The sequence below is a fragment of the Halocatena marina genome (assembly GCF_023276375.1).
GTDB classification, from domain to species: domain Archaea; phylum Halobacteriota; class Halobacteria; order Halobacteriales; family Haloarculaceae; genus Halocatena; species Halocatena marina.
Map to the genome: position 1 here is coordinate 230687 of NZ_JALLPK010000002.1, position 226000 is coordinate 456686.

At 52.9% G+C, this 226000-nt stretch carries 209 protein-coding genes and 6 pseudogenes; 88 read left to right on the forward strand and 127 right to left on the reverse strand.

Features of this window, described 5'->3' with window-relative positions:
• The first annotated feature begins 843 nt into the window (after positions 1–843).
• Positions 844–1101 (forward strand): hypothetical protein, encoded by a 258-nt coding sequence (locus tag MW898_RS19685; protein ID WP_248910016.1) that lies wholly within the window; start codon positions 844–846, stop codon positions 1099–1101.
• A 138-nt stretch (positions 1102–1239) separates the two neighbouring features.
• On the opposite strand, the gene MW898_RS19690 is transcribed toward MW898_RS19685, so the two are convergent.
• Both MW898_RS19690 and MW898_RS19695 read right to left on the reverse strand, forming a co-directional pair.
• Positions 1240–2178, reverse strand: a complete 939-nt coding sequence (locus MW898_RS19690; protein ID WP_248910017.1) for a polyprenyl synthetase family protein — start codon at positions 2176–2178, stop codon at positions 1240–1242.
• Between the two features lie 6 nt (positions 2179–2184).
• The gene (locus MW898_RS19695) at positions 2185–3624 is read right to left on the reverse strand and encodes a terpene synthase family protein (protein WP_248910018.1); all 1440 of its coding nucleotides are present in this window, start codon (positions 3622–3624) and stop codon (positions 2185–2187) included.
• Between the two features lie 479 nt (positions 3625–4103).
• Here MW898_RS19695 and MW898_RS19700 point away from each other — a divergent pair, with 479 nt between their 5' ends.
• The 4 genes from MW898_RS19700 to MW898_RS19715 all read left to right on the forward strand — a co-directional run bounded on the left by MW898_RS19700 (position 4104) and on the right by MW898_RS19715 (position 9391).
• Positions 4104–4463 (forward strand): PadR family transcriptional regulator, encoded by a 360-nt coding sequence (locus MW898_RS19700; RefSeq protein ID WP_248910019.1) that lies wholly within the window; start codon positions 4104–4106, stop codon positions 4461–4463.
• A gap of 955 nt (positions 4464–5418) precedes the next feature.
• A complete protein-coding gene (locus MW898_RS19705; RefSeq protein WP_248910020.1) occupies positions 5419–7098 on the forward strand; it encodes an ATP-dependent DNA ligase in 1680 nt (559 codons plus the stop codon).
• A gap of 52 nt (positions 7099–7150) precedes the next feature.
• Positions 7151–8164 carry an mRNA 3'-end processing factor gene (locus MW898_RS19710; RefSeq protein ID WP_248910021.1) on the forward strand — a complete coding sequence of 338 codons (1014 nt, stop codon included), beginning with the start codon at positions 7151–7153 and terminating at the stop codon, positions 8162–8164.
• Between the two features lie 858 nt (positions 8165–9022).
• Complete coding sequence (locus MW898_RS19715) at positions 9023–9391, forward strand: HalOD1 output domain-containing protein (protein WP_248910022.1); 369 nt, start codon at positions 9023–9025, stop codon at positions 9389–9391.
• A gap of 238 nt (positions 9392–9629) precedes the next feature.
• Here MW898_RS19715 and MW898_RS19720 read toward each other — a convergent pair whose 3' ends face one another.
• The 11 genes from MW898_RS19720 to MW898_RS19770 all read right to left on the reverse strand — a co-directional run bounded on the left by MW898_RS19720 (position 9630) and on the right by MW898_RS19770 (position 17230).
• Positions 9630–10004: a DUF4112 domain-containing protein gene (locus tag MW898_RS19720; RefSeq protein ID WP_248910023.1), complete on the reverse strand. Its 375-nt coding sequence runs from the start codon at positions 10002–10004 to the stop codon at positions 9630–9632.
• Between the two features lie 272 nt (positions 10005–10276).
• A complete protein-coding gene (locus MW898_RS19725; RefSeq protein ID WP_248910024.1) occupies positions 10277–11293 on the reverse strand; it encodes a transcription initiation factor IIB in 1017 nt (338 codons plus the stop codon).
• 330 nt (positions 11294–11623) lie between these two features.
• Entirely contained in the window at positions 11624–12958 is a 1335-nt protein-coding gene (locus tag MW898_RS19730; RefSeq protein ID WP_248910025.1) for a sulfatase family protein, read from the reverse strand.
• A gap of 364 nt (positions 12959–13322) precedes the next feature.
• A complete protein-coding gene (locus MW898_RS19735; RefSeq protein ID WP_248910026.1) occupies positions 13323–14072 on the reverse strand; it encodes an SDR family NAD(P)-dependent oxidoreductase in 750 nt (249 codons plus the stop codon).
• Positions 14069–14242 (reverse strand): hypothetical protein, encoded by a 174-nt coding sequence (locus MW898_RS19740; RefSeq protein ID WP_248910027.1) that lies wholly within the window; start codon positions 14240–14242, stop codon positions 14069–14071. Before MW898_RS19740 ends, MW898_RS19735 begins: the two co-directional genes overlap by 4 nt.
• Positions 14239–14907, reverse strand: coding sequence for a dihydrofolate reductase family protein (locus tag MW898_RS19745; RefSeq protein WP_248910028.1), 669 nt, complete (start codon positions 14905–14907; stop codon positions 14239–14241). Before MW898_RS19745 ends, MW898_RS19740 begins: the two co-directional genes overlap by 4 nt.
• Positions 14904–15356: an SRPBCC family protein gene (locus MW898_RS19750; RefSeq protein ID WP_248910029.1), complete on the reverse strand. Its 453-nt coding sequence runs from the start codon at positions 15354–15356 to the stop codon at positions 14904–14906. Before MW898_RS19750 ends, MW898_RS19745 begins: the two co-directional genes overlap by 4 nt.
• Positions 15353–15610, reverse strand: coding sequence for an SRPBCC domain-containing protein (locus tag MW898_RS19755; protein ID WP_248910030.1), 258 nt, complete (start codon positions 15608–15610; stop codon positions 15353–15355). The genes MW898_RS19750 and MW898_RS19755 overlap by 4 nt, the downstream gene beginning before the upstream one ends.
• Positions 15607–16170, reverse strand: a complete 564-nt coding sequence (locus tag MW898_RS19760; protein ID WP_248910031.1) for a dihydrofolate reductase family protein — start codon at positions 16168–16170, stop codon at positions 15607–15609. The genes MW898_RS19755 and MW898_RS19760 overlap by 4 nt, the downstream gene beginning before the upstream one ends.
• On the reverse strand, positions 16167–16757 hold the full coding sequence (locus MW898_RS19765; RefSeq protein ID WP_248910032.1) for a dihydrofolate reductase family protein: 591 nt from the start codon (positions 16755–16757) through the stop codon (positions 16167–16169). The genes MW898_RS19760 and MW898_RS19765 overlap by 4 nt, the downstream gene beginning before the upstream one ends.
• A 2-nt stretch (positions 16758–16759) precedes the next feature.
• Entirely contained in the window at positions 16760–17230 is a 471-nt protein-coding gene (locus MW898_RS19770; protein ID WP_248910033.1) for an SRPBCC domain-containing protein, read from the reverse strand.
• Between the two features lie 112 nt (positions 17231–17342).
• On the opposite strand from MW898_RS19770, the gene MW898_RS19775 reads away from it, so the two are divergent.
• The gene (locus MW898_RS19775) at positions 17343–17513 is read left to right on the forward strand and encodes a hypothetical protein (protein ID WP_248910034.1); all 171 of its coding nucleotides are present in this window, start codon (positions 17343–17345) and stop codon (positions 17511–17513) included.
• 343 nt (positions 17514–17856) lie between these two features.
• On the opposite strand, the gene MW898_RS19780 is transcribed toward MW898_RS19775, so the two are convergent.
• The 4 genes from MW898_RS19780 to MW898_RS19795 all read right to left on the reverse strand — a co-directional run bounded on the left by MW898_RS19780 (position 17857) and on the right by MW898_RS19795 (position 21398).
• A complete protein-coding gene (locus tag MW898_RS19780; RefSeq protein WP_248910035.1) occupies positions 17857–18813 on the reverse strand; it encodes a thioredoxin domain-containing protein in 957 nt (318 codons plus the stop codon).
• 24 nt (positions 18814–18837) lie between these two features.
• A complete protein-coding gene (locus tag MW898_RS19785; protein WP_248910036.1) occupies positions 18838–19674 on the reverse strand; it encodes an ABC transporter permease in 837 nt (278 codons plus the stop codon).
• A complete protein-coding gene (locus MW898_RS19790) occupies positions 19671–20732 on the reverse strand; it encodes an ABC transporter ATP-binding protein (protein WP_248910037.1) in 1062 nt (353 codons plus the stop codon). Before MW898_RS19790 ends, MW898_RS19785 begins: the two co-directional genes overlap by 4 nt.
• Positions 20733–20978: 246 nt before the next feature.
• On the reverse strand, positions 20979–21398 hold the full coding sequence (locus MW898_RS19795; RefSeq protein WP_248910038.1) for a hypothetical protein: 420 nt from the start codon (positions 21396–21398) through the stop codon (positions 20979–20981).
• 208 nt (positions 21399–21606) lie between these two features.
• Here MW898_RS19795 and MW898_RS19800 point away from each other — a divergent pair, with 208 nt between their 5' ends.
• A complete protein-coding gene (locus MW898_RS19800; protein ID WP_248910039.1) occupies positions 21607–22380 on the forward strand; it encodes an SDR family NAD(P)-dependent oxidoreductase in 774 nt (257 codons plus the stop codon).
• Between the two features lie 226 nt (positions 22381–22606).
• Entirely contained in the window at positions 22607–23143 is a 537-nt protein-coding gene (locus MW898_RS19805; RefSeq protein ID WP_248910040.1) for a universal stress protein, read from the forward strand.
• Positions 23144–23451: 308 nt separating this feature from the next.
• Here the strand turns inward: MW898_RS19805 and MW898_RS19810 are convergent, their stop codons facing one another.
• Together MW898_RS19810 and MW898_RS19815 are read right to left on the reverse strand one after the other, a co-directional pair.
• Complete coding sequence (locus MW898_RS19810; protein ID WP_248910041.1) at positions 23452–23772, reverse strand: hypothetical protein; 321 nt, start codon at positions 23770–23772, stop codon at positions 23452–23454.
• A gap of 211 nt (positions 23773–23983) precedes the next feature.
• Positions 23984–24373, reverse strand: coding sequence for a high-potential iron-sulfur protein (locus MW898_RS19815; RefSeq protein ID WP_248910042.1), 390 nt, complete (start codon positions 24371–24373; stop codon positions 23984–23986).
• A 347-nt stretch (positions 24374–24720) separates the two neighbouring features.
• On the opposite strand from MW898_RS19815, the gene MW898_RS19820 reads away from it, so the two are divergent.
• Together MW898_RS19820 and MW898_RS19825 are read left to right on the forward strand one after the other, a co-directional pair.
• Positions 24721–25350 carry a helix-turn-helix domain-containing protein gene (locus tag MW898_RS19820; protein WP_248910043.1) on the forward strand — a complete coding sequence of 210 codons (630 nt, stop codon included), beginning with the start codon at positions 24721–24723 and terminating at the stop codon, positions 25348–25350.
• A 175-nt stretch (positions 25351–25525) separates the two neighbouring features.
• Positions 25526–26041, forward strand: a complete 516-nt coding sequence (locus MW898_RS19825; RefSeq protein WP_248910044.1) for a luciferase domain-containing protein — start codon at positions 25526–25528, stop codon at positions 26039–26041.
• A 216-nt stretch (positions 26042–26257) separates the two neighbouring features.
• Here MW898_RS19825 and MW898_RS19830 read toward each other — a convergent pair whose 3' ends face one another.
• From MW898_RS19830 to MW898_RS19840, 3 genes are all read right to left on the reverse strand, one after another.
• A complete protein-coding gene (locus MW898_RS19830) occupies positions 26258–26596 on the reverse strand; it encodes a hypothetical protein (protein ID WP_248910045.1) in 339 nt (112 codons plus the stop codon).
• 215 nt (positions 26597–26811) lie between these two features.
• Positions 26812–27144: an SHOCT domain-containing protein gene (locus tag MW898_RS19835; protein WP_248910046.1), complete on the reverse strand. Its 333-nt coding sequence runs from the start codon at positions 27142–27144 to the stop codon at positions 26812–26814.
• Between the two features lie 225 nt (positions 27145–27369).
• Positions 27370–27843: a hypothetical protein gene (locus MW898_RS19840; RefSeq protein ID WP_248910047.1), complete on the reverse strand. Its 474-nt coding sequence runs from the start codon at positions 27841–27843 to the stop codon at positions 27370–27372.
• Between the two features lie 823 nt (positions 27844–28666).
• Between MW898_RS19840 and MW898_RS19845 the strand changes: the two genes are divergently transcribed.
• Positions 28667–29020, forward strand: coding sequence for a hypothetical protein (locus MW898_RS19845; RefSeq protein ID WP_248910048.1), 354 nt, complete (start codon positions 28667–28669; stop codon positions 29018–29020).
• Positions 29021–29453: 433 nt separating this feature from the next.
• Here the strand turns inward: MW898_RS19845 and MW898_RS19850 are convergent, their stop codons facing one another.
• The gene (locus tag MW898_RS19850) at positions 29454–30248 is read right to left on the reverse strand and encodes an SDR family oxidoreductase (protein ID WP_248910049.1); all 795 of its coding nucleotides are present in this window, start codon (positions 30246–30248) and stop codon (positions 29454–29456) included.
• Positions 30249–30484: 236 nt separating this feature from the next.
• Here MW898_RS19850 and MW898_RS19855 point away from each other — a divergent pair, with 236 nt between their 5' ends.
• The 3 genes from MW898_RS19855 to MW898_RS19865 all read left to right on the forward strand — a co-directional run bounded on the left by MW898_RS19855 (position 30485) and on the right by MW898_RS19865 (position 32532).
• The gene (locus MW898_RS19855) at positions 30485–30868 is read left to right on the forward strand and encodes an ArsR/SmtB family transcription factor (RefSeq protein WP_248910050.1); all 384 of its coding nucleotides are present in this window, start codon (positions 30485–30487) and stop codon (positions 30866–30868) included.
• Between the two features lies 1 nt (position 30869).
• Entirely contained in the window at positions 30870–31829 is a 960-nt protein-coding gene (locus tag MW898_RS19860; protein WP_248910051.1) for a permease, read from the forward strand.
• Positions 31830–32220: 391 nt separating this feature from the next.
• Positions 32221–32532, forward strand: a complete 312-nt coding sequence (locus tag MW898_RS19865; protein ID WP_248910052.1) for a hypothetical protein — start codon at positions 32221–32223, stop codon at positions 32530–32532.
• Between the two features lie 210 nt (positions 32533–32742).
• Here MW898_RS19865 and MW898_RS19870 read toward each other — a convergent pair whose 3' ends face one another.
• On the reverse strand, positions 32743–33093 hold the full coding sequence (locus MW898_RS19870) for a hypothetical protein (protein WP_248910053.1): 351 nt from the start codon (positions 33091–33093) through the stop codon (positions 32743–32745).
• Positions 33094–33689: 596 nt separating this feature from the next.
• Here MW898_RS19870 and MW898_RS19875 point away from each other — a divergent pair.
• The 3 genes from MW898_RS19875 (at position 33690) to MW898_RS19885 (ending at position 36890) form a co-directional block, all read left to right on the forward strand.
• Entirely contained in the window at positions 33690–35303 is a 1614-nt protein-coding gene (locus MW898_RS19875; RefSeq protein ID WP_248910054.1) for an ABC transporter permease, read from the forward strand.
• A 981-nt stretch (positions 35304–36284) separates the two neighbouring features.
• Positions 36285–36671: a hypothetical protein gene (locus tag MW898_RS19880; RefSeq protein ID WP_248910055.1), complete on the forward strand. Its 387-nt coding sequence runs from the start codon at positions 36285–36287 to the stop codon at positions 36669–36671.
• A 15-nt stretch (positions 36672–36686) separates the two neighbouring features.
• Entirely contained in the window at positions 36687–36890 is a 204-nt protein-coding gene (locus MW898_RS19885; protein ID WP_248910056.1) for a helix-turn-helix transcriptional regulator, read from the forward strand.
• 223 nt (positions 36891–37113) lie between these two features.
• On the opposite strand, the gene MW898_RS19890 is transcribed toward MW898_RS19885, so the two are convergent.
• Positions 37114–37350, reverse strand: coding sequence for a hypothetical protein (locus MW898_RS19890; protein WP_248910057.1), 237 nt, complete (start codon positions 37348–37350; stop codon positions 37114–37116).
• A 206-nt stretch (positions 37351–37556) separates the two neighbouring features.
• The gene (locus MW898_RS19895; RefSeq protein WP_248910058.1) at positions 37557–37832 is read right to left on the reverse strand and encodes a DUF6199 family natural product biosynthesis protein; all 276 of its coding nucleotides are present in this window, start codon (positions 37830–37832) and stop codon (positions 37557–37559) included.
• On the opposite strand from MW898_RS19895, the gene MW898_RS19900 reads away from it, so the two are divergent.
• Positions 37831–38340, forward strand: a complete 510-nt coding sequence (locus MW898_RS19900; RefSeq protein WP_248910059.1) for a hypothetical protein — start codon at positions 37831–37833, stop codon at positions 38338–38340. The genes MW898_RS19895 and MW898_RS19900 overlap by 2 nt on opposite strands.
• A gap of 347 nt (positions 38341–38687) precedes the next feature.
• Here MW898_RS19900 and MW898_RS19905 read toward each other — a convergent pair whose 3' ends face one another.
• Entirely contained in the window at positions 38688–38852 is a 165-nt protein-coding gene (locus MW898_RS19905; protein ID WP_248910060.1) for a hypothetical protein, read from the reverse strand.
• 585 nt (positions 38853–39437) lie between these two features.
• Here MW898_RS19905 and MW898_RS19910 point away from each other — a divergent pair.
• Positions 39438–39650, forward strand: coding sequence for a hypothetical protein (locus MW898_RS19910; protein ID WP_248910061.1), 213 nt, complete (start codon positions 39438–39440; stop codon positions 39648–39650).
• A gap of 571 nt (positions 39651–40221) precedes the next feature.
• On the opposite strand, the gene MW898_RS19915 is transcribed toward MW898_RS19910, so the two are convergent.
• Together MW898_RS19915 and MW898_RS19920 are read right to left on the reverse strand one after the other, a co-directional pair.
• Positions 40222–41289: a zinc-dependent alcohol dehydrogenase family protein gene (locus MW898_RS19915; RefSeq protein WP_248910062.1), complete on the reverse strand. Its 1068-nt coding sequence runs from the start codon at positions 41287–41289 to the stop codon at positions 40222–40224.
• 961 nt (positions 41290–42250) lie between these two features.
• Positions 42251–43624: a cytochrome P450 gene (locus MW898_RS19920; RefSeq protein ID WP_248910063.1), complete on the reverse strand. Its 1374-nt coding sequence runs from the start codon at positions 43622–43624 to the stop codon at positions 42251–42253.
• A gap of 81 nt (positions 43625–43705) precedes the next feature.
• Here MW898_RS19920 and MW898_RS19925 point away from each other — a divergent pair, with 81 nt between their 5' ends.
• Together MW898_RS19925 and MW898_RS19930 are read left to right on the forward strand one after the other, a co-directional pair.
• On the forward strand, positions 43706–44362 hold the full coding sequence (locus MW898_RS19925; RefSeq protein WP_248910064.1) for a helix-turn-helix domain-containing protein: 657 nt from the start codon (positions 43706–43708) through the stop codon (positions 44360–44362).
• A gap of 552 nt (positions 44363–44914) precedes the next feature.
• Entirely contained in the window at positions 44915–45325 is a 411-nt protein-coding gene (locus tag MW898_RS19930; RefSeq protein ID WP_248910065.1) for a bleomycin resistance protein, read from the forward strand.
• Between the two features lie 130 nt (positions 45326–45455).
• Here MW898_RS19930 and MW898_RS19935 read toward each other — a convergent pair whose 3' ends face one another.
• Together MW898_RS19935 and MW898_RS19940 are read right to left on the reverse strand one after the other, a co-directional pair.
• Positions 45456–46028, reverse strand: coding sequence for a hypothetical protein (locus tag MW898_RS19935; protein ID WP_248910066.1), 573 nt, complete (start codon positions 46026–46028; stop codon positions 45456–45458).
• The gene (locus MW898_RS19940; protein ID WP_248910067.1) at positions 46025–47224 is read right to left on the reverse strand and encodes an outer membrane protein assembly factor BamB family protein; all 1200 of its coding nucleotides are present in this window, start codon (positions 47222–47224) and stop codon (positions 46025–46027) included. Before MW898_RS19940 ends, MW898_RS19935 begins: the two co-directional genes overlap by 4 nt.
• Positions 47225–47493: 269 nt before the next feature.
• On the opposite strand from MW898_RS19940, the gene MW898_RS19945 reads away from it, so the two are divergent.
• On the forward strand, positions 47494–47697 hold the full coding sequence (locus tag MW898_RS19945) for a hypothetical protein (protein ID WP_248910068.1): 204 nt from the start codon (positions 47494–47496) through the stop codon (positions 47695–47697).
• A gap of 213 nt (positions 47698–47910) precedes the next feature.
• A complete protein-coding gene (locus MW898_RS19950; RefSeq protein ID WP_248910069.1) occupies positions 47911–48615 on the forward strand; it encodes a hypothetical protein in 705 nt (234 codons plus the stop codon).
• A 446-nt stretch (positions 48616–49061) separates the two neighbouring features.
• On the opposite strand, the gene MW898_RS19955 is transcribed toward MW898_RS19950, so the two are convergent.
• Positions 49062–50312: a DolP-mannose mannosyltransferase gene (locus MW898_RS19955; protein ID WP_248910070.1), complete on the reverse strand. Its 1251-nt coding sequence runs from the start codon at positions 50310–50312 to the stop codon at positions 49062–49064.
• A gap of 381 nt (positions 50313–50693) precedes the next feature.
• On the opposite strand from MW898_RS19955, the gene MW898_RS19960 reads away from it, so the two are divergent.
• Genes MW898_RS19960 through MW898_RS19970 form a run of 3 tightly spaced genes read left to right on the forward strand, consistent with a single transcriptional unit; the run spans position 50694 to position 52902 of the window.
• The gene (locus MW898_RS19960; RefSeq protein ID WP_248910229.1) at positions 50694–51647 is read left to right on the forward strand and encodes an ABC transporter ATP-binding protein; all 954 of its coding nucleotides are present in this window, start codon (positions 50694–50696) and stop codon (positions 51645–51647) included.
• Positions 51644–52423 carry an ABC transporter permease subunit gene (locus MW898_RS19965; RefSeq protein WP_248910071.1) on the forward strand — a complete coding sequence of 260 codons (780 nt, stop codon included), beginning with the start codon at positions 51644–51646 and terminating at the stop codon, positions 52421–52423. Before MW898_RS19960 ends, MW898_RS19965 begins: the two co-directional genes overlap by 4 nt.
• Positions 52420–52902 (forward strand): DUF7979 domain-containing protein, encoded by a 483-nt coding sequence (locus MW898_RS19970; protein ID WP_248910072.1) that lies wholly within the window; start codon positions 52420–52422, stop codon positions 52900–52902. The genes MW898_RS19965 and MW898_RS19970 overlap by 4 nt, the downstream gene beginning before the upstream one ends.
• Before the next feature lie 67 nt (positions 52903–52969).
• On the opposite strand, the gene MW898_RS19975 is transcribed toward MW898_RS19970, so the two are convergent.
• From MW898_RS19975 to MW898_RS19985, 3 genes are all read right to left on the reverse strand, one after another.
• The gene (locus tag MW898_RS19975) at positions 52970–53401 is read right to left on the reverse strand and encodes a hypothetical protein (protein ID WP_248910073.1); all 432 of its coding nucleotides are present in this window, start codon (positions 53399–53401) and stop codon (positions 52970–52972) included.
• Positions 53398–54600, reverse strand: a complete 1203-nt coding sequence (locus tag MW898_RS19980) for an outer membrane protein assembly factor BamB family protein (RefSeq protein ID WP_248910074.1) — start codon at positions 54598–54600, stop codon at positions 53398–53400. Before MW898_RS19980 ends, MW898_RS19975 begins: the two co-directional genes overlap by 4 nt.
• A 532-nt stretch (positions 54601–55132) precedes the next feature.
• Positions 55133–55633 carry a polysaccharide deacetylase family protein gene (locus MW898_RS19985; protein ID WP_248910075.1) on the reverse strand — a complete coding sequence of 167 codons (501 nt, stop codon included), beginning with the start codon at positions 55631–55633 and terminating at the stop codon, positions 55133–55135.
• Positions 55634–55893: 260 nt separating this feature from the next.
• On the opposite strand from MW898_RS19985, the gene MW898_RS19990 reads away from it, so the two are divergent.
• Complete coding sequence (locus tag MW898_RS19990; RefSeq protein WP_248910076.1) at positions 55894–56109, forward strand: hypothetical protein; 216 nt, start codon at positions 55894–55896, stop codon at positions 56107–56109.
• Positions 56110–56474: 365 nt separating this feature from the next.
• Positions 56475–57548 carry a DegT/DnrJ/EryC1/StrS family aminotransferase gene (locus MW898_RS19995; RefSeq protein WP_248910077.1) on the forward strand — a complete coding sequence of 358 codons (1074 nt, stop codon included), beginning with the start codon at positions 56475–56477 and terminating at the stop codon, positions 57546–57548.
• 196 nt (positions 57549–57744) lie between these two features.
• Here MW898_RS19995 and MW898_RS20000 read toward each other — a convergent pair whose 3' ends face one another.
• The 8 genes from MW898_RS20000 to MW898_RS20035 all read right to left on the reverse strand — a co-directional run bounded on the left by MW898_RS20000 (position 57745) and on the right by MW898_RS20035 (position 65601).
• Positions 57745–57960 carry a hypothetical protein gene (locus MW898_RS20000; RefSeq protein WP_248910078.1) on the reverse strand — a complete coding sequence of 72 codons (216 nt, stop codon included), beginning with the start codon at positions 57958–57960 and terminating at the stop codon, positions 57745–57747.
• Between the two features lie 308 nt (positions 57961–58268).
• On the reverse strand, positions 58269–59672 hold the full coding sequence (locus MW898_RS20005; protein ID WP_248910079.1) for a sulfatase: 1404 nt from the start codon (positions 59670–59672) through the stop codon (positions 58269–58271).
• A gap of 351 nt (positions 59673–60023) precedes the next feature.
• The gene (locus tag MW898_RS20010) at positions 60024–61514 is read right to left on the reverse strand and encodes an HAL/PAL/TAL family ammonia-lyase (protein ID WP_248910080.1); all 1491 of its coding nucleotides are present in this window, start codon (positions 61512–61514) and stop codon (positions 60024–60026) included.
• Positions 61515–61551: 37 nt separating this feature from the next.
• The gene (locus MW898_RS20015) at positions 61552–62151 is read right to left on the reverse strand and encodes an ABC transporter permease (RefSeq protein WP_248910081.1); all 600 of its coding nucleotides are present in this window, start codon (positions 62149–62151) and stop codon (positions 61552–61554) included.
• Between the two features lie 106 nt (positions 62152–62257).
• Complete coding sequence (locus MW898_RS20020; protein WP_264556503.1) at positions 62258–63229, reverse strand: ABC transporter ATP-binding protein; 972 nt, start codon at positions 63227–63229, stop codon at positions 62258–62260.
• Between the two features lie 2 nt (positions 63230–63231).
• A complete protein-coding gene (locus MW898_RS20025) occupies positions 63232–63882 on the reverse strand; it encodes an ABC transporter permease (RefSeq protein WP_248910083.1) in 651 nt (216 codons plus the stop codon).
• 3 nt (positions 63883–63885) lie between these two features.
• Positions 63886–64818, reverse strand: coding sequence for an ABC transporter substrate-binding protein (locus MW898_RS20030; RefSeq protein ID WP_248910084.1), 933 nt, complete (start codon positions 64816–64818; stop codon positions 63886–63888).
• Positions 64819–64920: 102 nt separating this feature from the next.
• Positions 64921–65601, reverse strand: a complete 681-nt coding sequence (locus MW898_RS20035) for a helix-turn-helix domain-containing protein (protein WP_248910085.1) — start codon at positions 65599–65601, stop codon at positions 64921–64923.
• Between the two features lie 283 nt (positions 65602–65884).
• On the opposite strand from MW898_RS20035, the gene MW898_RS20040 reads away from it, so the two are divergent.
• Positions 65885–66736: a polysaccharide deacetylase family protein gene (locus MW898_RS20040; RefSeq protein WP_248910086.1), complete on the forward strand. Its 852-nt coding sequence runs from the start codon at positions 65885–65887 to the stop codon at positions 66734–66736.
• A 555-nt stretch (positions 66737–67291) separates the two neighbouring features.
• Complete coding sequence (locus MW898_RS20045; protein WP_248910087.1) at positions 67292–67987, forward strand: zinc-ribbon domain-containing protein; 696 nt, start codon at positions 67292–67294, stop codon at positions 67985–67987.
• Between the two features lie 536 nt (positions 67988–68523).
• On the opposite strand, the gene MW898_RS20050 is transcribed toward MW898_RS20045, so the two are convergent.
• The 3 genes from MW898_RS20050 to MW898_RS20060 form a co-directional block, all read right to left on the reverse strand.
• Entirely contained in the window at positions 68524–69891 is a 1368-nt protein-coding gene (locus MW898_RS20050; protein ID WP_248910088.1) for a hypothetical protein, read from the reverse strand.
• Positions 69892–70118: 227 nt separating this feature from the next.
• Positions 70119–70331 carry a hypothetical protein gene (locus MW898_RS20055; protein WP_248910089.1) on the reverse strand — a complete coding sequence of 71 codons (213 nt, stop codon included), beginning with the start codon at positions 70329–70331 and terminating at the stop codon, positions 70119–70121.
• A 713-nt stretch (positions 70332–71044) separates the two neighbouring features.
• Positions 71045–71425, reverse strand: coding sequence for a nuclear transport factor 2 family protein (locus tag MW898_RS20060; RefSeq protein ID WP_248910090.1), 381 nt, complete (start codon positions 71423–71425; stop codon positions 71045–71047).
• 910 nt (positions 71426–72335) lie between these two features.
• On the opposite strand from MW898_RS20060, the gene MW898_RS20065 reads away from it, so the two are divergent.
• The 5 genes from MW898_RS20065 (at position 72336) to MW898_RS20085 (ending at position 78712) form a co-directional block, all read left to right on the forward strand.
• Entirely contained in the window at positions 72336–72887 is a 552-nt protein-coding gene (locus MW898_RS20065) for a ribbon-helix-helix protein, CopG family (RefSeq protein WP_248910230.1), read from the forward strand.
• A gap of 135 nt (positions 72888–73022) precedes the next feature.
• Positions 73023–74231 carry an Nramp family divalent metal transporter gene (locus MW898_RS20070; protein WP_248910091.1) on the forward strand — a complete coding sequence of 403 codons (1209 nt, stop codon included), beginning with the start codon at positions 73023–73025 and terminating at the stop codon, positions 74229–74231.
• Entirely contained in the window at positions 74232–76244 is a 2013-nt protein-coding gene (locus MW898_RS20075; RefSeq protein ID WP_248910092.1) for a hydantoinase/oxoprolinase family protein, read from the forward strand. It abuts the gene before it with no gap.
• Complete coding sequence (locus MW898_RS20080) at positions 76241–77962, forward strand: hydantoinase B/oxoprolinase family protein (protein WP_248910093.1); 1722 nt, start codon at positions 76241–76243, stop codon at positions 77960–77962. The genes MW898_RS20075 and MW898_RS20080 overlap by 4 nt, the downstream gene beginning before the upstream one ends.
• Before the next feature lie 3 nt (positions 77963–77965).
• Positions 77966–78712, forward strand: coding sequence for a maleate cis-trans isomerase family protein (locus MW898_RS20085; protein ID WP_248910094.1), 747 nt, complete (start codon positions 77966–77968; stop codon positions 78710–78712).
• A gap of 104 nt (positions 78713–78816) precedes the next feature.
• Here the strand turns inward: MW898_RS20085 and MW898_RS20090 are convergent, their stop codons facing one another.
• The 9 genes from MW898_RS20090 to MW898_RS20130 form a co-directional block, all read right to left on the reverse strand.
• On the reverse strand, positions 78817–79032 hold the full coding sequence (locus MW898_RS20090) for a DUF8119 family protein (RefSeq protein ID WP_248910231.1): 216 nt from the start codon (positions 79030–79032) through the stop codon (positions 78817–78819).
• 160 nt (positions 79033–79192) lie between these two features.
• Complete coding sequence (locus MW898_RS20095; protein ID WP_248910095.1) at positions 79193–80878, reverse strand: sodium:solute symporter family transporter; 1686 nt, start codon at positions 80876–80878, stop codon at positions 79193–79195.
• A complete protein-coding gene (locus MW898_RS20100) occupies positions 80875–81312 on the reverse strand; it encodes a DUF4212 domain-containing protein (protein WP_248910096.1) in 438 nt (145 codons plus the stop codon). The genes MW898_RS20095 and MW898_RS20100 overlap by 4 nt, the downstream gene beginning before the upstream one ends.
• 56 nt (positions 81313–81368) lie before the next feature.
• The gene (gene acs, locus MW898_RS20105; RefSeq protein WP_248910097.1) at positions 81369–83336 is read right to left on the reverse strand and encodes an acetate--CoA ligase; all 1968 of its coding nucleotides are present in this window, start codon (positions 83334–83336) and stop codon (positions 81369–81371) included.
• A gap of 186 nt (positions 83337–83522) precedes the next feature.
• Entirely contained in the window at positions 83523–85175 is a 1653-nt protein-coding gene (locus MW898_RS20110; RefSeq protein ID WP_248910098.1) for a bacterio-opsin activator domain-containing protein, read from the reverse strand.
• A 114-nt stretch (positions 85176–85289) separates the two neighbouring features.
• Complete coding sequence (gene acs, locus MW898_RS20115; RefSeq protein ID WP_248910232.1) at positions 85290–87203, reverse strand: acetate--CoA ligase; 1914 nt, start codon at positions 87201–87203, stop codon at positions 85290–85292.
• Between the two features lie 493 nt (positions 87204–87696).
• Positions 87697–88563 (reverse strand): hypothetical protein, encoded by an 867-nt coding sequence (locus MW898_RS20120; RefSeq protein WP_248910099.1) that lies wholly within the window; start codon positions 88561–88563, stop codon positions 87697–87699.
• A complete protein-coding gene (locus MW898_RS20125) occupies positions 88560–89510 on the reverse strand; it encodes a MarR family winged helix-turn-helix transcriptional regulator (RefSeq protein WP_248910100.1) in 951 nt (316 codons plus the stop codon). Before MW898_RS20125 ends, MW898_RS20120 begins: the two co-directional genes overlap by 4 nt.
• A gap of 597 nt (positions 89511–90107) precedes the next feature.
• Positions 90108–91580 (reverse strand): orc1/cdc6 family replication initiation protein, encoded by a 1473-nt coding sequence (locus MW898_RS20130; RefSeq protein WP_248910101.1) that lies wholly within the window; start codon positions 91578–91580, stop codon positions 90108–90110.
• 1061 nt (positions 91581–92641) lie between these two features.
• On the opposite strand from MW898_RS20130, the gene MW898_RS20135 reads away from it, so the two are divergent.
• Entirely contained in the window at positions 92642–92986 is a 345-nt protein-coding gene (locus MW898_RS20135; RefSeq protein ID WP_248910102.1) for a DUF6788 family protein, read from the forward strand.
• 118 nt (positions 92987–93104) lie between these two features.
• Here the strand turns inward: MW898_RS20135 and lipP1 are convergent, their stop codons facing one another.
• From lipP1 to MW898_RS20150, 3 genes are all read right to left on the reverse strand, one after another.
• Positions 93105–94040 (reverse strand): LipP1 family hormone-sensitive lipase, encoded by a 936-nt coding sequence (gene lipP1, locus MW898_RS20140; protein ID WP_248910103.1) that lies wholly within the window; start codon positions 94038–94040, stop codon positions 93105–93107.
• Between the two features lie 1214 nt (positions 94041–95254).
• Positions 95255–96070 (reverse strand): IclR family transcriptional regulator, encoded by an 816-nt coding sequence (locus MW898_RS20145; protein WP_248910104.1) that lies wholly within the window; start codon positions 96068–96070, stop codon positions 95255–95257.
• A 359-nt stretch (positions 96071–96429) separates the two neighbouring features.
• Positions 96430–97680 (reverse strand): Zn-dependent hydrolase, encoded by a 1251-nt coding sequence (locus tag MW898_RS20150; RefSeq protein WP_248910105.1) that lies wholly within the window; start codon positions 97678–97680, stop codon positions 96430–96432.
• Between the two features lie 192 nt (positions 97681–97872).
• Here MW898_RS20150 and MW898_RS20155 point away from each other — a divergent pair, with 192 nt between their 5' ends.
• Both MW898_RS20155 and MW898_RS20160 read left to right on the forward strand, forming a co-directional pair.
• Positions 97873–99396 (forward strand): sodium:solute symporter family protein, encoded by a 1524-nt coding sequence (locus MW898_RS20155; protein WP_248910106.1) that lies wholly within the window; start codon positions 97873–97875, stop codon positions 99394–99396.
• 36 nt (positions 99397–99432) lie between these two features.
• Positions 99433–100716 (forward strand): amidohydrolase, encoded by a 1284-nt coding sequence (locus tag MW898_RS20160; RefSeq protein WP_248910107.1) that lies wholly within the window; start codon positions 99433–99435, stop codon positions 100714–100716.
• A 243-nt stretch (positions 100717–100959) separates the two neighbouring features.
• On the opposite strand, the gene MW898_RS20165 is transcribed toward MW898_RS20160, so the two are convergent.
• Together MW898_RS20165 and MW898_RS20170 are read right to left on the reverse strand one after the other, a co-directional pair.
• On the reverse strand, positions 100960–101157 hold the full coding sequence (locus MW898_RS20165; protein WP_248910108.1) for a hypothetical protein: 198 nt from the start codon (positions 101155–101157) through the stop codon (positions 100960–100962).
• An 823-nt stretch (positions 101158–101980) separates the two neighbouring features.
• Entirely contained in the window at positions 101981–103177 is a 1197-nt protein-coding gene (locus MW898_RS20170) for a hypothetical protein (protein WP_248910109.1), read from the reverse strand.
• Positions 103178–103794: 617 nt separating this feature from the next.
• Here MW898_RS20170 and MW898_RS20175 point away from each other — a divergent pair.
• On the forward strand, positions 103795–105180 hold the full coding sequence (locus MW898_RS20175; RefSeq protein WP_248910110.1) for a dihydrolipoyl dehydrogenase: 1386 nt from the start codon (positions 103795–103797) through the stop codon (positions 105178–105180).
• Positions 105181–105262: 82 nt separating this feature from the next.
• On the opposite strand, the gene MW898_RS20180 is transcribed toward MW898_RS20175, so the two are convergent.
• The 6 genes from MW898_RS20180 to MW898_RS20205 all read right to left on the reverse strand — a co-directional run bounded on the left by MW898_RS20180 (position 105263) and on the right by MW898_RS20205 (position 111976).
• Positions 105263–105814, reverse strand: a complete 552-nt coding sequence (locus tag MW898_RS20180) for a DsbA family protein (protein ID WP_248910111.1) — start codon at positions 105812–105814, stop codon at positions 105263–105265.
• A 2-nt stretch (positions 105815–105816) separates the two neighbouring features.
• Positions 105817–106359 carry a redoxin domain-containing protein gene (locus tag MW898_RS20185; protein ID WP_248910112.1) on the reverse strand — a complete coding sequence of 181 codons (543 nt, stop codon included), beginning with the start codon at positions 106357–106359 and terminating at the stop codon, positions 105817–105819.
• A gap of 777 nt (positions 106360–107136) precedes the next feature.
• Positions 107137–108939, reverse strand: a complete 1803-nt coding sequence (locus tag MW898_RS20190) for a cbb3-type cytochrome c oxidase subunit I (protein WP_264556402.1) — start codon at positions 108937–108939, stop codon at positions 107137–107139.
• A gap of 850 nt (positions 108940–109789) precedes the next feature.
• On the reverse strand, positions 109790–110587 hold the full coding sequence (locus MW898_RS20195) for an ABC transporter permease subunit (RefSeq protein WP_248910113.1): 798 nt from the start codon (positions 110585–110587) through the stop codon (positions 109790–109792).
• Between the two features lie 37 nt (positions 110588–110624).
• On the reverse strand, positions 110625–111155 hold the full coding sequence (locus tag MW898_RS20200; RefSeq protein ID WP_248910114.1) for a hypothetical protein: 531 nt from the start codon (positions 111153–111155) through the stop codon (positions 110625–110627).
• Entirely contained in the window at positions 111152–111976 is an 825-nt protein-coding gene (locus MW898_RS20205; protein WP_248910115.1) for an ABC transporter permease, read from the reverse strand. The genes MW898_RS20200 and MW898_RS20205 overlap by 4 nt, the downstream gene beginning before the upstream one ends.
• Positions 111977–112254: 278 nt before the next feature.
• Between MW898_RS20205 and MW898_RS20210 the strand changes: the two genes are divergently transcribed.
• Positions 112255–112842, forward strand: a complete 588-nt coding sequence (locus MW898_RS20210; RefSeq protein WP_248910116.1) for a metal-dependent hydrolase — start codon at positions 112255–112257, stop codon at positions 112840–112842.
• Between the two features lie 30 nt (positions 112843–112872).
• Here MW898_RS20210 and MW898_RS20215 read toward each other — a convergent pair whose 3' ends face one another.
• The gene (locus MW898_RS20215; protein WP_248910117.1) at positions 112873–113037 is read right to left on the reverse strand and encodes a hypothetical protein; all 165 of its coding nucleotides are present in this window, start codon (positions 113035–113037) and stop codon (positions 112873–112875) included.
• A 391-nt stretch (positions 113038–113428) separates the two neighbouring features.
• Between MW898_RS20215 and MW898_RS20220 the strand changes: the two genes are divergently transcribed.
• Complete coding sequence (locus tag MW898_RS20220; protein WP_248910118.1) at positions 113429–115528, forward strand: glucosamine inositolphosphorylceramide transferase family protein; 2100 nt, start codon at positions 113429–113431, stop codon at positions 115526–115528.
• Between the two features lie 89 nt (positions 115529–115617).
• Here the strand turns inward: MW898_RS20220 and MW898_RS20225 are convergent, their stop codons facing one another.
• On the reverse strand, positions 115618–117099 hold the full coding sequence (locus MW898_RS20225; RefSeq protein ID WP_248910119.1) for an MATE family efflux transporter: 1482 nt from the start codon (positions 117097–117099) through the stop codon (positions 115618–115620).
• On the reverse strand, positions 117096–117683 hold the full coding sequence (locus MW898_RS20230) for a TetR/AcrR family transcriptional regulator (protein WP_248910120.1): 588 nt from the start codon (positions 117681–117683) through the stop codon (positions 117096–117098). Before MW898_RS20230 ends, MW898_RS20225 begins: the two co-directional genes overlap by 4 nt.
• Before the next feature lie 409 nt (positions 117684–118092).
• On the opposite strand from MW898_RS20230, the gene MW898_RS20235 reads away from it, so the two are divergent.
• The 3 genes from MW898_RS20235 to MW898_RS20245 all read left to right on the forward strand — a co-directional run bounded on the left by MW898_RS20235 (position 118093) and on the right by MW898_RS20245 (position 120790).
• On the forward strand, positions 118093–118305 hold the full coding sequence (locus MW898_RS20235) for a hypothetical protein (protein WP_248910121.1): 213 nt from the start codon (positions 118093–118095) through the stop codon (positions 118303–118305).
• A 134-nt stretch (positions 118306–118439) separates the two neighbouring features.
• On the forward strand, positions 118440–118901 hold the full coding sequence (locus tag MW898_RS20240; protein WP_248910122.1) for a beta propeller repeat protein: 462 nt from the start codon (positions 118440–118442) through the stop codon (positions 118899–118901).
• 1148 nt (positions 118902–120049) lie between these two features.
• Positions 120050–120790 (forward strand): IclR family transcriptional regulator, encoded by a 741-nt coding sequence (locus MW898_RS20245; RefSeq protein WP_248910123.1) that lies wholly within the window; start codon positions 120050–120052, stop codon positions 120788–120790.
• 18 nt (positions 120791–120808) lie between these two features.
• On the opposite strand, the gene MW898_RS20250 is transcribed toward MW898_RS20245, so the two are convergent.
• Both MW898_RS20250 and MW898_RS20255 read right to left on the reverse strand, forming a co-directional pair.
• On the reverse strand, positions 120809–121051 hold the full coding sequence (locus tag MW898_RS20250) for a hypothetical protein (protein ID WP_248910124.1): 243 nt from the start codon (positions 121049–121051) through the stop codon (positions 120809–120811).
• Positions 121048–121425, reverse strand: coding sequence for a hypothetical protein (locus MW898_RS20255; protein ID WP_248910125.1), 378 nt, complete (start codon positions 121423–121425; stop codon positions 121048–121050). The genes MW898_RS20250 and MW898_RS20255 overlap by 4 nt, the downstream gene beginning before the upstream one ends.
• A gap of 217 nt (positions 121426–121642) precedes the next feature.
• On the opposite strand from MW898_RS20255, the gene MW898_RS20260 reads away from it, so the two are divergent.
• The 3 genes from MW898_RS20260 to MW898_RS20270 all read left to right on the forward strand — a co-directional run bounded on the left by MW898_RS20260 (position 121643) and on the right by MW898_RS20270 (position 124747).
• Entirely contained in the window at positions 121643–123184 is a 1542-nt protein-coding gene (locus MW898_RS20260) for a class I adenylate-forming enzyme family protein (protein ID WP_248910126.1), read from the forward strand.
• 235 nt (positions 123185–123419) lie between these two features.
• Positions 123420–123590, forward strand: a complete 171-nt coding sequence (locus MW898_RS20265) for a hypothetical protein (protein WP_248910127.1) — start codon at positions 123420–123422, stop codon at positions 123588–123590.
• Between the two features lie 71 nt (positions 123591–123661).
• The gene (locus tag MW898_RS20270) at positions 123662–124747 is read left to right on the forward strand and encodes a cupin domain-containing protein (RefSeq protein ID WP_248910128.1); all 1086 of its coding nucleotides are present in this window, start codon (positions 123662–123664) and stop codon (positions 124745–124747) included.
• 177 nt (positions 124748–124924) lie between these two features.
• Here the strand turns inward: MW898_RS20270 and MW898_RS20275 are convergent, their stop codons facing one another.
• Positions 124925–126385 carry a DUF3179 domain-containing (seleno)protein gene (locus tag MW898_RS20275; protein WP_248910129.1) on the reverse strand — a complete coding sequence of 487 codons (1461 nt, stop codon included), beginning with the start codon at positions 126383–126385 and terminating at the stop codon, positions 124925–124927.
• A 265-nt stretch (positions 126386–126650) separates the two neighbouring features.
• Between MW898_RS20275 and MW898_RS20280 the strand changes: the two genes are divergently transcribed.
• From MW898_RS20280 to MW898_RS20305, 6 genes are all read left to right on the forward strand, one after another.
• Positions 126651–127817: a thiamine pyrophosphate-dependent enzyme gene (locus MW898_RS20280; protein ID WP_248910130.1), complete on the forward strand. Its 1167-nt coding sequence runs from the start codon at positions 126651–126653 to the stop codon at positions 127815–127817.
• A gap of 2 nt (positions 127818–127819) precedes the next feature.
• On the forward strand, positions 127820–128785 hold the full coding sequence (locus tag MW898_RS20285; protein ID WP_248910131.1) for an alpha-ketoacid dehydrogenase subunit beta: 966 nt from the start codon (positions 127820–127822) through the stop codon (positions 128783–128785).
• 714 nt (positions 128786–129499) lie between these two features.
• On the forward strand, positions 129500–129679 hold the full coding sequence (locus tag MW898_RS20290; protein WP_248910132.1) for a hypothetical protein: 180 nt from the start codon (positions 129500–129502) through the stop codon (positions 129677–129679).
• Positions 129672–132746, forward strand: a complete 3075-nt coding sequence (locus tag MW898_RS20295) for an FAD-binding and (Fe-S)-binding domain-containing protein (RefSeq protein ID WP_248910133.1) — start codon at positions 129672–129674, stop codon at positions 132744–132746. The genes MW898_RS20290 and MW898_RS20295 overlap by 8 nt, the downstream gene beginning before the upstream one ends.
• A 123-nt stretch (positions 132747–132869) precedes the next feature.
• Positions 132870–133742, forward strand: coding sequence for a fumarylacetoacetate hydrolase family protein (locus MW898_RS20300; RefSeq protein ID WP_248910134.1), 873 nt, complete (start codon positions 132870–132872; stop codon positions 133740–133742).
• 401 nt (positions 133743–134143) lie between these two features.
• The gene (locus MW898_RS20305; protein WP_248910135.1) at positions 134144–134542 is read left to right on the forward strand and encodes an acyl-CoA thioesterase; all 399 of its coding nucleotides are present in this window, start codon (positions 134144–134146) and stop codon (positions 134540–134542) included.
• Between the two features lie 145 nt (positions 134543–134687).
• Here the strand turns inward: MW898_RS20305 and MW898_RS20310 are convergent, their stop codons facing one another.
• The 3 genes from MW898_RS20310 to MW898_RS20320 all read right to left on the reverse strand — a co-directional run bounded on the left by MW898_RS20310 (position 134688) and on the right by MW898_RS20320 (position 138115).
• Positions 134688–135008 carry a hypothetical protein gene (locus MW898_RS20310; protein ID WP_248910136.1) on the reverse strand — a complete coding sequence of 107 codons (321 nt, stop codon included), beginning with the start codon at positions 135006–135008 and terminating at the stop codon, positions 134688–134690.
• A 212-nt stretch (positions 135009–135220) separates the two neighbouring features.
• Positions 135221–136555 (reverse strand): CoA-binding protein, encoded by a 1335-nt coding sequence (locus MW898_RS20315; RefSeq protein WP_248910137.1) that lies wholly within the window; start codon positions 136553–136555, stop codon positions 135221–135223.
• A 111-nt stretch (positions 136556–136666) separates the two neighbouring features.
• A complete protein-coding gene (locus MW898_RS20320; RefSeq protein WP_248910138.1) occupies positions 136667–138115 on the reverse strand; it encodes a YjiH family protein in 1449 nt (482 codons plus the stop codon).
• Between the two features lie 278 nt (positions 138116–138393).
• Between MW898_RS20320 and MW898_RS20325 the strand changes: the two genes are divergently transcribed.
• Positions 138394–139623 (forward strand): FAD-dependent monooxygenase, encoded by a 1230-nt coding sequence (locus tag MW898_RS20325; protein ID WP_248910139.1) that lies wholly within the window; start codon positions 138394–138396, stop codon positions 139621–139623.
• A 63-nt stretch (positions 139624–139686) separates the two neighbouring features.
• Here MW898_RS20325 and MW898_RS20330 read toward each other — a convergent pair whose 3' ends face one another.
• The 6 genes from MW898_RS20330 to MW898_RS20355 all read right to left on the reverse strand — a co-directional run bounded on the left by MW898_RS20330 (position 139687) and on the right by MW898_RS20355 (position 145067).
• Positions 139687–140448 carry an IclR family transcriptional regulator gene (locus MW898_RS20330; RefSeq protein WP_248910140.1) on the reverse strand — a complete coding sequence of 254 codons (762 nt, stop codon included), beginning with the start codon at positions 140446–140448 and terminating at the stop codon, positions 139687–139689.
• Positions 140449–141351: 903 nt separating this feature from the next.
• Positions 141352–141537, reverse strand: a complete 186-nt coding sequence (locus MW898_RS20335) for a hypothetical protein (protein WP_248910141.1) — start codon at positions 141535–141537, stop codon at positions 141352–141354.
• A 3-nt stretch (positions 141538–141540) separates the two neighbouring features.
• A complete protein-coding gene (locus MW898_RS20340; protein WP_248910142.1) occupies positions 141541–143058 on the reverse strand; it encodes a sodium:solute symporter family protein in 1518 nt (505 codons plus the stop codon).
• Complete coding sequence (locus tag MW898_RS20345) at positions 143058–143216, reverse strand: hypothetical protein (protein WP_248910143.1); 159 nt, start codon at positions 143214–143216, stop codon at positions 143058–143060. Before MW898_RS20345 ends, MW898_RS20340 begins: the two co-directional genes overlap by 1 nt.
• Complete coding sequence (locus MW898_RS20350; RefSeq protein ID WP_248910144.1) at positions 143206–143943, reverse strand: hypothetical protein; 738 nt, start codon at positions 143941–143943, stop codon at positions 143206–143208. Before MW898_RS20350 ends, MW898_RS20345 begins: the two co-directional genes overlap by 11 nt.
• 89 nt (positions 143944–144032) lie before the next feature.
• The gene (locus MW898_RS20355; RefSeq protein WP_248910145.1) at positions 144033–145067 is read right to left on the reverse strand and encodes a zinc-binding dehydrogenase; all 1035 of its coding nucleotides are present in this window, start codon (positions 145065–145067) and stop codon (positions 144033–144035) included.
• 113 nt (positions 145068–145180) lie between these two features.
• On the opposite strand from MW898_RS20355, the gene MW898_RS20360 reads away from it, so the two are divergent.
• Together MW898_RS20360 and MW898_RS20365 are read left to right on the forward strand one after the other, a co-directional pair.
• A complete protein-coding gene (locus MW898_RS20360) occupies positions 145181–146962 on the forward strand; it encodes a M28 family peptidase (RefSeq protein WP_248910146.1) in 1782 nt (593 codons plus the stop codon).
• Positions 146949–147707: an aspartate/glutamate racemase family protein gene (locus tag MW898_RS20365; RefSeq protein ID WP_248910147.1), complete on the forward strand. Its 759-nt coding sequence runs from the start codon at positions 146949–146951 to the stop codon at positions 147705–147707. The genes MW898_RS20360 and MW898_RS20365 overlap by 14 nt, the downstream gene beginning before the upstream one ends.
• A 420-nt stretch (positions 147708–148127) precedes the next feature.
• On the opposite strand, the gene rdfA is transcribed toward MW898_RS20365, so the two are convergent.
• From rdfA to MW898_RS20385, 4 genes are all read right to left on the reverse strand, one after another.
• Positions 148128–148742: a rod-determining factor RdfA gene (gene rdfA, locus MW898_RS20370; RefSeq protein WP_248910148.1), complete on the reverse strand. Its 615-nt coding sequence runs from the start codon at positions 148740–148742 to the stop codon at positions 148128–148130.
• 47 nt (positions 148743–148789) lie between these two features.
• Entirely contained in the window at positions 148790–149278 is a 489-nt protein-coding gene (locus MW898_RS20375; RefSeq protein WP_248910149.1) for an Lrp/AsnC family transcriptional regulator, read from the reverse strand.
• Between the two features lie 223 nt (positions 149279–149501).
• Positions 149502–150317, reverse strand: coding sequence for an IclR family transcriptional regulator (locus tag MW898_RS20380; RefSeq protein WP_248910150.1), 816 nt, complete (start codon positions 150315–150317; stop codon positions 149502–149504).
• A 519-nt stretch (positions 150318–150836) separates the two neighbouring features.
• Entirely contained in the window at positions 150837–152087 is a 1251-nt protein-coding gene (locus MW898_RS20385; protein WP_248910151.1) for a Zn-dependent hydrolase, read from the reverse strand.
• Positions 152088–152312: 225 nt separating this feature from the next.
• On the opposite strand from MW898_RS20385, the gene MW898_RS20390 reads away from it, so the two are divergent.
• From MW898_RS20390 to MW898_RS20405, 4 genes are read left to right on the forward strand one after another with little or no spacing between them, the layout of a single operon-like run.
• Positions 152313–153941 (forward strand): ABC transporter substrate-binding protein, encoded by a 1629-nt coding sequence (locus MW898_RS20390; protein WP_248910152.1) that lies wholly within the window; start codon positions 152313–152315, stop codon positions 153939–153941.
• Between the two features lie 15 nt (positions 153942–153956).
• Positions 153957–154916 carry an ABC transporter permease gene (locus MW898_RS20395; RefSeq protein ID WP_373689888.1) on the forward strand — a complete coding sequence of 320 codons (960 nt, stop codon included), beginning with the start codon at positions 153957–153959 and terminating at the stop codon, positions 154914–154916.
• Entirely contained in the window at positions 154916–155803 is an 888-nt protein-coding gene (locus MW898_RS20400) for an ABC transporter permease (protein ID WP_248910154.1), read from the forward strand. The genes MW898_RS20395 and MW898_RS20400 overlap by 1 nt, the downstream gene beginning before the upstream one ends.
• Positions 155800–157932, forward strand: a complete 2133-nt coding sequence (locus MW898_RS20405) for a dipeptide ABC transporter ATP-binding protein (protein WP_248910155.1) — start codon at positions 155800–155802, stop codon at positions 157930–157932. The genes MW898_RS20400 and MW898_RS20405 overlap by 4 nt, the downstream gene beginning before the upstream one ends.
• Before the next feature lie 9 nt (positions 157933–157941).
• On the opposite strand, the gene MW898_RS20410 is transcribed toward MW898_RS20405, so the two are convergent.
• The 3 genes and pseudogenes from MW898_RS20410 to MW898_RS20420 all read right to left on the reverse strand — a co-directional run bounded on the left by MW898_RS20410 (position 157942) and on the right by MW898_RS20420 (position 159407).
• Positions 157942–158670, reverse strand: coding sequence for a DUF1028 domain-containing protein (locus tag MW898_RS20410; RefSeq protein ID WP_248910156.1), 729 nt, complete (start codon positions 158668–158670; stop codon positions 157942–157944).
• A 145-nt stretch (positions 158671–158815) separates the two neighbouring features.
• Positions 158816–159004 (reverse strand): hypothetical protein, encoded by a 189-nt coding sequence (locus tag MW898_RS20415; RefSeq protein ID WP_248910157.1) that lies wholly within the window; start codon positions 159002–159004, stop codon positions 158816–158818.
• A pseudogene (locus MW898_RS20420) lies at positions 158964–159407 on the reverse strand (phospholipase D-like domain-containing protein). Before MW898_RS20420 ends, MW898_RS20415 begins: the two are co-directional and overlap by 41 nt.
• A gap of 328 nt (positions 159408–159735) precedes the next feature.
• Between MW898_RS20420 and MW898_RS20425 the strand changes: the two are divergent.
• The gene (locus MW898_RS20425; protein WP_248910158.1) at positions 159736–160611 is read left to right on the forward strand and encodes an ArsR/SmtB family transcription factor; all 876 of its coding nucleotides are present in this window, start codon (positions 159736–159738) and stop codon (positions 160609–160611) included.
• Positions 160612–160689: 78 nt separating this feature from the next.
• Complete coding sequence (locus MW898_RS20430) at positions 160690–161763, forward strand: M23 family metallopeptidase (RefSeq protein WP_248910159.1); 1074 nt, start codon at positions 160690–160692, stop codon at positions 161761–161763.
• A gap of 1005 nt (positions 161764–162768) precedes the next feature.
• Here the strand turns inward: MW898_RS20430 and MW898_RS20435 are convergent.
• The 12 genes and pseudogenes from MW898_RS20435 to MW898_RS26240 all read right to left on the reverse strand — a co-directional run.
• Positions 162769–163353, reverse strand: a complete 585-nt coding sequence (locus MW898_RS20435) for a hypothetical protein (protein ID WP_248910160.1) — start codon at positions 163351–163353, stop codon at positions 162769–162771.
• Positions 163354–163501: 148 nt separating this feature from the next.
• The gene (locus MW898_RS20440) at positions 163502–163780 is read right to left on the reverse strand and encodes a hypothetical protein (protein ID WP_248910161.1); all 279 of its coding nucleotides are present in this window, start codon (positions 163778–163780) and stop codon (positions 163502–163504) included.
• 165 nt (positions 163781–163945) lie between these two features.
• On the reverse strand, positions 163946–164281 hold the full coding sequence (locus tag MW898_RS20445) for a hypothetical protein (RefSeq protein WP_248910162.1): 336 nt from the start codon (positions 164279–164281) through the stop codon (positions 163946–163948).
• Positions 164282–164359: 78 nt separating this feature from the next.
• Positions 164360–166717 (reverse strand): formate dehydrogenase subunit alpha, encoded by a 2358-nt coding sequence (gene fdhF / locus MW898_RS20450; protein ID WP_248910163.1) that lies wholly within the window; start codon positions 166715–166717, stop codon positions 164360–164362.
• 2 nt (positions 166718–166719) lie between these two features.
• The gene (locus MW898_RS20455; RefSeq protein ID WP_248910164.1) at positions 166720–167655 is read right to left on the reverse strand and encodes a 2Fe-2S iron-sulfur cluster-binding protein; all 936 of its coding nucleotides are present in this window, start codon (positions 167653–167655) and stop codon (positions 166720–166722) included.
• Positions 167652–169211 (reverse strand): NADH-ubiquinone oxidoreductase-F iron-sulfur binding region domain-containing protein, encoded by a 1560-nt coding sequence (locus tag MW898_RS20460; protein WP_373689889.1) that lies wholly within the window; start codon positions 169209–169211, stop codon positions 167652–167654. Before MW898_RS20460 ends, MW898_RS20455 begins: the two co-directional genes overlap by 4 nt.
• 995 nt (positions 169212–170206) lie before the next feature.
• The gene (locus tag MW898_RS20465) at positions 170207–170431 is read right to left on the reverse strand and encodes a hypothetical protein (RefSeq protein WP_248910166.1); all 225 of its coding nucleotides are present in this window, start codon (positions 170429–170431) and stop codon (positions 170207–170209) included.
• A 314-nt stretch (positions 170432–170745) separates the two neighbouring features.
• Positions 170746–171171: an LWR-salt protein gene (lwrS, locus tag MW898_RS20470; RefSeq protein WP_248910167.1), complete on the reverse strand. Its 426-nt coding sequence runs from the start codon at positions 171169–171171 to the stop codon at positions 170746–170748.
• Between the two features lie 3 nt (positions 171172–171174).
• Positions 171175–171450, reverse strand: a complete 276-nt coding sequence (locus MW898_RS20475) for a 4a-hydroxytetrahydrobiopterin dehydratase (RefSeq protein ID WP_248910168.1) — start codon at positions 171448–171450, stop codon at positions 171175–171177.
• Positions 171451–171522: 72 nt separating this feature from the next.
• Positions 171523–171942 carry a DUF8106 domain-containing protein gene (locus MW898_RS20480; RefSeq protein WP_248910169.1) on the reverse strand — a complete coding sequence of 140 codons (420 nt, stop codon included), beginning with the start codon at positions 171940–171942 and terminating at the stop codon, positions 171523–171525.
• A 252-nt stretch (positions 171943–172194) separates the two neighbouring features.
• Positions 172195–172644: a YbhB/YbcL family Raf kinase inhibitor-like protein gene (locus tag MW898_RS20485; RefSeq protein ID WP_248910170.1), complete on the reverse strand. Its 450-nt coding sequence runs from the start codon at positions 172642–172644 to the stop codon at positions 172195–172197.
• Between the two features lie 312 nt (positions 172645–172956).
• A pseudogene (locus MW898_RS26240) lies at positions 172957–173277 on the reverse strand (DUF2267 domain-containing protein); the annotation flags it as partial.
• 173 nt (positions 173278–173450) lie between these two features.
• On the opposite strand from MW898_RS26240, the gene MW898_RS20495 reads away from it, so the two are divergent.
• Positions 173451–173672: a hypothetical protein gene (locus MW898_RS20495; RefSeq protein ID WP_248910172.1), complete on the forward strand. Its 222-nt coding sequence runs from the start codon at positions 173451–173453 to the stop codon at positions 173670–173672.
• A gap of 274 nt (positions 173673–173946) precedes the next feature.
• Here the strand turns inward: MW898_RS20495 and MW898_RS20500 are convergent, their stop codons facing one another.
• From MW898_RS20500 to rpiA, 3 genes are all read right to left on the reverse strand, one after another.
• The gene (locus MW898_RS20500; protein ID WP_248910173.1) at positions 173947–174903 is read right to left on the reverse strand and encodes a TIGR03557 family F420-dependent LLM class oxidoreductase; all 957 of its coding nucleotides are present in this window, start codon (positions 174901–174903) and stop codon (positions 173947–173949) included.
• Positions 174904–175088: 185 nt separating this feature from the next.
• Positions 175089–175409, reverse strand: a complete 321-nt coding sequence (locus MW898_RS20505) for a DUF7130 family rubredoxin-like protein (RefSeq protein WP_248910174.1) — start codon at positions 175407–175409, stop codon at positions 175089–175091.
• A 250-nt stretch (positions 175410–175659) separates the two neighbouring features.
• Positions 175660–176535, reverse strand: a complete 876-nt coding sequence (gene rpiA, locus MW898_RS20510) for a ribose-5-phosphate isomerase RpiA (RefSeq protein WP_248910175.1) — start codon at positions 176533–176535, stop codon at positions 175660–175662.
• Between the two features lie 221 nt (positions 176536–176756).
• Between rpiA and MW898_RS20515 the strand changes: the two genes are divergently transcribed.
• Positions 176757–177161: a TIGR03618 family F420-dependent PPOX class oxidoreductase gene (locus tag MW898_RS20515; protein ID WP_248910176.1), complete on the forward strand. Its 405-nt coding sequence runs from the start codon at positions 176757–176759 to the stop codon at positions 177159–177161.
• A 446-nt stretch (positions 177162–177607) separates the two neighbouring features.
• Positions 177608–177922: a hypothetical protein gene (locus tag MW898_RS20520; protein ID WP_248910177.1), complete on the forward strand. Its 315-nt coding sequence runs from the start codon at positions 177608–177610 to the stop codon at positions 177920–177922.
• A 434-nt stretch (positions 177923–178356) separates the two neighbouring features.
• Here the strand turns inward: MW898_RS20520 and MW898_RS20525 are convergent, their stop codons facing one another.
• Entirely contained in the window at positions 178357–178554 is a 198-nt protein-coding gene (locus MW898_RS20525) for a hypothetical protein (protein WP_248910178.1), read from the reverse strand.
• A 130-nt stretch (positions 178555–178684) separates the two neighbouring features.
• Here MW898_RS20525 and MW898_RS20530 point away from each other — a divergent pair.
• The 5 genes and pseudogenes from MW898_RS20530 to katG all read left to right on the forward strand — a co-directional run.
• Positions 178685–179002: pseudogene (locus MW898_RS20530) on the forward strand (ATP-binding cassette domain-containing protein); the annotation flags it as partial.
• Between the two features lie 18 nt (positions 179003–179020).
• On the forward strand, positions 179021–180607 hold the full coding sequence (locus MW898_RS20535; RefSeq protein ID WP_248910180.1) for a hypothetical protein: 1587 nt from the start codon (positions 179021–179023) through the stop codon (positions 180605–180607).
• A 184-nt stretch (positions 180608–180791) separates the two neighbouring features.
• Positions 180792–181484, forward strand: a complete 693-nt coding sequence (locus MW898_RS20540) for a YqjF family protein (RefSeq protein ID WP_248910234.1) — start codon at positions 180792–180794, stop codon at positions 181482–181484.
• 522 nt (positions 181485–182006) lie between these two features.
• Positions 182007–186485, forward strand: coding sequence for a S8 family serine peptidase (locus MW898_RS20545; RefSeq protein WP_248910181.1), 4479 nt, complete (start codon positions 182007–182009; stop codon positions 186483–186485).
• A gap of 643 nt (positions 186486–187128) precedes the next feature.
• Positions 187129–189264, forward strand: a complete 2136-nt coding sequence (gene katG, locus MW898_RS20550; RefSeq protein WP_248910182.1) for a catalase/peroxidase HPI — start codon at positions 187129–187131, stop codon at positions 189262–189264.
• A gap of 737 nt (positions 189265–190001) precedes the next feature.
• Here katG and MW898_RS20555 read toward each other — a convergent pair.
• From MW898_RS20555 to MW898_RS20570, 4 genes are all read right to left on the reverse strand, one after another.
• Positions 190002–190403 (reverse strand): DUF7970 domain-containing protein, encoded by a 402-nt coding sequence (locus MW898_RS20555; protein ID WP_248910183.1) that lies wholly within the window; start codon positions 190401–190403, stop codon positions 190002–190004.
• Entirely contained in the window at positions 190400–191275 is an 876-nt protein-coding gene (locus MW898_RS20560) for a ParA family protein (protein ID WP_248910184.1), read from the reverse strand. Before MW898_RS20560 ends, MW898_RS20555 begins: the two co-directional genes overlap by 4 nt.
• 825 nt (positions 191276–192100) lie before the next feature.
• Complete coding sequence (gene hpt, locus MW898_RS20565) at positions 192101–192649, reverse strand: hypoxanthine/guanine phosphoribosyltransferase (protein WP_248910185.1); 549 nt, start codon at positions 192647–192649, stop codon at positions 192101–192103.
• 215 nt (positions 192650–192864) lie between these two features.
• Entirely contained in the window at positions 192865–194064 is a 1200-nt protein-coding gene (locus tag MW898_RS20570; protein WP_248910186.1) for an MFS transporter, read from the reverse strand.
• Positions 194065–194211: 147 nt separating this feature from the next.
• On the opposite strand from MW898_RS20570, the gene MW898_RS20575 reads away from it, so the two are divergent.
• The 6 genes from MW898_RS20575 (at position 194212) to MW898_RS20600 (ending at position 200139) form a co-directional block, all read left to right on the forward strand.
• Positions 194212–195144 (forward strand): winged helix-turn-helix domain-containing protein, encoded by a 933-nt coding sequence (locus tag MW898_RS20575; protein WP_248910187.1) that lies wholly within the window; start codon positions 194212–194214, stop codon positions 195142–195144.
• Between the two features lie 154 nt (positions 195145–195298).
• Positions 195299–195934 (forward strand): halocyanin domain-containing protein, encoded by a 636-nt coding sequence (locus MW898_RS20580; RefSeq protein WP_248910188.1) that lies wholly within the window; start codon positions 195299–195301, stop codon positions 195932–195934.
• A gap of 253 nt (positions 195935–196187) precedes the next feature.
• Positions 196188–197675: an aryl-sulfate sulfotransferase gene (locus tag MW898_RS20585; RefSeq protein WP_248910189.1), complete on the forward strand. Its 1488-nt coding sequence runs from the start codon at positions 196188–196190 to the stop codon at positions 197673–197675.
• A gap of 160 nt (positions 197676–197835) precedes the next feature.
• Positions 197836–198417 carry a DUF8102 family protein gene (locus MW898_RS20590; protein ID WP_248910190.1) on the forward strand — a complete coding sequence of 194 codons (582 nt, stop codon included), beginning with the start codon at positions 197836–197838 and terminating at the stop codon, positions 198415–198417.
• A gap of 123 nt (positions 198418–198540) precedes the next feature.
• Positions 198541–199032: a DUF892 family protein gene (locus tag MW898_RS20595; protein WP_248910191.1), complete on the forward strand. Its 492-nt coding sequence runs from the start codon at positions 198541–198543 to the stop codon at positions 199030–199032.
• Positions 199033–199164: 132 nt separating this feature from the next.
• Complete coding sequence (locus MW898_RS20600; protein ID WP_248910192.1) at positions 199165–200139, forward strand: sodium:calcium antiporter; 975 nt, start codon at positions 199165–199167, stop codon at positions 200137–200139.
• 17 nt (positions 200140–200156) lie between these two features.
• Here the strand turns inward: MW898_RS20600 and MW898_RS20605 are convergent, their stop codons facing one another.
• Positions 200157–201461, reverse strand: coding sequence for an MFS transporter (locus MW898_RS20605; RefSeq protein WP_373689894.1), 1305 nt, complete (start codon positions 201459–201461; stop codon positions 200157–200159).
• 250 nt (positions 201462–201711) lie between these two features.
• Here MW898_RS20605 and MW898_RS20610 point away from each other — a divergent pair.
• Positions 201712–202101 (forward strand): annotated as a pseudogene (locus tag MW898_RS20610) (DUF302 domain-containing protein); the annotation flags it as partial.
• Between the two features lie 83 nt (positions 202102–202184).
• On the opposite strand, the gene MW898_RS20615 reads toward MW898_RS20610, so the two are convergent.
• Both MW898_RS20615 and MW898_RS20620 read right to left on the reverse strand, forming a co-directional pair.
• A complete protein-coding gene (locus MW898_RS20615) occupies positions 202185–202769 on the reverse strand; it encodes a hypothetical protein (protein ID WP_248910195.1) in 585 nt (194 codons plus the stop codon).
• 3 nt (positions 202770–202772) lie between these two features.
• Positions 202773–203651, reverse strand: a complete 879-nt coding sequence (locus MW898_RS20620; RefSeq protein WP_248910196.1) for a DsbA family protein — start codon at positions 203649–203651, stop codon at positions 202773–202775.
• Positions 203652–204147: 496 nt separating this feature from the next.
• Here MW898_RS20620 and MW898_RS20625 point away from each other — a divergent pair, with 496 nt between their 5' ends.
• Both MW898_RS20625 and MW898_RS20630 read left to right on the forward strand, forming a co-directional pair.
• Entirely contained in the window at positions 204148–204504 is a 357-nt protein-coding gene (locus MW898_RS20625; RefSeq protein ID WP_248910197.1) for a helix-turn-helix domain-containing protein, read from the forward strand.
• The gene (locus MW898_RS20630; RefSeq protein ID WP_248910198.1) at positions 204501–204764 is read left to right on the forward strand and encodes a DUF7521 family protein; all 264 of its coding nucleotides are present in this window, start codon (positions 204501–204503) and stop codon (positions 204762–204764) included. The genes MW898_RS20625 and MW898_RS20630 overlap by 4 nt, the downstream gene beginning before the upstream one ends.
• 4 nt (positions 204765–204768) lie before the next feature.
• Here MW898_RS20630 and MW898_RS20635 read toward each other — a convergent pair whose 3' ends face one another.
• Complete coding sequence (locus tag MW898_RS20635) at positions 204769–205503, reverse strand: DsbA family protein (protein WP_248910199.1); 735 nt, start codon at positions 205501–205503, stop codon at positions 204769–204771.
• Positions 205504–205710: 207 nt separating this feature from the next.
• Here MW898_RS20635 and MW898_RS20640 point away from each other — a divergent pair, with 207 nt between their 5' ends.
• A complete protein-coding gene (locus tag MW898_RS20640; protein WP_248910200.1) occupies positions 205711–206124 on the forward strand; it encodes a hypothetical protein in 414 nt (137 codons plus the stop codon).
• Between the two features lie 83 nt (positions 206125–206207).
• On the opposite strand, the gene MW898_RS20645 is transcribed toward MW898_RS20640, so the two are convergent.
• The 5 genes from MW898_RS20645 to MW898_RS20665 form a co-directional block, all read right to left on the reverse strand.
• Positions 206208–208967: a heavy metal translocating P-type ATPase gene (locus MW898_RS20645; protein ID WP_248910201.1), complete on the reverse strand. Its 2760-nt coding sequence runs from the start codon at positions 208965–208967 to the stop codon at positions 206208–206210.
• A gap of 70 nt (positions 208968–209037) precedes the next feature.
• Entirely contained in the window at positions 209038–209790 is a 753-nt protein-coding gene (locus MW898_RS20650; protein WP_248910202.1) for a helix-turn-helix domain-containing protein, read from the reverse strand.
• 315 nt (positions 209791–210105) lie between these two features.
• Positions 210106–210666 (reverse strand): hypothetical protein, encoded by a 561-nt coding sequence (locus tag MW898_RS20655; RefSeq protein ID WP_248910203.1) that lies wholly within the window; start codon positions 210664–210666, stop codon positions 210106–210108.
• Between the two features lie 478 nt (positions 210667–211144).
• Positions 211145–212047 carry an ABC transporter permease gene (locus tag MW898_RS20660; RefSeq protein WP_248910204.1) on the reverse strand — a complete coding sequence of 301 codons (903 nt, stop codon included), beginning with the start codon at positions 212045–212047 and terminating at the stop codon, positions 211145–211147.
• Positions 212044–213135, reverse strand: coding sequence for an ABC transporter ATP-binding protein (locus MW898_RS20665; RefSeq protein ID WP_248910205.1), 1092 nt, complete (start codon positions 213133–213135; stop codon positions 212044–212046). Before MW898_RS20665 ends, MW898_RS20660 begins: the two co-directional genes overlap by 4 nt.
• Positions 213136–213439: 304 nt before the next feature.
• Here MW898_RS20665 and MW898_RS20670 point away from each other — a divergent pair, with 304 nt between their 5' ends.
• Positions 213440–214087 carry a helix-turn-helix domain-containing protein gene (locus MW898_RS20670; protein WP_248910206.1) on the forward strand — a complete coding sequence of 216 codons (648 nt, stop codon included), beginning with the start codon at positions 213440–213442 and terminating at the stop codon, positions 214085–214087.
• A 1211-nt stretch (positions 214088–215298) separates the two neighbouring features.
• Here MW898_RS20670 and MW898_RS20675 read toward each other — a convergent pair.
• Positions 215299–215922: pseudogene (locus MW898_RS20675) on the reverse strand (transposase); the annotation flags it as partial.
• Between the two features lie 6 nt (positions 215923–215928).
• On the opposite strand from MW898_RS20675, the gene MW898_RS26040 reads away from it, so the two are divergent.
• The 3 genes from MW898_RS26040 (at position 215929) to MW898_RS20690 (ending at position 218033) form a co-directional block, all read left to right on the forward strand.
• Positions 215929–216369: a hypothetical protein gene (locus MW898_RS26040; RefSeq protein ID WP_248910208.1), complete on the forward strand. Its 441-nt coding sequence runs from the start codon at positions 215929–215931 to the stop codon at positions 216367–216369.
• The gene (locus MW898_RS20685) at positions 216359–217375 is read left to right on the forward strand and encodes a C45 family autoproteolytic acyltransferase/hydrolase (protein ID WP_248910209.1); all 1017 of its coding nucleotides are present in this window, start codon (positions 216359–216361) and stop codon (positions 217373–217375) included. The genes MW898_RS26040 and MW898_RS20685 overlap by 11 nt, the downstream gene beginning before the upstream one ends.
• A gap of 157 nt (positions 217376–217532) precedes the next feature.
• Positions 217533–218033, forward strand: a complete 501-nt coding sequence (locus MW898_RS20690) for a GNAT family N-acetyltransferase (RefSeq protein WP_248910210.1) — start codon at positions 217533–217535, stop codon at positions 218031–218033.
• Between the two features lie 116 nt (positions 218034–218149).
• On the opposite strand, the gene MW898_RS20695 is transcribed toward MW898_RS20690, so the two are convergent.
• From MW898_RS20695 to MW898_RS20710, 4 genes are all read right to left on the reverse strand, one after another.
• Positions 218150–218812 (reverse strand): nucleoside/nucleotide kinase family protein, encoded by a 663-nt coding sequence (locus MW898_RS20695; protein ID WP_248910211.1) that lies wholly within the window; start codon positions 218810–218812, stop codon positions 218150–218152.
• Between the two features lie 3 nt (positions 218813–218815).
• A complete protein-coding gene (locus tag MW898_RS20700) occupies positions 218816–219391 on the reverse strand; it encodes a putative glycolipid-binding domain-containing protein (protein WP_248910212.1) in 576 nt (191 codons plus the stop codon).
• A gap of 679 nt (positions 219392–220070) precedes the next feature.
• On the reverse strand, positions 220071–221468 hold the full coding sequence (locus tag MW898_RS20705) for a transposase (RefSeq protein ID WP_248910213.1): 1398 nt from the start codon (positions 221466–221468) through the stop codon (positions 220071–220073).
• A 17-nt stretch (positions 221469–221485) separates the two neighbouring features.
• Positions 221486–222022, reverse strand: coding sequence for a hypothetical protein (locus tag MW898_RS20710; protein ID WP_248910214.1), 537 nt, complete (start codon positions 222020–222022; stop codon positions 221486–221488).
• Between the two features lie 131 nt (positions 222023–222153).
• Between MW898_RS20710 and MW898_RS20715 the strand changes: the two genes are divergently transcribed.
• Positions 222154–222801: a helix-turn-helix domain-containing protein gene (locus tag MW898_RS20715; protein WP_248910215.1), complete on the forward strand. Its 648-nt coding sequence runs from the start codon at positions 222154–222156 to the stop codon at positions 222799–222801.
• Between the two features lie 136 nt (positions 222802–222937).
• On the forward strand, positions 222938–223564 hold the full coding sequence (locus tag MW898_RS20720) for a DUF998 domain-containing protein (protein ID WP_248910216.1): 627 nt from the start codon (positions 222938–222940) through the stop codon (positions 223562–223564).
• Positions 223565–223631: 67 nt separating this feature from the next.
• Here MW898_RS20720 and MW898_RS26245 read toward each other — a convergent pair.
• Positions 223632–223903 (reverse strand): annotated as a pseudogene (locus tag MW898_RS26245) (transposase); the annotation flags it as partial.
• 114 nt (positions 223904–224017) lie between these two features.
• Here MW898_RS26245 and MW898_RS20725 point away from each other — a divergent pair.
• Together MW898_RS20725 and MW898_RS20730 are read left to right on the forward strand one after the other, a co-directional pair.
• Complete coding sequence (locus tag MW898_RS20725) at positions 224018–224395, forward strand: cupin domain-containing protein (RefSeq protein ID WP_248910217.1); 378 nt, start codon at positions 224018–224020, stop codon at positions 224393–224395.
• A 117-nt stretch (positions 224396–224512) separates the two neighbouring features.
• Positions 224513–224674, forward strand: coding sequence for a hypothetical protein (locus MW898_RS20730; protein WP_248910218.1), 162 nt, complete (start codon positions 224513–224515; stop codon positions 224672–224674).
• 31 nt (positions 224675–224705) lie between these two features.
• On the opposite strand, the gene MW898_RS20735 is transcribed toward MW898_RS20730, so the two are convergent.
• The 4 genes from MW898_RS20735 to MW898_RS20750 are packed head-to-tail and all read right to left on the reverse strand — an operon-like array spanning position 224706 to position 225852.
• The gene (locus MW898_RS20735) at positions 224706–224864 is read right to left on the reverse strand and encodes a hypothetical protein (RefSeq protein ID WP_248910219.1); all 159 of its coding nucleotides are present in this window, start codon (positions 224862–224864) and stop codon (positions 224706–224708) included.
• 47 nt (positions 224865–224911) lie between these two features.
• Complete coding sequence (locus tag MW898_RS20740) at positions 224912–225292, reverse strand: DUF7124 domain-containing protein (protein ID WP_248910220.1); 381 nt, start codon at positions 225290–225292, stop codon at positions 224912–224914.
• A gap of 54 nt (positions 225293–225346) precedes the next feature.
• On the reverse strand, positions 225347–225568 hold the full coding sequence (locus MW898_RS20745) for a DUF7511 domain-containing protein (protein WP_248910221.1): 222 nt from the start codon (positions 225566–225568) through the stop codon (positions 225347–225349).
• Positions 225565–225852 carry a hypothetical protein gene (locus MW898_RS20750; RefSeq protein ID WP_248910222.1) on the reverse strand — a complete coding sequence of 96 codons (288 nt, stop codon included), beginning with the start codon at positions 225850–225852 and terminating at the stop codon, positions 225565–225567. The genes MW898_RS20745 and MW898_RS20750 overlap by 4 nt, the downstream gene beginning before the upstream one ends.
• Positions 225853–226000 lie beyond the last annotated feature (148 nt).

Sequence of the window (226000 nt, forward strand, 5' to 3'; positions counted from 1 at the left end):
TTAATCGTCATTCTGACTTTTGAACAGTGTCACTGGCTGCATGACACAGCATCTCGCTGAGCGTGCGAGCGTTACCCTCACCGATCTAGAGAAGTACAACGTAACTTTTGGCTTCGTCTGGCTCATCCCGAGCTCTTAGAACAGTTTGATGTCGACCGACTGGGCCGCTCGCTCAACTGACATTGGTGCACCTCTGGCATCGGGCTTCCGGCAGTCCCACTGTCGTCTGGTCGCAGACCACTCGGTTCCAACCCTACATCTCGTAGTGTGTGAAGAGATAACGATAATCATTCATTCGAATGTGTATGGGAATCGGCTACTTGCTCTCTTTGTGGGGATCTGAATAAAACGGACCATCCCCCACACTTTCTTTTGACAGGACTGAATGAGGCGGCTCGTGAGGATCGGTGTGACGCCGTTGTGTCCGAGTCTGAGCACCTTTACGACAGGAGTGCGAGGATGTTCGTGACAACCAGTGAATTGTCATCTGCAATTAATTGTCGCCTGGATCGTCGTTCGCCGTCACATCGTGTTGTTGGCAGGAGGATAACAATCGAGATGATCATATCTGCTTGCATCTTGAGTGAGTATCTCGCGAATGTGGGTGAATGATGCCATCGAGCAACTCCAACGCGACGGATAGGTCGATATTCAGCGGTCGAAACCCCAGCAGTTTCGGACTGTCTCGACCACCGAGACGATCGCGCTGTTGCGTCAGCGCTTCGATACGCGCTTGACCCACCTACAGACCAGTCTCGACGCCTTAGAGCCGATCGATCCCGAGGCTCACATCCCCTCGATGAGCGTCTGGACGACGACCGGGGACAAGACGATCACCCGCGCATGCTCGACTTTCTCAATCAAGCAGACGAAGCAATCATTCTGATGATAAACAGCGAACTCGTCATCATCGACATTGCAGTGCCGGCAGACCAGTTCGCACTCGGGCAGTTGCTCGATGAGTATCCCGAGATCGTCATCGAACTCGAATGGCTCGTTTCGCTTCGTGAGGGGATCATTCCCCGCATCTGGGTGGACGACGCGACGGCCGAGGAGATCGAAGCCACGATAAAAGAGGATACCTTCTGTAGCGGTTCATGACTGGATCGACGATCGTCTGGTGGCCATCGAGATTGAATAAGCGTCTCATCGCCACTGTTTACTTCAAAGGACCAGTTCGAGTCACCGTGTAAGCGAGTACAGTGCCTGCTGAGACGTTATTACTGGATGTTCAGACGTCTAGTGATCCCTATCAGTGCAGTATCGAGCAAGTGTCGTCAAGCGACGTCGTTGGGGTGAGTCAGGTAGCGTCGATAGGACAGCTATTGCTTCAAAAGCAAGGCTGTGCATTTGCTGGCGAGCATATGTGAAACTTCCAGATTCTTCAAAGATGGTCTGGACAGTTCTGACATCTTCGTCGGTCGTATCCCGAGCTGGCTTGTCAAGGATATCATAGACCTGTGCATCATCAGCGTGTATGGCTAAGAGGGTACGCTTGCCTGCTCGTACATCTCCACCAATTGCTGAGCGGCCCTTTCCAGCTTCGAAATCGAGTAGATCATCACGAATCTGAAACGCAGGCCACAACGCTCCATAACCATCGATGCTCAAGTCAATCGCTGTCAGCGTTTGTGGTAGCTTTAGACAACAATCGAACAGTGCTCCTGTTTTCTTTCGAACCATCTCCATATATTCGCTCTCAGAGACTCCCCGTCGATCGGTCAACGCGAAATCAAGTTGCTGACCAACAGTCATCGTCCGAACCGACTCGGCAGCGATTGATCTTGCTCCGTCAGGGAACAGTGTAAGTGCGTGGGAAAGGAGCATATCGCCAATATTCACTGCTGCATCTGTTCCGTATTCGACCCAGAACGCGGGGGCGTTCCGACGTAGTTGATCCCCGTCGACGAGATCATCATGAACGAGCGAGAAGGTATGGAGCAACTCGACTCCTGCTGCACAATCGAGCAAGCGACGGTCATCGCATTCACACAGCTTCCCAACGAGCATGACTAATCCGGGTCGAAGACGTTTGCCGCCCGACTGTATCTGATACCACAGTTGTTCGTAATGGCGCTGACTCTGGAGTGAACGCTCGATATGGTCATCGACCGCTGGTTGGACCTCCTGGGTGAGCCACGTGTTGAAGTCAGAGTGATCAGTTGAAGGAGTAGACATGGATGACTAAGCTGAGGGTGAATACCGTGACGATTCATTGATCCATTTTAGCTGGCCCTGTGTCCATCGCTTAATCGCTGTTTGGTGGTTTGTGAGTGTGTTGTCTTCGCCGGAGCTAGCCGTAAGCCGCTCACCAAGTGCTTCAAGTCGATGCATTTCAGCGTCGATAAGCTCACGAACTTCGGTGATAGCTGCCTGAAGCGAACAACGTTGATCGTGTCGTACCACCACAACGAAGTTGTTCACCTCTTTGTGTTCTAATTCTCTCTGAAGTGAGTAGACATCGTTAGTCCATCCGACGACATTGGCTGCTGCCTCATGGAAGGCCATGACAGGACCGTTCTGATAGTCTGCATGAGACAGGTACACATCGTTAGCAAGTTCAACTAAATCGAACGAAGGAAACATGCCACCAGTGAGCCGCCGTTTTTGAATATAGGTAGAACGATCGGGAATTTGATTGGTGGCACGGTTATGTGCTTCCCACTGGTGTGCAGCAAGAGAATCGTGATGATGGTGGGCGAAGCGCTCTTGCCACACCGATGGTGCTCGGGCTATTACTCGGTTCCAAATATCTGCGAATGCTCGTACCATCGGCTCGTCATGGGATTGTTGTTGGTCTTGTTCGAATACTTCGAGTAGCGGCTGCTGGAAATGATCCATATTCGAAGGATCTGCTCCTCGTTCAGTTGTATCGAAGTAGTCATCGAGATGAAATGCTAGACTATACCAATCACTGCAGACGCAGAGTGCATCCTGTGAAGCGTGTGGATGAGAGAGACAGGCAAGACGTGGCAGGTCGGCAAGTCCTGATGACGGATCAGCTATCTCCGGTATTCCCGCTTGTTGTGCCCAATCGCGGGTGTGCGACGTAACCGCCTCAAGATGCGGACTCATAGCGTTTGGAAACGAAGATGTTATCTCAGGAATATCGACACTAGCCATAGCTGCCGGCGGGGGCTGCTGTTCGCTGAGCGATTGTAAATCTGTAAGAATTGTGTTGAGTTGAGTTTTGATCATCGTCTCGATAGTCGATGGTGACACAACGCCAGCTCCATCTGCTTCGATCCCGACCTCTGCAACGACAGCTTCGATAGATTGTGGCGGCAACGTTGAAGTGATTGTTACGGTGACTAGTGTGCTGCCGTCGCGAGGTTGGAGGCTCCACTCGGCCGACCCTTGGATCGTTCCACTGAAGACAATAGTTAGTGCCGTTGGCTTTTCCGTTTCCGTCACCTGAAACTGGACATCAAACGAAACAGGTGGCTCGCTCTCTGCCCCCCCTGTGCAGGTAACCCGTGTCCCCTCCCCTGTTGTTACGACAGTTGTCTCAGGGTAGGTATCTAGTAGAGCATTCAGCTCTGTGAGAAGGGTGAAGATGTCGGCCGGAGAAGCGTCGATTGAGATTTCTTGACTGATTGTTGTTGTATCGATCTCTGGTGTCATGGGTGCTCTTTATAGATTATTCGATGATTTTGTTCATTAACTCAGTTTAATCTTTAAACATATAGAATTGGTATTTTTAAATCACATAATTATCTATCTATTTTTTGTATATTTTAATCTTTACTAGATCAGAATTTAATGTATTATATTGATTAATTATTATATATTGTAAAAGGATATAATAGTATGTATTGCGGTTGAAACGGTTGAGTACCGACAACATGGGTTGGTGATAGCTATTAATTTTCAGATCTCTCTACCTAGTGATATCCATCGAGTATCTCACAAAGGACTGAAGTAGGAACAATGCAGCAATTTCGTGCTTGTTTATAGCAGAATAGATGGACATTCACACTCTGACCAATTCACTCATAAGTTGATGATTTTAGTATGTGAATACACTATCACTCATAGAATGGAACAAATCGTCATATGATGGTGCGAGATCATTAAGTGCAATACTATCATTGCCAAATAGTATGTCGACAACAGTGTCGGAGACAAGTGAATTCGGTATTGCACCAGAATTATCCGCGTTCCAACAGCAAATTCTCACAGTTCTCGCGGAGAAGCCCCGCTATGGGCTGGCGATCAAGCGCGAACTAGACGCCTACTACGACGAGGACATTAATCACGGGCGGCTCTACCAGAATCTTAGTACTCTCGTTGAGTTGGGCCTCGTCGAAAAGAGCGCACGCGATCAACGGACGAACGAGTATACGCTAACCAAGGCGGGCCACGATACGATTGCCACCCAACTGTCGTGGGTCTTCTCACGGTTTGTCACCGACGAGGATCGCGCGACGGAACTCGAAACCCTCGTCGATGATGCTCGCTGAGTAGACACAACGGCACCCATTCCCCATCAGACCCCAGCACGTCCGGAGTCGTGCTGTGCTTCTATTCGTTCAATTCGGTGAGAGTGGCTTTTATAGTAGGACTTTCATCATGTTGCCGTGCGCCACAACATAACCAGTCTCAGCTGTACAAGCAATCTAGCTGCGACACTGAGTTAGAATGTGCATGTTTGAGATAATGACCAACGTGAGCACAGTTAGAGAGGAGACACTCCGGACCGCGGGCATCGGTTGCTGTGCAACGTTGGATGGGAAACCCCCACGGACCAAGTGTACCTTTTGACACGCAACGGTTGGATGGTAGACACCCTCGATGTGAGCGTATCTGTTGAGCGACGGTCGGAGGGGTGTGTTCCATGGATGTGACAACCCGACAAGCTCACTCGTGACGAGATAGCCTTCTTCGTCAGTGTGTTCCACGAATGTGATGACCCGACCATCGCCAAATAAATGCAGAGTGGTTGAGATGATAGCTCTTGTGACAAACCCTTCCAATCCTCGTGTCTCTACCACTGTCGTACGGCTGTTACTAGCCGGACACCGACCCGTGATTACAGTATTAGCTCATTTCACGATGCATGAGGAGAAATGCAAGAACAAATTGCGGGCTGAAAGTCCTGTACAGAGAGGTGTAACCTCGCTCCGTGAGGACCCACCCATCAACTGATCAAAACAACGATTCGACACGAGCGGCGAGTGAAGAATATACCACCACCATATCCAATGTAAACAACTCGTGTCGCACCTGTGGAATGGAGGCCGACGTGCTGGTTGAGGCAAACAAAAAGAGCTACGGTACTCCGCCACCGTAATACCGAATCATAAACATAACTTGACGCGATTTTACCGTATTGTCCCTCTCCGTTCCTCAACAAGTGGTCTTGGGATGCAATCGCAACCCGCACCCTTTTGCAGTTTCCCGCCCTTCATTTCAGTGATGGAATATGGTCATCTCGTTGCAGTATATGACCGTCTCGATGAGACAGCTTCTACGATTGAGAAGACCGAGATCATAGCGGATACACTCAAAAACGCTGGCGAATTACTACCGGTACTCGTCCTACTCGTCCGCGGCCGCCTATTCACCACGTGGGAGAACGACGACCTCGGCGTCTCGTCATCTCTGACGGTTCAAGCTATCGCGAACTCGACTGGGATAGACGACGAGCAGATTGAATCGTGGTGGCGCGAGACAGGCGATCTTGGGGATGTTGCTGCGAAGGCCGTCGAGACTCGTTCCCAAACCATCCTCCTCTCGGATACTCTCGACATCCGCAGAGTCTACGATACCCTTCGGGGACTCACTAAATACGAGGGAGTCGGGAGTCAGGACCGACGCGTCGACGATATCACTGAATTGCTTGCGGATGCTGACCCGAACGAGGCCCGGTATTTAGTTCGGACCATTGTTGGTGCGATGCGATTGGGTGTCGGTGAAGGAACAATTCGTGACGCTATCGCGACGGCATTTTTGGATGGTTCCACGGAGGCAGTCGAAGCGGTCGAGCGAGCCTACGAAGTCACGAACGACTTTCGCACAGTCAGCAAGACCGCCCGCAATCAGGGACGTGACGGACTCGACGATCTCAAAGTGGAGTTGTTTCGCCCGGTAAAAGCCATGCTCGCACAGAAGGCTGAAAACGTTGCCGACGCACTCGACGCAACAGAACGACCCCTTGTTGAGTACAAATACGATGGAATGCGAACGAAGATCCACGTTCGGGGTGATGACGTTCGCGTGTTCACCCGGCGGCTCGAAGATGTTACGACCCAATTTCCAGATATCGTCGCCGCCACGAACAAAGAACTCTCTCCCGGAGACTCGATCGTCGAGGCCGAGGTGGTGGCGTACGATCCTGAAACGAGCAGGCCGATCCCTTTTCAGGAATTCTCCAAACGTATCAAACGAAAAAACGACATCGAGAAGTTGGCCACGAAGTTCCCTGTGACCGTTCACGTCTTCGACCTTCTCTATCACAATGGCGAGTCGCTCGTTAATAGGCCACTGTCCGAACGAATCGATCGTCTCGAACAGCTTATCAACTCCGATGGAGAGACGATCCGGCGGGCGGAACATCTCCAGTCGGCGTCGGTGGACGAAGTGGAGTCGTTCTACGGCGAAGCACTGAAATCCGGTCAGGAGGGCCTGATCGTGAAAAACATGAACGCACGCTACCAGCCCGGATCACGCGTTGGCTACATGCTGAAAGTAAAGCCGACGATGGAGCCGCTTGATCTCGTCATTGTACGTGCGAAATGGAGCGAAGGTCGAAAAAGCGACTGGCTAGGGCGCTTGCGACTCGCTTGTTGGGATGACGAGCGTGAGAAACTGCGAGAGGTTGGGCGGATGTTCTCGGGACTAACCGACGACGAACTCCGCGAACTCACGGCAAAGCTCGAACCTCTGATTCAGTCGGTCGATGGCCGAACCGCGAAGCTTCGGCCGGAGATCGTCATCGAGGTTGAGTACGAAGAAATCCAGCAATCGACGACGTACGGATCGGGGTACGCACTTCGATTCCCGCGATTCAGTGGGTTCCGCGACGATCTCGGACCTAAAGATGCTGATCGGTTCGAGCGTATCGAACGCCTCTACGAAGAACAGCAGATACGATGACCTACACTATGATCGGCACGGTGTCATCGAACGGACGACGGGAGGCCCTTCGATGGTAGGAAGAGGTTCGGTCAGCCTCCGCGATGGAGTACAGATCGACCTCGCGACTGGCGAGACAGTTGTTGCAGATGCCACTGAACCGGCAGGCGACATCGTTGCCCTGAGTCACGCCCACGGCGATCACCTCTATGCGAAAGCACCCACCGAAGTGATCTGTTCAGACCTCACCGCCCGCCTCGCTACTGCTCGACGAGAGGATGAGGGGGTTCTTTCACGCATGATCCATCCAGCAGTCGACCAGGTATCAGCGGGTCACATCCCCGGGTCACGGGCCACTATCATAAAAGACTGCGATGAAACTACTTACCTCTATACTGGCGACTTTTCGACACGGGACCGATTTACTCTCGATGGGTTCGATGCCGAATCCGTCGCCGCTGAGTATGATATCGACGTACTCATCACAGAGACAACGTACGGAAAGCCAAAATACGTCTTCGAGGAGCAAGAAACACTTGAACGCAGAATTGTCGACTGGCTGAACGATACGCACGACACGCCTGTCATCCTCTTCGGATACACCATTGGACGTGCCCAAGAGCTCGAACTGCTTGTTGCTCGTTCCGAGCGTGAGCGATTATTCGTGACGGAAGCCATCGATCGGCTGAACAACATCATCGCAGAGGTCCACGACGTGGCGTTTAACGCCGAGCTCTATGGCCGCGAGACAACGATAGAAACGGGCGACGTACTGGTCCTTCCGGCACAGACGAACAAGCTCTCATTTGTCGATCAAATCGTCAAAAACACTGGGGCGGTAAAGGCTGGCTTTTCAGGCTGGGCCATCGAAGACTCTTTCAAGTACCGCGGTGGATACGACGAAACATTCGTACTGTCCGATCACAGTGACTTCTCGGAACTCGTGACGACCGTCGAAGTAGTGAATCCAAATCTGGTGTACACTCAGCATGGTTTTGCCGACGAGTTCGCTACGTATCTTGACGCTGAATTAGATATCGACGCGCGTTCGCTTAAGAAAAATCAGACATCACTCGATGAGTTTTGATGTGTACAGGACAGTTCGACGACACGGTCGGTGATTAGTTGGTGGACAATGCCTAATGCAGCGTGAATCAGCTGTTCAGGAGAGATGTAAGTGTATTTCTCCTCGTTTTCATGCGACTAAAATTCGCTCACGCTCTCGTTGAGGAACTCATTTGAACCTCCCGTTTTGTACAACACGCTTGTGGCGTATCGTGATAGAGAACACTAACTAGACAGCACTTAGAGTGACCCACGAGTGATGATTCAGAAGTCGTTCGAAATCCGCCGTGATCGGGTAGTTAATGAGAGCCGCTTTCGCAGGGAGACACTGACCTCATCATCATGTCCAAGCAGCGACACTAGATCTGTAGATCATCGACAGTTGTCGGTTCTTTCGCGGGGAGTATTGCTCGCTACCGTATACCGTTCAGCCAGTCAAACTCGTCGAGAGACTACGCCGACAGCGGTCTAGCAACGCCAGAGCAAGCTTACTACAGCGTTAAAAATTAGCTTACCAGCACTGTTTTGAACGCCTCAAACGAGTGCAGCACAAACTCATCAGCGAGATACTGAAAACGCGTTCTGCGCGCTAAAACCACTGGAAAACGAGATTACGTAGACGTTACCTCTCTCTATCACTCGACGCACGACATTTACCCACATAATGACGAGAGTCTCTTAAGTGTGTAGATAGTACATTCACACGTGAATTGCACAGTGAAAAGCTTCTGCTTAGAGTGTAACTGGGCGGTCAGGGACGATCTGGTTGCTAATCGAAGAGAGCCGATGATTGAGCACGCAGTCTCGACCGGCCACGATATCGATAGCGTTTGCATCTCATCGATGTAGACACACCAGACAAAACATACGCCAACCAACAATGAGTGATATTTCCACTGACAAGCACACCAGTAATCGCCAGCTCACAATCGATGCCGAGACGGTAGAGTGGCGCTCTGTTGTGAACCGCACATATGAACATAATGGGAGAGGTGATCTCTCGACAGAGATTACTGCGGCCATCGCCGACGCCGAAGGAGCCGAAATTGCGTCCGTCATGTCGCCACCGCTGTTCGAAGTCATTGATATCTTCGCCCTTGAGGAGTTATTCTCCGGACATCCGTGTAGTAATCGTAGTCGTGCCTGCACCGGACAGGTGCAGTTTCGCTATCGCGGTTTCCGCGTGACGGTATCGAGCGACGGTCGGATTGACGTCGCTAAACCCGTTGGTGACAGCTTCCCCGAGTGAGTTCCCTTGCCTCGTTCCGAAGGAACTTGATGGCATAGCTCACACCTTGGAGAAATTGATGACGATTGTATGGGGCTAGCGGTGACGATATTTGAGGACGACAGGCCTGTCTATCGATGTTGCTCATACTTCAATTTCCAAATTGCAATGTAGTTATACACCATATTGATTATTTTTCATAGATAGTCACTCGATTTGACCAATATACAATGAAATTGGTCTATGATCTAAATGTATATCAATCGCGCTTTTCGATCTGTGCTTCGAGAAGCTCAACATTTCGAATGTTTGCTTTCCAGACGGCATCAAACGCTGTGCCGAGCACTGGAATCGAACCCGAGACGATGTCAACAGCGATATTGAGCACCATCAGAGCCAGAGTTCTGGGAGGCACCCCATATCGTGCTGCTTCAAATACGATATAGAGCGAGAGGAGTGCTGCAGCGATATCCCCTGAAATAGGAAGAACACCTAAAACGGGATCGACTCCTATCCGGACGTTCGTCCCGGGAACGCGCATTGACTCGTCGAGAATGTGTGCGACCGTTCGGGTACGCTGAAGCACGGCCCGTTGTGCCGACGAGCTATCCGTCGGATAATCAATACCCTCCATACCTCTATCGTTTAGTTGGGACTCATATATTCTCTGACCCTGCTACTACCAGCACGTCGAAATTGGTGATGATTGTATGCGCGCAAGTATCATTCTCCTCGGCTCAATCCTCGTGGCATGGGTTGGATGTTTGCTAGTCTACGACGTGACCGATTCTCTCGTGTGAAACATCCCGTTCTCGCGGTCGAACACGTATGTCGAGGGCTACATCACACAGCTGTTATGCACAAAAAGGACCATCAGCGAATCAATAACTGTATAAAAGTAGATCATCAGACAGTTTGAGCTTGCTTCTCTGCTTTGAGTAGCTCTTTGTATCGATTTCGGATAGTAACTTCACTGATGTCCGTGGCATCGCTGACCTCGCTCTGAGTAACTTTCTCATTGGTGAGGCGTGGAGCGGCATAGACCGCAGCGGCAGCGAGGCCGACGGGGCTTTTTCCGCTCGTGACGTTATCGTGCTTGGCTGTTTCGAGCAGCTCACGGGCGCGGTGTTCGGCCTCGTCCGAGATGTCGAGTTCCGAGGCGAAGCGGCCGACGTAGCTGACTGGATCGGCTGGTTTCATTTCGAGATGCAGCTCTCGGACGATATACCGATAGGTTCGATTGAATTCCATCGCGCCGATCCGTGAAACGGCGGCGACTTCGTCGAGACTACGCGGCGTATCAGTCTGGCGCGCAGCGGCATAGAGGGCAGCTGTCGCAACACCCTCGATGCTCCGACCGGGCAAGAGATCCTCAGCGAGTGCCCGCCGGTAGATAACACTCGCAGTCTCGCGGACGGTTTTCGGTAACCCGAGCGCGCTGGCCATGCGCTCGATCTCACCGAGTGCTTGTTTCAGGTTGCGTTCTTTGGAGTCGCGGGTGCGAAAGCGTTCATCCCACTTTCGAAGACGCTGCATCTGCTGGCGCTTGCGCGAACTCAAGGCATTACCGTAAGCATCCCTGTCTTGCCAACCGATGTTCGATGACAGTCCCTTGTCGTGCATCATCGTGGTGGTTGGCGCACCGACGCGGCTTTTTTCCTCTTTCTCGCTTGGATTGAACGCTCGCCACTCTGGTCCCAAATCAATCTCGTCGTCCTCGACAACGAGACCACACTCGGAACATACAGTTTCCCCGTGCTCGTCATCGGTGATGAGGCGTCCCTCACACTCAGGACATATCTGCGTGCCGCGTTCCGATGCTGCGTTCTCTGTTGTTGCAGGTGACTCGTTCGGTGATGTTCTCTCTGCTGTGTCTACTGTGTCTGTTCGCTGTCGGTCAGGATCAGTTCTGATGCGTGTCATTGTCTTAGGAGGGGCGAAGCTCAACTCTTGAGTAGAAAGAATGTAGACAAAGTAGCTCTCCAACGTCAAGCTCCTCATCACTAGAAAGACCGAATACACGGGTAAACCTTCGGCCAGCGACAGCAAACTCGTGTGTGCGTGTATTTGGATGTCGAGAAACTATTCAGACCCGAACAATGTGACGACATTTCGATACGTAGCCGACTGACGTTTAGTTGATCGTCACTGGGGTAGCTTGTTCATTGGACACTTTTACTCGTACGTTTTACCTCGTTATGGTGTGTCGATACGAACATGCTGCGTTACTGGCGACTGTAAACAGCGTGAGGGTTATTTCGTCTGGTTGGGGAGGAGTTCCTCATAATCGGCAGGCGGGACTGGCCCATCGAGCAATGGATCGTCCGTTCTTTCCATCCACCGCACTAATCGTCCCCGAAGCTGTTTACGGATATGCTCAAACTCAGGATCGGCGGCCACGTTGATCTGCTCGTACGGATCGGCGGTAAGGTCGTACAGCTCCTCGTAGGGACGGCGTTCTGCCTGAAGTTGTTCGCGAACGTCCCGGCCAGCTTTGCTCGCAAAGACATCGCCTGTCAGATAGGTCGATGGTAGATGCCAGAAGCTGCGAATGTATTTGTACTGATTTGTTCTGATCGCTCGGACAGGATTGTATCGGTCGTGCCATGTTATTTCAGCAAACAATTGGTCGCGAGGGTAGTACTTCTCATCAGTTAACAACGGCAGGAAACTCTGTCCGTCGATTCGATCCGGAACGGATTTACCGAGGAGATCAAGCAACGTTGGTAAGACATCGACATTGCTCACGAGTTCATCACACCGTTGGCCTCCCTTGATCATGTCTGGCCACCGCAGTAATAGTGCAGCTTCGATTCCAGGATCATAACACGATCCCTTCGCTCGGGGAAAGGCTATCCCATGCTCAGTCGTGAAAATGAGAAGTGTTTCTTTGGCGTGGCCGGCCGCATCGAGCGCGGTTGTAATCGTTCCTACTGCGGCATCGAGCGCCTGAATCATTCCGTGCATCGCTGCTATGTCCTCTCTGATACCGGGTCCGTCGGGAAGATACGGTAGCGGTTCGATTTCGGTAGGATTGGCAGGTTCGTACGTCGTATCTGTGAACTCATGTAACCCATTATTCTGTCTGCGATGGACTTCGAAAACGCCAACCGAAGCAAAAAACGGAGGTTCAAATGTATCTTTTTCGAAAAAGACTTCCAGCGTCTCAGCAACATCACGTGCCCGATTGATCTCGTGGATTGCAGGAGAAACTGCCGGCGAAAGACTGCCGCTCGAATGAATGTGATCGAACCCAAGGCGGTCAAGGTCGTCGGTGACGTGCTGGAGACCGAACAGGTGTGTACTGTATCCACATTCGTTGAGATATTCCGGCATAAGGATCTCGTCAGAATGTAGCTCCCACGGCTCATGGGCCAGCCCCATCAGCCCGTTGACGTGAGGATACCGACCGGTAAGCAGACTCCCTCGGCTCGGTGAACACTGCGGCGCTGTCGTGTAGTGGTTATCGAAGCGAATGCCATCGTCGGCGAGGGCATCGATATGTGGAGTGTCGACAGTCTGCCCGTAGCAGCCGAGATATCGACCAAGATCGTGGCAGTGGATGAGGAGAATATTTGGAGTGGCCATTACTCTAGACAAAGGTGTTGGACGGTTAACATCGCTGCTGGCCAATTCGTGGTGGGTATTATCATATCAGTCTCAATTCTGCCGTGTGCAAAGGGATTCTCGCCCAGAAGGACAAGAAGTATACCAAGTTATCATATAATAGATTCGATATTATTATTTCGGTGGATGATGTATTACCTCCCAGCAACGATTCCTGAATGCCACGGCAGCGGTACGGTCGTTTGACGTTCACGTTCCCCGAAATAGAAATGTCGAAATGCAATTGTGAATGTCGCTCTCGCTCAAACAAATCGGGCCACGGTGCCAGCGAGAACGACTAATGATAACCGGAGGCTGGTTCGCCGAACAGTTCTCTCGAAACAGCTTAGTCTAACATCGCGCCACACGAGACGTTCACCTCCGTGCCGGTGATAGTACGCGCCCGATCCGAGGCCACGAAGGCTGCGACGTCGCCCACATCAGCCAGCGTTGCCGTCCGATTCAGCATGGCATCTGCTTCGGTCTTGGCGACGATCTCGTCGCGTCCAGGGAGATCGTTCGGAATCGTCTCGAGGACGCCCCCCGTCTTCAATGTGACCACACGAATGCCGTGCGGTCCGAGTTCGACTGTCCATTGTCGACGAAGACTTTCTAACGCGTCGAGTGAAACTTTGAGCCCCCCCAGTCCAGGGGGTGTCTGGGGACCCCCACCGCCGAACGTCAGAATTACTCCGGATTCTTGCGCAATCATGTGCCGCGCGGCTGCTTTGGTCGTCAGAAACTGTGTTCGAGTCGCAGTCGTGATCGGGTGAGTAAAGTCCTCAACCGATATGTCCATCAGCGGCTCTTGGACGTCCCCATATGAGATGAGGTTGAACGAGACATCAATGCGTCCTGTCTCCTCGACCACTCTGTCGACAAACTCGTCGACAGCCTTCTCATCGAGGGCGTCCACGATGGCGGTGTCTGCTTCGCCGCCATGCAAACGAATGTCTTCGGCGACCTTCTCGATCGTTGCTCCGGTGCGTCCGGCGAGAAAGACCCTTGCTCCTTCCTGCGCAAAGGTGCGGGCAACAGCACCGCCGATCGACCCGCCTGCACCGTAGATCACGGCAACCTTTCCATCTAGCATCATGTCGATCCCCTCCCTTGATCTCGGGGGAACTCTGGTGACGCCTCGATTGTTCGTAGATTGATCAGGTTCATTTCGGTGGTCTCGATCTCAGCTTCATCGGTCGAGTCGGCCGTCATCGCTCTCCCCCACGGAAGTGGGGATTCAGCGTCGGCGTGTATCAACCGAGTCATGGTTCCTCCAGCGCGAACGATCCGTAGTCGATCTCGCCTGCCCGCTCGTAGCGGAGCAGTTGAACCCCTGTGCTCGACGTATCCGCGTACGTCAATTCGAGGCCCGTCGGGACGGTTCCGTCTCCGAACAGGCGCTTCCCTTCACCCAGTACCAGAGGTACGACCCAGATCCAAAATGCGTCGACCAGATCGTCGGCGAGCAGCGTCTGAATCAGATTCTGGCTTCCCTGCACCAGAATCACGTCCTCGTGATCCTCCTTGAGGTTCGCTACGGCCTCGGCGACGTCTCCCGAGAGGAGCGACGAGTTGTTCCACTCCACCGCGTCGAGGGTTCTGGAGACGACGTGCTTTGGCATGCTGTTCAGTTTCGTCCCAACGGGATCATCCTCCGTATCGACGTTCGGCCAATGTGCAGCGAAAATCTCGTACGTCTTTCGACCAAGCAGCAGTGAGTCGACCTCGGCGAACTGGTCGTTCAACACCTCCTGCATCTGGTCATTCCAGTAGTTTACAACCCACCCACCGAATTCGAAACCACCGTCCCGATCCTCGTCGGGATCGCCCGGGGCCTGCATCACGCCATCGAGCGTGAGGAACGTTCCAACGACGAGTGTTCCCGGCGTCGTTTCCGTCTGGTCGTCGCTCGTTCGATTTCCTTCGGTCATGGTTCCGCGAGCACCTCATCTAGAGTTCCGAGAGAGTTCTCCCAGCCCATCGCGGCACCTCCGACGGAATCGATGTTCGGGAGTTGCTCGTGAGTGAGAACAATCTCGGTGCCGTCCCCGGCGTCGGAGAACTCGACGCCGACGCGGCTGTCGACCTCAGTTTCCTGGAAGTTGGCCCACCGATCCGTGTAGACGATTCGTTCGTTCTCGACGATCTCCTCGAACGCACCGTCACTTCCGAACCATCCGTCGTCCGTGTGAAAGCGGATCGAGCGTTCACCGTCGGGTTCGGGAGCGAAGGTCTGGATCTCGGTCCTCACGTCACCCGGTGCGGGAGCGAACCACTCCTCCAGTTCCCCGCGCTCCGTAAACGCCCGGAAGACGCGCTCGCGTGGCGCGTCGAACGTCCGGCGGATCGTGAGGCTCGTCTCGGTCGTTTCGATCATCATTGCGCTCCCTCAACTAGACCCGCGAGGTTTTCGAGGGGGGCGATCCATCCCTCGTTAGCGTCGATCGGGGGAGTGGCCTCTGGGACGTCTTCCTGTCGGACGGTGACCTCGGTCACGTCGGGAACTGCCTCGAAGGTGACCGTGGTCGTCATCTTGTCGGAGTTTGTGACCGCCTCGTAGGCCCGCTCGGGTGACACCTCGATGACTCGGCTCGCGGTCATGCTTCGCCCATCATTCGGCTCGCCGTCAGTCATTCGTTTTCCTCCGCCGGCTGGTAGGTGAGAACGACGACACCCGAGCCGGTCGTCTCCATCTCTACGAGTTTCAGACCAGTTGGCTCGCTTTCGTCTGTAAAGAGCTGCGTTCCACTTCCGTGAACGACGGGATGGACCCAGATCCGGTACTCATCGATGAGGCTGTGCTCCATGAGCGTCTGCAGCAGATCGCCACTCCCAACCAGTAAAATGTCCTCCCCAGACTGCTGTTTCAACGCGATGACTTCGTCGACGACATTCTCTGTGATTAGCTGTGCATTCCACGAAAGATCGTCTTCGTTCAGGGTCGTTGAGACGACGTGCTTGGGGATCCTATTTATCCAGTCTGCGTATCCGACGTCATCCGTCATGGATGGCCAGACAGCAGCCAGCCCTTGATAGGTCACGCGTCCCAGCAACAGCGCATCGAACGCAGTGATATGGTCTTTCGAATAACGCTCCATTTTATCAGGACCCTCCCAGAATTGCATTTGCCACTCCGCTTGCTCATCGAAGACGCCATCAAGTGTGACCTTGTTTTCGACAACGAGTTTTCTCATGGTTCGTCCCCATTCAAGCTGACACGGAACCGGAGGTGGATTGCTGAGGCGGATTCGGTCACGTCAATGATTTCCAGTTGGATGTGCTCGTCACCCAGATTCTCAAACATCCGAGTACCGCTTCCGAAGAGAACCGGCACGAGGTGAATCTCGATCTCATCAACCAGCCCAGCCGCGATGTATTGCTGGCCAATACTCGCGCCTCCCATCACGCTGACAGTCTGATCGCCTGCGGCTGCTTTCGCCTGTTCGAGAGCGCTCTCAATGCCGTCGGTGACGAACGTGTAAACGCCGTCCGCAGGTACGTCTGAAGGCGCTTCGTGTGTGACGACGAACACTGGGCGGCGGGCAGGACCGGTTGGCCCATCCGATCCCCACCACGGGACGGAATCGTCGTACGTCTTGCGGCCCGCGATGACCGCTCCCAGGTTGGTGCCAGCTTCTTCGAGGATTTGACGACCAGTATCATCCTCCATCCATGCGTGCAACTGCTGTCCACCCTCACCCAACGGTTCCTCCTGACTCTGATTCGCTGCGGTGATGAACCCGTCTAACGACATGCTGGTATCGAATACTACCTTGCTCATGGTTACGCCCCCTCGACCAGTTCAGCAAGGTTCCCGAGCGAGTCATCCCATCCTTCACTGGCGTTTTCAGGTGGGATGTTCACGGGGATACCTGTTTGCTGAGCGGTGACTTTAGTCCCGTCGGGAACCGCCTCAAAGGTGATCGTGGTCGTCATTTCACCAGCCATTCCCGGATCGTCGCTCTCGAATTCCTCGGTGTAGACGATTCGCTCGCCGGGAGATAATTCCTGATATGTTCCGTGGAAGGTGCTAGCGTACGATTCCAACGCTTCGGTGTCTGCGTTGAACGACATGCGGAAGGTTTCTCCTTCTGTGGCGTCAAATTCGTGGACTTCGGCGGAGAAGCCCTCCGGCGGGAGCCATGTGGCGAGTTCGTCGGGGTCGACGAAGGCTTCGTAGACTCTGCTTGGTGGGGCCTCAATCACGCGGGTTACGGTAATGCTTCGGTCGTCGTTAGCGGTGTCTTCGTCCATCGATTTTCTCCTGGTATCAGTGGTGTCTGTCATTGGTTTTCTTGCTCCAGATGGTTGGCCAACGCATCGAATTGGTCCGCCCAAAAGAACCGGTACCCGGTCGACCATTCGAATGCCGCCGACAGTGGCACGGCGCCAAGGTGAGATCGTCGAACCGTCCATCCTTCTTCATCTCGGTGAAGCCGGCATCTTTCAGCACGTGCAGATGCTTCGACCCGCCGCAAATGAGACGTCATGGGGCTCGGCACGGCCGCCAACATTCTTGGGGCTGTTGGCTGCCTGATCGGGGACAGCTCGACGGATTGGGTTGGCCAGCGCCCGAAATACCGTATCCAAATCGAGGTCGTCCGGTACTTGTTTAACCATCCTGTTGAATAGACTGACGCCGAGATATTAAACTTATCGGTTAAACAAATCCTTTTGCCGTTTCAGCCGAGGAGAGCGACTCTCGATAAGCACCTCCGTGCACCAAACTCGGGCTGTCTCCGCTGGTGCTACTGGTTCCGGCGCTCATCATCAAGATCAACAGTCGGAACGTATGCATTCCGCGCGTGCCTACAATGGCTCTCGCTTTTTGCATCAACCGTGTTTGGATTTCTCAGCAGTGTCGTGAGAATGGCGATCAGTTATGCAAGCCGATACAAGACTGGCATGGAGCCGGCCTGATTCGCTTCGAGATGGGTCTGCACATACTTTCGCAGGCCTGGATTCGTCATTTCTCGCCAGACGAAACGGAATCGGCTGATGTCCCATTGTGCGTTGTTGATCGCAACGAAGTCTGCTTTTTCCTCATCAAGGGGAACGAGTAACGTCGAGTTGTCGAGTCCTGTTTCGGCCACGTATCCCCCTGCCAAGTGATCGAATAGCTCCAGTAGTACCTCTGGATCGTCAGCGACGAAGTGATTGAAGATGAATAGTCCATCACGTGCCTTGTTGACTGTATCGATGCGCTTTTTGTTACGTGCAGCCATGACGTGCATCTGTGTAGCCTCACTCTGGATTGTATCCACGAGCGTTTGGTAGGCTGTGGTGTCTCGTACATCGGGGACAACCGCAGGCGACTTCGTTTCAATGAGGATCGCAATGTCGAATTGTGCTAAACGAAGCGAATCTATGTGATCTTTGATATATGGAAATCGGTGGAATGGTGGCATCGTAACGGCTTTGAAGACAGTAGCTGTCTCGACTGTTTCGAGTTCTTCGAGTTGCTGGGTCTGCTGTTTCAGCTTCTCTAGGAGGGTAGCCTTCTCGGCACTGGGAGGGAATAGCGTGATCGGCAGCGTCGAAGGCTGCACTTCTGCACCGATATGAATGTAGCCAAGCGTTGTTGGTTCGATAAACTGTGCTTTCGAGTACGTGGAATCAGCAATGACAGCAAGCGAATCCGTAGACGATTCTGCTGAAGCGGAATCTGGCTCGGTTTCAGCCCGTCGGGAGTGCTGGTCGGTCTGTTCTGTGTCAGTCGTTGATGAATCCATAGCGGAGAGACGGGTGCTTGTGTTGTAGTTGTGCGCTCGAACATGTTCGATCATTGCTGGCTGTCGACAAAGCGGTTCCAGACCGACCCCCGTGACCGATGACATGAACAAGTCACCGCAGTCAACAATCTACCAGACAGCCGTACTCGATGCACGGGTGAGGACGTACACGGCGATCCCACCAAGCACGAGATCGAGCACGCCGAGGATGCCGAGTGACGGGCCAATGACACTCCAGTCCCAGCCGGATAGCATGATCGTCCGGGCAGCATTCACTCCGTACGTGATCGGATTTCCCGCGCTTACAATCTGGAGCCAGCCCGGGAGCGCGTCCACCGGAACGAACGCTGTGCTTGCAAATAGTAATGGCAACTGCACGAGGTTTGTCACGATGCCTGTCACGCGGGTGCTACCAGTCACGACACCGAGGATGTTCGAGAACGACATGAACCAGACTGAGAACACGAGCGCCACGCCCAGAATGCCACCAATACCAAGGAGACCAGTCGTTACCGGTGTTCCAGCCACATATCCGAGACTCAACACGAATAGGGTGGGCACCATGATCAATAGGAGATCCGAGAGGACTTTTCCACAGAACACAGCTGTCCGACTCATCGGCGAGACGAGCGTCTTCTCGAACATTCCGGACTCAATATCTTGGACGAATCCTGTCCCCGAACCAGCCGCTGTGATCAGCGCGCTGAGGATAATGATCGCAGGGACGAGATACGCCAAGTAGTCACCGTCCGGCACGGCCGGCCCCGCAAGCTGTCCAAACACCTGACTGAACAGCACGAGGAAGACAAGTGGTTCCACTAGTGCGAAGACGAGAACAAATGGCTCGCGTAGCTTTTTCAGATTCCAACGCAGGAAGTTCGTCCAAACATCGCTTAGAAAGCCATTACTGCTTGTCTTTGCTGGGGATTGCTTGAGCTCGTTCTTGGGTCGAGTGGATGACGTCATTGTCGTTCCTTCGTGTGATAGCTGAACGAACGGAGGTTTTCATCTCGAGGGTCAGAAACCCCCTCGTCTGTCAGTGCGAGGAAGACATCGTCGAGCGTTGGTGAGCGAATATTGAATCCAGTGATCGTGATACCTACTTCTGTGAGCCCCACAAGGAGGTCAATCCCAATTCGACGGGCATGAGCGGACGTCACGCTGAGTCCGTCCTCGGTCGGTTGGACAGTCTCAATTTCATCCATTACCTCAGACCCCTCAATAACCGCTTTGGCGTGTTCGACGGCTGTGTCACTCTGATCAGCAAGCGTTATCTCAAGGACATCACCACCGACCTGAGCTTTGAGATCTGTGGGTGCGCCGCTGGCGACGATTTCGCCGTCGAAAATAACTGCGAGATCGGAACAGAGCGCGTCCGCTTCCTCTAAGTACTGAGTGGTAAGGAAGATGGTCGTTCCTCGGCGATTGATTGTGCGGAAATATTCCCAGAGACGAGTACGTGCCTGCGGATCGAGACCCGTCGTCGGCTCATCGAGGAAGATGATCGGGGGCTTGTGAACGAGTGCCATTGTCGCGTCGAGACGCTTTTTTTGTCCACCCGAGAGCGTCCGAGCACGGTCGTCTGTCTTGGCACTGAGGTCGACGAGGGCAAGGAGATCGTCGATCTGAGCTGCACGCTCAGCAGACGGAACACCGTAGGCACGGCAGGCGAAGCGGAGGTTCTCGCGGACAGTGAGTGATGGGTCGATACTCGTCTCCTGTGCCATGTAACCGATCGATTCACGAACAGCGGTGGATTCCGTGCGAATGTCGTATCCGTTGACCGTGACCTGCCCCGCCGTTGGCTGGAGCAGCGTCGTGAGCATCTTGATGGTCGTAGTCTTGCCTGCGCCGTTCGCCCCGAGAAAACCAAAGACTTCACCGGTTGGTATCTCAAGGCTGATATCCGTTACTGCCTCAGTGCCGTTCGAGTACGTCAGCCCGAGGTTGGTCGCCTCAATGGCTAGTGATCGGGTGTGATCGTTCTCGATTGTGCGGTGGTAGCTCTGTGCCGGTGTGCCCATGTCGCTCAGTACGGGAGCACGCACTGTGGGTGTTCACTCGAATATATTCGCAGAACTGATTCCACCACTATGCAATCACTATCCGCACTGACCCAATCAGGTGGCAACAGAGCCACGTGCTGTCCGAGATAATCATTCACTGACTGCGACGGTGCTGCTATCCACAGCTGTGTCGCCGAGTTCGACGGTGGTCGTACGGAGCTGTCTTTTTTCAAAGAGAGGTGAAAATATTCCCCATTATCTTTTCTACAACCATCCACCGACGAGTAACAGCGCAAGGGCGACACCGCCCGCAACATAGAATATCATCGCAGTGCTGCGTGCTGCGGGTTCGACACCACTCGATTCGACACTTGCGAGAAGCCGTCGACTCGCCACATTACTTAGACCCGAAAGGACAAGCCAGAGGACAATCATCGTCATCACGAGTTGACCCTGCAAGGAGTTCAGCGGTGCCTCGGTGATGGCTCCTTGACTCGCCATGTATCCACCAGTCAGGAGCATGACGATTGGGGCTATCTGCGAGAACCGAGTGAACCGGCCCGTCAGCCAACTGAGTGCGTCTGCACGGAGGCGACCGTCACGGGCCGCTGGAACAACGAGTACAGCCATGAACACGGTCCAGCCAGCCCATACGCCTGCGACCAGTACGTGCAGAATATCCATCAGAGTATAGGTAGTCACCATTGTGAGAATACCAAGACGGGCACATACGATGGCAGTTCACTCTAACATGTTCACGGGGGATCAGCCAGCGAAGACTCGGTTCGTGAGAGGTGATTGTGTCGGTAAATGGAAATGAATTCTGCATAGTATGATGACCGAAACATGTTCGAGTGAATATTAGTGTGACCACCGAGCCGACCTGCGGATGATGACGCAGAATACAATGAATCTACAGGATCGCGTTGTGCTGGTTACGGGGAGTTCCTCCGGAATCGGGCGGATGACAGCCATCGCTTTCGGACGAAAACAGGCCCGGGTGGCGATTACATATCACACTAATCAGGATGGCGCAGAGGAAGCTGCTGACCGCGTGCGTGAGGCAGGTGGGGAGGCGTTCGTCGTACAATACAACATGACTAGTCCCGAGTCAATTGACACAGCGGTGCAGGCGGTAGTCGATCACTGGGGGACGATCAACGTACTCGTAAACAACGCTGTCCCGTCGGGCTTGATCCCCACACCGGTCGAAGAACTATCGCTTGAGAAGTACCAGCGCATCGTTCATGGCATTCAGGATGGAGTTTTCCGCACTGTCCAAACAACCTTACCAGCCATGCGGGACGCCGACTGGGGACGAATTATCAATGTCTCATCGAGCTCAGCCGAAATCGGATCGGCAAATATGGCACCCTATGCGACAGCCAAAGCTGGTATCCACGGGTTGACGCGTGTACTTGCAACGGAGCTCGGCGAGACAGGAATTCTCTCAAACGTGGTAATGCCCGGTATGGTATTAACTGAAAAAAATCTCGAACAGATTCCCCAATCGAATCGTGAGACAATCGCAGAGCAGACACCGTCGAAACACATCACGATCCCAGAGGACGTCGCCGACCTGATTGTATTTCTCGGATCCGAGACCAACGGCAACATCAACGGAGCGATTATTCCCGTGACGGGGGGTCTGAATCTACAGCGATAATACACGTGAGGCTACGGCGGGATGCTCGTGTTGTGCATCGGTACTATAACCAAAATGAATAGACTAGTTTAATGAAGTTATGTTTTCGAATGCTGATGAGTCTAAGTACTATATCCGAAATCGACATCGATCAGATGAGTTGGAATATTAGAGTGCTCCCGCCACAGTAATCTGTTTTAACATGTTCGTAGAAACAGAGAGGTGCTCTAGGAGTCATAACTCAACAATGCTATTCAGCAGTGAGCAGCAGTCCGTCCCTCAATCCGAGACAGTACTCGTACTCACAGACGGGAGTGAGAAAGCAAAGCGGGTTGCAGAATGGAGTCTCGTCTTCGTTGGAGCACCCGAGACTGTGGTACTTCGAATCGATGTTCTTGAATGTCTCGACTCGGGCGTAATCATTCAGACCGACACAGGTGGCCTCAACGAACGTGCACGATTCGGAGACCATCCTCCGAATCCCGCGTCCGTCCAGACGGCGAGTCAACACTGGAGGCACGAATCCACAGTTGATGCACTTCATGGTGTGCCACACGAGGCGCTTCTCGATTACATTGCAACGAACTCGATCGACTGCATTGTCATGCATACACACGAGCAGATGACCCCGCAACGATCGTTCCTCGGTCGTGCATTTGCCTACATACATCAAGCAGTTTCCATTCCAGTGATTACCACAAATGGGACGGCTAGCTCAGATTCCCCTCAGTGTGAACTCGTTCACGCGGTACGAAAACAGGAATGTATCTCCGAGCCAGGATAGTGATTCATCTGAATAGTCTCCGGATTTGCACGTACTGTCGCCGCTCTTCGGGCTCAATTCGATCAACATCAGCTCATCGTCATTCTACACTGTCTGCATGAGAGCATGTCTAGCAGACATACCGGAAGTGATCTTTATGTATTGGTTCGAATCATTCGATTCAGAATCAGGATTGATTGCATCAATCGATAAGTTCTGAAGATGTGAGAAAATAATATGATGAACGGCATCAGCGTACTATGTATACGACTTCCGTTCAGTTGTTACAGTAGCACTTAACCATGGGGCTGGGCTGCGTGAACGGATCGTCACACAGATCGGGTTCCAGACACCCCGATACCGAGCGTCCCCAGCGCTAGTAGCATCACCCCAAGGCTCCCAATCGATGCCGGAAGGAATTTCCCTGGTAAGCTCAGGACGAGTAAGAGCGCTGCTCCCACTACGATAAGTATTGCCCCGGTCCCTATTCCGAGTCGGAACGATCGGCTTCCCGTCCGAGGACGGTGATTCGTTTTCGATGACTGATGGTGATGTGTATCTATTCGCTGGCTATCATCCGGCCGATTGTTCTCACGGTATAACGGAGAAGGTGGATCCTCCGTCTTGCTCTCACGTGTTTTTGGCGGCATGGTTACACTTATCCCGCTAGATTTCTAGTCTGCATCCTTCTCAACGATGACTGAGTTGTATTGCCCGCGATTTTTGTCCAGATCCCTGCCAGTGAGTTCCGTGTCGGGTTATTCGAGTAGCGGTAGAACGAATTCCGTCTCGAGCGCTCATCGCGTTCAACCAGTCCGTCCGTAGTTTCGCTGTCTGGGATGGCGCTGATCATCGGCCAGTTTATCCTTCTGCGTAAATATTGCACCACGCCTCTGGTGCAATATCTCCCTGCACGCGGCTACACGTGCCTTCGCCGGCTTCCGATGAGGTGTAATACTGGCAATTTGAACACTGCTGGTTTCCCTTAGGAACATCTTGATAGCTTACTTGCTCTTTCGATGACTTACCGAGGTCACTACTACAGCCAGCAACGCCAAGTAGACTCACGCTCCCCACGAGCTGCAGGAATCGACGCCGAGCTGTTCCTGTCTGTGCCGAATCCGACTCTCGGGTAGTCAGCGATTCATCGTTCCGTGCTGACCTTTGTGTGTACGGAGTCTCACTTGTACGGTTCGGCTGTGCAGTCGAGTCGGCTGCGGCCTGATGTGTTCTGGTATCGGATGATTTCACACCGGAGAGTGAGCGAGGAATGGATATGGACATTCACTCTAACATGTTCGTATTCATATGACGACTGTCATATGCTAGATGTAATACAAGTACTGTACACAGGAAATTGTGCTACTGACCAGATGATCGACCGAACCCTCTCTATGTACGTTCATGTCGAACGAAATCACAATAATAGAATGTAGGAAGAAGTGTCCTGTTCCGCACCGAACAGATCAATCAATGATTGCCACCGAGAGTATTGGGTCGCTGCATTCATTGTCCTGCTGGGTGAATTAGTGCTATGGCTGTTAATTCGAACATGTTCGTGAGTACATGGATACATTCGGCCGTCAAATAGGCCGCATATGCCCAAAGCACAACTGAAAGCCAAAATCCCCGGCGGACCAGCCGCCCTCTCGGCTCAGCATCCGGACGATGAGTTCCGTATTCTGGCTGGCCACCCGACAGCGGATGGGCTGCTGGTGATTCTCGAAATCCAGACATCCGATATCGAAGCTCTCATTCGAGACATCGACGAAGCACCTTGGTTACCCTCTTATGACCTGCTACACGCTGATGAAGAAACATTACTGATTCAGTACTCGGTCCCATTCGTCCCACCGCCACTTCGAGCTGTGCTCAACTCGGAGAACCTGCCGCGCTTTCCCCTGACCATCCGAAACGGATGGGTGATTTCGCAGATAACCACCTCACACAAACGACTCTCGCAACTCAGAGACGAATTGGATGCAACGGGTCTCACGTATGAAGTCGTGTCTGTCAATCAATCAACCTCTCCAACCGATCTCTTGACAGATCGTCAACGCCGGTTCATGACTGAAGCACTGGAGCAAGGATACTACGATACCCCGCGCACGTGTTCACTCACTGATCTCGCAGACGTACTGGATGTCAGCAAATCGACTGCAAGCGTCGTTCTCCACAACGCCGAAGAGACGATTGTCAAGGAATTCTTCGCAGAATCGATCGACTAAACCGGGCAGTCACGCTATATGTCTACACACAACACCAACTGTCTCGTATACTCACATCACGATACCGTCTCGCGGATTTGGGGTTTTATTCGGAGATTCGTTTCGTTCGATTGCGTGAATATGTTCGTGTAAATGACTACGATCCGTGCGCTCCTCTCTTTGATACAGAGTATTAATGACCGAGAACGAACACACGTCAACAACACCGACAGCTAGCGAGAACCGACAGATCGATTCGTTGGTTGAACAGGTCATCACAACAGTGTCGTCGTGGCCAGCGGTCGTGGTCGGAAAGGGCCAATTCAACTCGACGACGTTTCAGATCGGACAGCCGGACGAAGCCCGGCGACAGAGTGAGATCGGACACGTACATCAGCATCCGTGGGGGCTGGTGGATATCAGCTATCCGCAATCGCTTCGTGAGCAGTTGCTTGTGGAGGGCCACACCGAGAAACATCACGTGGTTCCCGAACGCGCGACGACCTTTGCTCTCGAATCCGAGGATGACATCGAACAGGCAGTCTTCTTGCTCCGGCTCTCATATCTGTATCACGTGAGCAGTCTCGATAGAGAGACTGATACTGACGAGCAAGTTGAGATCATGGATCTCGATGTAGCGGCTGAAATTTCGAAATTACAACTTAGTGACGAACTACACACAGTCGTCACGGGACTCATCAGTGTTGAGTGAACCGAACTCCTCCGAACAAGGTGACGTCTCGTCGGCTCTCCTGTGAGTATTCCAGAACGAAAAACCCTCTGCGAATTTCTACTGTTTTGCGGTGGTTCAGCTCCTATCTCGACGCATCAGTCGTAGGTCGTCCAATTCGTCCGTGAAACCTCACTGTTCGTAGAATGGAACCAACTCCGAAAGACAATACAACGCAACGTGTCCGAATGGCTCAATCTAAAAATCTACGTTCGCTCTATTCGTGATTTCTGCCCACAACAGGGGGTAATCTTCGATCGTGAGCCATCCAACACTCGGATGCACCCGCTCGAACTGAAACCTCGTGAAGTATCGATCGAGGATAGCGTTGCGTTCGTGTGCCAACGGTGGGTCACAGTAATCTTCAACCTCCCAGACTGCCTCCTTGGTTGATGGATCGAATCGAGCCTCCGTCAGACTTGTCGTCAGGGCTGTTCCCACGCCGTCAAGACGCTCAAGCGCGCCAGATTCTAGACGGCTGTGAAGTTCATTCATGCGCTCGCGCTGTGGATGTGCCCGAACTACATAATACGCCATCGTTCACACCCCACTAGGTCTGCTTCGAACGCTTCACTCAGCATCATCTCACAGATTTGTTGTGCGTGTATCACTACTTCACTACTATATTTCATACCTATTCACTAAGTGTAGTTTTGGAGTCATATTACAATTTGATTTGGTCTGCCGATATCGAGTTACTCACTGAATTTATCAGAACTAAAATAATTATTCAGCTCTACGCTCTAGCTGATTCAGGGCGAGTTTCGGAGCCGCGATGCGCGATCTTCGAACTCCTCTTCTCCAATTTCGCCACGCGCGTAGCGTCGACGCAACACCTCAATGGCCTGATCGGCGTTCGTGCTGTCGTCGTTGTGTCGAGTGAGGAGGTGCACGATGATTCCGATAGCCGCGATGAGGACGAGCAACCAGAGCAACGGCCACAGGAATCCGAATCCCCACCCCCAGCCGCCACCATTCCAAGAGTTGCCTCCCAGCCTCATTTGAAGTTCCAGTGCAATCGTATTCGTGCCGCTCGCGATCTGGTAGACCGATTCCGCGAGCAAGGTCTGGAGTATTCTGTTCACAGTATATGGAAGGAGAGCCTACACCATAGCTACTGACTCGAACATATTTTCTGAAGACTCATCTACTACGCTGGAACACGATAGACGGTGGTGTTCACTGAGATATCAAAGGAGCTGAACGACTGCCGGACGGTAAGTCAGGTCATATCCACATCCACTCCGAGTTACATTTTGAAAGTTTAATTTGTATCAAAAATATGGATGAAGGCCTGAGCGTGTGGACAGTTACACAGTAGTTAGAAGAGCGACTACGATTCCACCGAGTAGGACGATTCCAACTGCCTGAAGCGTCCAAACCGCGAACTTATCTGACAGATCCATTACCACCCCAATAAGACCAACGAGACCAGCAATGGGCAATACGAGGGTACTCAGCGTAGCGAAAAAGAACAGCGTTTCGGACGGTAAAGTGAGAACGGAGAAGACCTGTGAGAAGTTGGCCAATTGAAATAACAACCACAGTGCGGAGACGACACCGATTGCGAGCGCAGAGGCATACGGACGAAACCACGTGAGCACGAACGCAGTACCAAACACTACGCCAGCAACGGCAAGCGGAGGAATAACCTGCTGTAAGACAATAACCATTGGAATTAGAACCGTAATAACCATGCCAATAGCGACAGCTCGCTGAAGCGCTAGCCACTGCATGTCTGCTTCTTGGATTTGGGATGGTGTCTGAGGGGCTAGTTCGGTCATGGTTCTCCCTCGTTTTCTGGATAGCTAACAATTAAATTTCCAACGGACCGCTTGGTTCTCAGATTCGACAGTAGTTCTGCTGTCATCAACCGTCGATAGGTGCCGATCTTGTACCAATGTTTTCGCGAACATGTTCCTTCGAATTGTTTATATGCATGATAATACATAATGAGTGATACAAATGGAGTGATTGTCATACAGCGGTGAGACAGGGTGTTTGAACTATCCCCGTAGAGAGCGTCTCGCCACACACTACTTCGGAACGTCTCATTTCTGTTTTTTCGAGGTCACTGCATCGGATTTCGTCGTCTCCGGTGTGAAATTCGTGTCCGGCGTGTGTGATTCGAGGTGTGTGGGCATTCTAATTCTGTGTAGTCGCTGTCGTCCGAATCGATATTGGTTCACTGGGAAGATATGTTCAAGACGCATGCGCACACATACCACTATATACACGCTCCATCCGCGGATGCATCCCTCCCGAACGGTGACACCCACACAACACAGCGCCAGACATTGAGTGTGTGGCTCTCTGCGTTACACGACCGCGATGAGCGCTACGGGTTTTTGACTGAACTCGCACTGACTCTCGCTGGGGATAAACCGGCGTGTCTGATTCAGAACTTCGATCTGGTCCTCGACAGTGGACCATTCGATTCCCCTGCTGAAGCATTGGAGTTCAACCACGAGCTGGGGATCGTCACAAAGCAACTGTACAAGAGCAATGTGTGGTACGGCGCCCGTACCCACTTCCGGCTCGGCCTGTTGCCGTCATCAGATAGTACGAAAGCGGGCACCAATTTTCGGTGTCGGATGGGAGTTTTCTTTGGCTATCCGACCGGATATCGAGTGGTTCATCAGAACGCCACCGGCAGAGCGCATTTCGCTACGCACCCATGCCGGAAACGGCGAGTTCTCACCTGTCGAGTTGGCGTATGTTGATCTCGTCCCCTATTGTCACGAAACATCGATCGCAGGCTACGAGCGCGCGATCGCAGCTGGCAAACAGATCCGCCAGCGCATCACCGTGTTGGCGAATCGCTGGAGACTGCCGATTCTTGACGCGCTGGCGACCGACCACTACGAACTCTCCCGAAAAGTCTATGCGGGCGAGCGCGAGCACTTCCCAGGCGAGTTCATCGGATTTAAACTCACGTGCAAAAACCCGGCGCTTGAGTAAATATTTGGTTTCTCAGTTCGACGACTGGCGGTTGATCACTGATATCATTGCATGCACCATATGCTGCTATACCATCTGTGAATAAGCAGGAAACCCTACTTCGGAGGATGGTTTTCTGTAAATGGCCTTTCCTCACTAGAATTGGTCTGGAGTTTGCCGTGTAGCGTCGATAGAAGGCTTTGTTCGGCATGCTACTCAATTCAGGAAGCTCGGCTCAGTTTCTCCCAGAGTGCTCGCTGGATCTGGAGAGTGATCCAGACGTGGGCAATAACGGGATAGGGTGAACTGGATCCCCTAACGACACCGCCAATCAGTATATAAAGAACGGGGGTTTTCTGGGTGGTGTTGAAAACTTGTGTTTTTCCACACTCAGAGTGTTCTACTGTCACTTTTATTCGAAGTGATGGACCTTGGTTAATACTACACCGTCCGATTACCAGCCGATTTCCCAGCCACCAGTCGCACGAAGATTCTGGCCGGTCAGCCATCGACCGTCGTTACTGACAAGGAAGACGACCACGTCGGCGACGTCGGACGCCTGTCCTCGGCGACCGAGTGGTGTCTGCTCCACCATCCGCTCGACCGTTTCATCGGACATGATGAGTCCGTCGGTGTCTGTGACACCGGGCGAAACCGTGTTGACTCTGATATTACGCTCACCGAGCTCATCGGCGAGCGCCGTTACCATCTGCTCGCTAGCCGCCTTGCTGCCTGCATAGGGCCCAACGCCCGCATCGCCTCGCACCGTTCCCACCGTCGAGAGATCGACGATTCGCCCGTCGTCAGTGATACGATTCGCTGCCTCCCGAAGGACGAAGAAGGTTCCCTTCGCGTTTACATCGAACACCCGATCGAAGTCCGTCTCAGCGAACTCCGCAATCGGCCCGCACACGGACGTACCAGCCGCGTTGACGACGATATCCACGGAGCCAAACGCAGCTTCAGCCTCGTCGAACAGCTGTTCGACATCGCCTGCCTCGCTGACATCACCCTGCACGGCCAGCGCGTCACCGCCAGCAGCGTCGATCGCGGCAACGACATCGCGCGCCGCGTCATCGTTGGTAACGTAGTTGACGAGCACCGAAGCTCCGTCAGTCGCAAGTCGCTCGACGATCGCGCGGCCGATGCCGCGTGAGGATCCAGTCACGATCGCAACGTCTCCTTCAAGTATATTCGTTCTCTGTGCGCCGCCAGTTGTTTGAACGCTGTCGTTTGTGGTGTCGGTCATGAGGGATTCTCCTCGAGACGAGCTTTTCTCCGCAAGGTTCATATACATTGTGAAAGTACAATATGATGCGATGGTACAACGCACCCTTGCCCGACTATGGCAACGTCTCACTGATCACTACGAACAAGACACTGACGCTGATTGCTGTGGTTCAACGATAAGAGAGACTCCGTCAGGATCATCAGACACCACAGAAGAACACTGCTGTGAGTAACTATATAACGTGGAAATTCAATATGTCTGAACCAGAGTCACCACCCGAAGATGCCACGATCGCGCTCGAACGGTTGTATGATAACCCAGCAGCGAAAATCGATGCATTACAGGCGATCCGTCCGGCCAACGAGGACGTGAGTGGCCAAGAGACCGTCTTCAAGGCACTCGCCAATGAGGACCGCCTCCGTGTACTGGAAGCACTGCGGGAGTCAGAGTGTTGTGGCTGTGAGCTACAGGTTGTGCTCGACGCCCCCCAATCGACGGTTGCTACCCACGTTCGGAAGCTGAAGCAAGCCGGACTCGTTAAGTCCCGGAAGAAAGGTAAGTGGAGCTACCATCGGATCGCCGATACCGCGATCTTCGAGGTGCTCGACCTCGTTCACGCCATCCAGGAGGACGCCTGAGATGTTCCCACCAGGCCTTGAGGGGGCATTATTTGACGCGGGGGCGTACTTCGTCCATCTCGCAGTTATTCTCATTCCGTTGTTCCTCGGGGCATCGTTCCTCGTGGGCCTCGTGCAGGAATATCTCCCGCCCGAATCTGTCGAACAGAAACTCCGTGGCCACGATGAAGGGACTGGTAACGTTGCTGCCGCTGGGCTCGGTGCGGTGACACCATTCTGTTCGTGTTCGACCGTGCCGATTCTTGCCGGACTGTTGCAGGCAGGTGCACCGCTTGGACTCGCGTTTTCATTTCTGCTCGCCTCGCCACTCGTGAATGAGATCGCTGTGCTCCTGCTTGTCGGTCTGTTCGGCATTGAGATCACAATCTACTATGTCGTGATGACGTTCCTTGCGGCTGTCGTCGGTGGCATCGTTATCGGCCGACTCGGTTTAGCTGAACACGTCAAAGGCATCCAACTCGTGGAGGAGACGAACCAGCCCGTTGCAGCGGATGGTGGGACAGCTGACTGTTGTGCAGGCGGGACAGGTACGGCGACCCAGACGCATCGACAGCATATCGAGACGGCTGCGCGTGAAGCGTGGTCGTTTTTCGTCGAGACGCTGCCGTACCTTATTCTCGGGATAACGCTCGGAGCATTGATTCACGGCGTCGTTCCCGTCGATGTTCTCCATGCCGTCCTCGGTGCGGAGAATCCGGTGGCCGTTCCGCTGGCAGCCCTCGCCGGTGCGCCGGTCTACATCAGTCTCAGCGGCATGCTACCGATCGCAGCGGCCCTCAACGAGCAAGGGATCGCGATCGGGACTGTATTGGCGTTCGTTATTGGCGGCGCGGGTGTCAGCATCCCGAATCTTATCCTCCTGAACAAGCTGTTCAAACGCCGGTTGTTACTCGTCTATGCTGGAACTGTCGTCACAATAGGGATTATTGTTGGAAGCGTGTTCAACAGCCTACTCCTCTGAGACCGTGGTCTACTAGGAGGCCGACTATCGTGTTCGTGATATGATCGAAGGGCGCGTCACGGCGTTGTTCGACGAGACCGAATCGGAGTCAACAGAACATGCTTGACAGTATGGCAGGGGCCGGTAATGAGTGATCGTCCTGACGCAGTGCAGATGCACATGACGCCCGCCCAATTCTCACCCGCCCAGTGGTGTTCGATGGCGCATGGCTCGTCGGCCGGGTAGTAGTGCTAAGCTATCGAGGGACACCGCTTGTCTCTGCCCTGACGCAGGCGGTTCCGATGGCGCTCGTGCTTGGTGATCTTGTATACTATCTTAGACGATACCGACATTAATGGGCTGAATCCCGAAGAGATGTGGCACGATACCGTAACGATGAGAGCGACGGTCGATGATACGTGATGTAAGAACGTCTAAACGAGTACATGATAAGGTATGCGAGCGGCTCGAAACGGCCGCAACGCTCGTCGAGTTCGTTCGAGACGTAAACGTTGACCGACTGCTCACCAACACAGACGACAAGCGGTTCGAAGCCCGTAGGTATGATGCTGCGTCACTCGTTCGAGCCTTCTTCTGTCGCGAACTCGCTGGGCTCTCGTGGAATGGGCTCTATGAGTTTCTCTCAAACAATGCCCGAGCGGTTCGCTTGGGCTTCGATCCCTCAAAATTTGGACCTCTCGAAGCGCAACGTACGCATAGATGATTTCTGAATCAGAAGGTTGAATTGAAGGCGACGTCGTCCAGTTTTCATTTACACTCTGAAGTCAGAGGAAATGATGATTCCACCGATGGGTTAACTAAGAACTGTCAATCACACCACGGAATCACCGGACCGATCCGCGCTTACTAGAACCTCTCTGTTGGTCTGAAAAGCCCTTCGGGAAGATACCACGATTCCTACGCAATCAGCGTGCTAAGACTGCCGGATATGGATCTCATCTGGTGCGTCAAGAGTACGCGTCCGGGATGCTTGCCCATTATAAAGGACAACGTTGATTCGATAGCATTCTGCAGGCTCCTCAATGAGATATGCTTTCCACGGTGTCCAGCTGGGACCATCAATACGGTGCTTGTAATTCATGTTGAACTGAACAACCCGTTCGACAGCGACTGAGTCGCCATAGGTATCGACCCGCCCAACCGGCCCAGTGAACGTCTCATCGCTCACAACAATTGTAATCTCGTGACCGTCCGTCAGCGTCGGGATATCCTGGTACACGGTCCGATCAGAAGGAATGCGGCTGGTATCTGTCCCTTGTGTCATTATCCCAAAATCGATGGGATAGATAATAAATTGGGGCGGCATTCAGCGCAATGTTTTCCAGAGCGTTCGTCTCTCCTTCGTTCAACTTCCCACATAGAGGTAGCCTGATACTATATTACGGAGAGGTAATGTCGAAAAGCGTTGGTTTACCATATTCTACTATTCTACGAGGGCTATGGGATCAAGGAAGACTGGTACATGCTCCAACCGTGGTACGGCATCACGCTTAGGGGTCGAAACCCGTATCTCGAATCGGTCGGGAAAGAACGCATCAAGGCGAAGGAAAGGAATTGCTGCACGTGGAATGGTCACTGGACCGGGCGGCTCTAAACGTCCGACACGCCTCCGTAATTCAGGAATATATCGACTCACTGTACGAGGAACGTCAAGAAAGAAAAGAGATGCACTACGAAGAATTTGATGCTATCGACGAGGTCGTTCGCTGAGTGATCAACCGAAACGGATGTGGTTGTCGAATTGGTTGATGTGAATGGAAGTCGTACTTAATGATTGATGAGAGTCCCCGATCCGACTGCACTGCCCTCATAGACCGGATTACTCATAGAGCCGTGATCGATAGACAGAGGTGGTCGTAGGTGGCTGCTGATTCAGATGGTGATATTCCTCCGAATCAAAACAAGCCACACAGCGCAACCCGCTTCCTTGGTGTGGTGATTCTTCTTTCCATCGCATGTGTCTGGTTTTTCCGACCGTGGCTCCACGGGCCGATCTACGGCCTCTACACAACACCCATCCTCTGGGTTGGTATTCCCGTGTGTCTGCTCATCGGGGTCATCGGGCTTGACCGGATCAACTACCCAGCAGCGCAGCAGGCGCTGGTGATCATCTGTATCGTTGGGTTGCTAGCGCTCACATCTGTGTCCGGAACGTTTGCAGCGAACACGCTCGGGCAGGCAACGATGCAAGAAAGCCACTCGACAGACCACCTTCTCGAGACGGATCCCGTACAGCCTCGGGTGCTCCCGAAGGGCGTCGCCGATCGCTACGCTGGAAACACGCTGAACCTGCCACAGTATCAGGTCACAGAGAGCGATATCACGTTCCAGAATGGCACGCCCTACTGGTCGTATGCCCTTGCTCCAGATGGGATGTGGAACTATCTCACAAAGAAACAGACCGGGACGGTCTTGATCGACATGACGAGCCAGAACACCGCTGTGAATACGGTGCGAGGTGAGATGCAGAAGGGGATCAGGACAGCGTTCTACAACGACTACAACTGGCACCTCCTCAAGCGCGGGGAGTACCTCGCCCACTACGAAGACCCGTTCATGGTCATCCACAACGATCAGCAATACATTGCCGTGCCGTACACGGTACCGGCCTTCCACTGGCTGCCAATCCCCCATACCACGCCGACGTGGGGTGGAGTGATGCTAATCGACGCGAATGGTGAGATTACCGATCTCTCACCGGAGAAAGCTCGCAAGCACCCGGCGTTGAAAGGCCAGAAGCTCTATCCCTTCGACCTCACGCGTGATCGGGTCGCCGCGACCAAATATCGTCACGGTATCATCAATACGCTCACGTCTCACAAAGACGAGATCGAGGTGGCGCCTGTTCCGGGAGATGGGAATGATCAGCCGTTTCTCATCCCCACTACAGAGGGTCCAATCTATGTGGTAGCTGCCGAACCGTACGGGACGGCCCAAGGGCTAAGTGAGATCTGGATGGTTGACGCGCGCACGGGCCAACAGTATCGATACACACCGAATGGCTCATTGTTCGGCCCTCGGAAGGCGACCGACTATATCCGCCAAGCAGCTCGGACCACTGATTGGAATCGATTTACCCCAGCCGAACCGATTCCGGTCGTTATCGACGACCAACTTTACTGGGAAGTTCAGATCGTCCCCTCCGACAACAGCGGCGTCGCCTATACTGCCTTTGTTAACGCACAGAATAGCGAGGTCCACGAGGTTGAGACAACAGCGGCAGTCACGAATTTCCTGCAGAATGGGGCTGTCCCAGCCAACCAGACGTCTGACCGGGATGACAACGAGTCACCAACGTCACCAACCATGATCGTCGAACGGGTTGCCCCGAACGGAAGCGTCATCGGAACGCTGACCATCTACGAAAATGAATCAATCCGAATCGTTCAGCAGAACGAGACTGATGCAGGCAACCGCACGACCGAAAGTCGGACGATGAGCGGGCCGATGGGCTCATCGCTTGCTGGGGCATAGCGCGGCTCGTCCGTCGCTCACCAGCATCACGATTTTGCTGGACCCCTATCTGACTGGGGAGGAAAACACCGTTCCGAAGGGTTGTCTTTCGACGTATCCAAGCGAGAATGACGATGCAACACGCTAGCTCTTCCAATCTTGTCGGAACGCTGTTGGTGCGCTATTCCATGCTTCTCCGTGACCTTATGTAACATTCGGCCGTCTCTACAGGCACCGGATGTTACATAAGGCCATATCAGCCACTGAAGTACGCCGATCGACAGTCGCCTGTTCAACTACCGTTGGAGTAAGTACAGAGGTGATATTGCGACAAATGATTGCAGATTAGCGAGTGGATAATTTTCAGGTATCGAGTGGTTCAATGCTCACACAGCGGTCGTGAAAGACCTTCGAAGAGGCAGATCTGGCCTGAGCTGCTGTACAGACGATTCACGAGAGTTCAGTAGCGACACCGCGTCTGTGGTTCCGGTTACCCGTTACCGAGGGAAAAGGTAGTATCCAAGCCATTAGGTACCAACCGGTTGCTTCCGAAATTGCTGTCTCGTTACACCAATAGGGTCGTAATGGACAGTCGTTCTCCGTAGTGATGGAACTTCGGTCGAATAACGATCTCAGTTGCTGAGCCCATGTTTTTGCGTGTATTATTGACACTTCCCGGCATGGATGACTAACTGATTATCCTGTCATATCCAGAACGTTCGATTGGCAGCGAGAAAGATACGACTGAATCGCGGTTGTTCGCCCCAAAGCTTCGAATTATTGTTACCGATGGTGAGAAAACAGGGACACGCCCCGTCACATTGTCTCACCGCCAGGTCGGTGGCGACCAGGAGGGGGATGCGATTAAGACCGTTGCGGATGCTGGCATCATCATCGTTCCAACCGATGAAGACATCTCAGATGGAAACCAGTCATTCTACCGCTTTATTCTGACAAAAGGGAAAAGATTCAATACATTATGGAAAGTATACTTTCCATCTCATGTACACTCGCCAACAGGTTGGTGCAATTTCGGTCCTCGGAATCGGTTTCCTCCTAATTACGTTCGTCCCGGCAGCTCTCGAGTCACGGGGGGCCACAGACCTCATCGTCGGACTCGCCATCACTGGCGGCGTTCTCCTGAGCACCGGCAACCTCTGGCTTGAGAGAGTACTCGCTAGTGAGGGCAAGTACGATGAACGGCAGATGGCCATCCGCTATCGATCGGGGTGGATTGTTTTTTGGATTCTTATATCGACGATCTGGGCAATTTGGAGTATCGAGTTCTTCACCGATCTAAGACTGCCGGAGGGGTGGTTTGCGGTGCTCGGCGCAGGTGGGTTTTTGCTGCAGAGCGCGACTCACGTCCTGCTCAAACGACTGATGTGACTCGGAGGGCTACCCATGGAAAATACACTGAAGGTCTGGCGGGCAAAGCGAAACCTCACCCAGAAGGAACTGGCGACTGAAGTCGATGTTTCGCGACAGACGATTAATGCAATCGAAGGGGGGCGATACGACCCGTCGCTCGAACTCGCTTTCAAACTGGCGGCGTACTTCGACTGCCGGATCGAGGACCTCTTCGATCCCGAATTGGATCGATCCTGAGTGCCGGACTCTACCGTGCTCTTCTGGTTACTGAGCCGTCGGAGAGCAAGCAACTGAACGGTCAACCGCTCGTACTCTCTTGTCGAAGGGTTGTCAGATGGTAGAGGTTGGACGAAAACGTCCGGCCTCTGGGTGAATTTCACGTTTCAGTACAACCGTTCAATCGGCTCACGAAGCAGAACGGGAACAGACCCTTTTCCCACGCCGAGGTAGCTGCCTGCTTTCAGTCTCCACCTAATTCCGCGAGTGTAAGGAGAAGACTCGGAACAATCAACAAGATGAGGCCGCCAACGATCAGAACGAGCGGGAGTACGAGAAGTCCCATGTCTGTCAACAACCAGAGCCCGAGGCCGCCAAGCAGGGCGAGCAGACCGATGAGGCGGAGGAGCCATATGATAGCACCTTCGAGTTCCGAATCTGCGACTACGTCCGCAAGTTCGAGGATATCGTCCATTAACATGCAGTCCTCAGAGCTGCAGCATCATATATTTCGGTGCCCCCGTGGAACCAACAACTATCCCTGTGCGTTTGTCGCAGGGGGCTCAACAGAAGCGTTCACTGACGGGGCTCGTTTTGTCAGTATCCCAGTGTTGGAATGACAAATGGTGTCTCAGGCCGCTGATGGTAGCTTAGAAGTTGGAACAGTACAGCATTGAAACGAAACAACTATGGGCCAACGAGCAGCCAGATCGCCCCTGCAAGCATCCCAATCCCGAGTGCGCGTGTTACCCAAACCTTCCAGACTGGTGGCTCGATCTCGCTCATTCGGAGAGTACTCCCACCGGCACCAAACTGTGCGGTTAGTCGCGTACGCATAGATGGTTTGATAACACGTAGTCCGCCGATCACGAGAAGAAGGAGACTGTGCACGATGTCGGTAGCGGGAGACGTTTCAACGCCATCAAGTATGATTGATGAGACGATGACAAACAGTGGATCCATGACAGCAATTAAGATTAGACGAGGGACGCTGTCGATTACCGATGACACAGTGCAAATAGAGACTGGACTGTTCAGCTCTATGAAACGGCTCTACGAGCAAAGCAGACCAATCTTCGCTTTCCTCAGCTTCAGTCTGCTGCTTGTACCAGTCATGGGGGTTTTTGACCCACTCCCGTTAGCACGAGAGATGGTACTGTTTCTTCTTGTTTTTGTTATCCTTATGCTAGCTGACTCTGCTCTAGGCACAAAAGTCCGGAACAATATTGCGTCGGCAACAGAAATCCGCCGGACAGCCATTGATCATGTCGAGTATGCACCGAGCTCATGGGTTCAAAGTCCGAAGCTCCGCATCATCGTTACTGAGGGTGAGAAAACGGGTGAACGACCGGTCATATTGTCACACCCCCGACTTGGAGGCGATCAGCAACTGGAGCGTTTGATTCAGGCCTTCGGGGATGCCGGTATCACCGTTGTTCCAGCAGATGACACAGACGACGATGAGAGCTGAGCACAACGGGTCAGTCAGACGACCAGACCCAGATTGAACGTGGATGAGATGCCCCGAGACGGACCATACGGTAGGAGGGAATACTGCACGAGAATATACTCCTATCGCCGTACGGTAATCGGCAGGGCGGTAGAAGCATATCATATCCAGACAATCGATGAGAATCGCTAACCAAGGAATACAGCACGAATCGTCGCAGCCCTCAGTAGTGACACGAACTGAACGATCTCCCTGCGTATTCCTGTGCTTCAACTCACCAGACAGTCAGTCTGTCTCACCGTCAGTCGTGGTCCCGGCCAAGCCGACGCGACTGCGTCGCCGATACAGATAGCCAAGCGCGACAACGATTACCGGTACATAATACCCGAAAAAAAGAGACACATCGCTACGGCTCCACTCGCGCCCCACAGCCACGGATTGGGTGCCCACGGAGCGTCGCTGGCACGGAGTTTGCGAGCGTCTAACCACAGACAGCCAACGAAGACGGGAGAAGAAAACGTGGCGATGATCATAGCCAGGCCAAAACCGAGAAAAATACTCCGTATGAGCGGAGTCTCTGGACAGTTAAATAATCTGACTACACCGGTGCCAAACAGGACGGGCAATACGAGAAGCGGAAGGAGGGTCCCGTACCACCAATTCGAATAGTACTGTCGTGCCGTCACAAATTATTGTCGAATTGATAGATGATGTATGTATTGGTTTTCACGAACCGGCTATGGATACCAGTGGCTGTCCTCGGAAAAGTCAAAATGCTGAAACAGACGGTGGTTTTGAGAACTCGCTCGGTATCAAGTAGGTCGTCCTCAGAGACGGTTACCATAATGACTTCGTCATGACTGCCACCTCCCTATGGCTGATCGCCTCGCAACGCGCATTCTGTCACTGCCTGTCCACCCCATCTCTCTGAACGAAATCGCCCACATCGTGGATACAGTTACCCAGCTCTCATCGTAACCAATCCGTAATTCCATGATAATCTACAGAAATAGCATCTACGGTGTGATGGGTCGATTAGGAATTCTTGCATTCATTTGCAGTCACGTGATTGTATTCCAAACCTTAAATTCATATCATAGTGAGACCAATCAGTTATCATGGACCTCCTCACACTTGGAAATGGTCTCATCGTTCGTTTGGGTCTCTATCTCCTCATTTTCTGGCCAACAGTCAGCTATTACATCTTCACAGATTTACAGCAGTGTGACGCGAATCAACCAGTCCTCGAGAGTATAGGATACGGGTTCTTTGGAATCCTTGGACTCTTTGTTTACCTTGCAAAGCAAGAGCGTGCAAAGGCAGTACATTGATTGACGCAGACGATTCATAGTTAGTCAGTAAGATAATTACTTCTCGAATGTTGCTCTGTCGTGATGCGGCGCTGCGCATCTGCTGAATCGCCTGGTTCGACATCCAGCAGGGGCGCCACAACGAGAGCGAATCCATGTATGCACGACTCTTTGCACAGTACGACCTACCACACAAGGGCGGCTGGCTCCACGAGCTCGCAGTAGTCCTGTCCACGATCAGCGATGGGAGATCGTCACGAGGGAGTCCGCTGTCGTCATATCTGTCCCGACGGCGGAAACAGTTGGCACTGTAATCGACACACGGTTCGAAAGTCGTTTTCCAATCATGTAGAATGCTTTCAGCGAAGGAGCTACCGCTGACCATGAGATGACGGGAGTCTCCCCGAAGCATATCGACATTTCAACAGATGTGCAATATGTTTTGTGGCCGAGTATGTCGATGACGATCGTTGTGCGAGCGCTTTCCCGGTGTAGTCGACAACACGCTCACTCTTATGTAATCGTGAGTACAGATACCGACGCCGAAACCACCATGAGTACGTGAGAGAATCGGGCTGTAGTGGACTTTGACCTACGACGTGAAGTCGTTACAGACAGGAATTCCCATGGTGTTGTAGTCGGTCATCGAAGCCAATTCGTCGGGAACTTGATGGATATCGATTGTCTTATCCACAAGTTTGGTCGGATCGATTTTTCCCGTCCGAATCATCTCGAGCATCTCAGGATAGCGCGATGGTTGAAGGCCAAGCGAACCGTAGAAGTCGATCTCTTTGGCGACAAAAGCGTCAGTCGGGAGCGATATCATTCCTTCTTCCTCGCTCGTCGTGAGCCCAATCTGGACGTGGCGACCGTTTTTCCCGAGTGAATTAACTGCATTTTGACATGTTGTGGCGATCCCAAGCGCATCAGCTGATACATCTGCTCCACCGTTAGTCATGTCCTGGATCTCTACAGCGGGGTCGTCGACTTCTGAGGCATTGACTGTCGCCGTTGCTCCGAGTTCCTCTGCCTTGCGGAGTTTCTCGTCCATGAGATCGACTCCAATGACGTTTGCGCCGAGCGCGTTCGCGATGTGGACCGCTGAGAGGCCGATTCCGCCGAGTCCATGAATTGCGACAGTTTCACCGTTGCCAACATCTGCTCGATGGGCCATCGCATGGTACGACGTCATGAACCGACAGCCGATTCCCGAGGCGGTGTCAGGTGTAATCTCGTCGGGTAACGGGACAGCATTGATATCTGCGTGTGGGATATGCACCTCCTCTGCGAACGCCCCAGGGGCTTCGTCCATGAACCCGAGCCCAACGTGATTCTCACAGATGTTTTCGTGACCGTTGCGGCACAACGAGCACTTGCCGCAGGCGAAGTTGAACGGGATCGCAACGTTATCACCCTCGGAAACGTTCTCGACATCCTCTCCGACCGAAATGATCGTTCCACACGGCTCGTGCCCAAGGATTTGTGGCGGATCAGGACGATAATTGAACCAGTCCCAGTCGCCCTGCCAACAGTGCCAATCAGACCGACAGACCCCACAGCCGTTGACTTTTGCGACAGCTCCGTGGGATTCGGGCTCTGGTCGCTCCATATCTTGAACTTCAAGCGGTTCTTGGAATTCCTCTAGTACTACTGCTTGCATTTCTTTCCCATCTACGATGCCACGAAGTAAATAATCTTTCATGCATGAATTGTTGTTTATTTGTTTTTAGTGGAAATTTAATGTGGTATCAACATCGGTCTTCGTCTGAGGTAGCCTCCTACCAATGAGTCGACTCGTCGTTGATAATGCAAGACACAGCAGAGGATAATAATCGACTCCTTGGCTGTTACCTTCCATCACAGGCACAGAAGATATTTACACATGTCCTAATAGATGATACTATGATAAAATTTATATTCATCATATATCCGTTGCGATTATTGGTATGATACTGATAACAAGTGCTATGACACCAATTGTACCCAACCATTCAGAATCAGCCGCTATAGTACTCACTTTGGTCGGCAGTAGCTTTGTAATTTCATCGTTCTATGATTTTGTAGCGAATGAACCAGATGATTTTGATATTGGTCAGTACCACTTCTGGACCGTCAATTTACTCACATTACTTACGCTCGGATGGGTTGGGTATCAATGCTTGAAATAGGTTGGTAACTGTGTTCGATTCTGGTGGAGAATGGTGGTCGAATTCGGCTGTTCTGAGCAGTTTGTTGGGATTGAGACGAGGGGAACGGCGTAGACAGTCGTCTCCACAGAAGCCCTGTTCAGATAGTAAGAACACAGACGTCGAACCTTGTACAACAATCAGGTACCATTGAAGGTAGTTGTTGGATAAGGGATAGAGAGGGATGACAGAACAAAACCCTCCCATTGTGCCAGATCTACTCCCGAAATATCTGATGGATAGGATTCCAAAACAGAACATCCGCACGCTCGAAGCGATGGAGGACGATATCGCCGAACTGATCGAATACAAGCGCCGTCAAGGGCACCGAATCCATCGCGAAGCACAAATGAAAAATCGACGTATCAGAGCACAAGGCTGCGTTCTAGCAGTTTCCGATAGTCGTGATCATCCGTATCTGCAATCCGAGCAGCACTACCGACGGGATAAGCGTAGTTTGACCGGCTCGGCCGGCAGAGTATTCGCGCTCGCGGTCAGAGCAAGCGATGCGTCGGTTATCGATTCAACTGCAAACTCACGTGCGAGAGTCGCGACAACGAGCTGAGCTTCCATCCGAGCGAAGCGCATCCCGATACAGTGGCGCGGACCGCCACCAAAGGGGTAGTAGGCGTATTCCGGACGGTCATCACCATCCACCCAGCGTTCAGGTCGAAATTCGAGTGGCGCGTCGTACCACCGCTCATCGCGGTGAATAATCCACTGCGGGAGCGACACGACCGTCCCTTCTGGGATGGTGTAGCCGCCGATTTCGATGTCTTCGATCGGCTCACGGAACGTCGTCCAGACCGGTGGGTAGAGACGCATCGCTTCCTTGACAACCTGTTCGGTGTAGTCTAGTTCGGGGAGATCAGCTGCCGTCGGCGGGGCATCACCAAGTACTTCGTCGAGTTCGGCATGGAGTCGCTCCTGAACATCAGGATGGTGACCGAGAAGGAACCACGTGTACGTGAGCGCAAGCGCGGTCGTTTCGTGGCCCGCAAAGAGGAAAGTTGCCATGTTGTCCCGGAGGGTATTGTCGTCCATTCCTCCGGTGTCGGTCGCCGCGACGAGCAAGGAGAGAAGGTCCTCACCGAGCTCATCGGCCGCACGACGCTCATCGATGAGTTCCTCGATAAACTCTCGAAGCGAAGAGAGCGAGTGCTTGTACTGCCGGTTTACCGGTGTCGGGATCCACTCGGGGAGATACGCACCAAGCCGAGACGTATCGAATCGATCTCGCGTCGCGGTGGCTGCTGCCCGAACAGCGGACTGTCGCCCCCGAACATCGATTCCGAACAGCGACCAGGCAAGCACTGAGAGCGTGAGTTCAGTCATCGCATCGTGGATCTCGATAGTCTCACCATCGTTCCAGTCTGCCGCCATGGCTTCGGCGTGAGAAACCGCGACCGGCGCGTACGTCTCGATACGCTCGCGGTAGAAAGCAGGTTGAGCGGTGGTTCGCTGATCGCGCCAGTCGTCGTTCTCAGCGAGCAACATCCCTTCCCCGAACGCCGAGCCAATCTGGCGTTGTTGCATCTCGCCTTTGACGAACCGCGGCGCATCGGTCACTAGCACCTGCTCGACGTGATCAGGGTGGGTGAGCAAGTATCCAGTGTCGCCCGCGACGCGGTAGTGAGCCACGTCGTCCTCGTACTCGTGCGCCAGTCGCTCGTAGAAGCCGAAGACATCGCTTGCGAGCGCGAACGTGTTGCCAATCACGGGAAGTCCGTCTGGTCCCGGCGGCTCGCGTTCGGATCTCGTGGATTCGATGCTCACTTCGTCAGTCGTCGGGTCGGTCTCCGTCGCCATATCGGGATTTGAATCTGGCACGACATCTGCGTTCGGTCGCATTCACTAGCGTCTTTATGGGTGAGGCGACAACGACTCAACATGAAGTACCTCCGTCTCATGCTCCGGTACGCACCGGTAGCACAGCACCCGATGCATCAGTTCATGACCGAGAGCGACGCCATCGACCGTGAATTGCTCGTGGCCTGGAATCTTACCGCTGAGAAAGACGTCACGTACGCGCTGTTTTACGTTGTTGGCGAACGCGACCAGTATGAAAACGCACTCGAAGCCGTCGAGACCAACGAGGGCTACGACCTCACGCCCGTCCACGAGGGGGCGTTCTATGCCTACCTCCGCGAGCGTGACACCGATCGATTCCGGCGCTTCCGTTCGGCATTCGAACAGCCGTCGTTGATGGTGATTCCGCCGTTGGATTATCGCTCGAATGGGATGCTAGTGTTCGATGCCGTGGGCGAACCCACAGCGCTGGAAGCCGTGCTTGACAACCTCCCCGAAGGGATTACTGCGGAGGTCCGTGAGGTCGGCGAGTACGATGCCCGCCCCGGGACGTTCGCCGCGACCCTCACCGAGCGCCAGCGCGAGGCGCTGGCTGTGGCGCGCGATGTCGGGTACTACGAGGTGCCACGCGAAGGCAGCGTCGCAGAAGTCGCAGAAGCACTGGGGTGTGCGCCAAGCACCGCCTCGAATCATCTCCAAAAAGCCGAGAGACAGTTAATCGAGCGCATGTTTGGGTGACAGCTTACTCCCATCCGCTTTGCTGTTGAAAATCATAGGTCACCTGACGCCATAGAATCGATAGATAAATTTTCGCGTCGCTATGCACGTTGGTGACTGGAACAGCTTTCAGGCCGACAAGTCGTCGCTTGATATCCACAACCAAGGTCACGAACGAGGCCTACGAGGCAGACCCGACCTGCCCCGACCTGATCCGCTATCAGTCACGATATGCGTTCTCGATAGCTGCCTGCGTGGTACCGAATGCCCATTCCGGGGGTCGACGTGGTATCAACATTTTTCAACAGTAGAATGCTTCCAAACTGCTGTCTCGTTACAACTGTAGGGTCGTAATGGATAATAATTCGCCGTAGATGGTATGCCTGTGTTACTTGGGCAGTACTTCCTTACGTTCGATCTATGACTGTTCGTCGCAATCACTATCAACGAATGCAGAGACAGTCCGGGAAGCACGATCACCAAACAATGACAATAAATCTATGACAATCGTTTATCCGATACGGTTCCAGTAATCGATGGATTTTTGTCAATCGTCGTTGCATCTGTACCACCATGGAATGGGCACCTCTCACACCAGAACTACTTGTTACAGATTACCAGAAGAGTTTCTCGTTTTATGTTGAAACACTTGATTTCACCGCAGAGTATACCCGTGAGGATCCACTGTTCGCCTATCTTTCCGTCGAAGGGGCCCAGCTCATGATCGAGGAACGGACGGGGAGTGAATGGTGGGTGACTAGTGAGATAAACCACCCATACGGAAGAGGAGTGAATTTTCAGATTACAGTGGATGCTATCGATCCATATGCAAACCGTCTCAAGAATGATGGCTATCAACTGTTCAAAGGAATACAGGAGGAGTGGTATCAGGTAGACGAAGGTGAAAGCGGTAATCGACAATTTCTAATCCAAGACCCGGACGGGTATCTCCTCCGGTTTATGGAACATATAGGCACGCGTTGAGCAGATATACCAGACGGGGACTATACGCGATTGACGCAAAGCACCCAAGAGCTGAGAAGCGTACTATCGTGTGAACTATTCCATGACACCCTGTGAGGCTAGCAAACGGGTGTTACAGTGTAGTCTGTGCTCAACCCCTCGTCGATTCAGGTAAACCACCGCACTCCCTCACTGAGTTCGCAACGTACTGTTCGGGACACGTCCAGTGTGCCTCCTTCGCGTCAGGAGAGTCAGGAGGATGATTGGTCGTGCACAACTGCTGTTGCTCGTGACGGTTGACCACTCTTTTCTCATTGGAGCCACGTTGTTCGACGACGGTCACCTTCTGTGGCAACTCGTCCGCGAATTGGACAGTCGCACGGTACCACGTTCCGGCTACATTCGCGGTACAGACGGTCGGGAGGAAAGGAATCGGATTCTTGGATTGTGACTCCATGACGATACGGAGGGAGTTCGCCTCCGCATCGTACGTCGTTGAGGAAATCCCGACCTTGTCACAGCTACTTGATCCGTAGACCATGTGGCCAGTGATATGAACAGCACTTGCAGCTTCGTCGAACGCGACAATGGTCGGGCGTTGCTCGCGGTTCCGACGTGGTTCGATGTGCTCGACGTTCGACCCAGTCACACCGGACCTACCGAGACAGCCCGCCATGGCGGTGAGACTTCCTGCAAGCAAACCAACGAACGAACGGCGATTCATGCTTCCTCCAAGACATAGAGTCCATCAGAAAATGTCGAAATATACAGCCGACCATCAACAACTGCTCCACCGGTTCCTCTGATGCGCCCCGCGGTATCGAACTCCCAATGCCGTGTCCCGGTTTCAACGTCGAGAGCATAGATGTACGAATCTTCACTACCGATATAGACCGTTTCGTCCGTAACAACGGGGTCACCAGTTACATTGTTCCACGTCCAGAACTCCCAGCGTTTCTCGCCGGAGTCGGCGTCAAGTGCGTAGACCCGTTCGTCAGCTGCACCAGTGTAAACCGTCCCGTTGGCAACCGCAGGGGCCGATCCATCGACACTAAAGTTGCTCCATTCGCGCTCTTTGATCGGGTGGCCCTCAAATCGCCAGCGACGGGACCCATCGTCACTCGCAATCGCGTGGACGCCGCGAGCATCGCTGACGTAGACAGTTTCCTTCGCAACGGCCGGCGTACCGGTGATTGGGTGTGGGTTCGTATACTGCCACAGTCTCTCGCCAGTCCTCGTATCGAGGGCGACGACCGCACTCGTCTCATTGTCAGTCGTAGCAACTGCAAATACTCGGTCCTCAGAGACAGCAACTGCACCCTTGGCCCACTCTCCGACCGACTGTTCTAATGTCGTATCACCTGTTTCGCTGTCGAGTGCGATGAGGACACCATCGCCTCTAATTACGAAATAGGCGACGCCGTCGACGACGGTGGGAGCATTGACCTCCTCGTCAAATTGCCGTTCCCACCGAATGTCACCGTTCCTGCGATCGAACGCGATCAGGCGATTGCCGAACGGAGCGAGAACCACGTCACCCACGATGGCGGCAGCTGCATCTGGGACGCCAACGTCGGACTCGTCACCGAGTTTAGTGCGCCACTGTTCCTCGCCAGTTGCTGCGTCAAGTGCAACGAATTCGACTGTCTCGTCGTGAAATCCGAGATAGACCGTTCCATCCGCGATAACGGGGGCCTTCATGGAGCTGAGATGTTTGTTGTATCTCCACGAGACAGTCACAGATTTTGTTGGCCCGCTATCGGTCGTGTACGCGGTATTCTGCGGGTCACCTCGACCGAACGACCACGAACCCTCGACTGGTGGTGATGTTGATGTACTCAATTGGGCGAGACTCCCAAACCCGAGTACTGATCCAGCACTGGCGAGCACTGCACGGCGGTTCAAACGGAGGACAGTCATGATTGTAATTTCTCAGAGTGTGTCAGCTTAGTCGTTCGCATCTCTGAACTGTAATTGTGATTATTTGCGGCCACCACATCACCTGAATCGCATGGAAAAGATCTATGCAGCACGAATTCCCGTTCCATTTCTGCTAGCAGTGCTACGACACAACGTCGAACGTTGCACCGCCAACATCCACCATCTTTCACGATAGTATCTCCTATGGCGTTCAACTGACGCCATTAATAAGCGTGAGTAGCTATACTGTTCGCATACAGAGTCAATATATGAAACAAAAACAGCAGTGCGACGAGTGTGAGGTAGAATTAGAACAGACGTACCTACAGGATGCACAGAACCGTCGGATATCTCTCGTCACTGATGAGTCAAAGGGTGGTATCCTCGGTTTACTGGGAGAGAAAGAGAAACTCACACCAGTTTCATACGTCTGTCCAGAGTGTCGACGTATCGAATTCTATGTAGAAGACTAACAATCACAGACAGTACGGGTTCTGTATTCAAGTCCTCGATATCACATCGATAGAGTAGCACGCAACGTACGACAGCCCCGCTGTGCTCGGCCAATAGACGGAGAGCCCATACGTATTCTACGCACGCTCGCATCCTTAGGATTGTGAGAACCCCCAGTGAAACGAGAGTTCGATCGAAATCATTTATGCTCCGAACAGTTCTCGGTTGGATCTATGTACGCGCGGACTGATGCAACTGAATGTCAAACAATTGATCGATTTGAAGATGGTGTCGGCTGGATCGCTCATCCTGACGAGAGGGGACAGAGAGCAAGCCATGCAGTCTGTGGAAAGGATGGTGTGTGGGTCCTCGATCCACTCGATGCACCGGGGATAGACGATCTCCTTGCAGAACGTGGTGAGGTTGCAGGTGTCGCGGTGCTCTCTGACTATCACGCCCGAGATGCGAGCGTCATCGCTGAACGACATGGTGTGTCCGTTCACGTTCCACGATGGCTGGACCGAGCCGCTGAACGTATCACCGCTCCAGTCGAGCGCTGTGCATGGTCGCTCGGCAATTCGGGGTTTGGAATCAAGCGTTTTGCGCCGTTTCCCGGGTGGTCGGAAGCTCTCGCGTACCGCGAATCGGATCGGACGCTCTATGTCCCAGAAACGCTCGGAACCGCCCCTATCTATACCGTAGGAGCGGAACGACTCGGCATCTATCTTCTCTGTCGGCTGTTTCCGCCTCGGAATCTGCTCGTCGATACTCATCCAGAGCGCATCCTCGTAGGACACGGTGACGGGATCTTCGAGAATGCTGGGACAGCACTCACAGACGCGCTCAACGGTGCAAGACGGCGCTTCCCGACTGCCCTGATGAGGAAGGGCAGGGTGCAACTCCGGGCCGGAATTGAAGCACTCGGGGAGTCAGACTGACAGGAAGAGCAAACGTACCAAAGCGGTCCACTTGTAAGCAACGTTCCTCGTCTACCAGAGAGGATCAGAGAGGGTTCTACGTTTCAATACAATCGTGAAACCGGAGTATATAGTCGAATCACTGGCATTCACTACTCGATTTGATTGTCTCACTATTGGTTGATCTGAAACAATATTATTCGATCAGACATCTCGACTCTGATCTGTTTCCCTGCCGCTCGTCTTTCCACAGCCAACACGAACCAGGACAAAGATTTAAAAGGAGTACCTGGCTGATGCTTCCCACGACAGAGACAGATCCTTCCTCACTCGAGCATCGCGCGCAGGTGATGTACCATTCAGAAAATATTAGTAGAATAGACGATGGTTACAATTCAAGATCACGAGAGTACACACTAACCCTCGCCAGCGATATCCAGCGAGGATTGAAACTCCACTAGCGGTAATTAACCAACGGGAACTTGTGTTCCACAATAACGAGAATCTGGTCGGTCACTGTATAGCTGACTCATTTTTTCACCCATACTGATCGAACAGGACTCAGGCGGTATGCGTTGGTCAATGAAGGCACCACGACTGCTGTTCGCGTCAGGGCTGACAGAATTGTCATCCGGTGTGTCCAACACCTGCCTCATATCATACAACTGGCCGCCAGCGAAGGCGAGTACGAGACAGACGACAATGATCTGTTGATGGCGCTCAAGACGAAGCGTCCCAACCGCAACGCCGAGACCGATCGCTGCGAAAACCAGCAGTAGATAGAGATCGGCCAAACTATCGAAATCAACGAAGCCGATTTGCCAGACGGGCCACAGCGCACCAGCAGCCAGCCAGTAATGTGCTCGTTCACGATAGGCCGTTTCAACTGCGCCAACGACACCAGCAACGAGTAGCGGCCAGAGAAAGCCGGTAAATCGGATAAATTTCTGAATCCGATCGACCAATGTCTGTCCGTGGTCGCCGAGCCGGAACACGTCGATAATGACCTCAACGATCATTGGAACGCCACCGCCCAACAGGACGATCGGCATGACCGCGATGATCGTAACACACAGTGAGGCGAACACCATCGGTCGCCAGTGTGCAAGCCGATCCTGCCGCCACGCTCGTCCGTAGACAAGCATCACGAAAATAAGACCCCACTGCCAGTACCCCGCTGCGATCGTGGCAAATGCACTCGCCAATGCTGGCCGATCGTCGAGACTGCACCAAACGCTTGCCAGTCCGAAAGAGATCGTGAAATATTTTGGAAAAATTCCGACACTTGGAAGCTGGACGAAATTATGGAACCCGATGATCAGTACAGCAGTCACGAACGCAGCGAACGGGCGGGCTGTCAGCCGATATGTGAGGCTAGCCGCAAGCAAGACGATGACGACCGCTGCGATAGTCGTTAGAGCAGAACCAAGATAGAACTGCGTCCATGGATCACCTGGAGCAATAAGCGCGAATAGAGCAGTTGTATTGTATATCATCGGTGGTTTGACATCCCACAGTCGGAGGTACGGCGCGTATCCGGCGGCAAGAAGATCGCCTCCAAGCAAAAACACAGCCGCATCGGGAAGCATTCGTCGCGTCTGACGGAGTGGAAAGTAGATACTGAGCTGGAGTGCCGCAAAGACAGCGACGGCAGACAGCCACCAATGCGTGTGAAGGCGCTTGAAGAGTTCATTCAGACGCCAAGATTGATACGACATACGCCCCGGTTGACAGAGATTTGATAAATACTTTTTGGCCAGATGGAAATTAATATTACAATCATCTGTACGAGATTGTTGATAGTTGTCCACTTTGTCTCAGCGATTCTGCCGCTTTGTGACAATGATATCTACTCACATATTATTAGATTCTTATATTATCTACGGCGACGACAAGATATGGAAGGGCGATCTTCGCGGATCGGTGATTCATCGACTAGTGGTCGCCCTCTTAAATCCGGATCGCGTACTCGCGGCGACTGATAACAAAGGCTCAATTGGCTTGCTTAGTACCAAAACCATAGAATCAGGAGCAGATCCTCCGCTTCCGATATCGCATTCACCATATTTATTACAGATGTGGGTGAGGATCGACATGCAATGGCTGCCATCGAAGCGACAGGATTGACAAAACAATACGGTGACGTGACCGCTGTAGACGACTTGGATCTGGTCGTCGAAAGCGGAACCGTGTTCGGCTTTCTCGGTCCAAATGGTGCTGGAAAGTCGACCGTGATTAACTGTTTACTAGATTATATTCGACCAACCGACGGGCGCGTCTCTGTCCTCGGTCATGATGCTCAGACAGAGTCGCTGGCTGTCCGTCAGCGAACGGGCGTGCTTCCGGAAGGGTTCGACGTCTACGACCGGCTAACCGGTCGCCAACACCTCCAGTTCGTCGTCGATTCGAACGAGGCGAGCGACGATCCCGATGCGATCGCCGAACGCGTGGGGATCAGTGAAGCAATCGACCGACGGGCGGGCGGATACTCGAAAGGAATGACCCAACGGCTCATGTTGGGCACCGCCCTCGTCGGCCAGCCCGATCTGTTGATTCTCGACGAGCCATCGACTGGACTCGACCCAGAAGGTGCACACGAGATGCGCGAAATCGTTCGTGAAGAGGCCGACCGTGGTGCGACGGTCTTCTTTTCGAGTCATATTCTCGGGCAGGTCGAGGCCGTCTGTGATGAGGTTGGCATTCTTCAAGCGGGGACCCTCGTCGCAGAGGACACCATCGACGGGCTCCGTACTGCCATTGAGGCCGAGACGATTCTCACAGTCGAGGTTGAGCAGCTACCAGACGCAGCGCTCACAGCAGTCCGCGCACTGGCCGATGTCTCTGAAGTAAGCGCGACTGACACAACGGTAACAGTACAGTGTGTCGATGATGCGAAAATGACTGTTCTCCGAAAACTGGAAACAGCGGGTGCGAGGGTTGAAGATTTCGATCTCGCAAAGACCTCACTCGAAGAGCTGTTTCTCGCGTACACGGACAACGAGACCGGTGGTGCATCTAGTCACGATCAGAACAACAAGGTGCTCACCCAATGAGTATCCTGCTCGTCGCCAAAAAGGACTTTCTGGATGCGATCCGGTCACTCACCCTGGTGGCTGTTGTAGGAGCATTTACAGCATTTCTGGCCTTCTTTACCTACTTCAAGTTCACAATGTCACCGATGACGACTACCACTGTGTCTGATCTATATCAGTCATCGGCCAGCGTCGTCGCTGTTATTGGAACTCTCTTGGGTTACAAATCGATCGTCGGAGAGCGTGAATCTGGAAGCCTGAAGTTCCTACTTGGGATGCCACACACTCGTCGAGACGTGATCCTTGGGAAATTCATCGGACGAGTCGCGGTCGTCGTCGTCACCGTGATCGTCGGATTCGCCGTGGTGGGCGCTCACTACGCCGTGTTGGCTGATTCACCGTCAGCGACGGCGTATGCTGTCCTGATCGGAAAATTACTGGTCCCTGGCGCAGTGTTCGTCGCACTAGCAATCGCGTTTTCAGCAGCTAACCGCTCTGCGACGGTGGCGACATGGGGCGCGATCGTGCTTGCGGTCGTCTTTGCATTCGTGTGGGAGACAGTCCTCAGTATTGTTCAGTCGCTCATGCTTCCTGCCAATGCAGCGGTTCCAAATTGGTTTCACCTCCTCACGCGGCTCAATCCGAAATACTTCTACATCGATGCAAATACGCTAGAAATGGGCAACGCAGCACCGTTTTATCTGGAACCATGGTTTGGCGGTGTAATTGTGGCTGGGTGGCTACTCGTCTCACTCAGCCTTGCGTGTGTGCTGTTCGAACGGAGTGATCTGGCATGAACCGTCGCTATCTCGCCGTCATTGCGGTACTCATCGCTGTGCCGCTATTTGCTGGTCCACTCGTCTCTCCGGTACCGGATTACGGCCCCCATATAGAGATTTCCGCAGATAAAGTGAATTTTTCATCAGAAGAGGAAAAAGAAGAAGGGATACGGAATGAGACAACGATTGACTACCAGAATCTCTCAAACTCCGGCCAGCAGTTATTTGATAAGGCAGACAAGAGAGGCTGGAGCAGCGACACTATGGTCCGATTTGACGAGGCTCCCAAGTCGTGGACCACAAACTTTTCTCAAGGATTTAAGACAGAAACGAACGTGATATACGTTCACAAAAACGGGCAATACTACCATGTAAACCTTCACCGGTTCATACCGTCACCGTCCTTCAAGGCGTTCATGCTCCGATTAGGACCGCTCCTTGGCGCCATTGGGCTCGGGACGCTGGCCGGGTACTTCGTCCTCACTGCCGAGGACTGACAATCTGTAGTCAGTACACGCCCTAGCAACGCACTCACGCCGTCACTGACAAACGATCTGATCGCAATCACCGTTCGCGGAACAAAAATAAGCCTGTGCACGTTGTAAGAACCTCCCGCCAATTGGTCCACGCGACGACACAGCCCAATGACAGTGCTGCGATCCCGAAGAGACTAGCTTTCACGGTGTAGTAGATCGTCCCTCCCGTCTGACCAGCTATCACTGCTGGATCGAAAAGTGACAGCCCGAAGTATGTAAACATCGTTGTGATGGCAAACGCCCAGACGGTTCGTAATCGAACGTCGGGATACCACCACTGCACAATGTAGGTCGCACCAACTGCAACAAGCATACTACTCTCGCTTACTGGCTGATTCGTGAGGGCGACATCGAGGACCATCGCAACGCCGTTACCCAGCGAAAGATCCAACGCGATCCAGAGGACGACGACTCGGCCGAAGCCACTGAATTCGTTCCGCAGGCGGTTGAGCACACTCATTGGGCTGTCAGAGCGTAGAGTGTCTGGTCGAACGCGAGATAGACGGCGTCACCGGCAACGATCGGTGAGGTACTCACTGTCCCTGAGTCGGGGACTGTCACCCGGAACCGTTCGTTTCCTGTTGTGCTGTCGAGCGCGGCCAGACCGTCTTCGAGAGCAACGTAGAGCGTTCCATCGGTGAGTGTCGGTATGCTCTCAATGCCGGGAAGATCGACACGCCACCGCAACTCGCCGCTTTCTGCATCGAGCGCACGGACGCTGTCGTCGGACACGAGATAGACTGCTGATCCATCGGATACCGGATTGAGTGCGGTCTCACCGGTCCCGAGTGGGTACGTCCAGCGGGTGCTCCCATCCGTAAGATTCAGCGCATACAGCGGCCCAGCTCCACAATAAATTGTCTCATTCGTGATACACAAGCTAGGCTGATAGTAGTAATTACTGATCCCAATGGCTCGTTCCCACACTCTCATCCCGGTGGAAACATCGACAGCACCGATCGACTGGGTGTGGTCAATAACCTCCCCAACGACGTGCTCTTGGGCGTAGGCGTACGGATGAATCGCTTGTCTCGGCTCTGTTTCCCACCGTTTGAGACCAGAGTGGATGTCGATCGCCGTAAGACTGCCATCATTGCCGACACCTGAAACGGCGTACACAGTACGGCCAACACGAAGTATCGATTTGTTGTTACTCCTCAATTCGTATTTCCATTGTGCACTCCCATCAGTCTGATCGACAGCATACAGATCCTGGTCGGAACCAAGGAGCAACTGCCCATCACCGAGGCTAGGACCAGCCCGAATAACGAGTGGCTTATCGTAGTCGAGGATCGTTCCGAAGTGCTCTGTTTGCCAGCGTCGCTTCCCCGTTGCAACAGCAACTGCGGTCAGCGTGTGCTCAGTTGCGGCATAGACTGTCTCTTTCGAACAGACAAGTTGAGACAAATACTCATCTTCGTCTGCGACCGTAGCTTGCCACGAGATATCCGGTGTCTGTATCGGTCCATCCGTACCTGGTGCGTAGCCTGTTCGTGCTGGGTCATACCGCTCCATCGGCCACGATCCGGGATCGATCTGTGTGGTGTGTTTGGGAGCGCTTTCGAACCATCGTCGAGGAAGCATGACACCCCCGATCGTTGCACCGATGCCGACTGCAAGTGCTTGCCGACGGGTGACTGGGGACCTGTTTCGAGACATTACACTATTGTCTTGTTACGACGTGAGATGTTCGTACATTTATATGTTCGTAAAGAACGTTGCTGTCGACACAGTACAAATCGGAATGACGGTCCGTAGTCAAGGGATAGCAGCGAGCATCTGGAGAAACACGCTTGAGTCAGATGAACCAGCAGGTGGAACTAGAAACAATGAGAAAAGGTAGGACAGTCACGTGAGCGAGATCCCGATGCGGAATCCCGTACAGAGAGTATCATCCAGCACCGAAGAGGGTACCTCACTACCAGCCACGGGAGTAGGTCTCTCTGGTGCTCATTGACCATGAAAGGGTGATGCCATCAGGCAACTGTCCATTGTAGAGCAACAGGGCAACACTATTCACAGTCAGGATTGCACGTGCAGGCAGGGACTCCCGTACTGAGATTCAGAACCGGGAGATCGAAGCGACTCACACTCTCGGAGAGATCCCACGGCGAGAGTCGTGCGGGTGTCAGCGCTCAGGCCGCAAGCAACACAGTGGCGGTTGGTTTCTGAGAATCACATCCATCTTGGATCACGAGCTCTTTCCATCGATGAACTGGGAAGGGGTGATAACGTCCATATCCTTCTCCTTGACGTGATCGACGACCTTTCTGAATTCACTCATCGGGACGTTATTCTCCCCATGCTCGATTCTGTGATAGGAGATGACGACCAGCTGGTTGGTCTGCTCGGCGACATCGAGTATCCGTCGAACATCCCGGACGGACGGCCCTTGCACCCGAGCGATAAAGTTCGGGTTGCTCGGGTGTTGTGCATTGTTGGGACAACCGCCGAACAGAAAGCCAGTCTCGTAGATCTCGTCGATCAGTGAGAGCGTCGTCGAACTCACACGGCTCCTCGGGGCGACGAAGTGGCGCGCACCCTTTTCATGGCCCTTTAAATTGAGATACTGTTTTACTTTCTGGAGAATTCGGCGCTGCTCCTGTTCATTCATCTTCGGAAGTATCGGGCCCGCATGGCCCATCATATCCCAGCCTGCTTTGCCCATCTCACGCATGTGCTCTTCCGTCATCCGATCTTCTCCATTGATCACGTCAGGAGTGACAGCCACGGAGTGACCAATTGATCGATCCCCAACCAACGGCTCCACAGATTCCGGCAGTGAATGTCACAGGAACGGACGGATCTCCCCCCATGTTTCAGAAATTCAACATATTCTGATCATTACCGCCGAACAGAACGTTTTCACCGTCGGACCACACTAACTGGGATGGAGTGTAATTCATTGGCGCCCGGAGCACCTCGAACGAAACTGAGGACGCATCGGCATCGTTGTTCCGCGATTCGGTGTTCGACGTGTCGGGGAAAGCGTGGATTCACAGCTTGGAGATCAGCGTCGCTACTGCAACCGACAGCGGTCGCTTTCTCTACCGTGGCACTCTCGACCTCGATATCGCTACGGGCCACGATACACACTGGGCACCTGAAATTCTCTACCACGACAAGACAGATAACTTAGATGCCATTTACTTCTTCGTCGTTCCGTAGATGTGGAAAGGGCCTCGCTACTTGTTTCATCCGCGAGTCCAGAGCGTATCCTCACTCACCACGATAGCAGATGTGTATACTATCTGTCTATTGGCGATAAAGCTTATAGTAATTCGGCGAGCATATTCGTTCGGTTGTTCATTCACAGGATTAGAACAACCAAATAGATGGTTTTATTCCATCATCAGCAGCACACAATCGATTTCGATGCTCGGACTGGTTCACCGGGCATCGTTCACCCATTTTATCGTGATTGCACAGAGAGTCAAATTCCTCCGTCGTACCAATGTACTAGACGCTGAAACAGACCTTTCTTATTCACCGTATATTGATGTATATGAAGAAATTAAAAAGATCTGGAACCAATGATTTCCCTGTCTCAACCTGATCTCGGCGAGAAAGAAAAACAGCGCGTTGCAGCCGTCATCGATCGTGGTCCGCAACTCACACGTGGATCGGAAGTCGACGCGTTCGAATCCGAGTTCGCGCAGTTCTGTGACACCCCTCACGGTGTTGCGACGACGAACGGTACAAGTGCGCTTCATACAGCGTGTGAAGCCCTTGGCCTCGGTCGTGGCGACCGCATCGCAACCACCCCGTTTTCGTTCATTGCCAGTGTGAACGCCATCAGGTGGTGTGGCGCTGAGCCAACGTTCGTCGATATTCGAGAGGAGACGTACAATCTCGATCTTCAAGAGTTTGAGGCCCAACTCCGCGACGGCGAGCAGATCGATGCAGTTCTCGTTGTCCATCTGTTCGGCCTTCCATGCGATATGGCTCACCTTACTGAGCTCGCTGAGGAGTATGAATTCCTCATTATCGAGGACGCTGCGCAAGCGCATGGCGCAACCTACGAAGGAACGCCAGTCGGATCATTTGGGGATGCCGCCTGTTTCTCGTTCTTCCCTTCGAAGAATATGGTGACGGGCGAAGGAGGGATGGTTGTCACTGATCGTACTAACGTCGCTGAGCGTGCCCGCTCGTTCATCGAGCACGGAGCCACTGATGAAGGATACGATGGCCTCGGTCACAACTTCTGCATGTCGGAGATCACTGCTGCGATTGGACGCATCCAACTGGAAAAGCTACCGAAGTACAACGAGACTCGACGACACAACGCTCGACGCCTCACAGAAAGTCTCCATGACCACATCGTCCCACCAATTGAACCAGCACCCTGTCGGCATGTCTACCATCAGTACACGATCCAGTCGGATGCACGCAATACACTTCGGAGGGCGCTTGCCGAGCACGGTATCGCCTCGAAAGCGTACTATGAGACGCCAATTCACCACCAACCCGCCTTCTCGGAGTATGATGTCCACCTTCCAATGGCTGATCGGCTTTCGACGCGCGTACTGTCATTACCCGTCCATCCCCAGCTCTCTTCTGAAGAAATTTCTCACATCGTGGACACAGTCAATGAACATTCACCGTGACAAGCCTGCGTTTCAGTGTATTCTTCATTATACCATTTGCAGTGGAGTGGATCGATCGAGAACTGCAGAAGTGTCGGTTGAAATATCTCATCCGCGAGCGCGTAACAGACCTGAGTAGTGTGGATATACTAACAATCATGGCTATACGGATTGGCCACTGCAGTCAGTCGATTCGTTGCATGACAGAGAGTCGTATTTAGAAATCAGCACGCTTTATCCACTCAATGCCAGTTACAATAAACCAAATCATCCAAGTTGCGAAGATTATCAGCGATGCGGCGTAGTACGCTTCCCTCGACCCAATGAAAGTTGCACCCGCAAGAACCACGACCACGAAAACGAGGGTACTGACATTGCGACGCCAGTCACGTAGCGCCTCAATGAGTGCTGAGGTACCAGTATACCTCGACATGTGAATAAATTACTTGGGCACAATAAAACACTATCGTCATATCGACGTGAAACATCGATGAAGATATCCACAGTAACAACCTCGTGGTTCGGCGAGTGGATTCAATCCCATGTCTGTAATTGAAATGAAGACTAATTGATTGGATACTGATGCACCGTATAGATATGTATTACGTCGCTAACGTTGTAATGGATGGCGTCCGTTAAACACTCACTAGGTGTGTAGATCGAGTTTTAATTACAACCAGAGCTATGCCAGCTCACTCGAATGCAAGAACAGATCACGTGAACAGGCTCCCAACGACATATTTACTCAACACGGTATCCGAGATCAGTAAGTTGCTTTCGCATCGCTTCTGTGAACGCTCCGTCAGCCGATTCGGATGCAGCGATTGGTTTCCCGTCGCGTTCACACCACCGAGTCAGTGTATCGTCAAGTCGTTGGGTGACACCATCATACTGTGACACTACATCCGTGTTCTCGTCCGGTAACCGAAAGAGTTCAGAATCAGTTTCACTTTTCAGGTATTTGAATTCGGACGTTCGAATTGCAGTAAGCGTCCCACGGTGGTACCGTGAGACATCGAAATCGGGATTTAACTCCTGATAGGTGTCGAGAATCTGTTGACATCGACCTGCGCCGCGCTGTGTGATTGTGTGAGTTCGTACTTCGTTATCAAGATTGATACCCTGAAACTGGCTGGTATCAGAACCAATTGACGAAAGGAGCGTCTGCATGACGTCGATATGCTGTACCATCTCGCCATCATAACCCAGCATCTCGTCCGAACCGTGCACAACAAGGGGGACATGGATAAGTCCATCATGCACACCAATTTTGTGACCGAGAAGACCCTGCTCTCCGAACGACTCACCGTGGTCTGCTGTGATGACGAAAATCGTGTTGTCAAGATCTAACGTAGAGGCGTAGTCGAAAAGTTCACCGACGAGGCTGTCAGTGTATTCAATGACTCTGTCGTACAATCCTGTCAGCATTCTCCACTCGTCTTCCGTGTACGGACACCCCTGTGCGATGAGTTCATCGAGATGAGAATGATGATGCAGTGCAAGATCTCCAGCGTCTTTTGTCGAGAGACCAAGACGTTTGGCTTCTTGTTTCAGTAATGGAAGTGGGGGGTAATACGGGTGGTGTGGGTCGCCAAAATGCAGGTACAGAAAGAACGGTTCACTCGAATTCGCAAACGATCGGAGCCGTCGCTTGGCCATATCCCCCATCATGTATCCCGTATTGTGCCGCCTCGTGTCTCGTGTCATTCCACCTCCGTGGTTCCTGATGTTAATGATATTTTTAAGAATGGTACTTTTGTTGATATTCTTGAGGAGAGTCGACTTATCGATCCACACGAAATCGTCGAATCCGCGATCAAGATCGGTTGCAGAACTCAGATTAGCATTCGGAGAGATCGCAGCAGTATGATACCCACTCTCACGCAGCAGTTCAGGAACAGTCTTCAGTTCGGCAGGTATTCGTTCGCTATCCATTCCCGCTCGATGGCGAGAGGGCCATGTCCCAGTGAGAATCGATGCGATCGACGAACGCGTCCATATCCCGTGACTGATGCAGTTTGAAAACGATCGACCACCATCTGAGTTAGCAATTCGCCTAAGATTCGGCGTCGTGTCTCGTTCGTAGCCGTAGAGTGACGTGTGATCCGCCCGAGTACTCTCAATTGTGATCCAGATTATGTTCATTGTATCTATTTAGTATAGTTCTCTCAAAGATACCTCTGCTTGCGAATGTCAGTTGTACGGTGAAATCGGGTCTCTGTCGTCTCTACGTCACCACACTCGTCGTGAGTATCGTGTGAATATGGACACCACCCTCTATTTATCTCTGAATAGGATGTCGATGGGTCCGAAAATTAGTTAGGAATTCGTTTCTATTGATAAGAAGGTCAAGCCATCATATCGTATGTATCTCCAGTGATCAAAGCCAACGTTTGGTTACCCGTGAGATAGCTCATCCAGTGGCTACCCGGTTCGGGAGCCGCTACACTGATAAATATCGTCCAGTCATGATGACCGATACATGACTCTCTATGCTCAGCACCTCGCCGTTTCTGCGTCGCCAACGATGTCATCAACGAAACCTTCACGGAGTAATCCAGCAAGCGTCTCGGTCTTGTCATGGAGGTGAACATCGCCATCAGGGAGAGTCACCGTCTCGGAAACGGCATCAACGATTTCCGTGAGTTCGTCGCTCAGCGGTGGGTCATCATCAAGTGACGCGAACTGAACGGCCACCAAGAGTTCGATGGCGAACACGAGACTTACACGCTCAACAGCATTGTGGAGGTTCCGGGCGGAGATAGTTCCCATACTGTGGACATCCTCTTGGCCGCCAGAAACGACGACAGAGTGATCGCTCGCGCTGTCAACAAGACGTGACTCCGTGACGAGTCCAGTGGCTGTGTAGTGAGCAATCATTAACCCGGATTCGATACCGGGATTGTCCGCGAGGAACGGTGCGGGGACAGCGTCGTCGTGGAGTAGCTTGTGGGTGCGCTGCTCGCTCGCTTCGGTGAGTTTTGTGAGGCTGCGTGAGAGTTGGTCGGCACTCTCGGCGAGGGGCTGGCCATTGAAATTCCCGCAAGAGACGAGGCTCCCGTCGGGGTATACGAGTGGATTATCGGTGACGCTCTCAAGTTCTGTCTCCACAACGTCACGAACGTGTTCAGTCTGCATACGCGTCGTACCGTGAATCTGCGGAACGAGACGGAGTGACAGGGGATCTTGCTCCATTCGTTCGATGCCAACATTGTCCGAGAGTAAGCACCGGATGTTTCGAGCGGCCGTCTGATGGCCTTGTTGTGGTCGGTCAGCTAGAACGCGCTTTTCGAATGTTTCGGGACAGTTCCCAATGAGACTGAACGTAAGTGCAGCAACAGTATCGGCTGCCGTTAAGAGCGTCTGGACGTCGTTGAGAGCGATAACCAGCAGGCCAGTCATCACGGGCGTGCCACTGAGCGTTGAGAGTCCCTCCTTTGGTGCAAGCGAGAGCGGTTCGATGCCAGCATCAGCCAACGCGTCTGCGGCATCAACCTCCTTTCCCTGATACTCAACACGACCCTCACCGAGGAGTGCTCGGGCAAAGTGGGCGTTGGCACCGAGGTCGTCGGTACTGCCGCCGAGAGGAACCAGTGGATGAATGTCGGCGTTGAGGAGGGCAACGAACTGCTCGACGAGGGCAGGCCGAACGCCAGATCGCCCAGCAGAAAGCGTGTTCGCGCGACTGAGCATCGCTGCCCGGACCACCGGTACCGGAGCGGGATCCCCGACGGCGGCCGCGTGGCTCCGGACAATATTCTCCTGAAGGGCTTTCAGGTTATCCTTGGAAATAGCAACATCTTGGAGTTTTCCGAACCCCGTGTTGAGGCCGTAGACTTGCTGTTCGTTCGTCTCGACAATGGACGCCACTACGTCGCGGGTCTCGCGCATCTTCGCGGCAGCGTTCGACGCGAGAGCGATCCGTTCGCTCTCGCATGCGACTGTGACAACATCTTCTATCGAGAGGGAACCGTTGAGTTCTATCATGTATGTAGTGTAATCGATTATCGCAGAACGATGGCCGTCAAGCCGTCGTGATCTCGGTTGTTTCGCCCGAACTCGATGTCGCGGGGGTGACTATTCCTTCCAGGACGCTGAACAGTTGATCGAGGACGATGACTAGGACGGCACCCGGTATCGCGCCAGCCATTGTGATATGGGTATCCAGTTGCTGTTGTCCGAGAATAACCCAATCGCCCAGACCGCCAGCACCGATGAAGGCACCGAGGTATGCCACTCCAACGGACATGACGGTGGAGGTCCGGATGCCCGCAAAGATAACAGGAAGAGCGAGTGGAATTTCGATCCGTCTGAGACGCTCAAACTCCGTCATCCCCATTCCGCGGCCAGCTTCTATCTTCGAGTTATCGACAGCCCGTATACCGGCAACGGTATTCTTCAGGATTGGCAACAGTGCGTAGAAGAACAGTGCCAGTATCACTGGATATCGGCCGAGACCAAGGAACGAAAACGAAATGGCGATGACCGCGAGCGGTGGAAGTGTCTGAGCGACGGCACCCGTGTTTATGACCAGCCAACCAAGCCTGTCGTGGCGCGTAACCACGATTCCGAGAGGTACCGCTACAAGGATGGCCGCCCCGACACCTAGACATACGATGGTCACGTGTGTCTGCAACAGCGATAAAAATAATTCACTGTGGGAAGCGATGTATTGCAGGGCTCGAATCACCGACTCGTCATACGATCCGACTCCGGCGAGGATAACCGATTCAGGCACTATTGCTCACCTCTATCCCAGATAGTGTGCTGTCATCACCGACGATAGTTTGTACGTGTGTTCTGGTGACGGAGCCAACGGGTTCGCCGTCTTCGACGACAGGGAGAACGTCATAATCAGATCCGAGAAGAATCCTCGCAACGTCCTTGAGAGTCGAGGAAGGAGTGACCGTTGGTGAATCGTGTGGCGGTACGTCGTCATCCATTACCGCTTCAACGGTAACCGTCGCGAGATGCTTCAACTTCTGGTCCTCACCAACGAAGTCTGCAACGAAGTCGTCCGCAGGGTCTGAGAGTATGGCCGTTGGAGTGTCACACTGAACGATGCTGCCGTCGCGCATCACAGCCACCGTATCACCCATCTTCAGCGCTTCGTCGATGTCATGTGTGACAAAAACGATAGTAACGTTCAGGTCGTCCTGAATGTCGAGAAATTCATCCTGAAGGTTCTCGCGTGTGAGTGGATCGAGGGCACCAAACGGCTCATCCATGAGCATCACCTGCGGATTTGCTGCCAGTGCTCGAGCGACGCCAACCCGCTGGCGCTGGCCGCCCGAGAGCTCGTTTGGGTATTGGTTTTTCGTCTCAGGAGGTAGCTCGATGAGTTCCAGCAGCTCCACTACACGGTTGTCGATGCGGTCATCGTCCCACCCGAGAAGATCCGGAACAAGGCCAATGTTTTTACCCACGGTCATGTGATCGAACAGGCCAATTTCCTGAATAACGTAGCCGATGGACCTCCGGAGGTCGATGGTGTCTCGCTCGTTGACCGACACCCCGTCGACAGAGATGGTTCCTTCGCTGGTCCGGATGAGGGTATTTATCATCTTCATCGTCGTGGTCTTCCCGCATCCGGACGGCCCGACGAGAGTGAGTGTTTCTCCTGGGGCTACCTTGAAGCTAATTCCGTCGACCGCGGTCGTTCCGTCGCTGTACACTTTTGTCACGTCGTCAAACTCTATCATGTTCATGTGTTGCTCATCTCATTGCCAGGAAGGAGTCGCTGGACGCCGTATAGACTGGCATCGACGAGAATCGCGATGGCCGAGATGGCGATGGCACCTCCCATGATCTGTTCTGTGTTTCCGAGACTGATGCCACGGAAAATGCTCTGTCCGAGTCCGGGCGCGCCAAAGAACGCCGTGATCGTCGTGATAGCGACGAGGAGAACGGCCGCCTGCCGGATGCCGGCCATGATGACTGACATCGCCTGAGGAAATCGCACGCGAAGCAGTATCTGACGGTCGGTCATACCCAGGCCACGTCCGACCTCGACACTCGATTCGTCGACATTCCCCAGACCGACGTAGACGTTGCGGGCGACGGGGAGTGCCGAGTATAGCACAAGTGCCGTCACTGCTGCGGGGATACCGATACCGACCAGTGGAATGAGCATTGAGAGCAACGCTAGGCTCGGAATAGTGAGAATAACTCCGAACACACCCAACGTCACATCCGAAAAGCGGTCGTAGCGGTGAATGAGGACACCTGCAGTTCCCCAGAGGATGACGCCAACGAAGAGACCGGTCAGCGCTATGTTCAGATGCTGAATGGCCTGTTCGATTAGAATGTCACGATTCGCAAGCATCCAAGTGACGATATCTGTCCCTGTAAACATGTATCAGATATATCCGTTATTCTTGAGGAAGTCTTCAGCGACGGACTTCGGATCCTTGCCCTCAATGGTTACCTTCGCATTCAACTTCTGCTGAGTCTCGGTCGTGAGATCCTTCGTAGGCTCATTGAGTGTTTCTTTAATGTCTGTCGTCAGCTTGTCAGTCGGCACATTCGGGGCTGGATTGTAGATATTGAAGAACGGTTTGGTATCTTTGAGAATGGGCAGGCCGAACTGCCGGATTTTCGGGTTAGTCGCAAAGCCAAAACCAAGCTGAGCCTTGCCCTGTTTGATAGCCTTATAGACGAGACCGATCTTCATCTGGACGACGTCGATTTTCGATTTCTTGTTGCCAAAGCCGTACGCGTTGGGTAGGCCACCCCAAGCGTCGTCGCGCTGGTTCATCTCCTGATTCATTGCGACCTTGAAGTTGGTATTCCCCTCGTTGACGAATTTGGCGAGGTCTTCAAGCGTCTGTAAACCATTCTGTTCAACCCACGCGGGGTTGCCGACAATGACGTACGTGTTGTTGAACGGGGTGTACTCTAGCCAGTCGATGTTGTACGTTTCGTTGTACGCGGAGTCAACTTTGTTGTAAAGTTTCTTTGGATTACTAATATCAGTGTCTTTGTCGAGGACGTTCGCCCATGCGGTGCCTGTGTACTCCCAGTAGAGATCAGACTCATCGTTCCGTAGAGCCTTGAAGTTCGCTGGTGATCCCCCAAGACCAGTCTTGTCCGTAACCTCATGACCAGCGTGCTCGAGGAGAGCCATACTTATATTGCTGAGAACGAACTGTTCAGTGAAATTTTTCGAGGAGACGACAAACGTCTTGCCGCCGTTGATGAGACCGAGACAGCCAGAAAAGGCGGTGCTCAGTCCCACTAGGGATCCGCCTGCCATTTTCAGTGCCGTTCGTCGTGTCGTCCCGTCTGCCATGAGGTATCATAACCCATTCATTCAGCCTAACAATTATATCGTACATATAGGGGTCTTTAAGTAGTTTCTCGGATGTCACTGTAATCATCGGGTGAATAATCGTCATGACGGCGATTCACGCTCCGCTAGAATTTCCGCGATATGACCGACCCCCCGTCGAAGATGCTCGCCAGCTGTACTCTTCTCAATACCAACCACCGCAGCCACATCCGACAGCGTCGCTTCCCGTGGCACGTCGAAGTATCCTAGATCGTCCGCTACCGTGATTACCTCGCGCTGGCGGTCTGTCAAGAGTTCCTCTAGTGCACCCCACGTGACTGGACTAGGGTTGAACACCGTCTCGATATCGTTCACCACGCGCTCAATACCCACCGACCCCACCGCTTCGAGTCGGTCAATGAGATCAACGAGTCGCTCCCTACTCTGGACAAACAGATCGAAGAACTCGTATCCATTCCGGAGAATCGTCGGATCAAGAGGCATGTAGTCGTTCTCCAGCATGATGGTATACGGAGTCGGCTCGGGGAACTGTGCGAACGCCAGCACCATCGCGTGCTCCGTCGATGTGGTGGGACCCCGATCGACTACCTCTACAGACTCGAAGTAGTCGGCTGACTTCGCAAGGGCGACGGCCTTGTCAATATTCGGTCCGTGGAATCGATAGAGCGCTGTGTACCGTCGGTCGTGTAGTGTCGCCGTGTAGACGTCCCCCCAAATGTCGTATTGGCCGAGTTCCGACGTCCAATCGTCAGGCAGTCGTACTCGGATTCTCACACCAAACATGACTCTGATACGAAACGTACCTGTATAAATCGCTGGTGGTTTTCGTGAGACTTCCAGAATCATCAGGTCTTGTACGATTCGTGTTTTCCCACGATGGTGTTCACGGACAGCCTTCAGGGGGAAGCTGACGAGACACTACCGCCATACAATACTCGAACTCGCGAACGAAAACATAAGAAACGAAAAATCCTCGCGTTTCAGGGCACGAAGGATGTCAAAGAAGAATGTATTAATCAGACCACTTTTGTCAACCTCTATTGGTACCGATGTCATATGATACACTATGGCAAATGCGACAGTGAGTCTCTCGATTCATTTTGACGCAGTCTCAACATGGCTCTGGTCGTTCGATTCATGGGACATGCCAACGAGACACTCACGTGGTGTGTACGGTGCAGATGTCGGAGCTCCCCGATTGCTTGACCTTCTCGATCAGTACGATATTCCCTCGACGTGGTGTATTCCCGGTCACACAATCGAGAGCTTTCCAGAGATCTGTGAGGAGGTACATTCCCACGGGCATGGCGTGCAACATCACGGTTGGTCTCACCAGGGACCATCAACGTTCGAGAGCAAGGAAGCAGAATACCACGATATCGAATGGGGCATTGAATCTATTCGTGGTCTCACTGGTGAGAAACCGACTGGATACGCATCACCAGCATGGGATTTCTCCGAGCATACACTTGACATCCTCCAAGAGTTGGGTTTTGAATGGGATTCGAGTGTCATGGCAGCGGATTTTCGACCTCATTACCTCTATGGAGGGTGGGCAGCCCCCGAAGATGGACCATATCAGCGTGGGGAACCGACTGACCTGATCGAACTGCCTGTGTCTTGGGAGCGTGACGATTTTCCTCCCTTTACGTACACGTGGTCGAGACCCCATCGAATGGGGTACGTTCCAGAAGACGCCATCTTCCAGAAGTGGTACGACCAGTTCGACTGGATGTACGAGCACGTCGAAAATGGTGTGTTCGTGCTGACGCTGCACCCGCAAGTCATTGGTCAGGCACATCGTCTGATGCGGCTCGAAGCGTTTCTTCAGCACGTTCAATCGAAGCCCGAAGCGACGTTCAAGACGATGGATGACGTTGCAACCGACTTTCGCAAGGCGAATCCCAAGACATCCTGAATCTCGAAGCCTCGGTCAATGGATGTGTCAGCAAACGTCGCTAGAACCGTATCCTGAAGTTCAGACCCAATCCGGAGAGATGAGTACTACCAGTAGTATTCCGATCGTTAGTCAGACAGATTGAGACGCTAACGAATGATAAAGACAAAAAGAGATCTCAGATAGATTTAATCACTGGGAAACCGACGGTGTTGAAGTCAGTTATGTTACCTAACGTCCCATGTATATTAGTAAGATTGACTGTCTCGAAGATGACCGCTCTTGGCTCACGTTTGCTGGTCGAAACAATGTGTCATACTTCCAAGCATAAAATTTGTCATCTTTCCATATATGGAAAATCTCATAGTTTTAATAAGTATTTAGATAAGAACGTAGTGCCGTTGACTGTGGCACAGTAATGATTATTCAGGGTAGTACGAGAGATCTCAATCTAAATGATAGATGTAGTATCTATTAAACACCAGTATTCAATAACTATGCTTCACAGGATGGAGACAGAGTGAATTATTATACGACAGGACCAATTATGTATTTGTGAAACAATATGCTGTATAAATGAGCGGGAGAACGTGGCGCTTCCAGACGGCAAGAGGAGTCGTGACAGTTCGAGGAGATGCCATCAGGATTCAGTCAACACCAGAGCACTTCCTCGCAGGGCAGTGGCATCGCTTATGGAATGGAGATGGATGGGAACGCAGCACAATTGTATTTGGAGTCGGTGGCTTCCTCGTATCGCTGTTTGGTCTTATCGACTACCTACGACAGCTTCCCGTAACCGGATTGGGGTTAGAGTCAGTGCCATATCTCATGTCTTTCGCACTGTTTACGTACATGATCTGGTCGAATCATATCAAAGGAACCACGATTCCGTTATCGGTCATTGAGTGTGTCACACTGAATGAGGAGGAAGGGAAACTCACGATTACCCACGAGCGTGACTCAGATCTCTTTTCAATGCTCAGAAGAAATAAAAACGAAACGAAAGTTTCACTCAGGACATCCGATGACATCCGAGAGGTTCGTGAAATCTTTCAACTGCGTGGAATCGATCTTGACGAGTCTGCTACGGAAGCGACAGAGACGACGTACAGGGTCCACGTGAGAGATGGAGTCTGTTTCTGCATGAGCTGTAACACTCAAATTTCTCCCAGTGACACGACCTGTCCGGCCTGTGGAGACCCAATTCGTGTGAAAACGAGGAAAGATAGTATCTCTGATACAACTTCGGAAGTATCCGAATTCCAGTCCTAATATGCGTTGTACTATTTCAAGCCACATTTACACTGTCTGAGACAGACTAGATACCGTCCGGTGTTCTGTAGATTCAAAGAGTGCAGTGCGTCTCCTACTCTGAGTCACTCTCGATCTAGGAACTGTTCACTCCGTGCTCAATACCCTTGTCGAGTGATATCTGATCACGTACTAGTTAGTCTGTGGTATAGGGAAACCACGGTACCAAAGAGTATTGCCCAACCAACGAGTGCAAACAAAATTCCCTGGCCCTGATGTATATAATGAGAACAGCAGTAATATCCCCCTCCAGTGGCCCGGAGAAATTCTCGAAGTCCGTAGCTAATAAACAGACTACCCGCTGTCCCGGTTGTGGAATACATCAAAACCATCTTCGTCTGATCGATTATGCCGGACATCTATTTGTTCATATCTACCCTACCCACGTCATATAAACATTCTGTCAGTAATGCCTACAATTAGATATTGTTAAGCATTATCTGATTTTGGATACGTTATCTATGATGGTGTTCTACGAGTTACAAATACGCAGACTATCAGGGGGACGTACCGAAACATTTCATCAGTGGGGGACCAGAGTGTCTAATATTCCGCGAGTGTCCCGATGATTCGAGAGAAAGCGCGTTCGCACCCACGTTAATGACACAGTTTCCGACGAAGGTGTCTCGAGAATCTGAGAATATGAGACCCTGTCGGGCATTGCCCGTCTGTTCGATGTAACAGTTCTTGATCTGAGAGGTGTCAGCCTGTTCGGTGAGAACAGTTGGTCCGTTTGCAGCAGTACCGGTAATTTGAACACGTTCCATACGCAGCCAGCGTGAGTCCATATTCGTGCTATCGTTTCTTTGAGCAGCCGTGCCCTCGCGAAAGACCGCGGGCGTACCGTCGTTGTCGTAGACGATCCGGGTATTCAATACGTCCAGCGTTCGGCCATCGGTCCAAACTGAGATCGCAGAGCCTGGGGTGGGGTTATCACGAATGATGATGTCGGTATTACAGACCTTCGCCCCAGACGCGTCGGATTTTCCGATATCGTTGTTACTTTGCTCGACGATGATTCCAACCATTTTGAAATCGGTCTCCTCCATCGTGCGTGGGCCGGAGTACTTGCTCGGATCAACTTCGATGGTTGCACCGTCGACGTAGCTTCCCTTGCCTGAAAAGCGGATGCTACAGACGTTGTTGTTTCGGTAGATACCGCCCTCGACCTGAACCGAACTCAACGATCGACTGGCGTAGATACCGTTGTTACCGAACTCTTCAAGGTGACAGTCGATGATCTTAATCGTTCCCTCGCCACCATACACAGAGATGCCGACACGGCCATCACCGTTCTTGTAGTGTGCCCATGCTGAACCTTTCTTCGCCACGAAGTTTTTGATGATTCCGGTTTTACCTGGATCGTTCACGCGGAGCTGCCAACAGCGGGTGACATCATTGGAATTAGCAGTTCCACGTCCGATGTGCTCGATGTTTTCGATATGAAACCCCCGTTCGGAGGCGAGACGGATACCTGTCGCAGTATTGACCGGCCGAACGTCGACGTCGAAGTTCTCGTACAGCGCCCGATCACACGTACCATCGATGAAAAACTCGTTATATCCTGCCGGGAACGTGAACAATACGTTCTCATCTTTCCCGCGAATTCCGATGCGGTCGGTGCGTAATGAGACAGGGTTCTGCCAATGATACGTCCCTGCAGGGAATTCAACGAGCGTTTTTCCATCGAAAGCCGACTCGATTTTGCGACTCACGTCTTGGTTGCCGTTTGGGTCACATCCAAGATCAGTGACCGCATCCACGACGCGCCCGAACTGAATTCCATGGTGTCTTGTCCCCTGAATAGCTCCGAGCCGTGTCACACTAACCGCAGAACCGCCGAGGACAGCTCTAGTGAGCTTCATGTACCTGCGTCGACCCATTCGTGTGCTTTCAGTGTTATTTTGTTCAGATTCTTCGATGAATGGCATCGATAGATATACGACCTCATCAGGAACTATATTTTTCCTTCATCAATCGTAATTATGATAAATTATATTTGAATGTATTGATGCAAAGGTGTTTGAATATATTATCAAGTGAAGACTACAGCCAAGCAGACAGACAAATACTACGTCAAGGTTGAGGCAGTTCAAACAGAAAAGAAAGGGATTCCGTATACGGTGGCCACACCTGCCGCCACACCATCGATGACACAGAATAAACGATCAACATCGTCACCTTCGCGATAAGCGAGCGAACCCAACGAGAAACGAGCTGATGCAATAGCGATTAAAGGCGAACGGGCATCAGGCGTGATAAAAACGGAGAATGACACCGATTGGTATTCATTCCAAGCGACCATGGGAGAAATATATCAACAATAATCAATAAACCACCCGTCGTAAACAGTTTGATCATCGAATCTATGCCCCTGATACAGATGAATATATGGCTTCTGAATCAGTTGAGGATAAGGACACCAGACACCAAGTCATAATACCTATATATTAATCATGTACACACTATATTAAACTTAGGTCTGCATGATTTGCATCAAAATTGGGCGATAATTGTTCGATGCGTCTCTCTAGTCAAGCACCGCCGCTACAGGGCACTCCATCGACGGACTCGACCGGGTCCTCCACATCCACTCAGACGACAGACAGCAGCATGGCGGATACAGGAACTGAGACTTCTCCACAGGCAGAATCGTCGGAAGATTTCAGTGCAACATCAACTGGCACATCCATTGAGGAGAGACCTCCCAGCTAACACCCGCCTTCGTATTCGAATCGAACGATTCGATGGACAAGAAGGTAGTGAAACAGCAGATCCGTACAACATCGTACGCGAATGCCTCTAAGGATGTGTCCTTCACACGAGACGCGGGGCCTCGTAGCGGAAATGAAGGTCAAAACTTCAGATTTCGAGTGAGCAAAACGGACATCGAAGACTGCTCTATGAGGTTACCTTGATCATGAAAACGGCAATTGCTCATCCGTTCATCCATTACATCAACATAATATTTTACTGATGGGAAAACCAGAATCGCACCCAACATTCGGATTCTGTCTATCAGACCATTTCGATTACGAATGAATCGATCGACTTGATGTTTGCGTCCTTTGTGTGTCCCTCAAATGTGAATATTTCGCAAAACGCGTGGGTATCCCCACTATCGTCGTTTATGACGCCGTTCACAGCTGCCGTATCACCGTGGGTGATGATGTTTTCAACCGTTATCTCGGAAACTCCTTCGACGAAGAGATCTATCGAGTCCACGACGCTCTGTCTTCCTTCGAGTGTTTTCTCACCGATGATCGCCAACCGAACATCGTCGGTGAGCATCGAAAGAATCGCCTCCTCGTTGCGTTCGCAGAACGCGACGTAAAAGTCCGAAAGAAACTGTTTTCTGGGCGAGTTGCCACAGTTCTCTTCGATCGAAATCTCGGGCATGGCGTGTGTGACTGTTCGATTCGTGCGCTCTTGATTCTTCGCAGTGTTTCGTCCGCGAAAACTATCAGTGTCGCTTCGGAAGAATAGAATGGAGAAGGATATTACTGGTAAATCCGATAGAAGCAGATTCCACAATAGACCACAATCACGATTCACTTCACTAGCGATTCGGTTTGTCACGATGGTTTTTCGAGATACATTCTATATGATAGATTTATCCTCTTGAGTTCATAATTTGAAAGATAATAGAGTTACTCGCAGAGTGCGCACCTTTATATACGTATCATAACATGTATATGATATTGTAGGTCCTCGGTTAACTCGTCGGCATCTTCTTGCGACCGGTGGTGTCATAGCTGGTTCAGTCCCTCTAAGTTGGAATTTGAACAATGGATCATCCACCCCACTTGCGACTGGCGATGTAGATGGCTAGCCGATGGTACAGCGCGATCCCGGCGGTACCAGCTATGCTCCACATGCGAGTCCCTTAAAAGATGGTGTGAGTATCCGTCAAAAGCGAACGGTGGCGAAGTAAACGACTCCCAGAGCCGCCATCTCCGCGGTTCGCCACGCCTGCGATCACCAACGGCGTCGTCTACGTTCCTGTCAGGGCACGTGAGGTCGAAGACGATGGCGGACTCGCGGCTGTGGATGCCAGAACTGGCCGTATTCGGTGATGGTTTTCCCTAGGAGGACCGTTTTCAGCACTCTCGCCAGCAGCCCTCGTCGACGAGACGCTGTATACACTCGGGAATGGCTATCTCTACGCGCTGGAGGAACGATAACAACAATTGTTAGTGAATCACACCGGTCGCCTGCCGACATCAAGCACGAGATGGCAGACATCGCAGAAACCAACAGCCGACAGTTCGTCGTCAACTATACCCATCTTCGCCTCTCTCCTTTGTACATGACTGCCGAACGTGTGACAGTTTCACTCGACAACGATACCGCAGCGGCACTTTCGAATCTCACTGATTGGACCGGAGAGGGACAGAGCGAAGTGATCCGTCGGGCGCTCACCTTTTACGCCGCAAACTTTGAGGCTGCCGAGGCCGACGCTGGACCGAATCTCGCGACCTATCATCAGATGCTCTCGGGCGGCGAGCATGTCTTACTCGATATCGACTTCCTGCACTGTTTTCTTGACTATGTCACAGATGAGACAGGTACTCCCGACCCTGCATTCGTTGACGCCGCTGATACCGTCTCTGACTACCATGCCCACGAGTATGTCGACCGATTCGACAACATCGGAGAACTCCTCGAATGGCTCTCATTTTGCGGCTTTCTCTCGGTCCGTGCCACCGACGGTGATACCTACCAAGTCGTCTTCCCGTCTGCCTCGCTTCGCTGGTTCATGACTCGGTTTATCAAACGAAGTGTCAGAGACTTGCCGTTCGAACTCGATATCGAAGCGAGTGTCTCGAAAGTCCTCATCACGGAACGGCGAGTGGAGTAATACCAGTTATTCACGGAAGTTCATATTCATTCATATCTGTTCGTACACGGTGTGCATTGTGTACACAGACTACATAACAACCATTTAGAACCATCTCTTGTTTGCTGAGAACATGTCTCATACGAGGTGGGCACAATGGGAATCGTAGAACGGATTAGAGCAATTGGACCAGGCGCGATGGTGGCAGCTGCATTCATCGGTCCTGGGACAGTTACAACAGCGAGTGTTACCGGAGCACGGTTCGGTTACGCGCTCATCTGGACGATCGCGTTCTCAGTCATCGCTACCATCGTCCTGCAAGAGATGAGCGCTCGTCTCGGACTCGTAACCCGCGAGGGACTCGGCGAAGCTCTCCGCGGTCGGTTCGATAACCCAGTTCTCCGCTATGCGAGCGTCGCGCTCGTCGTCAGTGCCATTGGAATCGGGACCGCCGCGTACGAAACGGGGAACATCCTCGGCGGTGCAGCGGGACTAGAAACGGTTACTGGCATCAGCGCGTCCATCTGGGGTCCGTTGATGGGACTCATCGGTGCCACATTGCTGTGGACCGGTCGGTACAAGCTCATCGAACGGGCGCTCATCGGCCTCGTGGCCATCATGGGCATCTCCTTTTTCATCGACGCAATCCTCATCGGCCCGGATTTCAGTGCTATCGCCACAGGGTTCATTCCGACAGTTCCCGAAGGATCAGCGTTCCTCATCACCGGACTCGTCGGTACGACCGTTGTCGGCTACAATCTCTTCCTCCACGCGAGCAGCGTACAGGAACGGTGGGACGGTCCACAAGACCTTGCTGAATGCCGGACAGATACCATCGCCTCAATTGTTATCGGCGGCCTCATCACACTCTCTATCCTCATTACCGCTGCCGCCGTATTTCCGGTCGGCACTGAGATCTCGGACGTCGGTACGATGGCCGAACAGCTCGAACCTGTCGCAGGGACGTACGCGAAGATTTTCTTCAGCATCGGTCTCTTCGCTGCCGGGTTCACCAGTGCGACGACGGCTCCACTCGCGGGTGCCTACGCGACGGCGGGCGCGCTTGGCTGGGACCGTGATCTGACGGCAACGAAGTTCCGTGCCGTCTGGATAACCATTCTCGGAACTGGAATCGTCTTTTCGGCGCTCGATTTCAGTCCTGTGCAGGCAATTCTGTTTGCACAGGTCGCTAACGGAGTGCTCCTTCCGATCATCGCGCTCTTTCTCATTTTCGTTATGAACGACACCACGAAACTCGACAGCTACGTCAATTCGACTGTACAGAACGTCCTCGGTGGACTCGTCACACTCGTTGTTGTCTGGCTTGGCTTTCGTAGTCTTCTCTCTCTTGTGGGGGTATTCTAAGTGACAGACAAAACAACCGTCGGCGTAGATGTTGGCGGTACGTTCACCGACATCGTTCTCCTCCGCGGAGATCGGCTCGTGACCGCCAAAGTTCCGAGTACCGCAGACCAGAGCGTCGGAGTCATGGAGGGCATCGAGAAAGCCTGCGAGCGGGCTGACATCACCCCCAGTACCATTGATGACTTCGCACACGCCATGACCGTCTCGGTCAACGCCTTGCTCGAAGAGGATGGCGCCGAGACCGCACTCGTTACGACCGAGGGCTTCCGTGACGTCCTTGAAATCGGTCGTCAGAACCGCCCCTCTCTGTATGACTTCGGTGCAGACAAGCCAGCACCGCTGGTCCCGCGTCGCCGACGATTCACTGTCAGTGAGCGTGCGACTCCCGATGGCGTTGTCCAGCCTGTTGATGCTGATGCGGTTCGTGACGTGGCCACGTCTATTCGTGACTCCGGAGCGACTGCCGTCGCTGTCTGTCTGCTCCACGCCTACGCGCATCCAGAAAATGAGACGACCGTCGCCGACATTCTCGATACAGAGCTTGACATTCCGGTTTCTGTCTCTCACGAGGTTCTCGCGGAGTTCCGCGAGTACGAGCGGATGTCGACCACGGTCGCCGATGCCTACGTTACGCCAGCGATCGATGCCTACATCGGCCAACTAGCCGATCGGGCGGCTGAGGCGGGGATCCCGGAACCGCACGTGATGCAAGCAAACGGTGGTATCTCCGATGCTGCGACGGTCCGAAAGCACGCTGTCCGAACGTGCATGTCTGGCCCGGCCGCGGGTGTCGTCGGCGCCAGAGCGAGCGTCAGTGACCTCGCTGCCGACCGTGACCTTACAGGACTCGTTACGTTCGATATGGGGGGAACCTCCAGCGACGTGAGCCTCGTCCGCGATGGCAGTGTTGAGAAGACGACGAACGCAGAAATCAACGGCAGACCCATCAAAACGCCGATGGTCGACGTCACAACCGTCGGTGCTGGCGGTGGGAGCAAAGGGTGGATCGATGCTGGTGGAGCACTTCGTATCGGGCCAGAGTCGGCAGGAGCCGACCCGGGCCCTGTCTGTTATGGCCGCGGTGGCACCGAACCGACCGTCACGGACGCAAACGTCGTTCTCGGCTATATCGGATCGAGCACCAGCCTCGGCGGTGAACTCTCGATCGACGTCGATGCGGCCCGTGATGCGCTCGACGCGCTTGCCGACGAAGCCGGACTCGACAGCCCGCTCAGCGCAGCCCGTGGGATGTACCGGGTCGCCAATGCGACTATGACGCGTGCGATTCGCGCGGTAACGCTCGAACGTGGTTTCGATCCCCGCGGATTCGGACTCGTCGCGTTCGGTGGGGCTGGTCCGATGCACGCCGTCGCACTCGCTGATCGCCTCGATATTGGGACTGTCGTCGTTCCACGCGCTTGTGGTGTCCTCTCGGCGTTTGGACTCCTCGCAGCTGACGAGAAACACGACGCTGTCCGAACTCACCGGCAGTCGCTCTCGGAGCTCGACGTCGCCAACGTGGAGTCAGCCTACGCGGAGCTCGAAGCGAGCGTCCGCGAGGAGTGCAGTGACCCCGACGCTGCCGTCCTCACCCGCCGTGCAGATCTCCGCTATGCCGGCCAGAGCTTTGAACTCACCGTGCCTGCGGCCCAGCCATTCGATCCAGAGGCTGCTGCCCAACAGTTCCACGCTGCTCACGAGACCACCTACGGCTACCAGATGGATGAGGCGGTTGCTCTCGTCAATCTCCGTGTCGAAGCCGCTATCGAACGCGTGGATCCACGAGTGACGTACGACGCACCCGGTGACGCTGTGATTGACCAGCGCGAAATCCACTTCTCTGATGGAGCGTATCCGACGGCTGTTTACGACCGTGAGCGACTTCCACCGCGTGAGACGGTGTCTGGCCCTGCTGTTCTCGAACAGGACGAGAGTACTGTTGTCGTTCCGCCAGCGTGGGAAGCAACTGTGAGACCGGACGGGTCGCTCGTTATCACGGAGGCAACGCCATGACGAACGGTGAAAATACAACAGACATCACAGACAGAGAAAACGAAGCGGATACAACCGACACCGAGAACACAGTGACAACTACCGATACCGATACTAATACTGATACTGACGCTGTCAGGCTCGAAATTCTCCGGAATCAGTTAGAGAGCGTCGCAGAAGAGATGGGGCAGGTCCTGATCACGGGATCGTACTCACCGAACATCAAGGAACGACAAGACTGTTCGACCGCTCTGTTCGACATGAACGGCCGGATGATCGCACAGGCCGAGCATATCCCCGTTCATCTCGGCGCGATGCCAGAAGCTGTTGATGCGGTCCGCGATCGCGACCCACAGCCCGGTGATGTCTTCGTCCTCAACGATCCGTTCGATGGTGGAACACATCTTCCGGACGTGACGCTCGTTTCCCCGCTTGCACCACGCGGGGAAATCATCGGCTACGCTGTTTCTCGTGCACACCACGCTGATATCGGCGGAATGACACCCGGCAGTATGCCGGCCGGTGCCCGTGAAATCTACCAAGAAGGGCTCCGAATCCCACCGATTCGCCTCGTCTCCGGTGGAGAGGTCAACACTGACGTCATGTCATTTATTTTATCAAACGTTCGGACGCCGAACGAACGTCGGGCGGACCTCCGTGCACAGATTGCAGCGAACGACCGCGCTGAGGAACGACTCGATGATCTCCTCGACGAGCATGGTAAGCTCGTCCTCTCGGCGTTTGATGCGATCATTGATTACTCTCGTGACCGAATCGCTGCAGAGATCAGAGCGCTTCCAGACGGAACGTATACCGCAAGTGATGTTCTCGAAGGCGACGGTGTCATCGAACATCGGTCGGGCGTTGACACAACTGCCGTTGAGATTCCGATCGAGACAGCAGTTACCGTCGACGGTGACACGATTTTCGTCGACTTTGATGGTACGGCCGATCAGGTGCCGGGGAATCTGAACGCTCCGTTGGCAGTCGCTAAGAGCGCAGTTTACTTCGTTGTGCGTTGTGTGACTGATCCCGATATTCCACCGAATCAGGGCTGTTACGATCCGGTATCGCTCAATGTCCCGGATGGGTCACTCCTGAATCCTGATCTACCAGCGGCCGTCGTCGGTGGAAACGTCGAGACGAGTCAGCGCGTGACCGATGTCGTTCTCGCGGCATTCGCCAAGGCAGTTCCGGACCGCGTCCCGGCTGGGGGGCAAGGAACGATGAACAACCTCACCATCGGCAGTCGGACAGGGTCGTTTACCTACTACGAGACGATCGGCGGTGGATTCGGTGCCCGCCCGACGAAGGACGGCATGGAGGGGGTTCAGGTTGCAATGACGAACACACTCAACACGCCGGTCGAGGCGCTGGAATCGGCCTATCCCCTCCACATCGAGCGCTACGGTTTCCGGAGCGAAAGCGGAGGAGACGGCCGGTTCCGTGGAGGCCTTGGTCTCGAACGATCAGTGACCGTTCAGGAGGATGCGACTGTCTCACTGCTCACTGAGCGGCGTCGTATCCCTCCCGCTGGTCTCGCAGGCGGCGAAAGCGGCGCAGTTGGCCAGAATCTCATCGACGGTGAACCAGTCGCTGCCAAGACGTCGATTGATGTCGACGAAGGAACCACAGTAACCGTCCTCACGCCGGGTGGTGGCGGCCACGGAAATCCGTCGGATCGAGACCCGGCGCATCGTGAGCGCGATCGACTCGATGAGAAAACCGAGGGTGACTGACCGATGGCTCCTTCCTTCCCTGAGGACGCGACGGTCCACAGCGACCGGGTCCGTCTCGGTGTCGTCGTACCGTCCTCGAATACGACAGTCGAATCCGAGTTTGAGCACTGGACGCCCCCCACTGCGTCGGTTCACGCGGCACGAATGCCGCTTGTAGGGGTGACCGTCGAGGAACTTGACGCGATGGCTGATGATGCTGTTGCCGCAGCCAAACGACTCGCACACGCAGAGATCGATGCGATTGCGTACGCCTGCACCACGGGCAGTCTCATCCACGGTCACGGCTTCGATGCAGACCTCGAACGACGACTCAGTGAAGTCAGTGATGCACCTGCGGTTGCGACTGCACTGTCTGTTCGGCGTCTCCTTGATGCGCTTGATGTCACTCGAATTGCCGTCGCGACGCCGTATATTGACGAGTTGAACGAACGGGAACAGGTGTATCTCACGGACGCCGGATTCGACGTTGTCCATCTCGATGGCCGTGGGCTGGAACAAAACACCGAAATCGGTCGGCTCACACCAACCGACGCTGCCACACAGGCACGGGACACACTCGCTATCGCTGGCGACATCGACGCCCTGTTCGTCTCCTGTACGAACTACCCAACGCTAGCAGCTATTGACGAAATCCAACAGTCGAGCATCGGAGAAGATGTCCCGGTGGTCACGAGTAATCTCGCAACACTCTGGGATCTCTGTCGGGTAACCGCTCTCGACACAGCATCGCTCCCTGGTACCCTCCCCTAACGCGGTCCACGAGATAGTTCAGGGGACACCCTGTCGGCGTCACCAATGTGGAGGCAGGCTCTGAGAAAATAATCAAAGGATATCCGATAGTACAGTGAGGACGTCTATGACCGCTCGCGGGCCACTTCCAATGAGGTGAAGAAGCTGAAGTACGCGATGACTCCGGCTGCCATGAAGAGGTAGTAAGCCCATTGTGGACCGTCGACCGCTTCGAAGATGATACTCACGCCAGTCACCCACACGACGGCGAACATGAGGTCAATCACCATCTGCGGGCACTGCTCGCGGACGTAGTCGCTGACGGTATCCATGATCGCCATCATCGTCTGCTGATCTCTGTTTGGGCTGTCTTCATTTTTCATATATTTGATTACACTACAGACTCTGTCCGTCGGCGATGGTTGTGTGTCCGATTGACTCGAATATCCGCGGCGACACCGACGTTACTCTCTCGTTGATCGGTGACTTGGTCGCACACAGTTAGTCGCTTGCAGTCGACTCACCACCATCAGTCGTAGCAACTTCTTCGGCTGAACTCATCTTTGACATTGGCTCGGGACTGTGACACTGTCGGACAAGACGCTTCGTCTCTAGATCGGGCTCCTCAGTCGCCAGCGAAACGCCAATGGTGATCACGAATACGACCGGCGTTGCGATCAGCGCCGAACCGATCGCTGGCATCCACTGCGCTAGTGATGATACGAACGGGCCCTCGACACCACCGAGGTACGTCGGCACAACCTCGTTGATCATCGGGATCAACCAGAGGATCAGGCCGGTAGTCATGCCCGCGAGCGCTCCCTGGCGGTTCGCATTCTCCCACCAAAGCCCGAGGAAGAACATCGGGAACAGTACCGATCCAGCGAGTGAGAATGCGTATGCGACCAGCGCTGCAATCGGTGCTGCTGGATTCAACGCGGCCAGCGTCGTGATGACGCCTAACAAGATAATACTCAGACGACCGACGAGTACCTGCTGGCGCTGAGTCGCATCAGGGTTGATGATGTTCGTGTAGAGGTCGTGTGAGATGGCGGACGAACCGGCGATGAACAAACCGGCAATCGTCGCAATCGCTGCAGCGATGCCACCTGCCGCGATCAGTCCGACGAACCACGACGGGAGACCCGCTAGTTGCGTTGCCAAAACGACGATGACGTCACCGGCCGCACTCGTCATACCAGGATCGCCGTACACTGCACCTACCTTATCCGCGTAGAGGTCAGTCCCGAACGCTGCGAACGCGGGTGCGCTCCAGTACAGCAGGCAGATGAAAAACAGTCCCCAAACAGTCGACCAACGGGCGGTTCGCTCGTTCTCGACCGTATAGAACCGCACGAGGACGTGAGGCAATCCAGCAGTTCCGACAATGAGTGAGAAACACGTTGCGATCCACAGATAGTAGCTGTTGTTCACAAACGGTTCGGAGAACTCGCTCCCGAGTTCACTGATCAGCTGACCGTACTCGAGGTGTGGAACCACCGTCGAATAGCCTTGCGTGAAGCCGACAACGTAGAGTCCTATCAAAAACGCAATGATGAGAATGATGTACTGAACAGCCTGATTCTTCGTCGCACCCAGCATACCGGATAGTGACAGATATCCGACTGTGATCGTCATCATGAAGACGACCATCGACTGGTAGCCGGTAAGACCCGGGACGCCAATATCGCCGAAGACGTACAGACCGACGAGCGCCATACCACGGGCTTGTCCGATTGCGTAGACGAAGCCGATGAGGAATGTCGTAGCTGCTGCGATTGCACGCGCCGAGTCGGAGTTGAATCGGTCACCGACGAAGTCCGGTGCCGTGTACTTCCCGAACCGACGCATCTGTGCAGCCATGAAAATCAGTACGATGAAGAACGCCGTTGTCCAGCCGACGACGAACGCCAGTCCGTAGATTCCGGATAGCGCAATAAGCGCCGCCATCCCGAGATATGACGCTGCCGACATCCAATTGGCGGCAATCGCCGTTCCGTTCTCGAGATTTCCGATGGAGCGTCCCGCGACCCACATACCTTCAGTGTCGGCCACGCGGAAAACGAATCCAATTGCGAGGAACAGCAGCAGCATTCCGAGGACGAGGAGTGCCGGAAGGAGTTTGAATGAGACGTTTAACCCTTCAGGGAGTAATCCGCTCTGGAGCAAGAACGCAGCACCCGTCATTCGGATTCACCCCCGTCTGCGACCGAGACATCCGCATGATCGGGATCTGTGGTTGTGTGTCTGATACCGTACTTTTCGTCGAGTTGGTCGCGCCTGCGGACGTACCAGTACGAGAGAATCAGCCCGCCAGTTGGTGCCCCAATTGCGATCAAGAAGTAGTGCAGTGGGAATCCGATCACTGGCAGCTGCGTCGTCATGACGCCTGGGGCAATAGCGGTCAGCGTTACTGGTCCAAAGACAACACCGACCCAGATGATGAATCCGGTCCAAATTATTCGGAGATGATCCCGCATGAACGGGGTGGTCGGATTCAGTATGTTCACTTCGTTGTCGAGATAGTTTGTTTCTTGATGGGCTCGTGCTGTCTGTGTGGCTACGCCTCCGTCCGTCTCAACGCCTCCAGCTTCCGATTCGTGTGTGTCGTTATCTGTCATAGATAGTCTCGTATGTGATGTTGGTGTCCGATGAGTGATGGTTGAAAGCTGCACGTTCAGTCGTCGCTGGCATTCACTTTGATATCATTGACGACCTCTGGATTGCGAAGCGTGCTCGTGTCACCGAGTTCATCGCCGTTAGCGATGTCCTCTAGCAACCGACGCATGATCTTTCCGGAGCGGGTCTTGGGCAGTTCCGGTGTGAAAATCACCTGCTCAGGGCGAGCGATGGGACCGATAGCATCCTCGACTGCCGTTATGATGCGCTCTCGAAGTGCTTCATTATCCGTCTGGCCGTCTTCGGTGATGACATAGGTGTAGACGGCTTCGCCTTTCACCTCGTGGTGACCACCGACGACGGCCGCTTCAGCGACCCCTTCAACGCCAACGACGGCTGACTCGATCTCCATCGTCCCGAGTCGGTGTCCCGAGACGTTGACTACGTCGTCAACGCGTCCGAGAACGGTGAGATAATCGTCGTTGTCTATCTTAGCACCGTCTTCCGGGAAATACACCCATTTGTCTTGGTCATCGGAGTACTCTGCCCAGTACTCCTCGATGTAGCGTTCGTCGTTGTTGTATAGCGTTTGGAGCATCCCCGGCCACGGCCGCTGAACCGTAAGATAGCCCGCCCCCTGAGACTGGACCTCCTCGCCACTCTCATCGACCACCTGTGCGTCCACGCCGGGCAGCGGTGGCCCTGCCGAACCGGGTTTCATATCACGAACACCGGGGAGCGTCGTCACCATCATTCCTCCAGTCTCGGTCTGCCACCACGTATCGACGACTGGACACGACTCATCACCGATATGCTTGTAGTACCACTTCCACGCGCGTGGATTGATCGGCTCTCCAACGGTGCCGAGCAGTCGAAGACTTGATAAATCGTGTTCGTTGGGGTACTGTTCGCCCCACTTCATGAACGCTCGGATGGCTGTTGGTGCTGTGTAGAGCTGGTTCACGTCGTACGTATCGACGATCTCCCAAAGCCGGTCTTTTTCAGGGTAGTCCGGCGTCCCTTCGTACATGACCGACGTTGTACCGAGCGCGAGTGGACCGTACACGATATAGGAGTGGCCGGTGATCCAGCCAATGTCAGCCGAGCACCAGTAGGTGTCCTCGGGCTTGATGTCGAGCACCGCGTGGCTCGTCCAAGCGGCCCACGAGAGATACCCACCGGTCGAGTGTTGGACTCCCTTTGGTTCCCCAGTCGTTCCCGACGTGTACATCAAAAACAGCATGTCTTCGGACCCACGAGCGACTGGATCAACTTCGGCACCAGTGTGATTGCGAATTAGCGCATCGTAGTCGTGGTCTCGCTTCTGTATTGAGTGGTCGTACTCGTCGCCGAGCCGGTCGACGACGACGCTTGTCACGTTCTGGTCGACGCCTGAGACTCCTTCGTCGGTCTTTTCCTTGTGTTCGATTATTTCGCCGCGACGATAGTAACCGTCGCAGGTGACGAGGTACTCGGAGTCAGCACTGTTCATTCGGGTCGCGAGCGCATCCGCAGAGAAGCCCGCAAAGACGACTGAGTGAGGCGCGCCGATGCGGGCACACGCAAGCATGGCGATGGGCAGCTCAGGCACCATCGGCATGTAGAGGGTGACGACGTCGTCTTCCTCGACGCCCAGCCCACGCAGTGCTGCGGCGAACTCGTTGACTTCTTTATGAAGGTCGAGGTACGTGTAGCGGCGCGTCTCACCGAGCTCGCCGATCCACTCGATGGCGACGTCGTCACCACGGTCGTCAAGGTGACGGTCGAGACAGTTGTAAGATGCATTAAGTTTACCGCCCGTAAACCACTCGTAAAACGGTGGATTCGATTCATCGAGAACTTGGTTGTAGCCCTCGAACCAGTCGAGCATCCCTGCGGCGTTCTCCCAGCATGCTGGCCAGTTCTCCTCGAACGCTTCGTATATCGATGGGTCAGAGACGTTTGCCTGATCGACGAAGGACTGAGGAGGTTCGAACACCTCCTGTTCGTTCAAGTGTGTTTCCAGTTCGGTGTCTTGCTCTGACATAGACGATGCTACGTCCCGAAGCGGCTATCATAAACATCCTCACTAATTATCACAACGGATTCCCACGTGCTTTCAATTGTAAGGGATATTGATTCTCAACGCCTCTATCACGCGTCAGTAACGAATACAAGGGATGGTACCACCCTCCGTGCACATCTATAACATGGCTTTGTGAAGGCTAGACAGTTAGGGATCATCAAAGAACGTGCGGAGCAGTTTCTGCTGGGCAGTGCGAAGGTGGTGGTGGAGCGTTGGTGAGGAAACGTCCAACGAGTCAGCCAACTCCTCGCCTGTGGAATCACGTGGCCACTCGAAATATCCACCGAAGTATGCTGACCGAAGTACGGTCGCCTGTCGCTCAGTAAGTTCGTCGGCGAGTGTTTCTCGAAATCCCATGTCGGTCGCAATTTCGTGTTCAGTCTCTCGTTTTGCATCTAAAGTGATACCAGAAAATGCGTCGGTGACGGTTGTAACGATATCACGGACGTCCACGTCAGTCGAAATCTCCCCAACCAGTCGGCCTCCGTGCGGATCGACCTCGTATGACTGAACCCGTCCACCTGCTTCTGTGAGTACCAAAATCGGCGAATGGTGTAGCGACAGTTCGAAGAGGATTCCTTCATTGTTATCCCCAACGAACCGCACGTCTTCGATCGCGTCAGTGGCGACCGCGTATTCAAGAACTGCGTCTGGTGTGACGTTCCGAGCGGCGACGTAACACAGTAATCCGCCATCGACAGGAACGACGCCGACCAGTTCGAAGCTACAATCGAGTGTGGCTGCTGCTACTGGTAGAACGGCTGCCTCGTGACTGACGCCAAAGGTCAGCTCAATCACCGTATCGGCGAGTAGTAGTCGCTTTCGCTCGACTGCGGCGATTGCGTGGCCGATCTGTGTGCCAAGCACCGTCAGTACGTCGAGTTCGGGCTGGTCGATCTCGTTTGGAGGGACCCCGATGCCGAGTAGCCCACGGGCGGTCTGTCCCTCACTCAAAGGAATAGTAACTACTGTGGCCGTCTCAGCGTTTCTGGTTTGAATTTCCTGATCATCCAACGTTGTGGCTATGACCGCTTCGGATTCGGAGCGGATCCGTTCGAGAGCATCCCGCTCCACACCAGCGTGTGTTCGAGCAACAAGGCCATCGCCGGTCGCTTCTTCGATCCACGCAAAGCGGTATTCGTCCGCATCAGCAAGCCGATCACAGACAATTTCGTGGATGTCGGACGAAGTACTAGCGGCTGTGAGTTCCTTGCCGACGTCAGCTGCGACAGTTACTGCTCGACGGAATCGCGTGGATGGAGGATCGACCGTCGATTGTTTCGAATCCAGAGTCGACGCGATTCGTTCTTGGTCTGGAGGATCGATGTAGGGTTCCAGCGCGGCCAGCCGATTGTAGGCAGTCACCGCGAGGACGACAGATAGATTAACACCGTCAGCGACGAGTTGGCAGGCGTGAAAAGCTCGCAGGTCGCGAGTCGATATCTCACGAAAGCGATCGTCGCCAGTTGCGTCAGCCGCCCGGTTGCCGCATTCTCGAACAAGCATCTGAATACGGCGCTCCGAGACATCCACGAGTGCTTCCTCAGTATCGATAGAACGGGCGTACTTTCGGATTGCGTGGGCCACGTCCGCTGGAAGGTACGCTTTGCGGACTCCGACATCGAGAAACCACACGCCATCGATCTCAATGGCATCGTTGGAAGAGATTGTGACCACCTCTTTCGGTCGTAATCCAACCTCCCCACACAACCGGACAATGAGGTCGCCACGATGAGTCCGTGTCGCTCGACGAAGGCGCTCATATCCGCCATCACAGAGGAACTGAGCCAGTCCACCCATCTGTTTCGTTCCAATTCGACATTCCGAAATAACTATTCCGATAGTTACACGCTTACACCACGATTTTTACTGAGGGTTCCTGCGAATACAGTAGAGATGGTTCGGAAAAATCTACTAGTCCGAACTGTCCTCGTCGCGGGAGGATTCCAATTCACCGACGACCTCCGGGTTGCGCAGCGCGCTGGTATCACCGTAATCTTCGTCGTTGGCGACGGCTTCTAATAATCGGCGCATGATCTTTCCGGACCGAGTTTTCGGGAGTTTCGGGGTGAAAACGACTCTATCGGGGACCGCTACCGATCCGATCGTCTCCTCAACAGCCGTTATGACTGCTTCGTTGAGCGCTTCGTCGGCGGTCTGTCTGATTTCCGGGCTGACGTAGGCGTAGATCGCGGTGTCTTGTGTCGGGTGGTCGATTCCGACGACCGCAGCCTCGGCGACGCCTTCGACACCGACGATCGCGCTTTCAATCTCAGCAGTTCCAATCCGTCGGTTAGAGACAGTGATGATATCGTCCACACGCCCGAGCATGCGGATGTAGCCATCATCGTCGACGACTGCCTCGTCACCCGCAAGATAATACCACTCATCACCCGCGCCAGCGGTACTCCCCCAATCGGTCGCGTCTGTGAGTTCTTTGGGCATCCCTGGCCACGGCGACCGCACTGCCAGTAGCCCTGTCTCACCAGAGGATTGCTCTGTCCCGTCTAATTGAACAATGGTGGTGTCGATACCCGGGAGCGGTGGACCAGCAGAGCCGGGTTTCATCGAGTCCACGCCCGGGAGTGTTGAGACGAGGATGGCCCCCGTTTCGGTTTGCCACCACGTGTCGATTATCGGACATGAATTGCGGCCAACGTGTTTGTAATACCACGTCCACGCCTGTGGGTCGATAGGCTTCCCAACGGTGCCGAGCAGTCGAAGACTCGATAAGTCGTGAGAAGCGGGATACTGTTCGCCCCACTTCATGAACGCTTGAATGGCTGTTGGTGTCGTGTAGAACACGTCGACGACATTTTGTTCGATAATTGACCAAATTCGGTCCTTCTCCGGGTAGTCCGGCGTCCCCTCATACATGATCGTCGTCGTACCGAGCGCGAGTGGACCGTAAACAACGTAGGAGTGGCCAGTGATCCAGCCAATGTCAGCCGAGCACCAGTAGGTGTCTTCGGGCTTGATGTCGAGCACCGCGTGGCTCGTCCAGGCGACATGAGCGAGATAGCCACCCGTGGTGTGCACAACGGATTTTGGCTCCCCAGTTGTTCCCGACGTGTACATTAAAAACAACTGATCCGCTGAATCACGGGGGACAGGGTCGATATCAGCACCAGCGTGTTCCTCGATCAGCGCGTGATAGTCGTGCTGGGCGGTACCGAGCTGGGTACTACCGAGATGTTCGACGACGACGGTCTCCTCCAGCTCGGGATCGATAGCCAGCCGGACGTTGTCCGCTCGGCGCTTCTGATTGATCGCGTCGCCACGATGATAGTAGCCGTCACTCGTGACGAGATACTGTGAGTTGGCACTGTTCATTCGGGTCGCGAGCGCGTCGGTGGAGAAACCCGCAGAGACGACATTGTGTGGCGCGCCAATGCGGGCACACGCGAGCATTGCCACGACCAGTTCGGGAATAACCGGCATGTAGAGGGTGACGACGTCGTCTTCCTCGACGCCCAGTCCACGCAGCGCTGCAGCGAACTCGTTGACCTCCCGATAGAGATCGAGGTAGGTATAGCGGCGCGTCTCACCGAGTTGGCCTTCCCAGCGGAGCGCGAGATGGTTCTTTCGTTTGTCGAGATGACGGTCAAGACACTCGTAGCTGGCATTGAGCCGCCCACCAACGAACCACTCGAGCGGTGGTGTCTCGTTGTTGAGGACGGACTCGTACGGGTCGAACCAGTCGAGCAGATCACCAGCGACAGCCCACACTTCGGGCCATTCATCGGCGAATCGTTCGCGGAGCGGTGCCGAGATATTCGCCTGTTTACGAAATTCCACCGGCGGTTCGACCAGATCGTCGGCCTCCATTGGTCCGATGATGATTCTGGGTGGAGAAAAGGGTTCGCCTACAGCAGTCCAGATCGACCGGTACGGTACGGTGTCCGCCATAGCGAATATGTTAGATAATCTGCAATAGAAGAATATTATACTGCAAACTGCTATCAGAAATGTTAAGGTGAATGTGTGGAGTATTTCATAAATCATTAACATCACGTTGAGCGCGGACTTATCGAGAAACGCAATAGTGAATTCATATTCATGATGTGATGATAGATGTCCTTCTCTACCATTGGTGTAATCAGCGACGGCTCATAGTGGTGTCTCTGACGATGAGCTGGTGCCGTGTTCAGAATCATGTAGCGTCATCTTATTCTTGATGATTTGGGGTTGCCGTCGGGATCTTCTGTGGATAGAACGGTGCGTCAATATTCTGTACTCATAGAACCCTCTGGAACTACCAGATCGGAAAATGTCCTCGATATACGACCTATATATCACATACACAATTATTATGTGATAATTATATTTCGATATTGTCCTCGTCGCGTTTTAGAATGTGTTTTTCGATAAGTCGATCGATCGCATCATCGACTACTTCACCCTGATCGTCCGAAAGCACCCTCACATTCGAGAGAACCAATTCCCGAATTATTTCAATGTCGTTGATTCCGTCATCGACGGCACTCAGAACAGTGTATTCGACCTCGAATTCCGTCGTGAATTCCTCGATACGAGATGTGAACACGTTCGGGAGCCCGGACAGTGAATTCACAGCCAACTCGATAGTGAACAGCGGATGAGAACGGTCTCGGATGTGTCGTGCCTCAGTTGAGCCGGTGTTAAATGGCCGCTGTTCTTTGATCTCAGTGAGAATCGACTCGTAGTTGAGACCACGCTGGGCGTATATCCGCATGTCCTCAATGTCGCGCTGGCGTCCGCTCGCTAAGTCACCGCCAGAGACTGCTTTTAATAAGAACATATCTTCATCAGAGAGGACGAACGCCGTCGCGTAGTTGCCAGACCAGAACGCTTCGGCTCGATCGTGCATTCGATCGGTGATCCACACTTTTCCCACAACCTGCCGCTCGAAGAGGTCAATCAGGAACCCTTGTTCCTCGTGATGAAGCTCGACAGTTTTCCCGACAGAATCGAACTGCTCTGTCGGTTCATTGACCACTGTGAATCCTTGTGATTTGAGTGTCTGGTAGACGTGTACAAACTCAGAAACAACACCAAGCGCCAAGTCGATATCCTCGGTCTGATCCCTCAACCCTCGGGCAGTCATTGCTGATCCTCCTAGGAGATACACCACGACAGATTCCGAGAGCCATCCATCGAACTCATCGAGAAATTCTCGGATCGCATCGCCACCCCTAAACACAGTCATATGACACCGTACTGTTCTTTGAGAGCCATATATTCTGATTCACTTGGAAGAGGAACCGAGAGATCGTCTGGTGTGTCGAACGTTCCTCGAAGCGATCGATACATTGCAGCTACCGTTGTCTCCAGATCGTACCACGTTGCAGTTTCTGTGAGTGTGTCCTGATCGATATCCAACTTCTCGATTAACAGCATCGAATAACTAACTCGGCGGGAATCACTATCGAGCACAAGCGTATGGCACATGACTTCGGCAGGGGTGAGCACTTCGTCGAGAGTGTACCAGAACGCGGGTTCGCCCCCGAGAAAGAACTGTAGTTCATACTCCTGAAATCTTGCGAGGCCAGTCAACTGCCAGTCGGCAGCTGACTGCAGCGCTGCAGTATCATCAGGTGACTGAACACGGACGAGCGCCCGCTTTGGATCGCACCACGCAATCGTTGCACTTGGAGCAATCTCTCGAACCCGTGATCGGTGTTCGTAGCTCACAACGCTACGAGCGAATTCCAACAGGGGCGAGAGATCCTCACTCAATCCGTACTCAGGACCCGTCGGTGACAGCATTGCTCTATGTTTGAGTGGTGACAACGCGTTGTGGACGCCTTGGCGGGTGATCTCAAGTCGCGCTGCGATCTCGGTAGCGCGGCGTGGTTCGTCGAGATACCAACACACACGGAGAATAGCGGGTGAGAGGAGTTCTGTCCAATCAACGTGACTGAGCTTCGAACGGAGATTCCGATACGCTTCGACGACAGGATGGTGCGTCACTCGGACTCGACGCTGATTGTTGGGCCCGCGGGTTTCAGTGAGTAGTCCCGCCGTGAGCAATTCATCGAGTATGTCGTAGAGATGGGTCTTGGAATACGCTGTTTTTGTTGCGAGTTCGCCCGGAGTCGATTCACGACCGGAGCAAAGTGTATCAATTACGGCGAGTCCGGCCTTTGTAATCATCTGTGTAAACTCTAACGTCGATTCGTATAAATAGGTTTCTGGATTTTTGTGTACATTGGGTGAGAGTGTGGTTGATTTCTATCGGACAGATACTGCCGAGCGATTTACTCTCGCAGCCACGGCACAAGTAGTCTCCAATGAAATTAGATAGGCTCCGAGTTGTGAATATTTGTTCTCAGATAGAACCTTCGATGTACTGTTTAAAAAAGTCACACAGTTACACTTCGATAGAGGGGTGTCTTTGTGCGAGAAAGCTGTCTTTTCGTGAAGATACCCGTAAGAAAGTTATCGCAAATTACTCTATCGAGACCTATATAGCAACTATCCGTATTATGATTTTCATCACCATCTGAGAGTAGATGATGGTCTTTAGGATCTCTATCGCTAGAATTCACATCGATAGAGGTGTGTGACGTGTGGCAGACTTCGGTTAGTGAGTTCGACTATTCAATTATCGTTCATCTATTGTTTCAGTCACGGCTAAAAAAATCGTGTTAGAGAATAACAATAGATATCACACATCGATAAAGGGGTGTCTGTTATCCAAAGCTTGTTGCTGGTCTCGTTCAATCCAATACAGTTCGACACCATTCAATATCAGGTTTCGTTACGGATCTGTGCTTTGACGACGGTTTGAATCTCTCCAGGATCGATGCCCCCGATCCGTGAATCCTCACGAAGAGTTTCGAGTATAGTCTCAGGCCGTTCACCAAACTGGAACTCGAGAAACATTCCAGAACTTGGTCCATGGCTTCGGCGCTCGAAATCAACAAGCGAGTATGTTGTCAATTCTTTCATCTTATTCACGTATGTCTCCTGATAGTACTGATCGGCTTCAATCGAGTCAGTAAGAAACTGGTAGACTCGATAGCCAGTCGTGCTTCTGGCGGAGCTATCGTCTGTCTCGGCAGCGACAGCTGCTGTCGCGTACAGGCAAAGCTTCTTCTGAGTGCTAATTCCTCGAACAACCTCAAGAACTCGATTCTTCTCAACCTTGTCCTGAGCTTCGCGGACGTGCATTTCACGAATACGATCGTCTCCTTCCCGTTCAGCAAGTTCACCGGCAACCCGTATGAGATCAATTGCCTTGCGTGCATCACCATGCGTCTGCGCTGCGAAGGCTGCCGTCAGCGGGATAACATCATCATCGAGGACATTGTTGTGGAAGGCGTCCTGTCGACGTCGGAGAATTGCCTGAAGCTGATCTGCATCATAATCGTCAAAGTGAACGTCTTCGGGTGTGAAAGAGCTCAGTGCTCGACTCCCGACGGATTCCATCATCTTTGTGTCATTAGAAATTGCGACGATGGAGATGTGTGCGGTAAGTTCGTTGTTAGCTCCAGATCGTGAGAGTTGATAGAGAAGACGAGAGAATCCCGGTTCTTGTTTATCTCGACGACCGACGAGCATATCGAGTTCATCAAGGACGAACACCACCGAATCAAAGTTCTCGTTGACAATGCGATAGAGGTCGTCCCACTTTTCTTTTGTCGCAACACCGTATTTCGGCACTTCAACGTCCACGTTAGCTTCATCGGCAGTACGACTCGCTAACTCATAGACAGCGACGCCGAGGGTATCGAGATCTTGGCAGTTGATCTCGACGGTACCGAATCGAATGTCTCGACTCTCACAGAGTCGGCTAATGTTGTTACAGACTGCCTTGGTGATGAGTGATTTGCCAGTTCCCGAGGGACCGTAGAGAAATAGATTTGGGGGGCGGTTGTTGCCAAGAGCGACTCGGAGCATCTTCGTGACCTCCTGAAGTTGTTTGTCACGGCCAACAATGCGATCTTCTTTCACGACATGATTCGGATCAAGGAGAGATCGATCACGGATGAGTCCTTCCTGCTCATCGAACTCGAGTAGCATCTCTTCGATTGACTGGGAGCCTCCATCGGAATCGGTGTCTGTCGATGGAAAGGCTGTTTCTGTATCAGGTGTCACAGACGCATTCTCCGAAGCAGCGTCCGAGCCAGGAGAGCTCGATGATAAGTTAGCCTGAGTTGTAGTCTCATCCTCCGGTATCCCTGGGTCATTCTGAGGATTTTCGGAGTCATCTGTTCCCATGGAAAGGAGCAGAATGGCAGAGACCAAAAGTGTTCCCCACCTCTATCGATGTGTGAACTGCTAGTAGAAGCCTTTATTCGTTACTTTACTAGCTCTTCTGTTAAAAGAATAGGTTTTAGAGATACTGTAGACGTTGCGTTGGCGAGAATGTATTTAAAAAGACATTGAGACAGACACCCCTCTATCGATGTGTTTAACGCCTCGAAAGAGAGGGAGAGTAATAGAACACGAGTAGAAATGTTAAGATGTCATGGATCGCAAAGCGGTAAGCAATTACGAGAAACGAGATAGTTTGAGGTGAGAAAATGGCTTCTTCGAGCTAGAAGAGTATTTGATCTTCTCTTCTTCTAGCTTTCTAGTTAACACTCACACACACACCCCTCTATCGATGTGTTCAGCCTCCAGACAACACTATTACTTCCATACATCTTCGAGTATTAATTTCAGGTATGGATCATCGTTTACTTTGATTTCACGACCGCTCTGGATGATTTGTCCTTTCGGATGTACTCCATCATTCCCTCGACTTTCGTAGTTACACCTAATCGGTTGAAACACATCGATAGAGGGGTGTGGGCCTAGTCTGGCTACGATCTACTGCAGGTGGATGTAGAACTCACGTCGACAGCAGACTCTGTTGACACTCATCGTGGAACAAGTCTCCTCGACTATATCTGGGCGTGTTTTTGCTTCGTCGGTTTGTGTGATACGGCCATCGAAACGAAAACTCATTCTGACAAATCACCTCTTGTACGAGACAACCTCTCCGTGGTTAGCAACGCAGTCACATTCCCGTCTGTTCTTGTTTGCCTTCATCATTAAAATCTAACATTTAATATGGTTGTATTGGTCTAAATACGGTAGGGATATACAGTATAACCATCGAACCACACTCAGTCATTACAACATTAGCCTCGTAATGTACTGCTATCGGGTAAATCGGTACATAATCAGCACGGAACTATATGCAACTGAACTCCGAGGTTTGGATTGAAAATTCTTTTTACTCCCCTTATGTAACAACCCCTACTTTCATAACCTGTGGTGGATTACATAAGGGTATGACGTCGAGTGAGCAATCACCACAGGCTCCCGATTCACTCCCAAAATACATCGCTCGTGGACTACCGAAACAGGACAACGAGACGCTGGAAGACGCGCTCGACTACATCACCGAGCTTATTGAATGGCGGCAACGACCGATCGACGCCAACGATCTCCCTGAGGGTGCTGAACCAGTTGCGAACGACAGCAAGGGAACGGGTACACTCGTCGAAGAATACGTCACCTGCGGTGATTCGACCTGCCATTGTGCCGAGGAGGGAGACAAGGGTCATGGTCCGTATCTGTATCGGTACTTCCGCGATGAAGGGACGCTGAAATCAGAGTACGTCGGTAAAGTCTAACAAACAGTGAACCTTGTGTAACAAAAGCTGAGGTGCCAGACTAGTTCGTTACATAAGGCGAAAGCGCACCACGAAGTAGCAAAAATGAACACTCCATCAGAGCGCATTTTTGGTGCAGTCAGTCGTCAACGAGTGCGTCTGCGATGTCGTTAGCGACATCTGTAATTGCTTCGTGAGCGCGATCTACATCACGGAGTGTCATGAAGCCGTGGACCATCTCTTCGTAGTTTTCGTAGTGTGTAGGGACACCGTCGTGAACGAGCTTTCCGGCGTAGGCTTTCCCACCGTCACGGAGTGGGTCGAATCCAGCGGTAACGACGGTTGCGGGGGCAACACCAGAGACACTTTCGGCGTGTATAGGATCCGCGTACGGGTTGCGTTTGTGGATCTCGCTTTCGTAGTAACAGCCGTCGAACCACTTCATATCGGCTTCACTAATGACGATGCCGCTGTGTTCCTGAACTGATGGTTGGTCTTTCTCGATTCCGACAGCGGGATAGAGAAGCGTTTGGTGAGAAATTGTAGGACCGTTGCGCTCGGCAGCCATGAGTGCAACGACCCCAGCGAGATTTCCACCAGCGGAGTCGCCTACGACCGCAATATCTCCAGTTCCGTTAATCGCATCTGGGTTCGTAGCCGTCCACTTTGTGGCGGCATAGGCATCCTCAACCGCTGCGGGGAAGGGATGCTCAGGAGCGAGTCGGTACTCAACAGAGAGAACGGCACAGCCGCTCTCTCGTGTAAGATGACGACAGAGCCAGTCGTGTGTGCCGATGCTTCCGAGGACGAACCCACCGCCGTGAAAGAAGACAACCGTGGGGAACGACCCGTCTGCGTCTGGGAGATAGAGGCGCGCGTTGAGATCACCTGTGGGACCGGGGATCGTTCGGTCGATGATCGCTCCGACGCTCGGGTTGTTGCGGTTTTGAATCAACATTGTCGCTCGGGAAACGAGACGGAAGAGCTTCAGACCGCGGTGACTGTGGGGAAGTGCGAACCGATTCTGACGTTCGATCGCTGCTTTTGCCTGCGGGTCAATCTCGTCGGCGTGCATAGTCGATTGTGCTGACAGTCGATATTAAATCACGTGACTTTGGCAGATTAAGAACACTCGTACATCTATTTGGCTATCTTCCTGATCGAGTAATTTCTTCTTCAGATGACCCGACGTTCATCGGATAACTTTATAAATTATTGATAAAAACTATCGAATTATGAAATATGAATTTGTGTTAATGATAGAATCTACATTTTTAAATCGGGAATAAAACACATACGTTCTGTGGTTTATACTAGTTTCTAACAACGTATTCTATTTTATATAACAACATAAGTTAATTTTGTATGGATTGTATGAGGTTTTTATAATCACACTTCGATAGAGGGGTGTGTACCATGTTTACCTAAGTTGTCCTCACAATAGATCTGCGGAGTATTCGGTTCCACGATTGGGACGATGGATGATCTCTATCGAATATATGTGGATAAAAATATCATTTGATGTAGTAAATACTCATTGACTGGAGCTCTGGATTGATGGTAAACAGGCTGGAGTACAGAATTAATAACACGATTGAAAATGAATGCTGGACTATGGGATGGTTTTTTGTAGTATATCGTACCTGGAGAGTTAATGATAAAATCCGCAAAACACCCTGTCAAAGCTATCTACACGATGGAGGAGATCACTGAGACCCTAGAAACATTGGACGGTGCACGGGCTTCTGCAATTACCGAGTTGGCGTCTTTTGGTTTGTACATGTAGAGTTTATTAGATGATGGAACAACATACAACTTGCTATGATCGCAGACGGTGTTATGAGGCATTATCTCGATGTCCACTGTCGAAGTCTGTCTGTTGAGCGCTTGAGATGGACACTGATGATCAGGAAAACACCTAATCTGTGCTGGTCAGCGTGCACCAGTAACACTGCATAAACGAATCTGTTCACGATAGGTGACGATATAACAACTGATTTAGATTCACTATTACAGAATAGAATCAGTAATTGAGGGAAGATACACCACCAGAAATCAATCTGTGTCACGCATCAATTTTTATCACGAAATGGCCGAATAGCACGGTCGCTCGTATACGTACTCGCCACTGACTGGACTTGAAATGAGCACCACACGCTATTCGATTGATGCTGTCCTCTGTCTCCGAACCATCAATGCTGTTTGTAATATTCTCCTCGTGAACATTGCTCTCGTGGAGTGAGACTAGGTTTACGACACTTACACTTGCCCATTACAGTAGTACGAGTGTCAAAGCGACTTCGAGTTCGAGGAGCGTTCATCCATATTGATGTTTACCTCGATTACATTCGCAGTTTGCATCACGAGTTCTGGGATAGACTCGTGGAACTGATCACCGCTCAGTCTCGTTGATGGCGCCGAGACGCTCAGTGCACCGAGCACCGACCCGCTTCGATCGTGAATTGGAGCGCCAACAGCTCGGAGTCCTTCAACTTCTTCGCCGTCGTTGACTGCGTATCCCTGTTCTCGAATCTCCGCAAGCGTCTCGTACAACGCTTCACGATCTGTGATGGTCGACTCAGTGATTTCCGGAAGTCCGTGCCGGTCGATGATCCGCTCGACTCGTTCTTCCGGGAGAAACGCGAGAATCGCTTTTCCCGTCGCCATCGAGTGGAGGTAGTTCGCACGTTGCTTTTTTGCGATCTGGTAGTCACTCCCGACAGCGTGTTCGCCCCGAACCTTACAGAGGTTGATGCCAAGTCCGTGTTGTTCCGTAGTCAGATGCGCATACTCGTCTGTTTCGGCGGCGAGTTTCTCTATTTCGGGTTTTCCGAGTCGAAAGAGTGAATTTTGGTTCCGGACGTGCTCGCCAAAAAGCAAGAACTGGAAACTGAGTCGATAGTCACCGTCATCTTTCACGACGTACTGCCGATCTTTCAACGTATAAAGGTGTTTGTAGATCGTACTCTTGGATAGATCCAGATAATCCGCGAGCTCCGTTACTCCTGCACCACCGAGTTCTTCGAGTGCATCGATGACGTCAAGAGTTGTCGTTACGGTCTTGAGACTCTGTGTCGAATTGCCGTCGTTTTGGTGGCGTGTCATACAGACACGCGATGTTCGTCGGAAATATAATCGTTTCCATATCGTGGAATTTGCGTTCGATGAAATCACCTCTACCAAGCCGTCTTCCAGCAACTAATCCGGTTACAAACAGTACTCACATCTCGAATCGAGATTATCGATAGAATGCGTCGCCATCCATTTACCAATCAGTGTTCCTCAAACATGGAATTATCGAAACCGTTGTGTTCGAACGTTTGGAGCCACGAGCGATGTGAAAACGGAGCTGACCGTACTATTAGCGTTTCCAATGTGGATAGCTCTCACAAATAGAAATAACAACGAGGTCCTATGAACGAAGTTGGTCAATTCCTGAAACCGAGTGATCACCGGTCGTACGATTACTCCTGTGACAGAGACAGGAGGGAACGTGCAAGCACTTGAGTACACTCCCTGCAAGCCCCCCAATCGGTCCACTCGCGGGGATTATGCGAGATACCATTCTCCGAAGGGGCAAAGAGGAGTCCAACGTCGGTGAACGGTGCTAACCGCATCGTGTCGTGAGCCGCCCCGGAGTGGAGGTCCATGGCTGAAATTTCAACGGCTTCTGCAGCGTCGTGAACGGACCGACGACAACGCTGGCTCATTTCCCTCGGTTCACGATGTCGAGGAAGCGAAAACGACGTTTCGACGTCGCGGTCGGTTTCTATCCGATCTAAAATTTCACGCACGCGTTCGATGAGTGACAGCATCGACTCATGAGAGACGTCCCTGATGTCGATGGTAAGGTCAACACGTCCAGGGATGACGTTCGGTGCATTCGGTGATACATCGAGTGATCCGACTGTTGCGACAGCTGTCGGTGCATCGTCCTCGCTAATTTGACGCGCTGCCGTTTCGATTTCGTGAACGAGCTCACTCGCTGCTGTCAATGCGTCGGTTCGATCAGGCATCAACGTTGTTCCCGCGTGGTTTGCTTTACCGTCGATACTGACTTCACATCGGGCGATTCCCGTTATCGTCGTCACTACGCCGACTGATACGTGCTGGGATTCGAGGCGAGTATCTTGTTCAATATGAAGTTCGAGCCACGAGTCCCACTCTTCAGGTTGGATGCGACCCTCACCAAGAAATCCAATCGAATCGAGCGCAGATTCAAGCGTCGTTCCAGTTTCGTCGGTCAATGCGTGTGCATCGCCGATGGAGAGCGACTCTGTCGTGACGGCAGATCCGAGAGCACCGACGCCGAACCGCTGTCCCTCCTCTTCGGTAAACGAGACAACCTCGACGGGTCGTCGAACTGAAACGTTTGCGTCTTGCATTGCACGAACGGCTTCGAGACCGGCGTAGACCCCGAGTGGTCCGTCGAAGATGCCGCCCTCTGGGACCGAATCGAGGTGACTCCCTGTCGCGATGGGTTTCGAACCGGGATCTGCCGTTTCAGGTATCCACCGTCCGACAATATTCCCCGCAGCATCGATTCGAACCTTCATATTAGCATCACGGAGACGGCTGACGAAATACTCTCTAGCGCGTTCGTCTGCGTTGGTTCCTGTCAAAACCGTTCGGGCGTGTCCCGGCTCAACGTTGACTTCACCAAACTGTGCGTTCTGCTCTAGGTCGTACTGGAGACGCTCCGCGTCAACCTGCATGGTCCGATTGACAGAGGGTGTGTATATGTGTCTTCCCTTCTCAACAGAAAGTATTTGTTTACAATATTACCATTCATCCCAATACAGCTGCATCATGGTTAATATGGTATGTTTTAACAAAGAAATTTTATATTTTCATGTCCGTGGATAGGAAGTTATATATAGTAATAATTGAACTGGATATTCGTAGGCATGTTACGATCATACATAGCAGGTATTGTCGTCGCATACATCATCGCGATGTTAGGCATCGGCGTATATTTCCACAAGAGAGGGATGAAAGATCTCGAAGACTTTTTCCTCGCCGGAAAAGGAGCACCATGGTATCTTGTCGCACTATCGTTCTTCGCAACGGCCATCGGTGCAGGCGGGACGATCGGATTGTCAGCTTCGACGTACGATGGTCAAAGTATCACGGCCTTCTGGAGCTTTGGAATCTCGCTCGCGAGTTTCTTTGTTGTTGCAGTACTTCTCGGCCATAAACTACCGAAAACGTCAAACATCACCATTCCAGCGATGCTCGAAGACCGATACGACGGGAAGACGCGTTTCGTTGCGTTGCCGTTCTATATTCTTCGGTTCGTGAGCACACTCGGTGCCCAGTGGTTGGCGGCAGGAACGATAATCAGCTTTCTGCTAGGAGATATCATAACCATCGAGCAGGCAGCCATCCTCGGTGCGCTCGTCATCACCGCATACACCGTCCTCGGTGGGATGGCCGCTGTCATGTGGACTGACTTCGTTCAGGGCATTATCCTCTTCGTCGGCCTCTGGCTTCTGGCAATCCTCGGCATCGCCGAGTTCGGCGGCGTGTCAGCGATGACCTCGGAAGTCACTCAAAGCGCACCGCAGGCGTTTGATCTCTTTGCGATGGAGTGGACGCTCATCGCAGGGTACATCATTACACTCGTCCCGAGCATGCTCGTGCGGCAGGGCTATCTGCAACGAGTGATGTCTGCACGAAGTCCCCGCGACGGCTTCATCGGTACGACGCTGAATGGAGTCATTGGTTTTGCGTACATCCCAATTCCACTGATTGTCGGAGCGATGGGCATCGTAATGTACCCCTCAATCGCCGACTCTCAACTTCTGATGCCGACAATGGCCGTCGACATCCTCCCGAACTGGCTCGCTGGCATTCTCTTGGCAGCACTCGCAGCGGCCGTCATGAGCAGTGGAGACAGCTTTCTACTCTCAGGTGCGTCGAACTTCGTCGAAGACATCTATCTCCAGTACGTGACTCCGGATGCCGATCAGGAGAAACAACAGAAAGCGTCTCGGGTTGCGGTCCTCGGACTGATGGTTCTCTCGCTGGCACTCGCACTCGTCGTTCCCGGAATCATTGACCTCATCGTCTTCGGTGCGGTCGCACTGACTGGTGGCGTTCTCGTGCCGTGGCTCGCCGCGTTCTACTGGCCGCGTGGGACATCCGACGCCGCGTTCTGGAGCATCGCTCTCGGTGCCGGTCTTACCGTTGTGTGGTGGTGGGCTGGATGGTTCGCAGACACCGCAGAGTTCATGGGTCTGCACCCTATCTTCGTCGGCCTCCCATTATCTATACTGCTGTTCTTTGGCATTTCGCTCGCTCAGGAACCGGAATACGAGAAAGTGATGGCCGCAGCTGAAAAACACAATCTCGACAGTCTGAAGCAAAGAACCCAACAGGCAATGGGCGAACAATCACCGACCGACAGTATCGTTCCTGACACCGACTAATGGATATGTTCCAAAAACGAATAATCGAAATCAACTATGACAGAAGATGATGACTCAGTGTGGACAGAGACGACCTCGCTAGTGGATATCCGTCGCGACTTACACGCACATCCGGAAGCCGGGTGGAAAGAGTTTCGAACGACTGCTCTCGTCGCATCGGAGCTTGATCGATTAGGTTTCACGCTCCATCTCGGAGCCGAGGCGATGGCGGTCGACGAACGGCTCGGCGTTCCGGATGAAAGTGAGCTCGCTGCAGCACGCACACGCGCTCGTGACGAGAACGCTCCCGAAGCGATGCTAGAGCGTATGGGTGCTGTCACCGGCCTCGTCGCGGAGAAGTCCTACGGTGATTCCGGCCCTGTCGTCGGCATCCGAGTCGATATGGATGCACTCGAACTCGTAGAGACTCGTGCGGAGTCTCACCATCCTGTCCGTGAAGGGTTCGTCAGCCGACATCCAAAGGAAATGCACGCATGCGGACACGATGGGCACACAGCGATCGGAATCGGTCTCGCTCGTGAACTCGACGACCAGTCGGCATTCGACGGGACCTTGAAGCTGTTCTTCCAACCGGCAGAGGAAGGCGGCCGTGGGGCGATTCCTATGAGTCTGAGCGGTCACGTAGATGACGTCGATTGTTTCGTCGCACTGCATCTCGGTCTCGGCAACGCAACCGGGACAGTCATCGCGGGGTATGACCGTCCTTTGTGCAACTGTAAGTTCACCGTCCAATTCCGTGGGCAGTCTGCACACGCTGGCCACGCTCCCGAAGCAGGTGCCAATGCCCTGCAAGCAGCGACGACAGCGATTCAGAACCTCTATTCGATTTCGCGTCACAGTGCTGGTGCATCACGGGTGAATGTCGGTGGAGTCACGTCCCCGAACGGGCACAATGTCGTCTCCGATCATGCCGAAATGATGATTGAAGTTCGAGGAGAAACTGCAGAGATCAACCAGTACATGATAGATGAAGCCCGACGAATTACAACTCATGCGGCAAAAATGCACGATGTCGCACACGATATCGAGACGTATGGGAAAACAACGACTTTCGAATCGGACGACGAAATGATAAACAAAGTGTCTACGTCAGCATCTACTGTCGACTCGGTCACAAATGTTTTGAGGCACGAGCAGTTCGGTGCGAGCGAAGATGCATCGTATCTCATCCGACGAGTTCAAGAACAGGGAGGAAAAGCGACGTTCGTCGGAATTGGAAGCGATCATCCGGACGGACACCACACACCTCACTTCGACATCGACGAAGATTCGATTCGGATTGGCGTCGACGTCCTCACAAAAACTATCAGCCGTCTCTGATACTTTAGCTTCACACTGATATAGTTAGCCAGTATATCGAACGGGTGTTCACTACGTGCGGCGCGAACGCTCACTGTCGACGAGCCGTGGCAGACGCACGATTTGGCGGATCAGTACGAGTCGCCGGTTGTCATCGTCACGCCGCTATTGTATACGACCGACGACTTACGGTGAAAACACAACAAGAGACCCGAACGATCCATCGTGTCGAAGCACTCGGATAGCATCCAAATCCACATGTGTTCACGATAGGTGGACGATCGATTTTGCGCCTCCCTTCGTGTCTAATAATCTGACAGTCGCATCCTCACAATCACTACTGTAGCTAGCGAGAACGACCTGATTGTTTGCCCGATTGCAGATCTCAGACTGTCGCTCCAGAACCCGAAGCCTGACTGCTTTCGGGCCGGCGAAATTGGTGACCTGAACTAGGTCACTCATGCCACACAATAGAAAATGACGATGAGTGCGCATGTCTGCATCCGATGGTTCTGATTGTTGAGTAGAGCGTATGTGTGATGCTCAGTGCGCGACCGGTTCACCGATCGTATTTGTAATAGGGGAACCATAGTATTAATGAATTAGAAATAATAACTCGATACTCCTGTTGGAAACGATAGATATTTTTGACACCTATGTTTTCATATAGGGTATCGCGTAAGGGTGCGACTGGTATCGGCCAGGTATCCTTCATTGCGCACAGTGTCGGACTGTGCAACATTGAATTTCGCTAACACGGCGTCTGTCTGACAGACAGTGGTGATAACTCAAGATTGGTGAACCACTATCGTTTGGATCGTGTCTAAATAACGCGCCCACTGCAGTGTATTGCACTGTGAAGTGTCTGTTATTCGTATGCCGGATTTACCTTGGCTACTGTTGAATAATAGTACTAAAATCAGAATATCGGCTATCATTAATACTCAACTGGCATAGATGGTTGTTAGTCTATCTCCATATCTAAAATAACCATAATTATTATTTCTTTGGAAGAAATATTGTGGGAATTATGGAATGCAATCATCGACAGCGGTATCTATGAAATGTCTCCAAGCAAATCTATTGAGTGAATAATTCTAATTAGATTCATGCGGAATCGAGCAAAAATCGTACATCTCAGTAAAAATTGTTTGTGAAGTGAAATATAGGGCTGTGAATCTTCCGAATCTAGTGACGGCGATGCTCTCGTGTAACACTCTCATCGCAGCAAATCCAGTACGAACACTATTCGAACCTACGTGTTCTTGGGATACGGTTGACTAGCTCAATCGGATGGACCGACCGCAGTCGATCGGTTTGGTGGCTGTGCTGATTCGATTGAATAGATCAAACTACCAGTAAACAGTACAATACTTCCAACGATAAACAGAACACTGAGTGGCGAGGCAGAATCGACGAACACCCAGTAGAGTGGTGCTGCAACAGATGGACCAACAGCGAGCACAGCAATTTTGGCAACGAGCGGTCCACAGCACCCACAGGTACACGACCCGACGATGGCTGCCGTTCCGGCGGCACCTTCCGTCATTCCAACGCGTTCATTGCGACGCCAGTGTCGGGCAATGAGCGCTGCGTTCAAACCGATGAGTACACTCACTGACCCAACGAGAATCATCTGCCCAGGCGAAACTGCCACAAAGAGCGGGATATGTGGGAGAACGATTTCGAGTGTGGGCCACGTGACGATCTGGTAGATCACCGGAAGGACAACGATTGTCGTCTCGTGGGGTCCTCCAGGTTCCGAGAAGAATGAGAGAAATCCAGTTATCGTGAGGAAGAACAATGCTGTTATGATTCCGATACCGATCCCAAACCGACGAGCAACGGGGTCACGCAAGACTGCACGAAGCACGTCGCTTGCATCGGTCCAGATAATATACCCGACGAAAAAAGGTGTTCCTACAACGAGGGCATATCCGAGTGGATGAGAGTCGCTCGCCGGACCAGGAACGAGATACGGATACGAAATCCATATTCCCATCAAGATTCCAAGGAACGTGTAACGAGGTCGACTCGGCCATCGAATCCAGCCGACGATGAAACTCAGCACCGAAATTAGGAGCCCGGCAACCAACGCTAGTGGTTGATACCACGAACGGGGGAAAGGAATGGTTCTTGCAGTGTATGTAGGATCCGGAGACAGTCCATCGAAGAGAATCGCTCCGAACGCCGTCACGACGATGCCGGCGAACGCGCCATAGATTGCGACCGTCGGAGAAATGCGTCCAATTCGTTTGAATCCAACAGCTCCACACAGGACAGATCCCCCGATGAGCGCGAGAAAGATCCCGTGTCCCGGAGAAAGTCCAGCGGTCTCTGTCGCAGTGTGTGCTGCTGCGACAGGGATTTGTGTGAGAGCGAACGCAAACCAGATGAGGACAGCAAGTGGCCACACCGGTCCCTGATAGCGCGATATGGCACTCGTATGCTCCTCACCCCTTTGCTGTCGTTCCTGTACCATTACTGACCATGCGAACATTATCTATCGAGTTACTTCTACCTACCTAATTCAGCCAAGAGCCTGATATCGTAAGCTGTAGCGTCTGGGACATTTCACTGTTGATTCGCTCTAAACCACCATCCAGATTTTTAGAGGTTTCTAATTCATCCAGACATCACATAGCAATTTTCACACGAACCACAGCGAAGACCCTGTAACTCAGCACCGATAGCGCAAACTCAGAAGTGATAAATATAGTATACTTTCAATCCTGGATTTATGATATGTTTGTGAAATAACCGGGTTACAGAGATTACATCTGCCTGAAGGCATAAGGATTTAAAAGCTGAACTGGTGTCTAGAAACATTCTAATACCCGATCTGAATCGAATATCTATATTGATAGCTATACAACTGTAACGGTTGGGATCGATACTATATTGTATCTGTGTCTATCTAAAATTTATTATTTATATCTAATATTATATTACCAACTATATACAAGCATATCGATTCATTCACCTCACTGTTGGATTATATTGAGTTATCCGTGACGATCCTCGTCGATTCATCGATCACCACTGTCTGGGAAATGGTGAAATAGCGAGTCATCATATGAATCAATAGGGTGAGTACGAGTGGAGGACTTCGATATCGTAGTAATCGGTGGAGGGACGGGGAACAAAGTTGCGCGAGCGGCTGCAGAAAGTGGACGGACAGTAGCGCTAATCGAGCGTGGGCCGATCGGTGGAACCTGCGTGAACCGCGGATGCAACCCTTCGAAGACGCTGATCCAGCACGCAAAGATTGCTGAGACGATCAAACGTGCGAACGAGTTTGCCATTAGTGCCCGAATTGAGGAAATCGACTTTACGGAAATCATTCAGAATGTCGTTGCGTCGGTGGACGAAAAGGCGGCTGACATGGAACGTGCTGATGAAGCCCACGAAAACATTACCCTCTACCGCGAAGAGGCGCGGTTCGTCGGTGAGCGAACGCTCGATGTCGGCGGAAACGAAGTCCGCGGATCGAAGGTCATCATTGCTGCTGGAACACGCCCGTTTATCCCATCAATCGAGCAAATCGATTCAGTTCCATACCTTACTAGTCGGGAGGCGTTACGGCTCGAAACCCAGCCCGAGCACCTCGTCATAATCGGTGGTGGGTATATAGCAGCGGAACTTGGACATTTTTATGAAGCACTTGGTACCCGTGTTACCATCATTGGTAGCAAACCACTCCTCCTCTCGCGCGAGGACGGTGATGTCGCTGAGACCTTCACCGAAATTGCCCGTCAGCGCCACACCATTCACACCGGATACACCGCAACAGCCGTCGAATATCAGCAGCAATCGAGTAGCGACGAGATCAAGATTCACGCTGAGAACCAGAGCGGCGAGACAGTATCGATCACCGGGGACGCATTGCTCGTTGCAACGGGTCGTCGGCCCAACACTGACACGCTTGATCTTGAAACGGCAGGGATCTCTCTCACAGATCGCGGATTTGTCGAGACAGACGAGTTCCTCGAAACGTCTGCCGAGAACGTATGGGCGTCGGGCGATATCGCGGGTAACTATCAGCTCAAACACGCCGCCGACCACGAGGCGAAGTACGTCATTGCGAACGCCGTCCACGGCAAACACCAGTCCGTTACATACCCCGGAATGGCGCATGCGGTGTTCACCGTGCCGCAGATCGCCAGCACCGGAGCGACCGAGGAACAACTGCAGGATACTGGTCGGGAGTACGTCATCGGACGTTGTGCGTTCGCTGACACGGTAATGGGTAGGGCGTTGAAGGACCACGACGGGTTTGTCAAGGTGTTGGCTGCTCCTGATACGGGTACCGTACTCGGGTGTCATATCATCGGTCACGAGGCGTCCACACTGATTCATGAGGTAAGCGTCGCGGTTGCGAGAGGAACGGGTACGGTCGAAGACATTACGGACGTGATCCATGTCCACCCAGCACTGAACAAAGTAGTACTGGAGGCGTTCGAGGATGTGGCGGTCGATCGCTAACACGAACAACAGCCAACTGTTTGGACAAATTGGTCCTTAGCTAAGATTATAAATTATTGCATTCGATCCGAATCAGTTTCCCTTACATCGCATTCTCAATCGACAATAAGAGCGCATCTTCGCTCAATGCTCCGTCGTACCGTGATCCGTTGATAAAGAACGTTGGCGTTCCGTTGACCCCGCTGTGAATTCCACTCTTGAAATCAGCTCTAATCTGCTCTTCGTATCGATGTTCAACAAACACGCTGCGTTCGAATTCGTCTCCATCCAGTCCCAACTCGTCGGCATACCCACGTAGGTCATCGTCTTCGAGTGCGTTCTGGTGCTCATAGAGATGGTCGTGCATTTCCCAAAATTGTCCCTGTGCACCCGCTGCTTCCGCCGCTTCTGCAGCGCGCACCGCGTATGAGTGCATCTGTTTCAGCGGGAAATTTCGGAACACGAATCGAAGCTTTGGTCCCATCTTCTTTCGAATCGATCGAATGATGGGATACATCCGACCACAGTAGGGACATTCGTAATCTCCGTACTGAACCAACGTGACGGGAGCATCTGCAGGACCTTGTGTATGATCTGTCTCGTCAACCGATCCTATTAAGGTAGCATTATCAGAGATTGATGTTTGATCGACCATTTTCATTCCTCCGCTTCAAGTGCCTCAAGGACTTGCAAAATGCCGTTCGCTCCTGGGTTGACATCGAGAGGAGAGAGATAATTCCATTGAATTTCCCCCGTACCGTCGATAACAAAGAGCGCGCGCTCGGACGTTCCGTCTTCTGGTCGATACACACCGTAGGCTTTCGCCACTTCGCCCTTTGGCTCAAAATCTGCGAGGAGCGGGAACTGCAGAGCTCTGTCGTTCGAAAATGAGTCGTGAGACCAGACACCGTCGACAGAAATACCCAATAGCTGAGCATCATACAGATTGAATTCTTCGAGTAATTCGTTGTATAGCGCCATTTGGTCGCCACAGACGGGACTCCAGTCGGCAGGATAAAACGCAAGGATCACGCGTTGATCACGAAAGTCGTGTAGTGAAAGTGTTTGATCTGGCGTCGAATACAGAGTGAAGTCGGGAGCTTTCGTTCCCGCTGCAAGTGGCTGCGTCGGATACTGTTTTTCAGGACAGTCAGCCACTCCGCAGGTAGCAAACTCCCACTCGTATTCTGATTTGCGCATAAGAACCAACTCAGATATTTGTTAGCTATTAATACGTATATCTGTTGTGGGAACTGAACTGCATCGAAATCGGCAATATCTAAACTATTTCGGTTCTAATTATTACCACCCGATTTTGGTTTGTTGGCGATTGCTCATTGTCCGACTGATTTTTGAGGTCCTACGCTACCTCACGAGGTATAGCTCTCGACAGTGGTATGGATGAATCGGTAGCTCAGGTTCAGATGTCGAATTGTGCAAGTCACAACAGAGATTGGAACCCTCACGGACTGTACGACACTACTGTCTCTGTTCGATACGTAAGCATACAGACGAAGTTGGCTGCGTATTCCTCTCTCTGTAAGCCGGGACAACCAATGCAACATCGCAAGGACGTGCCTGTCGATACATCGTCGATGCGATAGCTTGGTGCTGCCTCTATTTTCACAATATGAGATACGAATTAGCAGAGGTGATCCGTGGATGTCGTTGATCGCCCACTAGTGGTCAGTTCGCCGTCAAACATCTCCTGTAGGTAGCTTGTAGTAGATGCTTGCATTTACAGCCGTACAAATGTAATGATCTTGGCGAATAACGGACAAAGAGGTGTGCCACAGTACTGATCGAGCAGCAAAAGTCGACAGAGCCCGCCATAATCTGTAGCAATTTGGTTGGGGTGCTACGAAGGAATTTCATTTGAAACAGCGTCTCAATCGGTGATTCAATATCTCTTGAACATTCTCGATCGCCACGATCCCGAGCGGAGGTACTCAGATACAGTCCGTCTTCGTCTGCTAATTAGTTCGTCTCTGGTTCTGTGGTTCTCTCATTATCGGTTGTAGTCTCGTCATCACCGCCGTCAGTGGCGGTCGTCTGGAGGCGGCGTGCGTGCCATTCGAACTCAGGTGATGTCATACCGTACTCTCGGAAATTCCACGGATCTTCACCGACTTCAGGCCCTTCGTACCACGAGACGACGAAATTCCACAGCCAGATAACCGTCCCGATCGCCATGAGGAACGCCCCGAAGGTAGCAATCTGATGGAGATTCTCGACGAGGAGCGAGAACGGAGCGCCGTCAGGGAGTGCATAGGTCGCGTATCGGCGGGGCATTCCCTCATAGCCCAACAGCAACATTGCAAAGAACGTGATGTTGGATCCGAGCATCCAGAACCAGAAGTGCCACCGTGCGAGTGTCCGCTGATACATCCGACCAGTGAAGATCGGATACCAGTAATATAAAGCAGCAAAGCCAGCGAAGGCGATCGCACCCATAACGATGTAGTGAAAATGACCAATGACGTAATAGGTGTCCGTGAGAATGAGATCAACGGGAATGGCCGCAAGGAAGACTCCGGTCACACCACCGATAATGAAGTTCGAGACGAAACCGATACAGAACAGCATCGGTGCGGTCAATCGGAGATTCCCATCCCACATCGTCGTAATCCAGTTGAACGTCTTCACCGCACTCGGGATCGCAATGGCGAGTGAAACCGCCATGAAGCTCAGCCGGATACGCGGATCGATGCCGGTCGCAAACATGTGGTGTGCCCACACGCCAAACGACAGCACACCGATCGCCAACGTGGAGTAGACGATGAACTTGAAGCCGAACAGCTTCCGGCCCGCAAATTTCGGAATCACGAGACTCACAATACCCATCGGTGGCAGTACAATGATATACACTTCGGGGTGCCCGAAGAACCAGAATAGGTGCTGCCAGAGAAGCGAGCCACCACCGTTGGCTGCGAAGAACGTCGATCCAAAGTTCCGGTCCAGCAGCAGCATGATCAATGCGCTCCCGAGCAGTGGGAACGCAAATAGGACCAGTCCCGATTGGGTGAGGATCGTCCACGAGAATATATCGAGGCTTGCCCAAGTGACATCCCTCGATCGTTCGGTAAAGATAGTGGCGATAAAGTTGATCGCACCCATTGTCGTCGAAACACCTGTCAAGTGGAGGCCGAGGAGAAAGAGATCTACACCGGGATTGACCTGCTGGGCCGAGAGCGGTGTGTACATCGTCCAACTCGTTTGGGATGCTTGAATAGCACCACCGGTTGCGGTATCGAGAAAGAAACCTCCCCAAATGAGCAATGCACCTGGCGGAAGTAGCCAGAACGCAATGGCGTTGATCCGTGGAAACGCCATGTCGTCTGCGCCGATGAGCAACGGAATGAAGTAGTTCCCAAGTGCTGCGATGATCGGCGTCGCAAATAGAAACAACATGGTGGTCCCGTGGCTCGTCATCAACGCGTTATACAAGTTCTCTCCACCGAATCCGGCGAGCAGATCCATCTCTGGCGTCATGAGCTCTGCACGCAGCAAGAAGGCGGCAAGTCCAGCCCACATAAAGGCAATGAGGGAAAAGGCACCGTAGAGCATTCCAATGTCCTTGTGATCGACCGTCGTCAACCAACGAATGAGGCCGGACGGCTTTTCTTCAGAAATATACCCCGTCTCGTCACTGACAGCGGTGCCTCCGCTGGTAAGTGGCGTGTACGATCGCCAGTCCTCCATGCGAGAGAGGGCCAAAGCCACCCCTACGAGAAAGAGACCCATGAATATAGTCAGCGCGAGCTGTGCTGAGAGGTCCATATTTACCCTTCGGTACTGGTGGATTAGAAAGGTTGTGTCCGCTACGATTACATTATCCATCCAATGACTGATTTTATCGACGACGTCTAATACTGAGTCGCTTTATCGATGAGACTCATCTATACGAATGTCTCTTGTGGTGTTCTCTGACTAGCTGACTTCTATTGGCCATGCTTTGCTAGACACCGATTGAGGATCAAAATGGTATAGGTGAATCGAAGTGAGATACATAGACTATAGAACTATATGCTCATTTAGCACTACTATCGATCGTCTGCTCAAACGTATTTTCAAACGAACGCGGCCAGCAGACACGAGACGCTGTCAAATGGTTGCTGCAGTCGTGACGAGTGGAACGAGGACCATTTCGACTGTTGGGAATGCTTCCAGTCTGAAGTCTGTTTCTGTGAATCGATACCGACTGTTTTCACGGTTCGTACTGTGGGTAGGCGTCCCTACACCGAAGTATTGACGTAACGAATCAGACTGCTTGTTAGTACTGAGGACGATCAGTACAAGTACATCTCTTGACCCTTTAGTTTGAGTAGATATTTCTGAGTGATTCCTCTATGAATGCACCCATTATGCGAGCAGTGAATATCAGCACATTTCTTTGAAAGTCAGTTTCTTGACGCCCGTGTTCACATCGACCCTGCTAGATCTACTGGGAATGCGCCATTCTGTTTTGCTCAGGTTGTTATCGGAAATAAAGAACGAACGCAGAAGTCTCTCGTCAGCACATTCTCGAAAGATGACTGGCTGTGACTATTCCATTACTCTGGCTGAATCGATGGGCACAAAACGAGTCAGCACCAGTGCAACGACGGGCACGGTACCGATGTGTCGATAGCTACGAAAGGTCACTCTGTTCGAATCGTCGATACGCCAGCCCGAGCGGGACGACAAGCCAGAACCCGACGATCACCCAGCCGAACCACGGATCAAGGTAGAACGGAATTGGCTCTCTCACGATACTAATCTCCATGAACGCTCTTCGTGGATTGATTCGTTGGAGGAGCGTCGTCCAATTCGGTGGTGGCGTGGGCTCTCCAGACATTGGAGGCGGGTGAACGAACCGCATGATGGATCCGGTCACGAGATCCCACATGAACGAAAACAGGACGGTCAGTCCGAGTGCGCCAATTGCGGCTTTCATCGACGACCGCATCGCTGTCGAGAACGCCATAGCGATCGCCACGAAGATGATTCCAAACAGGGTAATTTCGCCAGCAGCGAAGAGAAACGCCGGTAGCGAGAAGAGGTTAGTGAACAGGATTGTCTGGACGCCGACGAGGGCGAATCCGACGGCCATCGTCACGACAATAATCACCGACCGGCCAAGGAACTTCCCGAGCATGAGCTCCAATCGAGAGTGTGGCAGCGAGAGCAGTAATTTGAGGCTGCCCGATTCGCGCTCGCCGACGATTGCTCTGTAGCCGATCATCATGCCGAGAATTGGCACGACGACGCCCAACATCCCGACGATACCGTCGAACAGTATGTCGAATGTCCGTTCTTCACCGAGCCGCGAGCGATGGTAGTGAAACAGTAGCGTTGTGAACCCGACGAAGAACGCCACCATCACCTGAAGTGTCCGTGCTCGGACCGCATCTTCGAAATCCTTCTTCGCTATAACGAGCGTACTCATCTTCGATCGACCTCAATTGTGCTTGTCATTCGTGTATTCATTGGTTTTTCGTGAGCCATTGCTGTCCTGCCAGTCCGAATAGGCCGATTGATCCGACGAGCGAGCCCAGCCGCAACGCGACCGCCTGCTGTGGTGGTCGTGGTTCGATGCGCATGAGTTGAACTGGATGGTACCGACCGTTGCGTTCGACCTGCACGATGGTTACGACAGACAGGAGGCGTCTCATGTCACTCTGCGCATCAATCTGTCCGTTCGCGGGCTGAGCGTTCGTCTCGCTCTCGTTCGGGACGAACGACGCCCACGGCTCTGGAGGGCTGTCGATCGGGACGGTCTCGGCTTCAAACGACTTTTTGCCTCGTGGGAGTTCCTCGAACCACTGTTGTGCATCGGACGAGAGGTTCTGGTATCGTACGATCTCGCTTGCGACCTGTTTGGGTTGGCTGCTGGCGTTCGGATCCCGAAGCACTTCGACCGCAGGGTCCTGAGCGGGCACGGGCGAGACAATCGGGAAGACAAACAGCACTAGCGCGAGAACCAGCACGCTGCTGAGGAAATGGCGATGATTCACGCCAGATCACTCCGTTCGAACCGCACGTACGCTAGTCCAAGCGGGAGAACCAGCCACACTCCAATGATGACGACCGCGAACCACGGTTCGAGATAGAATGTATTGGGTTCGACGCCGAACGGTGTGACGTCTTTGAACGCGTTGCGTGGATTCAACCGCTTGATGAGATAGTACCAGTCGGGGAGTTCGGACACCGGTCCAACGGCGCTGTTCTCCGGTGTTCGTTCCACGAACGACTTTGTGAGGGTAAGCACCGAGTCCCAGAGGAACACGAACAACAACGTGAGGCCGATCGCTCCCCACATCGCCATCATCGACGTCCGCATCGCTGTCGAGAACGCGATGGCAATTGCGACGAACGTTACTCCGACGATCGCCATCTTCACAGCAGCCATCGCATACACAGATAATGAAAACAGTTCGGAACTGGCGGCGAACTGCACCCCAACGAGGGCAAAGCCGATGAGTACCGAGAGGACGACGACGGCTGATCGCCCGAGGAACTTCCCGAGCACCACGTCCCACCGCGTGTGTGGCAGCGTGAGCAACAGCTTGAGACTCCCGGACTCGCGCTCTCCAACGATTGCCTTGTAGCCCAGCATCGTTCCCAGCACTGGAACGAGTATGCTCACGCCTGCAGTGATCTCGGAAGCGACACGCGCTGGGTCTCTGATCGCTGCGAGTCGTGCGCTTGACGCCATATACAGCTGATAATAGACCACCATCGCCAACACCGCCGCAAACAGTGTCGCTACCACCATCAGCGCCCGCGATCGGATCGCGTCCTCGAACTCCTTTCGAGCGACCGTGAGCGTGCTCACCGCCGATCACCGCTACGTCTAACAATCATATCGGGCTGAAAATGTCACCAATAGGTGCTGACAGAAGATATAGCTGTAAATATTTCGATCTAGATCCTGCTCACTATCCACGCAGCATGCCGTTTCGAACGAATCACATCGAATAATAATTACTTACAAGCGTGACGCATGACTGCTTAGCTCGATGTCGATCCACCCATTACTTGTCGGTTGGATACCATCCCTACCTATGCAATGGTGTCCGTTCGATCGTTCGATCGCTTCGAGGTGGTGCTGAGATGTGGCCGTGGTCGCACGCAGCGGTTGGTTATCTCTGTTACTCGCTCGGTACGCGTCTCGTCGGTCGCCGGCCGACCACAGGCCCGACAGTGGCTGTCCTATTCGGTGCACTCCTCCCGGATCTCGTGGACAAACCGCTCTCGTGGGTCTTTGGGCTAGTTCCGCAGGGATACGCGGTTGCTCATTCGGTGCTCCTTGCCGTTCCACTCGGAATCGCTGCGCTCGTGCTGACACACCAGCACGATCGTCGCCTACTTGGTATTGCCTTCGTCGTCGGCTACTGGTCACATCTACTGGGCGACGTGCTGTTCGGGGTATTGCGGTCAAATCCACACGCGTTCGGGCGTGTACTCTGGCCGATCGTCACGCTGCCTGCGTATGAACAACCCGTGCTCACCCGCCTCGGCGACTACGTCTCGGTGTTCACTGGCTTTCAGTCAACCGACGATGCAATGATCGTGATCCTTGGGGCAAGCGTGGTTTACGTAACGATTGGCGTCTGGATCTTCGACGGCCGTCCCGGGCTAACACCGATACGGCAGGCACTAGAGCGATCATTCGACGGCCCGACCGACGGCAACGAGTGATCCTCACGTGGTCTGGGACAGTTCGCTGGTCTACTCAATGAACTGCTCTTCGAGCGACCGCTCTTCGGTGCTGCAATCCTCGGTGCGAGCACGCTTCTGAATCGTCGACAACACGTTCCCTTTCACATCGATAGTCGCTTCGATCGTGATCGCTGATCGATTGATAACAACAGATACAATAGATTCTTGTTTCACGGCACATCGACATTTCAACGATGTCGGTACTTGATACGGATGCTGTGGTGCGTTCTTCTCTCCTGTCTACGCTTCGAAGGTCCATTACAACGTTAGCACCGTAAAGGATTGTTGTATGGCGTAGGAATAACGATAAACGGATGTCTGTAAGCCTCTCAGGCCATCGATACGCAAATCTGATACAAAATCACAATTGAGAACAAGTACACCAACAGATACCAACAGATACAGTCGTATGTGGGCTGAAAACAGCAGATTAATATAGTGTAGTGACAAACAAGATTTCTGAGATGGAGACGAACAATCGTAATATTATCAGTGACATAGAAGGCCTCAGGGCAGCCCCTGATTGGGCCGGATTCTAACAATATTAAATAAGTGATTTAACACAATGGAAAATTGGTCCAACGCATCTTCTATCGGACGACGGTCAATTCTCAAAACGATCGGGGCGACAGGAGCACTGGCCGGGATTGGTGGAGCTCAGGCAAGCACTCTTTCTGACACCCAGCGTGCCCAACAATCAACAGAGGGGACGACACACGATCTTTTGGTTCGAGGGGTCGGCGACCCCGCACGCTATCAGTTTACCACAAGCGGAACGGTCTCCGGGACCGGTTCACTCGAATCGAACGACAGTGTTGATGGGAACAGAGGTTCAGGGAGAGTTGCCTGGGGAGACGACCGTTTCCGATTCACCGGTGAGATTCTCTCGTTTGAACTGCTCGAGGGTAGTGCCGACGATGTCAATGTGTTCGTCGACGGCCAGAAGGTATCACTCACGGAGCTGAACGCCAGCGGGGCTTCGGCAAGGACGCTCACAGTCGATGAGCCGTGGCAGACGTACCAACTAGCGGGTCAGTACGAGTCGCCGGTTGTCATCGCCTCGCCACTGTCGTATGCCGGGTCTAATCCGTGTCACGTCCGATTACAGAATGTCTCCAGCGAAAGCTTCGACGCCCGTATCGAAGAGTGGGACTATCTCAACGACATTCACTACGACGAGACCGTCGGTAGTCTTGCGATTGAGTCCGGAACACACGGATTAGACAACGGAAGTACCGTCGAAGTTGGTCGCACGCTTGCCGATCACACGTGGTCCAGCGTGTCGTTCGATCAGACGTTCGACCAAACGCCTCTCGTGTTCTGTCAGTCAGAGACCATGCAAGGCAACCAGGCGATCGTCACCCGCGTCTCGAACGTTTCGTCTGAGGGATTTGACGTAAAAGTCCAAGAGGAAGAGGCAAACGGTTCACACAAGGTCGAATCCCTCGGATACGTCGCCATCGAACCCGGTGTTGGAACCTTACACGGGATGGCATTCGAGGCGGGTCGGACGACGATCGATGGGCACTGGCACAGTCTCTCCTTTGAGAATGGGTTTACGAATCCCGTCTTCCTCGCGGGGATGCAGACGTACAACGGCTCGAATCCGGCTGGGCTCCGTCACCGAAATCTCTCGGAAACGAGTGTCACGGTGAAAGTGGACGAAGAACGGAGTCTTGACGACGAGATGTATCACATAGAGGAACAAATCGCATATTTAGTGCTTGAGTCGAACGAGACTCCGCTGTACGTTGGCGAGACGATTCCGGAGATGCCGCACGCTCCGCACGGTGCAACGCTTCCGACGGGCACGAATTTCCATCCGTCGGACGCCACGCCCGTGTTGCGAGCCAGTGACGTGACCGACTACGGAGCCGTTGATTACGTTGCGGATCCGTTCATGTTCGTCGAGGAGGGCACGTGGCACATGTTCTTCGAGATCGTCAACGAGAATCGGAGGCCGGACGCCCCGATTGGGCACGCTACCAGTTCGGATGGATTACACTGGACCTACAACCAGGTCGTGCTCACGAAGCGATACCACACATCCTTCCCGCTCGTCTGGAAATATCAGAACGAGTATTACATGTGCCCACCGACGGGAAAGAAAGTAGAGCTGTACAAAGCCCAGCAGTTCCCCACCGACTGGACGCATATCGGCAACGCGATCGATGTCGACTACTATCCCCACGATCCGACGTTCGTCCGGTACAAGGGGCGGTGGTGGCTGTTCACCGAGCGGGGCAACGAGAACGTAATGGTGTATCATTCGACGGATCTCGAACGCGAGGGGTGGATTCCACACGAGGGCAACCCCGTCGTCACGGATCGGCTCCAAGCAGGCCGACAAGGTGGCCGACCAATCGTCGTTGACGATCGACTGTTCCTCTACTTCCAGGACTCTGTCGAAAACTACGGAGACGCCGTCAGGTGCTACGAGGTGACCGACCTCTCACCATCTACGTACGCCGATCAAGAGGTCTCCGGATCGCCCGTGCTCCACGAGTTCGGCAGCGACTGGGCGAACGATGGAATGCACACGTTCGATCCGTGGTGGCTCGGACCGGGGAAGGGCTGGCGGTGTGCGGTCGATGGGGTTCGTGCGCAGGAGTCAAGCGAGGATCTGTGGACAATCGGTATCGTCGATATCCCACCCACTGGATAAGCTATCCGGATAAAAAAATCGATATCTCAAGCTTCGAATCAACTGGAGTGACTCGCCACCGAACGTGGGTGATAGTGACTCACTGCATATTAGCTCTGGTTCGCATCGGCGAGCTGAGTACGATCGCTCTCAAGGATGTTCTCCGACCACCGCCCACGAACGAAAAAGACAGTTCCAGCGATGGCTGCAATGACATTCGAGAGAGCAATGCCGTACCACACCCCTGTTGCGCCGAACCCGACGACAACGACCAACCCAATTGCGATCGTTGCCCGCATTCCCCATAGCGTTCCCACCCCGAGCGCCATGGATAACTCCGTCGAGCCAGCACCGTAGAATGCCCCATTCATGATATGGAACGCTGCCATGATAGCCCACGTGGGTGCGATAATCCGAAGATAGTCAACGCCGTACCGAACAACGGCGTCTGCTTCTTGTCCTGTGATGAAGAGGTTTACAATTGGTTGCGCGAACCAAACGGTCGCTGCACTGACACCGATGAAGATCGTCGCAAAGAGCGCAATGGCGACATACACCGTTCGTCGAGCACGATCGGGGCGAGAGTTGCCGAGGTTCTGACCCACCATCGTCTCGACTGCCATTCCCATGGCAATGGTCGGGAACCAGACGAGTGTCGTAAACCGATTCCCAATACCGTACGCGGCAACTGCGTTTACCCCGGCGAGTGCCGCAAGTGCAGTCATGACCGTCACCGAAACCGCCTGTGTGCTCTGATCGATACTCGCTGGAATGCCGATTCTGAGAAGCTTCCAAATCGATTCCAGATGGAGCCGGAGGTCCGACATCGTGAGATGGAGACCAGTTCGCCCACTGAAGAGCAGCCACAGCCCGACGGCCGCAGCTAACCCTCGTGAGAGAACCGTTGCAACAGCAGCTCCTTCGACACCAAATCCAGCGAACCCAGTGACAGCGAACAGCCACGCCTGTAGACTACTGAGCCCAAACCATGCAAACAGGGGGTTTCCCTCGAATCCAAGAAGGAAGAACGGATCGAGAACGACATTGAGGACGACGCTCCCTGTCACGAGGTACATCGGTGTTGTGACATCACCCCACCCCCTGAGAAGTGATTGGAAAATAAAGAATCCAAACGTGAATGGGAGACCCAGAAAGACAATCCGCGTATAGGTTACTGCCAAGTGGTGTATCTTCGTCCCTGGTGTAGCACCGACGAGCGCCAGCAACTGTGGGGCGATGACCACGCCGAGAACCGAGAGCCCGATTGCAAGCAGGCTCACGAAAGCCAGTGTCTGTCCAGCAATATGTGTAACACGTTCATCATCACCCGCCCCGGTATTCTGGGAGACGAGAATTGTCCCAGCGTTCGTAATCCCGCTACCGACGCTGATCACTAGTAGGACAAGGGGCCACGAAAATGATAGCGCGCTCACGGCATCAGCGCCCAATTGCCCAACCCAGAACGTATCGGTGAAGTTGTAGGTGACCTGAAGAAGTTGGGTCGCTACGAGAGGCCCTGCAAGCGTCAGCAGCGGCCACAGGATTGCCCCATCGGTAAATCGATCTGCCTGTTCGTCTGCCGCTGCTGTCATTCTTGTCCCTCTATCAAATACTCAGTAATGAGGTTAGAGAGACCAGCGACGACAAGCTCATCAGTTTCATCAGCAAATACGGCTGTGTGGGCTTGGGTGCCGCTCATGGCCATCTGATAGGTCGCCGTGAAGTTTACCGGGTCAACAGCACGGAACTGTCCGGATTCAATGCCTTCCTGAACCGTCTCGACGATGTACTCTCGAATCAGTTCTCGTCCCGACGCGAGTTCTGTCCGCAAGTGATCGTCATAGGGTGCTTGTGCAGCAAATTCGAGCATAAGGCGTTTAAACGCGAGATCGTCATCGTTCGGCGTCTCAACAATATATTCGGTAAGAGCGAGCAGTCGGTCAGCTGGATCGTAATGCGACAACTGCTCAAGTTGCTCCGCAAGGTCACTCAACGCCTCCTCAACCAGTGCTAAGAGGAGATCCCGTTTTGTCTCGAAATAATAGTGGACCAGTGATTGATTTCGACCTGCTTCGTCGGCAACGGCTCGCGTTGTGAACCCATCGTACCCGTGCTCAGCGAGAACAGTGTACGCTGCATCAATAATCTCCATCCGAGTGCTCCGCTCGTCAGCCATGTTTTTGATTGAGTGTTTAATCAAAAAAGAGTTCTGAACAAAGTATAAAACGAACTAGTGAATGGATGATCGAAGAGTACCAACACAGAAACCATTGCGGCGTCGTCGCATCCGTATATAAGATGTAGCTCATAAATCATCTATGCAAATCTATTTGGTATAAAGGAGGGATTTCATTCACCAATGTAGAAATAAATGGTCGATGTATGGATCAAATATACTATCTAGGACAATCGTGTGTCGGCAGCTCGAACTCGATAAAACCAGTATCTCTTTAACCGACGTGAATATATTTCTCACAATAAAACCACGGAAATATATGCCCCAGTGATGTGTCGATCGATGTCAACAACTAGATAGGTAACTGTGAAATATACTGCGGGTAATTGATGTATTCGAGAGGTGACTTATGGAAAGTACTAATCCAATGACGGGAAGACGGTTTGTAACACTCACAACAACGGGCGCAAGTCTGGTGCTGGCGGGCTGTGGCAATGATGACTCGCCCACGGAGACTACTGAAGGTGAGCCCGAGGCGGAACTGGGACACCCCTATCAACGGCGACAGCAACCCAAGAATAGAGACAACCAGCCGTTGCGAAAGAGCAGAAAGCAGAGGTGAAACCTGTGCCCTCCGAGAATGGAATACCAGCTCAGCGTCAACGAGACACGCTCGAATGGGTATCCAGTTCGGCTCGATCAGAACGGTAGAACGTACGACCGCTCTGGTTCAACAGTGATGGTCAGCGACGACTGGTGGCAGACGACCGAGGAGCTGTTTTCTTTGCAGATATCGATAACGAGTACGTCCAAATGATCATTGTCCTCTCATGTTACGAGCTCTCTGATTTCGAGAACGGCCAGTATGCCAACGAGGCGATTCTCTCGACTGATGGTGGAGCATCGTTTGACCGAATTCTCAAAGTTCCTCTCAAGACCACAGACGCAGCGAATCTCCATATCCACGATGTCGAGTACGATCCGTATGTCGATCGGATCTGGGTTGTTGTCGGTGACAGTGGCAACTCACAGATGTATTGGAGCGACGACCTCGGAACCTCTTGGGAGACAATCGCCGATCAGGATGAGGTAACTATGCTCACACAGATAGCTGCATTCAAAGACTGCGTTGCGTTCGGCACCGATGGAGAGCCAGAGGGTATCAATCGGTGGACGAATTGTTATGCGTACTCCGAACAGAATCGATGGTACTTCTGAATCATCATTAGTCTATGCACATTTTCTCCTGAATCGGATACAATCAATTTTGCAATAATATCTGACTTGATTGATATTTTTGTCTCACCAGGAAGCAGTACTCCTCGTCCTTCCAGAGGAGTTTCAAAGCCCCGAGAGTACCATCGAGCGCTGATATACAATCTTTTCTACTCCTCTCAAGCAGTAACTTCGAACATCGCTCTCGTTGAGTATTCGAGTAGCGGATCTGGTTGACCAGCTTCTTCGATCAAGTAGTGGATGCTCTGATGAGACTATCGCTTGAGCCCCGAGACAACCTGACAATTCAACGCATGGAGTGTACGGAAAAGTAATTGGATAACAATCGTAGGATACGTTTATCGATAATGTCAATTTTATCTATGAATCGAACTTCAAACTGAGGCACTCTGTATACTCATATGGGTTGAGTACCCCGACGTTACGAACGTACAGTCGTAAATGTGACGGACGATGAAATTATGACGATGGAAGTGAGACTACTCTCTCACTTAGTGTGTTCGGTCTCACCGAATCTTCTCATAGATCCTCTCCAGACACTTCAATAGCAATTCGAGGAAAAAGAAAACAAATAACTATGATATGTAACAGTTCATTTTGAGATTATACTATTGTACTCATTCTACACGCATCTTTCCGTTCGATGAGAGAGAACAAATACAGAACACGTTGTATTGATGTAATTCAGGTTCAGTCGTGGGAGCAGTTGGTTCTCGCACTCTTTTGAGTTCGAGATTCGTTCCAGTGTGTACATCTGTTAGAGACGCTTTCGTGAGTACGTTATAACTTCATTGTTGTAAGAGACGTTTCTGAGTCATCTCCATGCTCAATATTCTCTCATCCGTTACAATCGTCGCGTTGTAACTGCTTACTATTAATTCGACTGTTCGGTGTGACAAAACATAATTCAACAAAATAATTCATTGTGTAGAAAACACTCTCATTTATTTGAGTTCAGCAGATTTCGACGGACACAGTGTGCATAGACATTCTCTTGGTTCGGTGTCACCAAACACCTGAAGAGTGGCAAAGCAGCGGTGATGTTGCTGTTTCGCATATTCTGATCCCCGTATGTTTAGTAGGAGCACTTCTACAACGGACATATGAATTCTGGTCACAGCGAACGTAGCATGGTAAAATCAGACGAAACCCTGCTGTCCATCATCGGATATCTCCGTGAGGTAGATGGGGCAGGAGTTACGGAAATTGCAAATCAGCTTGATTTGGCGAAGAGCACCGTCTACGACCATCTCGTCACGATGTGCGAGTATGGGTTCACCGTCAAACACGGAACGGTCTATCGCCTTGGTCTCCAGTTCTTCAACTACGGCCAGTACGTTCGAAACCAGTCTGAAGTGTACGACGCCACAAAACCGGTCGTCGATAGATTAGTCGAGGCGACAGGAGAGATGGTGTGGCTCATCGGGCACGAGAACGGGCGGATGATGTATCTCTACGGCCATGCAGGCGACACTGACATCAACGAAAACACTCTCATTGGATCGTGGGCGTACATGCACTGTCATTCCGGTGGAAAAGCCATTCTCGCACATCTCTCTGAGACAGAGGTTGATCACATAATCGACCGCCACGGTCTCCCTGCCAGGACAGAAAACACGACGACCGATCCTGACGAACTTCGCGCGGAACTCGAACAAATACGCGAGCGAGGATACGCGCTGAACTTAGGCGAGGATCTTGAAGGGATTCACGCCATCAGTGTACCACTCTTGTTCGACGAGAGAGTTCTGGGGGCGCTCGCAATTGCTGGCCCTGCACACCGGGTGACACAGGAACGGTGTGAGACTGAACTCTCCGAAGAACTCTTTGCCGCCAGAAATGACATCGAACTGAATTTCGTGTACAGCTAGCTGCGAGCAGAGCATTTCTCACCATCTAATACCACCCAACAGGTTGATGGTATTCGTCTCAACGACACAGTTGGTTACGACGCAACCGGCGTCGAATAGTACTGTCGCAAGCGGGTAGACAAGACCCATCTGCAGTCGAATGACCCGTTCAGCTGACGCTCTGCGGGCGAGGACGACTCCGATAACCAGGACAGAGACCGCGAAGAGGGATGCAGCTGGGCGGATAAACGAGATGACCCAACCGGAAATGAGATCTATCATACAGCACACAAGAATCCATTCACCAGTGTTGCTCGTCGCTCACCAAGCGCTGCTGGGACGGTTCGTTTGTTTATCGACCAGTCGAAGACGAGGTCGAGTCGGTCGATGGATGCCTTGATCGCGGCCAACACCACGATGAAAATCGTTGTAATACCAATGACAGCCGGAGTGCGTGGTGTTGGCAGAGATCCCCGCCAACGAGTGCAAGCGCGATCCCGATCGGATTCTTCTCCATGGATGTGTGCATTGACGTATTCGTCGACAACGTGTGCGGAGTAGAGAGCCGTCCCGACCGTTCCCGCGTGGAGAGCCGCGAGTGACAGAGAGTGTCGATGCGAGAAGTCCGCCGAAGCCCGACATTCCGATTGCTGCAATCATGAATGCAGGCTTCACCCGCAAAATGAGTGAACCGTCGAGGACACAGTCGTGTTCGGTGACCATACAGCCTGTTCGACGAACCAACGAAAAAGCGTGATTGGTTCGAACGCGCAGCGGCGGACTCTTCCCTTGTGAGGTAGCCATCAATTCCGCTACAATAACCGACACAATTATATTCACATGATGATGTTAAATAACATACTCTAGTCAGCTATGAAGTATGTAGATGGGTTCAAGCGGACCGTGCGGGTACATGGAAATAAGACCGCAATCGTAACCAGCGATGGTCATGAGTTCACTTACGATGAGTTCGACCGTCGGAGCACGCAGTTGACCAACGTCCTTACAGAGCGTGTTGGCACTGCTCCGTGTGCGACTCTAGCGCTGAACAGTCCGCTGGCGGCAGAGTCGATGATTGCTGGACACAAACGCGAGGTTCCGACGGTGCAACTCCCGTATCGAGGGACGACTGCTGAACTAATCACGATGGCCGAGTCGGCAGACGCGAAAGCACTGCTTTTCGACGACGCTAACGCCGAGACAGCCCTCCAAATGCTCGACCGAGGCAATTTCGAGTTTGCACTCCACGCCGGTAACGCCGACCTTGACGCTGCTAGCGTTGAGTCGTACGAGCCAATGCTCGACGCCGCACCAGATTCGGAGTACGCCGATCTCCCGATGGACGGGATGACAAACGTGTTCTTCACCAGCGGAACGACGAGTCAACCAAAAGGTGTCGCTTTCGACGGCGAACAGATGTGGCTGGGTGCCTATCAGGGTGTCATGGAGCACGGCATCAATCAGACCGACATCGCCATCGTGACGACGCCGTGGTACCACATGGTCACCTCCGACGCGTGGCTGTTCCCCCATTGGTTAGCGGGAGCGACGACAGTACTTCATGCATGCTTCGATCCCGAAGAGGTACTCGAACTCGTCGAACGACACACGGCGACCGGACTGCTAGCAGTACCGATCCAACTCGAAGAAATCAACGATGCGTACGAACAAATGGCAACCAAAACGGACTCGCTCCGGTACATTCGAACGGGCGGGGCAATCGTCTCTGAGAAACTAATCGAACGCACCACGGAACATCTCTCCGAAGGCTTCTACAACACGTACGGAATGACCGAAGGTGGGCCGAATCTGACGTTTGCTCATCCCTCGGCTCAGTCTGATCACCCTGGGACGATCGGGAAAGCGTCGTTCTCGTGGGAGCTTCGTGTCGTCGAGACGGTCCCGATCACCGGGCATCCCGACCCGGAGGCGACGGTAGACGCCGGAGAACGCGGGGAGATTATCGCTCGCGGACCGGGCATGCCTGACGGGTACCTCGATAATCCCGAAGCAGCGGCGAAGACGTTCTTCGGCGAGTGGCTCCGAACGCGGGACGTCGCTTGTATCGACGAAGACGGCTATCTTTGTATTGTCGACCGTGTCGACAACATGTTCACCAGCGGCGGTGAGAACATCTATCCGGCCGAAGTCGAACGGGCGATCGAGTCGCACAGCGCAGTTGATGAAGTGCTCGTTTTCGGTCTCGACGACGACTATTGGGGGAAGAAAGTCACTGCTGTGGTCGTCACTGACGGCACCGTCGACGACGACGACATCGATATATACTGTAAGTCACATGAATCACTGGCAAACTACAAGCGGCCCCGCGAGTACGCACTTCGGATTGAACCGCTCCCTCGAACTGACACGGGGACCGTCGAGCGCTCGCGCGTTATCGGAAAGCACTTCGAATAATGTGACAATTCGACCGTTCCGGTCGCTTCTCCGTGTCATCAAATGGACGCTGATATCCTCTGTTTGTTGCTGTCCGCGATACGAATAACAGGGCTGGGTTCATACAGGTGATAGTACTTCTCAACGACTTCCGCGCTGCGCTGGCGGTGTACTTTGCCGAAGATGCTCGACCGATGTTCGGTATCCAACTGACGGGGGCGACATGTATTTAGCGTTTCCACTGTCACATCGTGATATGGCCGAGTTCGAGAATCCGTACGCTGAGGAGGATCCATTCGTCCAAGCACACTTCGATTGCCTAGATTGTGGTGGGAAACTCTGGGAGTATGCCATCCAACGACAGATGGTCTGTGAAGACTGTCGGTCGGTGTTCCGTTCCAGCGACATCTTCGATGCCCAAGTGTAGAGCCACGCAGTTGCGCTCGTGTTGGCACAGACCGCCAACACACTTATCGTGGTTTGTGCTAACAACATGATATGGCCCAGAACGAGCCAGAGGAACTCCTGGAGCTGAGTTCCAACACGAGGAGTATTCTCGAAAAGCATGGTCTCCGTCCATTATGGGAGGTCGAAGATGACTTCGGAAACGTCATCGACGATCTCCAAGCGGATATCTGGAAGTGGGACGATATCCAGACTGTCATCGACAGCATCGAGCAGGACGTCCCAATCGCCGACTTACCGCCAGGATTCCAGCGCCGCGTCGCCGTCCCTATCAACGCCGCATTCGGGAACGCGATTTCGAACACTATCTATGTCGGCGTACAAACCGTCTCACCCGGTGAGACGGCACCCGCCCATCGACACGGTGCCAACGCCCTTCGATTCACTATCGACGGCCACGAGGATATGAAAACCGTTGTCGCGGGTGAGGAGTTCCCGATGGAGAACAACGATCTCATTACGACGCCACAGTGGGAGTGGCACGACCACGTCAACGACTCCGATGAGACGGCCGCATGGCTCGATGTACTCGACCTCCCGCTCATCCTCGACTCGATGAACGCAAAGAACGTCTTCGAGAATCACGAACTCGAACGGCAACCTGTCACGAAGACGCAGGGTTACTGGGACTCTCAGTACGGTCGCGCCCGGTCTGCCGAAGAGTCGAAACATAACTCCATCCCCGGTCCATTCGATGGAATCCGCGAGGCGACGCCGCCGTACCGTTTTCGCTGGAGCGACGTTTTGAAGACACTCCATCAGCGAGCGGACAACGACGAACCTGACCCGTACGACGGCTACTGCCTCTCGTACGTCAACCCGGCAACCGGACAACCACCGCTGTTCCCGACGATGTCGTTCCGTGCGCAGTTGTTGAACAATGGACCGACCGACCCGCATTTTCACAACGCGACAGAGGTCTACTTTGTCATCGAGGGAGAAGGAGTGACACATGTCGATGGCGAGGCGCTGGAATGGGGTCAGTGGGACATCTTCGTCGTCCCACCGGATGGGACTCATCACCACGAACCGGACGACGAGGCTCTCCTCCTTGGGATGACGGACCGTCCTGTATTCGAAGCGTTCAACTTCTACGCGGAAGCCGAACCATCGACGTAAACGATTTAATGGCACACTGACAGCTGTAGCAGCTTATAAAAATATTCACTTCCTATGTGTTTGTATATTTGGATAAAAGAGGAGGTGTGTCATCATGTATCACTCAGCAAAAGCCTACATCTCATGTGTCGTGATGGAGAAAACAGGCTGGCGACCGAGGGTGATGTGCACGTCGTGTTATTGAACGATATGCACGTCGTCGTAGTGAGTCCGGAACGCGAACCAGAGGCCGTGACGTCCGGGAATTCGTTTCCGGGTATCGCCTCCGGTCGAGACCAGTTCGGTTCGAGTAACCGACCACAGCGTTCCATTGGCGTCGATGAGGCCGTCGTCGACCCGCTCGACCGGTCGAGGCGGTGCTTTGTAGACGGCCACGTCGCTTGTCGCATCGAGCACTGCAACGATGTCCCGACCGTCGGCCTCGCTTGCGACGACACCTGACTCCGACACCGCACTGACCGGCACCACCCACACCTCACTCCCGTCGCTCGACGGGAGTCCGTAAACGTCTGCCTTCTCGGGTAATGTGCTGTCCTCGCGGTGTACGCCTGGTTGTACGATTTCTTCCTTATTCCAGTAGTGCTCGAAGAAGCCGATATTACCGTCATACTGGGTGTAGTCGTAATCGAAGCCTGTCTCGATATCGAGTGCGAGCGTCTCGGGATACTCAGTCTTCCACTCGTTCCACGTGGTCTGCGTGATCGGGAACTGATCGAGAACGAGATCCGGATGGCTGTCGAGGAACGGACCGCCTATCGGAACGCCTGCGTGTTGGTCCCACAGTGTCTCTGTCTCTTCGTCGTACATCACCTTGTTTCCTGAGGCGAGCATCCCTGAACTACCAAAGGTGTGTGTCTCGTCTTCCACGCGCCGGTCATAGAGGATCGGGGCGTTACAGAGCGTACAGTAAGTGAGACTCACTGGGATATCCTGTAGCTCGGCATTGAGCAGCTCATGCGGAAACAGTACCCACCGAGGAACAGCGTACTGTACCCCACCGAGTTCAAAACCGAACACGATGTCGTCGTCTTTGAGGTATCGCTCGAAATTCGTCTTTTTGATGTCCTGACGCTGATCTGCAGTGGTCGCATCGCCAGCATCAACCGCCTCGCTTGCGACGAAGTCGGGACCATTCAACGCAGCAAGAAACGACCGATCGCAGTTCCCCCAGCGGATTTCCTGCAGGTCAAACGATCGAGGAGTACAGTCGAGTAATCCACCGACGGGTGGCAGATACGAGTGATAAAGTTGGAGTTTCCACTCGTCGAATCCCGACAGCGGTTCGATTGATTGTTGGGAATACCACGACTCCCACTCGACCCACGCGTGCGAAGAGTCGAAGTTTGGTTCGGCGAGCATCGCCAGTGCGTCGGCTACCCCTGGCCACGACACCGCTGGGAGTTCGAGATACCGTGGTGGGTCGTGATTTCGGAGGACAGCCGGAAAGCCGAACTGTTCCCAGTCGTTGGCGATACTGTCGATGACCAATAGTTCGAGCAGGTGCGGAATTACTCGCTCGTCTCCGCGTTCTGTGAGCTCTTCGATGGCAGCAGCGTGTGCGTTGGCGTCGCGGACTAGTAGCTGGTCGACGAGCCGATGAAGTCGCTCAGTTGAACTATCCGTAGTCTCGTTTGACATCCAGTTTCATACTTCTGGGAACAGATGCTAAAAAGTATCTGTCCGTTAATCGACCGTCAGTTCTGTCCCTTGTTGATATCAATTCTCTGTCCATGTCGTTTCGTTACAGTGATCAGCAACTATTCGATATTCTCGATCTGGGTATCACTGGTTGTACCGTCGGTTTTCGTCTCCTGCCGGTGTATTTGTGCGTAAAACGGGACTGTGGACGCCACGCGGCCCCCTCGATTTTATTAGTGGGTGCTCACAATAGATAGATCGTCGAATGAGTGATCAGCAGTCATCAACCCCAACACCTCCCGATTCGGTGCGTCACGGTGCCGGGATGCGGTTTCTCACACAAACCGATCTTGAGATTCCAACTCACCAGATCGTCGCTCCAGACGGGAGCTACGAAGCAGCGGCCGTTCCAGCCCTCGACGACGAGCAGTTCAGGGATCTGTATCGCTGGATGCTGACTGACCGCGTATTCAGTCGTCGGATGGTGAACATCCAGCGCCGCGGCGAACTCGGAACCTTCGCCTCTACCCGTGGGCAGGAAGCAAGCATCATCGGAAGCGCGTTTACCTTCCAACCCGCCGACTGGCTCTTCGTCGGGCGGGCGTGGACGCCCATGTTCATGCGTGGTGCGTCGATGAAAGACATGATACTGTTCTGGCGCGGTATCGAGGAAGGACAGAAAGCCTTCGCGGAGCACAACTGCCAGATCGCCATCTCAATCGGATCACAACTTCCCTTAGTGTCGGGCGTCGCCTGGGGAATGCGCATTGCCGACAACGACGCTATCTCTGTCGCGTATCTTGGCGACGGTGCGACGAGTACCGGCGCTGCCCACGAAGGTATTAACCTAGCAGGCGCGTTAGACTTGCCAGCCCTGTTCTTCTGTCAGAACAACCAGTACGCGATCTCCATGCCATTTACCGAACAAACTGGCGCGAACACACTTGCTCAGAAGGCACTGGCATACGGACTCGATGCGATCCGTGTCGACGGTCAGGACGTTCTCGCTGTCTATGAAGCTGTCTCGAAAGCTCGTGAGCGGGTCAAAGCGGGCAAGCCCGTATTCATCGAATCGGTCACCTACCGGCTCGACGCCCACACCACTAGCGATGACCCGACGCGGTACCGCGAGGACAACGAAGTTGAAGCGTGGGGGCAACTCGACCCGATCGAACGGTACCGCTCATTCTTAAAGAAAGAAGGGCTCTGGGACGGTATCGACCACGACGCTATCGTCGAGGAGATCGAAGCGGAATTCTCCGCAGCGTTAGAAGCAGCCAACGCGTTCGAAAAACGGAACGTCTCAGAGATGTTCGCCCACGTATACCAGGAGATGACACCCGAACTGCGCCGACAACTCACGGAATTCGATGATCTGCTGGATCGTCAGCAAGAGATGTACGATTACATCGAACAGCGGCCAAAAGGATAATTATGCGAGCTACAATGGTAGAGGCGGTCAACGATGCATTACACACAGGGATGGAAGCCGACGAACGGGTCCTCGTCTTCGGTGAGGATGTCGCCAAGAGTGGTGGTGTTTTCCGGGCGACAGATGAATTACTCGAAACGTTCGGGACTGATCGCGTCGTCGACACTCCACTCTCAGAGATCGCTATCGTTGGTGGTGCAGTCGGCTTAGCGATGTACGGCTTCCGGCCAGTCGCGGAGATTCAGTTCTCTGGCTTTTTACCTCCAGCGTTTGATCAGTTGGTGACGAACGCGAGCCGCATCCGGTGGCGGACCCGGGGCGAACTCAGCGCACCACTGGTGGTTCGGATGCCGTACGGTGCAGGCGTCCGTGCGCTTGAACACCACTCAGAGAGTCTCGAAGGAAGCTACTCGCACATTCCCGGCCTCAAACTCGTCATTCCGAGCACACCGCACGACACGAAAGGACTGTTGTTGAGCGCTATGCGTGACCCCGATCCGGTGTTGTTCATGGAGCCAAAACGCATCTATCGCTCGTTCCGCGACGACGTTCCCGAGAACGATTACGAGATCCCCATTGGTGAGGCCACCGTCCGCAAACAGGGATCGGCTGTCACCGTCATCTCGTGGGGGTCGATGATGCCGTCGACGCTAAAGGCGGTCGAAGAACTTGACGCCGACGCGGAAGTTGTAGATCTCCGGACGATTTCGCCGATGGATACCGAAACTGTTGTCGAGTCAGTAAAGAAGACCGGTCGCGCAGTGATCGTTCACGAGGGCGCACGGACAGGCGGTGTCGGCAGTGATATCATCGCCCGCATCAACGATGAAGCGCTGATGTATCTTGAAGCACCCATTGAACGCGTGGCCGGCTTCGATACCCCCGTCCCGCTGCTGTCGATGGAGGACTATTACGTCCCGCATCCGCCACGGATCCGCGACGGCATCGAACGGGCCCTCTCAGACTAGGCCTTCGGAGCCACGTCCATCTCCTCACTGTCGCCTCCTCGAATTAGTGACGGCGGTCCGTTTTCAATAGCTCCACTGGCGAGCAGAAACGATCGGATTGGACGAGACTCGCCATCACGACCCCACAAAACCTCACGATCGAAGTTATGATGGATGAACTACTATTCGATCCTCGTGTGTCTATCTTTTATTATAGAATTAATGCCAGTTGTGTTCCTGAAAGATGAATGCAAACGGACCGTATAACACCGACCAGAAACACGGGATCGGAATTTGAATTCAGAGACACTCATAAAATAAGTTGAAAATAATTACATTCTAGCACGTGTGCGAAGTATCACACGAAATGATGCACACAGTGAGCATCGACGTTCGTCATTGCACAGTGTTTTCGCTTTAGGAGTTCCATCTGAAACTCGTCGCCGGCAGGGAGATATTCACATCGATAGTGGTGTGTATGGGTTCGGTGGCCATTGCCGCCTCGTTGAACGAGATTCATCGCCACGAATCGAAGGGTGAGGTCCCTCTCTGAATAGCCGAACCACCGATATTCGATGCGCTCAACGTCTCCACCGAGGTGATGGCAGTCCAACGTCGTTGCCGATAGTAGCTCCAGCGTAGACGCAGCCGATCGTAGACGACTGCCGTCGAAGCGTTCCTCTGTGAATGAGAGCAGCTGGTATGTTTATGTACGACGCGCCACGAGATGGTTGTATGGCAGCGTTCGAGACCCCGAACACGCAGACGAATCCATTCGTCCGAGCGCACTTCGACCGCTTGAACAGCAGCGAGAAACTGTGTAAGTACCCAAACCAAGACAAGATGGTGTGTAAAGACGATGGAGGATTGTTCGGTGCTTCGAAGGTAGTCGGCGATTCGCTCGAACATGAGTAACCAATCAGTCCCTCCTGGCGCATCTGTCGAGAGCTCCGATGAGAGAGTGAACTACGACCACACGTCTGAGGATATCGAACAGCCAACACTCGGTTCAGAGCTTCGTGAACGAGTTGACGGCGATGTACGGTTCGACACCTACACGAGACAGATGTATGCGACTGACGCGAGCGCATACGAAGCGACACCTATCGGTGTCGTGTTTCCGATATCGACGGCGGATACGGCCGCGGTCGTCTCCTATTGCGCTGATCGTGGAATTGCTGTTCTCCCACGTGGAGCTGGAACAAGCCTCGCTGGACAGGCCGTCAACGAAGCCGTCGTTCTCGATTTCACCCGGTATATGGACACTATCGTCTCTGTCGACGCTCCCGCTCGTCGCGCCCGGGTTCAACCAGGAGTCGTGCTCGCAGAACTCAACGACACACTCGCATCTGATGGGTTGAAGTTCGCCCCGGATCCTGCGGCAGGCGACCGTAGCGTGATCGGTGGGGCTATCGGAAACAACTCGACCGGCGCGCATTCGCTCAAATACGGAAAGACCGATGCCTACGTTGAGGAGTGTGAGGCCGTCTTGGCGGATGGGACGGTGACGACGCTTGGTGAGACCGATCTCTCCGACCTCCGAGAGCAGGCCGATCGGGATGGCACACTTCTCCAGCGCGTGTACGCCCAAGTTATTCGCATCGTCGATGATGGGTCGAATGAGATACGAGATCAATTTCCCGATCTGAAACGCAACGTCTCAGGATACAACCTCGATGTGCTTGTCGAAGAAGCCGAGACTGGGACTATTAATCTCGCGCGTCTCCTCGCGGGCAGCGAAGGGACACTGGCCGTCATCACAGAAGCTGCGGTGTCGCTCGAACCGCTCCCCGAGACGAAGGCAGTGTCGCTACTGTTCTACGATAGCGTACTCGATGCAGTGACTGACGTACAGTACGTCCTCGAACACGATCCCGCGGCGGTCGAACTCATCGATGACGTGCTCATCGGACTAGCACGCGATACCGCCGACTTCGAAGCGATTGCCTCCCTTCTCCCGGATGGCGCACAAGCGGGACTGCTCGTCGAGTTCTACGCCGAAGACGCGAGTCACGGACGGTCGCAGACTGCCGGACTCCTCACGGACCGAGTTTCTGACGATGCTACTAGTACGGATCCTCCATCCGATCATCCTGAAACCGAACAGACGTACTCGTTCGCCGGATTAGAAGCTCACAGCGAGTCAGACCGAGAGCAGTTCTGGAAGCTTCGAAAGTCAGGTCTCCCGATTCTTCTCTCGCGGACGTCTGATGAGAAACACATCAGTTTCATTGAGGACTGTGCGATTCCCCCCGAGCATCTCCCTGAATTCGTCGATCGGTTTCAATCCCTTCTCGTAGAGAAGAACCGCGCTGTCGACGCAGCGTTCTACGCACACGCCGGTCCCGGCGTTCTGCACGTTCGCCCGCTAGTGAATACGAAAGCTGTCGCCGACCGTCAGGACATGGTCGACATTGCCGACGCGGTAACTGATATCGTTGTCGAGCTCGGTGGAAGCGTATCCGGCGAACACGGCGATGGCCATGCACGAACGCAGTGGAACCGGAAGCTGTACGGTGATGACGTCTGGAGCATGTTCCGCAATCTGAAGACCGCGTTCGATCCGGACTGGTTGCTCAACCCTGGGAACGTCTGTGGCGATCACGATATGACCGAAAACCTCCGGTACGATGATGAGTACGTCTACGACGCGGGATTTGAGCCGTCGCTCAACTGGGAGAACGAAAACGGGATGCAAGGGATGGTTGAGCTCTGTCACGGCTGTGGCGGCTGTCGCGGGAGCCAAGAAGCGTCCGGTGGGGTCATGTGTCCGACGTACCGCGCTGCCAACGAAGAGATCACAACAACCCGGGGTCGTGCAAACTTGCTCCGACAGGCGATGAGCGGAGACGTCCCCGACGATCCGACAGATGACGAGTTCGCTGAGGAAGTGCTCGATCTCTGTATCGGTTGTAAGGGTTGTGCCCGAGATTGCCCGAGCGAAGTCGACATGGCGAAACTGAAGACAGAAGTCATGCACGCCCGTCATCAAGAACACGGCGCGACATTTCGAGATAAGCTCTTTGCGAACTTCGATACGTTGGCTCCGTTCGGGAGCACGCTTGCACCGCTCTCGAACCTCGCTCTGTCGATCCCCGGGGCCGGAACAGTCGCAGAAATGACGCTCGGGATTGCGCGTGAGCGAACGCTTCCGTCGTTTCGCCGCGAGACGGTACAAGATTGGTTCGAAACCCGCGGTGGATCACACATCTCCAAGGACGATGCCGAACGAAGGGCAATATTCTTTGTCGACAGTTACACCAATTACTGTCACACTGACGTCGGAAAGGCGACGATTCGAGTACTCGAAGCGACGGGTACTCACGTCCAACTCGCCGAGCGAACTGATAGTGGAAGACCAGCGCTCTCGAAAGGATTTATCGAGCAATCTCGTGAAACGGTCGAAAGCAACGTCGAGGAACTCTCCCCACGCGTCCGAGACGGGTGGGACGTCATCCTCGCTGAACCGTCCGATGCCGTGATGTTCCAGTCCGATGCTCTTGACTTACTCTCCGGAGACGCTGTCGAGTCGGTCGCAACGAACACGTACGGTGTCTGTGAGTATGTCGATACGTTCCGACTTGATGAGAATATCGACTGGGAACCGGTGGCTGCGTCGATCGCTTATCACGGCCACTGCCACCAGAAGGCAATCAAGAAAGACCACCACGCGGTTAGCGTGCTCAGACGTGCCGGGTACAACGTCGACCCACTGGATTCGGGGTGCTGTGGAATGGCTGGAAGCTTTGGATACGAAGCAGAGCACTACTCACTGAGCAAATCCATCGGCAACATACTCTTCGAACAGATCGAAGAGAGTGGAGCGACTGCCGTCACGGCACCGGGTACGTCTTGTCGGACGCAGCTCAGTGAAGAGCGCCTCGAAACAGTTACCGCTAAGAGTTCGCTGACTGGCACTGAACTGGACCGTGATGAGCCTCCGACGCCGGTCGAACTGCTTGATCACTGTCTCCCGAGATAACGTATCGGTGTCCGACCGAGTATCTGTTTGTCCTTGCGTTCGGTCCTGTCGGTGCCGTCATCGAATTGGTACAGATTTTCACGAACAGCATGATTTATACGTTTACTGGCGAAAGACAACCCCATGCGATTTGTCCGATTCAACCAGGATTATCTGGGACTGTTGACTGACGACGACGGTATCGTCGATCTCACAGATCGTCTCGATCTCGACAGCGAGGACCCGCTCGTCGAGTTCATGAACGGCGACTACGACGCGAGTGAGTACTCTGATGCTGACCCAGACTACGACCGAAGTGAGGTCGAAATCGGCTCACCGGTAGCGTATCCCGGGAAGGTCATCGCCGCGCCATTGAACTACGAGAATCACATCGAAGAAGCCATTGCTGACAAAGACATCACCACCGACGAATGGTTCTCGATTACAGACAAGGGGTACTTCATGAAAGCGCCGTCGAGCGTTATCGGTCCCGATCACGGCATCGAACTGCCGTTCTCGGATCGTCGCGTCGACCACGAAATTGAACTCGCGTTCGTGATGGGTGAAGATACCAAAGATGTTCCCGCCGACGATGCCTGGGAACACATCTTCGGTTACACCATCCTGCTCGATATTTCGGTCCGTGGCGACCAGGATCGCTCGAACCGGAAGTCCTACGATACGTTCACCGTCGTTGGACCGTGCGTTGTCACGGCTGATGAAATCGATGACCCGCAGAATCTGGATATGCAACTGAAACTCAACAGAGAGACTCGCCAAGACGCGAACACCAGCGATATGGTCTACACCTGCGCGGACGTCGTTCAGTACGCGAGCATCGGTACGACTCTCGAAACCGGCGACATCATCACTACGGGTACGCCAGCGGGTGTGAGCGAACTCAACGACGGCGACACCGTGGATGCCGAGATCGAATCCATTGGTTCGATGACGGTCGGCGTCACACAGCGAGATCTATCCTTTGAGGACGTGAACGTCCAGAAAGGCGGACAGTAACCCAACAGCGCAGCACCTCTTCTTCAACACGGTACACGCGGGACAGCGAGGGAAATTCTCACTCTGTGTATACGTGTTTGTATGGGAGGTTCAATGCTGCTGTCTGAGTAAGCGCAGGGAGCCGAGATTGAGAAGATCGAATAAGAAGGTTCAGTGAGCGCGGCCCTCGAAACGTTGGTGGAGACGTCTTCATCAAGAAACTGCACGTAGCTGCAGTCTGTTTCTTGGCTAAACAACTGATCGTGGCGAAAACACTATCATTGTCTTGGGTCAACGGAGGAGTATGGCTGTCGAAGCATTGTTGCAACCCGATGGTATTGTTGTCACCGGTGTCTCGAACATTGAAGCCTCCTTCGACAATGAGGCGCTGTCTACGGTTGTCGACACGGAGGAGAACTGAGATGTACGACCGCGTCTGGACAGTACGGTTCTCTGATACTGATCCGTTCGGTATCGCTCACTACCCTCGCATTGTGGATGCACTCCACGAGACATCGGACATGTTCATGCAAGAGATTGGCTTTCCGTTTTGGGAAATCTCCCAAGAACGTGGCTTTGGCCTGCCGCTCGTGGAGATGAACTTCGAATTTGAGAATCCCGTCGAGGCCGGTGATGACGTTACTATCGAACTGACGCCGTCGCTAAGCACCCGGAGTGTCAGATTTGAGTACGTCGCGCGCTGTAACGGGGCGGTGATGTTCTCAGGGTACGAACAGCGCGTTTGTGCACAGAAAGACGGTGGTGCGATAGAACTGCCTGATGACCTCCGGACTGCGATGGAAGTATACACAGACAGTTGAATGGAATAATTCTCGCGGCCGACTCGAACCTCATTCACCCGAAGACGGTCGTACGAAGTTAACTCGCGCTAGTTGAGTGTGTCATTAGCGTTGGTATGAATTCAGTGACTGTCCTGTTACGTCCACCGTTCACTGATTCCTCCGATCACAGCCCGAGCTGGGATGCAACCCAATAGTCACGAACAGCGAACAACATCTCTCGTTCGTCTTCAAAGTCGGTCGTTTCGGCGACGAATGCGTTCCATTCGTCGCCCGGAACTAGTTCCAGCTCGTCGGCTGAGGTGGCAGGTGAAGGACTCGCTGCAACCATCCCATCGAACGTGTCGAAGTCTGTGTATTCGGTCAGAAACTCATCGCTGAATAGCTCTGTAAGCGGGATCTCATCGTGCTCATCTAGGGCTTCTTCTGCGCTTGGAAGGGTTTCCGCAGATTCCGCCGCTGTTTCCAAATTCGTCTCGAACACCATGTTGGCACGTTGTTAGACAGGCTGTAAAAGTTCATGGTAGTGGCAAGCATCTATGTATGTGTGGTGACATTCACTGGGACAGAGCGATTACAGCGATGGCGTCGCAATGACGCTCGTTCTCATCGGAACTGATGGGAACACAGTTCGCTCGGTAGCCCCAAGAATGCCGGCAGATACTGGTGTCGGCGATCGGCTGTACCGTGAAACAGATACTAGTCGCCCGAAATAGAGTCGATGAGCGCTGCAACAGCCTGTGCGCCGCGTTCGGGCGTATCGAACGTTGGAATCCCTCTTTCCTCCATTTGCTGACGCTCGTCTTCAAGCGCGTGGTCGGGGCCAGCAACTGTGAAAAGAATCGGCTTCTCGACCTCCTCCGAGAGTGCCTCCAACTCGTTGACAGGGTACCCCAACGAGTCTTCGTATATTTCGTAGACGAGAACGATATCGATGTTCTCGTCACGTGCGACGACATCGACGACTTCTCCGAACGCTGGCATCGGTCGTCCAGTGTCGACAGGGTTCTCTGTGTACGTGATTCCAGGGAGAAGGTCGTCCAGTCGCTCTCGCGTCTCGCTCATCAGCTCTGGGAAGGTTGCTTTCGTTCCCTTCAGATAATCCGTGATGATGATTCCCGGGCCCGCTTGGGCCGTCACGACCCCGACATTCGGGCCGTCTGGCGTCGGTGAGTCGGCCAGAACCCTCCCAGCATCAATCAGCTCAGTTGTCGAACTGACGGATACCAAGCCGTAGTGGTTGAATCCATCCTCATAGCGGGCGTTCTCCTGTGCGGGTGCTGCCGTGTGCGCGCGAGCGAAGTCGGCGATGTCGTGCTCACCGACTTTGAAGGCGGCAATCGGCGTATCAGCCGCCTGAGAGACGCTCAGGAGATTGTCAATATCCTCCGTTCCCTCAACGTGTAAGACGATCGAATCGGTTCGTGGATCGTCGTCGAGCACCGGAATCAAGTCGGCGAACGTTGTGTTCATCCGATTCCCAAGACCAAACATCGCTGAGACACCGTAGCCTTCTCGAACCAGCTGGAATGACAGAGTGATACCGACGCCAGCACTCTGAGTGACGACTCCGACGCTTCCGGTCTGAACGTCTCGAATACGCGGGACGAAAGAGCCGTACAAGTCTAGATGCGGAATCGCATATCCTGCTGTATTCGGTCCGAGGACGGAAATATCGTACTTTTCAGCAATTTTCTCGGTTCGATTTTGAAGTTCGTGGCCCTTCGCACCGGCCTCGGCAAATCCGCCAGCGAAGATCACGGCAGCGCCGACACCCGCTTCACCACATTCTTCGAGAACGTCTGGCTGGAGCTGTGCCGGAACACAGCAGAGGGCCAAATCCGCATCGGTTTCGTGGACCGAGTCGACGAACTCGTACCCGAAAACGGAACCTGAACTGGACGGATTCACGGGACAAATCTCGGTGTCGTAGGCCTCAACGTTTGACATCGCGTCGTTCCCGAGTTTCCCCGGTGTTTTCGACGCTCCAATGACCGCGATACCGTCGGGTTCGAAAAGGTCTACCACGCTCATACACGGTAGAATAAATACTGTGTCATAAACTTCAGGGTTTTTGTTGTGCGTATCCCAGAGGTACTCATTCTTGATGGGATCTCCCCAACGCCTGAGAGTTGCTTAGTGCGATTACAGAAACCCAATGAACACGGCAGCGTGGATTAAGAATGCAGTGATCGGGATGAGGAGTGCCGTTCGCATCACGAACAACACAAAGAGATCGCGGAACCGAATCGGGACATCATCAAACATCTCTACCATCATTGGGGCCGACGCAGCGAAGAAGATCGCCTGTGAACTCACCACGACCACGACGAATACTTTCGTAATCATGTCCGCTCCGACGGCGAACGTCGCACCGATGAACATCTCTGCACCACCGAGAATCAGCGATGTCGCGGCCATCTGTGGATCTGGAATGCCAAATGCTGACAATACAGGGACGAGTGGTGCCGCCAGTATCTCAAAAACTGCGGTGTACTCGTTGAGTATCACAGCGGTCATCCCGATTGTGAGGATCGTTCCGAGCATCATTCCGGTTAGTTTCAATCCTTCGATGAGTCCCACAAACGCCGATCGTGGAATTGAAGCGCCTTCTTTAGCTGTTTGGACTGCCTCGCTGAGCGCAAATCGGAAATAGTCGCGAACCGACCCGCTGAATTCCGGTTCCGGATCCGGATCTGTGACGAATTCGTGTGGAACAGTCGAAAGCGGTGGAATCCGAACGAGAATAATCGCAGTGAGAACCACGCTAATCAAGTACAGGAAGACGACAACCGGAAACACATTGAGAATATCGAGCACAGCGGTGATTGCTCCGACCGTTCCGAGATTTCCAGTGGCAAAACAGGTACAGATGACGAATACTTCCCGTTTGTTGTATCCGCCACGGTCAAACACGTTCCGCGTGAGGTAGTATCCAATACTGAACGAACCGAGCCACGACGCTGCACTGTCGAGTGCTGCACGACCGGGAAGATCGAATACGGGATTCATCACCGGCTGAGAGAGTGTTCCGATGAATTGGAGTCCACCGAGCTCAGCGAGTAGATTGACGAAAATCGCTCCGATTGGAATCACGAGCGCGATTGTCAACAGGAGACCTCCCCAGACGATTCCCGACGTATTCTGGCTGAAGAGCCATTCCGGACCACTTCCGATCAGAATAGGAATTGCAATGACGATCCCAGTGACCCGAAATAACCAAAAAATATTGGATGTCTTCCAATACTCGAGCTCTAATCGATCACCAAACGTCATGATTCCGTGGTGCTCGACCATCGCAATACTCGTGAGGACACCGCCAGTGAGCACCACACCGAACGTGAAGTACTCAAGGAGGGTCGGAAACGATACTTGTAAAATATTGACGACAACGTCGAGTGGAATTGTCGTTTGGCCTTCCCACTGAATCGGAAACAGAAAGAAGAATGACCCAACTCCGAATGCAAGAATGAATCTCAGTAATGGCTTTAGCTGTGTTTGTATTAGATTAACGTCCTCGATTGTTTTCGTCTCTGCTTCAGCGCTCTCTCCGGACATATGCTCGTCATTCTCCCACGTGGTGCTACCAAACATGAATCGACCATATTTGCAATGAATGATAAATTTTCTGGTTATCACATTTTTTGATAATCTATATGTAATAAATATGTGCGTTGGGTAAGACGGTGTGTCCGTTTGGGTTCTGTGATGGGCTCTGAACCGCAGAGCCGTTATTTCTCACAGGCTGGTGTCATTGCACAGTACAATCTGATAGCCGTGCCGATCAACAAACGACTGTCTGCTGTTCAGTAGAGTCTCGACGGATTGTTGCGACCACAACGCTTATCATCATTTCCCCAAGACATTTTCCCATGACCGGGGAGACGACAACGGAGTCTGTACTGGTAGCTGGCGCTGGACCGGTAGGAATGACAACGGCGTTAGCGTTACACGCGCGGGGAGTGGAGGCGACGGTTCTCGAAGCAGAGTCTGCAGACCGCGATCGATCTGGGAGTCGGGCAATCTACGTTCACGGATCGACGCTCCGGACGCTTGAGCGGATTCATCCGGGTCTTGGAACCGGCCTCGTCGAAGAAGGAATCGTCTGGCCGACGCGACGGACGCTCTTTCGCGGAAAGGAGGTGTTCTCGCGGACGTACGATTCCCCCGGCGGTTCGGGTGATATCCCTCACTTCACCAGTATACCACAGGTTGTAACCGAACAGCACATGCACGACGCACTTGCCGACGTCGGCATTGATATTCACTGGGATGCGGAGGTAGACACTGTAACGACGTCTCCCGACGGTGTCCGTGTTGGAACAGCTGACGGACGTAAATGGGAGTCTGCATTCCTCGTTGGTGCCGATGGCGGTGGCTCGACGGTCCGCAACGAGATCGGCGCGAACTTCGATGGCGACCAATCCGAGAACGCCTTCATCATCGCCGACGTTGGGGAAGTCGAAGACGATCCACGTCCGCCCGAGCGGATGTTCCACTACGATGCCCCAGATGCAGATGGACGGAACGTGCTGCTCGTTCCCTTTGCTGGCGGCTGGCGACTCGATATCCAGTGTATCGAAGGCGACGACCCCGAAGAGCTCTGCAGTGACGAACGGATGCGTGAGTTCGTCCGCGATATCATGGGTAAGCGCTATGCGGATAATCTGGAGTGGGTTTCGAGCTACTATTTCTTGCAAGTGATGGCTGATGCCTTCGTTGACGAACACCGGCGTGTGCTGCTCGCCGGTGAGGCAGCCCATCTGTTGGCGCCGTTCGGTGCCCGTGGTATGAACTCTGGAATCGCTGATGCTGACGAGGCCGCCTCAGCGATCGCAGCTGCAATCGACGCCACGACCGAAGCGGTCGTCCGTGACGAGGTAGAGCTGTACGCAGCACGGCGTGAGAAGGCTGCTGAATTCAACCTCACTGCGGCCGGTCAAGCGCTAGAGTATCTTCAAGGTGAAAACCCGGTGACGGTCCTTCGAAAGGAGGCGGCTGCCTCGTTAGCAGACCACTTCGAGACTGCTGGTGAGTGGCTCGATGACGCACCGTACGGTCCCCGCGGAACTCCGCCAATCGTCTCGACCGGAAACTACTGATCGTTGCTCACAGGCCGATGGTATCCCCGTCAACGAAGGCCCAGCAGGATAGTGAATATTAGGTTAATGACTGTACTTGTAATTGATCGATATCGTACTTGATGCTTCCCGGATCTTCTGTCGGAGTTGCTTTTGGTATGGATTGTTTTGGATCCGATCGCTGGGCGCGACGATGCCGACAGCGCCAAGAATATCGTCATCTGCGATAATCGGCGCGGCAATGACACCCATGCCGGTGACTTGTTGATCCCAGTCGACAGCGTATCCATCTGACCGTATCTGTTCGAGTTCGTTCTTGAGTCTCGAAACGCTGGTAATCGTCGCGTTGGTCATTTGTTCTAGTCCGTGTGTATCGATGATTTCGTCAATTCGCGCTTCAGAGAGGTGAGCGAGAATCGCCTTACCGGATGCGTGTGTGTGGATCGGTGTTCGCATCCCGGGATACATGCCGAGATCTAATGCTTGCTCACCTCGTTCATAGTGAAGGATAACTGCTCGTCCGTTATCTTCAACGTTGATGTCCGCTACTTCACCGGTTTCTGCGACTAGCTGCTGTAGTTCGTTGCGCGCGACTCTGAACAATCGGCTTCGATATTTGACTCTCGCTCCGATGGCGAGCAGCTTATAACTCAACTGATACTCTCCATCGACTCTCGTGATGTACTCCATCGACTGGAGTGTTTGTACGTAATCGTAAATGGTGCTTTGCGGGACGTCAAACCGTGCCGCGAGTTCCGCTGGAGTCACACTGGTCTGCTTCCAGAGTATCTCGATGATCTTGAACGCTCTCTGGACCGTTTTGAGTGGTGGTGTGTTGGATGTCATATACAATACTTTGATTGAGTGGTGCACTTGTTAGTTGCGATTATATCGTAACTAATACGGCAGCTATTCCGAGAATGCTGCTCCTCGAACTGTCCGTTAGGTGGTCTCGAATTCCTCTGACATTTTTCTATATTACCATGCCAAAATATAATTGTATAAAATACATAATGTATGTGGTGGTGTTCTTCGTCGATATGAAATTACGATTGTACTGCTGTAACGACCACCGTCTTTTCTGTCTGTATCTTCCTTAACAAACATATCTACTATACTATATTGAAATGATGATTGCGGATATATCGTAAAATACTATACGATCCTGACGTATTATCTACACATTTACGTTGTAGGAGACGAAGACAATGATCACAGCGAATCACCGAGGAAGTTAGTACAGTTATGGATTCGAAGAAATCTGTGTTGTAGAAATACAATAGCAATTAGTACAAGACATCAATTTCATTTGATAGCTCGGAATATCGTTTGCTTCAAGTGCTTACAATTTCACTATACAACTCTGTTTCCTCAATCGACCAGTCGAATCCGACTGATAATAGTGAGACATTTCGGCAACTGTCTCACTTTCATCGAGGATGTTGTCCTCATGTAATCACGAACGAACGTATCACAACTCTCACTCTTACTTCGCTACTAATTCACCACCATTATTTATTCTCAAAGAAGATACTCTATAATTCACAGATAATGTCTGAATACAGTAAATGAAATAACACCCCTAGACGTGTTATAGCGTTCCAGGTCGATCTCCTGGATCAAAATATCTTGCTGTAATTATCAGTACGGGCCAAGCTCTGAGGACACTTTACAGTAACTCCTCCACAGCATACTGAAGTGTGACAGACTAACGTGACACTGCGTCCGTAGAAAAACGAAGTGTGAAAATCACTCGTTATTTTGTAGCGGTTCGAGTTCCTCGTCACCGAGTTTCTCGCTCCCAAGACCAACGAACTTCGATCGATCTTTCGGTGGATTCGTTACAAGCAGATAGATACCGAGCATGAGCGAAAATACCGCCATTCCAAGCAAGACGACAACCGTCATAGCGAGTGAAGAATCGAAAGGTGCCATCGGTTAGTGCTCCTGATCCTCTTGCCCACCATCGGTTGCGGTGACGTCGAAGAACGGTTCGAGTGTCTTTTTCGACGGCTTTCCCGTGGCGTACGACGCGATTACAAGCGTGAGGAAACTCATCACGACGCCCGGAATGACCGGATCCGTGATGACACTTGAAATGCTCTTGGGGATGACCGGATAGATGTTCGTCCCAATATGCCAAGCGACAACGGTCGAAAAGCCGACGACCATGCCAGCGATTCCCCCGATAGTGTTGGCGCGTTTCCAATGTAGTCCGAGGACAAGTGGAATGAAGAACATCCCTCCCATCATCGAGGCTTGCAGGACAACGATCAACTGGACCAGTCCACCGAGGAGACCACTGTTGAGCGCGAGCACGAACGGAATCAATCCGAGTACTCCCACTGAGAGACGGTTTGCCCAAAGCTTCTGTCGCTCAGTCGCTTCGGGATTAATGAGCTTTCCGTAGATGTCGTGAGCAAGCCCCGCACCCGAAACGATCATCACCGAGTCGACCGTGCTCAGGATGGCGGAGAACACGGCACAGATCATCAGTGCGCCCAGAACTGGACCGAGCACGTTCAGGCTCATGATGACGCTTGCCAAATCTGGTGTGCTGAGTTGGGGGAACAGTACACGCATGCTTACACCCAGGAGAGCGACCGACGTTCCGATGATGGTCTGGAAGATGAGCGTGATACCAATAGCTTGTCGGACGGTCTTCTCATCGCGCATCGAGTAGATTCGAGTGATTTCATACGGTGCAGCAGCGATGGAGAACCCAAATGCGGCCATGAATCCGACAACCTCGCTGGTCGAAAGTGAGTTCCCAACGAATGACGGCTCGAACGACTGGAAGAGTGCATTGATCGTCCCGAGTCCACCGATGAAGTGCAGCGAGAGGGGAATCGCAACAAGCACCCCTGCCGCCATCACGACAGCCTGCATGAAGTCGGTGAGCATGCTTGCACGCATCCCCCCAATCGCGGTGTAGACAACCGCAGTCATCACCATGAGAAACATTCCGATTTCGGGGGCGAGTCCGAGCAGCGACTGGAAGATAAGTCCACCAGCAGTCACCTGTGCACTGAGATAGACAGTGTAGGCGAGGACAATGAGGAACGCACCGATTGCACGGGCGTAATCACCGTTTGCGCCGTCATCACCATACCGTACCGCGATAAAATCTGGAACCGTCACGCGTCCGAACCGACGCATTTGCGGTGCGACGAGGAGCAGTGAGACGATCCATCCTGCCCACAGTCCCGGCCAAATCCAAATGAAGCCGAACCCGAGAAGGTAGTGGATACCAAACGTTCCAACGAGTGTCCCGGCACTCATCTGAGAGGCCGAGAGCGTCGCTCCTCCGACAACGGGGCCAATGTTTCGTCCGGCGACGAGGAAGTCCTCTTCGTCTTTGGTCGTCTTGTAGCCATAATAGCCGATCCCGAGGATAACAAGGAAATAAATGATGACAATGCCGATGAACACCGGACTGAGTGTGATGAGCGCCATCAGTCACCTCCCCGGGCTGGTGCTACGTCCGCGTGATTATCCTCCTCTTCGTCTGTCGTGTCTTCCTGACGTCCCTTGTACCACGCCCACACGAATGTGAAGCCGATGTACACACTAGCGACGGCCAGAAATTTGATGATTTCGAAACTAAGCGACATTCTTGCCTCCCGTAAAGTATCCGCGTGTCCATGCAACCCAGGACCCGAGAAATCCAACGATCAGGATGAGTCCAGCAGCCGAAGCGATACTGTCTAGGTTAAAGATACCACCTGGACCGGCACCGTACGAAAATGTGACAAACCCTGGCATATGCAGGAGCTCGTACGAGAGTGTGTTACCGTCCTGTGAATTGATCTTCGGGAAGGATGCGCCGTGGACTTCTTGTCCGTCTGGGAGAGTCACCGCCACATTGATGCTCGCGTCGTCCCCAGTAGTTTGGTACTCAGGAACCCACAGCGGTGCTTTCAGTTGCCCTGCAGCGTCTGTCACGGTGTAAGTCAAACCAACCGTGATGGTGTCTCCGGATTGGACGTCTTCGAGTGGGATTGTAACGTCCATGTACTGTCCATTCTCGGCGACGTCTGCAGAAACCGTCTCACCATCTACGGTTGCAGCGATGTCCTGAACAGAGTACGAGCCAGTGAGCCAGAGTGTACCCGTGACTGCCTGTAAAGCGGCGTCACCAGTTCCAACGCTATCGACGGTTAATGTGTACGTAGCGTCGACAGCACTTGTTTTGTCAGCATCGATCGCTATCGTTGCGTCACTCAATATCATCGAAGGGCTGGCTTCCTGCGCTGTAGTCGGCGCGGCTACCAGACCGACGATGAGAACGAGCGAGAGTCCATACAGGAATACCCGTTTGGATGTGATTGTGTCTCTCACGGAATCCTCTACTATGTCATTTGATAACAACACTATAAACATATCGATCAGATAGTGACACACTGTCCTCATGGAAACGAGATAGTTCATTACCCCGATGGCTCGATGACTATCTTTCCTACCACGTCGCGGTTCTCGATTGCGCGATGTGCGTCAGCGACCTCGTCGAGTCGAAGTACTCGGTCGATGGTCGGTGTGAGTTCTCCTGTCGAGACGAGACTGAGGACATCTCGAAAGTCCTGCCGGTTGCCCATTGGCGCGCCACGAATCTGCCGATGGTGTTGATACACTGAACGAATGTCGATATCGGGATTCGGACCAGATGTCGCGCCACAGATGACCATTCGTCCTCCCATCGCCAATGAATCAATACTCCGTTGCCAGGTAGCTTCTCCAACGTGATCGGCAACGAGGTCGACACCACGCCCGTTCGTCATCTCCAAGACAGCTTCGTCGAACGAACGCTCAGTGTAGTCGATAATCTCGTCAGCCCACGCCGTCAACTGGGTCGCTTTTTTGGCGCTCGAAGTCGCTGCATACGTTGTTGCACCGATACTGTGTGCGATTTTGAGTGCAGCGTTACCGACTCCGCCGCTCGCACCGAGAACGAGGACCGTCTCTGCAGGACTGAGCTCGCCAGTGGCCACGACCATGCGCCACGCAGTGGTAAATGTCACCGGAACCGCCGCTGCGGTTACAAAGTCTAGCGATTCTGGTTTCGTCTCAAGACACCACGCTGGGACGACAACGTATTCGGCAAGGCCCCCTGGCCGATCCTCTCCGATAATTTCGTACTCGTGACACATCGTGTGCTCCCCATTGAGACAGTATTCACAGTCGTCACACGAGACACCCGGATAGACGATGACTGCCTCATCAATCCAGTCGTCATCGACATCATCACCAACCGAATCGACGAAGCCCGCGATATCGCACCCGCTCCGCTTAGGAAACGTTCCATCGTCTTCGGGATGACCCATTCGTGCAAAGACATCGAGATGGTTGAGTGCGACTGCCTCGACGCGTATTCTGACCTCATTTGGGTCTGGGTTTGGTGTATCGACGTCGACGAGTTCGACAGCTTCTGCTGGTGTCCCGTGGCCGGTGATATGGCTAGCCCGCATGTGTGAACAATCCACAACCGAGGGGATAAATCTATCCGTGTTAGCTCACCTCCCAATGAATGTGTCTCCACGTACCAAACAGTCATTACACAGTAGTGCGACAGTAACAATGGATGAGTCAGCAAGTAGCCGACAGAGAGGCACTCACTAGCCTTGAGTCCACACTCGTAGACAGTGTATCGATCGACGAACCATGGGCGCTCTTAGAAGCGTTCTCCACACTCACCCGCCTTTCGGGGACAGAAGAGGAAGTAGAGGCGGCAGAGTACATTACGAGTCGACTCGACGAGCTTGGAGTCGAGTACGACCGGTATGATCCAGAACTGTTCATCAGCCAACCGCACAATGCTGAACTCACGACCTTGAATAAGGAGTTCGAACCCGGACCACTCAAAACCGTCTCGTTTTCGGCGTCAACGACCGTCTCCGGTTCCGTCGAATACGTCGGGTCTGCTGGCGGTGATCTCTTGGATAGTAGTGACGATCCCCACGACCCGTACCACGACATCGGTGACCTCACTGGCAAAATCGCGCTCACGGCTGCAGGCAGCCTTTCGATTCGCGCGACGAATATTCTCGAAGAGAAAGGTGCGATCGGTGTCATCGCCATCCACAAACACGAGCGCGAACCACATAACGGGATCGCGACGCCTATCTGGGGCGGTGCACCACGCCTCGATGAGAAGCACAAGGTTCCTGACGTTCCTATTATCAACGTCAACAATCCCGACGGCCAGACGCTTCGAGAGTGGGCAGAGAGTGACGAAGGACTCACTGTCGAAATTTCGACCGACTTGACAACGGAGTGGATGCCGTGTCCAGTCGTCGTCGCCACCGTCGAAGGTAGAGCGGCGGAGACCGATGATTTCGTTCTCCTCCATGGACACTACGATTCGTGGTACGTCGGAATCACTGACAACGCGACTGGTGATGCAGGCCTTCTCGAAACCGTACGCGTCTTCAACGAACACAGAGACGATTTGAATCGAAACCTCCGCGTCGCTTGGTGGCCGGGACATTCAACCGGCCGATACGCTGGATCGACGTGGTACGCCGACGAGTTCGCACTCGACATCGCGGAGAACTGTGTCGCACAGGTCAACATGGATAGTCCTGGATCGAAGGACGCGACGAAGTACACCGACATGTCGTGTTGGACACCGGATGCACACCAACTCGTCACTGACACCATCGACGATATCACGGGCGAGCCGTCGGCAGAAAATCACCCGTTCCGTGCGGGTGACTACTCCTTCGACAACCTCGGTATTACCGGCTTCTTCATGTTGTCTTCAAACATCCCAGCCGAAGAACGGGAGCAGCGTGGGTATCACAGCGTCGGTGGCTGTGGAGGGAACTCAGATGCGTGGCACGTCTCGACGGATACGCTCGAAAAAGCAGGGAAAGACGAGCTCGTCCGAGATATCCGCGTCTACGTCACAAGTCTCCTTCGCGTGTTGAACGCAGAGATTCTCCCATTCGACCACGCCCGCCACGCTCGGAAGATTGCCGACACAGTTCAGGAATACAACACCATCGCCGGGGACAACTTCGACTTTACACCGACCATCGAGGAACTCCAGTCGCTCGAATCAGATATCGTCGCATTCCAAGACGCTGCACATGCTGGTGACATCGAGCCTGCCGTCGCGAACGACACAATCACGGCTCTCTCCCGTGTGCTCACACGACTGAATCTCGTTGAATGCGGCCAATTCGAACAAGACGAAGCGACCAGTCGTGACCCGGTTCCTCGGTTGGCTCCTGCCCAGAAGTTCCCGATCCTCGATGAGAACGACGTCCGCTTCTTACGGGTTCAGTTGAAACGCGAACAGAACATGGTTGTCCAAGAACTCCGAAAGGCTAAGGAGCTGATCGCCGATGTCAACGCCTAAAATCGCGTATCTGGTCCCTGGCGTTGGGCTGAGTCCCGAGGAACGAGCACGACGCGAACGAATCGCAAACGAACTGTCGACGGGCGTCGTCACCGTTGTGCAGACTGGTGACTTCGGCCCGACGAGTATCGAAAGCGCCGTCGAAGAAGCGTGGTGTGTCGTCGGATCGCTTCAGACGGCCCACGAGATTCGCCACGAGTTCGACGCATTCGTCATCGGCTGTTTCGGAGACCCAGGATTGCGAGCACTACGAGAACTCGTCGACGTTCCTGTCGTCGGGCCCGCAGAAGCGACGTTCTACACTGCCGCCCAGATTGCCGACCGATTCAGTTGGTTGACAATCCTCGATGAGACTGTTCCAATGAGTCACGAGCAAGCCCACGAGTATGGTCTTGGAGAGCGATGTGTGAGTGTCCGATCTGTGGACGCTCCCGTCGAATCGATCGACCACAAGTCGGATGCACTGGTCGAGCGGATGGTCACTGTTGGTCTTCAGGCGGTCGAAGAGGACGGAGCGGAGGCATTGTTCCCGGGTTGTATGAGTCTCTCGTTCGCTCAACGAAACGACGAGATCCAATCGCGGGTTGGTGTCCCTTTCATCGACCCCGCAACGGTTGCACTTGAGCAGGCAGCAACGTGGGCACGCCACGGAATCTGTCAGAGTCGGCGGGCGTATCCGGAAGCACCATTCAAGAAACTCGACGGACTCCTCGGTGATCTCCCGTCAACGACTGCCGACGACTGAAGCGCTATAATTTTCAGGTTAATTTTTCAGAGATGTCTCTCCGAGCCAGTCTCAACTGTGTGTCTCTGTGGCGAGAAAGAGAGCTCCCACAGCGAGTTTTCAAATCAATGAGCAAACGATCGAGACGCCGTGAAGAATCATCGTTGATAGGGAGACGAGAAAGCGTAATAGCCACGCTTCGAAGACGATATCTACGTTTGCTAATTTCGAGATGTGATTTTGTGAATTCTTGTCTACTGCTTATAACGACGCAAAATGAGTAACACACTTAGTGTATTATTTTCCGACTCCAAAGTCACATCTACAATGGTAGCAATTGTCGATGATTAAAATAGTGAATTCTAGACATATGAGGGTGTGAGAACCAAGGGGAATTTATCATAAATCTGATTATAAAAACAATTCGAATACAGTTTCACCTCACTCTTCGTCGCTATCAGTTGGTTCGGCGCAAGTACAGACAAACCCCCGACGAATGGCTTTGTCGGCTGAGATTCGAGATTGGCACTCAGGACATTCGACAATGATGCCCACATCCACGACAGGCTCACTGACTGATGCAAGCGTTCCTTTGTTCGTCAATGCCCGGATCGCTTCTGTCGCTTTCGTCTTCGCGGTCCGTTGGGCGATGGTGATCGCATCTGTTGCCCAGTCCGAATCGCTCTCAGGCGCCGTGTATTCGGCACCGAGACACTCTGTAATATGAGTTCGTATCACACCATATGAGACGAAGTCGTGTTCGATTTCGTCGATCGGGACACCCTCGTGGCGAAACATCTCACGCACTGCTGCTGCTGTTGTCGAGTCGTCTCCGGTCAGACGCTGGTACTTTGATTCTGTTTCACCTCCGATCGTGGGGAGTCCCGCTCGGTCCATCTCTCGCTGCAGCAGTCTGATATTCAGTTGTTCCGCTAATGTTCGGTACCCTTTTCGTGGGCCATTTTCTCCCTGCCACTGTGCCAACAGTTGGGTATCATACGTGGAGAGGTCGCGTTCAGAGAGCACCCGACATACCTTACATCCGTGTGAACTCATAGGCTGTACTCTGTGTAAATTGATTGCAAATTGTGACTCATTATCGGTCACTCCTCCTCAGTATCTGTTCGATAGTAGTCGTCCAGATTGCTCCGGCGTTCGGTCACGACGATGTGTTCGATGTTCTCGACGCAGTCGAACTCTCGAATTGTCGTTACGAACTCGTCTATCTTACGCATCGAGGGAGCCATCCCAACGGCATAAACGTCGTACGTTCCGATTCCACGTGTGACGTGCCAAAATGGCATTTCACTAATGCGGTCAAACGCCTCGTCTTTCATACTGTCAGCGTTGGTCGCTTTGACGGCGATTCTGACGATTTCCCAACTCAAATCGTCCGGATCGAGGAGAAAAAACGCCGTAGTTGCCTCCATAAGCTTCGAAACTCTGTATCGAATCCCCTCGCTACTCATTTTGTATCCGGCCTCCTTTAGTTCTTCAGCGATATCGGAATAGGGCGCACGGGGATCTGAGGTAAGTATCTTGAGAATGTGACTGTCGATATCGTCGAAATTCTCGAACTTATTTCCGTTCATGCTGTTCTGTTCGCTTCTATCCAAATAAAGGCTCGCTACTTGTGTCCAAGATCCCCTGATTTGTCGATGTATAGATCTATGCTTTTCTGTTTGGAATTTCAGAGAACTCTCTGTCCGGTAGTAGCCTGTTACTATAGTACTCCTGTAATGCCACATGTTCAACAATATTGTCATTATGTGTCCGTAGGTAGGTACAATTCACAGGGGTGTCGAGTTACAGTGATTAGATGAATTTGGGAAGATCGGTTTCGTCCTCAGACATGTTAATGTTCACTTCAATAACATTCGCTGCGTTCGTCACCTTCTCGACCACCATGTTGTGGTACTCCGTTTCGTTCATCCGGTTGGTCGGTCCTGAGATACTTAGCGACCCGAGAACGCGACCATCTCTATCCAAAACTGGCGCTCCAATCGCTTTCAGCCCTTCAATTTCCTCTTCGTCGTTGTACGCATACCCTCGCTCTTGAATCTGATCAAGTTCCTCAAACAATGTCTCGCGGTCAGTGATCGTGTTCTTTGTCTTGCCGGTTAATCCGTAGCGGTCGACAATCGTGTCTACACGACCCGGAGGAAGATACGCGAGAATGGATTTCCCTGTCGCAGAAAAATGCAGATAGTCGGGTTTCTGCAGTTTGTTCGTCTGGTAGTTGCTTCCGACTGCTTTCTCCCCTCGTACTTTATACAGATTCACTGAGAGACCATGCTGTTCAGTCGCGAGATGGGCATATTCGCCCGTCTCGTCAGCTAAGTTTTCTATCTCTGGTTTACCGATCTCGTACAACTTATTCTGGTTTCGAACATACTCTCCGAGGAGAAGGAATCGGAGTGATAATGAGTACGTGTTTCCCTCTTGAATCACGAATTTTTTCTCTCGAAGCGTCGTGAGATAGTTGTACACAGCGCTTTTCGACATATCCAGATGCGTTGCGAGTTCTGTAACGCGTGCTCCATCGAGCTCCTCCAGTGCGTGAATTACATCGAATGCCCGGGTGACTGTTTTCAGTGTGCGCGATGAGCTATTTTCTGATCCATCAACCATCGGAGATGCTACTAAGCCACTCCGTAAAAACGTTTGTATATGATGCAATAGTCCTCGACTGGAAAAACCGATAGCATGCGTCCCCTTTCGAACAACGAACGATGAAGGGATACGAATTGAGTCAGTATCACCCTTCTTCGGTCGGTTATTGAAACCGATGAATACGTGATCTGTGTAACGCTGTTCTATATACGTGCAACCTATTTCTGGGTATTCAATATTCACTACCGTTGTTTACCGTAATTGTTCAAATTGGTAGTTCTACCCCTAAAATTCGAGAGATACACTGGGTTTACGACGACTTTCAATTCATGGGTGTGTTCTCTATCAATGCACTGTGTTTTGCACGTGCCGTCCAGCATATGGAGTACTGTAATCAAAAGATCGCACCACGACGAGCGGAATGATTATTTGTTGATATCGTTCTGCACATCAGGAAAGACGATTTCTCTGATTGAAAGCCGTAAAAACACGCTACTCAGCGAGATATAAGTATGTTTGTTCGTTATGTAAACAGGATCATTCAGAGGCGAGGCGTTTCAATGCTCCGCCGAGAACTTGTGTCGCTGCAGCGCAATCTTCCCAGTCGGTCCATTCCAATGGATTGTGGGAGATTCCATCTCGTGATGGGACAAAAAGTAACCCAGCGTCTGTAACGTTTGCGACGTGCATTGTGTCGTGCGCCGCACCGGAGTGAAGCTCTCGTATCTCGATTTCCGCGGATTCTCCAGCTTCACAGAGTGCAGTTCGACAGCGATCGCTCATCGGTACAGGGGGTCGGTTCCACGGTCGGTCAAACTCAGTAGTCACGTCACGTTCTGTTTCGATTCGGTCTAAACTCTGTTTTGCCCGGCTGACAATTTTCTCGATAGAGCTCTGCCTGATATCGCGGACGTCAAGGCTCAATTCGACGGCTCCTGGAATCACGTTTGGTGCGTTCGGTCGGACGTCAAGCTTACCGACGGTGGCGACTGCTGTGGCCGAATCCGTATCGACGCACTCTCCGGCAGCGGCTTCGATATCGAGGACGAACTCACTTCCTGCAGCCATCGCGTCCGACCGGTTCGTCATGAGTGTCGACCCTGCATGATTTGCTTCACCTGTTATTTCGATGCCACACCGAGAGAGTCCCGTGATTGTCGTCACGACGCCTGCAGAGATATCCGCCTCTGTAAGGCGTTCGCTCTGTTCGATATGAAGTTCTAACCACGCGTGCCATTCGTCGGCTGCCAGCCGACCTTCTCCAAGAAATCCGATGTCACTGAGGGCGGCTTCGAGCGAAGTGCCAGAGTCGTCTTCGAGAGAGAGCGCCGTTTCAGAATTCATCTCACCTGTAGCAACGGCCGATCCGAGCAGTCCGCCATCAAACCGTTGTCCTTCTTCTTCTGTGAAACAGACAACTTCGACCGGACGAATTGGTTCCACATCCGCGTCCTGCATCGCCCGGACGCTCTCTAACGCCGCGTACACGCCGAGTGGTCCATCGAAAATGCCACCCTCCGGAACTGAGTCGAGATGACTCCCAGCAGCGACCGGTGCTGCAGTCGGATTGACGCTTTCAGGTGCCCATCGGCCGACGATGTTTCCCACGCAGTCGATGCGAACAGTGAGTCCGGCATCTCGTAGCCGTTCACAAAAGTACGCTCGCGCTTTCCTGTCCGCCTCGGTTCCGGTGAGAACCGTTCGACCGTGACCCTTCTCGACTGCTACCGATCCGAACGCTGCGTTAGCTTCGATGTCTCTCTGCAGCCGGTGCTGGCTTACTTGCATGCCTCTCACACATGTTGTCCAACTCTCCTATTTGATTGTTTCGCATACCGACAACGATTAAATTCTTTCATGAACTTGGTTTCGTGTCGTGTGTGACCGAACGATGTCTATTCTCGCCCATTCCTGTCTTCGTTCCCCTACGTAGAGTCGTATTCTTTCAATATCTCAGCTTTACGCCCGGGTAGTTTCAAAACATTTATAACACATGAGTGAGTGTCCTGTTCTATGACAAGCGATAGCAATCGTCGCCATATTAATAAAAATAGCGACAGGACCGCTAGAATGCAAGTCAACCGACGCACGTTCCTCACCGCGACGGCAGCCGGTGTCCCTCTCGCGCTTGCTGGTTGTCTTGGAGGAGGCGACTCGAACGACTCAGGCAACGGTACCAGTGGGAGTGGTGCGCCGAAATCCGGTGGCACCCTTCAGTGGGGAGGTGCTGTTCCCGTTCAGGGACTCGACCCGCATCTCGAGAGCGCCGCAGCAACCAATCGAGTGCTTGAGAACATCACAGAACCGCTCGTTCGGTTAGCCCCCGATTACTCATTGCAACCCCATCTTGCAAAGGATTGGTCGACTTCTGATGACAACACGAAATTGGAATTCACGCTCCAAAAAGGCGTGACGTTCCACAATGGCGACGAGATGACGTCCAAAGACGTGCTCGCAACCTACGAGCGGATCGCCAACGGCGAATATCTCGCTACCGGATTTTTTGATTTCGTCAATTCGATGAACACCCCGGACGACCAGACGTTCGTCGTGCAGTTGTCCAAGCCGTTTGCGCCGTTCCTCTCTCGGATGTCGACCGGCGAGATGCACATTGTCCCGGAGAAACAGGCAAAACAGGAGAAGATCAACGAGCCAATCGGAACGGGACCGTACCAGTTCGAGAGTCACGAGGTGGAAACCTCGTTCACAATGACGAAGTTCGATGACTACTGGAACGCCAGCGATGAGAACGGGCCGTTCCTCGACAAAATCGTCAAGAGTGAGATAACGGATCCGAACGTGCGACTCCAGTCGTTCCGCTCGAACGAGTATGACTTCATCAACGGTATCCCACCGAAAGATGTTGAATCGCTCAAAAATGATTCAACCGTCCGCTTCGAGAAACAGTTCCCGAAGGCACTCGTCTACCTCGGACTGAACTGCAACAAGAAGCCGTTCAACAACAAACACGCTCGTCTCGCACTCGACTTCGCACTCGATAAGGAGAAAATAAGCGAGGCGGCACTGTACGGCACCGGGAAGACGACCGCAACACCCGCCACGCCTGATAGTCCGTGGGAGAATCCCGATATCAAACCACGGCAGCGGAACCTCGATAAGGCCAAAGAACACCTAAAGAAAGCAGGGATGCCGAATGGATTTTCGGTTTCGTTCAAGATTCCACAATCGTACCCGACACAGGTACAGGGTGCGAAGGTTATCTCCGATCAAGCATCAGATGCCGGCATCAATCTCAACATCCAGAAGATAACGTGGAGCACGTGGCTCTCGGATGTGTATAGCAAGCAGAACTTCGAGGCAACGACCAGTTCGTACCTCGCGTTGACGTACCCCGACGTGTCGTTCTACAAGTTCCTCCACCCGAACGGAGCGTTCTTCTTCACCGGCTGGAAGAACAACGAGTACAATAAGCTGGTTGAGGAGGCGCGACACATCTACGATGAGAAAAAGCGCGCCGATCTCTACCACAAGGCGACCAAAATCTTCCACGAGGACCGCGCGGGTCACCTCCTGCTCTGGTGGCAGGCGAACCTGTACGGTGGCTCGACGAACTACAAGGGCAAGATTGGCACGGCAGACGGTTCGACGCTTCGATTCCACGACAACTGGCTCGACTCGTAATTTGGGGGGATCTCTATGTCAATGTATAATTATTTATTGCGGCGGTTAGGATTCATGGTGCTAACCCTACTGTTCGTGACGTTGATCACGTTCATCGTAACGACCATTCTACCCGGAAATGTCGCGTTGCTTATTCTTGGACCAAACGCGACTGAGAAATCCATTCAGGCGCTCCAAGCGCAGATGGGCCTCGATAAACCGCTATACATCCAGTACATCGACTGGGTGGTTGGGCTCTTGCAGGGTGATTTAGGAATGTCACTTCGGTTCGACAGACCGGTTGTGACGCTCATTGCAGAAAAGCTCCCGAAGTCGTTGTTGCTTGCCGGAGCGGCGACGTTCATCGCTGTTTTCCTTGCGCTACCGCTCGGCATCATCGCTGCGGTAAAGCAGAACGAACTGCCCGATCTGTTCGCATCGATGTTCGGATTCATCGGAGTTTCTATCCCGATTTTCCTGTGGGGCCTCGTGTTCATCCTCGTCTTCGCGGTGTGGCTGAATCTCTTTCCGACAGGTGGGTACGTCCCACCGAGCGAAGATCCAATGGGGACGTTGAGCCATCTCGTCCTCCCGGCATCGGCGATGGGATTCGCCCTCACTGCCTATATCATGCGAATGACTCGATCGTCGATGCTCGAAGTCATGTCGGAGGAGTATATCAAGCTGGCTCGTTCTAAAGGAATGACCCAGCGAATCATCATTCTCAAGCACGCACTTCAGAACGCCATCATTCCTGTTATCACAGTTATTGCGTTTCAGTTCAGCTACGCGTTTGGTGGTGTCGTCGTTCTTGAGCAGGTGTTCTTCTGGCCGGGCATCGGCAGACTGACACTGACCGCTATCCAGAGTCGAGATATCCCGTTGTTGCAGGGCTGTATCGTCGTCGTCGCGCTGATGTACATGCTTTCGAACCTCGCAGCGGATATCCTCTACGGCTACTTTGACCCACGAATTCGCTATGGAGGTGAGGATTGATGGCAACATCGACCTCGAATTCGACAGTCACGTCCGCGCGGATTGAACGCTTCCAGCGGTTCGTACGACAGTTTAAGAACAACACCAAGGCGATGATTGGGCTCGTCATCGTGCTGTCGCTCGTTGTTGTCGCGATTCTCGCGCCGTTCATCGCTCCATACTCGATTCAACAGACGTCCATCGACGACCGGACAGAGTCACCGTCGGCCGATCATCTGTTTGGAACCGACGATCTCGGTCGCGACATCTTTAGTCGCGTCGTGATGGGGAGTCGGATTTCGTTGAAAGTCGGCTTCGGTGCGATCACTGGCGCACTCCTTATTGGGACGATCGTTGGGCTCGTCTCCGGCTACTACGGCGGGATCATCGACGAACTGCTAATGCGATTTATGGACGCCGCAATGTCCTTCCCACCGATCCTTCTCGCGTTGACGCTGATGGTCGTCCTCGGTCCTGATCTCGATAACGTCATCATCGCGCTGGCGTTTGTGTACACACCGTACATCGCTCGCGTCGCTCGAAGTGCGACGCTGTCTGAGCAAAATGAGGCGTACGTGGAGTCAGCTATCGCCCGCGGTGAACGTAATTCACACATCATCTTCAGCGAGATATTACCGAACTGTTCGGCCCCGCTGCTCGTGCAAGGGTCACTGAACATTGCCTTTGCAATGTTGACAGAGGCAAGTCTGTCGTTCCTCGGACTCGGTGCCCAGCCACCGACCCCTTCGTGGGGGCTGATGATCAACAACGGAAGTGGATTCATGCAGACCGCACCATGGATTATCATTTTCCCCGGTATTGCTATCGCAGTTACCGTCATTGGGTTCAATCTGCTCGGTGATGGCCTCAGAGACGTTCTCGACCCCAAGGTGGATTCGATAGAATGAATGGCAATAATACAGACGGTGGACGACAATCTCTCCTCGAAGTTCGAAACCTTACGACGGAATTCCGCACGGAGGATGGAACGGTCGTCGCGGCTAACGACGTATCGTTCGCCCTCGATTCGGGCGAGACAATGGGATTAGTAGGCGAGAGTGGCGCAGGAAAAAGCGTCACCGCGCGTTCGCTGCTCCAACTCATTGACAGCCCTGGTGAGATCACGAGCGGCGAGGTCGTCTTCGACAACGAGGATCTGCTCGAACTATCCGAGAAGGAGATGCGGTTGGTTCGCGGAAACAAGATCGCACTCATTCCACAGGATCCAATGTCGTCGCTCAATCCGGTGCTTACGGTCGGCGAACAGATCGTCGAGACCATCGTGCACCACCAAGACGGCGACCAATCGACGGCACGAGAGCAGGCAATTGAGGTGATGCGAGATGTCGAAATTCCGGATGCAGCGGAGCGATTCGACGACTATCCTCACGAGTTCTCTGGTGGCATGCGCCAACGCGTTCTCATCGCAATTGGTCTCTCCTGTAAACCCGATCTGATCATCGCTGACGAACCGACAACGGCGCTCGATGTAACCACTCAGGCGAAGATTCTCGATCTGCTGAACGATCTGCAAGAAGAGAAGGGGATGGCCATCCTGATGATCACACACAACCTCGGCGTTGTTGCCCAGACGTGTGATCACGTCGGAGTGATGTACGCGGGGAATCTCGTCGAAACCGCAGCACTCGACGAACTGTTCAGAAATCCGCAACATCCGTACACACGCGGGTTGATCGACTCGATTCCTCAGGCTGATGTGCAGTACGACGACCTTCCGACGCTCGACGGTTCGATGCCGGATCTCACCGATCTCCCCCAGGGATGTAACTTCGCCCCTCGCTGTGCGTACGCGACCGAGGCCTGTCGAACTGGTGGTGACCCCAAACTCACTTCAGTGTCGGAAACAACGTCGCGTGCAGCGTGTATCCACGCGGATGCCCTCGACCTCAGCCACGGATACAATCCGACCGATTCGGTGCACGAGAGTACACAAATCGACCGAAGCGGAGAGCCACTGTTTGCAGTAAAGAACCTTCGGAAACATTTCCCCGCAGGTGATGGATTATTGGGTGATCTCACGCTTACACGTTCTGACGGTGGCCTTCCAACGCTCGAACGACGGGCGGTCAAAGCTGTTGATGGTATCGATTTCAACATCTACGAAGGCGAGACCGTGGGTCTCGTCGGTGAAAGCGGCTGTGGAAAGTCGACAGTCGCGCGCACTGCGCTGAACCTTCTCGATCCAACCGACGGCGAGGTGTACTTTGAAGGCGAACCGATCCACGAGATGAGTAGCACGGAGGTACGCAGTCTCCGTCGTGAGATGCAGATAATATTTCAGGATCCCCAAAGCTCGTTGAACCCACGGAAGACGGTGGGACAGATCATCGGTCGAGCAATGGAAAAACACAACATTGCGACCGGCAAAGCGAAGCAAGAACGAACGCGCGAGTTGCTGACACGCGTCGGTCTCTCACCAGAAGCGATTCATAAGTATCCACACCAATTCTCCGGTGGCCAACAACAGCGCATTGCCATCGCGCACGCACTTGCAGTCGAACCGAAGTTCATCGTCTGTGACGAACCCGTTTCGGCGCTCGATGTCTCTGTGCAGGCACAGATACTGAATCTCCTCAACGAAATTCAGGCAGAGTACGGTCTCTCGTATCTATTCATATCGCACAACATAGGCGTCGTCCAGCACATTTGTGACCGGATCGCGGTTATGTATCTCGGGAAAATAGCTGAGTTCGGCACAGTCGAACAGATATTTTCGCCGCCGTTCCATCCCTACACAGAGAGTCTCCTTTCGGCCGTTCCACACGCCAATCCGACACGGAAGAGTGATCGGATCTTATTGGACGGAAACGTTCCGAGTCCGCTGAACCCACCGTCTGGATGTCCGTTCCAAACCCGCTGTCCAAAGAAAATCGGTGACGTTTGTGAGGAAACTGAACCGGAACTGGAAGAGAAAGTGTCCGGCACCGACCATCACATCTCCTGTCTCCTGTCGGTCGAAGAGATGACCGAACGATCGTCATTCGTGGAGTCAGTCGAATCGAAATCCAGCAATTGAGACAACGGGTCAGTATTTCACTCCGAATTCGAGAATTTCCTCTGGATACGAACCCAACTGTCGAGCGGTTTCCTCGTGCAGATTTCGTTCGGTCTCTCGTGCCCGTTCGTAGAGTTCTCGGAGCTCTCGAACCGGATGCTCGGCAGCATCAATTCGAAGATTGTGATATAATTTCGACTCTGGTGCGTGAACGAGCAACGCTGAACTCACTTTTCCTCGTTTGTCTCCACCTGCCTCCTGTCCCGCTTCGAGACCACTGAGTAACCGCTCAGACAGCGGACCGGTCGTTTCGGCGAACGCGTCGCTCACTGCGTCGATGACGGCATCGTCGCTGAGCATGTTTCCCGCGACCGAGTGGCTTTCTCCAGTCGTCGATCCACACCATTCGACACAATCGTCGCCGGTGAACGTAAACTGACTACCGTCTTGGTCGACGCCGTGTAGTTGGCGGTAACTCGAATGTTCATCGCTCGCCAACACTGATTCACACGCTGTCTCAATGTGCTTCCCGTCTGCAACCTGCGATAGGACTTTTGATCCGTGAGATGTCTTCGTAAACGATTGTGTGAGGACCGCGGCCTCGTCGCTAACGTACGGACACGTCGCTCCGACGGCGACGATCCCCGTCGCTACTGCGACACCGAACGACTCCTCGTCAGAATCGGAGGCCGCAATCGAGAACGTCCCTGGTCGGTACCCGCGCTTCCACTCTGTCTGCGCACTTGCCTTCTTTCCCATCCGTTGAACCCACGCAGCGGTGTCTATTGTACGCGACGATGATGTTTCGTGGTTGTTGTCGTGTACGGTCAGCACATGAAGAGAACCAACGACACGAGTAGAGAGCGGAATACTTTCCCTGACAGTCCAGATGGTTTTCCTTTGATTAATCACTGCGTTCCGATTTGGCGTTCGGTTCGACATCTGCGTCGATCGGCTGATCGTCTACGACCGCCCCAGAGCTTTCACCATCAGTACGCGCTCTCTGAGTCTGCTCCATCAGAATTGATTGTGTGTCTCGAACGATGTCATCATCAGCCGGCCGCACCTGTTCGTACGTCCCATCCGGCTTCATTAACCCACCTTCGCCGATTGTCTGCAAGCATGGTTTGAAGGATGAAGCGAAGCTGGTCGCGAATCACAGTGGATTCGACTGGTGCGACAGTCTCCGATCGATTGTTTAGATTGCGCGTCATCCAATCAGCGTTGCCGATGTACCATTCGCTATCGCCGTCATTCTCAACGTAGAACATCCGAGAACGTTTGAGGAACCGGCCGACGATCGAGTGGACAGTAATATTTCAACTGATATCTTCCACTCACCGACGTAGTCGAAAGATATCCTGAACGATCAGATTTATTTCGACACCAGCCATAGACGCCCGATACAGTTTGGCGACGATATCTGGATCTTCGGGCCCGTTTATTATTGCGATGATCCGTCCGTCTCGTCCAGCGTCTGCGCGTTCAGGTCTCATCAGGAAGATCTTGTACTCACGGATATGAATTCCGGATTCGGAAAGCGCTGGTTTGAGTTCGTTTTCCAGACGTCTGTCTGACGTCCGAAGATCGGTCAAACTTTCTCGAGGCTCCGATTGTAAGAGAACACATCGTCGGTCTCGATACCGTAGTTAACAATTTTACTCGCGCAAAACCAGCTAACGTACAGAGCCACGTACTGAGTGGCTGGGCAGTGCTTGCCTGTGGTCTGATCACATCTTCTGGGTCCCGTTCATCAATCCTGACCATGGTGATACTGAAGAATGAGACCGGATAATAGACAGTCGATGGGAAACAAAGCGCAGTATGTCCTCTGATGAGAACGATCCCGCTGACGCTTTTGCTGCACTCGGGGATCCGGTGCGTGTTGGAATACTTGAAGCGCTCGCAGAACAGGATCACACAGACACGTCTACGAGCCCTGAAGTTGGTTTCGCCGATCTCAGACGACGCGTTGGTGTCCGAGATTCTGGTCGGTTTCGGTATCACCTCGAACAGCTCAGAGATATCTTCGTTACTCAGGCTGAGGATGGCCAATACCGGCTCACGTACGCCGGCACACAGGTGGTGACGGCTATCGTCGCTGGCGTCTACACCCAACGCGTCAGCATCGGTCCGACAGACATCGACAGCACCTGCGGACACTGCGGTACGAATGCTGTTGGGAGCTTCGAAGATGGAGTTCTTGAGGTCATCTGTGAGAAGAAGCATCCGCTCTTTTACTGGACGCTTCCGCCGAATGCCGCACGTGGGGTAACGATTAAAGAACTCATTCGTGCAGCGACCTTCGATTTCCGGTGGACCATCGAACTGGTTCAAGCGGGTATCTGCCCGGATTGCTACGCTCCGATCGAAACAGCGGTACTTCCAACGGCTGATGACGGCTATGGACAGTCCTATCGTCTGCGTGCTCACTGTGAGGCCTGCAAGAGCACGCTTGACGGTCCGATTGGGGCCTGCCTCATGAACAACCCTACTGTAGTCTCATTCTATCAGGATCACGATCGCGCTCTCCGTGATGAATACTGGTGGGATTTGGAATTCGTTGCTGCCGACGCACCAATAGACCATCGCACCGATCCGTTTCGGCTTGATGTCTCGGTTCGTGTAGATGATGAGGTCTTGATCGCAACTATTGATGACAACGGACACGTCACGTCAACCAACATCAGGACGAAGTAGGAACGACTAATTGTCGGATTTGAAGTAGAAGATCTGTTCGCCAAACGCTTATTCTGTGATGGAACCTTGCTACAGACAATGGCAAATATCACACATCCACTCGAATCCTCTCCGAGCGATCCTAATGGAGGATTCGCACGGATCGCTGCTCAACTTCCGAGTCCAACCATGCTCTGGTTTCTCGGATTGCTCTCGCTCCCTGCGATCCTCTTTGATCGATTAGAGGTTCTCAATGGATTCGCGCTGTTCTTTCTTTTCGGCTTTTGGCCGTTCGTGCGTGGCTTCTTAGAGAGCGTGCGGCCCACCGAAGAGAGCGTGAACCCTGCCGATTGGATCAACACGGACGATGACCGCTCGGTGATTATCCGGGCGAATATCGCCATGATTCTCATGATGTTTCAACCGATCGTCTCGGGGATTGGGCTATTACAGATGATGGGACAGATCCCGATGGCTCTCCGATATCGTTGGGATCTACCGACACCTGAGACGTACGAAAGTTCGGTCGAATATCGCCTCCCGTTTGAGGGAACGTGGACTGTTGTGAATGGGAGTCCGGATCAACGCCATTCGCACTCGTGGGGAATCCTCACCCAGCGGTACGCTCACGACTTCGTGATGACCGACGATGCAGGACAGACACACAACGGTGAGCGCTCTGGTCCAGACGCACACTACTGTTTCGGCGAGCCAATTCTTGCACCAGCGAGCGGAACAGTCGTCACGGCGCGGGATGGCCATCGAGACTATCATCGAACAGACGGCCGAGTCGATCCACTCCAGCGTCACCTCCTCGGAAACTACGTGGTGATTGAGCACGCAGACGGCGAGTACAGCATGCTTGCGCATCTCCAACAGGGAAGCGTAAGTGTCTCTGAAAACGAGAGGGTTGAACAGGGTGACCGAATCGGACGGTGTGGCAACTCCGGTAACTCGACCGAACCACATCTCCACTTTCACATCCAAGACCGTCCGAACTTCTTCCTCGGAATGGGTCTTCCTGTCCGGTTTGATGATATTGAGATCAAGCTGCCGAATGAGGAACCGACGCACAAGGAGACTGGTTACGTCCACGCTGGCCAGATGGTCGCTTCCGGGAACATGGAACAAGCAGAGCGAACAATCGAATCTATTGAAACACGCCGTCAGTAATTTCATTATTCTACACTGACTAATCTCCTGTTGCTATGATGCAGAGGAAACACACAGAGCGATGTGCACGCGTAGGAACCGGTCTAATCTCAGGATTTAGCGCTGTTTGAGCCCAGTATTTCGATAGTTATCAAGTGTGGCACGTGGACAGCTGTCGAATCCTTTGGTATCTCGTTCAGTGATTACTTGTTCGCTTTAGCTTTTGGTCGTCGCTCCATGTCGGTCGAGGATTGCGTTCGCTATCAACGTCGAATATCATCAAATACCACAAACCCGTTTCTCAACTAAGAGCTCCACTGGGTATCGATATACAACCTCCTCAAGAGTGTCCACGACTTGCTCGTCACTCGAAGAAGCGTTATAAGTAATTTCGAATTATATTACATTGTTGGGGGTTTCAGACCAGTTAATGGCAGATGGGCGAAAAGGGTAAGGATCTCTGCAATTGGGAGCGTTCAGACGCTAGGGCGTGAATTTGATTAATAACAGAACTCTGTACCCTGATGGAAGTATTCGCTACTCGAATCGACACCATTAATTCTCAGATTGATGAATGAATTCTGAATAAGAATCATAGTGCAAGGTAACTACGAGTATAGGGAAACAAATATATCATCTGAATCTGTGTTGATTACAAGCATTTTCGTTCTACTATTTTCTCTCAGAACAAGACGAGTGGTTATTTCTGCTGCTGCTGGATCAAATCTTCTCGAATCTACCTTTGCCGAAGGATGAAGAACAGGCTATCAATGTATCACAGTAGATGATCGACGCTCAGATTGTACACAGCCCCGGAATTTTGGATCAACATTCCATTGAATGTACCGTATTGGTGTTGCTGTCTCGAAATGATTTACCACCCCCGAGAGTGATTGGGTGACGATACTGTTTGGGAACCGTTTATTGAATAAAGGACCTCTACGGAGGGGTCAGTTCAGTGACGACTGTATTTTGAGGATTAATTGCCAATGTCTACGACGTTCACGAGCTGAGGATCGTTGCAGTTCACTCTTCGAGTGCTGGATCTCGTCGGTCGGTCCGTTCTCTCAAATAGACACGAGCGTCGGGATGCTGGTCAGCGCCTTCGGCAATGACGCCTTGATCACGGAGTTGTTCGAGACGTGACTTTACAGCTTCCTTATCAGTACGCCCCACAGTAGCGACAAGATCAAGAAGATCCTCTTCGTCAATGCCATCTCCCGGATCTGCCCTCGTAAGGTCGGTCTCATTGCTCACGACGTCATCTTCGATGAATTGGATATATGCTGGGATATCGATGACCCCTCCGAGTGTGTCGTGCCAGCGTGCAGGATACACACTGATCCGACCATCGAGCGAGTAGAGCGCTTTCTGGCCGATCCATGTCTCCGAATCAGTGAGCCAGTCATCGACCGTGGAAAGTAACTCCTCGGGAGCGAATGGGACGCTCGGAGCGTCGCCAAGTTCGTGGGCATAGGCATTGAGGGTGTCTTGTGTGATACCGGGTGCATCAGGATGTGCCCGTTCGATTAGCCCAATCAGCTCCTTGAAGCGTACGTTTTGGCCACGATCCGTTATCTCGGCGATCACATTATCATCAACCTCGGTCATAGGAAGGTTAACGGGTGCAACGTGAATAAGCGTCTGGGCTGCTAGATAAAAGTTCTACAACGGGGATCGATTGAACTGAAGATTGGTCTGACTTGAACATCCACTTTCCTTATCGATTCTCTCGAGGTAATCACAGACTCTGGTAGCGTCAAGCTGCAGGTCCTTCTTTTGGGTACTCTCCCGACAATACGTTGTAAGCGATTGCAAAGCCTGCGATGACCACCACGAATAACACATTGAACAGTGCGTGCGGTGTACTTGTCTTGTTTCGGAAAATCTGACTCTCACACTGTGGACAGATCGAGTCCGATGTAGCGAACTCTGTCCCACACACCGTGCACTCGTGAACAGTTCGCTCGTGGCTTCCAATGCCTACTGGTGTCGGATTGGGACCAAAGAGTCGCCTAAGCGTTACCGTTCGACTCATATTCGTAGTTCTCTGGGAGATCACTTAGTTGTTGGCCGCCTGAATTCCGTGTTCCGATCAGATACTCCGTCTACACGACGGGTTGTGATCACTCTGGTTCGGCACGCTTAGGCTGTAGTGGAATAGGTAGCGAAACTCTTCTGGGTGCATGATTTCAGTGTCGAATCAAAGATCGGTGGGGTCTCCATGGCTGTCCTCCTCTGGGATCTCATCGTAGGACACAGATTCGTGTTTGGCTTCGGTGGCATACGTTGGCCAGAATCGAATTTTATCATCAGTGACGCCTTCGACTGAGGCTCGCGTCGCTCCTGCAAGATATTCTCCACCGTCTTTGATTCCCGTCTTTTCGGCAATATTCATGTCGCTACGGAGAGTCGGATCGATGTCGTCTGCAATACTGATGTACAGCGTGGGACCGTCCATTCCTCTGAGTGTTCCGATTCTGTGGTTTTCAGCGGTAAAGATGGGCTTTCCGATATCATTTTCAGTTACGTCTCCCATAGCGGACACTATTTTCGATGTGCAATGGTATAATTATTACTACTCACAGTGCAAGTGAGCACAGTCACGTCACGATGCTTAGTCGTCCGACTTCGCGGACTGTTCATCTGAATCTGAACTTGGAGCGGTCGAATCGGGTGTGTCGGCGTCCGATTCTGCCACCGCAATTCGCACGTCAGTCACTTTGTACTCGGGAGATCGACTCGGTCCATCGAGCGGTGTTTCCTTCGTCAGATTGTTTGCACCCCCATCGAGGTAATGCATCGGGATAAAAATCTCACCGGGACTCGGTCGATGCGTGATTTCGGCCATTGACTGCGTCTCGCCGTGACGCGACGTGATGTCGAGTGTATCGCCGTTCGAGACGCCATACTCTTTTGCGGTATCCGGGTGAATCTCTACGAAGCTCTTGCTGCTGTACGACATGTCCCCTTCCTCTCGGAATGTCATCGTTCCGGTATGGTACTGGTACAGCACACGTCCAGAGGTCATCACCAACGGATACGCTTCGTCTGGTGTCTCCGACGGTTCGACCGTGTCCGCAGGATGCATGTGCGCGAGACCATCCGTCGTCTGAAACTGCTCCTCGTAGAGGTAGGGTGTCCCCGGATGATCTTCGTCCCAGACTGGCCACTGGAGTCCGCCACCATCACCAAGAGCCTCGAGGCGTTCGTGCGTAACGCCGCCGTAAATCGGGGTGAGGTCGTTGATCTCTTCCATTATTTCGCTCGGATGCGAGAAGTTCCAGTCGTAGCCAAACCGCTTTGCGAGTTCTTGGGTGATCTTCCAGTCGGGTTTTGTGTTACCAATCGGGTCGATAGCGCGTTTGACCAGTTGAACGTGACGTGTTGAAGATGTATACGTCCCGTTCGACTCCAATGAGGACGTTGCTGGTAACACTACGTCGGCAAACTCGGCGGTGTCGGTCAGGAATATGTCCTGCACCGCGAGGAAGTCGAGTTCATCGAGCACTTCCCGTGCGTGTCCGATGTTTGGTTCCGAAATCAGGCTGTTCTCACCCTGAATGAACATTCCCTTGATGTCTCCCTGCTCGGCAGCAAGGAACATATCAGTAATTCTGAAACCTTCTTTGTCAGGCATTTCCCCTCTGTCCATATCGTAAGCATCGGCGAATTTTTTCCGATTCTCTGGGTCAGTGACTGGCTGATAACCGGGGAAATTGTTGGGAAGCGGTCCCATGTCACCGCCGCCGCCCTGCACGTTGTTCTGACCTCGGAATGGGGAGACGCCAGATTTGGGTTCACCGATGTGGCCTGTGATCAACGCGAGATTCGCTATTGCGTATATATTCTCGGTCCCATGAGAGTGTTCGACTAGACCAAGGGTCCAGCAGAACACGCACGAATCGGCGTTAGCGATGGTTTCAGCTGCGTGCTTCAGTTCCTCTGGAGGGATGCCCGCTTTCTCCTCAACGAACTCAGGAGTGAATTTCTCGACGGTTTCTGCCACTTGTTCGAATCCGGTAGTGCGCTCCTCGATGAACTCCTCGTCGTGAAGATCGTTGTCGATAATGTACCGGATCAACCCGTTGATCCATGTGTTATCGTACCCTGGCTCGACACGAGAGAACTGATCCGCGTACTCAGCCATCTGAATCTTCCGTGGGTCGAACACGAGGAGTTCTGCGTCGTTGTCCTTAACGTTCTGTTTGATTTTCGTAGCGATGACCGGATGGGCTTCTGTGGTGTTCGAGCCGGTGATGAGGTAGCAATCGGTTTCCTCAAGCGCTTCTACACCGATCGAGGCGGCACCGAATCCGACGGTACTAGAGAGGCCAGAGACCGTCGCTGCGTGACACAGGCGGTTGCAGTTGTCGATGTTGTTCGTTCCGATCACTTCACGAGCAAACCGCTGCATAACGTAGTTGTCCTCGTTGGTCGCCTTCGACGACGCTACCAGTCCGAGCGCATCTGCTCCGTGCTCTTCTCTAATACTGTCAAGTCCCTCTACGACACGGTCGAGTGCTTCATCCCACGTCGCCTCACGGAACTCATCAGCTTCTTTGACGAGTGGTTGTGTCAGTCGGTCATCACTGTTGACGTATGAATGTGCGAATTTCCCTTTCACACACGTCGAAATACCATTGATAGGGGACTTTTCGTGATTGGGACGCGTCCCCAGTACCTTACCGTCCTTCGTAAGAACATCGAATCGGCAGCCGACGGCACAGTACTCACAAGTTGTGTCCGTGACATCGATCTTGTTGAGCTGGTAGTCACCGACTGCGTCCGCAATAGAGAACAGTCTCCCTTCCGAGATGGCGTTTCCCATAAACCCTGAAACTTTGTGCTCGAACGGCCGCACTACCCGTTTGTTTGCGGTCTCTTTCGTCTGTTCACTGGCCATCTCCTTTGCACGAGCCATGAAGCCCGCGACGCCCTCCTTTTCGGTATCTGGTCGCTCGTTGTTGCTCATGGTCAGTCGTCTCCCTCGGTAGCGGGCCATTCGCTCGCCAGCGGTTCGTTCTGGGTGTCGAGGTCGCTCTTCATCGGCGTCATCTGAGTCGGCTGATGTTCGTACTCCTCGCCAACGATGCCTTCAGCGGAGTTCTTGTGCGTAAAGCCAGGCACTGGAAGCGTTGTTGCATCCACAAGCCCCTGTTCGAGCAGTGCCCCGGTCGGGCAGACAGTTGCACAGTGTCCACACGAGACACAGGTCGATTCCATCATCGTCTTCATACCGTTCTGGAAACCGATGTGGGTGTCTTCACCCGAGCCCTCCATTCTGAGTACACCCTCGACCTGTACGTCGTTGCACGCCTCGACACACCGGTTGCAGAGGATGCATTTGTTGTGATCGATCTGAATAAACGGCGACGAATCATCGATCGGCTCTAATTCATCACGGTCGTGCATTACTCCGTAACGCGGCTCGACCACGCTGTTCTCGATCGAGACGTCCTGCAGTTCACACCGTCCATTCTTCCCACACGTCGTACACAACAGATTGTGATTCGAGAGTAGGAGATCGAGATTGACGTCCCGTGCCTCGCTCGCAGCCTCGGTATCGGTACGGACGGTCATTCCATCGCGCGCGGGAAAGCTACACGATGGGATAACGCCGTGCTCTTCGGTCTCGACCATGCAGGTTCGACACTCGCTCCTCGGACCGATTTTTTCGTGTTCATCGTACGAACAGAGCGCAAGCACGTCACCATCGGTCTCGACTGCCTCGCACGCATCAAGCAGTGTCGAACCGGTCTCAGTTTCGACTCGGTGACCGTCGATTGTTATCGTCGCCTCCTCCGTTGAGCCTGCATCGGGATCGTTTGCCGTTCCCGGCGCGATATCCTCGGTAAGCGGTACCTCCGGTTCGTTGTCATGGGGGTGTTCCCAGATCGGATCAGTACTCATGATTGGTTGCAAATGCCGGTCGGACAGTTTCCTTTGGCGTGGGCTGTGAACTCGGTCTCAAACTCATCCATCGCAGTTGTGACTGGTCGTGATGCCTCGCGGCCGAAACCACAGAGGCTCGTCTCGCGCATGACGCGTGCGAGTTCGCGGAGCATTCCACCCTTGTACTCGCCCTCATACACATCCCGTAAGAGGTTCACGAGCTGCTTTGAGCCCTCGCGGCAGGGCACACACCGTCCGCAGTTCATCTCTCTTGCAAACTTCGCGCGTTCACCAGCGAGCGCTACCATACAGGTTGAATCTCCGAGTAGCTCCACAACGCCATTCGTCCCGAGGCGTGCACCAACCAGACCTGGTGCGCTTGCGGGCACATCGAGTGAACGGGTTACTCCCCCAAAGACACCACCAACACACGCAGCAGTCCATCCATTCTCGGTCTCGACAGCTGGCAACACCGCATCAAGCGTCGTGTCAGTCAATAGTTCGACAGTCGATGGGGCGCTACCATCGCCCACGACAGTGAACAGCCTCGTTCCGGGATCAGACGATGCGCCGCCGAAATCCGCGCTCACGATCTGGTTGAGCTGTGCAAACGTCCGGGGCGTGTGGAGTAGCGTCGGCCGGCCATTGACGCCGTGTTCGCTCGGTCCAGGGGGCTGTCGGCGGGCTTCGAGTCGATGGTTGCCCTCGATTGCTTCAAGGGCCATTGTCGGCTCGCCCGCTTTGTACTCGTCTGGGCCAGTGACAACTCGTATCGAGATCTCAGTAGCAACAGCATCGACGAGGGCAGTAGCTGCGTTCTGTACGCGCTCACAGGCAATCGTCCAGGTTTCGTTTGTATAGACGACGACATCGCTCGCATCAAGCACGGTTGCTGTCGCAAGCGCTGCATCAAGAACTTCGAGTGGTGCACTTTCGAGGAGTAATCGATCACCGTCTGCGTGATCGTCTGACTCGTTGCCGTTTACGACTACGATAGGATCACCCGTCGTCTCGTGCACTGTTTTCCACTCTTCTGCGACCGATGTATCGCTACTAGCGTCACCGCGTCCGCGTCCACGGAGATCGGAGCTCGTCACTTGTTCGTGAATGCTTTCGGGATCGTCGATAGCACGTTCTGTGAGGAGACCGGTATCTCGTGAAACTGAATAATCCTCGATGCTCGCTGGTACTGACCAACCACAACTCCCGAGTGCGCGTCGCGAGCCCACTCCGAGCGGTCCTTCTTCCGGAGTTGGTAAGGTCCCTGTGTCAGAATCGTGTTCGACGACCGCTACAGCGTCGTCGGTTGGCAACGACCCGTCGTCGAGGTCCCTGACGATCGTTTTTACGTGGTCGGCTGTCGGATGAGAGAAAAATGCAGTCTTCCCCTCGACCGTCGCTAAGACGAGAGGCTCCAGACCGACGCAGCCGGTCGACCCAACTTCTGCTACTTCAACCGACGTGTTGTACTCGTGTATTACACTTAGCAGTTCCTGTCCCTGTTGGTGGTTTTCACTACCGGTAGAAACACGAACAGCTGTGGGTTCGCCAGCAATCCTATCATCAGCCATCATTCAAGCGATTTGAGTCGAGACAGAAGATATCATGGTTTGTATTTGCATCCCGCATAAGTGAGAACAGAGTGAAATGATTATCACTACGTCAGAAGACTCTGGTATCATATCCTGTAACTAGGTGTTGCATCAATCAAGTGAGATGCTACGATAAGCAACTCTGAATGTCGATACAAGCTACTTGTTAAGCGGATTGGCTGGTTTGGAAGATTAAACGAACAAGAAAATACGACAGTCCAGAAAAACAACCCGTGGATATCTTTATGCGTCCTAAAGTGATGGCTGATCATATTAGTCGGCTGGGATTCAAACCAGTGGTTCAACATACTACGGCGTCATGCTACGTAGACCGTTGTCAGCCCCTTATTCGGTGATTTCTAAATTTAGGGTGCTTCGTTGATGATGTGGTTTATGTATCTACTTAGCGCCTTACAATAGGTTTTGACAGTTGTATTCTACGTGTCCGCCACACGAAATCCGACATTCACGTCCACTAGTCAGAGCAGACTTCATCATAGTGGTCTTGTTGTGTGATGATTGAGTCAGCTCGACCAATCGGTCGCATGGACGTTCTCATCAATTCGCTCTCTTCTTCAGCATCGACAAACCTCCTGTTAATCCTCTACTGAACGATATTCGCCAAATCAGTAACTAAGCGATGGATCCGGATGGTCACGATTTGACTTAGTACTTTACCTTGTATTTTACAGCAGTACTAGTGTAATGGGAACTACCCCTTGAGAAGAATGATCGGGTAGGCGCACACGATGATACTGGCAAACGAGATATTACATTCGAATCAAATGATATTGGAGATTTCACCATAATCGATCTCTTTTTCCCGAGAGATCGTCGATCGGGTTCCAATGAACCGTGCATCACTGAAGTACAAGCGTTTACTGCACAATGATGCAAAACGTAGCGCACCACGCGCGTTGATCGGAAGAAAGGATTTGACGTTTTAGACCGTCTGTAGTGTAGAGAGCGAAACGAACTCACTCGTCAGTCTTGTTGCTTCGTTGATCGGTCTGTTTCGGGAAATTCTCTTTGGCAACGGGTTCTAACTCGTTGGCCGCAAGCCGTCGGTTCTCCTGTGTGACACGGATACTCAAAAGTCGCTGTATCTCGCGTAAACGAAACGCTATCGTGCGGATCTCCTCTCTTGTCGTGGCTGTTTCATCGTCTGTTCGTTCACTGGGCTGATCTGAGTTCCCCGACATACCATCTGGTGATACGGAATGCCTCCATAAGAATGATCCTTCGATTTCAAGTAACAGATGAATATATAGAATCATCGAGCAATGTCTGGATAAACCGCTTTGCATCCCATAGCAGCCAATGGTTTCACCTTTCAATAGCAGGTGTCCTAGTGTTGGCTGCAGTTCGCTAGCTTCGGCGGGTATCTCGGCTCTCAGTTATAGCTTTCCAACATGAACAGATCGTGCAACCAACAACGCTCTCTGATAGCCACCAAAATCCATTGGCCACGTACGGTGGCGGTTTTTGCCAGCGTGTTAACGCATTCCACTTTCAGTTAGTTTGGAGAACAGACGTGTATTGAGCTTCCAAGATATTTTTTCAGAACGTTATCAGCGTTAGTCGCGTTTCCGAACACTGTCGGCGGGGTGTCGAGTTCTTCGGTGATCGCTTCCTTCAGGGTGTCGAGATATGAAGACGTTGTCCGCAGTTCGCGGAACCTAATCTTCTCGATAGGAACACCGAGAGTGGTTTCCATTCGGCTGCGCATGTGAGGTTCGTCGTTTACCTCCCCGCGCCAGAGATTATCTCTGAAAAATAACCAATCCTTTTCTCCGGGCGGGCTGGCAGGCTTAGACAGTAACGTCTCAAACGACTGTGGATCAAGTTGAACGTCAGTTTGTGGCTCAAGACGGAAACGAACTTTGAAGCGGTACGTTGCGGACAGGTCCTCATTCTCGTTCTGTCCTCCGGTTCCTGACATGGCTTATACGACATCGTCAAACCGTTCTGCAAGCGAGATATCCATCTCCGTAATCCCACCAGCTTCATGGCTCGTCAGTCTGATCTCAACTTCTTGGTAACGTATCGTGATCTCGGGATGGTGAAACGCATCTTGTGCGATACCACCGACCCCCGCCGCAAAGCCGACCCCATCGAGATAACCGTCGAATTCGTAGATTCGAACGATCTCGTCGTCATCGTGCTCCCACTGCTCTGGGAGCGAGCCCTCAATCTCTTCGTCGGTCAGTAGATCTGCCATAACTGTATGAACGGATGGGAAATGGATAACGGTTGGGTGAACTGAGTAGGTATGCGCCAGTTGCCACCAAGACTAATCGATGTACGCCGCTGCGTTCTCGTTCTCACCGTATTCTAATCGCTCGTTACATTTGTCGACGACTTCGGAGAATGATTCTATCTGCTGTCGTTCCATCGTTACTTGGATGCGCACGGCCGCAACGGACGCTTTCATGCATACTGAAAAGATGGTGATCATCAGCTCCGATGATTGATATCGTCTGTTTTGATTGCTTTCATCGGTTTCCGAAAATGATGGACGGGCTGGTAGTGGGTTGTCGCAATTGGGACAACGGAGCTGTTGCTGGTTCTCCGTTGCTTGCACGATCCAATCACCATCGATCGAACTCTCGTGGTTACAGTTGGGACAGAAGAGAACACTCTTTCGACACGGTGGCTCTTGAGGCTGTCGAGTGTCGGGATTGGAGAGGCGAGGACTCTCTGTTTGAGGCATCATTCGTACCTACGGTCAGGAGCGGTAAGGGCGTGTTGGCTGTAGACTCTTCTTTGATTACATAGACACTGTGATATGCCGGTTCATCTGTGACGAAGAGCACACCGAAGACTGACGAATTGTTGCCAGCGGTACAAACAATCCACAGTGATCTTACCGATTAACGTTATCGAATACAGGCTGCTGAAGGTTATTGAATAGTCTCTCAACCAGCTATGAGTGTCTGATTCGACAAGATTTGCTGTGTGTCAATCAATTTGGTGCGTATCTCCCCCGAAGTTCCGATTCGTCGATAATGTGGTGTACCATTGCCTCACGAAGTTCGTCTTTCGATGCGCCAGCATCAAGGTCAGGTTCGGTATCGAGCGCGTATAGCCGAAAGTGATAGGTATGCTCTTGATTCGGTGGGTTGGGCCCACCATATCCGTTTTCGCCGTAGTCGTTTCGCCCTTCGCGCACGTCGGAAGGCATCGTTCGTTCCTCAATTTCGGTAATACTTGGATCGATATTCCAGAGTATCCAATGGTCCCAAATTTTCCCGGCGGATTCTTGTGCATCTGGATCGTCCATCACAAGCGCTAGCGAGACTGCATCAGCTGGTACGTCTCCGATAGTCAGTGGTGGATTTACGTTCTCCTTCTCGTATCCGTACCGTTCTGGTATTGATTCATCGTCATCAAATGCTGGACTAGACAAGTACATCAGAAGCCACTTCGAACGGCAGCGCCGAGAGCGTTGTGCTTGGTCTACAATGTGTCTTCTGTTGAGGATATCCCGTTCTGCTCACTCCCCGTGGTGAGGATTTATACTTTCGACGAATGGTGTACGGCTTTAACCACGCGTTTCGATGGGATGGCCACGCTTCTATTGGGATTGAATCCAATTCTCTAGTCTTGCGTCTGAAGATCCACGTTTTCGATGTTTAAAACACAATAAAATTCACAATATCGTCCAACAATTCTCGCAGACACTGATCGACCAGATACGCTCTGAAATCACTCTCACATAGTGATGTTACTCCTGTCCGGGGTGCTCGTGTGCTTCTGCTAGCTCAAACAATTGATCGTACTCATCAGATAACTGATCACGAATGTCATCGAGCTGCCCCTCTGTAACTGCGTCGTCAAGAACGTCTACGACGACTCGAGCGTGGGGTGCTGCCTCAGAAAGATCGGAAGTACCATCTCCTTTGAGATTTTCATCTCGTTCCGCGACGCGCTCAAGGAATGCATCGAACCCAAACGGCTCGGTCGTTCCAGCGTGTTCTTCGAGGAATCGACCGAGCTCGTCAGAGAGCTGCGCCGCGAGATTTGTTGCTTCTCCTTCTTGAAGACGATCTCCAAGTGTCTAGGAGGTCGCTCGACTTGCACTGAGCGCTGCGCCACGAGCGGGTAGCTCGGCACGGTTCTGCACCTCGCCGATGAAAGTATCGTGATCCATACCTGTTTGTTGCGGTGGGCGATTCATGAAGATTGGGTTAGCAGCAGTAAGCCCAATACAGAGCTCCAATGGACCAACAAGCGACAAAGATCCTCTTCTCGGACCAAAATAGTACACACAAAGAAACCGGTGACGGTGCACTCATGATCTGGTACGATAGGGTCGTAATCACCGAACTCACAGAGTGGTCTGTCCGTTGTGAGTCTCCTCTGTCGCTTGGTTTGCGATACCGCATGGGGATTGAGGCAGGGTTTCCAATACAGGAGGGTGTAACTGATCCGATCGGGTGAGGCCCGAACTTGAGATGCATTCGATCAAGCACTGCGATCGTTTCGTTGATCTCATTTCCTCTCTACCGTCGGTCGCAATGAGGATGTCATCATACATACTCGTTTGTCACGCTTCGAGCGTTGTATATGCACCGCCGATTGAATCGTATCTGAATGAGGAGTCGATACTAGAGATCCTACATCAAAAAGTATCCTCGCTGAGCAACGGTGCATATATTTGCTCTGTGACGTTAGTGCACCAACTCCGATCTGAGATCGCACAGGACCTAATCAGCTATGTGACTTCGGGGAGAATGTTTTCTTCGTAGAATTGGAAGAACGACGCTTGCTCTGGTCCGATCTGATGGACGTAGACGTGATCGTAGCCAGCATCGAATGCAGCCTCGATCGCATCGAGATGTGCCTCTGGATCGGGGTCCGTGATGATGGACCCGTTTGCAATATCCTCTTCGCTCACCATCTGGACGGCTTGCTCGAAGTGTGTCGGTGTCGGCAGCAGCGATCCGAGCTCTCCCGGTAGTGCCGATTGGGGCCAGTGTTTGTGTGCGGTTTGGATCGCTTCCTCCTCAGTTTCGGCATAACAGAGATGGAGCTGCGTGTAAGTCGGTCCGTCGCCCCCAGCAGCTTCGTATGTGTCGAGGAGATCGCCTTGCGGCCCGACGGCCCAGAATCCATCTCCCATTTGTCCCGCAGCCGCTGCTGTCCGGTCGCCGAACGCCGAGACGATAATTGGCGGGAGGTCTTCGGGTAGTGTGAATAGACGAGCGTTCTCGACGGTGTAGTATTCGCCGTAGTAACTCGTCTGTCCTCCTTCCCAGAGTGTGCGGATGATCTCGATCGCTTCTTCGAGCATTTCGAGACGGACCGAATGTGGGGGCCAGTGGTCCCCGAGGATGTGTTCGTTGAGTTTCTCACCCGTTCCAACCCCGAAGAAAAAGCGATCGGGCAGCATCGTCGCTGTCGTTGCGGCGGCCTGAGCGATGATTGCTGGATGAATCCGCATGGTCGGACACGATACGCCGATCCCGATATCGAGTTCGTCGGTAGCATGGGCAATAGCGCCGAGAGTACTCCAGACGAATGGAGAGTGACCCTGCTGGCTGATCCACGGATGGTAATGATCTGAAATAGACGCGAAATCAAAGCCGGCCGCTTCGGCGCGTTGTGCTTGCCGAACGAGCGCGTTCGGGCCGTGTTCTTCGCTCGACAGCGTATATCCAATCTCGGTCATGGATGTTCATCCCTCCAGCTTTCCTCGCATCGTAGCAAGCAATTCATATCTTTATGACTGTCCAGGAAATAAGAAAGATCTTGCCTTGCAGATTCGTGGTAGCAACGCCAGAACTGCGCTGATCCAACCGAATACGTGTGCAATTACCGACGTGATGTCTCTAGACAGGTAGAGGGCGAATAGCGTTAGTCTTCTGTCCAATACATCAGCTCATTTTTGGCTGCGTCGCAGTTGGGACATGCTGACGGAAGACCTTCATTGAGATGTCCCATCTCACCGCATTCTCCACAGCGCCACATGAGCTCTGCCTCGCCAAACTCGTGTCCCGAACGAACGTGCTCGATACTCAGTGCCTCGATGCCGTCGCGCATCGTAACGAACACACCATCGTCGTCGAGTCCTCGTACTTTTCCGACGGGCGTGCCGTCTTCCGTATACAGCGTCTGTCCGAACGATACTGTCCTCTCTTCACTGTTGTTTTCCGTTGCTTCTCCATGCTCACTCATATGAATCCCTTCGACCGCCACACGTATCATTCCCGGTGCTTCTTCTGCAGTAATGTAACCGGTCTCGACTATCTATCGTCGTGATCAAGACCGCTGTCGAGCAATGTGAGCGATCGGTTCCTTCGTTGACGAACTCGTCGTCGATTGGCTCGTAAACGATGCCACGTCTGGTGACCGGATAGGCCTGCTCTGCAACGCCGCGAGTGGCGGTATCGACGAGCAGGATGTTTATTCGTCTACCAAGGACGATTCAGAATCGAAGTACGTCGACATCTTCGTCGGTACCGAGGTAGACGACATCAACCATGTCGAGGAAGATGCCGTGTTCGAGAACGCCCGGAATATCAGTGAGCGCACCGGCGATCGCTGCGGTGTTGTCGAGTCCGCCAAAGTCACAGTCGAGCACAAGGTTACCATTCGCCGTAAACACTGGCCCGTCTTTTCGTTCGGCCATTCGCAACGCGGGAGTACCGCCGATTTCGCGGACTCTCTCGGCGACGACCTCGCGCGCATCGGGCATCACTTCGACGGGTACCGGAAAGTCGAGTGGATCAGTGGCTTTGCCCTCGTCAGTGGCGATCACCAACTCCTCGGCCATTGCATCGATCACCTTTTCGCGGGCGTGCGCTCCGCCACCGCCCTTGATCACGGTTGGTTCCTGCTCCGAATACTGGTCTGCGCCGTCGATTGTCACGTCGAGTGCTGTGACTGCATCGAGTCCAAGCACTGGAATACTAGCCTCTTTGGCCAGTTCGTGTGACTGCAACGAGGTGGCCACGCCACGGACGTTCTGCAACTCGCCCGTGCGGAGCAGGCGGCCGATTTCGGCGATCGCCCACGCGGTCGTGCTCCCGGTGCCGAGTCCGACGTCCATTCCGTCTTCGATGACTTCCTGAGCGGCGCGCTTGCCACCTCGACGCCGTCGCTCGTCAAAAACACCTTTCTCGCCGGTTTTGATCCGCCGTGGCGAAGGGATCACCTCAATGTGTTCGCGGATTTCTTCGGTTGTGAGTGAAACATCGTGCTCATCGAGACGCTCACGCGCCTGTGCAACAACAGTGGCTTCGGTCTCATCCCACGTACGTATCTCCGTGCCGTTGTCCGTGTAGGTGAATTCTGTTGCCATGGTTTGAAGACATTATTATACATACACTGTGAGCATTCACGTAATTCTGTGGCCTGCATAGTGATTGGTTCTCGTCCAATCTATCTGACAATTAGTGATTCAACTAAATCAGACTAACAACATGTATTCGTCTTTGCTTCTTCTCACGTTCCAAGCTGATGTCATCAGCGTTCTATCTTCGCACAGGTAGTATGAAGTGGTTGGCAGGCGATACGTGTGCTATGGCATCGATTCCATCAGACTTTCTGGACCTATTCGAACAGAAGACGTTTGCACACATTGCAACACTGACGCCCGATGGTCTTCCGCATGTCACGCCGGTGTGGATCGATTACGATGAGGACGCTGATCGGTTACTTGTGAACACAGAGCGAGGCCGACGAAAAGAACAGAACGTCCAGCATAGCCGCTCTGTTGGACTAAGTATGACAGACCCCGCAGACAGATATCGGGCTCTTTCGGTGCTCGGTACCGTCGATGAAATCACCGAAGCGAACGCTCGTGAGCACATCGATACGCTTGCTCGACGATACACTGACGCTGATGAGTATCAGCCGCCTATTAGAACGTCGCGTGTCCTTCTCAAAATACGACCTGACGAAGTTATTCCCCATGGCGGTGGATGATTAGGCCGCTTGTGGTTCGATCGACGCTTGTCCTGATTGGTGAAAACCGTACTCTTCCAAGCGCAAAAGAGGAATCGGGCGCGCGATTACCGCGTCTCTGACAGTGTCTTCCATAATCTTACTCTAATCGAGTGACTAAGATCTATTATACATAATCTGATAGAATGATCCCAACAATCCATTCTAAGTCGGTGTCCTTTGACTACGATCTTAGGTTAATTTTTTGAGGGAACTATTTTTCTTCATGCTAATAGAGCGATGGTTAGTGATGTTCCCTGCTAGATATTCCTGTAATAATACAAGTCATTTCATATTACTATCTGCAGCTATGATGCCGTGATGGGTGGGTGAGTAGAAAGATTCTTGAGAGTGATCTACATAACTTCCATATGTCACTTCCACATAAACTGTCCTCTGGTCTTCTCATGGGTGGAATATTTTTTCTTATGATCATACTCACAGTTGTCAGTGAGATCACCGGACTAGAAATTGCAATGCGGATGCTTATTATACTCGTTCCGTTTGGAGGCGTAGTTTTGGGGACAGTCAGCGCAGTAGAAGCGGAATCGAAGATCGAGATTGTTCCCGCTATCGTACTCGTTCTTAGTGCGGGTTTCGCTACCACGCTTGCAGTGAGAGGTGTGAACCCATTCGCAAATCGGCTCGTAGATATCGCTTTGATCAGCAGTGTCGCGGGGATCAGATACGGTCACTTCATTCAGCCCATCGTTAAAACTTCTCGACAATACATCAGCTACTAGCTACTTTGGTTGTTGATGGGTGATGAACTGATCGTCGAGCGCATAAGCTCATTCTCTGTCACTGGCCGACCAGCAGCGATACGAGCACATCATTTGCAGTCTCAGACTTTGCTATGGATTAAAGACTCGAACTTGGCGACAGAAATGGTTGCTCACAATTGGTATTCTCTGTTGTTGTGGCGACATATTTAGAATTATGACACGATCTGGCGAAATCTTCACCTCACTCTCTAATCCACTCGGTACGTTTGATTTGGCGATCAACACGGGGCTCGATCGCTATCACACTAGTATCGTTCGGCGGAATAGGAATTACGTACGCTATTGTTCTATCTGTATTGTAGATGTTGAGACGATCGACAGTCTGTTGTTTCACTTTTCTATTGGAGAATGGAACAACCAACCGAACACCAAATCTACCTGATGGATCAGAATCATTCCGGTAAAAACGTCACCGTCTCTTTGACGATTCGTTGCTTGTAGTTTTGAAAGGAGTGGTCTTCACCGATACGCTTGACTCCCTTTCCGTCCGGGCAGCGTTTAGAGCCATCAGAGCGGTCGGTTGCAACAATATGGACCCCGTCACTAACATCGATATAGAAGGTGTCGGTGTCTGCTGATTGTGTGATCACATTTTACAATCAGATTATAGGTGACGCAAAACGGACACTTGCGATTGTCGAGATTTATCCTACCTCATACTTCATTGGCATCGAAATGAGAATTTATGTATGATTGAGGTTATATTCGGTATACGTAATAATGAATTCGCCATCGATTGAGGCAACCCCTCTCCGGAAAACGTACGGGAACGAGGTTGCAGTGGACGACATATCACTGTCAATTCCAATGGGGACAGTTTACGGGTTCTTGGGACCGAACGGTGCAGGGAAAACGACGACGATGCGGTTGCTAACGGGATTGACACAGCCAACGTCTGGAAAGGTTCAGATTTGTGGAATCACCGTGAAAGATCGGCGTCAAATCGCATCCCATGTCGGTTATTTGCCCGAAACCCCGCCACTGTACGACGTGTTCAGCGCGCGCGAGCAACTTGATTATGTCGCAGCTCTCCGGAATCACTCGCACTGACGACCGATGAGCATTCAGCGCGACTTTCGCCACGGCATCCGCATCGCCCGGGCAGAACTCGTTCGGGAGCTCCGGGTGTATACAGGAAATACGCGTCGAGCCATCGGTTTCGGGGCGATACTGGTGGCTCACGGTATGGGACTCGTGACCGCCGTCGTAGGGGCGCACGTCCTCGGTCAGGCGTGGAGCTTCAGTGCGGTCGATCCGTACGTCGGTCCAATCGCAACCGTGCTCCCGATCATCCTGTTCGTCGGGATGATCCGCCGAGCGGGCCGCCTCAGAACCATCGAAGCCGAGGAACTCATGTTGATGATTGTGCATCCGCGAGCGATTGTTATCGGACTCGTCGGTTCGGATATCATCCAGCTGGTGCTGTGGTTCGGGGTGCCACTGGGGATCGTCGTCACCGTCTTGGGGATCGGAGAGGGCATTCTCTGGCTTCCACTGACGTTCGGGCTCGTCGTTCTTCCCTTGCTCTGTTGGGTCGGCGTCTGGGGCTATGCGTGTGGCATTTGGCTATCGAGACTGGCTCGGCGGTTCTCCGACCCTGACCGCCTCGGAAGGATTGTCTGGCTGATTGTGTTGATTGGAATCGTGGGCGGGTCACAGATCGTTATCATCGGTACCGACGGAGTGCTCTCGACCGATCTCTCTGCTCTCACGCTTTACCCGTTGCGTGCGTATGGAGCCCTCACATTTGCCGGAACGCCACTCGCCGAGTCCCTCCCTGTCGGTGGACTGGTGGTACTCTCCACTCTGGTAGTGCTTGTCCCTGTTGGTCTCGCGCTCGCAACTCGCCAAGCCACCGCCCTCTGGTTCACCGAGGCCACACATCGGAGCCGGGTTCCGCGTGGTGCCTCTAGTGGGTTTACCGTCCCCCGCCCGTTCAGCAGGACGCTGGCGGGACGGATGGCGTGGGGACACCTCCTCCGGGGGAAACGACGCTCATCGGAGCTGGTCCGCATCTTGATTGTCCCGGTCGTGCTGCTTGTGATCTCCCTGCCAGCTATTTACACGGCGGGTGAGCATCGGGAAATTCTTCTGGCAGGGATCGGCGTCGTCATCGGTGCGGTTCTCAGCGGTTTCTCGTTCGGATTGAATCCACTTGGTGACGACCGGCCGTGGTACCCGTTGCTGTTGCTCACCGAAGCCTCCTCGCACACGCTTGTTCAGAGCCGGGTGATCGCGGGACTCGCTGTCGGGCTGCCGGTTGCGGTGCTCGTGCCGTTCGCGTCGGTGGCTATCGGGACGACACCGTTGATCGGGCTTGTCTTCGCAGGCGTCGGCACCGGCTCGTGTGTCGGGGGAGCCTTGGTCGCGGTCGGAATCGGATCGGCGTTTCCCAACTACGACCGACGGCCATACTGGGGAGACGAGACGGCCCTTCCGTCCAAGACTGCTCGTCAGGTGTTTCTGTTCTTCGTTGCTGGCAACACGGTAGGCTGCCTGGTGGCAGTCTGGACCCTGCTCCACGCACAGCCGCTGACCGCTTTTCTGATCGGACTGGGTGGTGTCTATCTTCTAGTAATGGCTGGAATGTTGTACGGGACGTACCGATATGCTGTTCGACGCTGCCGACAGATTACGTTATGAGAATTCTGAGTACGTCGTGATTCAGTTCTCACCGGGACAGTGAGCCTCCTGTTTGTTGCCCTCTCGACTGGCGCTCAATCCAGCAGTGTACTACAAGACTAGAGCGTCTGTGAACCAAACACGGGAACCCTACTGGATGATTAGAGAACGAGAGACTTTCTTCTATCGTCCCGAAGCTGAACACATGGTGGTCTCGCTTGTGATGGGCTGGCGGCAGTTGCTGTTCGAGAACTGGCCTATCGATCCCGCACTGGTCGACTCTCATCTTCCGGAATCGCTCACTGTCGACCGCCACGACGGGAACGCGTGGCTCTCGGTCGTCCCGTTCACCAATGTCGCTGTCCGTCCGAAGGGGCTCCCCCGAAAACTGGGCGTTCGTCTCCCAGAAATCAACGTTCGAACGTACGTCACCTACGACGGTGTCCCCAGCGTCTACTTCTTCAGTTTGGACGCTCAGGGACTTGCCAGTGTCATGAGCGCGCGTCTCTTCCATCACCTTCCGTACTATTACGCTCGAATCTCACTCTCCATAGCTGATGGTCGCGTGCGGTTCGACAGCCAGCGGTGCCACCCTGGTGCTCGTCCCGGTCGGTACGAAGCCACCTACTGGCCGACCGGCGAACCGTTCGACGCTCCCTCGGATCCGCTCACGGAATTCCTCGTCGAGCGCTATCGATTCTATACCGAAGCTTCCGATGGATCGCTTCGCTACACTGACGTGTGTCACGATCCTTGGACGCTGTACCCCGCCAAAGCGACTGTTGAGGCCGACACGTTGCTACGTGCTGCTGGTTTCGCCCAACCCGACGCGGAGCCGGTATACTACTACAGCCCTGGATTGAACGTTGTGGCGTCTCAAAGCAGACGACACGAATAGCCTCTAGATGACAGCTGAAGTACTCATCGATCTCCAAATGATTCAGATCGATGTGGGATGTGACAGCTCATTTGCTCTGCGGTGTATCAGTGTCCTTCCTTGCTGGGACGCCGTGCTGTTGGCCAGTAACACGTCTAGCACCAGTTTACTTGCTGCGAGAGATCTACACCAAACACGTCGAAGTTAGCATCTGTACATTATTTTGTAAACCTATCGGTGTGTGAACAGTCTCAGATTCAGTCTCTACACCCTTGGTGCGGAAGTTTCCCGTCTTTCAATCTATCCACTGAGATATCACCCTAATCATCTAGTGTATGATATAATGTGATAAAAATATTATAATATAACATGATTATAGATATACTTATTATATAGTTAATTATAACTAATAACATCGTACATCTGAATGTTATTTATTCAGGCTGATGTACGATACAAATACGGAAAGATAACCTATACATGAAATTGAATTACACGAAACAACTCCTCGCAATCATACTTGCATGTATACTCGCATTCTCCATGGCAACGCCATTCGTTGCCGCAGGGGGAAGCGAGCCTACAGCACATGATACAACAAGTATCGATACTGCACAATTGAGTAGTAGTCTTGACCAAAATCAGGTCAGTTACATTACTCAGCACGAACCATCAACCACGCTCCGTCAAAAACCACAGGCTTCGGTTCTTGATCCCGCTCTGGAGGACGCCAATGGGACTGTAAACGCGCTTCTCGTCCTCAATCAAGCATCTGTCGATCAAACGGCGGATCGAAACGAGACAATAAGCACGTTGAAACAGCACGCGGCAACCACCCAACAATCAGTAAAAACCTCCGCTAACGGTCTGCAAGGCGTCGAGGTGACCAATACGTTCTGGATCGCCAATATTGTCTCAGTCACTATCGACACCGATCGAACCGACGCTCAGGAACTCGCCAAGATCGATGGTGTCAACACAGTTGTCAAGAGCCGCGAACATTCCATTCCGGAACCGAAAGACACTGTCAAACCGAGTCCTGCACCGAACGACGTTAATACTACCTATGGGCTCGATCAGATCAACGCGACCGATATCTGGAACGAGTTCGACGTTCGTGGCGAAAACACCAAAGTCGCAGTTCTCGACACTGGTGTCGATATCAGCCATCCGGATCTTGATCTCTATACCGAAAATGCGTCTAATCCGATCTATCCAGGCGGTTGGGCTGAATTCGACGACAGCGGCAACCAAGTTCCCGGCTCCGAACCACGCGATAGTCACTATCATGGTACGCATGTCAGCGGTACCGTGGCGGGCGATTCTGCGGGGGGTACCGCTATTGGTGTTGCTCCAAACGTCCAGTTGATGCACGCGATGGTCATCCCCGGTGGCAGTGGCTCTACTGAACAGGTCATCGGCGGGGCGCAGTGGGCCGTCAGTGAAGGTGCTGACGTAGCGAGTCTCAGTCTCGGTGCGGGCTGTGGGCTGTTCGGTCCTGTCTACTCTCAAGCGTGGATTCCGGTGATCGAAAACACCAAAGCATCAGGAACTAACTTTGTTGCGGCGGCTGGCAACGGCGGTGAAGGTTGTGTCGGCTCACCTGGCAACGACTACCGGTCGTTCAGTATTGGTGCCTCGAACGCGAACGGCGACATCGCGGATTTCTCTAGTGGCCAAGTTATCGATAAAACCGAATGGGATAATCCACCTGCAGCGTGGCCTGATACATTCACGAAGCCGGATGTCTCCGCACCCGGTGTTGATATACTGAGTGCCGAACCTGGTGGGGGATACCGGCTGCTGAGTGGTACCTCGATGGCCACCCCACACGTCGCAGGCGCGGTTGCGCTGGTTCACTCGGCGAATCCCGATCTCACTGTAGCTGAGATTGAACAGGTATTCAGTGAGACGGCATGGAAGCCCGACGACTGGGAGGGACCAGATGATGCGAAAGACACGCGCTACGGGATGGGCATCATCGACGCGTACAACGCGACCCAGCAGGTCGCAACCGCCATTCCCGAGTACGAACTCGGTGACGTCGACGAAAACGACGCTGTCAACGTCCAAGACGTTCAGTTGATGCAGCAGTATCTCTACGGTGAGGCCCCCGAGAATTTCAACGAAAACCTCGGGGACTTGAACCGTGATGACGAGGTAACTCTCGACGATCTGAAACTACTGCAACGGAACGTCCAAGGAACGGTCGACGAAGGAGAAATACAGGTATCGAATCTCACTGCTCCCGACGAAGTGACCGAGAATGAATCGATCACCGTCAGTGCCGATCTCAATAACCCCGGCGGACTGGGCACGGTTCAGGAAATCGGTCTGTACGTTGCTGCTGACGAGAGCAACCTCGGTGACGGTGAGCCAATTGCGACGACAGTCGTCGACATGGCACCCGAGGGTGTCGATAATCCGGTTGACCAACCGCACGAGACAACAGTAACGTTCGAAATCGACGCCAACACCGTCAGTGAGGGTGACTATCACGTCGGCGTGGTCTCTCAGGATGACTCCGTAAGCGACGAACTCACTGTTCTTGGATCGAACTTCGTTATCGCTGGCCTGAACGCACCTGCGAATGTCGAACAAGGCGAATCATTCGACGTGAACGCGACGATTACAAATACGGGCAATCTGGAAGACAGACAGACCGTCGAGTATCGTATCGACGGCGTCGAACGGACGACGAACGTGACGCTCTCAGCTAACGAGAGCATGACCGTCGAATTCGATGATATCGAATCGGACAGACTTGACGCAGGCACCTACGAACACGGAGTGTTCTCCGAGGATGACTCGGCGACAGTGAACATTACTGTGCTTGAAGGATTCTTCGATGTCGAAATCACCGATGCAACCAGTGAGGCGTCAGTTGGTGAGACGGTCAATGTCACAGCAACTGTCGAGAACACCGGTGAGGCGACAGACGAGCAGGCTGTTACCTACGACGTAGTCCCAAACAAGGTGAACCTCGCCGTGGTTGATGACCTGAACGACACGGAAAGTCGTGCATTGGTCGACAGACTCGACTCATCACTACCGGATCGGTACAACATCACGCTTGTCACGACCGATGATCTAATGGACGAAATCGATTCCTACGATACCTTCGTTGTCAACGAATTCGACGAAAGTGACGTGTTCGTCCAGGACTTCGTCGATGCAACCGATGGGCCGGACACCGGCGTAGTCTACCTTGATCAGTGGGGGAGCTTCGGTGGAAGTGAAGCGATCGTTGAACTGTCCGGCGCGACGGGCGACCCGGAGAGTACAGACGATGGCTCCAACGGGGATGATCCGTATCTCCAGATCGAGACCGATCATCCGGTATTTTCCGGTGTCGGTGAATCAGGCGATCAAGTTGCACTCTTCGCTGGATCTGGACCCGAACACAGTTGGCACAACGACTACAGTGGCCAGACGCTCGCTAGCGTTGGTCAGGGTAGTGATATCAAGGGGCCCGCCATCGCAGTCAACGAGACCAGTTCGACGGTATTAGCCGATTCGCTTGGTCAGACAAGCTACCTCCCGAGTGGGTATTCCGCGGGCGCAAACCAGATTCTCGCGAACGCAATCGAGCACGTCAGTGGTTTCACACCGACAGGAACCGCTCTCTCGACGGTGGATGACACCACAGAGACCGTCACACTCGACCCAGGTGAGTCTACGACTGTCGAGTTTACCGACACGGTTCCGGACGGTACCGACATTTCGATTGATTACCGCCACTTAGTTGGTAGCGAGAATGACGAGGACTTCGCGCCGATTACGATAGACGTCGATCGTGGTGCAGTCGAAGGAACTGTCACTAGCGACACGACCGGCGACCCTATCGATGGTGCAACTGTCGAAATCACCGTCGAAACGGCCGACGGGAGCTACACCGCCACCACCAATGAAAATGGTGCGTACCGCATCGAGAACGTCCCCGAAGGAACGCACAACGTAACTGCGTCTGCCGACGGCTATAGCAGCGAGACCGTCTCAGTTGATGTGCCGGCGAACAGTATAGCGACAGCGAACTTCTCTCTCGCTCCGAACAATGGGTCGATTAGCGGCACAGTCACTGCAAGCGACACCGGCGAACCGGTTGCCAACGCCACGATCGCCGCCGAGGACAACGAGGGCACCATCTACCGTGAAACAACCGACGAGAACGGCACGTATACCCTCGATATGCCGTCGGGCGATTACGTTGTTTCCGTCGCTGAGACGCCGAGTGAGTTCCAACCGGAAGCAGTCGTCACAGTTGCTCCTGGTGAGGAAGTCACAGCTGTCGACTTCACGGTTGAGCCATCCAACGGAATGATAGATGGGTACGTCACGAACGCGGCTGGCGTTCCAATCGAGGGTGCACACGTGACCGATGCTGATCAGGACTCGTTCAATGTGACGACCAACGAGGACGGCTACTATCGCATTGAAGATCTCAACCGAGGTACGTATGCCCTTCGGGCAGCCCATTCGGACTATCCGGATTCAGACATCACATTCGCCGATGTCGCTGCCGATGAAACGACGACCCAGAATCTAACGCTTGGGACGTTCTTCGAAGTATCGAATCTGAATGCGCCCAACGCAGCCGAACAAGGAGATTCATTCACTGTCAATGCGACGATCACGAACATCGGTGACCAGCAGAACACGCGCACCGTCTTCTACTTCCCACCAGGGACGAACTTTGGTGAAAATATGTTGACCCAGTCTGATCTGTTCAAGGAAGTCACGCTCGACGGTGGGGAGAGCACAACTGCTACATTCACCTACGATGTGTCTGCTGACTTCTCGCCAGGTGAGTACGAACACGGTGTCTCCGCTGACGAAGTCGAATCAACGTCCATCACAATTACAGAATCTGCTAATTCCACTAGTGAGAATCCCTCGATTACGGACAGCTCTGAGACTTCAATTATCGAAAATGTCGAGCGGTTGACTACCACACAACGATCACAAACACTGGAAGTGCCACCGGAACACAAATCTCTACCAGTTTCTTTAACAGCACGATAGCAACTGTAACAGCGCTACCGCGCAATCCGGAGACTTCCGCAATCGTCGTGTTCGTGCACACGGCACCTTATTTTTCAGTATTTCAATGCATTAATAACATCAGCCTCCGTGGAACTGAACCAGCCAAATTCGGTGCGTCCTGTAATCTCCAATCTGAGGTCACTTTGTGCCCGCACGCTTGTCGACATCTCGTACCCTCATCGTTACATGTGTTAACTGCCTCTCGAAACACTGTGCAAAGTTTCTGCTGGCTCGTGTCGACTTTGCTCAGTACGTTTGCTATAAGAAAATCCGACTGAAATCAGTTGTAATGGGATTTCTATGGCCGTTCTCAAATTATGTTGTATACAGATACTTATGGTTTTTATCTAGTGAGTTCGTGATTTGTTCGATAGACGAGAACGTTATTTGCTACCGATTGTACACCCATCAAAGTGTTAATAGCGTCTGTGTCGGGCCAGAATTCGAATGAACGACTTTGTCAATTTCATCAACCAATGACGGTTCAAAGAGAGTTTGCTAAATAGGAGGCATACCTACTTTGCTGACAAAAATTCATAATTTGGTAGATTGCTTGGGTTACAGCGAAGACTTGGTTACCAATTAGACAATTTTAATATTCGAAAGCAACAATCACTTGCTAATGCAAGATTCCAACCAGAACTGGTGGCCGAACCGGCTAAGCTTGAAACATCTTGATCAGAACGCTCGCAACATTGATCCTATGGGCGAGGAGTTCAACTACGCAGAGGAATTCAAGACTCTCGACCTTGAAACCGTGAAGGAAGACATTGCTGAGGTGATGACGACGTCGCAAGATTGGTGGCCGGCTGATTTTGGCCACTATGGGCCGCTCTTCATTCGGATGGCGTGGCACAGCGCTGGCACATATCGCACTAGCGATGGACGCGGCGGCGCGTCCTCCGGTACACAGCGCTTTGCGCCCCTCAATAGTTGGCCCGATAATGTAAATCTCGATAAGGCACGTCGGTTACTCTGGCCGGTTAAGCAGAAATACGGCCGTAAACTATCGTGGGCTGATCTGTTAGTCTTGACCGGGAACGTCGCTCTGGAGTCGATGGGCTTCGAGACGTTCGGCTTCGCTGGCGGACGCGAGGACGCCTTCGAACCTAACGAGGCTGTCGACTGGGGTTCTGAAGACGAGTGGCTAGGTGACGATCGCCACGACGAGGACGGGGACCTCGAACAGCCGCTTGCCGCAGATCACATGGGTCTGATTTACGTGAACCCGGAAGGGCCGAACGGCGAGCCAGATCCACATGCGGCAGGGGAGTACATTCGACAGACGTTCAGCCGTATGGCGATGAATGATGAGGAAACAGTTGCACTCATTGCTGGCGGACACACGTTTGGGAAAACCCACGGTGCAGCTCCTGATGAAAATCTTGGTGAAGGTCCTGAAGGGGCTTCCATCGAGGAACAGGGTCTCGGCTGGAAGAACAGCCATGGTACTGGCAAAGGTAATGATACGGTCACCAGTGGCTTAGAGGGCGCGTGGACCAACGAGCCGATTGAGTGGGATAACGGCTTTTTGGACAACCTGTTCAACTACGAATGGGAACTAGAGAAGAGTCCTGCCGGTGCGTGGCAGTGGACCCCAAAGGACGAATCTGCAAAGGGGACTGTTCCTGACGCTCATGATCCGTCGAAAGAGCACGCCCCTATGATGCTCACGACAGATCTTGCCCTGAAGAAGGACCCGGACTATCGGCCGATTGCGAAGCATTTCCACGAGAATCCAGACGAACTCGAAAGCGCCTTTGCGAAAGCTTGGTATAAGTTGACGCACCGTGACATGGGCCCACCATCTCGTTTTCTCGGCCCGGAGGTCCCTGATGAGGAGATGCTTTGGCAGGATCCTCTCCCCGATGCTGACCATGATCTGATTGGAGAAGAAGAGGTCACCACGCTCAAGGAGGAAATTCTCGCTTCGGGACTGTCCATTTCTCAGCTGGTCTCAACCGCCTGGGCGTCGGCATCGACGTTCCGTGGCAGCGACAAGCGCGGTGGAGCGAATGGGGCTCGCATTCGGCTTGAACCACAAAAGAGCTGGGAGGTAAACGACCCAGAGCAGCTGGCGACAGTACTAGAAACATTGGAAGAGATTCAGGAAGAATTCAACAGCTCGTCCGATGGGACGAGAGTTTCCCTCGCCGATCTGATTGTCTTGGGCGGCTGTGCGGCTGTCGAGCGAGCAGCGAGAGATGCTGGATATGATATTGACGTCCCATTCGAACCGGGACGGACAGACGCCTCCCAGGAACAGACTGACGTCGATTCGTTCGATGCGCTCAAACCGGAATCAGACGGATTCCGTAATTATCTCGCGGACACGCACGACCAATCAGCGGAAGAGTTGCTTGTAGACAAGGCACAATTACTGACGCTGACGGCTCCTGAGATGACGGTTCTGGTTGGCGGCTTGCGAGCGCTGGACGCGAACTTCGATCAGTCTGATCTTGGTGTCTTCACAAACCAGCCAGAGATGCTAACTAATGATTTCTTTGTGAATCTGCTCGACATGAACACAGAGTGGGAACCGTCCTCGGAGTCCGATGACGTATTCGAAGGATACGATCGTGAAACCGGTGACCTCAAGTGGAGAGGTACCCGCGTGGATCTCATCTTTGGTTCGAACTCCCGACTTCGGGCCGTCGCGGAAGCCTACGGCTGTGACGACGCAGCGGAGAAATTTGTTCATGACTTTGTCGATGCGTGGGACAAGGTAATGAATCTGGATCGCTTCGACCTCGAGTAATCTAATCTTCGAACGCAGAAAATAGTGAATTCTGCCGTTTTTTGTTGATTACTGTATTTCAGATACCGGCTGAGATGTGCTGTTGATCGAAACGTACCGCATTGGTGCCAACGATTTCGTTGGCTAGAAGCAGCGAAACGGAGAATTGACAAGTACTCGCCAGACTGCTGTATCGATCCGTCGTATGCTTTGCCCAGAGTGTTCAATCAAATGGTTATCTTTTATCTAATTTTGACAAACTTGTTGGGTTCTGTGTGTGGTTTGGTGGATATTTATTTCTAATTTTGCTTTGGTAGAGGAGGCAAGCCCCATTCCTACTGCGCTACTCGGTCGCTTTGCTCCCTGTGTTGCTCTTTGATCAAAGGGGCTTGCCTCCTCTACCAAAGCAAAATAATATTCTAAGAAGGTAGCCGCCCCACAACCATCGAAGAGATGGTCAACCACGTGCTGGATGGAGGTAGATGTGTGGTGGCCAACCGGCGTACACCTTGATCGCTTGTCGCCTGATTGCCGACAGACGCCGCTTTTAGCGGATATGTAACAGTCGTTCCGGAATATCTGAAACTGGTTTGATCACGAGTACAGTACTCCACCACTCTTCTGATGAGCGATCATCGGCCACATTTGAGCATCACCGTCTGCCTACTCAACCGTCTGATGTTGTCGCCTCTCGACCGTCAATAGATTATCACATTTCGTGGAAGATGAATGTGAAAGCCGAGGCTCACAACGGCATTTTAATCAAATGTCAAACCGTAACCCCATTCTCGAAGTTGTTCCTCAACATCGTCGAGATGCTCCAGTCCACTCATCACGAGTGCTTCTCTGAGATCAGTCAGAGCTACGTCACCGTCAAATTGATCTTCGAGCTCTCTGAGGGCATCTCGCTCCTCTCTTTGTGTATCTTGTTGGAGGAACAGTGGAACACGATTGCGTCCAGAATGGACACTGTCTCGCCGAAGGATCATCGGAATCTCTGATAGTTGGTGGGTCGTGGACTGAGTCGTAGCTTCGGTATCGTTTGGAGTCTCTGTGGTCTCGGCGTCGATTGTGGATTCATTATCGGTGTCGTCAATCTCTGGCTCCGAGATTGGATCTGCGAACGGATCGTCGCCAGAGCCTTCTTTCATTCCAGTCATGGGGTGATCACGCTGTGTTCAACATCGCCCGGCTCGGGTGGATTCGGTGCCTCGATACCAACTTGCTGTTCTAACTGGCGTGCCAACCGGTCGAATTGTGCGAGCGTTTTGATCTCATACTCTCGTCGCCGGCTTCGATGCTCCCGGATGTAACAGTATGCGGAACATTGTTGCTTCCAGCAGCCTTCCATCAAAGACGCTCGATCTCCGATGATTTCTGGCGTCGAATAGGGTATATCGTTGATGATCTCCCGCTGATCACGCGTATCTTTGAAATCCATCGGCAGTGCAGCGAGGACGCCGATATTGATGTCGAGATTTTCTTCTAAGCCAGCAACCAGCGATTCCAGTCCCTGTACTGCTGCATCTCCTTTTGCACTCGGTTCGACTGGTATAACGAGTGACCGTGTCGCATTAATTGCGTTGTAGAGGTGTGGTCCCTCCGTAGCAGGCGGATCGCAGATCAGCACGTCGTATCGGTCGTTTACGTCTGCTCTGCGAAGGACGCGTAATAGTTGGGAATGCATTCCAAATGCTTCGCCCATCGCTTCGGCTTGTTCTTTCTCGCGGCGGAGATATTCCGCCAGACTTCCGAGCATATTATGCTCTGGAATGATATCTACCCCCTCCTTGGTCTGGATAAGATCATCAAACGATCCGTTTGGCCGCTGGATCATGTGCCGAACAAGGTTGTCAACCGACTTTTTCCGCTTCCCATCAACGCCGAACAGCCGTGAGAGGTCACCATCCTGCGGATCGAGTGGAACAACCAATGGTTTGAGACCTGCACGCGCGTGTGCGACAGCGAGGTTTGCTGCTGTCGTGGTCTTTCCAACGCCACCTGCTTCCGAATACGTTGTGTATGCCAGCATGTTTCGAGTATTGTCCCACTCTACAATGAATGTTCCCCATGTACACCCCCAATTATGTTCATTTATGAACACACTCAGTGAATGAGTCTAGTGAACGTACTCAATGAACGGATCTAGTGAATGCATTCGATGAACGTATCCGATGAAGACCATCGATGAACATACCTGGTGAACAGATCTAGTGAATGTACTCAATGAATCTATTCGATGAACGTACCCGATGAATGGATCTAGTGAATGTATCTGGTGAACATACTCAATGAACACACTCGGTGAACAGGTCTAGTGAATGTACCCAATGAATGTGTTCAGTGAATACATTCGGTGGATGAACTCTATGAGTGGATTTAGTGAATATACTCGATGAACGGATCTAGTGGATGTATCTACTGGGTGTACTCAATGAGGGTTATCAGTGAACAGGTCTAATGAATAGATCTAGTGAACGCATTCAATGAATATCTCCGGTGAATACACTCTGTGAACGGATTTAATGAATGTACACGATGGCTGTCGGTGATGGGTTCTCTCAATGACGGCGTCCAGAGAACGTTCTTGCCGAATACATATATTGAGTACCCATAGCTACACCCCACCACCTCGTTCCGATAGTGTTCTGGACGCAAGGATGAGCGACTCGCTAACTAAAGATGGTATCTCTCACGTCGGTAACCATCGTGATGGAGAGATTACATTGGCGATTTGGATATGCACGGTAGCCAGAACGATCGTATCAACGTTGGCGAACTGGGATGTATCGTGAGCGCCGACGTGAACAATTAATTCTCGCGTATCTCCGGATAAAGGATAAGATGGACCGCTGACTCAGTTGTGGACTGTAACTGTCCCATTTTCGACGGTGATATCGAGTAAACTGGTTGCCTCGTAGTCAGTGTCATCGAGCGCAGAGGGACCAACCTTTCGCAGCACGACGACGATATCAGTAATCTCTGCACCAATATCATCGAGCGCATCACAGATGGCTGCGATTGTTCCACCAGTTGAGAGAAGATCGTCGACGACGAGCACGCGGTCTCCCTCCTCTACATCGTTGATGTACAGATCGGACTCGGAGTAGCCGGTTTGCTGGTGGAGCGCAACCTCACCGTCAAGTCCATACGAGCGTTTGCGAATCACAACAAGCGGTGTGTCCGTCTGGAGTGAGAGTGCTGTGGCGAGATGAATGCCCATTGCTTCAGGTGTGACAATTTTATCCACGTCGAAGTCCACAACTTGGATGACACCAACGATGACCTCACGTAGGAGTGCGGGGTCAAGCATCGGCACGCCATTCGATATCGGGTGAACGAGATACTCGTAACCGTTCTTGTCAATAATAGGGGCGTCGTGTAAGGAGGAGCGGAGTCGTTCCATGTTATCGATTTCGGTAACAAACCTCAAAAGAAGTCCGTTCCATAGTAACGAAGAATAGCACTCCGTATTGGGAACGACTCTTCCTACAAGTATGGAACACGACACGGTGTTAATCAACCGCGGCTCATCGGTTGAATCGGAACTCCTTCGTTTGTTGTCAATACACTTTCAGATGAGGCTTAGAACGTTGGGCATCAAATCAATCATTACATCAATCATGTGGTCTCACCGGAGGTGAAGAGTCTTGCAGTCTGTGATTCAAACGGGTCTACCAATACCCGGAGTAGGAGCACAGTAAAGACCGCAACCATCCCGAGGACGGCCAGTGAAGTCATCGGTGTCGTTGCAACTGCGAGAGCTCCTCCGGTCGACCGTGCAAAGACAAAGACGAGTGCCTGTACCATCGAGACACCGCTCAGGGCTGTTGCTCGCCCCTGAGAGTCAAGCCGATTATTCAGATACGTACTGCCGAGAGTGTCACTGACTGTATTGGCACTACGGGCGACGAAGAATACGGGCACTGCAACAACAGGGAGTGCGCTTGCGAGCAGGAGGACGCCTGTGAGCCCAACCGTACCGAGTGTAAACCAAGCTCCAATACTGAACCGCTCCGAAATCGGTGCTGCGAGTGACGAACCGACCGCGGCGGCGATCATCAGTCCTGTATACAATGGCCCGAGAAGTTCGGTGGTAACTCCGACGGAGAGCGCGACCGGTTGCACGAATATTTCGATCGTCTCCGGCACGGCTAGGACAACAGCTGAGAGAACGACGAACACCCTGAGTTGGCGGGTAGTGAGGACTGAGGTGAGTGCAGTGACCGCTTCTGCCGGTGAGAACCCCTCTGTCGAGGTATTAGAATCTGGCTCGGGAAGGGTCAAGACGAGCATACCACCGAGAGCGGTCATGACTGCTGCCGCAGCAAACGGCACGAAAGTCCAGTACTCGTATAGGAGCCCGCCGCACAGAGCTGTAACAGCAGCAGCCACATAGAATACAGACGTGCTTCGACCCCGAACTTCCGTATATCTCGATGTCTCGTCAGCATCAACCAATGTGTCGTAGAGCCACGCATCAGTACTCCCTGAGCGGAAGGTGGCAGCCACGCCCCAGAACGACCAGCACAGAACGAATCCAACGAGCGAATCAGCAACAGCAAATCCGACGTGCGTCAGTGACACGAGCACTGCACCAAGTGCTAACCCGTTTCGTCTACCGAGTCGGTCACCGATGTATCCTGTCGGAATCTCACCGACTAGGGTCCCGAGGAAAAACGTCCCTGCCGCGAGGCCGACGCCTGCGAGATCCAGCCCCTGTGCGAGCGCGTGGACCGTGAGAATTGGATAAACAAATCCCTCTGAGGTTAACAACCGATAGGCGTAGAACCGATATAGAAGCGATTTGAGCGCCCTCATTCGGCTACACTCCCACACTCGATGTTCGACACGCTACCAGCCCTGATTGGCCGTCCGTGGTCACCTGCGCTCATTCGAAGATAGACAGTGAGTCTGACGGATGAGAGTTAAAAATTCGCAGAAGAATGTTTCAATTGACGAATCAACATGATCGGAACATCCGTTCCGACACGCTTTGCTGGGACAGTCACGAACCAAGAGCCAATGACTTCCATTGCCCCCGATGTGGGGCTCGCCGCTCTCCGCGAGGCATTCCAACTCCTTGCGAATGAAACACGCATCGAAATTCTCCATGCGCTTTGGACACGCCCAACGTGGGAGGCGACATTCACCGAACTGAAAACCGTGGTCGGGATGCGTGACAGTGGCCAGTTTCAGTACCATCTCGATAAGCTCGTAGGAACATTCATCAAGCGAACCGACCACGGATACACCCATCTTGCGGGGAGCATCGCACTCTATCGCGCGATGCTCGGAACGCTCGGGGGACCAGATTCTGTGTCATCGATCATGCTTGATACACCCTGCCCGGCGTGTGATAGGTCGCTGCGACTGATCTACGAAAATCAAGTGTTCGCCGCACGGTGTCCGTCGTGCGAAGAGTCTGTGCTGAGCTCACCGTTCTTGCCTGCCGGGATAATCGACCGGTCGAACAATGAACTCTTGTCTGCTTTCGATACATGGTCACGGAAACTAGTTGATCTGCTTCAGAGCGGTGTTTGCCCGTGGTGTCGGAGTACTGTCTCTCATACGTTTGAGCAACGCGATGATCCCGAAGAGGTTCGTATCACTCATCGGTGTGACCGCTGTCAAGGATTCCTCACGACACACGTTGGTGAGGTCATTCTAAGCGATCCAGCGGTCGTCACGTTTTTCTATCTCCTCGGGCGTGATATTACCGTCCCTCCGTACTGGTCGCTCCCGTTCTGTATGACCAGCAATGGTGTGACCGTACTCTCGAAGGCTCCGTGGGCAGTTGAGCAGACAATTCGATACCAGGGTGAAACCCTTTGCCTCCATCTTGACGATGACATGACCACAAATGTAATGGAGTGTTCACTCAGTGTATTGGGTCATTGAGTGTATTACGAAGTCGACCCCCGTTGGTTCTGTCGTCGGGCTGTTCAATAAGCAATCTTAGCGGCAAAACCCGAGTCACTTGACGTGATCCTCTGTCGAACACATCAGTCCACATGGCAACAGAGGCATTGTCCGCGCCATCAAAGATTAAATCATGTTTCCGAGTGGAGAAAGGAAGCGACGGGACTTCCTCCGGATAGCTGGAGCTGGTGCTGTTAGCAGTGTGGGCGTGAGTGGGACCGCAGCAGCACAAGATGGTAACGGTAGCGGCGGCGGCTCCACAGCGACGGGCCCGATCGACTATGGGGGATGGCTGGATGATGCTGATTACTGGAATGAACAGACAGCGGAGCTGACTGGCCAAAATCAGGTGACGATTACTGTTGGTGGTGGGGCAAACAACGGCCTCTCGTTCGAGCCGGTTGCCGTTCATATCGATCCAGGGACAACCGTAACGTGGGAGTGGTCCGGTGAAGGCGGTGCACACAACGTTATCGCCGAGGACGACAGCTTCAACAGCGGGAGTCCTGTCGCTAACGCCGGTGTTACTTTCGCCCGCACGTTCGAACAGAATGGTATTAACAACTACTTCTGTCAACCTCACCGAACCCAGGGAATGATTGGATCAGTCGCTGTCGGCGAGGTCCCACGGGAAGCACCAGCACCTCCCGCCACGCCAGCGGTCAGCGAAGGAGCAAAAACACTCGGCGTTGCGACGTTCGTTGCACTGCTTTCGACGCTCGGACTGGCGTACTTCTTCCTCAGATTCGGTGGCGACTACGAACAATGAGTTTGGCGACGTGTCGAAGACCGTGAATCAGCACACGTGCGGCAGCTCGATACACGTACTCGCAATAACTTGGTTCTGAGGTATGCCTCCGTTTCATTGACGACAGGTGATCTGGCACACCAGCAGCTGTTTAAATGATGGTCCCATCGACAGCGAAGAAATCATCGGACTGTCGTCCAGTCGTTCATAGTACATGTAGAAGACGATACGGATATTAAGAATAATATATACCTGCCCTCGTCCATCAGACACAATGGTTTCATCGAGACTGCTCCTTCGGGGGCTCTTTTTAGCACTTATTCTCGGCTCGCTGCTCGTTATTGGTTCTGCCTACGCCATCGCAGCATTCGATAGCACGCCTGCAGAGACCGCAGCAAACCGGTATGCAAGCGGGAGTACCCAACCAGTCGTTGGATCGGCCAATGGAACCACGGTCATCGCGACTGACTCGAACGCTTGGTTGGGACAAAAAACAGACAATCCACGGTCGAACGCAGAGCTCCTAGCGTTTGCTCCTAACGGAAGCGTGAGCTACTACAACGATTCACACACGCGGTATTGGGATGTCGATCCCGTCCCAGGGACGAACGCTACTGTCGAATACGCCTACGCCGACCACGTGAACGCCTCTCAGTGTCCTGCTCTTCTCAGTGAGGACTACTGGCGTACGGACGAGTACGCCAACAGCATATCGTGGACCAAATGGCAGGAGTACGCACGCGCCTATCTGGACGAAAGCGGTGGGGCCTGTACCCAGAACGGCATCGAACGAGTCAATCTATCGACAGGTACTGTCACACCGGTCTACACTGCTACGACGCCCGGGAAGCATTCGACACGCTGGCACGACGCTGATCGTATCAATAACACGCATCTCGCGGTCGCAGATATCTATCTCGACCGTGTGTTCATCGTCGACACCACAACTGAGACTATCACCTGGTCATGGGACCCAGCTCGGGACTCACCAACACAGTTCGCCACGGATCAAACTGGTGGACCCTATCCGACCGATTGGACACACATGAACGATGTCGAAGTGCTCCCCGACGGCCGACTGATGGCCAGTCCTCGCAACGCAGATCGAGTCGTCTTTCTCGACCCCCAGAAGCCGCCATCAGAAACGCTAGTCGAAAACTGGACGGTCGGAACTGAAGACGAGACCGAAACGTTACACGAGCAGCACAACCCTGATTACATTCCCCCAACGGAAGGTGGTCCAGCCGTCCTGATCGCTGATTCAGAGAACAACCGTGTCGTCGAGTATCAGCGTGAGAACGGCGCGTGGAACCGTACTTGGACGTGGTCTGATGGCCGCGCCCAATGGATCCGCGATGCTGATCGCCTGCCCAACGGGAACACACTCATCACGGACTCCAACGGGAATCGCGTTTTGGAGGTTAACAGACAGGGAACAATCGTCTGGCAGGCCGAAACGGCGTTTCCCTACGAAGCCGAACGACTCGAGACGAGCGATGAGAGTGCTGGCGGACCGAGCGGCGAATCTGCCGCGATCGCCCCACGAAGTTCAGGACCGATCGAACAGATCTGGTTGGGTGTAAGGGGTGTGCTGGCCGGTCCAGCGTTCTCGGGTATTCATTATGTAGCCCCATATTGGGTAGGCACAGCTGAGCTGATTGCTCTCATCGTATGTGTGATGAGCATCGTTGGTTGGATACTCGTAGAAAGCTGGTTGGCGCTTCGTCCACGTATGTCGCTTTCTCGCGTGAAAGAGCAGTGAATCGTTGATTCCGTACCGGCGCAGAAATCACGGCAGTGATCGATCGGAAACTGCGTATTTTCTCACGATGCACACAACCCAATACACCGTGACAGGACGCATCTGCGGGAGGGCAAGCGGCTGTCTTTATTTGTGTGTGGTTCATCACTCCCAGCAACACATGGCCGGTCGCAAGAATGCGATGCTAACGACTGAAGATCGACGGTGGCTTACCGGCGAAAAAACCTACGAGGGCGAGCACGCAAAGCAGCAGCGCTATCAGCGACGACGAGATATCCGTGAGCGAGTGTATAATTCAGTTCTTGATTTCACGATTTTATTTCAACAACTTGAGGAAACTGAACGCGAGAAACTCTTCGGTCACCTCTCCGACGATGGCACACAGTGGGATATCGAAGACGAGGCATTTGAAGTGGGCATCCGTGATGCACTCGCGTTTTTACTGTACAACATCGGCGTGACGAAGCCTCTGAGCACCGACGAAGCGGCGTCGAGCACACCGGTTGCCGAACAGCTGATAACTGATGCAATCTACCACGCTGGCCGACGTGATGACTATCTCGTTGAGACGGTGGAGCTCGATATCACTGCCACTCACCTACCGCTCTCAAACGTACTTGATGATCTCGAAGCCGGGACAACGCTTTCACCAGCGCGGTTACGAGTGCTCATGGAAAGCGACCGTGTTGATACGGCCGAAATACAAGAATGCGTTCGAAGCATGATCTTCGAAAATGACTAACCCAACAGCACTGTCGGTTCTGAGAGACGCAGTACGAGTGATTGACTGGAAAAATAGTACTCACCTCTGCGTCGGTGGAAGTGCTGTGAGAGTCCATCAGGGGTCCAGCGGGGAAAGCCAGCGATGACGATCGAGACAAAGCGTGATATGTTCGAACGTGAGCTTCAGAAGCTCTACCACGCAGAACTAGAAATCCTCGACCTTCACGGTGATCTCTCTATGGCAGCTGGTAGCCAAGCAATCAGCGAGATCTTTGCTAGCCATCAAGACGATACAGTCACCCAGATTCACCGGATCGAAAGCGTCTTCGAACGGCTTGGACAAGAACCGACGGAGCGGGGAAGTGCAATCATGGAGGGTCTGCTCGCAGAGAAAGACGAGTTCATCAATGAAGTTGAAGATGATGAGCTACGCGATCTCGATGTCCTGAGTGTCGGGATGATCAACGAACGACTGGAACTTACCCTACTCGATCGACTTCTACTGCTGGCTGCGGATCTCGATCTTCCAGAGGAGATTGGACACGCTCTCGGCACGAACCGTACAGAGGCAGCCAATGCACTCCAACAGATGCAGAGCGTTCTCGAGACGACTCAGTCCAGCTCTTGGCAATAGATGAAAACAGAGCAGTATTCCGAGTAGGCATCACTAGATGCTAACTCATGTAAATACACACTAACAGTGGTATTTTCCAAGTAGATTAACTCTGTAGAAAGACTGTTTACTCTAGAGGGGGAACTTCCTTATATGGTCGTTCTGTCGGCGCTATTGTTCTTCGTTGGAATAGCACTCCTCATCTACAGCGTCGAGGAACTGATCGAGAACATCACGAAAACTGCGATTCTCACCGGCGTATCGGCGTTCCTGATCGCTGTGCTTTTTACAGGAATGGATTTCGAAAACTGGGCCTTCGGCGTTACCGCAATTATTGAAGGATTATCGGGTGTGGCGATCGGATCGGCGTTCGGATCCGCACTCTTTTTGGTTGGCGTCTCGGTCGCCCTTGCTGGCGTACTTGTGCCGTTCAAACCGGACGTCCCGTCGGAGTATCTTCTGTTGCTCGCAGTATCACCACTGTTTGCGCTACCGTTCCTCATCGATGGGTCACTCTCACGACTCGACGGCGTCGTCCTTCTCGTGATCTTCGGTGGAATTCTTGGCTATCTCTACTGGCAGGAGCGCCGTGGTCAGGAGACGTTTCGGGACGAAGAAACTGAAGAAGCACGTGAAGAACTCAGATCGAACGGACACAAATCCTGGTACTATCTCGGTCTGGTGGGTTTGTTTACACTCGGAATGATTGTCGGCTCTGAACTGGCTGTCGAAGGCGCACGTGGCATTCTTTCTGCTGCTGGAGTAAACGGCACGGTGTTCGGGATGACTGTCGTTGGATTAGTGCTGTCCCTCGAAGAGATACTCCTCGTCATAGAGCCCGTTCGTGCGGGTCGTTCGAGCATTGCCGTCGGAAACATTGTCGGTAGTCTGATCTTTTTCACTACTGGCAATATCGGTCTCTTGGCTGTTGTTCAGCCGTTCACTGTCGATCAATCAGTCGTGCTATTTTACTGGCCAGCTGTATTCGTGATCACACTACTGACGGCTGTGTTTCTCTACCGGGGACGGATACAACGGCCAGAGGGCGTTCTTTTTGGTGTACTGTATCTCGTGTACTGGATACTCAGCTACGTCTATTTCGCAGGCGATTCACTCATCACGTGGTAAGCGACAGATTTTCGTTCTCAAGTATAGGCATCGAACTCCGTACCAAAGACGAGGTAGTATCCGGTGCCGATGAGGCCGATAACGGTCGCCAGCCCGAACGCCAGCGTTGGATTATCTCCGTAGAGCCATCCTCCGAACGCTGCACTCGGGATCACGATAGTGTTTCTGAGCAGGTAGTATGCACCGGTGACGCGACCACCGGTTTTCTGTTCAGCAGGACCGACGATCATCGCTTTGTGGGCGGGGAGACCGGCAAAACGCAGTCCTGAAAACGCAAAGAGACCCCCAACGACAACCGCGTTCGCCGGTGCAGTAATCAGCAACATCGGAAACGTTGCATAGACCAAATATCCCAATCCGATCACAGGCTTGAGTCCAACGCGCTCGGCGAGTTTCGAAACGGGAATCATACTCAAAAGCGCGACAGTCATCTCGACGCCGAGAAAAACACCGAATAACGCTTCAGGGGCAAGCCTTCCAACAACGGGAAGTGTGGCACTCACTTCGAGAAACTGGACGACCACGATCACGAAAAACGCATACACCATCCCGTTGCCGAATCGGACGAAGATATCCCCAATGAGCAACGGTTTGAGTTCCTCGGGAAGGTCACGAAGATCAGCGATGAGTTGCGAGGTTCCCTCGAACTGCTTGCCCAGTGTATCGTTGCTCGCATCGTAGAGGACGTGCTGAACGACTGTGGCTGCCGCTGCGAGAACGACGGCCATCACGAGAATGAGCTGAAAACCGGTGACGAACCCTGCGGAAAGAGCAAGCACCCCGGCGGCGAGCGTCGGCCCGAGCAAAAATCCAATCCGGCGGAACGTCTCAGTACTGGCAAAGCCAGTGGCAAGCCGATCGGGTGTGACGTCCTGCTTGATGATTGCGAAGGTCGCTCCAAGCCCGAATGACTTCCACGATTGTGAAAACAACAACCCAACGAAAATCCAGACCCAGACCGGAATATCCACACCTCCAATCGCCAGTGTGCCGAGTTCGGGCGTGAGGAGCCAGATACCGAATCCGATTGTCGAGAGCACAGCAAAGAGCGTGAGTGCAATGCGTGAGCCAATGCGATCGGAAAACGCACCACCCGGGTACGGGTAGGCGGCGCTGATACCGTTGCCAACACTACCGTACAATCCGATGATTCCCGCTCCCGCTCCGAGCACGCTCAGATACTGGGGAATATAGCGATTGGTCATTTGAAACGAGAGGCTGAACGCGAGCATCGCCACCGACAGCACGAGGACATCACGCTCGAGTGCGAGAAACTGTCTGAACGCACTGAATACATCGGGTGTTCGCTGTTCCTGACTGATTCTTTCTTCTGAGCTCCCGCTTGTAACACTGTCTGGATTATCGGACGTCATGTGACGTTTATATCTACCCACACCCCTGAAATGCTGTTAGACCTTATGATTCACTCTTTGAATGATTCTATATTACTATATAGTATATAGTAAAACATTGGCCGAAGGTCGTGCTGACTGAGTCACTTTTGCACTTGTTGAGTCGATCGAGAGCGGCACAATATCTAAAAGAGCGTGTATAGTATTGTGCTATATGTAATATACTCTAAACAAGCGAGTTCACGGGAACTTCGATGAAGTCGTCGAACAGACAACTGAAGCATTGTCGGCAGAAGAATTCGGTGTCCTTTGCGATATTGATGTCCAGCAAACGCTCAAAGAGAAACTCGACGAAGACTTCCGTCGGTACGAAATATTGGGTGTCTGCAATCCACAGTTGGCACAACAGGCGCTGGAAGCGGAACTCCAGTTGGGTGCGCTCCTTCCGTGTAACGTGATCGTCTATGAAACTGAGGACAGTCGCGTTGGTGTGGGTGCGGTTGATCCTGCGGTGTTACTATCGGTTGTCGATAATCCTGAGCTGGATCAAATTGCGACCGCGGTTCGTGATCGGTTTGACCGTGTCTTGGATGAACATCCGCAAGCGTAACCACCGCAGAGCAACCGTACAGGATCATGTTTACTCAGACGCTGTGGCATCTCACATCAAATGAGCCAACCACGCGTTCCGTGTTACGTAATTCGGCAGTTACGAGGATCGCCAGACAGGCCAAGGAAGAACAGGAACAAGACGATCCCTGCGATCCGAAGCACTGCATCCTGAAACGGAACGAATGTAACAGCGCCCGTAAAACCGAGGAGGGCAAAGAGTCCGGGACCACAGCTTGCACAGCCTGCTGCAAACAATCCTGGGAGAATCCCGCCGATGTTGGCGAGACTTCCTATCTGCAACATCTGTAACTGGGCGATCATGTTTGCGAGAGCAACCCCTGTCAAAACCGCATACATGGCGTTCATCACAATCGCGCTCCAGCCATACTCGGTGACTGTCACTCGGAAATTCATCAGTAAAACCTGTTCGAGAGCGGTGAAGTACGCCCCAATATTTGGATAACCGAACATATCGGCAACGAACATCTGGTACGACGCGAGCGGTTGTGATGCAAGGACGAGTACACCGAACGTAAGGACAGCTAATGTAATTGCAAGGACCGAACGCTGTAGTGTCTGATACGGATAGAGGAGTGCTGCAAACAAGTCCGCTCTGAACCGTTCGAGGCGATCTGTGCTGATCGCTGTGAACATACTACTGCTCATGGATTACTGATTTTGAAGGGACTGAATATGACTCTGAAACCGGCTATACGGCTGTGCTCCAGTGAGCTTGATCGTCTTTCCCGTATTCCGAGAATACAGCATGAACCCCGGAGTTGCGGAGAATCCTTCCGTTTGAGAGCGCGTTCGTTCCTCTCGAATATCGGCTTTGATCTGTTTTTGATTCGAGCGCATACATTGGGTGATAGTGTTAGTGTCAACACTTGTACTGTTTTGAGCGTATCCGAGGAGACTGTCTCTTGATGACCACGTCTTTCCGGGCAAGCCTTGATGTTCAAACACTGAGTGATGCCAGTTCCAAAATGCATCTGGAGTTCGATCTTTGACAGTTTTCCAGAGACATCTGGCCATGACCGCTGCTGTCCACGAGTGCTCCCCGTAGTTCGGATACTGGAGTAACATCATACGAGCGGTGCCATTGCTAATCTCATTTTTGAGAAGATCTGGCAGATAGTTCTCTTCGAATTGTTTGCAATATGCACATTGGTAATCTGACCAGTAGTAAATGTCGATGGGGGCGTCTTTCTTTCCTATTACTGGCGTTCCGGCGAGATCGATATCGTAACCTGTTGTCTCCGACAGCGCTACGAACGACGGTGAGATGTCTTTGGTTGGGGTTGGAGTAGGAGTCGCTGTTGAAGTCGGTGTATCCGGTGACGCTGTCACCTCGTAGGACGTTGATTTTGTCGTATTGTTATCCTCTGAATTTTCACGCGATGTCCGTGTATCTGTCGGCGAGGACGATTGGCCGTTGTCGGATTCGGAACCAAGTTGATTGAGACAGCCAGCCATACTAGTACTGAGAAAGAGTGTTGCGCCCCGCATCACGTTTCGCCGCGAAAGAGGCGATTTGTCGGCAGCCATTGCAATATTGTGGAGATTTGGCAATCCCTTGAACCTGCTTCTCGTTTTCTCTGCGTGGGAAGTAGCGTATCTATTTATATAGTCTCCTCAATTCATGAGGGATGATGTCTCCGAGTCCCTGATCAAACGCGTTCTCGTATCGATGACACATGCTTCTTCCTCGTTGATAGCGTAACTCACAGGCCACGTGTCGTCACTGGATACTCACCGTCAAGAGAGAGTGTTCTTGCGGTACGGACAGACAACTCATCACCGAACAATGACGCTAACAAGAGGAGGATACAAGTGTCTGGTACACGCTGATTCCGATACAACGGATGGTATCGTTCTGTATTGGGAACGACACTGAAGGAGCGCTTCAATCAGCAGTCAGTGCGTGTCGCTACAGCCGACGTTGTCACACTAACAGTGTCTGTTCTTGTATAACTATTTGTGGCTATTCTCACTCGGTGGGAGTAATTGAGGTTATTTAAGTTGTGGTACGAGTACCTAGCACGTGCACGAGAGTCGCGATCCGGCCGATATTTTAGATATACTCGGCGATAAAAACGCACGGGCGATTCTCAAACACGCGAGCCAGCAACCCATGTCTGCAAAAGGACTTCGTGAGGCGTGCGACGCATCCACATCAACGATTTACCGCCGGCTCGATGAGCTTGAAGCACTAGACCTGCTTACTGCATCAAGTAAACTCGATCCAGATGGGAATCATCATACCGTTTACGAGACTGCAACCGACGCGCTTGAGATTCGATTCTCTGATGGCGTGATCGACGTCCAATCCAACGATCAAGAGGACGCCGTCGATACGTTCGCGCGTACGTGGGACGATCTCCGGAGGTTCGATCAATGAGCACCATCGTTCTCATTGGAAAGCTACTGACTGTAATACTCGGTCTCCTCATCGCCTACCGGGGCTATCAGGGCTATCAGCGGACATCGAGTCAGCCGATGTTGTTTATTTCGATTGGATTTGTCTTCATCAGCGCGGGAGGTGCCCTCGGATGTTCTATTCAGAAGGCAATCAATGTCGCAGTACCACTCGCAAGTCTGCTGCAGCCCCTCCTCATCGGCGTCGGTATGGTTTCGATCCTCTATTCAATGTATACGTGAACCCTTACGTGTTTTTCACCTGCTGGATGGCGGATTTGAACCGACCGTAGGGTTGTGCGCCGACGAGCTTCCCCGCCTTCTTGGACTGACGATTGTAGAGAACGAATCCAGGGGTACCGCTGATACCTATCGAGCGTGCCCGTTGGCTGTCGCTTTCGATCGCTGTTTCGATGGCTTGACGGTCAGTACTCATACACTGTTCAATGCTGTCAGCCGATACACCGTCGATCTCCTGACTGATATCGAGGAGATTTGCTTTCGAGGCCCATCCGGAGTTTTTCTCCTCCTGTGCCTCGAAAACCGCCGAGTGCCACTGCCAGTAGGCTTGCGGATTCGATTCGTTTACCGTTCGCCAGACGCACTGATCCATCACTGCAGCCGTCATCGAGTCCTTACCGAGGTACGGGAATTCGATGAAGATCACCCGTACATCACCGGGAGTGACGAAGTTCCGTATGATTTGTGGCAATGTCTCCGTGTTGAACTGAGCACAGAACGGGCACTGATACTCGCTCCAGTAGTAGAGGTCGACTGGGACATCGTGTTTGCCCATGATTGGATGACCAGTCAGTTCAATGTCGAACGCACCAGTACCAGTTGCTGAATACATCTCAGCCGAGACGGATGACGAGGAGTCCGATATGAGTGTAGTGACACCGTAGACACTGCCGCCAACGGTAAGTGTGGCTAGACCTCCGAGTACTGCGCGTCGTCTTGTGAGTAGCGTTGAATCGTTCATGTATCTGATATCAATTTGTCATTCGTTTCTGTGAATGTGAGGATAGACCGTGCGTACCGATTGTCGGGGAGAGGGAGAATCGCAACATCATCTGTATTCTCTTTCGTGCTCGGGTTCCAGAGGCTACCTACTAAAATCCCAGACCCGTTCCCATAGCCAGCGAATTCCACCCTGTGTTTAAGTATTACTTACGTCTCATCCCATCCAATGGCACTTTCCCGACCAAAAATCATGAAGGGAGCGGCGGTCACCATCGGGTCATTCCTTCTATTTGGGATCGTTACCGGCCTCCTCCCGAACCCATTGTACGTTCGAATGGTTCCGCGAACGCTGTTCGATTATACGTTTCTCATCGCTACATCACTATTTGCCGGCCTGTACATCGCTCAGCAGCCCGCGGCTACCCGCTCTCACGACGACCGTCTCGCGGTCGGCAGCGTTGTTTCTGGATTCCTCGCCTTCGGATGCCCTATCTGTAATGCGTTTCTGCTCGCACTATTCAGCAACTCCATGCTGATGACGTATTTTGATCCGTATCGGCCCGTCTTGGGGGGAGTTTCTGTGCTGCTTTTTGCTGGACTTCTATACTATAGACGACAGCGAGACTGTCAGTCATGTTGAAACCGAGCTGAGTCACAGGATTCTGCCTAATGCTAACGTTGTGAAACCGCTCGATGCATAGGCCGGTTTGACGACCTGTAGAGTTAGAGGAATCGGTCGGGTTTGAGCCGCGACAGCCGCATCGAATTCGCTGTCACACCGATACTCATCCCCATATCGCCGATCACAACGGCCACGATCACGCTCACCAATTGGAACGGAACACCGATCGCCAGTAACATCTTGACACCGAGACTCCCCCAGATATTCTGTTCGATCACAGCTGTTGCCTTCTGTGAAAGCGCAGCGAGATACGGGAGTTTCGTGATGTCATCACTCAGCAACGCGATATCTGCCGTTTCGAGGGCTGTATCTGTACCGGCTGCTCCCATTGCAATTCCGACTGTCGCTGTCGCCAGCGCTGGGGCGTCGTTGATCCCATCACCGACCATTGCGACCCCTTCGGACTGCTCAATACACGCTTCGATAACGGTGGCTTTCTCCTCTGGGAGGAGTTCGGCGCGATACTCGTCGACACCTACCTGCTCGGCGATTGCTTGAGCCGTCCTCCTATTATCACCCGTGAGCATGACGATGCGTTCGATGCCCTGAGCGTGGAGCTGTTCGATTGCGTGGCGAGCACCCGGACGAACCTCGTCAGCAACCGCAATGACGCCGACGAGCCGATCAGCTGTCCCAACGAACACGACCGTCTTTCCGTCGCCCTGAAGGTCTGATACGGTCTCGTCCATGAGATCGAGATACTGACCGTGTTCGCAGGACTGGACGGTGACTGCAACACCGCCATCAGTTGCAACGTGGTGGTGAGTGAGGTCGAAGCCGAGATCTTCGAAGAGCGCCGGCTTTCCGATGTAGTACTGCTCACCATCGATGGTGCCCGTCACACCCTTCCCGGTCAGGCTCTCGAACTGCTTGACGATGCGCTCGTCGATCCCTTCGTCTGCGGCTGCCTCGACGATCGCGGTTGAGATCGGGTGTTCGCTGCGGGCTTCGAGGCTTCTGGCATCCCGAAGGACGTCCTCACGAGTTGTGCCATCGAGTGGGACGACATCCGTCACTGTCAGTTCACCCTTCGTGAGTGTTCCTGTCTTGTCAATTGCGACAGTATCAACGTCGCCCATCGCTTCGAGGTCCGGACCGCTCTTGATGAGCACCCCGTTTTTCGCCGCACTCGTAATTCCCGAAACGACACTGACGGGTGTGCTGATAACCATGGCACACGGGCAGGCAAGCACGAGCAGCGTTAATCCTTGAACGAAACCTGTCCGCCACGTCGCACCGAGCACGAGTGGTTGGACAAACAGGAGTGCAACTGCAATACTCACGATGACCGGCGTGTATTTATCTGCGAAGCGGTCGACGAACTGTTCGTGCTCAGTCTTCTCGCGTTGAGCGTCCTCAACCATCTCGATTATCTGCGCGATGGTGTTGTCGGCTGCCACCGACGTGACGCGAACCTCAAGATATCCCTCCTTGTTGATCGTCCCGGCGTACACGTCATCGCCTTCACGCTTGTCGACAGGGACGCTCTCGCCCGTGATTGGGGCCTGATTGACTGCACTCTCTCCCTCAAGGACCTCACCGTCCATCGGAACTTTCTCACCTGGACGGATGATTACCACGTCATCGATCTGAACAGCATCGACGTGGAGCGACTGTTCATCTCCATCGCGGCGAACGGTCGCGGTCTCAGGAGCAAGCTCCATCAGCTCATCGAGTGACCGCCGTGCTCGTCCCATCGAATACCGTTCCATCAGCTGTGCAACCGAAAAGAGCACCGCGAGGGTTCCCCCCTCGAAGTACAGTCCCTCACCGAAGAGGAGACTCGCGAGAACTGCACCGAGAATTCCGAGGCTCATTAGCAGATCGATATCGAGGCTACGGTTCCGTGCTGAGTAGTACCCGTTGTGCAGGATCGCTTCACCACCGGCGGCGATCCCGATGATGTAGAACAGTTCGGCCAGATCGATACTCTGCCCAAGGCCACTAGCGAGAACGATATTCAGGGAGGGGAGAAGATATTCGAGAGCGATTCCAAGCGTGAGGAACGTTGCTCCCGTGTAAACTTTGAGTGCTCGTTTGCTCCGCCAAACCGCACGCGGATCTTCTCGCGGACGCGTGTCGTCGATCGTCGACGATGGGTCCGTGGATCGAGTGCCCTCGACTGTGTATCCCGCTCCCGTGATGGCCTCGACAACCGCCGTTTGTGGGAGCTGGTCGGTGTCGTACGTTACCGTGACCGTGCCGGTCGTTGGCTGAGTCTCGTAGGCAGTGATTCCTGTTCGCTGTTCGAGTGCGTTTTCAATCTTCCCGGCACAGGAGGGACAGTCCATCTCAGGGACGTCGAACGTGTCTGTCTGCTCTGTTTTTCGGGTCTCAACCGTGTATCCGGCAGCTTTGATTCGCTCGTGAATTCGGTCGACGGTCGTTTCCGAGGGATCGTACTCGACGTGGACAGTTCCCGTCGTCACCTCGGGATCGATGTTGTGAATGCCCGTGAGTTGTTGAACGCTCGTGGTGATCTTATTCGCACACGATGGACAATCCATTCCGGGCACACTGACCGCGATCGATTGCGATGATGACCCTGTCCTACCTTCGACGGTGTATCCTGCTGCCTCAATTCGATCGACGATCGATGGCCGATCCGTCTGTTTGGGATCGTAGGTGACCGCAACAGATCCAATCATAACCTGCGGATCGACCACCGCAATCCCAGCGAGCGACTCGACGCTCGAAGTGATTTTTGCTGCACAGGACGGACAGTCCATCTCGGGCACAGCAAATGATGCTGTCTCAGTGCCATCTCCTGATGTTGTCCGTCGATTCGACCCTGTATCCATTATGGGAGATTAATTCTCTCCGTGGCTTACGAGTTTGTTTGGTGCACACCAAACCAGTGGATGCTCGGTGTCAGCGATTGGAGTGCACGACTGGAGTCATTGGCAAATTCTTTACGTACGCACTAGCGAGCTGGGCTTCTGCGCGACGCAGGCGATACGACAGCGTTGAGCCGGGCAGATCGAGTTTCTCGGCAAGTTCGTACGTTTCGATCGCCCGTGGCGTTTCGTAGTAGCCGTGTTCGACTGCTGCCTGGAGCGCACTGTCTTGTTCCGGAGAGAGAAACTGCTCTGCTTCATCATCTTCTATTCTGAGGCTCTCGGTATTTTCACGGACACGCATGATCTCGACACCAGCCGTATCCGCAATTTCGGCGTCGAGTGCCTCGTAGAATGGAGTGAGCTTCGCATCGCTCGGGAGGATGAGTCGCCACTGATACCGACGGCCGCGCCACGTCGTCTCGAAAATGAGTCCGTCACCGAAATGTTCGAGTGCGAGATGTGGAATAGACGTACACGCGACAGTTCGCTGCCAATACGAATAGAGGATGAGGGTGTCGGGCGAGCGATCGAGTACTTGAGTCTCCCACTCGCCCTGACAATCGCGCCGGACGAGACAGTCAGCATAGTAATCTGCAGTCGCAACAGTCTCAGCAACAGCGTCGAGAGTGGCTTCAGATCCGGTGACATGATCGACGCGCCAGAGGGTGTCATCGGTAACGTGGCATGAGAGTGATCGAAGGTGAGTCTCCGGACACTCCGCGAGGATATCCGCGACCGGATTACTCTCGGGATCGTATTCGAGAGCGAAGACGAATTCACGCATATTACCTATACGAGTGTCTCGGTGAAGAGGATGCGGATCTCTCTATGGTGCTGTGTGCTGTTCATCCCGGTGCGATGCTCGTGAAATCACACACTAGGTCTCGTGCAGCGTTTCGACCGTGTGACCATACCCCCGGAGGCTCTGTAGACTCACTGTAGATGACTCAACGGCGATCGTTCCACCAAGGTGAGCTCGATGATGTGTATTCAGTTCAGACGGACCGGTCTCACAATCGCTCTGAGTTGTATTGTATTACTTGACATTATGAAGGCTAAAAAATGTTGCAGCCTCAAAGGCGTATAATCGGTAGCCGCGTTAAATGTTGATCCCGGGTGGAACGTCGGTTGAACGGTTGATCATTGCACTAAGCTGTTTCATTACAATTGGAGATTCTATGGAGGCGGTGTTCACATGATCGATACGAGCACACATCCGAAGCCAGCGGGCAGCGCCTACATCGCCCGACGCAGCCAAGATATGTGTTCCAACTTGCGGTGGGACGTAGCCGTCGTTACTCGGTGAGAGATGTACCACCTTCAGCGTCGATGCATCAGTACTCAGAATGCCGTCTACATCGGTTACTCTGAGGAGAACAAGTGCTTCCTCATAGCCGATGGTGGTAGGGGAGAGATGTGAGATTGTGCAGTCTCGACACCTGGCGGCATCCAGCATCCATCCTTTGGGGGGATCGAGGTGTGTCTCCAGTGTCGGCAGATTAGCGATCCGAATTGCCTCGTATAAGATCGGCTCAGTGGTGTTAACAATAGCATTGCAGTAATCACAGCTGAGTATCGGCGTCGTATGGATGATACCGACAGTCTCGCCGTGGAGATCACGACGGAGCACGCCGGTATGGATCGGAGACAATTCACCCATGAAATCTCAGTTCAATAATGACTGCTACGGCATATCACAATTTCGGCACAGAGGGAAAAACACCGAACGGAACCCGACTATATCTCTATTTTATCAATAGAGTGACGTAATGAGGTCTGACATACTCTGAATCTCTCGCTCTTGAGTACGCGTGTTCATATCGTTCGTCGAAGAGTGCGGCCCTGACTTCGAGTATTAGGACGATTTACGATGTGGCTCTCAAGACTGATGTTTCTGCTTTGATTGGTGTATAGCGTTTGTGTTTCATCTGTTCGAAGTTGCGTATTTACAATGTACGAGACGTAGGCGAACGCGAAATTGAAAAATCGATGGTCGCGTTCTGTCGAGGTGATTCGAACTACGACTGTGCAAGAGTCGTGTCATCTGGGACGCATTCGTCGAGATCGTCGCTCATCTCATCGGACTCAACAGCGAAACAGCGGGAAGATGGTCCGATGAACGCTATCTGGTGAACAAATTAGCTGACATGTGAACTCGACACGCGGTCCAACAAGACGGCGGCGATCCCACCCAACACGAGGTCAAGCACACCGAGCACTACTACCGCTGGCACAATGGTATTCCAGATGCCGGAGAACGCCGTCACATCGATCACCGTGAGGACATCCTGGCCGAGCATCAGCGCACGGAGGGCATCGACACCGTACGTGACTGGATTGACCGTTGCTACGATCTGCATCCACTTCGGGAGAAAACTGATCGGCAGGAAAGCGCTTGAGGAGAAAAGCAATGGATAGTGCGTCATATACATCCAAATACTGGCTGATTCGATATCTTGTGTTACGAGCGCAACGATGATTGAAAAGGCCGTAAACCACAACGAATACACGATGACGATGACGAAGATTCCGAGTACGCCTCCCAACCCCGTTTGGATATAGGTCCCGACCGAACTACTTGAACTGATCCACAAGAGCATGTATCCGAGCACGAGAACTATCGCTGATTGGAAGACGACCCGGATTACATCTGCGAGGGCTTTTCCGAGAAATATCGCTCCACGGTGAGTCGGTGAGACGAGTACTTTTTCGAACATGCCACTCTCCATGTCCTGAATCAACCCCGTTCCAGATTGGATGGCTACCGTCATGGCTGTGACGATGATGATGGCTGGCGTGAGGAAGGTAACATAGTTGACGTCCGCCCCGAACAGTTCTTGGATCGGACCGCCGGCAAGTTTCCCGAACACCTGCGTGAATAATATTAGAAAGATAAACGGCGATAACAGTGCCTCAAACACTATACTCGCGTTACGGATGGCTTTCTGGAGCCACCGTTTGAGTGTGATCCACACATCGACAAGGAAGCTGTTGCCAGCCCCTTGCTGTTCGACTGCCCGCTCAGTTTCGGTCGTACTCATCGACTTCCTCCTGTCTGGACGGGATCTCCCGACTGGTCTTCTGCTGTCTCTTCACTCGTTGGTTCGCCGGTGGTGTCGTCGAGCGATGCTCGGCTGCTAACCGGAACGCGAAGCGTTCCGGTGAGGGCAAGGAAGACGTCGTCGAGCGTCGGCGATCGGACGTCGAATCCCGTCACCGTAATGCCAGCATCTCGCAGCGCGACGAGAAGGTCGGTACCCTGTTGGCGTGCGTGCTCGGACGCGATCCTAATGCCCTCGTCGGTGGGTTCGATTGTATTTTCCGCAAATAAGCCTGACTCACGGGCGACTTGTTGGGCGTGCGCTCGTTGTTGGGCGATCGAATCTTCGAGCGTGATTTCGAGGATATCACCGCCGACCTGCGATTTGAGTGTGTCTGGCGAATCAGTAGCGACGAGTTTGCCATCCTGAATCACAGACAGGCGGTCACAGAGTTCATCGGCCTCCTCCAAGTACTGGGTCGTAAGAAACAGGGTCGTCCCTTGCCGATTGATCGCCCGGAAGTACTCCCACAGGCGATTGCGCGCTCGGGGGTCCAGTCCTGTTGTGGGTTCGTCGAGAAAGACGAGTGGTGGCTCATGAACCAGAGCAGTCGCCACGTCGAGGCGCTTTTTCATCCCTCCTGAGAACCCACTGGGCTGCTTGTCGGCGACATCTGCGAGATCGACGAGCGCTAACAGATCGTCGATCCGCTCGGCACGCTCGCTCCGTGGGACGCCGTACATTTCACAGGCGAACTGGATGTTCTCGCAGGCGGTGAGTTCTTCATCGATGCTCGTCTCCTGAGCCATGTAGCCAATGGACGAGCGGACGGCCCGCGGATCATCGACGACGTCGAATCCGTTGACCGTCACCGACCCGGCTGTGGGGTGCAACAGTGTCACGAACGTTTTGATGGCGGTGGTCTTGCCTGCTCCGTTTGGCCCCAAAAACCCGAAGAACTCTCCTTTGGGGACGTCGAGATCAATCCCTCGCACCGCGCGTGTGCCGTCAGCGTACGTGAGTTCGACGTTCCGCGCTGCGATCGCCATTGAGGACGTTTCCTGAATGTCGGTTGTTTCGGCAGGCATGTTCACACTGCCTCCGTCTCATTCAGAACCGGTCGTGCAGTGGCTTCATTCGAAGCGTCGTTGCATCCTTTATCGGTATTTCGCTTCTCCATCACGTAGAGATAGGGCCTGGTTCGTCTCGGATTTGACGGGGTGCATGCATGCAATCTTTATTACTGATCGCGCTTTCACACTCGTGTACGATGATGTCAAGCTCTCTTCGTCGTGACTCTCGATTCGAGACGGATCGAATAGGACGACCGAATCAGTGGGATCAAATACAATGAGATATGTGACTATCGTTATCTCTCCAACCGACGAATATATGGAAGATGTTCGGTCAAGGAGCCCCAAACGAGTGCAGGGAAACGGCGATCCAAGAGAAGTATGGATCGACGGAACGCTCGTGGCGACACAGGAAGCGGTACATTATGTCAATCTTCTTGATGATGGGACTGTTGTTGGGATCGTGCAGTTCAGAGGCGATGCTGATCGGCTTACAACGATAGAAGACGAAAGTCCAGAGATCATCTCGTGTACTGTGACGGGTGGTGAAACGTGGCTGGCGTATCTCCACTACGAGCCTGAAGAGTTCGAAACAGCCCTCTACGAACGTATCGATACTGAGGCAGTCAGTATCGACTGGCCAGTAGTGGAGACCGCTGACGGCCTGCGACTCACACTGTTCGGGAAGGATGCAGCCCTCCGAGAACTGACCACTGACATTCCTGAGGAACTTGACGTGACTCTCAAACGGGCAGGAGAATATCAGCCAGATATGGATGATCCAGCGGAGCAACTAACCACTCGACAGAAAGAGATCGCACGGGCAGCACTCGCAGCGGGATACTACGACATCCCCCGGCGTGCAACACAACGTGACTTGGCGGCCGAGCTCGGGGTGTCACGAGGGACGATCGGGGATCATCTTCGACGAATAGAGACGAAGATCATCCGGTCCGTGATTGTCTGAAGCTGGCTGAATGAGGTTTTCACTGCACAGTCTCGTGAAGATTTGGCGTTCAAGGTATATTCCTGAACTGCTCGTGTATTAGAAATTCACCTACCCGACATTAGGTGTATTAGAATCTCACATAGTCAACTTTATGCGCTTAAAAGAAACCAAACAAGCGTCAGTAATAGGGAAGTACACCGAACGAAGCTATTCTATTGACCCTCTACGGGAAATTGCAGACAAGCTCTAGCTATAGAAGGCCATCTACAGAAATCCATCCCCGGAAATAGAGAGCATCTCAAGACAAAATTTGCTATAGCATCATATGGTTTATCCACGCGATGCGTATATTGACCACTTGACTGTGTTGTGTGGTTGTCTGCCCCGGACAACAACGCACTATAAATAGTAAGAGAAATGACTATATCGCTCTATCCAACGAAAACTATGCTCTTAGAATCTCGTTATTCAAAGCAATCGGGCTACTTCGTCATCTCAGTATCATCCAGCGAGGAAATTGAAGAGATGGGATGTCGTCTCTGTCCCTCGGAATCTAGTGAACCACTTCGACTGAAACCCTCTGCATGGGGTTCTCCACACGCTCGCTGTTATGACTGTTGGGAACGAATCTTCTGCGTGATTATGGGGGTGGGGCTTATCGTGGCGTATTCGCTCCTCGTAACTCGTTAGAACTTGATCTCAGATAAGGAAGTGCCGTATATCACATTCGACGCTGGCGAGCGCAAGAATACCTCGCCCATTGCGGTCGAACTTCTCATCGCTGAGGTCGCTTAAACTGGCATTTCAAAGAGCTTCTTTCTGTCAGGCCATGATCTAACAGTCGACACAGTCAAGGGACGTCTCTTGTGGATGTTTTGTGCTCCATCGACGGCGGCTGAATCTGCTGTTGTTTGTTGGGATGAAATGAAGTGATTAACAACTCTGAGAACTCGCCTGCTTTCGACAGTACTGGGAGCTATGACGATCGAATCCGTATCTATAAAGTGTATGTCGATATATTGAATCCGCGCGAATGATGTCCCACAGTTTCGGAGGATGGAGTGTTTCACGGCGTGTTTCACGCAGATTCACCCTCGATTCGTCCAGCGGAGTCAGAATCAACGACCGACTTCTGAGTCGAACTTCAAGAACTTGAGAAAATTAGCCCGGGATCGTCGCCGAGAGGGAGCGTTTCCACTCACAGCAGGCACGCCGAGGTCGCCGTTGAACTAGTCTCCCGGAACCAGCGCAGACGAGACCAACTCGACACATTCCCCAGCCGTCAGAACTGGTGCATAGTCCATCTCAGCGTCGACACCGGCTTTCAACAGGAAATCGGTGAGCCGCCAGATGTTGTGCAACAGCACTGCGAACACGAAGTAGAACAGCCGAACGCGGTAGTCTTTCGAGGAGGTTTTCGCTAAGAAGTCGTACTTGATCGACTTATACTCGTTTTCGATCTGCCACCGACGGCTGTACCGCTGGCAGAACGCCTCAGCCTCAGCTGGTTCGACTCGGAGATTCGTTGCGAAGACGGCTGTGCCCTCGATTTTCGTCGATGGCACATAGAGGAACTGCATTGCGTGTGATCCGTGGTCAGTGTGAGCCGTCGCTGATTCGACGGCCACGTCCTGCCCATCGTCGTCCATTGTCTCGATAGCTGCTCGCTCAGCGCTGTACGTTCGCCTGGGGATCAGATGGTCCACGTCGAGATTCGAGAGCGTCTGGTAGACTGGCTTCGCGTCGAATTCGGAATCGCAGAGTACCATCTCGATCGGTAGTTCTTGCGCGCGTCGAACGAGTCGTCGGACCACACGACGGATCCGATTCGGTGGATTGCTGTCCCACGGGGAGCGAACGTGAAACACTCGGCATGGGCTGATCTCAATGCGGCCCTTGCTGATGCGAGCTGTCTGTACAAATACCCAACAGGGGAGCCATGGAATTTCATCCTTCCCGCTACAGACTCCGAAGTAAATCAAGAGATTGAGCAGTTCGTTCTTGGCCGTCGACCTCGCTTTGAACTCGTCTTTGACTCCGTCGCAGAATCTCCGGTCGTTCAATTTGCGCTTCGGACGGATCTCTCGCAGGAAGACGTAGAATCCCTCTTTCCTCGCCCGTATGGGTTCTCTCCCAATGGGTTAGAAGAGATCTTTCGTATCGTTTCAGTCGTCCATCCCTGGTCAGGCTTCTCAATCTCGTTCCATCTGTATTTCGGTGAGGGGGAGATGGACTGGAGAACCGGTGAATGGCTCGTAACCGAAGGAGAGCGGATTAGCCCCTCGACAGATGAACAATAAGGCCCAACCCGTCGAAATGAGTGAGAATGTAGAACAGGAATGGAACGCAGACTACCGAACCTACAGCGTTGAGGGAGACCACTACGAGATTGGCTACGAAACGGCAAAACGAAGCGGTGAAATTATCGAGCCCGGAACGTCGCTATCAGGTGACGCTCGAATTACTGCCGAAAAATCGCGTGAGGTCACCAAAGAAGTGTTCCCCGCAGCGGTCTCTGAGTTCGACGGATACTCAGATGCTCTGGGTATCCCTGATGACGAAATGCTCTGGCATTTCACACCAGGAATCGACGGATCATGCAGTGCAATGGCAATTGAGACTGATGATGGAATATTAATCGGGCGCAACTACGATTTCTTCTATTCTGAATCTCGACGACATTTCATCCATACCGTTCCCGATCAAGGATACGCCCACGTTGGCGTGCACGAAGGGTTGGTCGGTGGCAGGTTCGATGGGTTAAACGATCAGGGATTGTTTGTCTCGTTCAACGGGGCGGGATTTCCCGACCATAGTGCGGTCGGAATGCCATTTCACCTCGTTGTGCGCTATCTATTAGCGAAGTGTGACAGTGCTGTTGATGCCCGTGACACACTCCGAGACTTGCCCCTCCGAGAGCCGAAGAGCTACTTGTTGGCGGATTCCGATTCTGCTTTCGTGGTTGAGGCACATCCAGAACAGACAGCAGTAAGGACACCTAACGCAGGTCTTCTCGTCGCCACTAATCACTTCATCCACTCGGAGATGGAAGCATTCAAACCACCGTGGGATAATTCTGTTCAGCGTCGAAACCGTCTACTCGAATTCAGCAACCTTGATTCACCGACTATAGAGGATTTGCAAGTCGGTCTTCGAGACCACGAAGCACCGGTCTGTGGGCACGAAGACGGAATGGCAACCCTCTGGTCATGTGTCTCAGAGCTCTCGACTGGCCGAATCTCGTACCCGCTCGGTGCTCCGTGTCGGAATAGATATTCGTGGACCATCACGCCAAGAGTAGAATAACCTCGAGCGAGTGGTCCTTACTGTCTGAGAAGTGCACAATACAGATCAACCACTACCGTACCGACTAAAACTTGGTAATCACCATGACGAGCGTGGAAGTCAACTCAGATATGCGGTTTGCAGTATGATTATCTCACAGCTTGCATTACCTGAAGGCATGACGGTTCCTGTGGTTCCCGCACAGCAACGACACGTCGACGAAATCTGTCGTATCTGTTCAGACGGATGGCGCGAGACCTACACCGGGTTGCTTCCCGATGAGGAGATTGAGACGACCATAGACGAATTCTACACGACCGAGCGGGTCGCAAAGGAGGTGCGCTCGCCAGACGGCTGGGACGGCTGGCTCGTCGCGCTCCATGACGAGGATGTTCTTGGTGCGGGTGGAGGCGGTCTCACAGAACCAACAGTCGGTGAAGTGTTCGTTCTGTACGTCGACCCGGCAGAGAAGCGGAAAGGAGTCGGTTCCCGACTACTCGAAACGATGACGGCTCAGCAACGGAACAAAGGTGCGACCGAGCAGTGGGTATCAATCGTCCCCAGCAACGAAATCGGAAAGTCGTTCTACCGGAAGCACGGGTTCGAAGTGGTCGGCGAGCGCGAGGCGTATGGAGATTCGAGTGACCGAAACTCGCTTCGACTTAGACGGTCACTCTAACCACCGCTACAGTTAGTTGCGGCAGGTGAACGAACTCTATACCGTCAGTTTGGGACCTGAGCAAGATATATCACCAGTGGGTCGGGACCATCCATCATACGGGACGGATGAGTGATTCAGGTGGGAGTCGTTCGTTTGGCCCAGTCGTACATCGCGTCGAGAACGGTCAGTAAGTATCGATCCGTACGATTATCGGATATTGGGAAGTTGGCCCGAATCGTAGAGCAGTTGGTCTCAATACTCTGTGTGTGGACGAACCGAACTCGCTCCGGGGACTGTGTTTGAAGCTGCTCGAAATAGTGCCTCTGTGGCGTGGTGAACTGCAGGTGGCTCTCGAAATTCCGACGCGTTCGCGTCTCGTCGCTATTTTTCCGTTGTCGCAGCGAGTCGGTGTCCGTGTGGAGGAAGAAATAACCGTCTGGAAAGCCAACTGCTCGATCTTGCAATTTCTTACGGTAGAATCGATAAATTGAGTCCAGCGGTGCGAATTCTTCGATATCAGCACGTTCGTGTGACAAGCCGTGAGCAATCCAGTTGTACCAGAGCGGTTGAAGTACGTCTCCGTCTAAAATCACGAAGTCGTGTTCTTGCTCGCGCTCGATGGCGATTTCCCAACGGTCACACTGGCGTTCGAAGTACCATGTCGTTGAGTCCTCTTTGGACGTGTCGAAGAGTACATTCACCTCGGGCACGCGGTACGCGTCGAACTCGTCGCAAAGCACCTCAGCAGTGGTCGTCTTTCCAACCGCACTCGCGCCTTCGAGTGAAATAATCGTCATGACTCACTCCGGAGGGAAGACCCGGTCAAATAGGTCTGGATAATCAGTGACGAGTCCATCTGCGTCAACCGGCAATTCAGCGGTAAAGCCACTGGTTACGCTCTCGTAGCGATACCGTCCGCTGTCTTGGTCAAGTGGGTCGAGGCAGGTGTACTTCTGAATGGCAGTCTCGACATGTAAGTCGGGAACAGAGATATAGACTGTCTCGATCTCGGTCGATTCGCCCTGGTTGAGTTCCAAGCGTCGAATCGGTAGTGTGTTCGTGAACGGTGTCACCGAAATATCAACGTCGGTGCATCCATCCAGTATTGTCATCGGCCCTCCATTCCCGTTGGTCCAGTTGCCCTCTGTGTCTGCCCGGAGTGAGATCGACGCAGATTCACGGTCAAGGGTGGCGACCTCCACTCGTCGAACGCGATAGCGACGGTCACATTCGATCTCGTACCGAATACGGAACGACTCGTCCTCAGCAGAGCCGACCACGACGCTCTCCACATCAACACCTGCCGAGTCTTCGATCAGGTGTAGCGATTCGATACCGACCCCGACGGTCGGTGTCCAGTAGACGTCTCGGTTCATTACACAACCGTCAGCGCGATACACGATAATGGCCCTGAATCTGATTTACCAATTGGTTCAGGTCGCCGAACACGGCTGGCGAAAACCATCGCAGAGCTTTGTTTCACAGCACATTGCGGTGATTCAGCTGTTAGAGTTGTGCCGCGAGTGTATGCTCAATAGCTCGTTCGGCAAGTTGGTTCGGTTCTGTGCCCCAGTAGCACTCCTCTCCGGCGTACATCCGCTGTAGTTCGTCATGGAGAGGGTTCTCTGAATGCCATATATTATAAAACTATCTCTTCCCGTAAAACAGCGGTCAACGTAGAGTGATTGACTCACGCTCCATCTGTGGGGTCTGAATCATATCGACTGATACTGAAAGAAAGTCACGCATCAGAGCTATCCTCCGAGGTTGTGATGTCCCACAGTTTCGGAGGATAGGCTAGAGTTAGATCGTACCGTCGACGGTACGTACAAGAACTGCATCGAGTAGTTTCCCGTCTCAACGTGAACTGATGTCGGCTAGCTAGATTTTCCATGAACAGACTGGCCATTCATTCTAACGTATTTCACCGTGTAGTAAACGAACGATGCCCACCATCACTCCATCATTTGAGACTCAAACCAGAGCGATACGAAATAAAGTGGCGTGAAACAGCGCCGCCGTTCACGAACCGGGCGAACACGGGAGGTGTCGACGTCAATCAGGTGGATCGAGACCGTAGCACTGCTTGGCGACGGTCAAGAACTGGTTCGCATCCACCCGTGGCTTGTACGACCTGTTCTCGCCGTCGATGGCGAGCTTCACCAGCAGGTCCACCAGTCGCCAGACGTTGTACAAGACACACGCGAACGCGAAGTTGAAGAAGCGGTAGTCACGCTCGGTCGAGGTGGTCCGCACCATGAAGTGCCTCTGCTTCTTGAAGCCGTTCTCAATTCCCCAACGATGGCGACACCACCGGATCAACCGCTCGATCATGTGGACGAACTCCTTCCCGTCCATCTGCTGATCGCCAGCGTCACGCGCTGTCACGTATGGATGGTTCGTCTCGAAGACAACGGTTTCGGAGGTATCCACGTCTCCGTCCTGCGCCTTCTGCTTGCGTTCTTCGATGTCCTCTTCGCGCTGGATAGCGTCGAGGACAAGTGGTACGTCCATCCCGACAATTTTGAGCACCGCCCACTGGTAGTAGTCGTTCCCATCCTTGTACCCGAGAATGTCATCCTCGTGGTCCTCTATGTCGCCGGTGAACGGGAAGCCCTTGGTCACGTCGATGGCCGTAAAGACCAACCCATCGAGCTCGCCGTTCTGACGGGCACGAGCGATCAGCATCCGCGTAGTGTCTCGCAGCATTTCCCGAATTTCCGCGACGGAGAGCTTCCCGATCTGGTAGCGATGGGTCGATCCAGTTGGGATGTTCCCGCGGCTCGTATCGAGCGAGAACGACGCCGGGCCGCTGCGAGCGTACATGTCCTCGCGCATTCCCATGTAGGTGTGCTGTTCCCAGAATGCGTTCTCGTGGATCTGCCAGTTCTGGCCCCGTTTGAGAGCAAACGCATCTGTCACGAACGGTTTGGCCTGCTGCCACACCTCATCGGTCTTCTCGGCGACGAACTGGTGTTCGGGAGGGGTATCGTCTTCCGATTCATCCGCTTCGTCACTGCCGATCCGGTCCGGAAGCGAAACCTTGCAGGCACGTGCGCCTTTCACAATTGCGTCAGCGCATTCCTGTATGGCGTCGCGGAGTGCCTCGCTGAAGCGTTCATTCCACGTGCGCCAGAACGTCGATTGATTCGGAAGTGATTCGAATCCGAGATTCTGACGGAGCGAGGGATGCGTTCGCAAATGATCGTGGAGCGCGGTTTCGTCCCAGCCATTGATTTCCGTGAGCAGGGCGGCTCGAACGTGGATCGCTATCGGGTACGATTCCGTGTACGGAGCGGACGCATCGTGTGCGGCGAACGTGAGATGATCAATCGGGAGATGGCAGATCAGTGTCTCGATGTCGGCGTAGCTCTCCCACCGCTCGCACTGTGACTGCACGATGGTCGTGACATCCGCAACGAATCTGTCGAGATGGTCGTCTGCCCCTTCCATTCTCACGTGAGACACTCCTATCCCTTGGGCCAGATCGTGTAGCTGAATGACCAGACAAAATCGATCGCAAGGATGACACTCCACAATTTTCCCATCTCCGTTAACACTCTCGTCCTGTCAAAATCGCCTACGAGTGCAACAGCCCCGAGAAGCAGAGCGCAGCCGATTATCCAAGCGAGAAAGTGCCGTCCCCACTGATGGCGTTCATGTTGAGCGTGCGCTCGACCCGTCTTGGGTGGTTTTGTGGGTGGTGGACCATCAGCGAACCAGTAGGAGAATCGTTCATCGGCCCAGCGGATTAGACGATGGCCAAAAGCGACAGAAACTCCGATATATATCGCGGCTAACCCATGGGCAGAAGTTGCAGTTCCCCCATTATTGAGGTCGATTACAGTAAACGCCAGTAAGAGCAAATCGACAAGCGGGACGCCTGCCAGTAGCACTGTACTCAGCCGTTGCTGGCCGAGGAAATATCGAGTAGAGAGCCCTGCAAGAAGCACGACCCAGAACCCGATCTCACAGCCGATGATAGCGACGTAAATCAGATCGTTCATACCTAACTAATGCGGACGGGAGTGGGTGGAGTTACTGCCATGCATGCTCGGCAAATTTAAGAATATCTGTCCTGCAATATCGAGTAGGATATGATATACGCCGATTCACACACATTATTAAAGATCAATTTATGAGATATGTAACTCTGAACATCGACCCAAGTGACGCTCACGAGACATTCGACGAACTGAGACAAGTACAGGTAGATGACGAAGTGATTGCAACATATGAAGAGATCTATGATCTCAATCCACTCGATGATGGAACTGCTGTCGAGTTGGTTCGACTCACTGGCGATACTGAACGGTTTGCGAGAATCACGTCAGATTTGGGAGATGTGTCGGTCATACCCACGAGCGAAACAGGGTTTGTATACATACACTTGAATCCCGAAAGCCTCGACACGGCGCTCATCGACATCATCGATACTCATAAGATTACTGTTGACTGGCCAGTCAGATATACCGATCGGGGTTTTCAACTTACGCTCCTCGGTGAAGACATATCTCTCCAACACGTCGTCGCGGATCTCTCCGAAATTGTAGACGTGACGGTTGAAAAAACGGGTGACTACCATCCCAGAATGCGCGATCCCGCATGGCACCTGACAGACCGTCAAATCGAGGTCGTGCGCGCTGCAATCAATGAAGGATATTATGATCTCCCTCGGGGGGCTGGTCAGCGTGACCTCGCGGCTAAACTCGAACTCTCGCGAGGTACAGTCGCCGAACATCTTCGAAAGGCCGAAGCAAGGGTGATGCAGGAAGTGGTGAAGTGAAAGCACTTGCATACTGTTTTAGAAGATGGGCAGGTCGATTCGTCATGCACAGACTCTCGCGAAATTTGAATTACAAATTTGAGTTTGACATGCGCTACACATAAGAAAATCTGTTTGATTGCAGACTAGAACGGAGATGACAGCGATAAATACAGGTTTTGTAAAGGAGAATGTGCACTCCGACATGGTCTCTCAGAAGCGTATAGCAGCCTATTGTGGAATTGCTGGAATTATGACGTTGTATGGGTCGATCCTCTTGGCAGTCGTTCTCCCACCTTCTTTTCACTGGACGGCAGACGCAATCTCTGATTTGGGCGCGGTCGGCGCTGACCATGCATGGATATATAATGGTGGATTGATTCTCGCTAGCTTCTTCTACCTTGTGTTCGCATATGGCGTGTTCATAAGCAGTATTTACTGGATGGAATATATCGGAATTGTTTTAATAGCGGTCGCATATTTTCTTGCGGTATTGGCCGGGATATTCCCCTACCCAACTCCACTCCACGATCCAATCGCACTCATTCAGTTTTTCTTGATTCCGATTGGATTGTGGGTCTACGGATCTGGGAACTTTTTTGCGGGACATCGCCGTCTCGGGGCGGTCACTATAGGCCTCGGAGTTATTGCCGCTGGGGGTGTTGTCTGGTTACTCGCTGTCGCCACAACAGATTCTCAGGCGTTTGCCCTTCCAGAACTCGTTGTTATAATACCGTTCGATACATGGGCCGTGATAACAATTTGGCGACTCTATCAACTGTAACTATTCCCACATACAAATTTATACAAATGATCTTTTCTTGGATAACAAGCATAGAAATCAATTAATGGTATAAATTTCGCATAGGATTATGCATGACAAATCCAGCTAGCCGACCTCTGACGTGAACGGATCACGATTCCACAGCGACAGTTTGTCCGTCAGCCTTCACCGTCTCGATGACCTCTCGTTCAGTACTGTTGATCCGCTTCGGGATGAAGTAGTTCACGCTAAGTACGACGGTGTCTGGTAGATCCGATGAGAATCAAACCCACGATTACACAGTATGGTCTCGATCAACACGTGTTCCTTCGCTCGCCTCACCACTCGTTTTACTGTTCGTGTACACGATTATCTCGCACTATTGGAGATGTGAATATTACTGTTGATGCCATTATTATCAATTATAGCTAACCTAACGTAGAGTATTAATACCTTGATCTCAGAACTTCTTGTATGAACTATCGGAAGGTGAATTACGAGGACGTCGAACAGGTTTCGGATGCGAAGCATTTCCTGAGCGAACCGCTCGGCTGTCGACAGGTTGGCGTGACGTTCTCGCGATGTCCGTCGGGATGGAACAGTGAACCGCACGATCATGTCGGTGACGAGCACGAGGAAGTCTACGTGCTGGTCAGCGGGACTGCCGAAGTTCGAATTGATGAAGAATCAGTGCCTGTTGAAGAGGGAGATGCTGTCTGGATTGCCCCCGAGGCAACGAGACAGATTCGAAACGGTGAGGAGGAAAGTGCCTTCGTCCTGATAAGCGCGCCTGAATTCAATTCCTCCGGAAGTTCAGATGATGCGTGGAACCTCACTGGGTTTCAAGGATAGGAATTAGTTCTACGAAGTCGTATCCTGTGCGCGCCGACCATGTTGTCCATTGCTCCCGTGATGTCATCTCCGATTCCCCACATCCCAGTCAGCAGCATCTGTGGCGTTTGCAAGGCCATGATATTCCTATCGGTGCCGAGGGAGGGAATCCGGTTTGTCGAAGAAATCTCCGATCGGGAGGTGTCGTTCTGTTCAGAACTTGGAACGAAGATGGCGGAGGCACAAGACGGTCGGCCTCACTTCTATCGACGAATGAGGATCTCGGCACTGAAAGCGTGAGCGGCATCGAAATCAGTCGACATAAGACCGGCTATGGCCATCTTCGCGCGCGAGCAATCACTGTCTCGGTCTCTTCGACAGCGCAGTTGGCGTGCCTCAGCACGTTGTGCTCTACCACAACACGTGTGCTGAGTGTGACGAGCAGTTCGACGACACCGATTCGCTGCGCAACCACATCCACGAGAGCCACTAAGTAGACGCGTCGGTGAGAGACCACTCGATGTTCGAATTTTCTCACTAGGGCCAATCGTTAGCAGCGGAGTCAGTCGCAAGTGGCCAGTCCGCAGCTCTTGCAGCGTCCGCTACTGACAGGTACGTCCAATCAGGCACCGTCTTCACTGCTTCACTGGTCTCGGCTGTCCCGACGAATACGTATCGATTCGTCTCAAAGTGACATCGCACACTGGAGAGTGCCTCTTCGATCGAGCGCGGTCCCGACAAGAAGTCCTGGTGGTAGCCCGCCTCGCGGACTCGCCGTCGTTCGATGTAGGACGGTCCCGAGGAGACAATTCCGACGTGGCTCGTCCACGTTTCGGCGTCTTTGAGTGCTTGTGCCGGTCGAGCTAGTTCTTCGAGCGCCTGCAACGCGATTGCAAGCGTAAGGTCAGTCGACGGCATTTCACGACCTCCCTCTCGACGGTGACCTATCCGTACTAGTAGTAATAGTAGTCGTCATTGGCAGTCATCGAGGTCGACGAATGAGTCTCCGTACGCCGTTATCCACGCCATTGTCCGAAACGGAATGGTCACATCTGGTGGAAAGATGGTACAGGCCGGTCGCTCGGTTGGCCCGACGACGATCGACAGTAATGTCGAGCGCGGCTGTTCAGGTGAGTCAGGGTTTGCGTTCTCACTCTGCGCTGATTCGGAGTCACCACAGGGCTGGTCAGTCATGCTGCACCGGGCGCCTTCTTCAGCGTCTCGAGATTGACGATCTCCATGATTTCGACACATCCCCAGTCGGGATCGGGAATGATTGGGACACGTCTCTCAGCAGTGGCGATCTCGCCTGCAACCTGACTGGTGAAGTCTTCGAAGATAACGAACGAAGACTGTGCTTCCGATCGGCTTCCGCTAGAACCACCGGAGTTGACGTCACTCGATGTCCATCCTGCCAGAGCGCCAACAGTGGCGGCACCGAACCCAGTTCTGTTGATTCGTCGGGTGTCGCAATGCATATGTTGTTATCTATAGAGAATAAAATATTAAGAGCTATGATTTCACTGTGGTGAGTTAATAACTACTCAACGCATATTCGGTCCGAAACGCCCGAACACTGTCCTTACTCGTTCGTCTCCCCAACCAAATGTCGCGTCGCGAGTCCAG

What these genes read in the sequence shown, in the direction of transcription:
- MW898_RS20035 (WP_248910085.1), bottom strand. Translation starts at nt 65,601, where the DNA reads ATGTTTGGTGTGAGAATCCGAGTACGACTGCCTGACGATTGGACGTCG.
- acs (WP_248910097.1), bottom strand. Translation starts at nt 83,336, where the DNA reads ATGTCAGAGCAAGACACCGAACTGGAAACACACTTGAACGAACAGGAG.
- MW898_RS20170 (WP_248910109.1), bottom strand. Translation starts at nt 103,177, where the DNA reads ATGGTACAGGAACGACAGCAAAGGGGTGAGGAGCATACGAGTGCCATA.
- MW898_RS20460 (WP_373689889.1), bottom strand. Translation starts at nt 169,211, where the DNA reads ATGATGGCTGATGATAGGATTGCTGGCGAACCCACAGCTGTTCGTGTT.
- MW898_RS19915 (WP_248910062.1), bottom strand. Translation starts at nt 41,289, where the DNA reads ATGCAAGCAGTAGTACTAGAGGAATTCCAAGAACCGCTTGAAGTTCAA.
- MW898_RS19870 (WP_248910053.1), bottom strand. Translation starts at nt 33,093, where the DNA reads ATGACACAAGGGACAGATACCAGCCGCATTCCTTCTGATCGGACCGTG.
- MW898_RS19695 (WP_248910018.1), bottom strand. Translation starts at nt 3,624, where the DNA reads ATGACACCAGAGATCGATACAACAACAATCAGTCAAGAAATCTCAATC.
- MW898_RS20235 (WP_248910121.1), top strand. Translation starts at nt 118,093, where the DNA reads ATGGAAAGTACTAATCCAATGACGGGAAGACGGTTTGTAACACTCACA.
- MW898_RS19740 (WP_248910027.1), bottom strand. Translation starts at nt 14,242, where the DNA reads ATGACTCGGTTGATACACGCCGACGCTGAATCCCCACTTCCGTGGGGG.
- MW898_RS20580 (WP_248910188.1), top strand. Translation starts at nt 195,299, where the DNA reads ATGTTTCCGAGTGGAGAAAGGAAGCGACGGGACTTCCTCCGGATAGCT.
- MW898_RS19805 (WP_248910040.1), top strand. Translation starts at nt 22,607, where the DNA reads ATGCTATTCAGCAGTGAGCAGCAGTCCGTCCCTCAATCCGAGACAGTA.
- MW898_RS20435 (WP_248910160.1), bottom strand. Translation starts at nt 163,353, where the DNA reads ATGACCGAGGTTGATGATAATGTGATCGCCGAGATAACGGATCGTGGC.
- MW898_RS20630 (WP_248910198.1), top strand. Translation starts at nt 204,501, where the DNA reads ATGAGCACCATCGTTCTCATTGGAAAGCTACTGACTGTAATACTCGGT.
- MW898_RS19685 (WP_248910016.1), top strand. Translation starts at nt 844, where the DNA reads ATGCTCGACTTTCTCAATCAAGCAGACGAAGCAATCATTCTGATGATA.
- MW898_RS20590 (WP_248910190.1), top strand. Translation starts at nt 197,836, where the DNA reads ATGGCCGGTCGCAAGAATGCGATGCTAACGACTGAAGATCGACGGTGG.
- MW898_RS20535 (WP_248910180.1), top strand. Translation starts at nt 179,021, where the DNA reads ATGAGCATTCAGCGCGACTTTCGCCACGGCATCCGCATCGCCCGGGCA.
- MW898_RS19935 (WP_248910066.1), bottom strand. Translation starts at nt 46,028, where the DNA reads ATGAATCGCCGTTCGTTCGTTGGTTTGCTTGCAGGAAGTCTCACCGCC.
- MW898_RS20430 (WP_248910159.1), top strand. Translation starts at nt 160,690, where the DNA reads ATGGCAAATATCACACATCCACTCGAATCCTCTCCGAGCGATCCTAAT.
- MW898_RS19965 (WP_248910071.1), top strand. Translation starts at nt 51,644, where the DNA reads ATGAGTATCCTGCTCGTCGCCAAAAAGGACTTTCTGGATGCGATCCGG.
- MW898_RS20145 (WP_248910104.1), bottom strand. Translation starts at nt 96,070, where the DNA reads ATGACACGCCACCAAAACGACGGCAATTCGACACAGAGTCTCAAGACC.
- lipP1 (WP_248910103.1), bottom strand. Translation starts at nt 94,040, where the DNA reads ATGCACGCCGACGAGATTGACCCGCAGGCAAAAGCAGCGATCGAACGT.
- MW898_RS20475 (WP_248910168.1), bottom strand. Translation starts at nt 171,450, where the DNA reads ATGGCAGATCTACTGACCGACGAAGAGATTGAGGGCTCGCTCCCAGAG.
- MW898_RS20230 (WP_248910120.1), bottom strand. Translation starts at nt 117,683, where the DNA reads ATGGCTGACGAGCGGAGCACTCGGATGGAGATTATTGATGCAGCGTAC.
- MW898_RS20600 (WP_248910192.1), top strand. Translation starts at nt 199,165, where the DNA reads ATGGTCGTTCTGTCGGCGCTATTGTTCTTCGTTGGAATAGCACTCCTC.
- MW898_RS20515 (WP_248910176.1), top strand. Translation starts at nt 176,757, where the DNA reads ATGGCATCGATTCCATCAGACTTTCTGGACCTATTCGAACAGAAGACG.
- MW898_RS19860 (WP_248910051.1), top strand. Translation starts at nt 30,870, where the DNA reads ATGTTCCCACCAGGCCTTGAGGGGGCATTATTTGACGCGGGGGCGTAC.
- MW898_RS20700 (WP_248910212.1), bottom strand. Translation starts at nt 219,391, where the DNA reads ATGAACCGAGACGTCTACTGGACACCGACCGTCGGGGTCGGTATCGAA.
- MW898_RS20695 (WP_248910211.1), bottom strand. Translation starts at nt 218,812, where the DNA reads ATGACGATTATTTCACTCGAAGGCGCGAGTGCGGTTGGAAAGACGACC.
- MW898_RS20060 (WP_248910090.1), bottom strand. Translation starts at nt 71,425, where the DNA reads ATGCCCGAGATTTCGATCGAAGAGAACTGTGGCAACTCGCCCAGAAAA.
- MW898_RS20305 (WP_248910135.1), top strand. Translation starts at nt 134,144, where the DNA reads ATGTACGACCGCGTCTGGACAGTACGGTTCTCTGATACTGATCCGTTC.
- MW898_RS20425 (WP_248910158.1), top strand. Translation starts at nt 159,736, where the DNA reads ATGTCCTCTGATGAGAACGATCCCGCTGACGCTTTTGCTGCACTCGGG.
- MW898_RS20385 (WP_248910151.1), bottom strand. Translation starts at nt 152,087, where the DNA reads ATGCAAGTAAGCCAGCACCGGCTGCAGAGAGACATCGAAGCTAACGCA.
- MW898_RS19820 (WP_248910043.1), top strand. Translation starts at nt 24,721, where the DNA reads ATGCCCAAAGCACAACTGAAAGCCAAAATCCCCGGCGGACCAGCCGCC.
- MW898_RS20130 (WP_248910101.1), bottom strand. Translation starts at nt 91,580, where the DNA reads ATGGGAACAGATGACTCCGAAAATCCTCAGAATGACCCAGGGATACCG.
- MW898_RS20250 (WP_248910124.1), bottom strand. Translation starts at nt 121,051, where the DNA reads ATGATAGATCTCATTTCCGGTTGGGTCATCTCGTTTATCCGCCCAGCT.
- MW898_RS20110 (WP_248910098.1), bottom strand. Translation starts at nt 85,175, where the DNA reads ATGGGTGGACTGGCTCAGTTCCTCTGTGATGGCGGATATGAGCGCCTT.
- MW898_RS19975 (WP_248910073.1), bottom strand. Translation starts at nt 53,401, where the DNA reads ATGAGTGTGCTCAACCGCCTGCGGAACGAATTCAGTGGCTTCGGCCGA.
- MW898_RS20225 (WP_248910119.1), bottom strand. Translation starts at nt 117,099, where the DNA reads ATGACAGCAGCGGCAGACGAACAGGCAGATCGATTTACCGATGGGGCA.
- MW898_RS20045 (WP_248910087.1), top strand. Translation starts at nt 67,292, where the DNA reads ATGAGCGGGAGAACGTGGCGCTTCCAGACGGCAAGAGGAGTCGTGACA.
- MW898_RS19770 (WP_248910033.1), bottom strand. Translation starts at nt 17,230, where the DNA reads ATGGACGAAGACACCGCTAACGACGACCGAAGCATTACCGTAACCCGC.
- MW898_RS20055 (WP_248910089.1), bottom strand. Translation starts at nt 70,331, where the DNA reads ATGGTCGCTTGGAATGAATACCAATCGGTGTCATTCTCCGTTTTTATC.
- lwrS (WP_248910167.1), bottom strand. Translation starts at nt 171,171, where the DNA reads ATGTCAGGAACCGGAGGACAGAACGAGAATGAGGACCTGTCCGCAACG.
- MW898_RS19730 (WP_248910025.1), bottom strand. Translation starts at nt 12,958, where the DNA reads ATGGCCACTCCAAATATTCTCCTCATCCACTGCCACGATCTTGGTCGA.
- MW898_RS19850 (WP_248910049.1), bottom strand. Translation starts at nt 30,248, where the DNA reads ATGACCGACACCACAAACGACAGCGTTCAAACAACTGGCGGCGCACAG.
- MW898_RS20220 (WP_248910118.1), top strand. Translation starts at nt 113,429, where the DNA reads ATGGAAAATTGGTCCAACGCATCTTCTATCGGACGACGGTCAATTCTC.
- MW898_RS20280 (WP_248910130.1), top strand. Translation starts at nt 126,651, where the DNA reads ATGAGTGATCAGCAGTCATCAACCCCAACACCTCCCGATTCGGTGCGT.
- MW898_RS20010 (WP_248910080.1), bottom strand. Translation starts at nt 61,514, where the DNA reads ATGATAGAACTCAACGGTTCCCTCTCGATAGAAGATGTTGTCACAGTC.
- MW898_RS20190 (WP_264556402.1), bottom strand. Translation starts at nt 108,939, where the DNA reads ATGGACCTCTCAGCACAGCTCGCGCTGACTATATTCATGGGTCTCTTT.
- MW898_RS20120 (WP_248910099.1), bottom strand. Translation starts at nt 88,563, where the DNA reads ATGACTGTGTTTAGGGGTGGCGATGCGATCCGAGAATTTCTCGATGAG.
- MW898_RS20705 (WP_248910213.1), bottom strand. Translation starts at nt 221,468, where the DNA reads ATGGAAGGGGCAGACGACCATCTCGACAGATTCGTTGCGGATGTCACG.
- MW898_RS20065 (WP_248910230.1), top strand. Translation starts at nt 72,336, where the DNA reads ATGACTGCCGAACGTGTGACAGTTTCACTCGACAACGATACCGCAGCG.
- MW898_RS20405 (WP_248910155.1), top strand. Translation starts at nt 155,800, where the DNA reads ATGAATGGCAATAATACAGACGGTGGACGACAATCTCTCCTCGAAGTT.
- MW898_RS20260 (WP_248910126.1), top strand. Translation starts at nt 121,643, where the DNA reads ATGAAGTATGTAGATGGGTTCAAGCGGACCGTGCGGGTACATGGAAAT.
- MW898_RS20355 (WP_248910145.1), bottom strand. Translation starts at nt 145,067, where the DNA reads ATGCGGGCTAGCCATATCACCGGCCACGGGACACCAGCAGAAGCTGTC.
- MW898_RS19790 (WP_248910037.1), bottom strand. Translation starts at nt 20,732, where the DNA reads ATGGGCACACCGGCACAGAGCTACCACCGCACAATCGAGAACGATCAC.
- MW898_RS20195 (WP_248910113.1), bottom strand. Translation starts at nt 110,587, where the DNA reads ATGAGTACGCTCGTTATAGCGAAGAAGGATTTCGAAGATGCGGTCCGA.
- MW898_RS19720 (WP_248910023.1), bottom strand. Translation starts at nt 10,004, where the DNA reads ATGGAGGGTATTGATTATCCGACGGATAGCTCGTCGGCACAACGGGCC.
- MW898_RS20730 (WP_248910218.1), top strand. Translation starts at nt 224,513, where the DNA reads ATGATATTCCTATCGGTGCCGAGGGAGGGAATCCGGTTTGTCGAAGAA.
- MW898_RS20290 (WP_248910132.1), top strand. Translation starts at nt 129,500, where the DNA reads ATGGCAGCGTTCGAGACCCCGAACACGCAGACGAATCCATTCGTCCGA.
- MW898_RS19970 (WP_248910072.1), top strand. Translation starts at nt 52,420, where the DNA reads ATGAACCGTCGCTATCTCGCCGTCATTGCGGTACTCATCGCTGTGCCG.
- MW898_RS19840 (WP_248910047.1), bottom strand. Translation starts at nt 27,843, where the DNA reads ATGACCGAACTAGCCCCTCAGACACCATCCCAAATCCAAGAAGCAGAC.
- MW898_RS20710 (WP_248910214.1), bottom strand. Translation starts at nt 222,022, where the DNA reads ATGAACGATCTGATTTACGTCGCTATCATCGGCTGTGAGATCGGGTTC.
- MW898_RS20160 (WP_248910107.1), top strand. Translation starts at nt 99,433, where the DNA reads ATGACAGAAGATGATGACTCAGTGTGGACAGAGACGACCTCGCTAGTG.
- MW898_RS19880 (WP_248910055.1), top strand. Translation starts at nt 36,285, where the DNA reads ATGTACACTCGCCAACAGGTTGGTGCAATTTCGGTCCTCGGAATCGGT.
- MW898_RS20270 (WP_248910128.1), top strand. Translation starts at nt 123,662, where the DNA reads ATGGCCCAGAACGAGCCAGAGGAACTCCTGGAGCTGAGTTCCAACACG.
- MW898_RS20210 (WP_248910116.1), top strand. Translation starts at nt 112,255, where the DNA reads ATGTGGCCGTGGTCGCACGCAGCGGTTGGTTATCTCTGTTACTCGCTC.
- MW898_RS20315 (WP_248910137.1), bottom strand. Translation starts at nt 136,555, where the DNA reads ATGAGCGTGGTAGACCTTTTCGAACCCGACGGTATCGCGGTCATTGGA.
- MW898_RS20025 (WP_248910083.1), bottom strand. Translation starts at nt 63,882, where the DNA reads ATGTTTACAGGGACAGATATCGTCACTTGGATGCTTGCGAATCGTGAC.
- MW898_RS20740 (WP_248910220.1), bottom strand. Translation starts at nt 225,292, where the DNA reads ATGCCGTCGACTGACCTTACGCTTGCAATCGCGTTGCAGGCGCTCGAA.
- MW898_RS20295 (WP_248910133.1), top strand. Translation starts at nt 129,672, where the DNA reads ATGAGTAACCAATCAGTCCCTCCTGGCGCATCTGTCGAGAGCTCCGAT.
- MW898_RS20505 (WP_248910174.1), bottom strand. Translation starts at nt 175,409, where the DNA reads ATGAGTGAGCATGGAGAAGCAACGGAAAACAACAGTGAAGAGAGGACA.
- MW898_RS20455 (WP_248910164.1), bottom strand. Translation starts at nt 167,655, where the DNA reads ATGAGTACTGATCCGATCTGGGAACACCCCCATGACAACGAACCGGAG.
- MW898_RS20540 (WP_248910234.1), top strand. Translation starts at nt 180,792, where the DNA reads ATGGTGGTCTCGCTTGTGATGGGCTGGCGGCAGTTGCTGTTCGAGAAC.
- MW898_RS20690 (WP_248910210.1), top strand. Translation starts at nt 217,533, where the DNA reads ATGACGGTTCCTGTGGTTCCCGCACAGCAACGACACGTCGACGAAATC.
- MW898_RS20655 (WP_248910203.1), bottom strand. Translation starts at nt 210,666, where the DNA reads ATGGGTGAATTGTCTCCGATCCATACCGGCGTGCTCCGTCGTGATCTC.
- MW898_RS20180 (WP_248910111.1), bottom strand. Translation starts at nt 105,814, where the DNA reads ATGGTCGATCAAACATCAATCTCTGATAATGCTACCTTAATAGGATCG.
- MW898_RS20570 (WP_248910186.1), bottom strand. Translation starts at nt 194,064, where the DNA reads ATGAGGGCGCTCAAATCGCTTCTATATCGGTTCTACGCCTATCGGTTG.
- MW898_RS19700 (WP_248910019.1), top strand. Translation starts at nt 4,104, where the DNA reads ATGTCGACAACAGTGTCGGAGACAAGTGAATTCGGTATTGCACCAGAA.
- MW898_RS20560 (WP_248910184.1), bottom strand. Translation starts at nt 191,275, where the DNA reads ATGCTGGCATACACAACGTATTCGGAAGCAGGTGGCGTTGGAAAGACC.
- MW898_RS20715 (WP_248910215.1), top strand. Translation starts at nt 222,154, where the DNA reads ATGAGATATGTAACTCTGAACATCGACCCAAGTGACGCTCACGAGACA.
- MW898_RS19925 (WP_248910064.1), top strand. Translation starts at nt 43,706, where the DNA reads ATGAAGTACCTCCGTCTCATGCTCCGGTACGCACCGGTAGCACAGCAC.
- MW898_RS19750 (WP_248910029.1), bottom strand. Translation starts at nt 15,356, where the DNA reads ATGATGATCGAAACGACCGAGACGAGCCTCACGATCCGCCGGACGTTC.
- MW898_RS20595 (WP_248910191.1), top strand. Translation starts at nt 198,541, where the DNA reads ATGACGATCGAGACAAAGCGTGATATGTTCGAACGTGAGCTTCAGAAG.
- MW898_RS19910 (WP_248910061.1), top strand. Translation starts at nt 39,438, where the DNA reads ATGGACCTCCTCACACTTGGAAATGGTCTCATCGTTCGTTTGGGTCTC.
- MW898_RS20640 (WP_248910200.1), top strand. Translation starts at nt 205,711, where the DNA reads ATGGCACTTTCCCGACCAAAAATCATGAAGGGAGCGGCGGTCACCATC.
- MW898_RS20685 (WP_248910209.1), top strand. Translation starts at nt 216,359, where the DNA reads ATGAACAATAAGGCCCAACCCGTCGAAATGAGTGAGAATGTAGAACAG.
- MW898_RS20485 (WP_248910170.1), bottom strand. Translation starts at nt 172,644, where the DNA reads ATGTACTTGTCTAGTCCAGCATTTGATGACGATGAATCAATACCAGAA.
- MW898_RS20000 (WP_248910078.1), bottom strand. Translation starts at nt 57,960, where the DNA reads ATGTCGAGGTATACTGGTACCTCAGCACTCATTGAGGCGCTACGTGAC.
- MW898_RS20050 (WP_248910088.1), bottom strand. Translation starts at nt 69,891, where the DNA reads ATGAAGCTCACTAGAGCTGTCCTCGGCGGTTCTGCGGTTAGTGTGACA.
- MW898_RS19905 (WP_248910060.1), bottom strand. Translation starts at nt 38,852, where the DNA reads ATGATCATCGCCACGTTTTCTTCTCCCGTCTTCGTTGGCTGTCTGTGG.
- MW898_RS20300 (WP_248910134.1), top strand. Translation starts at nt 132,870, where the DNA reads ATGCGATTTGTCCGATTCAACCAGGATTATCTGGGACTGTTGACTGAC.
- MW898_RS20620 (WP_248910196.1), bottom strand. Translation starts at nt 203,651, where the DNA reads ATGGCTGCCGACAAATCGCCTCTTTCGCGGCGAAACGTGATGCGGGGC.
- hpt (WP_248910185.1), bottom strand. Translation starts at nt 192,649, where the DNA reads ATGGAACGACTCCGCTCCTCCTTACACGACGCCCCTATTATTGACAAG.
- MW898_RS20125 (WP_248910100.1), bottom strand. Translation starts at nt 89,510, where the DNA reads ATGATTACAAAGGCCGGACTCGCCGTAATTGATACACTTTGCTCCGGT.
- MW898_RS20375 (WP_248910149.1), bottom strand. Translation starts at nt 149,278, where the DNA reads ATGAACGGAAATAAGTTCGAGAATTTCGACGATATCGACAGTCACATT.
- MW898_RS20670 (WP_248910206.1), top strand. Translation starts at nt 213,440, where the DNA reads ATGGAAGATGTTCGGTCAAGGAGCCCCAAACGAGTGCAGGGAAACGGC.
- MW898_RS19940 (WP_248910067.1), bottom strand. Translation starts at nt 47,224, where the DNA reads ATGACTGTCCTCCGTTTGAACCGCCGTGCAGTGCTCGCCAGTGCTGGA.
- MW898_RS20080 (WP_248910093.1), top strand. Translation starts at nt 76,241, where the DNA reads ATGACGAACGGTGAAAATACAACAGACATCACAGACAGAGAAAACGAA.
- MW898_RS19800 (WP_248910039.1), top strand. Translation starts at nt 21,607, where the DNA reads ATGACGCAGAATACAATGAATCTACAGGATCGCGTTGTGCTGGTTACG.
- MW898_RS20020 (WP_264556503.1), bottom strand. Translation starts at nt 63,229, where the DNA reads ATGATAGAGTTTGACGACGTGACAAAAGTGTACAGCGACGGAACGACC.
- MW898_RS20070 (WP_248910091.1), top strand. Translation starts at nt 73,023, where the DNA reads ATGGGAATCGTAGAACGGATTAGAGCAATTGGACCAGGCGCGATGGTG.
- MW898_RS20725 (WP_248910217.1), top strand. Translation starts at nt 224,018, where the DNA reads ATGAACTATCGGAAGGTGAATTACGAGGACGTCGAACAGGTTTCGGAT.
- MW898_RS19735 (WP_248910026.1), bottom strand. Translation starts at nt 14,072, where the DNA reads ATGATGCTAGATGGAAAGGTTGCCGTGATCTACGGTGCAGGCGGGTCG.
- MW898_RS20445 (WP_248910162.1), bottom strand. Translation starts at nt 164,281, where the DNA reads ATGGGAGACGTAACTGAAAATGATATCGGAAAGCCCATCTTTACCGCT.
- MW898_RS19825 (WP_248910044.1), top strand. Translation starts at nt 25,526, where the DNA reads ATGACCGAGAACGAACACACGTCAACAACACCGACAGCTAGCGAGAAC.
- MW898_RS19890 (WP_248910057.1), bottom strand. Translation starts at nt 37,350, where the DNA reads ATGTTAATGGACGATATCCTCGAACTTGCGGACGTAGTCGCAGATTCG.
- MW898_RS19810 (WP_248910041.1), bottom strand. Translation starts at nt 23,772, where the DNA reads ATGCCGCCAAAAACACGTGAGAGCAAGACGGAGGATCCACCTTCTCCG.
- MW898_RS20415 (WP_248910157.1), bottom strand. Translation starts at nt 159,004, where the DNA reads ATGAAGCCGGATGGGACGTACGAACAGGTGCGGCCGGCTGATGATGAC.
- MW898_RS20660 (WP_248910204.1), bottom strand. Translation starts at nt 212,047, where the DNA reads ATGAGTACGACCGAAACTGAGCGGGCAGTCGAACAGCAAGGGGCTGGC.
- MW898_RS19795 (WP_248910038.1), bottom strand. Translation starts at nt 21,398, where the DNA reads ATGGATATTCTGCACGTACTGGTCGCAGGCGTATGGGCTGGCTGGACC.
- MW898_RS20095 (WP_248910095.1), bottom strand. Translation starts at nt 80,878, where the DNA reads ATGACGGGTGCTGCGTTCTTGCTCCAGAGCGGATTACTCCCTGAAGGG.
- MW898_RS20310 (WP_248910136.1), bottom strand. Translation starts at nt 135,008, where the DNA reads ATGGTGTTCGAGACGAATTTGGAAACAGCGGCGGAATCTGCGGAAACC.
- MW898_RS20155 (WP_248910106.1), top strand. Translation starts at nt 97,873, where the DNA reads ATGTTACGATCATACATAGCAGGTATTGTCGTCGCATACATCATCGCG.
- rdfA (WP_248910148.1), bottom strand. Translation starts at nt 148,742, where the DNA reads ATGAGTTCACACGGATGTAAGGTATGTCGGGTGCTCTCTGAACGCGAC.
- MW898_RS20275 (WP_248910129.1), bottom strand. Translation starts at nt 126,385, where the DNA reads ATGTCAAACGAGACTACGGATAGTTCAACTGAGCGACTTCATCGGCTC.
- MW898_RS20615 (WP_248910195.1), bottom strand. Translation starts at nt 202,769, where the DNA reads ATGAGCAGTAGTATGTTCACAGCGATCAGCACAGATCGCCTCGAACGG.
- MW898_RS20185 (WP_248910112.1), bottom strand. Translation starts at nt 106,359, where the DNA reads ATGCGCAAATCAGAATACGAGTGGGAGTTTGCTACCTGCGGAGTGGCT.
- MW898_RS20085 (WP_248910094.1), top strand. Translation starts at nt 77,966, where the DNA reads ATGGCTCCTTCCTTCCCTGAGGACGCGACGGTCCACAGCGACCGGGTC.
- MW898_RS19920 (WP_248910063.1), bottom strand. Translation starts at nt 43,624, where the DNA reads ATGGCGACGGAGACCGACCCGACGACTGACGAAGTGAGCATCGAATCC.
- MW898_RS19785 (WP_248910036.1), bottom strand. Translation starts at nt 19,674, where the DNA reads ATGACGTCATCCACTCGACCCAAGAACGAGCTCAAGCAATCCCCAGCA.
- MW898_RS20100 (WP_248910096.1), bottom strand. Translation starts at nt 81,312, where the DNA reads ATGACAGATAACGACACACACGAATCGGAAGCTGGAGGCGTTGAGACG.
- MW898_RS20400 (WP_248910154.1), top strand. Translation starts at nt 154,916, where the DNA reads ATGGCAACATCGACCTCGAATTCGACAGTCACGTCCGCGCGGATTGAA.
- MW898_RS20335 (WP_248910141.1), bottom strand. Translation starts at nt 141,537, where the DNA reads ATGGCACCTTTCGATTCTTCACTCGCTATGACGGTTGTCGTCTTGCTT.
- MW898_RS19945 (WP_248910068.1), top strand. Translation starts at nt 47,494, where the DNA reads ATGAAACAAAAACAGCAGTGCGACGAGTGTGAGGTAGAATTAGAACAG.
- MW898_RS19955 (WP_248910070.1), bottom strand. Translation starts at nt 50,312, where the DNA reads ATGTCGTATCAATCTTGGCGTCTGAATGAACTCTTCAAGCGCCTTCAC.
- MW898_RS19865 (WP_248910052.1), top strand. Translation starts at nt 32,221, where the DNA reads ATGATACGTGATGTAAGAACGTCTAAACGAGTACATGATAAGGTATGC.
- MW898_RS20545 (WP_248910181.1), top strand. Translation starts at nt 182,007, where the DNA reads ATGGCAACGCCATTCGTTGCCGCAGGGGGAAGCGAGCCTACAGCACAT.
- MW898_RS20285 (WP_248910131.1), top strand. Translation starts at nt 127,820, where the DNA reads ATGCGAGCTACAATGGTAGAGGCGGTCAACGATGCATTACACACAGGG.
- MW898_RS19705 (WP_248910020.1), top strand. Translation starts at nt 5,419, where the DNA reads ATGGAATATGGTCATCTCGTTGCAGTATATGACCGTCTCGATGAGACA.
- MW898_RS20090 (WP_248910231.1), bottom strand. Translation starts at nt 79,032, where the DNA reads ATGGCGATCATGGATACCGTCAGCGACTACGTCCGCGAGCAGTGCCCG.
- MW898_RS19900 (WP_248910059.1), top strand. Translation starts at nt 37,831, where the DNA reads ATGACAGCAATTAAGATTAGACGAGGGACGCTGTCGATTACCGATGAC.
- MW898_RS20320 (WP_248910138.1), bottom strand. Translation starts at nt 138,115, where the DNA reads ATGTTTGGTAGCACCACGTGGGAGAATGACGAGCATATGTCCGGAGAG.
- fdhF (WP_248910163.1), bottom strand. Translation starts at nt 166,717, where the DNA reads ATGAGCAACAACGAGCGACCAGATACCGAAAAGGAGGGCGTCGCGGGC.
- MW898_RS19960 (WP_248910229.1), top strand. Translation starts at nt 50,694, where the DNA reads ATGGCTGCCATCGAAGCGACAGGATTGACAAAACAATACGGTGACGTG.
- MW898_RS20005 (WP_248910079.1), bottom strand. Translation starts at nt 59,672, where the DNA reads ATGAACATAATCTGGATCACAATTGAGAGTACTCGGGCGGATCACACG.
- MW898_RS19830 (WP_248910045.1), bottom strand. Translation starts at nt 26,596, where the DNA reads ATGGCGTATTATGTAGTTCGGGCACATCCACAGCGCGAGCGCATGAAT.
- MW898_RS20325 (WP_248910139.1), top strand. Translation starts at nt 138,394, where the DNA reads ATGACCGGGGAGACGACAACGGAGTCTGTACTGGTAGCTGGCGCTGGA.
- MW898_RS19995 (WP_248910077.1), top strand. Translation starts at nt 56,475, where the DNA reads ATGATTTCCCTGTCTCAACCTGATCTCGGCGAGAAAGAAAAACAGCGC.
- katG (WP_248910182.1), top strand. Translation starts at nt 187,129, where the DNA reads ATGCAAGATTCCAACCAGAACTGGTGGCCGAACCGGCTAAGCTTGAAA.
- MW898_RS20410 (WP_248910156.1), bottom strand. Translation starts at nt 158,670, where the DNA reads ATGGGAAAGAAGGCAAGTGCGCAGACAGAGTGGAAGCGCGGGTACCGA.
- MW898_RS19715 (WP_248910022.1), top strand. Translation starts at nt 9,023, where the DNA reads ATGAGTGATATTTCCACTGACAAGCACACCAGTAATCGCCAGCTCACA.
- MW898_RS20555 (WP_248910183.1), bottom strand. Translation starts at nt 190,403, where the DNA reads ATGACTGGAATGAAAGAAGGCTCTGGCGACGATCCGTTCGCAGATCCA.
- MW898_RS20345 (WP_248910143.1), bottom strand. Translation starts at nt 143,216, where the DNA reads ATGTCGCTTAGTTTCGAAATCATCAAATTTCTGGCCGTCGCTAGTGTG.
- MW898_RS20040 (WP_248910086.1), top strand. Translation starts at nt 65,885, where the DNA reads ATGGCAAATGCGACAGTGAGTCTCTCGATTCATTTTGACGCAGTCTCA.
- MW898_RS20465 (WP_248910166.1), bottom strand. Translation starts at nt 170,431, where the DNA reads ATGTCGGGGAACTCAGATCAGCCCAGTGAACGAACAGACGATGAAACA.
- MW898_RS20520 (WP_248910177.1), top strand. Translation starts at nt 177,608, where the DNA reads ATGATCATACTCACAGTTGTCAGTGAGATCACCGGACTAGAAATTGCA.
- MW898_RS19980 (WP_248910074.1), bottom strand. Translation starts at nt 54,600, where the DNA reads ATGTCTCGAAACAGGTCCCCAGTCACCCGTCGGCAAGCACTTGCAGTC.
- MW898_RS19895 (WP_248910058.1), bottom strand. Translation starts at nt 37,832, where the DNA reads ATGGATCCACTGTTTGTCATCGTCTCATCAATCATACTTGATGGCGTT.
- MW898_RS20745 (WP_248910221.1), bottom strand. Translation starts at nt 225,568, where the DNA reads ATGACTGACCAGCCCTGTGGTGACTCCGAATCAGCGCAGAGTGAGAAC.
- MW898_RS20480 (WP_248910169.1), bottom strand. Translation starts at nt 171,942, where the DNA reads ATGCCTCAAACAGAGAGTCCTCGCCTCTCCAATCCCGACACTCGACAG.
- MW898_RS19725 (WP_248910024.1), bottom strand. Translation starts at nt 11,293, where the DNA reads ATGACACGCATCAGAACTGATCCTGACCGACAGCGAACAGACACAGTA.
- rpiA (WP_248910175.1), bottom strand. Translation starts at nt 176,535, where the DNA reads ATGGCAACAGAATTCACCTACACGGACAACGGCACGGAGATACGTACG.
- MW898_RS20585 (WP_248910189.1), top strand. Translation starts at nt 196,188, where the DNA reads ATGGTTTCATCGAGACTGCTCCTTCGGGGGCTCTTTTTAGCACTTATT.
- MW898_RS20165 (WP_248910108.1), bottom strand. Translation starts at nt 101,157, where the DNA reads ATGAGTGACCTAGTTCAGGTCACCAATTTCGCCGGCCCGAAAGCAGTC.
- MW898_RS20750 (WP_248910222.1), bottom strand. Translation starts at nt 225,852, where the DNA reads ATGCATTGCGACACCCGACGAATCAACAGAACTGGGTTCGGTGCCGCC.
- MW898_RS20645 (WP_248910201.1), bottom strand. Translation starts at nt 208,967, where the DNA reads ATGGATACAGGGTCGAATCGACGGACAACATCAGGAGATGGCACTGAG.
- MW898_RS20380 (WP_248910150.1), bottom strand. Translation starts at nt 150,317, where the DNA reads ATGGTTGATGGATCAGAAAATAGCTCATCGCGCACACTGAAAACAGTC.
- MW898_RS20650 (WP_248910202.1), bottom strand. Translation starts at nt 209,790, where the DNA reads ATGCGTGAATTCGTCTTCGCTCTCGAATACGATCCCGAGAGTAATCCG.
- MW898_RS19760 (WP_248910031.1), bottom strand. Translation starts at nt 16,170, where the DNA reads ATGAGAAAACTCGTTGTCGAAAACAAGGTCACACTTGATGGCGTCTTC.
- MW898_RS19780 (WP_248910035.1), bottom strand. Translation starts at nt 18,813, where the DNA reads ATGTCATCGGTCACGGGGGTCGGTCTGGAACCGCTTTGTCGACAGCCA.
- MW898_RS20635 (WP_248910199.1), bottom strand. Translation starts at nt 205,503, where the DNA reads ATGAACGATTCAACGCTACTCACAAGACGACGCGCAGTACTCGGAGGT.
- MW898_RS20340 (WP_248910142.1), bottom strand. Translation starts at nt 143,058, where the DNA reads ATGGCGCTCATCACACTCAGTCCGGTGTTCATCGGCATTGTCATCATT.
- MW898_RS20150 (WP_248910105.1), bottom strand. Translation starts at nt 97,680, where the DNA reads ATGCAGGTTGACGCGGAGCGTCTCCAGTACGACCTAGAGCAGAACGCA.
- MW898_RS20390 (WP_248910152.1), top strand. Translation starts at nt 152,313, where the DNA reads ATGACAAGCGATAGCAATCGTCGCCATATTAATAAAAATAGCGACAGG.
- MW898_RS20495 (WP_248910172.1), top strand. Translation starts at nt 173,451, where the DNA reads ATGGACCAACAAGCGACAAAGATCCTCTTCTCGGACCAAAATAGTACA.
- MW898_RS20440 (WP_248910161.1), bottom strand. Translation starts at nt 163,780, where the DNA reads ATGAGTCGAACGGTAACGCTTAGGCGACTCTTTGGTCCCAATCCGACA.
- MW898_RS19690 (WP_248910017.1), bottom strand. Translation starts at nt 2,178, where the DNA reads ATGTCTACTCCTTCAACTGATCACTCTGACTTCAACACGTGGCTCACC.
- MW898_RS20265 (WP_248910127.1), top strand. Translation starts at nt 123,420, where the DNA reads ATGGCCGAGTTCGAGAATCCGTACGCTGAGGAGGATCCATTCGTCCAA.
- acs (WP_248910232.1), bottom strand. Translation starts at nt 87,203, where the DNA reads ATGGAGGCCGACGATCTGGTCGAACCGCCGGTGGAATTTCGTAAACAG.
- MW898_RS20575 (WP_248910187.1), top strand. Translation starts at nt 194,212, where the DNA reads ATGATCGGAACATCCGTTCCGACACGCTTTGCTGGGACAGTCACGAAC.
- MW898_RS20030 (WP_248910084.1), bottom strand. Translation starts at nt 64,818, where the DNA reads ATGGCAGACGGGACGACACGACGAACGGCACTGAAAATGGCAGGCGGA.
- MW898_RS19775 (WP_248910034.1), top strand. Translation starts at nt 17,343, where the DNA reads ATGCCGCCGACAGTGGCACGGCGCCAAGGTGAGATCGTCGAACCGTCC.
- MW898_RS20720 (WP_248910216.1), top strand. Translation starts at nt 222,938, where the DNA reads ATGACAGCGATAAATACAGGTTTTGTAAAGGAGAATGTGCACTCCGAC.
- MW898_RS19885 (WP_248910056.1), top strand. Translation starts at nt 36,687, where the DNA reads ATGGAAAATACACTGAAGGTCTGGCGGGCAAAGCGAAACCTCACCCAG.
- MW898_RS19745 (WP_248910028.1), bottom strand. Translation starts at nt 14,907, where the DNA reads ATGACCGAAGGAAATCGAACGAGCGACGACCAGACGGAAACGACGCCG.
- MW898_RS20395 (WP_373689888.1), top strand. Translation starts at nt 153,957, where the DNA reads ATGTCAATGTATAATTATTTATTGCGGCGGTTAGGATTCATGGTGCTA.
- MW898_RS19765 (WP_248910032.1), bottom strand. Translation starts at nt 16,757, where the DNA reads ATGAGCAAGGTAGTATTCGATACCAGCATGTCGTTAGACGGGTTCATC.
- MW898_RS20330 (WP_248910140.1), bottom strand. Translation starts at nt 140,448, where the DNA reads ATGACATCCAACACACCACCACTCAAAACGGTCCAGAGAGCGTTCAAG.
- MW898_RS20360 (WP_248910146.1), top strand. Translation starts at nt 145,181, where the DNA reads ATGAGTCAGCAAGTAGCCGACAGAGAGGCACTCACTAGCCTTGAGTCC.
- MW898_RS19710 (WP_248910021.1), top strand. Translation starts at nt 7,151, where the DNA reads ATGGTAGGAAGAGGTTCGGTCAGCCTCCGCGATGGAGTACAGATCGAC.
- MW898_RS19950 (WP_248910069.1), top strand. Translation starts at nt 47,911, where the DNA reads ATGTACGCGCGGACTGATGCAACTGAATGTCAAACAATTGATCGATTT.
- MW898_RS19855 (WP_248910050.1), top strand. Translation starts at nt 30,485, where the DNA reads ATGTCTGAACCAGAGTCACCACCCGAAGATGCCACGATCGCGCTCGAA.
- MW898_RS20365 (WP_248910147.1), top strand. Translation starts at nt 146,949, where the DNA reads ATGTCAACGCCTAAAATCGCGTATCTGGTCCCTGGCGTTGGGCTGAGT.
- MW898_RS20665 (WP_248910205.1), bottom strand. Translation starts at nt 213,135, where the DNA reads ATGCCTGCCGAAACAACCGACATTCAGGAAACGTCCTCAATGGCGATC.
- MW898_RS19930 (WP_248910065.1), top strand. Translation starts at nt 44,915, where the DNA reads ATGGAATGGGCACCTCTCACACCAGAACTACTTGTTACAGATTACCAG.
- MW898_RS20500 (WP_248910173.1), bottom strand. Translation starts at nt 174,903, where the DNA reads ATGACCGAGATTGGATATACGCTGTCGAGCGAAGAACACGGCCCGAAC.
- MW898_RS19755 (WP_248910030.1), bottom strand. Translation starts at nt 15,610, where the DNA reads ATGACTGACGGCGAGCCGAATGATGGGCGAAGCATGACCGCGAGCCGA.
- MW898_RS19985 (WP_248910075.1), bottom strand. Translation starts at nt 55,633, where the DNA reads ATGACGGAAGAGCACATGCGTGAGATGGGCAAAGCAGGCTGGGATATG.
- MW898_RS20135 (WP_248910102.1), top strand. Translation starts at nt 92,642, where the DNA reads ATGACGTCGAGTGAGCAATCACCACAGGCTCCCGATTCACTCCCAAAA.
- MW898_RS20245 (WP_248910123.1), top strand. Translation starts at nt 120,050, where the DNA reads ATGGTAAAATCAGACGAAACCCTGCTGTCCATCATCGGATATCTCCGT.